Here is a 230,686-nt window from a genome sequence, read left to right as displayed (position 1 = left end):
TCTTAATTATTTCTGCCATGGAAAAATACCCTTGTTTTTTAATTCCTCATGTATAATTCCATCTATTTCTACATTGCTTGGAGCTAAAATAAATATATCTATTGCAACTTTTTGAATATTACCCTCTAATGTATAGATTGCTCCACTTGTAAAATCAAATGCTTTTCTTTTCTCATCATCATCCATTTGTTGCAAATTAAGTACTACAGGTTTTCTACTTTTTACATCATCTATAGCCTTAGCAATATCTTCATATATTTCAGGCTCATGAATTACAAGTTTCATATTATTGTTAGTATGAATATTAAATACTTTTTTTTGTTTATTGGATCTTCTAGAATTTTTTTCTTCTTCTACATACTCTTCTTCTTCTTCAAAATCATCATACTCTTCATCTAAGTCTTCTAGCCCTACAAAATATTTTACTTTATTAAAAATGCTTCCCTTTTCTGCCATTTTTATTCCTCCTTATTTTCTTTTACCAAAAATACCTGTACCAACTCTTACTAAATTTGATCCTTCTTCAATTGCAATTTCAAAATCATTAGTCATCCCCATTGAAAGATATTTCATATCTATATAAGGAATTTCTTTTTTCTTTATATCTTCAAATAAAGATTTTGCTTCTTTAAATACATACCTTATATTTTCAGGTTCCTCATCAAATGGAGCCATTACCATAAGACCTTTTACAGCTATAAAAGGATATTTTTTAAGAGATTCTATAAAATCCCATATCTCCTGTTTTTTTATCCCAAACTTACTTTCTTCTTCTGCAACATTTACTTGTATTAATACATCAACTACTCTATCAATTTTTCTAGCTCTTTTATTAAGCTCTTTAGCAAGAGATAGCCTGTCAAGAGAATGAAATAAATTCATTTTATCTATTATGTATTTAACCTTATTAGATTGTAAATGTCCTATCATGTGCCAATTTAACTCTTCTTTATTTAGACTATCATATTTATCCATTATTTCTTGAACTTTATTTTCTCCTATATGATATAATCCAGAATCAATTATTTCTTCTATGGATTCTATAGATTGAGTTTTTGTAACAGCAATTAATTTTACATCAGATCTATTTCTATTTGCTCTATTACATGCATCTTCTATTTTTCCTTCTATCAATTTAATATTTTCTTTAATTGAAATTTTAATTACCTCCTATTTATCCATATAATTCTCAATTATATTTTTTTCAATTATTACCTCATCATAAGCTTCTATTGAACTTTGATTTGTTTCATCAGGTAAAGCAATGACAAAATCATCTTCTGAATAAATTACGTTTATAGATTTAAATTTAATGATAGAATCTACATTTTTTGTGTAAACTCCTTTAACATCATCTTTTTCAACAACAGCCTTTGAAGGTATTCTTAACCCATGATACTCTTTTAAAATTATATCAATATCTAAAATTCTATCTTTATAATATTTATATAAATAAGAGTCCAATTCAATTAAAACTAATGCATTTTTTTTACTAGTATTTATTTTTAAAATTTTACCATTTATCTTTTTATTATCTTTCTTTATTCTAATATTTATGCTTTGTTCTTCATCTAACTCTTTTGCATCTTCAATAGAAATATTTGTAGCTATAAACCATTTAAAATCTTTTATAACTTTCACAATAGGATCCCCTACTGAAGAATCAGATATTTTTTTAATATTTTTAACCTGAGGTTTTTTTATATCTATATCACTTGGATTTAAATTAGTCATATTATGAACAGTATATTTAGTTTCATAACCATCAAATAAATAAGACACAAGTCCTGACTCATTACTAACAATTGAATTATTATTTTTAGAAATCTTTTCTAATAATTCTTCTTTTTGATTTATTAATTGTCTAGTTGTATAACCCATAAATCCATTTTGTTGAGAAATAGTTTTTAATTTGTCCTGTTTTTCTTTAAGTTGATTTTCTAACTCTTTTATTTCTTTAGAGTTTTCTTTTTCATTAGCTTCTGAAATGTTTTTTTCAATTTCATTTATTTCTTTTTCTAATTTTTTGAAGTCCTTATTAAACAAAGTATTGGATTTATTCGCTTTATTAAGCTTGTCTATTTCTTTTTCAATATTATCTATTTCTTTTTCATAGTCTTCAATATTAGATAAGTTTGCTTGAGTCATTAAAACTTGATTTTTAGAGATTTTTTCTCCTTCATTATGATAAAATTTTAATTTTCCTTTACTTTTTGCTTCATATATAGTTTCATCTTTTATTGTTATTGCTTTACTCTCTATTTTTTTTTCAATTTCTTCACTTTTAACAAGAATAGTCTGAGCTTTAGAACTATATAAATTCGGCAAAAACATAAATAATATATATAATGTAACTATAATCAAAAAGAAAAGTTTAACAGTTCTCTTTCTTTTTCTTTTAAGTTCTCTTTGTTGTTTACTCATTTCTACACCTCAAACTGTGATATCCTATTAAATATACTTCTATCTTTATTATAAATTTCCTTCTTAATTAAAAATATTTATTAAAAAAATCTTCCATATTTACTTATTAGTTTTACTCTTTTAATTTTAGTTACACTTAGATCTAAAACCTTATCTTTATGTGTAACTAACAATACTGAATTTTCCTTTTCCTTAGCCCCTATTACTATACCACTAAATTTCTTATTAGATTTAAGTAAAATAGAAATTTCATCTCCAGTTCTTACTTTAAGATTACCAAGCAAAAATTCACTTATATCTGCCTCATTTATATGTTCAGAAGTAACAGATTTATTATCTATTACAATAGTATTTTCTTTTAAATAGATTTTTTCTTTAATAACAACTAAAATATATCCTAAAATACTAACTATAAGTAAAATAAATGCTATATTTTTTAAAAAATAAAATAACAAAACATCACTACTTTCTAAAATTGATATTTATATATTATTGTTTTCATTAAGTATACCATAATTTCACTAATTTATAAATATGATAAAAATAATAAAAGGCCAAAATATATAAATATTTTGACCTTTTAAACTAATTCCATTTTATATGATAATGCAAATTAACCCACCACTACCTTTATTTATTATTCTTTGTAGTGTTCTTTGTATTTTACTTCTAGCATCAATTGGCATCATATTAATTTTAGTTTGTAATTGTTCATTTACTAAATCATGTAGAGATTTTCCAAACATATTTGTTTCCCAAATTTTTGCTGGATCATTTTCAAATTCTTCTAATAAATAATTTACCAATTCTTCACTTTGTTTTTCTGTACCAATTATAGGTGATACCTCTGTAGCAATATCTGCTCTTATAAGATGTAGTGAAGGAGCATTTGCTTTTAATTTAACACCAAATCTATGACCTTCTTTAAATGTTTCTGGTTCTAAAAGCTCTAATTCTTCTATACTAGGAGATACTAATCCATAACCACTTTGCTTTACATCTTCTAAAGCCTGTGCTATTTTATCATGTTCTTTTTTAATTTGCGAAAGTTTTGTTATTAGATTTAATATTTGATGTTCTCCTTTTATATCATATCCTGTAGATTCACTTATTACATTATAGAATATACTATCATCTACAGCTAAATCTATATTAACTACTCCTTTTCCTAAATTTATTTCATTAATATTAGTTTTTTCAATTGTTTCACATTCAAATATATTTTCTACTGCTTTATTTATTTCACTTAATTTATGTATTCCTGAAGTGTTTTCTATAACAGTATCAATAATTTGCTTCTTCAAAGAATGCTTAGTACTTAGTCCATCTACCCAACCAGGTAAATCAATATTTATTTCTTGAATTGGAAATTCTAACAATACTTTGTTTAGAGTAGATGTAATGTCTTCTATTTCTAAATTCATACAATCAACAGCTATAACAGGAACATTATATTTTTCTTCTAAATTTTCTTTAAGTGCCACTGTACTATCAAGTGTTGGATGCTTAGAATTTAAAAGTATAACGAATGGTTTATCTAATTCTTGAAGTTCTTTAACTACTCTTTCCTCTGATGCAATATAACTTGACCTATCTATTTCTGTAAATGATCCATCTGTTGTAACAACTACGCCTATTGTAGAATGATCAGTTATTACCTTTCTTGTTCCTATCTCAGCAGCTTCTGCAAAAGGTATTTCTTTTTGATACCATGGTGTTGTAACCATTCTTGGCATATTATTCTCTTCATGACCTAATACACCATCTACTAAATAACCTACACAGTCAACCATTCTTACCTTAAATTTAATATTATCATCTAAAACTAAATCTACAGCTTCACTTGGTACAAATTTAGGTTCTGTAGTAGTTATTGTTTTCCCTGCGCCAGATTGAGGAAGTTCATCTTTTGCCCTTTCTTTTCTATGTTGACTTTCTATGTTTGGAATTACTAGCTTATCCATGAATTTTTTGATGAATGTTGATTTGCCTGTTCTTACTGGTCCTACAACTCCAATATAAATATCTCCATCTGTTCTTTCAGAGATTTCTTTATATATATTGAACTTATCCACTAACGTCGCCTCCTTTATAAATTAAACAAAATCATATATCTTCTTAAAGTATATATATTGAAGTTGTACCGATAATATTACAAGCTTTAAAAAAAATATAAAAAAATGTTTAAAGTATTCAATTGAATACTTTAAACATTTTTAAAATCTATTTATCTACATCTCTACTTCATGAGTTTTATCTCTAAGCATTAAATTTATTACAGAATTTTTTACATCTTTTCCTTTATATAAAACTTCATATATTGCATTTATTATAGGCATTTCAACATCTAGTTTCTTTGCTAAACTATATGCTGATTTAGAAGTTTTAATACCTTCAACTACCATTCCAACTATACGACTTGCTTCTTCCATTGAATGACCTTCTCCAATTTTTATACCAGCCCTTCTATTCCTACTATGCATACTTGTGCAAGTTACTATTAAATCGCCAATTCCAGAAAGTCCAGCAAAAGTCATAGAATTTGCTCCCATTTTTTCACCAAGTCTTGCTATTTCGATTATTCCTCTATTCATAAGAGCAGCTTTAGTATTGTCTCCATATCCAAGCCCATCTGATATACCTGCTCCAAGTGCTATTACATTTTTAAGAGCTCCGCCAAGTTCTACACCTATAACATCTTCATTTGTATACACCCTAAATTTAGGAGTCATAAAAAATTCTTGTACATATAATCCTACATCTTCATATTTAGAAGCTACTACTATAGCAGTAGGAATGTCTTTTGCAACTTCTTCTGCATGAGATGGTCCTGATAATACAGCATATTTAGAATTAGGTACTAATTCTTCAACAATTTCTGAAATTCTATAAAGTGTACCTACCTCTATACCTTTTGCCACATTAACTATTATTTGACCAGGTTTTATATCATGTTTTATTTTTTCAATAGTATTTCTAACTGCTTGAGTTGGTACTGCTAATAATAAAATATCTTTATCTTTTATTGTTTTATCAATACTAGAAGTTATATTTATATTATTAGGAAGAATTACTCCAGGTAAATACTGAATATTTTCTCTAGACTCATTCATTTGTAAAGCTTTTTCTTCATTTCTAACCCATAAATCAACTTCTACACCTTTTTTAGCTAACAATATACTAAGAGCAGTACCCCAACTTCCGCCTCCTAATACACCTATACTTTGACTCATATAAATCCTCCTATTTTGCTTTTTGTCCTATTTTGGATTCACATCCATTTAGTAGTCTTTTTATATTAGATTTATGTCTAATTATCGCTAATAATGCTAATGCTGTCAAGAATAAAATATATTCTAAATTAAAGGGCCGTATTATAATTAATCCTATAAAAGGTACTAATGATATAGCAGAAACAGAACCAAGAGATACATATCTAGTTTTTATTATTATTATTATTCCTATTATTATTGCAATTAAAGCAGGTATAGGATGTATAAAAGTTGCAGCACCAATTGTTGTTGCAATTCCTTTACCACCTTTGAATTTAAGTACAATAGGAAAATCATGTCCTATTACTGCAAATAATCCTGCTATTAGTCCTCCAGTATCTCCAAGTAGCATTTCACCTATTATAACTGCTATAACTCCTTTTAGAGCATCAAAAATAAAAGTTATAATGGCAAACTTTTTACCAAAAACCCTTAAAGCATTTGTAGCCCCAGCATTTCCACTACCTTTTGTTCTAATATCAGTTCTTTTAATTAATTTACCTAAAATATAAGATGTGGAAAAATTACCAATTGCATATGCTATTAGGGCTACTAAAAGGATATCTATCAAATTATTTCCCCCTTTCTCTAAATTCAAATAGAATAGGTGTACCCTCTAATCCAAAAGAAGCTCTCAATTGATTTTCTAAATATCTAGCATATGAAAAGTGCATTAATTCTTTATCATTTACAAAAATTATGAATTTAGGTGGCTTTGATGCAGCCTGTGTTGCATAAAATATCTTAAGTCTCCTTCCTTTATCAGAAGGCGGTTGATTCATAAGTATAGCTTCACCAACTATATCATTTAATACTCCAGTTTTTATTCTCATAGAGTGGTTATTTGATACAACTTTAATTAAATCAAGAATTCTATTTATTCTCTTTCCTGTTAAAGCAGATACAAGTAATATTGGTGCATAAGTCATAAATGGTAGCCCTTCTCTAACTTCTTTTTCAAATTTCAAATAAGTTTTATCTTCTTTTTCTATTAAGTCCCATTTATTGACTAAAATTATAGATGCTCTACCATTGTCATGTGCATAACCAGCTATTTTTTTATCCTGCTCTGTAACTCCTTCTTCAGCGTCAATCACAATTAAACAAACATCTGATCTTTCAATTGCTGTAAGAGCCCTTACAACGCTATACCTTTCAATATTCTCAGTTATCTTTCTTTTTTTTCTCATTCCAGCAGTATCAATGAAAACATATTTTTCATCTCCCACATTAAAAGGGGTATCAATAGCATCTCTTGTAGTGCCTGGAATGTCACTTACAATTACTCTATCTTCTCCTAAAATTTTATTTATAAGAGAGCTCTTCCCTGCATTTGGTTTTCCTATAACTGCTACTTTAGTTATATCTTCTTCATATCCAGTATCTTTATCATCTGGAAAATTAGATATAACTTCATCTAGTAAATCTCCTATACCATATCCATGACTTGCAGATATCATTATTGGTTCTGATAACCCTAATTCATAAAATTCATATATAGTATTAGGAGGTGTATGAGAATCAACTTTATTAGCTACTAATATAACCTTTCTATTAGATTTTCTAAGCATATTTGCAACTTCTCTATCTGTAGAAGTTAAACCTTCTTTCCCATCTACCATAAAAAGTATTACATCTGCTGTTTCTATTGCAATTTCAGCTTGCGTACGCATTTGAGATAAAATAATATCTTCACTATTTGGTTCTATACCTCCAGTATCTATCATATTAAAATAATTATTTAGCCATTCACCTTCAGCATATATTCTATCTCTTGTAACTCCTGGCTCATCTTCTACTATTGATATTCTCTTTCCTGCAATTCTGTTAAACAAAGTCGATTTACCTACATTTGGTCTTCCAACTATAGCAAGTATCGGTCTTCCCATATCATCACCTCTAATTTATTAATGTATTTATAAAATCTTTTCCATTTACTTTAGATATACGTATATCTTTTTGTATTTTGCTTTTTATATCACTAACAGTTAAATCATCTAAAAATACTTGTTCTCCACTTCTTAGCATTGATTCAGGTATAACAAGTTCATCAAATTCTTCATTTATAACATTCTTAAGTAAATCTTTTCCGGTAACTAAACCTGAAACAGTAATAGTATGACCAAAAAAGTCATTTTTAACTTCAATAACCTTAATTTTTAATCCAGAAATATTCTCACTTATTATTTTAGCAATTCTCTTCATAAAATCATATGCAAGAGTTCCAGTTGCAAGTAGTACTGTTTTATTTACATTTATATTAGTCATATTTTTTAATTCATTTTCTATACTAGATTCAAAATCTCGAAGCAATCCTACTCCATTTTCTATTTGAGGAAACCCTTCATAATCTTCATAGCTAGGTAAATCCAAATCAGCTAAAACATAAAATTCATCTGATGCAAATATAAACCTACTTCCAAATTTATCTAAATATTTTCTTTGATAGCTACTTATTTCCTTTAAAAGTTTTATAGATTTTTCTTTATCATAACTATCTATTTCTTTCAATCCTGCTCTATGCTTTGTAATACCTACAGGTACAACTGCCACACTTTCAATATTTGGATAAAGTTTTGATAAATCATCAAGAGTTTTTTCAAGCTCTATTCCATCATTTATTCCATGTATTAAAACAATTTGTGCATTCATCTTTATATTTGCTTCATTAAATCTCTTTAATATATTATATAATTTGCCTGCATTTTTATTATTTAACATCTGCTTTCTTAATTCTTTATTTGTAGTATGAACAGATATATTTATAGGACTAATTCTATATCTTATTATTCTATTTATTTCTTCATCACTCATATTAGTAAGAGTAATAAAATTGCCTTGTAAAAATGATAACCTAGAATCATCATCTTTAAAATATAATGTCTCTCTCATATTTTCAGGCAATTGATCAATAAAACAAAACATACAATTATTTCTACATCTTTTTGCTTTGTCAATCAATGAATTAGAAAATTCTATGCCTAAATCTTCATCATATTCTTTTTCTATTTCTAAATCCCATATTTCACCATTTGACTTTTTTATTGTTACAACTATATAATCATCTGCTATATGGAATTTATAATCAATAATATCTTTTATTTCATTATTATTGATAGAAATAAGTATATCACCAACTTCTACATCAAGTTCCTCTGCTATACTATTTTCTTTTACATGTTCTATTATATTTATATTATCATCAATATTACGTAATTCCATTATTTTGTCCTTCCTAATTAGTACCTGGTATTAATATTATACCACAATACCTTATATTTTCCTATCATACTTAGGTATACTATCATTATATTTCACAAAAATCAAGAAAAAAAGAGTGCTATATAAGCACTCTTGATGGTAAATCAAATTTAGCTGTAAGTTCATGTACTTCCTTTTTAAGTTTTTCTGGATCATCCTTTTTAGTTATAGCTCTATAAATAATATCTGCTATTATATCCATCTCTTCTTCTTTCATATTTCTTGTTGTAACAGCAGGAGTACCAATTCTTACTCCACTAGTTACAAAAGGTGATTCTTTATCAAATGGTATAGTATTTTTGTTTACTGTAATATCAACATCAGTAAGTAGCTTTTCTGCTTCTTTTCCTGTTAACCCATTAGCTTTTGCATCTATTAAAATTAAGTGATTATCTGTTCCACCTGAAACAAGTGTTAGTCCTCTATCAACTAATCCTTTTGCTAAAGCTTTAGCATTACTTATAACTTGTTTTTGATAATCTTTAAAATCATCACTTAGAGCTTCTTTAAATGCCACTGCCTTTGCAGCTATAATATGCATAAGTGGTCCACCTTGTATACCAGGGAATATGGCTTTATCAACTTTTTTTGCATATTCTGATTTGCAAAGTATAGCTCCACCACGAGGTCCTCTTAATGTTTTATGAGTTGTAGTAGTTACAAAATCAGCATATTCTACTGGATTCATATGAAGACCTGCTGCTACAAGTCCTGCTATATGTGCCATATCAACCATTAAATATGCCCCAACTTCATCAGCAATATCTCTAAACTTTGAAAAATCTATCTCTCTTGGGTAAGCACTTGCTCCTGCAACTATTAATTTTGGTTTATTTTCTTTTGCTATATTTAAAACTTCATCATAATCTATTTTATGAGTATCTTTATTTACTCCATAGGAAATGAAATTATAATATGTTCCAGAAATATTTACAGGACTACCATGAGTTAAGTGTCCACCATGAGATAAATTCATACCTAAAACTGTATCTCCAGGTTCAAGTATACTGAAATAAACCCCTAAGTTTGCATTTGAACCAGAATGTGGTTGAACATTTACATGATCTGCTCCAAAGAGTTCTTTAAGTCTTTCACGAGCTAAATCCTCAGCTTGGTCTACAAATTCACATCCAGCATAATATCGTTTTCCAGGGTATCCTTCTGCATATTTATTTGTAAGTATACTTCCTGCAGCTTCTAAAACTGAATCTGTTACATAATTTTCTGATGCTATTAACTCAAGTCCTTCTTTTTGTCTTTTGTACTCTTTGTTTATAATATTAAATAGTTCCTCATCATGCTTTTCAAGATTTTTCAATTCATCATCACCTTTCTTCTAGTTTACTTTAATAATAAACAAAAAAAAAGTATTAGTCAAATATTTTATTGTTTATTATTTGATAGATGTTATAATAATATAATAAATGTGGTATTTAAAAAATCCATTGTATAAAGGTGATTAGATGGAAAAAAGTGAAATAAAAAATTTATTAATATTATCAATTCTCGCAGGGAAAATAATGCTCCGTAATGGTGCTGAAACATATAGAGTTGAAGATACAATAACAAGAATATGTAAGTCTAGAAATATAGATTTTGTAGAAACATTTGTAACTCCTACTGGTATATTCTTATCTGTTGAACATAATGATGAATTATTTTCTTATATTAAAAGGATTAATTCTATATCAATTGATCTTCATAAAATTGAAAAGGTCAATGATTTCTCAAGAAAGTTTGTATCTACAAATATGTCAATTTCTGAAGGAATCAAAACATTGACTTTGATAGATAAGTTAGACCCTTATAAAAATAATTTAAGATATTTATTTGGAGGTCTTGCTGGAAGTTTCTTTACCCTAATGTTTGGAGGTAATTTATTTGATTTTATAGCTTCATTTATTACTAGTACATCATTAGTTATATTATTAGATTTTATAAAAAAACTCCCTATAACTTTTTTTCTATCAAATGTTATAGGCGGTATATTTGTTACTTTATTTTCAGTTATTTTATATAGCTTTAATATTGGAAACAATATAAATAATGTTATAATAGGATCACTTATGTTATTAGTACCTGGAGTAGCAATTACAAATGCAATTAGAGACTCAATCTCTGGTGATTTTGTATCAGGTATATCTCGAGCAGTAGAAGCTACTATAATAGCCCTTGCCATAGCTTTGGGAGTTGGAGTAACACTTAGGATGGTAATTAATACATTCGGAGATATAGACAGTATAAGGAGTGCAATTAATGCTTTATTTTAAACATTTTATATTTGCTTTCATTTCTACAGTAGGATTTTCAATTATTTTTAATATATCAAGAGATTCTATTGTAAAATCTGGCATAAATGGTGCTGTTGGTTGGATAATTTACATCATATTTGTTGAACATCTAAATTCACCTGTAATGGGCTCTTTCTTTGGAGCTTTAAGTGTAGGTATATTAGGTGAGTTTTTTGCTAGGAGATTCAAAAAACCTGCTACAGTGTTTATAATTCCAGGAATCGTTCCACTTGTTCCAGGGTCAGGTATGTATTATACTATGCTTGCAGTTACAGAAAAAAGGTTTATTGATGCAGCAGAAATAGGAAGTGAGACTATATTTATTGCTGCAGCTATTGCTTCTGCAATAATAATTTCTATTTCAACTGCTAAAATAATTAGAGAATCTAGAACTAAAAAATTATATAAATAAAAATTGCTATCCTAGATTAGGATAGCAATTTTTTAATGATTATATTTTATAATTATATTTATTAGATTTTGTATAGCTTCTTCACTATCTTTACCTTCTATTATATCTTTTTTAATACAGTTTTTAGTATAATTTTCTAAAATTATACCACCTACTTTGTTAAGTGCAGATTTTGCAGCTACAATTTGAGTAAGTATATCAGCACAATACTTATCTTCTTCTACCATTTTTTGAATTCCTTTTATCTGACCTTCTATTTTTCTAAGTCTTGTTATGGAACTCTTTTTAGTATCTATATCTTTCATATTAAATTCCTCCATAAGCTAAATCACCCTTACGAGTTTTAACTCTGTAGATTTACTTTTCTTTATATTATTATCAATAACTCTAAGTAAAAAATAAGATATAACTAGAGCAACTAAACCTGTTAATACACCAAAGATTTCATAATTTTGAAACCCTAAATTACTAAAGAAATAAACGCCTAGTGAAATTCCTGCAATAAGCATTATTAGAGGAATTATATAGGCTATGAATGCAGATTTCATCAAACTCTTTGTTTCCATCTCTACCTCCACAAAATTCCCTACTCTTGCATTTATTGTATTTTTAATATTAACTCTCATTGCTGGAATATTACAACCTCCACCACAAGATGAACATTTATCTCCACATGCACTAGTTCTTCTTACATCTACAACAGCATAATTATCTTTTACTTCTACAACATAACCAACTTGATCCATATTATTCCTCCTTACCGTTATACTTACTTTAATGATACCATAAGGAATAATCTATTTCAATTCACTCATATCTACTTGTATAGAAAGTTCTTTTAGCTGCTCTTTTGATATTTCTGTAGGAGCCTCTGTAAGAAGGGATGTAGCATTTTGTGTTTTAGGAAATGCTATAACATCTCTTATGTTTTTCATTCCTGTAAGAAGCATTATAAGTCTATCAAATCCATATGCTATTCCTCCATGTGGTGGTACTCCATATTTGAAAGCTTCAAGTAAAAATCCAAACTTTTTCCATGCTTCTTCTTCTGTAAATCCAAGAGCTCTAAACATTTTTTGCTGTAATTCTGTATTATTTATCCTTATACTACCACCTGCTATTTCATCACCATTTATAACAATATCATAGGCCTTTGCTTTCACCTTTTCAGGTTCAGTCTCAAGTAATGGTATATCTTCATCAACAGGATGAGTAAATGGATGATGTTTAGCTACATATCTATCTTGCTCTTCATCATATTCAAATAGTGGGAAATCAGTTATCCAAACCATTTCAAATATATCTTCATCTATAAGGTCTAATGTTTTTGCAACTTCAATTCTCAAATGACCAAGTGAATCAAAAACTATTTTATCTTTATCTGCAACTATAAAAACTATATCTCCTTTTTCTATATCTAATTCTTGTTTCAATTTCTCTATTTCTTTTTCACTTAAAAACTTAGATATAGGAGAACTAATACCTTCTTCATTCATTTTAATCCATGCAAGTCCTTTTGCACCATAAGTTTTAATATATTTTTCAAGTTTAGAAATCTTTTTTCTACTAAATTCATTTTCATATCCTTTTATATTTATAGCTCTTACACTTCCACCACTAGCTATTGCTCCACTAAACACTTTGAATTCAGAGTTTTCAACAACATTTGATATGTTTTTTATTTTGAATCCAAAACGTAAATCAGGTTTATCTGAACCATAACTTTCCATAGCTTCATCATACTTCATTCTCTTTATAGGTAAATCTATTTCTATACCTTTTATTTCTTTAAATATTTTATATATAAGTTTTTCATTTAGAGATATAACATCATCAATATCTACAAATGACATTTCTGCATCAATTTGAGTAAATTCAGGTTGTCTATTTGCTCTCAAATCTTCATCTCTAAAACATTTTACTATTTGATAATATCTATCCATACCAGAAACCATTAAAAGCTGTTTCATAAGTTGTGGAGACTGGGGTAATGCATAGAATTTTCCTGGATTAACTCTACTTGGTACCAGATAATCTCTTGCTCCTTCTGGAGTAGGTTTGTTAAGTACAGGTGTTTCTATTTCTAAAAAATTATTTTCATCAAAGAAATTCCTAACAATCTTTGCTGTTTTATGTCTTATTTTAATATTATTTTGCATATATGATTTTCTAAGATCTAAGAATCTATATTGAAGTCTCATCTTTTCAGATACTTCATCATTATCTTTTATATAAATAGGTGGTGTTTCTGATTTATCTAATATTTTAAGTTCACTTACAAAAACTTCTATATCACCTGTAGCAAGTTCTTTGTTTTTAGATTGTCTTTCTACAACTTTTCCTTTTATTGCAATAACATATTCACTTCTAATTGCATCTGCCTTCTTAAAACTTTCAGCAGAAATCTCATTATCAAATACTATTTGTGAAATACCTGTAATATCCCTTAAATCAACAAAGATTAACCCACCTAAATTTCTTCTCTTTTGTACCCATCCCATAAGTACAACTTGCTCATCTATATTATCCTTTGTTAATTCACCACACATATGAGTTCTTCTTAAATTTCCTAATTTTTCAATCATATAATTACCTCCTAAGTCTTTCTTCTATAGACTCTACAACATTTTCTAAGCTAAGATCTTCTTGATCTCCTGTTTTCATATTTTTTATTTTAATACTTTTATTTTCTATCTCATTGTCTCCTATAACTATTGTATAAGTAGAATTTAACTTGTTGGAATATTTGAATTGAGCTTTTACACTTCTATCTAAGTGATCTAAATCTGAAGATATTCCAAGAGTCCTTAGATCTTTTACTATTTTCATAGCAAGTGATTTCGCTTTATCACCCATTGTAACTATAAATATATCTAAATCATCTTCTTTTGGTATTTCTATATTATTATTTTCTAAAGTAAGAATTAATCTCTCTATACCCATTCCAAATCCTATAGCAGGTGTACTTGGTCCTCCTATTTGTTCAACTAGACCATCATATCTACCTCCACCACATACTGTGCTTTTAGCACCAATCTCAGAAGATATAAATTCAAATGCTGTTTTTGTATAATAATCTAATCCTCTAACAATTCTTGGGTTCACAATATATTCAACTTCTAAATTATCTAAATAATTTTTTACTCCATCAAAATGTTCACTACATTCATCACATAAATAATCTAACATAGTTGGAGCTTCTTTTAATTCCATTTGACAATTATCATTTTTGCAATCCAATATTCTCATAGGATTTGTATCAAATCTTGAATTACATGTTTCACATAATTTATCTAATCTTTCACTTAAATATTCCTTTAAAGCTTTATCATAATTAGGTCTACACTTGGAACAACCTATACTATTAATTTGTAATTCTATACCTTGAATTTCAAGTCTTTTATATAAATTATCTAAAATACTAATTACTTCAGCATCTATTGAAGGATTCTCACTACCATATACTTCTACACCAAATTGATGATGTTCCCTAAGTCTTCCTTTTTGTGGTCTTTCATACCTAAATATAGGTGTTATATAAAAAGTTTTTATAGGCTGTGCATCAGCATAAAGTTTATTTTCTACATATAATCTTGCAGCTGGAGCAGTTCCTTCAGCTTTTAATGTTATACTCCTATCACCTTTATCTAGAAAAGTATACATTTCCTTTTGTACTACATCTGTAGTTTCTCCTACGCCTCTTTCAAATAATTCAGTATGTTCAAAAGTAGGAGTTCTTATTTCTTTATAACCAAAACTATTACAAATCTCCCTAAATATTTTTTCTAGATATTGCCATTTATAAGACTCATTAGGTAATACATCTTTAGTTCCTCTTGGTGCTCTTGTTAACATATTTAACCCTCCTATTTAATTTGAATAATAAAAAAAACCCTATCCCTATAGACAAGGGACGAGAGTTTGAAGTTCCCGTGGTGCCACCCAAATTGGTATATAACCCACTTATAATCTTTAACGCAGATATACGAATAATTCTACTAAAATTCAAATTATTTACTCTGAGGTGTCTTCATAAGTTATCAATACTAATTTTCACCAACCATTAGCTCTCTATAAATGATAAAACTAACTACTCTGCCTCTTCACCGTATGTTTATATTGTAACTATTATAAATGATTATTCTTCTTCTGTCAACATTTTATTTACAGCTGATACTTTTCTTTCTATCATATCATCTATTCTATTTATATAATCATTTAAATTTACTACATTAGGTACTCGAATTATTTTATTTGAACTTGGATAAAATACCTTAGATACAGCTCCAGCACCTAATCCAATAATAGTTTGTTTTTCTTCCATCATAGAAATATTGTATATACACTCTTTATATTTTTTTGCATATCCCACATTTTCAAAATTACCTAATATTTGTTTTTGTCTATACATATAATAAGGCTTCATATTCATTTCCTTTGAATATGCAACTGTTTCATTTAACATATCATATAGACTTCCTTCTTTTATAATATCATATTCGTCTAAATCTTTATTTAACTTTGAAGACTTTTTTATAGTTAAAGTATGAACAGTTAAATTATCTGGATCTAACTCTTTTATTATTTCCATAGTATTTTTGATATCATTTAAATTTTCTCCAGGTAATCCTATGATTACATCCATGTTTATAGAATTAAACTTCATACTTTTTGCTAATTTAAATATTTCTTCAATATCAGCTTTAGTATGATGTCTATTCATTAGTTTTAAAGTTTTATTATTCATTGTCTGTGGATTTATACTAATTCTATCTATTCTATTTTCCTTTAACATTTCTAAAACTTTCTTATTGATAGTATCTACCCTACCAGCTTCCACTGTAAATTCTATTGTATTTTGAGTGTCAAAATACTCATATACAGCTTTAATTATTTTTTCTAAATTTTCTACAGGTATAGAAGTAGGTGTTCCTCCTCCAATATAAATAGTTTTTAATGTCTTATCTTTCATAAATATAGCCATTTGTTTTATTTCTTCAATTAATGAATTAGTATAATCATCAACTAGTAACTTCCATTTTTTTATTGAATAAGAAGGAAAAGAACAATATATACATCTACTAGGACAAAATGGTATACTTATATATAAACTGTAATGTTCTTTGTTTAAAGGATATACATATTTTTCTTGTATATCTCTAATTTTTAAAAGAAGATTTGCTTTTTTTATATCTATTAAATATTCTTCTGTTAAAATATTAAATATTTCATTTTCATCTACATTTTTTTCCTTTAAATCATGTACAATTTTGGAAGGTCTTATTCCAGTTAATATCCCCCATGATGTATTTATATCTTTAATATTCATAACAGCTTTATAAACACACTTTTTTATTGCTATATTAATCTTTTTATCAAATGGTTTTTTAATATTTATTTTATCTATACTTTTTATTTTATTTTTGCTAATTAACTTTTTATCTAAATAAATACCAACATTTACTGAATTACTTTTAACTATAATAATTATCAAATAGTCTTTAATATATAAATTCATGTTATCTATAAAATTTATATTATTTGTTTCCATAAGTACCTTTACTAATTCGTAGATATCGTGTTTTTTATTATAATTCTTTAAATAAATATTTACCATTTTATTTTCACTAACCTTTATTTAAAAATGGATTTACTTTTCTTTCATAACCTATGGTACTACTACCACCGTGACCTGGATATATTGTTACTTCATCATCATATATCATAAGTTTATTTTCTATTGATTTTATTATATCATCATAAGAACCACCATATAAATCTGTTCTACCTATAGAACCCTTAAATAAAGTGTCTCCTGTAAAAATATTATTACCTATTTTTATTGATATACATCCTTTAGTATGACCTGGAGTATGAATTATTTCAGCCTTAAGTTCTCCAAAATCTATTATTTGTCCATCTTCTAGCACTCCGTCTGGCTCTATCTCTGTAGTCACCATTGGCATTTGGGAAGATAAATTTAATTCTTTATTCATTAACATTTCTCTGTCTTCTTTATGGATTAATATTTTTGCATTAGTCTTTTCTTTTAAATCCTCTATACCACCAATATGATCTCCATGGCCATGAGTTAATACTATATATTTAATTTTTATATTATGTTGTTCTATAAAATCAATTATTTCGTTTGTATTATCTGCTGGGTCAATAACAATACCTTCACTATTATCATCTGATGAAATTATATAACAGTTTCCACCATAAACCCCATTTGATAAATTTTCTACTATCATGATATTCTTCCTTTCTAAAAGTTCTTTTTACTGTCCAATAATATTGTAACTGGACCATCATTAGTTAATTTCACCTGCATATCTTCTCCAAATTTACCTGAACCAACTTTAATATTATATTCTAAACAAATATCTATAAACTTTTCATATAAATCTTCTGCAATAGAAGGTTTAGCTGCCTTCATAAAATTCGGACGTCTTCCTTTTCTACAATCACCATATAATGTAAATTGAGATACTATAAGTAATTCTCCTTTAATATCTAAAAGTGATAAATTCATTTTTTCATAATCATCTTCAAAGATTCTTAAATTTACAAGTTTTTCAACTAAATATTTTATATCCTTTTCATCATCTTCTTCACTGATTCCTAAAAGTACTAATAATCCTTTTTTAATTTCAGATTCTTTTTTTCCACCTATTTCAACTAAAGCAGAATTTACTCTTTGAACAACAGCACGCATTCTTCTCACCTCTAACTAGTTACTCTATATACATCTAATACTCCACGAATTCTTTTTAATCTTTTCATCAAATTATTTAATTGATTAATATCTTTTATTTCAAGGGTCAAATTAATAATAGCTAATTTTTCTTTGTTTGTTCTAGCATTTAAAGAAGATACAAATAAATTAGCTTCTGATAATAAAATCGTTATTTCTGACAACAACCCTGGTCTATCTGTTCCTTTTACTTGTATTTCAGCTTGATAAGATGTCTTATCTTCCTGAGCCCACTCTACATGTATAAACCTTTGATCTTTTCCTAAATCTAAAATATTAGGACAATCACTTCTATGAACAGATACTCCTCTTCCTCTAGTTATATAACCCTTTATATCATCACCTGGAACAGGGTTACAGCATTTTGCAAACCTTACTTTTACATTATCTATACCACTTATATTTATCCCTTGATTTTGTTTTCTTTTTCTTTTAGATTTAACCTGATTATGAACTTTTACAGGTTCCTCATCTTGTTTATAATGTTCTTTATGATATTCCTTTAATTTAGTTGTAATTTGTGCAAGTGTTATACTTCCAAATCCTAATGCTGCATATAAATCATCAATTTTATTAAAACTTAATTTTTCAGCTACTTTTTCTAACCATTCATCTTTTAATATTTCTGTAAGTTTATAACCTTCTCTTTTTACTTCCTTTTCAAGCTTATCTCTACCTTTTATTATATTGTCAGATTTTTCTTCTTTCTTAAACCATTGTTTTATTTTGCTCTTAGCTTGGGAACTTTTAACAATTTTTAACCAGTCTCTACTTGGCCCATTACTATTTGGGGAAGTAAGTACTGTAATAATATTTCCATTTTTAAGTTTATAATCAAGGGGAACTATTCTTCCATCAACTTTTGCTCCTACACATTTATTACCAACTGCAGTATGAACTCTATATGCAAAATCTATAGGTGTACTTCCTGCAGGTAAATTTATAACATCACCTTTAGGGGTGAATACAAATACTTCATTTGTAAAAAGATCTATTTTTAAAGATTCCATAAACTCTTTTGGATCTTTAGTTTCTTTTTGCCACTCCATCATTTGTCTTAACCAAGAAAGCTTTTTATCGAAATTATTTTCATCTTTGTTTCCTTCTTTATACTTCCAATGTGCTGCTATACCATATTCAGCTGTTCTATGCATATCCCATGTTCTTATTTGAATTTCAAATATTTCTCCACTTGGACCTATAAGTGTAGTATGAAGTGATTGATACATGTTTGGTTTTGGCATAGCTATATAATCTTTAAATCTCCCTGGTATAGGTTTCCACATTGTATGAACAATACCAAGTACACCATAACAATCTTTGATAGAATTAACAATCACTCTTATTGCTGTTAAATCAAATATTTGCTCAAAGGTTTTATTTTGATAAACCATCTTTCTATAAATACTATAAAAATGTTTTGGTCTACCACTTATTTCAGATTCTATATCTACTTCCTCTAATTTATTATCTAATTTATTTATAACTTTATTAATATATTCTTCTCTTTCTTTACGCTTCTTGGAAACCTTATCAACTAAGTCATAATATCCTTCAGGATCTATATATCTAAGTGAAAGATCCTCAAGTTCCCATTTAATTCTAAAAATACCTAGTCTATTAGCTATAGGAGCATAAATCTCTAATGTTTCAAGAGCTTTTTCTTTCTTCTTTTCATCAGACATATACTCTAAAGTTCGCATATTATGAAGTCTATCAGTTAGTTTAATAATAATAACTCTAATATCCTTTGCCATTGCTACAACCATTTTTCTTAGGTTTTCTGCTTTTCTCTCTTCTTTGGTTTTATATTGAATTTTTTTTAATTTAGTTACTCCATCTACTAAATTTGCTACTTCTTCTCCAAATTCTTCTTCAACCAAATCATAGCTATTTTCAGTATCTTCAATGACATCATGTAATAGACCAGCTATTATAGTGCTAACGTCCATATTTATATCTGCTAATATCATTGCAACATTAACAGGGTGAATTATAAAATCTTCACCTGAATTTCTCAGCTGACCCTCATGAGCTGATTTAGCAAAATTATAAGCCTTCCTTACTTTTTCTATATCTGCTTGAGGGTTATATTGTTTTATTTTTTCAATTAATCTTTCTATTGACAATTAACCCACCCACTTTATATTGTTTTTATAATATTAATAGTATAACACAGCAAATCATATCTAAAAAGTGATTGTTATATGTATTAAAGAAAAAATGCACATATGTGCATTAATACTCAATTATTGACTTCACATTATATCCTTCTAAATGTTTCCTGCCATTTAAGAATGTTAATTCCATTAAAAAGTATATTCCTACAACTTCTCCACCTAACTTTTCTACCATTTTAATGGTTGATAGTACTGTACCACCTGTAGCTAAAAGGTCATCAACTATTATTACCTTATCACCTTTATTTATAGCATCTTTATGTATTTCTAATTTATCAGTCCCATATTCTAAATCATATTCATAACTTATTGTTTCAGCAGGTAATTTACCAGGTTTTCTAACAGGTACAAAAGCTTTATTTGTTGCATATGCAAGTGGTGCTCCTACTAAAAATCCTCTTGCTTCTGGACCTAGTATAGTATCAAATTCTACTTCAGAAGACATTTTTTTTAATTCATCTATAGAATATTTAAATGCATCTTTATCTTTTAATACTGTTGTTATATCTTTAAAACCAATTCCTTCCTTAGGAAATCCTTCAATATTTCTAATTTTATCTTTTAAATTCACTTTGTGCTCCTCCTTTAAATTTATAGAACATATTCATTTAAATTTTTTAATAATGTTGAACTATTAATATCAATTTTATTATTTGTTTTATTTAATTTGATATAATAATTTTCACTATCTATTTTTTTATATTGTAATAAACCAGTTTGATTAAATATTATTAATGCTAATTCAATTTTTATTTTGCTCAAATTATACTTTGATAATGAAGCAATATATTTATAAATTTGAAATTTAAATATTTCATCTTTAGAAATAAATGTTTTATAAATGAATCTTAATTCTTCTATATTTGGTGTCCATTTCTTTATTTTACTTTTATTTTTTTCTAAGTCTTTTATACTACACAATATTTCTATATCAGGATGAATATCTTTTATCTTATCATAAATACTTTTATCTATAGGTAAATCATATAAAATAGCAGGTTTTTCATCATATATTATATCATTATCAGTTGGATTAATAACCAAATCTATTTTTTTAAATATATCTCTTCCTGACTTATCTATTTTTGTCATTATAAAATTTAGATGTTCTATATCATTTACATATACCTTAAGTTTTTCACTTTTAATTATTTTCTTATATAAATAATTAAATTTATCAATATCATTTTTACTTATAATTCCTGAAGGATATTTTTCTAATCCCTTAGATATGTTTAAATGCATTTTTTTAAAGTATGTTTTTTTTATTTGTTCTATATTCTTAGATTTAAAAATAATATCTCTAATCATAATCTGAACTTTTTTCTTATTCATATATTCATTGATATCTAATGTTCCAATTATATTTAAAATATCTGTGTTTTCAATATCACTTATTAAATAACCAAAGTTAAAACCAATAGAATCTATATCTATGTCTTTATATAATAGAGATAGTTTTAGATGAGTTTTGTCTTTTCCTACAGCTCTAATATCTCTAGCTATGGCATCTTCAAATAAAAATACAGGACTAGAATTTCCCATGCCAAATGGAGCTAGAGTTTCTAACTCTTTTACTGTATTAATACTAATATCTTCAGCTTCAATAATAGCATCTACAGTAATTTCTTTTACAAAATCTTCATCATCTAACATATTTCCTACAATTTCATTTATATTATTTCTAAAGGTATTAATATTTTCAGATTGTATTGATAATCCTGCAGCCTGACTATGTCCTCCAAAACCTAAAAATAAATCATCACATTGTTTAAGTGCATTATATATATTTAGTGGTTCAATACTTCTTGCAGAAGCTTTTCCTATACCTTCATCATCTATTGATATAAGTACAGAAGGTCTATGATATTTTTCAGTTATTCTAGAACTGACTATTCCAATAACTCCAGCATGCCACCCTTTAGATGAAAGCACTATTACATTGTCATTTTCCATATTATTGTCTACAATTATTTTTTCAGCTTGCTCTAAAATATCTCTTTCTACTAATTGTCTTTTTTTATTTTCCTCATCTAATCTTTTCGCTATATCTAAAGCTAAGTCGGGATCATTTGTAGTAAAAAGTTCTACTCCTATATTTGCAGAATCCATTCTTCCTGCTGCATTAATTCTAGGACCAATTATAAATCCAATATGTCCACTTGTAATATCTTTATCCCTTAATCCTGTTACTTCAATCAATGATTGAATACCTATATTGGAGCTTTCTTTAATAAGTTCTAATCCTTTTTTTACTATAAGTCTATTTTCATCCATTAAATCTACAATATCTGCCACAGTACCTATAGCTACAATAGGAAGCAATGATATATCAACTTCAATTCTAAATTCCATACTTATCGCCTGAACTAACTTAAATGCAACCCCTACTCCTGCTAATTTTTTAAAAGGATAATTACTATCACGTCTATTTGGATTAATTACTGCTATAGCTTCTGGTAAATTTTCACTAGGTGTATGATGATCAGTTATAATCATATCAATACCTATACTATCTGCAAAATTTGCTTCTTCTATAGAAGTTATACCGCAGTCTACAGTTATTATTAAATCGCCTTTTTGTTCCTTTATATATTCTATAGCAGATTTATTCAAACCATATCCTTCTGTATGTCTATTAGGAATATAATATCTTACATCAATTCCAACAGAAGAGAAAAAATTAACAAGCAAAGAAGTGCTTGTTACTCCATCTACATCATAGTCTCCAAATATCCATATACTCTCATCTTTTTCAATAGCGCTTAATATCCTTTCAGTAGCTTTTTTCATATCATTTAATAAAAAAGGATCATAAAAATCATTATATTTTGGATTCAAAAATTTAATAATTTCATCTTTATTTTTAAGACCTCTATTAAATAATATTTTTGAAGTTAAAAAAGATATATCCATTTCTTGGGATGCTTTTTCTATATCCTCTTTATTTTCACTTAAAACTTTTATAAATTTTTTATCATATTGTATCATTATTTCACCTACTATATTTTAAACACATATAATATTATAGCTAATAGGTAACTTTAATTCAACTTTGTTTATTAATTTTCATCATTATTTAAGGACTTTTCTTGTTTTTTTCTATGGAGTCTTGTACAATCTTTCTTCAATTTTTCTATTTCTAATTTTTGTTTATTAATAGTTTTATTCATCTTTCTATGCTTAACTAACCCAAGTAAAGCTACAATAATTGCACCTAGTGCAGCTGATATAAATATAACTAATGCTTGTGATACTTCAACCTTTGTAAACAAAAAATTAATTGCTACTGAAGCTGAATTCTGAACTGCAAATGTTGCTATTAAGACAGCAAATAGCAATGATAATATAAATACCAATTGCATAAAATCACTCCTTTATTTTTTATTATCCCAAGAATGAAATATAATAGAAACAATAAGTATAATACCCATTATTCCTGCAAGTAAAAATCCTACAAGTCCTATAGCGCTCATACCCACTACTTGTGGTCCTGTTTTAGTTTGAGCTATAGTAGATGAACCTATTATTATTGCCGAGATTATAAGACTTAATGAAAGTTTATTAGTAACGGAATTTAATTCTTTTCTAAATTTTGATAATCCTTCATGATTCATATTTATTTTAATTTTATCATTGCTTATTTTATAAAAAATTGTATTTAACATCTTAGGTAATTCCCTAAAATCTTCTAACATATTATAAGCTGAACTATATGTTTTATTAAATAGCCTTTTTGCATTGAATTTATCTTTTTTTATACTTTCTAATAAATCTTTTGATACATCTGTTAAATTAAATTTAGGGTTTAAATTTTTAGCTGTACCTTCTATTGATATAATGGTTTTAATTAAAAGAGTCAATTGACTGGGTACACGTACTTTATGTTTATATGTTATTCTTAAAATATCAGTTAGTGCATCACTAAAATCAATCTTATCAAAAGATAAATTATAATAATAATTTAATACATAGTTTATGTCTCTTTTAAATAGCATTTTATTTGTAGTTTCAGGGATGGAGTCCATTTTATATAAAGTTTCTACTATTTTTTCAGAATTTTTATCTACAGAAGATTTTAACAACAGCATAAGTAATTTAGTGCTTTCATCATCTAAATATCCTACCATTCCAAAATCTACAAAACCTATTTTCTCTCCATTAATAACAAATAAATTTCCAGGATGAGGATCTGCATGAAAAAAACCATGTAAAAAAACTTGTTCCATATAAGTTTTTGCTAAATTATATGCTATTTTTTCATTATCATAATTATTTTCAATTAATGATTCAGTATCATTTATTTTTATTCCTTTTAACTTTGATATTACGAGTATTTTCTTAGTTATAAAATCCCAATAGACTTTCGGCACTACAGCATATTTATTATCTGTTAATGATTGACGAAAATTTTCATAATTTTGTGCTTCCATTGTATAATCTAATTCACGCCTTAATGTAGTTGCAAATTCATCTACAATTTCACTAAAACTAACTACACTTTTTCTTACTATATAGTCATCTACAATTCCACCAATGGTTTTTAAAATTTCTAAATCTTTTTCAATCAAGTTCTTTATGTTTGGTCTCCTAATTTTAACTACAACATCTTCTCCTGAAAAGAGTTTAGCATTATATACTTGACCAATTGAAGCTGCAGCAAGAGGTTTTTCATCAAAATCCATAAAAGCATCAGATATATCTATTCCTATTTCTTCTTTAAATAACCTTTTAGCATCACCTAATGGATATTCACTTACTTCATCTTGTAATTTAGATAATTCTTCTATGATATCTGTTGGCAATAAATCATATCTAGTACTCATAACCTGCCCAAGCTTTATATAAGTAGGTCCTAATTCTTCTATAGCCATTCTGAGTCTTTTACCTCTTGAATATTTACTACTCAATTTACTAGATTTTCTAAAAAAAATCTTCCTAAAAAATATTCGGTTTGGCAACCTTTCTGCTATCATACTAAAACCATATTTTGTTAAAATGTTATAAATTTCTCTATATCTATGTATTTTACTAACTCTATTTTTTATCATATATCTCTTCCTCTTTAATATTTGATTATTATTACTTTACCCAAATTTTAACTATATTAATAACAAACAATTAAAACAAGTAAAAATAAAGTCTCAGATCTTCTGAGACTTTATTAATAAAGCTATTTTGAATTAGTTTTAAACAGATACCACACAGGACTTGCAATAAATATAGAAGAGTATGTTCCAATTAATATACCAAGTATTAATGGAAGTGCAAATTCTTTTATTGCATCTACCCCAAATATATAAAGACAAGCAATTGCTATAAATGTAGTAAATGAAGTATTAATTGATCTAACTATAGTCTGTGAAATACTAGTATCTACTAATTTAGCATAATCTGTTTTCTTAAATAATTTTAAATTTTCTCTTATTCTATCAAATACAACAATTGTATCATTTATAGAATAACCTACAATAGTAAGTAATGCTGCTACAAATGAAACATTTACAGGTAGTTTAAATATGGCAAATATAGCAAGGGTTATAAGTATATCATGAATCAATGCTATAATTGCAGATAATCCGAATTTAAATTCAAATCTAAATGTTATATATATAAGCATTCCTACCATTGCTATTCCTATTGCAATAAGTGCATCATTTCTGATTTCTTTACCTATTGCAGGTCCAATTTTTTGCGATTGGAGAGGTTTATCTGATTCTAATTTGTATTTTTCTTTGAATTTATTAAATATTTCATTTCTCTTTTCATTTGAATAATCTTCTGTTGTCTTTATTATTATTTCATGATTTTCATCACCAGCATGAACTATATCAGCATTTTCATCATATTCATCTGTTATTTCTCTTATTTCACTTACTGGAATTTCTTTACCTAAATCTATTTGAATAAGAGTTCCTCCAGTAAAATCAATTCCAAAATTAAGACCATTTATAAATAACATTGCTATTCCAATTACTATTACAATAGCTGAAATTATAAAAAAGATATTTTTTTTCTGTATGATTTGTAAATTCAACTTTCTCCCCCCTATGCTCCAAACATTTTTGTATTTTTAGTTATTTTCATTTCAATAAATAGTTTTAATAATAATCTGGTAATTACTAATGCAGTAATAATAGATGTAATTATACCTATTATAAGAGTAACTGCAAATCCTTTTATAGGTCCTGTACCAAAATTAAATAAAACTATACCAGCAATAAGGGTAGTTATATTAGCATCTATAACAGTAGATAGTGCACTTTTAAATCCTGAATCAACAGATGATCTTATAGATTTTCCCAGTCTAATTTCTTCTTTTATTCTTTCAAATATAACAACATTAGCATCAACTGCCATACCTATTGATAGTATAAGTCCTGCAATACCTGGCAGTGTTAAAGTTGCATTTAAGCTTACCAAAGTAAACATTACTATAAGTATATATATAGTAAGGGTAATATTAGCTACAAGTCCTGGTATTCTATAGAATATTAACATAAATAAAAATATTAAAATTATTCCTATAGTAGCTGCATATACTGACTTATCCAATGATTCAAGACCAAGTGTAGGTCCTATTTCAGATGCTTGTACTTCTTCCATCTCTACAGGAAGTGCACCTGCTTGTATAAGAGTTGCAAGTTCTCTTGCCTCTTCTATTGTAAAAGCACCTTCAATTGTAGCAGAACCATCTGTTATAACAGTACCTACAGCCGGTGCTGATATAGTTTCTCCATCAAGTACTATATTTATAATCCTTTCAGGACCTTCTGGTTTTTCCATAGCTTCTTCTGTTGCCTCTTTAAATAATTCAGCACCTTCAGAATCAAACTCTAGTGATACTACAGGTACACTTTTCCCAGTAGTAGAGTCTTCTATATATATAGGCTCAGATTCTTTAACATTCTTACCTGTAACTACTACTTCACCTTCAGAATTTATAAATTGAAGTTCTGCAGTTTTTCCTATCATATCAAATGCTTCCTGTGTATCTTTAAGTCCTGGAAGTTCAATTCTTATTCTATCTTCACCTTCTATAGTAATACTAGGTTCAGTAACTCCAAGTCCATTTACACGTTGATCTATTATAGCTTTAGCTTCCTGCATCTTTTCTTTTAATTCATCACCTGTTGCATCAGTTTTTGCTTCTAGTACTACATATATTCCTCCTTCTAAATCAAGACCTAAATTAATAGATTCATTAATTGGAGAAATCTCATATTTCCCTATACTAACACCTTCAATAGCAACATAAACTCCTGCTCCAGCCAAGGCAAGTATTAAAAGGAAAATAATAATACTTTTAACCTTCATAATATTTCCTCCTCAAAGTTATATAATAATTGTAACTATTATATATTATTTATGTTTTTTCGATAAACTCACATAATTATCTGCTGATTTTTGTAAATCATTTATTTCTTCATCAGTTAATTTTCTTATTACTCGTGCAGGAGAACCTAATGCAAGATGTCCTGAAGGGATTGTTTTACCTGGGGTAACTACACTTCCCGCCCCTATTAAAACATTTTCTTCTATTATGGCACCATTTAAAATTATCGCCCCCATACCTACAAGAACATTATCACTTAATGTACACGCATGAACAATAGCTTTATGACCAATTGTAACATTATTTCCAATAATAGTTGGTATAGATTTTTCAACATGAATAATAGTTCCATCTTGAATATTAGTTTTTTCTCCAACAACTATCTTATTCACATCACCTCTTAAAACAGTATTGTACCAAACATTTGAATCTTTACCTATAATTACATTTCCTATTATGTCCGAACTTTCAGCAACAAAACATGTTTCATCTATCTTTGGTGTAAATTCTTCAAAACTTTTTATCAATTTTCAAACCTCCGTTAATCTTCTAAATTTGCTAATATTGAAATAGAACTTTCTATTCTTTTTTTCTCCATTTCACATCCTATAGTATAAGGCTTGTTTATATTTTTATTGAAATTATATGCATTTGCATGACATCCACCACTACAATAAAATTTTGCCCAACATTCAGAGCAATCCTCTTTATTATATACATTTGCATTATTAAATCTATCTACAATTTCCATATTTTTAATGCCACTATCAAGAGTACCTAATTTAAACTTTTCATCACCTACAAATTGATGGCAAGGGTATAAGTCTCCTTCAGGAGTTACAGCTAAATATTCTACTCCAGCTCCACATCCTGAGGCTCTTTTTATAGCACAAGGGCCTTGATTTAAATCAATCATAAAATGAAAAAAATTGAAATCTTTATCTTTTTTCTTTATTTTTATATATTCTTTTGATAATTTATCATATTCATCTAATATCTCGCCAAGATGTTTTTCTAATATTGCATATTCCATATGAGGCTCTGTAACAACTGGTTCAACTGATACAGATTTAAATCCTAAATTATATAATTCTAATACATCTTTTGAAAAATCTAAATTTTTAGAAGTAAAAGTTCCTCTTAAATAATAATCTTTACCTTTTCTAGATTTAGCCATTTCTAAAAACTTAGGTACAATTATATCAAAACTACCTTCACCATTTATTGTCTTTCTCATTTCATCATTTACTTTTTTTCTTCCATCTAAACTTAAAACTACATTTGACATATGTTCATTAATAAAATCCATTTTTTCTTTATCAAGTAATAATCCATTAGTAGTTATTGTAAACCTAAAATTCTTATTATATTTTTTCTCTATTTCTCTTCCATAATGTACAAGTTCCTTAACTACATCAAAATTCATAAGAGGCTCCCCACCAAAAAAATCTACTTCAAGATTTCTTCTATTAGCAGAGTTTTCAGCTAAAAATTCTAATGCTTTTTTTCCTGTCTCTAAACTCATAAATGATTTGTCGCCATTAAAATCTCCTTGAGATGCAAAACAATATTCACATTTCAAGTTACAATCATGAGCTATATGAAGACAAAGTGCTTTTACAATCTTTTGATTATTAGATTTAACATCCTTAAAGTATATATCTTCAGAATAAATTATGCCATTTTCTTCTAATTCTTTTATTTCTCTATAACCCTCTTCTATGGTTTTAGAATCATATTTCCATTCCAATTCTTTGTTTATATCTGTTAAATCTTTTTCTTTATATAAATCAACTAAATCCCAAATCAATTCATCTACAAGATGTACTGAACCACTATTAATATCAAGTACGATGAATTTATTATTTTGTTTGAATTTATGTATCCTTTTCATTGTTTCCTCCTAAGTTATTCTTCACAACGATAAAAAAGTAGTGGTCTACACTACTTTTACCTGTTGGTGTTTTCACAAGTTTGATTACCTACTGTGCAAGATGTCTTGCAAGCAGATTGACAAGATGTTTGACATTCTCCACATCCACCATATTCTATTGTGCTCTTTAAATTTTTACTACTTAAAGTTTTAATATGTTTCACGATTATTTACCCCCTAATACATAATTTACGTTTAAATTATATCACAAAGTAGGCTGGGTATAAAGCTTTATTTTAAGTTTACTCCTATCATTCCTGCTATTATTCCAACTAAAATTCCAATACCTAATTTTGTTAGACTATAGATATCTACCCCAGTATTCTTAAATACTATAAAACCAAATAATATAAGTAATAACATATAACTTAATCCTAATACTCCACCGTTTATAAACCCTCTTTTTGATGAATTTATAGCCATTTTTATAGCTCCTAAACTTATGGATATGATTAGTATTACTGTATTAATTAGTGGAATCCATTTTTCACCTAAACTTGTATAAGTTAAAATCAAAGTAAATATTACAAATAAAATTAAAGTAACAATAAAACTTAACAACAAAGACTTCCCTAATAAAAGCACATAATTCATATTTTTTTTACTTGTATTCAACACCTACACCTCCACTCTTAACTAATAGATATGCAGGTATATTTTTATTTATTACAATAATTAAAGACTAGCTTAAGCTAGTCTTTAATTATTGTCACTCTGATTTACTTTGTTACCTATTGCCCATTTTTTAACATCAAATTTTGTTTTGTCAGCACCAACTTCAATTGTAATGTCATCTTCTTTTATCTTTGTAACCTTACCAACTATACCACCTATAGTTGTAATATGATCACCTACTACAAGATTACTTCTCATTTCACGTATCTTCTTATCCTTTTTTTGCTGTGGTCTAATAAGAAGAAAATAAAATATAACAAGTAATGCTATTGGAAATGCAAATGCTCTTAATATATCCATTATTATATACACTCCTTTCAATTCATAATATATTCATTATATATTTTTTATATGTTTTTTTCAATAGACTTGAACCTTTTTTTATATATTTTATTTTAAATATCCGTATTTCTTATAAAATTCTTCTCTATACTCTAATAATCTATCTTGTTTTATAGCTTCTCTTATATTTTCCATAAGTTTTATTAAGAAATATAAATTATGAGTAGTTGTAAGTCTAGCCCCTAGTATTTCATCTGCTTTAAATAAATGTCTTATATAGGCTCTTGTATAATTTTTACATGCATAACAATCACATTCACTATCTAATGGAGAAAAATCTTCTTTATATTTTGCATTTTTCACAACTAATCTTCCGCTACTCGTAAACACAGTACCATTTCTTGCAATTCTTGTAGGAAGTACACAATCAGCCATATCAATACCACGAATTACTGCTTCAAATAAATAATCTGGACTACCTACTCCCATAAGATATCTAGGTTTATCTTTTGGCAGAAGTGGAACAGTATAATCTAATACTTCATACATTAACTCAGCAGGTTCACCTACACTAAGCCCTCCTACTGCATATCCCGGAAAATCTAAATCTATTATCTCTTTTGCACTTTGTTCCCTTAGATCTCTATACATCCCCCCTTGTACTATTCCAAATATCCCTTGAGTATCAGGCTTTTTATGATAATCCTTACACCTTTTAGCCCATCTTGTAGTTCTTTCTAATGATTTTTTCACATAATCTCTATCTGCAGGATATGGTGGACATTCATCAAATGCCATTGCAATATCTGAACCCAAAGAATTCTGAATTTCAATAGACTTTTCTGGACTTATGAAATGCTTAGAACCATCTATATGGGATCTGAAATGAACTCCTTTTTCTTCTATCTCTCTTAAATCACCTAAACTAAACACTTGAAATCCTCCACTATCAGTAAGTATTGGTCTATCCCAATTCATAAATTTATGAAGTCCCCCAGCTTTTTCTATAAGCTTATGCCCTGGTCTTAAATATAAATGATAAGTATTACTTAATATTATTTGAGCATTCATATCCTTTAATTCTTCAGGAGTCATAGCTTTAACTGTAGCTTTAGTTCCTACAGGCATAAATATAGGGGTTTCTATTTCACCATGAGGTGTAGTAATTTTTCCAAGTCTTGCATTTGTATTTTTTTCTTTTTTTATAAATTCATACTTTATTGTCAATATATTCACTCCTAAACTAAATTATAATCATAGCATCTCCAAAACTAAAAAATCTATATTTTTCTTTTATAGCTTCTTCATATGCATTTAGTATATTTTCTTTACCTGCTAAAGCACTTACTAACATTACTAATGTTGATTCTGGCAAATGAAAGTTAGTAATTAGTCCATCAATAGCTTTAAACTTATATCCTGGATATATGAAAATATCAGTCCAACCTTTTGACTCTTTTATTTTTCCATCATCATCACTTACTGATTCAAGTGTTCTAGTAGATGTTGTACCTACAGATATAACCTTTTTTCCACTTTGTTTAACACTATTAATTAATTCTGCAGTTTCTTTGGATACCTCATAAAATTCAGAATGCATATTATGTCCTTCTACATCATCAACTTTTACAGGTCTAAAAGTACCAAGTCCTACGTGAAGTGTTATATAAGCAATTTTAACACCTTTATTTTTAATTTTTTCTAATAAGTCTTCTGTAAAATGTAACCCTGCTGTAGGCGCTGCAGCAGATCCTTCTACTTTTGAATATACAGTTTGATATCTTTCTCTATCATTTAATTTTTCAGTTATATATGGAGGTAGTGGCATTTCTCCCAATTTATCTAATATTTCATTAAATATACCTTTATAAATAAACTTTACCATTCTAGTTCCACCTTTTTTTATATCTATTATTTCAGCCTTTAAAATACCTTCGCCAAATTCAATAATATCTCCAATCTTCGCTTTTTTCCCAGGTTTAACTAAGGTTTCCCAATTATCTCCTTCTATGTTGTTTAATAATAAAAACTCAACCTTACCACCTGTATTTTCTCTTTTACCAAGAAGTCTTGCAGGTATTACTCTAGTATTATTCAATACTAATAAATCACCTTCATTTAAATAATCTATTACATCATAAAAATTTTTATGTTTTATATCATCATTATTTTTATCTAAAACTAATAGTCTAGATTTCTCTCTATCTTTAAGTGGTGTTTGTGCTATTAATTCTTCAGGTAAATCAAAATAAAAATCACTAGTTTTCATCAAATCATTCCTTTACTTAATTACTTAAATATATAATAAATCAAAATAATTTTCTAATAATATTTATAATTACAGTCAAAATAATACTTAATAATAACCCTAATTAATACAATAATTAATCCTATTATAATAATATTTTTTCCTATATCCATTTTACTAATCACCTTTAATATTAAAATGTTCTAAACATCTTTTAGTTATTACCCTTCCTCTTGGAGTTCTATTTATAAATCCAATTTGTAATAAATAAGGTTCATACACATCTTCAATAGTATTTCTCTCTTCACCAATAGTAGCAGCTAAAGTATCTAAGCCTACTGGACCATGAGAAAATTTATGAATTATAGAAAGTAATAAGCGCTTATCTATATTGTCTAGACCTAATTCATCTATTTCTAATAAATCTAGAGCTTTATCAGCTACTTCTTTTGTTATTACACCATTTTCTACTACTTCAGCATAATCTCTAACTCTTTTCAATATCCTATTTGCTATTCTTGGTGTTCCTCTAGATCTTTTTGCTATCTCTAATGCTCCTACAGAATCTATTTCTATACCAAGTATACCAGCAGACCTTATAATTATACTTTTCAAATCTTCTATACTATAATAATCTAATTTACACATAACACCAAATCTATCTCTTAAAGGAGAGGTTAAAAGCCCTGCACGAGTAGTTGCTCCTATAAGTGTAAACTTAGATAAATCAAGTCTTATAGATCTTGCACTAGGACCTTTTCCTATTATTATATCTAGTGCAAAATCTTCCATAGCAGGATAAAGTATTTCTTCTACACTCCTATTTAATCTATGAATTTCATCAATAAAGAGTACATCTCCTTCACCTAAATTGGTAAGTATAGCAGCTAAATCTCCAGCTTTTTCTATGGCAGGACCAGATGTTATTCTTATATTTACACTCATTTCATTTGAAATAATACTAGCCAGTGTAGTTTTACCAAGACCTGGTGGACCATATAAAAGCACATGATCAAGTGATTCATTTCTAATTTTTGCTGCTTCAATAAATATTTTCAATTTTTCTTTTACTTTATCTTGTCCAATATAATTTTCTAATAATTTAGGTCTTAATGTAGATTCTATATCAAAATCTTCAGTTTTAGCACTACTTGTGACAATTCTATTTTCCTTTTCATCCATAATTATCCCCTCTTATCTTTTTGATAATTCACTTAAAGATAACTTTATTATATCTTCAGTACTTAAATTTTTAGTATCTATACGTGATATTACATTAGATGCTTCATATTTAGTATACCCAAGAGCAACTAAAGCATCTATTGATTCATCATAATTAGAGTTAACATTTAAATTAGACATTTCAACATTTTCTATGTTATAATCTTTTATTTTATCTTTAAGCTCTAATATCATTCTATTAGCTGTTTTTTTACCTACTCCTGGTGCTTCTGATAATTTGTTTGCATCCTCATTTATAATAGCATATTTTATTTGATCTACAGATAATGCAGATAAAATTCCAAGACCTACTTTTGGTCCTATTTTTGAAACAGATATTAATTTTAAAAATAATTCAAGTTCTGTTTTCATACCAAAGCCATATAAGCTCATATCGTCTTCTCTGACATTTAAATAAGTATAAATTTTAACTTCTTCTCCTATTTTAATATCTTTTATTGTATTTACAGAAGTATGTATCTTATATCCAATTCCACTATTATCTATAACTATAAAATCTTCAGATATTTCTTCAATTATACCTTTTATATATCTATACATTTTATTCACTCCATTATTTCATTTCAAATAATTTATCAAATTGTCCAGAATGAGCATGACTAATAGCAACAGCTAAAGCATCCGCCGCATCATCTGGCTTTGGAATTTCTTTTAAATTGAGTAACATCTTTACCATTTCTTGAACTTGCTTTTTCTTAGCTCTACCATAACCGACAACACCTTGTTTTACTTGCAATGGAGTATATTCAAATAAATCTATATTTTGATTCATAACAGCAAGTATTTCAACCCCTCTTGCTTGTCCAACTTGTATTGCTGTTTTTACATTCTTATTAAAAAATAATTCCTCAATTGCTACAGCATCAGGCTTATATTCTATTAATATATTTGTAAGCTCATCATATACTTTTTTTAATCTCTGCTGTGGGCTCATACTAGCAGGGGTTGTTATTACACCATAATCAACAACTTTAAAATTATTTCCTTTATAGTCAATAACACCATATCCTACTATGGCTATGCCAGGATCTATACCAAATATTCTCATTTGTTCAACTCCTAATAAATATTTATAATATATAATTCTATCACATTTAAAGCAATAATAGAAAACTTCATAAGTTTTAACTTATGAAGTTTTCTATTATCTCACCAATATCGTCTATACTGTCAACGATAATACCTTTTTTTAATTTGTTTTTATCAAAATCACTTAGAAACTCTATAGATTGATCTAACTTTTTAAATAATACTCTTTCTCCCTTGTCATTTATCTTATATATGGAAACATATCCTTCATATTCGCCTACAACATAATGATTTGGGCATAAAAAATTTTTATCTATTCGCACTATTACTCTCTCAGAGTCAAATCTTATGATTTTAGTAGAAAACTCTATTTTAAAATTATTTCTAAATTCATCTCTACCCATATCTATATATTTTTTCTTATCTAACTCAAAGCTTCTTACTACATGCTCACATTCAGTATAATAATTTTCATATTCTATAATTGTATTTTTATTTATTTTCTCTTGAGGTTTAACATTAATTTCTTGTGATAATTCTTTGTTTATGCTTTGATTTTTAGCTATATTCTCATCTTTATTTTTATTTTCTAATCTATTATCTAGAAAACTAAATATTAATAAAACCACAGCTAAAGTAAGTCCTAAAAACAAATAGAACATTTTATAAGAATTTTTCATAATATCTTCATCCTTTCTTGGAAGATATTATTTCCAAAAAAACATTTTATATACAATTTTCAACCCCTATTGAACTTATAAACTCTATAGTTCTTAATAGGGGTATCTCTTTAATACTCTATCGTTAAGTGCATACCAACATGATCCTTTAAATATATTCATGAGGTTTTTAATTAATTCTCTAACTAAAACATCATATATTTTTTCTAATTCATCTTGCGTAAGACAAATGCTCTCTTCTTTTATATTAAGCTTATCTGGATTAAACACAAGTTTTAATTGTTTGTCTACATAATTATCAATATATTTCAATTTTGAATGGATTACTTTTTCTGCAAATATTTTTATAAGATGCTTATATTCATTTCTTACACTTTCGTTTATATCTATCTCTTCTTTTATTTCATTTCTAACTTTATTTATTTCAGTGTTTGCATAATTAAAATGAAATAAATATCTTTTGTCATAAAGTATATCTAAATCAAAATACTTCAATGCAAGTTCTTCTAATACATTAATCCATTTATTATTATAAAATCCATATTTATATCCTTCAATATAAAAGCAAAGTTCAATTCTATCAATATCTTCTCTAATAACATTAGTAATTGATCTTGCAATAGCACGTGGATTTTCTCTATCTCTTAATAATTTTTTTATTTTATTTTCAATATTTTTAGTGCAAATATATTGAGGATAAATATTACTAATATTTTTTTCTAAATCATATAATGACAATAAAATATGTATTGAGTTTATATCATTATTAAATAAAAATTTATTTTTCAATCCTTCATATAGTTCCCAAGGTTCCACTGCAGAAGTTTGCAAATCCATCCCTCCTTCTTTAGAAATTATTGCCAGTATAAAATAATCTAAACCTGTTTATTGATTTATTTTTTATTTTTTCATAATATGATAATATATAGTTAAATTTATTAAAATTCAAGGAGTGTTTGTCATTAAATTTTTAGATTCTAAATTTAAAGATAATATTAAAAGATATATATTACAATGCGTATTAGCAACTATATCAATAATGTTCATATTGTTATTTCTAAACTACTTTGTTTATACTACAGTAATAGCAAGTTTAGGTGCTACTACTTTTATTGTCTTTACTATGCCAAAAACCCATTCTGCAAAAGGTAAAAATATTCTTGGTGGATATACTCTTGGTATAATTTTTGGTATAATATTTCATTTGTTATCAATGTTTTTAATAGATATAATCGAAACAATAAATTTAAATACCCTTTATATGATTACAGGAGCCTTATCAGTAGGTGCTACAATGTTTGTAATGACCATAACTAATACAGAGCACCCTCCAGCAGTGGGTATGGCTCTATCATTAATTCTGACTCCATGGGATTTTAAAACTTTATTTTTCGTATATCTCTGTATAATCCTTATGATTATCGTTAAAAAATTACTTGAAAATTATTTAATAGACCTTCAATAAAATTTTTTCGACAAAAAAAGACTCGAATATTTATTATACTATTATATCATATTTTTTTCAACATTTAAGAGTAAAATAATATATATAAATAAAACACTTTCTAGAAAGTGTTTTATTTATATATATTATTTTCTTTTTAATTCTACTCTTTTTTTCCAAGCATGTAACCCCAAAGAAACTCCTATTACTCCATAAGCTACAAATGCTCTGAAAAACTCTCCAATTTGCGCATCACCAAATAAATTCTTTCCTGCTAGAGGAGATACTATAAATAGTGTATGGAATAATGTTGTACCAAGTATTGCCTGACCTATAGTTGCTTTAGAAACTGAAGCTCCACCTATAAGTAATGCTGCTATTGAAAACATTCCTATTTGTTCATGGCTACCATAGGTATTTAAAGTTCCTAGATTTTGAAGGAATATAATTTGTCCCCAAGCTGCTAGAACTATAGATATTACAATAGCTAAAACTCTTATTTTATCTACATTTATACCAGAAACTTTAGCAATCTGTTTGTCTTGACCTACTGTTCTAAATTCTTGACCTATTTTCGTTTTGACAATCAATACATTAAAAAGACACAAAACAAATATTACAAATATGGTTATAACAGGTACCTTAGTCATATTTAATAGTGAATTACTAGTTTTTATATATAAAGATAATATTATAAGTAACACCATCATTATCATAGTAAATATATATTTAAATTTATTATAATTTACTTTGTATTTACTTCTTTTATTTCTTATATAAATAAAAGAATAAATTATAATGGTTATTATAGAACAAATTAATACTATATTAAATAAGGGTAGCTTTAAAATATTATCTAAAGCGTATTTTATACCTGTAGGTTTAACTCCCTTTGATAAATCAATAGTATTTCTTATACCTACTCCTCCACTTAACATTAAAACTGGATTTTTCATAGGTATTAATGTACCTACTAAAAATAAGAATATTAATTGATAGACACCATTAGCAAAAAACCCTGTAATCATACTAGCAATCATTTCTTGTCCCTTTGTTTTATTTAATAATTTCCCAGTTAGAAATCCGAATAATAAAGCAATAGGAAATGATATAGCTATAGCTAATATGAATCCTTTAAATCCAGTAATACCTAGATGTGTCACAGATATTATAGCTATTTGTCCTGCCATTGCTCCTACAACGATACTAAAGTTTAATCCCATACCTGCAAGCACTGGAATTATTAAAGATAATACTAAAAATGAGTTTCTTGTAATTCTTGTTATCAATTCATTTACTATAAATGATATGGGTAAATTAGATAGTTGAACTCCTATAAGACATAAAATAACAAATATAATTGTAACTATATTATTAAATATCATTTTCTTTCCTGTGTTTTCTAAGGTGTTTTGATTTGACATATTAACTATCACCTCCTACTTTAGTTAAAGCATACAAGATGATACCATTTTGAATAATCATCCTAGCTACCTCAGATAAATTTCCTTCACTTACTATTTTATTAGCTACTGGTAATGATATTGTAAGTAATCCTTGAAATAATAAAACTCCTAGAATAACATGACTTATTTTTGCCTTTCCAGCTGAAGCTCCCCCTATTAAAATTGCAGCTACTGCAGAAAATGCCATCATTAATGGAGCTTGATATAACTGAAAAAAACCATAACTTTGAGCATAAACTAATATACCTATAGCACCAAGAATAGTAGATAATATTGTACCAGTTATTCTTGCATTATTTACATTAATGCCAGACGCTACTGCAAATTTAGGATTTTCTCCAGCTGCTTTCATAGCTATACCTGCTTTACTTCGTAAAAATACCCAAACTAAAAAACATAATGCTAAAAAGAATGCTAAAAGCCCAGTCGGTATAGTTATATTTCCAATAGAAACAGACATAAATTTATTTAAAATTTGTGCATATCTTCCATCTAAAGAAATAGTAACCCTAAGCCCTTTTCCTATAGGCCAAATCATTTCAGGACTTTTAAATGGCATTAATATCCATAAAATACTCATTAATGATACTACCGAAAATCCAGTATATGTTGCAACCATCATTTCTGATCCTTTTACTGCATTTAATATTTTGGCATAGAAATAACCAACAATTATTGCAATAGGAATAGAAATAGCTATAGCTGCTAAAAACCCCTCTACCCCAGTTAAATTAAGTTCAATACTTATTAATCCCCCCAACAAACCACATATTACACCTAATGGCAATCCAAAATTAGGCCCTATACCAGACAATATTGATGGAACCATAGCAAGTACTAATACTCCATTCATTCCAATTCTTACTAATGTATCTTCTAATAATAAATTGACTGGTAACTTTAAAAAATGCGCTGAAATTATAAGTAAAATAAAAAAAGTAATTATAATCATCCTTGGAAGCCCTAAAGCATTTTTAGTCTTATTAAATACACTTACCATTTAAAAAGCCTCCCTTTTACTTTTTTTGTATTCTCCTGCCATCATTAAGCCAAATTTTGAATCTTCATCATCAGGACTTAATATACCTTCTACCTGACCTTCAGTGATTATTGCAATTCTATTACATACAGATCTAAGTTCAGCTAATTCACTAGATGTCATAACTATTGTCATGCCTAGCTCTTCATTTAATTTATATAATAAATCTAAAACTAATTTTTTAGCACCAATATCTATACCTCTTGTAGGTTCTGATATTAATAAAATGTCAGGTTGTAATGTTAATGCACGAGCTATACATACTTTTTGTTGATTACCACCACTAAGGCGTCTAGTAATTTGTTCTGGTCCTCTACATCTTATATCTAAATCAGTAATCATTGTAAGACAGTGCTCTCTAATATCAGATTTAGAAATTTGACTAAAAGGGCCAAATTTAGAAATATATTTTTTCTGCATTTGAATAGCAGTAAGTGCAATATTCATTTCAATAGAAGTATCTAATAATAATCCAATTCCTCTTCTATCTTCTGAAACAAAACCTAAACCATGTTTTAAAGATTCTACTGTATTATTTAATTTCAATTTTTTATTGTTAATGATTATTTCTCCTTTAGTTTCATAAAGTCCCATTATCCCATTTGATATTCCTATTTTGCCTTGACCAGCAAGTCCCCCAATACCCAATATTTCTCCTCGTTTAACATCAATATTTATACCTTTTGTACTTTCCCCTGGCATATTTACATATAAATTTCTTAATGATAATATTATATCTTGATCTTCACTTTCTGAACTAGTTTCACTTTCTTTTTTGGACAGTCTTTTAATTTTTCTACCTACCATTAGTTCAGCTAATTCTAAAATATGAGTATCTTTCTTTTCTTTACAAACTACTAATTCCCCATCTCTAAGAACTGTTACCTTATCTGAAACCTTCATAACTTCATCTAATCTATGTGTAATAAAAATAATCGCTATACCTAAATTTGCTAATTTTTTCATTGCTTTTAATAAATTTTCTGATTCACTTTCTGTAAGAACTGCTGTTGGTTCATCAAAAACTAATATTTTAATATTTTCTTTGTCTATTTCTCTAGCAATTTCAATAAATTGTTTATGTCCTACAGGTAATCCTTCGATTAATATCCATTCATCTAAGCCTATCTCCAATTTATCTAATGCTATCCTTGTATCTTTGTTCATAGCTTTATTATCTAATGTTTCTAATTTTTCTCCAAATATTTTACTTATAATATTCTTTTTTGTCTTTTCTCTATTTAATTTAATATTTTCAGTGATAGTAAAACCAGGGATCAACATAAATTCTTGATGAACCATTCCTATTCCCTTTTTCATAGCTTCATTTGGTGAATCTATATTTACTATTTCTCCATCAATCATTATCTCTCCAGAAAATCCTCCTGTGGATTGTATAACTGGCATACCAAATAATATGTTCATTAACGTGGACTTTCCTGCACCATTTTCACCTAATATAGCATGTATCTCTCCTGATTTAATTGATAAATTTATATTTTTCAAAACTTTATTTTTAAAATATTCTTTTTCTATATTTTTCATTTCCAATATATAATCACTCAAATTAATACCCCCTTATTTTATCAAAGAGTAATTAAATAAGGTTACCAAAGTACAGGCAACCTTATTTTTATTAACTATTAGAAATCTATAAAATCAGACAATACCATCAAATAGTTATCGTAAGTTTTCCCTGTATTTTCGTCAGTATAAGGTACAATAGTCATACTTGGCTCTACTCCGGCTCTTTCTTCTACATACTCATAAAATACTTCTGTTATTTTATCTGTGTCTAACCTATTTTCAATATCACCTTCTAGATATGCTTTTGCATATTCTGCTCCTGCCTCAACAAACATCATGTTCATAGGTACAGGCCATGTAGAAAATCTTCCTTCTCCTCCACCTTCTTCGATTTTTTTAGATATTTCAGAAGATACATAATTTATATCACCTTTTTTATCCTCAGGAATTTCTATTCCTAATGCTCCTGGATATCCATGGAATGGAGATGGACAACATTGCTGTGGTAAAATTGCCCCTTCATTTAATGCTGATTTAATAAGAGGTTCTTGCATTGCACAATTAGTTGCAAATAAAGCTGTATCTTCTCCATATTCTTCTATTTTTCTCGGAACATCTTCTAATATAAATTGTTGTGCTCCTGATACACCTGCATCACCTGTAGGATCTGGTGCAGTAGCATCTACAAATTCCATATCTAATTTTTCTGCAGTTTGTTTAAATAAATCTCTTCTTTGAGCTAGTAGTGCATATGACATATGTCTAGGGAATGAATAATGAACAAAAGTCTCAGCACCTTGTTTTTTTGCTTGTTCAACAACAGCTGTACCCATGCCTAATTCATCCATTTGAAATACTACATCAGCTTTAGAAGCTATCATATTTGGGTCTTCTCCAGCAGTACCAACTATAAATAATATGTCTTCTCTCATTTCTCTAACCTTATCTATAGCTGCTGATGTTCCTGGAACACCTTGTACTATTACAATGGCTTTTATGTCCTGATCCGAAGCCATACTTACAATATTTGCAATGGTTGTTTCTTGCTCTTTCATAAATTGGTCAGGATATGTTTGTATAACTACTTTGTCTTCACCATATTTTTCTAATACATTTTCAGCTGCTCTATATTCTTCTTCATTCTGAGATACGGTACCTGTCATAATACCAATCTTCCATGAAGATTCTGGTCCAGATTTTGAATTTTCTGAATTATCTCCACATGCTGACAAGCTTATAATCATAATTAAAACTAATAAAATACTTATAAATTTTTTCAATGAAATTCCCCCTTTTATTAAAATTCTTTATCTAAAATAAATTAAAAACCTCCCCCTTTATTCTAAATTTTTATTTTTGTTATTTTTAAAAGTATATTCTATGACTAAAGATATATTACAAAAATTTAGAGGAAATAAAAAAACACCTTCAATTTTATTGTTTTAAAACAATAAAATTGAAGGTGTTTTAAATATTTATTCCATTTCTTCTGGCATTTCCCAGTTATGATATACTTCTTGAACATCATCGTTATCTTCTAATGCATCTATAAGTTTTTCCATATTATTCATATCTTTAGATTCTTCTAGTTTAGTTTGAGTTTGAGGAATAAAAGATACCTCTGCTGTAGAAAACTTATATCCTTCACTCTTTAATGATTCTCTAATATCTTTAAAATCTTCTGGAGAAGTTGTAATTTCAAAATATTCATCTTCTGCTACAAAGTCTTCAGCACCAGCTTCAATTGAATTAAGCATTATTTCTTCTTCGTCTATATCTTCATTTCTATCTATTATAAGTATTCCTTTTCTATCAAACATAAAGGATACACAACCAGTTGCACCTAGATTACCATTATACTTAGAAAAATAATGCCTTATATCTGCTGCAGTTCTATTTTTATTATCTGTTAAACATTGAACCATTACAGCAACTCCATTAGGTCCATAGCCTTCATAAGTAATTTCTTCATATGATGCACCATCTAAATCTCCAGAACCTTTTTTAATTGCTCTATCTATATTATCATTTGGCATATTTTCAGCCTTTGCCTTTTCTATAGCATTAGAAAGCTCTGCATTATATTCTGGATCGTCTCCACCTTCTTTTACTGCTACAGTAATAGCTCTAGCTAATTTAGTGAAAACTTTAGCCTTTTTTGCATCTTGTCTTCCTTTTCTATGCTTTATGTTGGCCCATTTTGAATGTCCAGCCATTTAAATCACTCCTTTATCCCTTTATAAAACAATTAATATTCTAACACAATATAATGATTTTATAAAGAAAAAAGATATCATTAGCTAAAAATATCAGTACTTAGATATCTTTCTCCACTATCAGGGGCCATTACTAAAACTTTTTTACCTTTTCCTAATTGTTTTGCAATTTTTATAGCACCATTTATAGCAGCACCAGAAGAAATACCTACTAACAATCCTTCTTTTCTAGCTACTTCCTTAGTTGTCTTAACCGCTTGTTCTCCATCTATTCTTAAGATTTTATCTATTATATCCATATTTAATACATCTGGTATAAATCCTGCCCCTATACCTTGTATTCTATGTGGACCAGGACTTTCTCCGCTCATAACTGCTGACTCACTAGGTTCTATAGCAATTATTTTTATATCTTTATTTTTTTCTTTTAATACTTCAGAAACACCAGTAATAGTTCCTCCAGTTCCTACACCTGCTACAAATGCATCTATATCTCCATTTGTTTGTCTAAGTATTTCTACAGCTGTAGTTTTTCTATGAATCTCAGGATTATTTTTGTTCATAAATTGTTGAGGCATAAAATAACCATTTTTCTCTTTTAATTCTTTTGCTTTTTGTATAGCTCCATTCATGCCTTTTTCACCTGGTGTAAGTACAAGTTCAGCACCGTATGCTTTAAGTAAATTTCTTCTTTCTGTACTCATAGTATCTGGCATAACTAATATCACATTATATCCCTTAGCTGCACCTATCATAGCAAGCCCTATACCAGTATTTCCACTAGTTGGTTCAATAATAGTTGAATTCTTTTTTAACTCACCTTGTTTTTCTGCCATTTCTATCATATTAAATGCAATTCTATCTTTTACACTACTCCCTGGATTAAAAGATTCTAACTTAACAAATATTTCTGCGCTATCACCATCTACTATATTGTTTAATTTAACCATTGGTGTTTCACCAATCAATTCAAGAATATTATTTACAGTTTTCATTTTTATCCTCCTCATTTAAATACTTTAATTCCTACCAATTTATATGTGTTTATTTTATTGTATAAATTAGCCTTTGTCAAGGAATATGTTTTTAAACTTTAGTTAATATTATATTTATATAACATTATAAAGGTGATTTAAATGAAAAATAAAATAATATTAATTTTTATTGGTTTAATTACAGGTTTTATAAATGGAATATTTGGATCAGGTGGGGGACTAATAATAGTACCTTCATTAATTTATATATTAAATATAAAGAGACATAAAGCTCATGCAACTGCAATATCAATTATTTTACCATTATCTTTTATAAGTACATATATTTATATTAGAAATGATTTAATAGATTTTAATATAGTAATTTTAATTTCTATAGGTGCAATTTTAGGTGGATTTATAGGGGCTAAATTATTAAATAAAATTCCAATTAATATTTTAAGAAAATCTTTTAGTCTTCTAATAATTTATATTTCAATTAGGATGATAATATTATGAAGTTAATATTTATTGGTCTATTATCCGGAATATTAGGTGGGATGGGAATCGGTGGAGGTACAATACTTATACCATCTTTAATTCTTTTTATAGGACTAAGTCAAACACAAGCTCAAGGTACAAATTTAATTGTCTTTATTCCTACTTCTATAATTGCATTAATAATTCATTATAAAAATAAAAATATAGTTACAAATATTATATTATATATCATTATACCAGGAATAATCGGGTCTATTATCGGAAGTTTTATTGCCATAAAAATTGATCAATCACTCCTTAGAAAAATTTTTGGTGTATTTATGCTATTTATAGGTATCTATCAATTCTTTCATAAAAAAGACAATGAGTAAAAACTCATTGTCTTTTTTATGAAAGAGCTACAAGTACACAATCTTCTACTATATTAAGATTATTTTCTTTTGCTTTTTCAATCACATTTTTGTCAGATGTTCCAGGCTGGAACCAAACATTTTTTATTCCTTTTTTATTTACTTCATCTAATGCACTTAAACTTACTTGAGGAGGAACTACAAAATCTAATACATCTGGTGTTTCTGGTAATTCTTCTATAGATTCATAGCACTTTTCTCCATTTATTTCATCGTATTTTGGATTTATAGGATAAACTTTATAGTCATGATCCTTTAATTTTTTATAAATTTTATATCCAAATTTACTCTCATTAGGAGTGACACCTAATACTGCCCAAACTTTTTTTTCTAACATATCTTTTTTATTCATAAAATCTACCTCCTGAATAATTTTTACCCTTTTTATTTTTTTAAAAACATCATCATTTTATTAATTTTTTATTTTCAAATGATAAATATTGTTCACCTAATTCTTTAATTATTACTTCTCCACTGGTTATATCTAATAATAGACCTTTTAAATCTTCTAGTTTTTCTTTTCTAGATAAAAGAATCATATTAACAGAATCATCATAACTTATATCTTCTATGAAATATGAAGAATTATTTATAACATTTTCTATTTTACCATTAAAAGTATAATCAAACCTTACTTTTATTTTTTTATAAATAATTTTTTCTATTATTGATGCACTTTCAAGAGCAATTTTAGCACCATGAGTATATGCACGAACTAATCCTCCAGCACCTAATTTTATACCACCAAAATATCTTGTTACAACTACTACTATATTTCTAAGATCTTCCTTTTTTATAACTTCTAAAATTGGTATACCTGCAATTCCACTTGGCTCACCATCATCACTATATCTTTGTATATTATTATTTTCACCTATAGCATATGCATATACATTATGTGTTGCATCTTTATGTTTAGTTCTTATTTGTTCTATAAATTCTAAAGCTTCTTCTTCAGATTCTACTGGTTTTGCATAACCAATAAATTTTGATTTTTTCTCTAAAAAATAATCTTCTCCAAATTTATGTATTGTTTTAAATATATCTTTCATTTAATCTCCCTTCTTTTTTATAAAACATTATAACATAAAAAAGGGCCTAAGCCCTTTTATACTATAGCTAAATTTTCATTTTTAAGTTTTAAATATTTTTTATGAGAAAGTCTTACTAATGATTTATCTTGGCTATAAGTGATTTTTTCTATTGCTTCTTGTATTTCATAAAAAACACCATTTTTAAACTCTTTATTATTTATATCATATTCCAATGACTTAGCTTCCATTATAAACCATATAATTTCATTACAAACAGGTTTTTTTCTAGATAAAGAATAAAATTCATAATTTGTTTCACCTGCTGGTGATACTATTTGAATAGTTTCTAACCCAGTTTCTTCTTTTACTTTAATTTTAGCAGTTTCAATAGCTAAATTCCCACTTTGAATTTTGCCTTTAGGAAGAATCCATTCATCCTTTTCATTTTTTAGAATAAAAACCTTGTCTTCATAAAACACCACACCACCAGCACAATTTCTCAAGAGCATATTTAAAACCTCCTCTTTATTATTAATACCATCATATAATAATTTATCAGAAAATTCAATTGATTTTTATATTTTTACCAAATAATTGATAACATCTTTTGCTGCACGTCTTACATAATCTTTTTCATTTTTATCATTTAATATTTTTTCCAATAATTTTATAGTATGCATATCTCCTATATTTCGAGTAGATTTAATTGCATATTGTCTAACTTGAGGATTGTCATCAAAGAAAAATTCTTCAAATATATTTTTATATTCACTTTTAGCCATCTTACCTAGTGCTGATACTGATAACCTTCTATAATTTACATTCTTACTTTTTAATTCCATAAGTAAAAAAGGAACTAATTTTTCATCTTTTAACTCTCCTATTAACCATATTAATATCATTCTATCTTCAGTATTTTTAAATTTTATATATCTTTTATAAATCTGTTCAACTAAATCTCTTTCATCTTCATTTGTAAGTGTTTTTAAATACTCAATTCTTTTTGACTTGCTCATAGAAATAATCTTTATTAACTTATCTTGTTTTTTCTTTTTTTGATATTTAATCTTTGCTTCTATAATATGCTTTTCAACTTCTTTATATGGCAAATTTCTAATTTTAGATATTATATCAATACTTTTCCCTTCAAGATATAAAAGATAACTTATTTGAAAACTCTCCATATTATCTATTTCATTCCACTTACCAAGCATAATATCACCTTACTCAACTACATATTCTTTATATTTAAAATAATCTTTCTTATTAAGCACTACATCTATAAAAGTACCTTCTTCTGTATGTGATACTTTCTTTGGATTATAATTATCTAAAATATAAGAAGTTATATCAGATTTATTATAAGGTAAAAGTATTTTTGTACTATAGAATTTATCTTCCAAAGCTCTTTCAATTGAATCGAACAATTTATCAATATTGATATTTTCTTTAGCAGAAATATATAACTTTTCTCCTGTTATATTATATCCTATATCTTCAATACTCTTTTGATCAATTTTATTAAATACTGTAATAATAGGTTTGTTTTCTGTATCTAAACCTTTCAGTATATTTAATGTAGTTTTTATTTGTATATCAAAATCACTATTTGTAGCGTCTACTACATGAACTATTACATCAGCATAATTAACCTCTTCTAAAGTACCTTTAAATGCAGCTATTAAATGTGTAGGTAATTTACTAACAAATCCAACTGTGTCTATTACAAGAACTTTTTGACCATTAGGCAAATTAGTCTTTCTTAGAGTAGTATCTAATGTTGCAAAAAGCATATCTTCAGTATAGACATCTTTTTCATTATTATAATCAGTTCCAGCTTTTAAAAGTTCATTAAAAAGAGTGGACTTACCTGCATTTGTATAGCCTACAAGAGCTATTATAGGTATTTCAGAATCTATTCTATTTTGTCTTTTTATCTCTCTTACACTTTCAACCTCTTTTAATCTTCTTCTTATTTCATCAATTCTATTTTCTATATGTCTTCTATCAGTTTCTAATTTTTTCTCACCTGGGCCTCTTGTACCTATCCCTCCACCTAATCTAGAAAGTTCTTTCCCAAATCCTGTAAGTCTAGGTAATCTATACTTTAATTGAGCTAATTCTACTTGTAGCTTACCTTCCTTTGTGCTAGCACGCCTTGAAAATATATCTAATATAAGTGTGGTTCTATCTATTACTTTTCTTTCCAAAACATTTTCAATATTTCTAATTTGAGCTCCTGTTAATTCATCATTAAATACAACAGTATCTATATCTAACTCCTCACAATAATTTAAAATTTCTTGTACCTTACCTTTTCCAATATAAAAAGCACTATCGATTCTATCTTTATTTTGAACAACAGTAGATATAGGTTCAGCATTTGCTGCTATAACTAATTCTTTCAATTCTTCCATAGAACTTTCAATATCAAATTCATTTCTTTTATTTAAATTTACTCCAACTAAAAGTACTTTTTCTTCTATTTGTCTTTCCACTAAAACACCTCATTCTTCTTTTAATTATAGTATAACAAAAAAACTATAAATTTTAATCAACAACATTCAAAAAATCTTTTTCTGGTACAGAAATATAGCTGTCAGGTACATCTCCTACTATAACTGTTTCTGCAATAGGTATAGTTGTAAGGACTTCTTCTGTTTTTGTAGCTAAAGGCACTATTATTCTAACATTTGTCTTTATTATTAAAATTACCCTATGAACTGTTTGATTTATCCCAGATTCTTCAAACTCTGTTGTGAAATCTACAGTAACAGAGCCTTGTGGTGTCATTTTCATACTAACTTTAGGACCATATTGAGATAATAATTGACTGTTCATTGCATTACCTAAAGGTATTTTTACTTTTTTTATTCCAATTTGTCTTATCTCATCTTGAACTGCCAATGCTATATTTGAAGAAATTTTTGTCATCATCATAGTATTATTTTGTATAGTTCTTAATTTACCCTCATTATCATATCTTAAATGTATTAAATCTTCATATTTTATTTCTTCTCCTATATTTTCTTTCACAGCATCATTTATAGCTTGTGTTGCTACCATTCTTGCTTTAACTTGACTTATAGCAAGTATTGTAGGTCTTATATTTTTATCAACTATTAAAAAGCTGTAAATAATAATTACTATAAAAAAAACTAAAACAAAATATCTTTTTTTAAAAGGACTTTTCCTCATTATAATCACTCCTATAATCATTATATGAAGATGCCATTCTTAATTTACCAAATAATAATTTTGTTATATAATATATTCTAATGGCAATATTTATAGTATAATTAATAAAATATATTATTTAATAATTATTTGTTTTTATATTTATATGATATAATTGTTGTAATTTAATAATATTTATTTTTATTAATGTTAGAGGAGGTTCATAAATGTCTAATGAAAAAAATACCAAAAGAGATAAGACAAAAAAAGATAAATCAAAAAAAGATAATAAAAGAAGAAATATAATACTTAAAACTATATTAGTAGTATTTCTCTTATTTGTCTTTATCTCTGTAGGTACTGTAGGTGGAATCTTGTTTGGTGTAATAAAAGATTCACCAGAAATAAATCCATCACGTGATATAAATGCTTTAAGTGAAAACTCAAAGATATATGATCAAAATGGAACTTTAATTGAAGAAGTTCTAACAGAAGAAAAAAGAACAATAGTAAATTTAGAAGATATGTCACCTTTTGTTAAAGATGCATTTGTGTCAGTTGAAGATGAAAGATTTAGAGAACATTTTGGTATAGATTTAAAGGGTATAGCAAGGGCTATAGTTGTAGATATAAAAACTCGTTCTCTTGAAGAAGGAGCAAGTACTATAACCCAACAATTAGTTAGAAACTTGTATCTTACAAAAGAAAAAGTTTTTACAAGAAAAATTACTGAAATGTACCTAGCAGTTAAGATGGAGCGTGAAATATCTAAAGATGATATTTTAGAAGCTTATCTAAATACAATTTACCTTGGTCAAGGTGCTTATGGAGTTGAAGCTGCATCAAAAACATACTTTAATAAAGATGCCAAAGACCTTACACTTGCTGAATCTGCATTACTTGCAGGTATAACTAAATCTCCAAATGACTATCAATTATTTAAGAGGATAGATCCAGAGAATTTAGAAGAAGATAATATGAATGTAGTAGGTACTGTAGAAGTTATAGGTAAACAATATGTAGCAGTATTTAATGAAAATATAATAAACAGACAAAAAACAATTCTTTCTCTTATGAAAGAACAAGGTAAAATCACAGAGGAAGAATATAATGAAGCATTAGATGAGGATGTTGTTTCACTTATTAATCCTGGTCAAATGAAAAATGAAAACATAGAAACTTCTTATTATACTGATTTTGTTAAAAATCAAGTGAAAAAAGACCTAATTTCAAAAGCTGGATATACAGAAGAAGAAGCAGAAGAAGCATTGTTTAAAGATGGTCTTAAAATTTATACTACAGTAGATATAGAAATGCAAGAAAAAATCGAAGATATTTACAAATCATTTACAGAAAATGTAGGAAGTAAATCATGGCTAAGATTAAATTACAAAACTAGAGGTGGGAATATAATTGATAGTTATGGAAAAATAGCTTACTATCAAAAAGAAAACCTACTAGATAATGAAGGTAACTTATATTTATCTAAAGACTCGTATAATATTGATGAACAAGGTAATTTAACAATAAAGTCTCCTAAAATAAATTATAGAAATTTAGATGTAACTGATTATTTTACTAAAAAAGATGGTACAATTTATACTCATCCAACATGGTCACTTAGTGTTGATAAACAAAATTATACTGTAAATGAAGAAGATGAAAGTTTTACTATAAAAGCAGAATATTTAAAGGAACATAGTGATTTTTATAAAATAGTTGATAATACACTATATATATCTAAAGATAGATTCTATAATAATGAAAAAGGTGTAATTCAACCACAATCTGCTATTACAATAATGGATCCTAAAACTGGACAAGTAAAAGCAATAGTTGGTGGTAGAGATTCTGAGGGTCAAAGAGTATTTAATAGGGCAACAAATGGTCCAAGACAACCTGGATCATCCATAAAGCCACTTTCAATATATACTCCAGCTTTAGATAATGGGTTTACAGCAGCATCAGTAATTGATGATGTTCCTAGGTATTCAAATGGTAAAATTTGGCCTAAAAACTATTCTACAGGAAGATTTTATGGTTTAACACCAATGAGAAAAGCAATTCAATATTCTTATAACGTATCTGCAGTTAAATTTTTAGAAAAAGTAGGAATAAATTCTTCAATAGATTATCTAACTAAGTTTGGACTAATAAATAAAGATAATCCATCAAATGATACTTTTATCTCTGCAGATGAAGCTATAAATGGTAGTTCAGACGAAAACTTAGCTGCTCTTGCTCTAGGTGGTATGACAAAAGGTGTAACTCCACTTAAAATGACTGCAGCATATGGTGCTTTAGCTAATAATGGTGTCTATACAGAACCTATTGTTTATACAAAAATTGAAAATAATAAAGGTGAAGTTATAATAGACAATAAACCAAAGCAAAATACAGTAGTTAGTCCACAAATTGCATATATTATGACTGACATGCTACAAACTGTAGTTAATTCTGGTTCAGGAACTAATGCTAATTTTGCTAATATGAGTGTAGCAGGTAAAACTGGTACAACTAATAATCAAGTTGATGTTTGGTTTGCAGGATATACTCCATATTACTCTGCAGCAGTGTGGATAGGAAATGATAGTCCTGCAATTGAACTTACACAATCAAGTAAACTTGCATCTAGTTTTTGGGGAAATATAATGAAAACAGTTCATGAAGGATTAGATAATCAAAGCTTTAAACGACCAGAAGGAATTGTATCTAGACAAGTATGTATAGATTCTGGAAAACTTCCTACAGAATTATGTTCTAAGGATCCAAGAGGTAGTCGTGTTAGAACAGAATTATTTGTAGCAGGTACTGAACCTCGTGAAAGATGTGATGTTCATGTATCAGTAGAAGTAGATACTTCAACTGGAAAACTTGCTAACGAGTATTGTCCAGATGATGTAGTTGAAAATCGTGTATTTATACAAAGACCAGTCCCATATAAAGGTAGTATAAAACCTATAGACTCTAAGTACGAAGTTCCTACTGAAGTTTGTGATGTTCATACAAAAGATTCTAATCCTATAAAAGATATTATTGATGATATCTTAGATAAAGATAAGGACGAAGACAAAGATAAAGAAGATGATAAAAAGCCAGATAAAGATAAAGAAGATAATGGTAACAGTGATGATAATGGTGGTAATGAAGACGATGGAGGCGATGAAGGTACTGGTGATGACCTAGAAGATCCTAATAACCCACCAACGAAACCAGAAGATCCTACTACTCCACCACCAAAAGAATAATAAAACAACAAAAAAATAAGGAAGGCATATGCCTTCCTTATTTTTTTGTTGTTTTATCTTTAGTCCTTAATATTTCTGGTCTTAACTTTACTTCTGGGATTGGTTTTCTCATAATTATAGTAGAAAATGCTCTTCCATTAAATGGAATGAGAGGCCACAAATAGTTGATTCCTCCGAAAGATTTAGTTTTATAAAGAGTTATTAAGAAAATTAGAAAGGTTATAAGGAATCCATAGATTCCAAAAAAACCTCCACCTATAAGTAATAATATTCTAAATAACCTCATAGCAAGAGAAAATTCTATACTAGGAGTTGCAAACATCCCAATACCTGATATTGCTGTATATAATACAGTTTCTGGTATAATCCATCCAACCTTAACAGCAAAATCACTTAATAACAAGGCTCCAATTATACCAAGAGAAGTAGTTAATGCATTTGGTGTATGAATAGATGCAATTCTAAGCATATCTAGTCCAACTTCTAAAATCAAAAATTGAATTATAAGTGGTATCTCTCCTATTTCTTTAGGACCAATAAAGCTTAAAGCTTGAGGTAAAAAATTAGTATTATTTGCAAGAACAAGCCATAATGGACTTGCTATAAGTGAAAAGAATATTGCTAAAAACCTTACCCATCTCATATATGTTCCAATTGTAGGATTTTGATAATAATCCTCTGCATGTTGTGTGAAATGAAAAATTGTAACTGGTAAAATCATTACACTAGGTGTAGTATCCACTATTAAAATAATATGTCCTTCCAATAAATGAGCTGCTGTTACATCTGGTCTTTCTGTAAATCTAGCTTGTGGAAATGGATTAAAAGTTTTCCCTAAAATATATTCTTCTAAACTCTTCTCTGCCATTATAAGAGAATCTGTATCTATTTGATTTAATTTCTCTTTTATACTTTTCACTAAATCATCATTAGTAATATCTTCAATATATCCTACTACAATATCTGTTTTAGTTCTTCTACCTACATTAAAAATCTCGAATCGCAAATTAGGATCTCTAATTCTTCTTCTCACAAGGGCTGTATTGAATATAATAGTTTCAACAAATCCATCTCTTGATCCTCTAGTCACTTTTTCTAAATCTGGCTCTTCTGGACCTCTAGCAGGATAAGTTCTTGTATCTAGAACTATCGCCTTATAAACACCTTCTACAAAAAGTACAGATGCACCAGAAAGTATCATATATTCTATTTCTTTATAATCATCTGATTCAGTACATTCAATATAAGGTATTTTCTTTGAAATTAATTTTTGTAATACATTTGGTACTATTTCATCATGCTTAGTTCCTTGCAATTCTTCCATTATAAAAAGCATAATATCATCTTTAGCAAACCCATCAATAAAAAATATAGATGCATTTTTGCCACCAATTGTAATATCTCTTTTTACAACGTCAAAACTCTTTCCTACTCCTAATTTATCAGTCAAATAATCAATATTTTCCTGATATTTTTGAAAAAGTTTCATTTATAACTCCTTTCTATTTAATATATCAGTAAAAGCCTTTGTTATAATAGGTGCCCCTATTTTGCAATCATCAGAACCATTCATCTTACCAATATCACCTATACCTATTATCAAAGGAAATTCATATACTTCTAATATATCTACAGTATCACCATACAACCTCTTTTCCCCAGTAGCATTTCCTTCTTTATCAACTCCACCTTCAACTTTTTCTCCTCTACAATCAATAGAATAATCCACTTCAATACCATTTACTCCCTCAGTATTTGAAGCTACTGCAACAACTCCAGCAATAGTTACTCTATCATCACCTACTATTTCACTTAATGCTTGTTCCCCTACTCCATATCCAGGATCTCCTTTATCATCTACCATAACAGCAACTGGATCATATTCTGCAGTAACTATTAAATCAACAATATCTTTACCAGATAATTTAGTTGGATTACCCCAAGATTTTGAAATACATCTTCCATCAACATTTTTTATTGCTACTTCTATTGCTTTTTTAGCTTTTTCATCGCCATCAGTTACTAAAATAATTTTTCTTTTATTCATAAAATCATCCTTATTTTTTAGTCTTAGGATTAAATATTACTGCCATGATATATCCAAAAAATATAGCTGCAGCTACTCCTCCTGCAGTTGCTGTTATTCCTCCTGAAAATATGCCAATAATTCCAGACTTATCAACACCTTCCGCAGCTCCTTTAGCTAAAGAATAACCAAAACCAAGTAAAGGAACACTTGCACCTGCACCTGCAAATTTTATTATTGGTTCATAAATGCCAATAGCAGTAAGTATTACCCCTGATGTTACAAATGAAACTAATATATGTGCAGGAGTAAATTTTGTCCCATCCATAAGTAATTGAGCTATCAAACATATTACTCCTCCCACTAAAAATGCCTTTATATAATCCATATTACTCCTCCTTATCTAAACTATTTGAAATAGTTACAGCATGGGCTATACAAGGAATTGATTCTCCTTGATTAGCACTTGTAGGAGAATGCATTGCTCCAGTTGCAACTAATAAAATTCTATTTATTTTTTTCTGTTTTAAAAGATCATACATATAACCATTAAAAACTACACCAGAACAAGCACAACCACTACCACCTGAATGTGTATCTTGTTTTTCATTGTCAAATATTAAAATACCACAATCGGTATGATTACCAGAAATATTTAAACCTTCTTTTTTACACATATCTATTAATATCTCTGACCCAATAGTTGCTAAATCTCCTGTTATAATATAATCATAATCACTAGGACTAAATCCTGATTCTTTAAAATGAGCAGTTATTGTATCTGTCGCTGCTGGTGCCATGGCTGCCCCCATATTATTTGCATCAATTATTCCTTTATCCACTATTCTACCTGTAGTTACATGAGTTATATAAGGTCCATTTCCATTTGATGATAATACACTTACTCCAGCACCTGTAACTGTCCATTGAGAAGTTAGTGGTCTTTGATTTCCAAGTTCTAGAGGAAACCTAAATTGTCTTTCAGCAGTTGAAAAATGACTGGAAGCTATGCATATTACTTTATCAGCAAAACCACCATCAATTGCCATTGCTCCTAAAGAAAGTGATTCACTCATTACTGAACATGCTCCATACAACCCAAAGAAAGGAATATTAGTATTCCTAGCAGCAAATCCTGTAGCAATAATTTGATTTAATAGATCTCCACCAAATATATATTCAATATCATCTTCCTTCAGATTTATTTTATTTAAAGCTTCTTTTATAGTATCAGTTTGTAATTTTGATTCACTTTGTTCCCATGTACTCATTCCATTTAAATCATCTTGAATTATTTTGTCAAAATAATCTTTTAGTGGACCTTCTCCTTCTTTAGGACCTACTATTGAAGCTGTAGATATTATTGAAGGAGGATCCAAAAATTTAATTGTCTGTTTTCCTAATTTTTTTATAGCCATATTATACTCTCCTATCTATTTGCAAGATAATATATAATCCCATAAATTATTGAAGAACCATATCCATATACTAATACTGGTCCAGCAATTACAAACATTTTAGCCGCTACTCCAAAAACATAACCTTCTCTTTTATATTCCATAGCTGGAGATACAATAGAATTTGCAAATCCAGTAATAGGAACAATAGATCCAGCACCAGCATACCTTCCTAATCTATCATAGAGTCCAATACCAGTGAAAAGAGCACTTAAAAAAACTAATGTCATTGGAACTGCTGACGCTACCTCTTTTTTATCTAATCCTAGAGATGTGTAATAATTTAAAAACACCTGTCCTAATGTACATATAAGTCCTCCAACCCAAAATGCTCTTATACAGTTTTTAAAATAACTTGGTTTAGGAACTTTATTTTCTACATATTTGTTATATTCTTCACTGTTCATATTTTTCATATAAACACCCTTTCATTTATCTAATATTATTGAGTATTAACCAGTCAATAAGAGAACCTATAACTTTTCCAAGAGATATACATAATACTGGTATTTGCAATAATTCTTTTAATTTTAATTTATTTTCAAGTACTGGTATTACATTTAGTACTTCTGCTAGTGCTGAAGCAATTAATCCTATAAAAGCACCTGTGAATATTCCTATAGGAATTAAAAATAGCATATTTCCATATAAAGATATCTGAAAAAATTCTATTAAAGTTGTTAAAATAACTGAGATTACAATTACTCTCTGATAAATATATAATTGTCCATTGGAATCTGATATTTGCGCAAGCCTTGGTATTAAATCTAAAAGTGTTAAAAATGATGCAATAGCAGTACCTACACCAACACCACCTGCAAATCCTAATATTACAAGAAAAATTGATTTGAACATCTAATCACCCACTAATCTGAATTATGTTTTGTAACATCTAAAATATAATCATCAATATTTTTCTCATAACTATGCATTTCTAGTTGCAATGGACTTGGTTCATTTTTCTTTTTCTTTTTAAAAACTCTCTGAAAAAATGCCACCATTCCAACACCAAGTCCTAATGAATAAGGTATTGTTAATATTAAAGGATTTTGTTTTTCTACTCCAGTAACAATGTAATTTATAGTTGATAAACTTTCTTCCATATTTACATCATCATGAAAGTTTATTATTGCAATTGAAGCTCCAAAAAATAATAATATAGACACAGTAAAAACTTTTAAAAATTTATATAAATTATTTTCTTTTTTATAATCTTTTATGTGTATCAATATTTCAGGTGAGCCATGAATTACTATATTAATATTATTATTGATATTTTTTATGTTTTTTATTATTGATAATACTGAAATCACCTTATTATTATCAAAATCATTGGTTTCAGCAATTATTAATTCTTTAATTTCTTGTTCTAATTTACTATCCTTACAAAAAACTGAAGCAATATGTTTAATTTTTATTTGTGTATTTGGTTTAATCGTAACTTTTGGTTCAACTTGTAAAAATAACTCTAAGTTCATATATTATCACCTTTAATATTTAATACTAATGTTGACCCACTAGGTTTTTCATTTATAGAATCATCATTTGAATATAACACTGCTATTCCAAGAATTATTAAAACTACTATTAATATTAAAAATCGAATATATATCTTTTTCATATGTTCAACTCCATTTTTTAATATTATTTGCAATTGATCTTTTTTAATACAAAAAATGAAGGCATAATTATGCCTTCATTAAATCATCTTTTAAACTACTTAATATTTTCTTTTCAATTCTTGAAACTTGCACTTGAGAAATTCCTAGTTTTTTTGCAATTTCTATTTGAGTTTCATCTTTAAAATATCTCATTATAATTATCTGCCGTTCTCGTGGTTTCAAATTTACGATTAATTCTTTTAATGTTATTTTATCAACCATATCATAATCTCCTGTATCTTCATCTTCAATTTTATCAATAAGATGAATTGGAGAACCATCATTTTGATGAACTACATCATATAAATAATCTGGAGAATAACTTGATTCTAAAGCCATGATAATGTCTTCTTTATCAACCTTTATTTCATCAGAAATTTCTTGAATAGTAGGTTCTCTACCTAATTTTTTTGTCAAAGCTTCTTTTGCTTGTTTTGCTTTATTGGCAGTTTGTTTTAAAGATCTACTCACCTTTATAATTCCATCATCTCGTAGAAATCTTCTTATTTCCCCTATTATCATAGGTACAGCATATGTAGAAAATTTCACATTGTAACTATCGTCAAATTTTTGTATTGCTTTTATAAGGCCAATAGAACCTAATTGAAATATATCTTCAGAATCATAACCTCTATTAATGAATTTTTTAACTACACTTCTTATAAGTCCTAAATTATGGTTTACTAATATATCTTGAGATTCTTGATCTCCTGCTTGTGCTTTATTTATTAATTCAATGGTTCTTTCATGACTTAATAGATCATGACTTTTATTTTGTGCATTACAAAATTCCATATCAATTACTCCTCTGAAGATATTTTTTTGAACTCTTTAACCATTCTGATTTTTGTTCCTTTATTTTCTTCAGAATAAACTTCTAATCCATTCATGAAAGTTTCCATAACAGTAAATCCCATACCTGATCTTTCAAGTTCTGGTCTAGATGTATAAAAAGGTACTCTAGCTTCTTCTACATTTGGTATTCCTACACCAAAATCTTGAATTATTATTTCAAGTAATTGTCCCTCTATACTACATTCTATTAAAATTTTACCTATTTTATCTTCATATCCATGAATTATTGAATTAGTTACAGCTTCAGATACAGCAGTTTTTATATCTGCAAGTTCTTCAATTGTAGGATCCAATTGTGCAGCAAAAGAAGCTACAACTACTCTTGCAAATGCTTCATTTTGTGATTTACTAGGTATTTCTAATTTCATGGTATTATCTTTCATTTTTCACACTCCCTTATAAATGTTCTAAAACTTTTTCTTCAGTCTCGTATACTTCAACTAACTTATATATTCCTGACATTTCAAGTATTTTATTTACCCTAGGATTAACATTAGTAAGAAATAATTTTCCACCAAGTTCGTTTACTAATTTATATCTTCCCATAATTAGTCCTATACCTGAACTATCCATAAAATTTAGACCTTTCAAATTGATTGATATATTCTTATATCCAACTTGACTAAATAAAGCATCTATCTTTTCTCTTACTTTTTTTGCATTGTGATGATCAAGTTCACCATTTACATCTACAAATAATGTGTTTTTCTTGTTACTAAAATTTATATTCACACTCTTCCCTCCTATTTTGTTTCTATTCTTTCTAATTCTATATATCCTTTTAAAATTCCTTCAATGAAATTTGACTAGTTTTATATAGTTTTAGCTCTTTTTGTAATAATTTGTTTTATATAAAAATAATTATACATTTAAAGGTTAGAATATCATATAAAGTGGTATAAATACATTTGGAGGTGTTAAGTTTGAAAGTACTTTTTACATATAATCAACCACAAGAAAACATTGAAAAAATCAAAGAATTAGGATATGAAGTCATAGTTAAAAATGAAAAAGATTTAGAACTTACAAATGATATATTAGATATTGATGCTATGATATGCTATAAACCTTTTGATAAAATAGACATTTCTAAATTAAAAAATCTTAAATGGATACAATTATCTAGTGTAGGAATTGATCAAGTTCCAATGGATAAACTTAGAGAACAAAATATAATTCTTACAAATAACAGAGGTGGATATAGTATTCCTATGGGTGAATGGATAGTAATGAAAATACTTGAAATGTTAAAAAACTCTAAAGAATTTTATGAAAAACAACAAAATAAAAATTGGAAATTAGATACTTCACTTTTAGAGCTTTATGGTAAAAAGGTAGGATTTATAGGCACAGGAACAATATCAGTTGAAGCTGCAAAAAGATTACAAGGGTTTGAAATAGAAACATTAGGTTTGAATACAGATGGTAGACAAGTAGAATATTTTGATAAAACATATTCTAAGGATAATATTGATGAACTTTTAAAAATTTCTGATATAGTTGTTGTAGCAATACCATATACAGATAAAACTCATCATATGATAAATAAAGATAGATTTAATGCTATGAAAGATGGAGCTTATTTCATAAATGTAGCTCGTGGTAGTATTGTAAATGAAAAAGATTTAATAGATGCTCTACAAACAAATAAAATAAGAAAAGCTGCATTAGATGTAGTAGAAACTGAACCATTAGATAAAGACAGCAAACTTTGGGATTTAAATAATGTTATAATAACCCCACATAACTCTTGGATATCAGAAAACAAAGGTACAAGAAGATTTGAAACTATATATGAAAATTTAAAAAGATTTAAAAATAATGAAGGACTTAAAAACAAAGTAAATATTAATAAAGGATATTAAAAAATGCAAATACCAAATTGGTATTTGCATTTTTATATTAATACTAAAACAAATAAAGTAGCTAAAAGAATACTTGTTATATTAATAAAATCATTATTTATAAATTTAAATCCTCTTGCTAATTTTCTAATATTTTTATCAATAAACTTCTTTTCTGTTTCATTACCATATTCATCTAAATATATAGCTTGTATAGAAGCCCCTAATAAAGAATCTATAATAGTACCTAAAAATCCTGAAATAGTAAGTATAAAGAGCAATAATATATTATGTTTTATATCTGAAAACAAATAAATATAACTATATCCATAAATCGCTATTAAAAAAGCTCCCAAAAGACCAGAAACGGTTCCTAAAACAGATACAGCCCCTGAAGTACCCTTAGATACCTTTTTAAAATTCCTAAGTGATATAGGCTTATTTTTATCTAATATACCTAGTTCAGTAGACCATGTATCTGCATTAGCTGCAGCAAATGCTACTATAAACATATATATAAATATAATTTCCTTAGTAAAAAAATATAAAATACTATAAATTAATCCTACCCCACCATTTGCAAAGACTTGAAATATATCTCTATCTCCAGTTTTATCAAATTGAGTAGCAACTAAAGTTTTATCTTTTTTCTTGAAATGACTTAGAAAACTAGATGATATAAAAAATAAAATCATAATAGATGCACCAAAAAACCCTGTAGTTACAAATATAGTAGTACCTAATATTATTGCACCAATTACACCGGATATAGTTAATGACCTTTTTTTATATGCTAAAAATCCAATTGAACCACTAAATATAAATCCAATTAATATTCTATTTATATAAAAATAAAAATCATTGTTCATACTAATTAAAAAATATGCTAATATGGAACTAAATATTGGCACAGTAATATTATCAAGTCCAAAAGGAGTTATAAGTTCTAAAATAGTAGCAACAATTGCTATAATAAATGAAATAAAAATAGTACTTGTCCCAAAAGATTGAACAATAGATAAAAATATAATAGATACAATAAATGAAGCCATGAACATTGTGAAAGTTCCTATAAACGACTTTTTATTACTACCTATATGAAAAGTGTTAAGACCAAATTTGATTCCAAATAGAGCAGCTAGTCCATCTCCATATCCCATTATTAAAATACCTATAGCACCAATATAAATATTTAAATTCCAAAAAATAAAAACTAAAATAAATAATGATATTGGAAAATATACTATGCCAAGACTTTCTTTTTCATCTCTTTTCATACTTTTAAAAATACTTTTTTTATAAGAAATATAATTAAGTATCATAAAAATAAAAGGTGGAATTAAGGCATAAAACTTATTATCAATAATCATCATAGAAATAATCCACCAGTTTGATACTCCAATATGCACAAATTTCCTATTAAATTCTTCACTTATATTTGTATATCTATTTAAGATCTCTGCTACAATAAGTATCATAAATACAAATACAAAAGATATAATCATACCAAAAAAATCATTCAAAGAAAATGCCCCCTTAAATCATATTAATATAATTATATAATATAATAACAAAATCCACTACATTTTTTGTAGTGGATTTTGTTATTACTTTTCAAAAGCTATCAAGTAATATTTTTCTTGAAGATTTTTTTCTAAATCTTTTAATTTAGTTAATTCATCTTCTTTAAGATCTGCCAAAGGTACTTGATTTAATTTATTTTTGGATTCCATATGTTTAAATCGTCCTCCTTATATAGTTTAAAATTTATTGTACCTTTTATTATTTTGGCCTAATCTATTATTTTTATTCTTTAGTTTAATTTTTTGCTAAATAATAAAGTGGTCTTACTGCTATACCTGTTCCACCTTTAGATATAACACCAGATTGTTTTTTAGCAAATGCAGTACCTGCTATGTCTATATGAACCCATGGTAAATCGCCATTAAATTCACCTACAAATAATCCTGCAGTTATAGTACCAGGATTTCCTGCTGTATTAGTTAAATCAGCTTCTTCATGTTTTATAAGTTCCTTGTATTCATCAAATATTGGCATTCTCCATATTTGTTCACCACTTAATTTAAAACTATTATCTATATCTTTAAAGAATTCATCATTATTACTAATAGCAACTGAAGCTGCATCTCCAGTACAATAGATTGCTGCACCTGTAAGAGTTGCTATATCTAATACTTTATTTACATTTTCTTTTGTAACAATATAATGCATAGCATCTATTAAGGTTAATCTTCCTTCTGCATCAGTATTACCAATGAATATAGTTTTTCCACCCATAGAATTTATAATGTCGCCTGGTCTATAACTATTTCCAGAAATCATATTTTCACATGCAGCAACAACAGCAACTACATTTCTTTTAATTTTAGCTTCTGAAATTGCACACATAGATCCAATAACTGCAGAAGCTCCTCCCATATCACTTTTCATAGTTACCATACCTGAAGTAGATTTAATTGAAAGACCACCTGAATCATAAGTTAATCCTTTACCAACATATCCTAAAGTTTCTTCACTTTCACTATCACCTTTATAACGCATAATAATAAACTTTGGCTCTATAGAAGAAGCTTTAGCTACAGATAAATAAGCTTCCATACCTAATTCTTTGATTTCATTTAATCCTAAAATTTCAACTTCAAATCCTTTTTCCTTTCCTAACTCTTTTACCTCTTCAGAAAGTTTTATAGGATTCATTACATTAGCAGGTTGATTCACTAAATTTCTTGCTATTATATTTGAACTTGCAAGAATCATAGCTTCGTTTTTAATTGCTTCATAGTTATCTGGATTATTTACTAATATATCTAATGAAATTTCATTTTTATCCTTTTTATCAGTCTTATAATCATCAAACTTATAATTTGCCATCATAATAGACTCTACTGCTGCTTTTACATTAATTTCATTCTTTTCTGAATTTTCATCCTTAAAAATTAAAGCCATATTTTTAATATTTTCTTTATCTAGTTTTCGAAAACCATTGGCTAATGTATTTAATAATTTTCTGTATTTAATATCATCCTTTTTTCCTAAACCTACAAGAACAACTTCTATTAATTTGTCTTCTTGTGAAATTGTCATCTTATAATTTTTACCATCTTTTCCTTCAAAACGTTTTGATTCTTTTAACATATCTAGTGGTATATTGATTCCATCTAATACTAATTCATCCTCATACATTGGAATCATCAAACCATCATATTTAGAAATTTCTACTTCTTTAATTAAAGATACTTTCATTTTATATAATTCCCCCTTAAAAATATATAATTCTATATATATAATATGCATATTATATATATAGAATTATATCATAAATATTAATAAATTATATTAATCTAATATTTTAATTCTCTTCTCTAAAGGTAAAAATTCTTTTCCTCCTGCCTCTTCTTCTTTTTTACCAAAAGGCATTTGAGCTAATAGCTTCCATGATTTATCTATATTCCACTCTGATTTAACATCTTCTTCTATAAGTTCAGTATAATGTTGTAAAGAAGCACCTAATCCATTAATAGCAAGTCCAGTCCAAATATTATATTGGAGCATTCCTGATGATTCTAGTGAATATATTGGAAAACTTTCTTTATATAATGGAAATTGTTCTTTAAGAGATTCAACTGTATCTTGATCTTCAAAAAATAAAATAGTTCCATAACCCTTTCTAAAAGATTCTATTTTTTGTTCAGTAGGTTCAAATTGTCCTTCTGGTACAACTTTTCTTAGAGCATCCTCTGTTATATCCCAAAGTCTCTTGTGCTTATCATTTAAAAGTAATATTACTCTACCACTTTGTGAATTAAAAGCAGTTGGTGTATACTTTACACTTTCTTCAATTATTTCTTTTATTTTTTCATCTGAAACAGGAGAAGAATCACTTATATTATATATACTTCTTCTCTCTTTCATAGCATCATAAAAATTCATTAATATACCTCCTATTATTTGATAATTCTTTTCATTAATATAGAATTACCCTAAGGAGGTATATATTATTCATATGTTATTGTTAATTTATTTTAACTTTAATGATAACAAGTCACTAATAATTCCCTTTAAGTTTATTTATATCTTTTACTAACTGATTAAATTCTTTATCTAGAACTTCTTTTTCTTCTTTTGAAAGCCTTAAAGACAATTTCCCCATTACTTCTGACATCCTATTTTCTAATATTAAAAGTTTCTTTTCATCTTGTTCTTTTCCAAAATTAATATTACTTTCTTTTCTTTCTATAAATTCTTTATAGCTTCCTTTAAATACTTTTAAACTCTTATCCTCTATAGTTATTATTTTATTTGCTATCTTTTCTATAAAAGTCTTATCATGAGTTACCAAAAGAAGGCTGCCTTCATAATCTAATAAGACATCTTCAAGTGCTTCTATAGATGGTATATCTAGGTAGTTAGTAGGCTCATCTAATATAATAAAGTTTACATCTGATAAGAAAATCTTTGCAAAGGCTACCTTTACTCTTTCTCCTCCGCTTAATACTTCAACATTTTTCTTTATATCTTCTCTCTTAAATAATAATCTAGATAAAAGTGATCTTACAATAGTCTCGTTCTGAATACTATCCTCCATTACATTTTCTAGAATAGTTTTATTCTCCCTTAATATATCTAATTTCTGAGAAAAGTATCCTATCTTAAGGTTTTTACATGTATTTATGCTGTCATCCTTCTCTAATATCATCTCTATTAGAGTAGTTTTTCCTGTACCATTATCTCCTAATAATACAGCTTTATCTCCATTAAATATCTTTAATTCAGAATTTCTAAAAAGAATCTTATCTCCAAAGGATTTAGATATTTTATCTCCATCTATTAATAACTTGTTTCTCAGATTGGTCACTGAAGGCATATCTATTTTTACCTGCTGTATTTCCTTAGGCTTTTCCTTTTTATCTAATTTTTCTATCCTGGTTTCCAAAGCATTTATAGTATTATGAATCTTCCCTTGAATTTGACGAGTACTTGACTTATGAAGTCTTGCTTCAGAGTTACCCATCCTTGTAGGAGCCTTCTTCATACCTTTGGCATGACCTTGTCTTTCATAAATTGTTTGAGTTAATCTTCCCTTTTCTTTAATATATTCTTCATATTCAAACTCTTGTCTTTCTCTTATAGATTCTTTTTGCTCCTTATATGATGAATAATTTCCACTATACTCCTTAATTTCTCCATCTTCTACTTCAATTATCTTATCTACTACATTATCAAGTAGAGTTCTATCATGGGATATTATTAAGATTGCTCCATAAAAGTTTTTGAGTTTCTGTGTTAGTAGATCTATCCCATCTATATCTAAATTGGATGTAGGTTCATCTAATAGTAATAGATCTGGATTCACACTTAATCCCTCAGCCAATTTAAGCCTTGTTTTCTCTCCTCCACTTAAGGTATCTCTATTATCATAGTCTACTTTAAACTCACCCTTTAACTTATAGTCCATGTCTTTATCTTCTGGAGTTCCTAATTGAGTTATATAACTTATCTTACCCCTAATATCTACTTCTCCACTATCTGGAAAATCTTTGGTAGATAGTATATTCATTAAAGTAGTCTTACCAGAGCCATTTACTCCTACTATACCTATCATATCCCCTTCATATATTCTAATGTTTTTTATATCTAGTATTTTTCTTTCTCCATAATATTTCTTTATATTTTTTCCTTCTAATATAAGCATAAAAAAACCTCCCTTTGATTTCTAGAGAGGATATATCCGCAGTAAAATAAAGCCTTTTCATCTAATTTTAGACAACAAAAAAAGATGATAGCTATATGCACATACTAATCCCACCTAGAAATACAGTTAATTTTCTATACACTACAAAGTGTATTAAATTACTCTGTCTCATAAATAGGATTAAATAAACATCGCTTCACCTTACCTTTCATTAGTATAACTGTATTATATCATAAATTAAAATAATATCAAATCAGCCCCTCATATCTAAGTCTTGCATATATTTCTATTTTCTTTTCATTTATTGAATTGTAAATACATGTCCTTAAATAGCTAATAGTGTTTTTTTATCTTTATATTTTTACTTATTGTTTTAAATTTATTAATGGCATATTCTAATGTGGAATAATCTAATTTTTTTAAATTTTTTTAATATTGATTATGTTTCATCTAAAGCATCTATATAGCAATTAGATATTATCTTTTTAAAATTATTAGAATTATTATTTCTATCAATTTGTCTTTCTTCTTTTTATCTATTACTACAGTATTAGATTGACTGATAGACTTACTTATATTTTTGGTAAAATTCTTTGTAGAAATCTCTGGTATTGGTGAGGTAATTTTGTTCTTTTGCATGAGGTAATAATTTTTTAAGCTCTTCATAGTTAATTGTATACCAAAGGGTTCTGTCCATTTTCATAGTATTATAGTTTCCTATTAAAAGTAATTTCATTTCTCTTAGTTTTTTGAATATCCTTTTTACTGTTTCTTTACTCCAAAATGGAAATTCTTCTTTCCATTCTTCTATAGTATTGTATGTCCAATATTTTCCGTCTCTAAAATTATGATTTTTCCTTGTGTTAACTTCTAACCAATAATTGATTTGCTGAAGAACTATAGTTTCATTTAGTCCTAAAACTTTTGCTATATCTCTATTAACTACTATTTTTAATGATAAAATCAAGCCTAATAACTCCTATAATACAGAAAATTTGGTGCTCCTTCTTTTAAAGAAAATGCAAAGGTCTGTAGATGTAATGCTTAAACATTGGAATAAATAACTATCTTCTCATTTGAAATAAGATCTTATTTCAAATGAGAAGATGATTTGTAAGGACAGTATTTTCATACTTTTGGTACTTTTATTTAAAAAAATTAATTTTCTGCCAAGGAATGAAAAGTCCTTCCCTTGGTAATCCTATCTAAATCAAAGCTTGTATTTCAAATTAAACTCCTGTTTTTTAAGAGAATATTTCTTGAATTTTTTTATCAATAAGTGCGTAATATTCATCTAAGAAAGCAATTAGTTTATAGATTTCTTTATACCATGCCTCATACTCATCTACAGCCTTTTGCTTAACTATGATTTCATTATTTGTAGTTAAAAACCCATGAGGGAATGTCATCAACAATTTAACAATTTCTAACTTTGTACTATATTCCATCTCAGTAGCTACTGCAATTTTTACTTGATAAATACTTGCATCTTCCATTACATACATTCCAGTTTTTGATGATAATAAATTTATTTTCCCATTCCTTGCCTCTAATTTATAATCCAATATTGTCTCCCTTTCTATTTTCTATACTTTTATTATATTATAAGGTATGTTCTATTTTTAGTACATTATTGGATTTCTAATTATTCAAGTTTTCATAAGGAAAGAAGGGGATAACTTTTCATGATAACGAACAGGATTTCTGGCTATAGAACTGGCACTTAAATAGTGGGGAGATTTGTTAAAAACCAACCCCTAAAAACAAGGAGTTAGTCTTTTAATCTATATACCTATATTATTACTTATCTTCTTTATTTTTATTAACGAGTGCTTCATCATGAACGACTGTATTGATAGCTTCATTGATAACATGACCTTCTCTTACTTCTTTAACTCTTTTATAAACTATTTGTTCTACTTCATATTCCTGTTTTAATCCTTCATTTAAAGAATAAATCATCAATAAGAGGATGATTGCAAAGGGCAATCCTGTAATTATTGATGCTGTTTGTAAGGCTGTTAATCCACCACCAATAAGTAGTGTAGCAGCGACCACTCCTTCCATTACTGCCCAAAATACTCTTTGAGGTACAGGTGAATCTAGTTTTCCTCCTGATGTCAAATGGTCTACAACAAGTGAACCTGAATCAGAGGATGTAACAAAGAAAACTGTCACAAGAATAATACCTACTACTGATAAAATACTGCTAAGTGGTAGTGAATCTACCATAGCAAAAAGTGCAAGTGAAGTATCTGTACCCATTATTGATGCAATATTTGAAAGTCCATTTATTTCTTGGAATATGGCTGTTCCCCCAAAAACTGACATCCAAAAGAAAGATAGGAGTGATGGAAACAACATAACTCCTAAAATAAATTCTTTTACAGTTCTTCCCTTTGATATTCTAGCTATAAACATACCTACAAATGGAGACCATGAAATCCACCAAGCCCAATAAAATATTGTCCATGCTCCTTGCCAATTACTATCCCCAAAGGTTTCTGTCCATAAACTCATTTCTACAAAGTTAGATATGAAATAACCCATATTTTGTGTAAATCCGCTCAATATATATACTGTTGGTCCAACAAATAAAATAAAGATTAAAAACACTCCAGCAAGGATCATATTAATTTCACTAAGTCTTTTAACTCCCCCATCAAGTCCTAAAACAACTGATATTGTAGCTAAAGCTGTAATCCCAATTATTAATCCAACTTGAATAGGTATACTAATTGAAGTGCCAAATAAGTGGTTTAAACCTGCATTAACTTGTGATACACCTAAACCGAGTGATGTTGCTAATCCTGTTAATGTTGCTAATACGGATAATATATCAATTAAATTACCCCAAAATCCATAAATTTTATTTCCAATTATCGGATAAAAAACCGAGCGTATTGTAAGTGGTAAACCCCTATTATATGCAAAAAATGCCAGTGCTAGACCTACTAAAGAATAAATAGCCCAGGGATGTATTCCCCAGTGAAAAAATGTAGTAGCCATTGCCGATTGTACAGCTTGCGGACTATTGGTTGGTAGGTCTCCAAAAAGTGGTGATGGATTATTTAAATGTGATATTGGCTCTGCAACACTCCAAAATAATAATCCAATTCCCATACCTGCACTTAGAAGCATTGCATACCAACCAAATTTAGTAAATTCAGGTTGGGCTTCTGCTCCACCAATTTTTAAATTTCCATATTTTCCAAATGCAAAAATTATTGCTGCAATTACAAAAACATTTGCCGCTAAAGTCAAAAACCATCCTGCATTTCTAGTAATTCCATTTAATGCAGTATTAAAGATATTTTCAGCCCTACCTGGGAATATAAGGGTTAATGAAATAAAAATAGCTAAAATTATTACAGAAAAAATAGTTACTTGGGGATGAATATCAAACCCATAACCTTCCCAATTGTCTTCTCCTGGCTCCTGTTTTTTTGATTCATCAAACAAGGATACTGTTGGGCGAATTTGTAAGCCTTTAAAGGGTTTACGGTTTTTTATAGCTTTTCGCCTTGCTTCTTTTTCTGCTTTTTTTAACTTCTTTGCTAATTTTTTTCGTGCTTCTATTTCTCTCTTCTTTTCATTTTTCATTGAATTCCTCCATTTATTAAGTTAATTTTAAAAAACTCATTTCATTAATCTTTAGTAGATTTTAGTTTTGCATATAATTATATCATACCAAGTTATATTTAAGCCTATTATAGTAAATAGAAAAAGGATAAATAAGATTATAAAGGTCATTATAGGAGTTTCGTCTCCTGTTTATGGAGTTGATTCATTTGAATCCTTTGGATCTTCTGGATTAGAATCTTGTGATGAATCTACTTGTGACATATAGGTATTTGTAATTGTTAGTCCATCGTCTGATATAGATTTTTTACATCCAGGTGGTACCTTTACTTCATCAATAGTATAGTTATACTGTAGACCATTTTCATCGTACTTATTTAAGCCTTCAAATTCATACTTCCAATTATCCTCGGCACTAACTTCCTTACTATCAATTTCCTTGCCATTTTGAAGTAACTTAACTGTAATTGAACTTGGACGAGCAGACTCATCTTGATCTTTCCAAATCTTTGTACCTGATACTTCTGTCTCAGCTACACGTAGATTTACAATGTTAAATCCAGAAATAGTTGTTTCATAGGCTTATAGGTCAGTAAGTTCATAAACCCAATCATCTTCAGCTTTAACTTCTACAGTTTCAAATAATTGGATTTTCAACCCTTTTTAAGACACTTTTTTGTCGGACATTAATATTCTGTATTCCTTCTTTCACTTTTAGTCAAAAATATATTTTCATCTATTGATTTTTTTCTTATTTCTTCATCATTTAAACCTTCTAATTTAAGTAATGCAGCTTTTTTCATTTCTAAATATAAAAAAGGTTTAGAAACCATACTTGATGAGTATTTTAACATTTATCATACTCCCCTTTAAAAAACAGTTTATTAAACATTATATCATTTATATAAAGGGAATCTCAACATCGGGTATGAGCTGGAGAGATGAATAATAAATTTATGCTTTTCTAATCATTCAATTCTTCTAATAATTCATTCCAAGTATTTTAAATATATTTTTCTTTTCAATTATCTTTAAGATTTTTTATTGAATTTACATATAATAATTTTAATCATCATTGTTTATATTTAATTCATCTATTAATTTTCTAATAGATTTTATAATATAAAGTGCTAAAAATTTAAGATCTTTATTGAATTCTTTTGTTCCATTCATACATCCTCTAATATCATAATAACAAACTTGTAAGTATTTAATTAATGGTTGTTTGTTATCCTTCATTCTATTATAAATATCTCCTATATGCATTAAGCTGTTGCGATATAATCCCATATTATAGTTTTTATAATTTCTTTCTGATTTATCCCTTATTATTTCTATTAGACCTTCTTCAATAGTTAATCCTTTTGATTTTATAATATTGTCTAATTCTTTTATATTAATATCTTCATAAGATATCATCTTATTTACCCAACTTCTAAATATCCTTTCGTCTCTTATATCAACCATTTCATTATATTCATCTTTTGTCATTATCAATTTTTGTCCTGTGAAAATACTATTTCATTTTTGTTATTCTTTCTATTTAATTTAGTAGATATTATATCTTTTGTTTTTTTAGTTTTTTTCTTTAAGAAATTAAATATACCTATTATATCTTCCTCCTAATTTTAAAATAGAGATAGTAATTAGCATTTAATTTGCTATTTACTATCTCTATTGATCTTATATTATATAATTCACACAATTTCCTAAATCCCTTCATTAATTTTTATTTTTTATATCATTCCAAAATATATCCTATTCAACATCTACTTCTTTTTTACTTTTCCCATAAATATCCTTATTCCTAAAATAATGAAATATCAACAATCCACCGAATATAAGACTAAGTACTAACCATATTGCAAGATCTGAGTATGAACCTATATTTGTTATTCCAAGTAAACCTCCTATTATATAAAATACTATTGCTGTTATTAATACTCCTTTTTTATCTTTTGAAATTAATACTAGTATTTCTCCTATTAACATAAAGATTGCTAAGAAAAATCCTGCACTACCACTTATCTCTCCCTGACCTTCCATTGCATTACTTACTCCTGCAACACATGATTGGAGCATAATAAATAAAAACAATACTAATGATATAACACCTATAACTTTTTTCATTATAATTCCTCCTTGAAATAATGTTTGTTTAATTATATTATTTCAAAAGAAGTGTACCATTGTACGGACAAATTATATTCATCTTTTATATATCATAATTGTTGCGTCAAATCCAGCTTTGTTTAGGTTTTTAATTTGATTTTCTGCATTTTTTCTTTTTGAAAAAGAACCTGCCATGACTCTATAATATACTTTAGCTGGCTCTTCTGTAGCTTGTCTATATTCTACATCATCTACATCAAAGTATTTAAGTATTCCTTTAGCAAGGGCTATAGCTATTTTGTTTATATTGTTTATTATCCAATAAGAATCCTCTTTGTTATCATGAAATGCAATTTCTATTAATACTGCTGGAGATTTAGTATATTTTAATTCATAAAATTTAGAGTTAAATTTTACTCCTCTATCTTTTGTTGGAGTTATAGGTTTTATTTCTTGATAAATAATTCTTGCTGCTTTTTCACCTTTTCCTCCAGAAGAAAAAGCATATATTTCAGTTCCTCTTCCTCCTCCTGCATTTGAATGAATGGCAAAATGTAAGTCAGGTCTTTTAAAATTACTATCTTCAACCAACTTTTTGAGAGTCATTTCTGGTTTGTTTCTATAGACTTTAATATTATGATTTTCTAAAATTTTTTCTAATACATCTGCAATTTGATTCATTCTTTTTTCTTCTGTACCATATTTTCCATACCCTATATTATTCTCTTGAGTTGATGGACTTAAATAAATTGATTTAGTCACTTTATTTCCTCCTTTAATTGTTTTAAACAAAACTATTCCTCAACTCAAATATAGATTTAAATATATTAATTACTATATACTTTTTAAATAAATTTATATTGATTTATTTTTCTCTTGGTTTCTTTGTTCTTATACATTTTTCTATCAGCTGTTTTAAATAAATTGTTTATATTTTTATTATTAAAGGAAAATGATATTCCATAACTGAATTCTATTTTTACATAGCTATCATCTATTAATATTGGTTCTCTAAATATGTTTTTTAACCTATTTATTTTTTCATCTAATTTATTTTTATCTTTTATATTGATTATCCCTACAAATTCATCTCCACCATAACGAGCTAATATTTGTTCTTCTCCAAATGTTTTTTTGAATTTTTTTGCAAATATTTTTAGTACTTCATCTCCCATCATATGTCCATAAGTATCATTTATAAATTTAAATTTATCTAAGTCTATTATTATGAAGCTAAAATGAGACTTTTTTTCTTGTAATCTCTTTATGAAATAATCTCTGTTATATAATCCTGTTAAGCTGTCATATCTTACTAAGTATAGTTTTTCTTCCATTAACTTAAAACTATGAATAGCTTGACTGATTTCTTCACAAAAATATTTTATGAGAAATTTATCATCTTCATTAAAGACATTTTCCTCGTGACTATCCACATTCAATATTCCATATATATTATCTTTATAAAATATTGGACAGCTTAAAGTAGTTTTTATGTGTAATCCATGTGATTTTTCTAATATATTATAGTTATTTTCATCCATATTTGCTTTATTATATTCTAATATGTTTTTTATTATATAAGGTTTATTCATATGTTTTTTATTTTTAAAGTATGTTTCTTCTGGTTTTAGTTTTATTTCTTTTATTTTTGATTCTTTAAAACCTATGGATTTATGTACTACAAATACATCTTCTTTTTCTTTATATAAAAGTATGCTTCCTTTATGGGCATTAGTTATGAAGTCTATTGCTTTTTCTAATATATAGTCATATACTTCATTCATATTATCCTTTTTTATTATTTCTCTATTTATTTTTAATACGCAATCTTTTATAGTCGATACTTGTTCTAGTAATACTTTATCCTTGGGATTATGTATATTAAAAAATTTACTATTTAATATATTAAATAGTATAAATATAATAATTATTTGTATTAGTGCATCCATTTCATTAAATAAAATATGTGGTAAATATATAGATATAATCAAAATTATAGCTAACTTAAATTGAAATAATATTTTATTTGCTCTTTTACTCATAGGCTTCTTTAATCCAATCAACTATATGATTATATACTTCTTTTCTATTTATTTCATTTAACATTTCATGTCTACCACCAGGATATAATTCTATATTTACATCTTTCATTCCCATATCTTTATATGTTTCATAAAGTTTTTTTACTAGTTTCCCATATCCACCTACAGGATCTTTATCCCCTGAAAATATTAATATTGGTAGATTTTTTGGTATTTTTTCTAATCTTTCTTTTATATAAAGTTTAGAGAGACCATCAAAAAAATAATAATAAAATGTAATTGGAAAGATAGTTCCACATAGAGGATCTTCATCATATTTTGCCACTTGTTTTTCATCTCTAGTAAGCCATGAAAATTTTGAAATTGGATGCTTTATTTTTTTATTAAAATTACCAAAACTTACTTTGTCTATTAAATTAGCTTTATTTTTATCATCATATATTCTTTTCTGCATGGTTGAAATTATTTGACCTAGTTTTATTGACATTCCTTCCATTTTAGCAGAACCTGAAAGTATAAGCCCATCTATACTTTTACCATGTTTAATTATGTATTCTTGTGCTATAAATGAACCAAAGCTATGTCCTAATAATATTATAGGTAAATTTGAATATGATTTTTTTATCATCCTATTTATTATATAACCATCGTATACTGTATTATTAAAACCATCTTCTCCAATATTACCTAGGTTATCTATTCCTTTTGCTGTTTTACCATGCCCTCTATGATCAGATGCATATACTATATATCCTTCTTTGTTTAAATATTTTGCAAATTCATTGTATCTTGCTGCATGTTCTGACATGCCATGAAATATTTGTACTACTCCTTTTGGATTATTTACTTTATTCCAAATATATAAATATACTGGAAAGTCATCTTTCCCTTTTATAAACGTTCCATTATTTTTCATACAATCAACCTTCCTCAGATATATATTCATTATCTAATTTTTCTTTTAGTCTACATATTATAGATTCAATCATCATTAAAAATAAAGAAAAACTTGGCACTATCACAATAAAGAAATAATTATCAAATTCATAATTATAAATGTACCTATCTGTCCAATATTTAATCAAGATAACTAATATAAATAGTAAATAATGTAATCTTGAAAGTATTGTAATTAAAATATCCCAACCATATAATTTTTTATTTGATTTCTTTATAAGTTTTATATTTTTTATTATACTTTTAATTACTAAAGGAGTTCCTATTACTAATACTATGAGTCCTACAATTATAATTATATTATCTTTTGAAAGTTCCACATTTTCCTCCTTAAATACTTATAAATTTATAATCATATCCTAACTCTTTTAAAAACTTATACATATCTTCTGTTTTTATAATAATTGTTTTAGTATTATTATTTGGATGGAATGTTACTTCTTCTTTTTTTGCTATTTTAGTATCTATATATACTTGTATATCTCTTTCTTCATTATTTAATAGTCCAAATAATGATACTGCTCCTGGTTTAGTATTCATTTTTTCTTTTAAATGTTTTTCTTTTGCAAATTTAATTCTCTTTTCTCCTATATATTCTCCAAAACTCTTTATATCCATTTTAGTATCTTCATTTATAAGTACAAGAAAAAATTTATTTTTCTTTTTATTAGTTAAAAATAAATTTTTTATTCCTTCTTCATTAGTATATTGACGAGCTTCTTCTATTGTAAAAACTTCAGGGTGTTCTATTAATTTATAGTCTATATTCATTTCTTCTAATACTTTATATACTTTTTCTTCGGTTTTCACATTTATCAATCCTTTCTATAATTTTGCCATTAATTTCATAAGTAATGGTCTATGAATATCTATTGCATTTACTGGACATAGTTCCTGACAACAAAAACATCTTATACATTCATCTAAATTTGCAGATGGTTTATTATTAATCATTTTTATTACTTGAGGTGGACAACTTTCCAAACATTTCTTACAACTTATACATGTTTCTTTATTAAATACTGGTTTTGGTTGCATAAGTTCATTTATTATATCTCTCATAAATTTTGGTAATTTGCCATCTAAAAGATCTAAACTTCTTATTTCTGGTACTATAAAATCATTTATTTTAAGTTGATTTAATTCATTTCCTAAAAGTTCTATATCTGATAAGTCACCTTTACATAATTTTCTTTCTGTACACCTTTGTATAGTAGGTACTTTTTTAGGGGTTATTCCTATTAAATTTGTAGCTACTACATCTAAATGATATGGTGTTGTAGATGCTAATACTACTCCTGCTTGTCTTGGTGTTCCTCCACTTGGTCCATTTCCTTCCATACCTACAATTCCATCCATAAATGATAATATTGGATTTGAAAGCATACATATATCTACTAAAGCATTTGAAAAGTCTTTGATATTTGGCATTCGTACATGATATTCTGCCTTTTCAAGTCCAGCTACTATTCCAAACATATTTTTAACTGCACCTGTAAACATCATCATACCATGTGTTTTTAATTTTGATACTGATATTACTTTATCTACTTGATTTAATACTTCTATAGCATTTATATTTTTTAATATTAATCCTTTTTCATTTTTCATATTAACTGCATTTGTATTATAGTTTAATTCAGCTCCTACTTCATTTGATATTTCTTCTATTCCACAAGCCTTATATACTCCATTTAATATTGTTTTATTGAAAGGTCCTCCTGGACTATCTCCTATTATTACTTCTGCCCCATAGTCTATCAATACCTTTGCTAATGCTTTTGTAAAAATAGGATGAGTTGTTGTAGCTTCTTCTGGTCTTTTTTTCATCAGTAAATTTATTTTAAGAAGCACCTTTTCTTTAGGTTTTATATAGTTTTCTATTCCACCTAAATTTTCAAATGATTTTAATATTGATTCTTCAACTTTTTTATAATTATAGTCAGGACATTTAAGTAATGATACTTTTGTTCTATCCAATTTTCCACAGCCTTTCATTAAATATTATATTAACATAATATCATAAAAAATAAAAAACTGAGTATATAAGTTTATATACTCAGTTTCATATATTATTCTTGTAATGATGTTTCTCCTGTAACTTCGCCTTCTTCTTGAACAAATGATTCTTTATATTCCTCATTTGCAAAGTATACATTTCCTTCTACTTTAGCATCTGATAATGTGAAGCCATTAGCTTCAACATAAATATCACCTACAAAAGTACCACCTTGAAGTTTAGCATTTGGACTTTTAACTGTTAATTTTGGAGCAGTTATAGTATATCTCTCAGTGATGTTACGATCTTCATCTTGAGTATATGGTGCTAATTTACGGTATAATTCTTGTTCAGAATCACCTTTATTATGAAATTCACCTTCTAATACTAAATCTTCTTCAAAAGTTAAATCATTTAATGTTGCAATGATCCAAGTACCATCAGCACTAATTGCTTCTTTGAATGCTTCCTCATCACTTACTATTGAAGCTGTAGTTGTAGCATCAGCATCTTCTTCACCTTTTGATTCATCTTGTTCTTCTTGATCTTGGTTTTCTTCAGTTTGAGAATCTGCATCTTCAGCTGGTTCATCAGCTCCACATCCTGCTAATAGTGCTACTGCTAATACTAAAGATATTAAAAGCGCTTTGATTTTCATTTAAATACCCCCTTTTCCTATGTATTTACTTCATTAAAAATATAACATATAGGTATACTAAATTACAAGTATTGTTACTAATATGTTATATTTTAAATATGTAATATTAATTTAACATAAAAATACCATTACCTCATGCGGTAATGGTATTTAAGTTATATACGACTAAATCTATAAGCCGAGTTCTGTATCTGACGATCATCTTTCTAGATCTACTGTTGCCAGTAGATTCAAGCGACCTACCTACGGGATACTACGAGCAGTAGCTTTTTCATCCCTGCTTGGTCTTGCTCCGAGTGGGGTTTACAGAGCAGACTAGTCACCTAGTCTCTGGTGAGCTCTTACCTCACCTTTCCATCCTTACCTGTCATGCAGGCGGTTTATTTCTGTTGCACTATCCTTAGAGTTACCTCCACTGGGTATTACCCAGCACTCTTGCCCTATGGAGCTCGGACTTTCCTCATGTAATTCATGCGATCATCTGATTTACTCGTATTTAATTTTTATTTTTAATCTATACATAATATATCATATACTTATAATCTAATCAAGAACCCTTTTCTTCCTATATTTCCTTAGATTACTAATTATTATCTTCTTCATAATAGAGGATTCTACCACAGTTATCACAATATACAACTTCTTTACCTTTTTTAACTTTTGAAACTACAATTGAAGCTATTGACATATGACATCCTGTGCATTTATCATCATCTAGTTTTGATATTGGTTTTGATTTTTTTGTTTTTAAAGTTTCATATTTAGACAATATTTCATCTTCTAATGATGATTTTAATTCTTCTATTTTATTTTCTAACTCTTTAATTTGTTCTTTGATATCATTTAATTTATTTATGTTATCTTTTTCAGAATTTTTGTATTTTGTTTCTAACTGTTCATAAGTTTTCTCGGAATTATATAAATCTTTTGTGTTTGTTTCTACATTTTCCATTAGTTCTAGTATTTCATTTTCTAATTTTTCTTTTTCTTGTTTTAAATCTGCTTCTTCTTTTTGGAGTTTTGTTAACTTCTTTACATTTGAGATATCTCCACTATACAATCTAGAGTTTGTATCTTTGATTTGAAAATTTATTTCTTTTAATTTATGATTTAGCCTTTTAATTTTCATATTATCAACTTCTAATTGAGTTTTAAAATTAGTTATATCATATTTCTTTTCATTTAAACCTTCTGATAATTCTTCTAAATTTTTATTTGCCTCTAAAAATTCTTTTCTGTTTTTTAATTTTTCTATTTCTTTTTCATATTCATAAATTTTCCATAGTATTTGTGTTGTATCCATAAAAGCACCCCCAGCTAGATTATATTGTTTTATATTGAGCTATATTATCATTTTCTGCTACTATAATTTCTATATTTGATTTGATCTTTGAATTTAAATATTTTTTTATATTATTCATTACAATTTTTTCAGTATGAAAATGACCTGCATCAATTAAATCTAGGCCTATTTCTTTTGCCATTTGTGCATCATGATGTTTTATATCTCCTGTAATATATACACCTACTCCCTTTTTATATGCATCTAATATGAAATCTGCTCCACTACCTCCAGCTACAGCTATTTTTTCTATGCTTTTTTCTAGATTTCCATATACACGTACATTTTGTATATTTAATCTTTGTTTTGTTTTTTCTGCTAATTCTTTTAAAGTAATCTTTTCTATATTACCAAATCTACCTATTCCATATTCTTTTATTTTATTTTCTAATTTTATTATATCATATGCTACTTCTTCATACGGATGAGCATTAATCATTTGTTTTAATACATTATTTAAATTTGATTCTTCAACTACTACTTCTATTTTTATTTCTTTTACAACTTCTATTTCTTCTTTAGTTCCTAAGTAGGGGTTTGAACCTTGTTCTGGTTTAAATCTACCTATTCCTTCATATGAAAACGAACAATTACTATAGTTGCCAATATTTCCTGCTCCACTTTCTCCAAATGCTCTTCTCACTTCTTTTTCGTGAGTTTCTGGAACTGTTACTACTACTTTATATAATTTGTCACTATGAGTTTTAGATAATATTTTAGGGTTCTCTATATCTAGTAACCTTGCCAATTCATCATTTACTCCATTATTAGATGCATCTAAATTTGTATGTGCAGTATATACTAATATATCATTTTTAATTAATTTTTCTACTATTTTACCTTTATAAGTATTCAAATCAATTTGCTTTAAAGAAGGAAAAATTAAAGGGTGATGAGATATTATCATATCTACTTGTTCTTTTACTGCTTTATCAACTACTTCTAAGTTTATATCTAAAGCGAGTAATATTTTTTCTATTTTTCCTTTTGTATCCCCTATTTGAAGCCCAACATTATCCCAATTTTCTGCTAAATTCTTAGGTGCAATTTCTTCCATATATTTAATTATCTTTTCTGAATCTATCATTATATATCACCTCTAATTTAGATAGTCTATTTTTAATCTGATTATATTTTAGATTCTCTTTGCTACTATTTTTCTCAATATTTTTTAATATGATTTTATTTTTATTTATTTTCTTTTCTAAAAAAGATTTTAGCAATGTATCGTTGTTTTCTATTAGTTTTTTTCCTATTTCATAATATATTTCATCTTTTACTTTTTCTTGTCCCTTTTTAGCTACAATTATTTCATAGTATCTATTGTCTTCTCTTGCTAATTTTTCATCTGTTATTTTATAATTATTGTCATATAAATATTTTCTAAGCTCACTACTTGCTACCATTGGTTGCAATATGAATTTATCTATTTCTTTAGCTATATCTTTATTTTCTTCTAATATATTTTGTATTAATATACCACCCATACCTGCTATTATTACAGTATCTACTTCTCCTTTATTTAATGGAGAAAGTCCATTTCCAAGTCTTGTATCTATTTTATTTTGTAATTTTTTATTATTTATATAATCTATTGCACTTTGAAGGGGTGCTTTATTTATATCACATGCTATTACTTTTTTCGAAATTTTATTTTCTATTAAATATACTGGAATATATCCATGATCTGTACCAATATCTGCTACAACGCTATCTCTATCTACCATTTTTGCTATTTCTAATAATCTTGGAGTTAGTTTCATTTTTACCTCCTCTTATTTTAAAACATAAAAATGCTCTATATAGAGCATTTTTATTCTAAAAAGTCTTTTAATTTTTTGCTACGACTAGGATGTCTTAACTTCCTAAGAGCTTTTGCTTCAATTTGTCTTATTCTTTCACGAGTAACATCAAATTCTTTTCCAACTTCTTCAAGAGTTCTTGCTCTACCATCATCTAATCCAAATCTCAAACGTAATACTTTTTGCTCTCTATCAGTAAGAGTGTGTAATACATCTACTAATTGTTCTTTTAACATTGTAAATGTAGCCGCTTCAGATGGTGCTTGAACATCTTCATCAGGTATAAAATCACCTAAGTGACTATCTTCTTCTTCACCTATAGGTGTTTCAAGAGATACTGGTTCTTGAGCTATTTTTAATATTTCTCTTACCTTTTCTTCATCTAAATTCATTTCTTTTGCTATTTCTTCAGGACTTGGATCTCTTCCTAAATCTTGTAATAATTGACGTGAAACTCTAATAAGTTTATTTATTGTTTCTACCATATGAACAGGTATTCTTATTGTTCTTGCTTGGTCTGCAATAGCTCTTGTTATTGCTTGTCTTATCCACCATGTAGCATATGTTGAAAATTTATAGCCCTTTGTATAATCAAACTTTTCTACAGCTTTTATTAAGCCCATATTACCTTCTTGTATTAAATCTAAAAAGAGCATACCGCGACCAACATATCTTTTAGCTATACTAACTACTAACCTTAAATTTGCTTCTGATAACCTTCTTTTTGCCTCTTCATCTCCTGCTTCCATTCTCTTAGCCAAGTCTACTTCTTCTTGAGCTGTTAAAAGAGGAACTTTACCTATTTCTTTTAGGTACATTCTTACAGGATCATCTACACTTACACCTTTTGGAACACTTATTATAGGTGTTTTATTTTCCTTTTCATCATCATTGTCTTCTTCATTGTCAAGTAATATATCATCCTCTTTATCACCTACTACATCTATTCCTTTATCTTCTATGTCTTGATATATTTCATCAATTTCTTCAGGGGATAAATCCACCTCTTCTAATGGATCTATTATTTCTTTGTATGTTAACATGCCCTTCTTTTTACCTTTAGCAATGATTTTCTTTATGACTGCATCCTTTTTATTCGTTTTATTGGATTTTTTACTTTTAGTGTTATTCTTTTTATCACTCATTGCCTTTCCTCCTTTCAATAACAATTAGTGATTCATCTTTAATTGCTTGTTTATTTCTGTGAATTCCATAAATAACTCTTTTAATTTTTGAACCTCTCCTTCAGCATTATCTTTTTTGCCAAGATCTTTAATTTCTTTTTTTATTTTTTCTCTTCTGATTTTTAATTTATAGTAATTTATATTATAAATATAATCTTGGATTGCTTTATCAGTATCATCAACAAATGAATCTAAATTCAAAATTTCATCTAATCTATTAGATAAATTTTCTTCTAACCCTGTTTTTAGATTATCTATATCTAATTTTTTAGAATCACTATATTCTTTATATATGATTTTAGCTAGTTCTCTATTTTCTTTATTTAAAAAATCTAAATAAGTGAAATCATCTTTTAGTTTTTCATATATATTATGGTCATTTATAATTAAATTTAAAATACTTTTTTCTGATGCAATATGACCTGATTCCAATTTATATTCTACAGGCATTATATAATCTTTTCTATTATGTCTATAATGAATGTTAGAAGAATTTCTATTAGAGTAATTAGATTTATTTTTATTATAGATTTGGTTTCTTATAGCATCTAATGATATACCTGTACTATTAGAGATTTCATTTAGATATACATCTAGTTCTATTTCATTTTTTATCTTTTTTAAAAAAGTAGATATTTCTTCTGTAAATTTAATTTTACCTTCAACTGTTGATATGTCAAATTTCTTCTTTAGACTATATATTTTATAATCTATTAAATTTAATGACTTATCTATTGCTTTTTCAAATGCTTTTATTCCTCTTTCTTTTATAAAGTCATCTGGATCTTTTCCTTTAGGTAATATTATAACTCTTGGCTTTATACCTATTGAGTGAAATACTTCTAAAGCCTTGTCTGTAGCTCGTTTCCCGGCTGCATCTGAGTCATAACATATATAAAATTCTTTAGCATATTTATTTAGTAACTCAGCTTGCTTCTCAGTAAATGCTGTTCCAAGTGATGCTACAGAATAACTTATGCCATGACTATTGAGAGATATTACATCCATATAACCTTCTACTAATATAGCTCTATTATAAGATATATTCTTTTTTAAAATATTAATACCATATAAATTATAACCTTTATTAAATATAGGAGTATCAGGAGTATTTAAATACTTAGGCATGGTGTTATCCATTACTCTTCCACCAAATCCTATTATCTTACCTCGTATATTAATTATAGGAAATATTATTCTATTCCTAAATCTATTATAGTATCCTGATTTATCTTTTCTTTTAACTATTAATCCAACTTTATATATAAGCTCAGTAGAAAACCCTTTATTTTTTAAATATTTAAATAGATCATCCCAACTATCATTGGCAAAACCTATACCAAATCTATTTATAATATTGTAATTAATTTGTCTTCTTTTTAAATATTCTAATGCCTTTTTATTCTGTTTTAGATTTCTATAGTAATATAAAGCTGCTTCTCTATTTAGTTCAAATAGTTTTTCTCTTTCCTCATATTTCTTTTTATCTTCTTCGTTATTATTTTCTGGTAATTCAATATTTGCCCTATGAGCTAGAGTCTCTAATGCTTCAATGAAATTTAAATTTCTATGTTTCATTAAAAATGTTATTACATCTCCACCTTCTCCACACCCAAAGCAATGAAATATTTCTTTAGATGGAGACACCATGAAAGAAGGTGTCTTTTCATTATGAAAAGGACATAAACCTTTATAGTTAGTACCTGCTTTTTTAAGATCTACATAACTTGAAATAACTTCTACAATATCATTTGCATCTCTTATTTCATTTATTACCTCATCATTAAAATTATAAGGCATTAAAATCACCTTCATATTTATTTATTCGCCAGAAAAATTCTTATTCCTTCTTATTGAACAAATTAATTTTATAAATTTTTCTTCAAACTTTTTATTGTCTTTTTTTTCTCTCTTTTTATTTGTAGATTTTACTCTTTTATTTAATTTTCTTTGCTCTTTACTTAAATATCTTCTAGTTAAAAGACTATTTATATTATCATTATTATATATATATCCTTTAGAAGATATACAATAACATTTTTTAGATAATACTAAAGAAGCAAGTCCATAATCATCAGATATGACAATATCATCTTCACCTAGTCTATTCATTATTTCTATGTCAGCAGCTTCTGAAAAATTATCTACATATATATAATGAGAACTATCTATTTCAGAGTTTATAGAATAATGAGATATGCTTGTTATGAATAAAATATCAATATTATATTTGCTTGAAATTTTATAAGCTAAATCTTTTACAGGACATGAGTCAGAATCAACTAATATTTTCATTTAATCCTCCTCATTTATTACTACTAAATAAAATTCGACATTTTTCTTTTAATTCCTTCATTTTTTCCGAAAAAAATATTAATTATTATTAATTATTTATGCCAAGGGGATGGTACAAATATATTATTAAATGTTTTAATGGCGTATCTATCAGTCATACCAGCTATATAATCTGAAACTATATCTTCTTTGTCTCCTACATTTTTTCTGAATTCTAAAGGAATTTTTTTTGAGTTTTTAATATAATATTTATATAATTGTTCAATTATATATTCTGCTTTACCTTCTTCTTTTTTAGCCTTTTTATTTAAATATACCCTTTCAAACATAAATTCACGTAATTTATTTGTATAAAATTCTATTTGTTTACTCATTTTTATAAAATCATTACTCATACTATTTTGGATTATATCTACAATCATAGTATTTATTCTTTCACCATGTGTTTTACCTAGTATATCAATACAATCTTTAGGTAAATCTTCTTTTCCTAATATTCCTGCTCTCATAGCATCATCAATATCATGATTTATATATGCTATTCTATCGCAGTATTTCAACAATTGTCCTTCTAATGTGTTAGCTTTTAATTCACCTGTATGATTTAATATTCCATCTTTAACTTCATAAGTCAAATTTAATCCTTTTTCATCTCTTTTTCTTGTTTCCAAAAATGAAACAACTCTAAGACTCTGTTCATTATGGTTAAAGCCCTTTGGATTCAATCTATTTAATACTCTTTCACCTGTATGTCCAAATGGAGTATGACCTAAATCATGACCTAAAGCTATTGCTTCTGATAGATCTTCATTTAAACTTAAAGCCCTTGAAATTGTTCTAATTATTTGTGAAACTTCAAGGGTATGTGTAAGTCTTGTTCTATAATGATCTCCTTCAGGTGATAAAAAAACTTGAGTTTTATGTTTTAATCGTCTAAAAGCTTTTGAGTGAGTTATTCTATCACGATCTCTTTGAAATGCTGTTCTAATGTCACATTCTTTTTCTTCTCGTTCTCTACCTTTTGAGTCCATGCTTAAAGTAGCTTTAGGAGATAAAATTTCTTGTTCTAACATTTGACTTTTTTCTCTTAAATTCATGTTCTCACTCTTTTCTATATGTTTTTCTCTTCACTATATATATTAGACAAGTAAATATAAAATTCCTCTATTTATATGAAATTATTCTATGCTTGCTATAAATATAACCATATTTATATATACTTAATCATAAATATAGTTATTATTCTATAAACATAATTAAAGAGGGTTAACCCTCTTTAATTATTAATTATTATTATTTTCTCTTAATAGCTCTAATATAACTCCTGCTGTTTCTTCTACTGCTTTATTCGATACATCTATAATCTGACACCCTAAATCTTTCATTAATTCTTCAGCATATTCAATTTCTCTTAATATTCTTTCCATACTAGCATAATTAGCTGTATTATTTAACCCTAAAGACTTTAATCTTTCTTGTCTAATTTCATTTAACTTAATTGGATTTGCTGTCAAACCTATTATTTTCTTTGGATTTATTTCATATAATTCTTTTGGAGCTTTTACTTCAGGTAATAGAGGAATATTTGCAACTTTCATATTCTTATGTGCTAAATACATACTTAAAGGAGTTTTAGAAGTTCTAGAAACACCTATTAAAACTATATCAGCCTTTTTTATGCCTCTTGCATCTTTTCCATCATCATATTTAACTGCAAATTCTACTGCTGCTACTTTTTGAAAATAATTTTCGTCTAGTTTCCTTATTAACCCTGGTTCTCTTTTTGGTTTTATGTTTACTACAGATTCTATTGCATTTAGTATAGGTTCCATTATATCAACTGCTTTTATATTATATTCATGAGATTTTTCTATTAAAAACCTTCTTAGCTCTTCTACTACTATAGTAAATAATATTATACTATTCTCTTCTTTTGCTTCTTCTAAAATCTCTATTATTTGTTCTTTTTCAGTTATATATGGAAATCTTCTCATTTCAAAATTACCAGAGTTAAATTGACTTATTGCTGCTTCTGCAACTTCTTCTGCTGTTTCACCAATAGAGTCAGATAATACGTATGTTACCATTGATTTCTCCATATAATCCCACCTTTAATTTTCTATCCCTAAATCTACAAATAATTTAGTTATATTTGTTTTGGATATTTTTCCTACAACTTTAAATTTTTTATCATCTGTACTATCTGTATTTATTTCCACAATTGGAAGACTATCAACTTCATGCTCAATAATTTTCACTGCTGCTTCAAGGACAGATTCTTTTTCTTCCAAATATACTATATTAGGCATCCTGCTCATTATTACAGCAACTGGTACCTTTTCTATATCAACGCCACCAATAGCACTTTTGAGTAAATCTTTTCTAGATATTATGCCAGTTAAATATCCTTCTGAGGTAACAAATATACTACCTACGTCATCTATAAAAAGAGTTACTATGGCATCATATACAGATGTTTCTTCATCAACTACAGTTGGTAAAGATTTAATTTCTCCTACTTTTATAGATTCTATTTTATCTCGAAATATATTTATATCTGACTTACCTGAATAAAAATATCCAACTTTAGGTCTTGCATCAAGTATTCCACTCATAGTAAGAATAGATAAATCTGGTCTTAATGTAGCTCTAGTTAGTTTCAACCTTTTAGCAATAGCCTCACTAGTTATAGGTTCATTCTCTTTTACAATTTCAATTATCTTTTCTTGCCTATCTGAAAGTTTTATACCTCTCACCTCTTTACTTCTCTTATTAATCTCTTGAGATCTTAGATAAGTCACAAACTTCAAGCATCATATTATATATGCTCTTAATTAAAGCAAGTCTATTATTTTTTATCAATTCATCATCTACCATAACCATTACATTATCAAAAAACTCATCGATTGGATTTCTTAATTCTGCTACTTTTTCTATAGCTTCATAATACTCTTTTTCTTGTATGTTTTCATGTACTTCTGTTTTTATTTCAATATATTTTTCATATAATGATTTTTCTTTTTCTTCCTTTAATAAGTCTACAGATATTTCATTAGTTTCTGCTTTCTCAGCTATTTTTGAAACTCTATTAAATGCAGCCAATATCTCTTCTACATCTTCATTTTTACTCCATTTATCTAGTTGCTCTATTCTTACTTCCATATCTGTAATATTATCATTACCAGTACTTATTACAGCATCTATTATATCATATCTTATTCCTTTATCTATGAACATATTTTTGATTCTCACATTAAAGAACTCCATTATTTGACACTTCACTTTGTCAACATCAAAATATAATTCATTTTCAATATATATTCTAAGAGAATCATCTATGGCGCTATTTAGTGATAAATCTAAATTTTTATCTAATATTATATTGATTATCCCTAAAGCAAGTCTTCTAAATCCATATGGATCTTGACTTCCTGATGGTTTCATTCCTATAGCAAAACCACCACAGATACTATCTAATTTATCTGATATACTAATAATTGCCCCTGCTGTTGTAGTTGGAAGACTGTCTCCTGCAAATCTAGGTAAATAATGTTCATATATAGCTAGACTTATTATTTCATTTTCTCCTGCTATTTTTGCATATTCTCTTCCCATTATACCTTGAAGTTCTGTAAACTCATTTACCATTTTAGTTACTAAATCTGCTTTAGATAGTAAACTTGCTCTGTCTATATTCTCTTCTGTTTCTTCCCCTAGATCTAACTCTTTTGCTATATCTATAGATAATTCGTTTATTCTTTGTGTTTTATCAAATATTGTACCAAGTTTTTCTTGATATACAATTGTTTTTAAACTATCTACATATTCTTCAAGTGGTCTTCTTACATCTTCATTGTAGAAGAATTTTGCATCTTCAAGTCTTGCATCCAATACTTTTTCATTACCTTTTGTAACTATATCAATATGCTCTGAGTTACCATTTCTAACTGCTATAAAATATGGTAATAAATTACCTTTATCATCTATTACTGGATAATATCTTTGATGTTCTTTCATAGGAGTAATTATTACTTCTTTAGGTAATTTCAAATACTCTTCTTTTATTCTACCTCTTAGTGGAGTTGGGTACTCTACTATATAAGTTAATTCCTCTAATAATTCATCATCTTGTAATAGATTTCCGCCTTTTTCTTTAGCCAGTTTCACACAACCAGTTTTAATAATCTCTTTTCTTTTTTCTTGATCTACTATTACATAATTTTCTTTTAACTTTGTGAAATACTCATCTGTATTTTCAATTTTTATATTGTTAGATCCTAAAAACCTATGACCTCTAGTAATATTAGATCCTTTTATACCTTCTAAATCAAACTCTACTATTTCACTATTAAATATTGAAACTAGCCATCTTATAGGTCTTGCAAACTTTATATTTTTTCCTCCCCATTTCATAGGTTTAGGAAAATGAATCTTCTTTATATAATCACTCATATTTTTCTTTAAAATATCTTTTGTATTTGTTCCTGCTACATGCTTGTTTGCAAATACATACTCTTCTCCATTGAATTCATCTATGATTATACGGTCTATATCTACTCCTTGTCCTCTAGCAAATCCTAAAAGTGCTTTTGTCGGGTTATTATTGTCATCAAATGCAATTTTTTTAGATGGTCCTTTTACAGTTTCTTCTAAATCAGATTGCATATCACTTATTCCTTCTATAAATACAACTAATCTTCTAGGTGTCCCAAAAGTAGATATTTTTTCATAATTAACTCTATTTTCATTTAATAGCTCTTGCATATTATCTTTCATCTGTTCTAATGTATTTTCCATAAATCTGTATGGTATTTCTTCTGTTCCTATTTCTAAAAGATATTTACTCATTTATTTTTCCTCCTTTAACAATGGAAATCCTAATGCTTCTCTTTTTTCTATATATTTAGAGGCAATGAGTCTTGCTAAATTTCTTACTCTTGATATATATCCAGTTCTTTCAGTTACTGAAATTGCACCTCTTGCATCTAATATATTAAATGCATGTGAGCACTTTAATACATAATCATAAGCTGGATATACTAACCCTTCGTCTATTAATGCTTTAGCTTCATTTTCATATACTGAAAATAAATTAAATAATACATCTTTTTTTGCTTTTTCAAAACTATATACTGAATGCTCAAATTCTGCTTGTTTAAATATTTCTCCATACTTAATATCTTTTGTCCAATTTATGTCAAATATATTATCTACATCTTGAAGATACATTGCTATTCTTTCTAATCCATAAGTTAATTCAGCTGATTCAAGCTCACAATTTATACCTCCAACTTGTTGAAAATATGTAAACTGAGTTATTTCCATACCATCAAGCCAAACTTCCCAACCAAGGCCCCATGCTCCAAGTGTAGGTGCTTCCCAATTATCTTCTACAAATCTAATATCATGTTTTAATGGGTCTATTCCTATAACTTTTAAACTTTCTAAGTATAATTCTTGTATGTCCTCTGGAGAAGGTTTAATAATTACTTGTAACTGATGATGTTGATATACTCTATTTGGATTTTCACCATATCTTGCATCTGCAGGTCTTCTTGAAGGCTCTACATACACCACTTGCCATGGTTCAGGTCCTAACGCCCTTAAAAATGTATTGGGATTCATTGTGCCAGCACCCTTTTCCACATCATAAGCTTGCATTATAATGCATCCTTTTTCTCCCCAGTATTTTTGTAATTTTAACATAAGGTCTTGTAAATACAATTTAACTCCTCCTTCTTCTTTTCAGACAATAAAAATACCCCTCATCCCTATATAGGGACGAAAGGTTAGTTCCGCGGTTCCACCCTATTTGGTACAAATGTACCCACTTAAATAGTTGCTCAGAGGTGCCTTCAATTAATGTATTATTTCAGGCTAACACCATCCCTGAATCGCTTTTATAATACAGTTAATTTACTAATCCTCTTCATAGCAAAAAGTGTTATATTATAATAATCTACCAGAAACTCAGCATATTGTCAATATGATCTTCTTTTTTATATTATTCTCCAGTAGTTTCAGTTTTATTTTTTTTGCCTTTTCCCATGAATTTATTCATAGTATCACCAGCTAATTTATTTAAGCTAACAATTTCTCCATCTTCTTTTACTATTTTAATAGTTGTTTTAGATATCATAGCTGCTGCTATACCAAGTGCTGAAAGTTGGGGAGCAAGAACAGCTCCTATTGCACCTGCTGTCACAGGGATATTCATCATAGTTTCTCCATCCCTTTCTAATATTATCTTAGTTACATTTCCTTTTTTAACTGTTTCTTTTAGAGTTGCTATTATTTCTTCACTTTTTTGATTAAAATTAAATCCATCATCTTTTTCACTATTTTCAATTTCAACCAATGCATCTACAACATTTCCACCATTTCTTTCAAGTGATTCCTTTGCCTCTTTATAACTTACACCTGTACGCTCTCTTATTGTGTCAATTTTTTCTAAACTTATTTCCACTTAAAACACCTCCATGTTATTTATATGTTTAATGAATTTATGAAATTTAAAGATTTAAAATTTGTTTTATCTAGATTTTTAGATATAAATAATAACATTATTTCTCCTATATTTTTTAATGTATTTTTATCTATATCTATATTTAAAATTTCTTCATAAGAAGTAAACAACAAAAACTTCATTATATTTAAAGTTTGTATATCTAATTTTTTTGAATATCTATCTGTAGATTTACATTCATTACATAATGCTCCACTATTTATTACACTAAATCTTATATTATTATCTAAATCTTTATGACAATTTACACAATTTATTAAGTGGGGTCTATATCCTAAATAAGATATAAACTTCAATTCAAATGCTCTAGTAATTTGATCATATTTTTCTTCTTCTACTATTATATCTAAAGTTTTAAGTAAAAGTTCAAATATCTTTGTATTTGTTTCTTCCTCAATTAAACCAGCATTAGTTAATTCTAATATATATGAAGCATAGGATAACTTTTCTAAATTATCTCTCAAAGGATAGTAAGATTTAATAGTTTCACTTTGATTTAAATTATATAATTTTTTTCCTTTATATAATATGAATTCACTTAATGAAAATACTTGTGTTGATGATATATTTTTACTTTTAGGTCGTCTTACACCTTTTGCAATAGCTTGTATTTTACCATGTTGTTTTGTATATATAGTAAGTATTTTGTCCCAATCATTAAAATTGATTGCTTTTAATACTATCCCTTGAACCTTAAATAACATTTAGTCACCTCTAACTTGCATTAACTGTGTAAATCACTTTCTAACTTGCTTTTAAAAGTTTTATTTTCTATTTTTTCTTTGTTATCACTATCAATTTTACAATATAAGTACGCATCTATTTTTCCAGTAGCTTCAAATATTTTCCACATATCATTTCTTAACATTATAATCCTCCCCATATTTTAGTATATTTATATTTTATGGTGATAGAATAAGATTATACAATGTAAATAGTGTAAATAATATTTGTTTATTTTTACCTTTTATATCCCATACGTTTAACTAAGTTTTCTTTTTCACGCCAGTTTTTATTAACTTTTACCCAAAGTTGAAGATTAACTTTTAGATTTAAAAATCTTTCTATATCTTCTCTTGCACTTTTTCCTATGCCTTTAAGTTTTCTGCCACCCTTACCTATTATTATACCCTTATGTGAGTCTTTTTCACAATAAATTGTAGAGTGAATATCAATTATATTTTTATCTTTTCTTTCTTTCATCATTGTTGTTTCTACAGCTATCCCATGAGGAACTTCCTCATTTAAATATCTTAGTGTTTTTTCTCTTACAATTTCCGATATTATAATTCTTTCTTGCTGATCTGTTATCATATCTCCTGGATAATATTTAGGTCCTTCAGGAAGCAATCTTTCTATATTTTTAATTAAAGTATCAACATTCTTTCCCTTTTTTGCAGAAATAGGAATTATATATTCGAAATTATGTTTACTATTATATTTTTCTATTAATTTATCAACTTCTTCATTGGTTAATTTATCAATTTTATTTATTACTAATATTTTAGGCATATGGATATCTTCAAGTGACTTTAATATTCTACTATCTCCTGGTCCTATTTCCATACTATCATCTACTATCCAAACTAATACATCCATATCTTCTAATGCTAGAGAAACTTCTTTATTCATAAATTCTCCTAATTTGTTTTTAGGTTTATGAATACCTGGAGTATCTACAAAAATCATTTGACTTGTTTTTGTAGTATGTATAAATTGTATTTTATTTCTTGTAGTTTGAGGTTTATCTGATATTATAGAAATTTTTTCTCCTATTATATTATTTAATAATGTAGATTTACCTACATTTGGTCTACCAATTATTGTTATAAAACCTGATTTAAATTTCATCCTTATCATCCTTTATTATGTCTTCTATTAAATCTTCTGGCCCAAAACTATATGGGAGTAATTCTTCTAATGTAAATTCTTTATATTCATTTTGATTTTTCACTATATAAATTGTCAAATCCTTTGAAAATTCTCTCATGACTTGTCTACAAACTCCACAAGGAAATGTATATTCAGAGTCGCCTGTTATAGCTATTGCTTTAAAATTTTTATCTCCTTCTGATACTGCTTTAAATATAGCTGTTCTTTCAGCACAATTAGTAGGTGTATAACTTGCTGACTCTATATTACATCCTGTATAGATTTTATTATCATCTGTTAAAACAGCTGCTCCTACTCTAAATTTAGAATAAGGAACATATGCCATTTCTTTTGCTTTTAATGCTGTATTTATCAACTCTTGTTTTTTCATATTTCACACCACCTATTCTGTTATTTTTATTTCTGGATTTACTCGGGTTACTTGAATCCAAGTTATACCTGGATTTAATTTTATCCTATTTCCCGCTTCATCAAAATATTTTGTTTTAGAATATTGATCTTCTTTTTCCCAGTTTATATTTATATATTTACCTTTAGTAAAATATTTACCTTTCCCTTCTCCAATTGTTGATATATGGAGTCTTCCTTGATTGTCTATAACCTTTGTGTTTGCTTCTTGAATTATTATATTTGTAGCTGTCAAATTGCTACTATCATTTTCATCTATATGAATTTCTCCATCTTTATATCTAATATACTTGCCTATTTCTTCATCATATTTATAACTTGTTGTATTATGTTTAGAATAATTTATTTTCAATGTATTTGCAACTTCTCCTTCTATATCTTGGGAATTTTCATTGAATAAGAAGGGCTCATAATTAGGCTCTGTATTAAAACCTTTTTCTTTTTCGTATTTTCTTATATCTTCCATATTGGTATATAAATTATGCGGTGATTTCTTGCCTAATTCATTATTTCTATAAAAAACATACCCTGGAGCACTCATACAATCAGCTTCATCAATTCCAAAACTTATTATTTGTTCTTTTGCTTCTGGACTCCCACCACAATGAACATATATAGCATCATATTCAAGTAAAGCTTGCAAATAATAAGGTCTTGCACTTCTAACTGGACCTATTACATCAGGACTATTCATAAGAAATATACCCATATATCTTGTGATATTGCCTTCGACTAAGAATTCATACACTATCTCTGCTTCACTAAGCCCTGCTTGCCATCTTGCATCTTTTTGATTGTCAAACATTATAGCTATTGGTCTTTCATTTTTTAAGTCACTTTTCATTTTTATTCCACTTAATGGTGAAAAAACATTATCTTTAGACCCATTATTATTAGATCCACCTTCACTTTCTTCTGTATTTTCTAAACTATTACCTTCTTCAATTTCTTTATCGTTACATCCTACACCCAATATTAATAAAATAATTACTAAAAATAAAATTAATTTTTTCAACTAAATCACCCCTGATTTTTTTTAGTTATTTCTACTAATATTACCCTCCTGTTTGTAACTTTTTTAACTATTATATTTATTTTATCACTATCTAATTTATCTCCTTTTACCGGAACTCTTCCTAATGTGTTAAATATATACCCACCTAAAGAATCGAATTCTTCTTCTGGAAAATCAGTTTTAAATAATTCATTTATATCTTCTAAAGATACTTCTGCCTTTACATTATAAGTATTTTCATTGATTTTTTCTATTAAATCTATATCAGTATCATATTCATCTAATATATCCCCTACTATTTCTTCTAATATGTCTTCTATTGTAACCAATCCTTCTGTTCCACCATATTCATCTAAAACTATTGCCATATGAACTTTATAATATTGAAGCTCTCTTAAAAGCTTATTTACTTTTTTGGTTTCAGGTACATAATATGCATTTCTCATTATATCTACTATTTTAGTTTCATTTACCTTTACATCTTTAAATCCAATAAAAGGAAGTACATCTTTAGCATAAAGTATTCCTACTATATCATCTATACTTTCTTTATATACTGGTATTCTAGAATGACCATATTTAGTAATTTTTTCTAATGCAACTTCCATAGTGTCATCCTCCGAAACTGCTATAATATCTATTCTTGGTACCATTACATCTCCTACATCAATATGATCTATTTCAAATATATTTTCTATCATCTCTTTTTCCTGTAGTTTTACTACTCCTTCTTCTTCTCCTACATCAACAAGAGAGCGTATTTCTTCTTCTGTTACAAATGGTCCAGTATTATTTATATCTCCACCCATAAGTTTTATGAAAAATCCAGTAATAAAATTTAAAACTATTAGTATAGGTTTAAATATTAATGAAAGTAATATTAATGGTCTTGCTATTAAAACAGATATTTTCTCTGGATTTTGTGCTGCATATGTTTTAGGAGTTATTTCCCCAAATATCAATATTAGTATAGTCATAATTCCTGTAGAAACAAGTGTAGAACTACTTCCTTGAAAAAGTTCAACTGTAACTTCTGTAAGTATTGCAGTAGCTAATATATTAACTAAATTATTCCCTATTAAAATTGTAGATAACATCATATTTATCTGTTTTTTTATTCTCTCAAGTAATAATGCCTTTTTTTGATCGCTTTCTCTTAATTTTCTTATTCTTGCAATTTTCAATGTGGTTATTGCTGTCTCCGAACTAGAAAATACTGCTGATAACATTAAAAGAAAAAATAAAATAACTAACCGTACGTATAAAAAATTGTCTGACAACTAAATCCCTCCTGATTAGAGCTATAATAATTGAAATATTAATACAGTTATTAATATACCCAATAATGCTCCATTAACTACTTGAAAAAAAGTATGTATTTCTCCTTCTATTCTACTTTGTCCTACTAAAATTGCTAGCATAAAACTAAGTGTTGCAATTAATGTGTTTTCTGTTAAAAAAGTCACTACCGTTGATATAGTAAAAGCCAAAGCAGCGTGACCACTTATAATTCCACCTTTAAAAGGTGTCCCTGTTTGTGTAACAGTTTTTATTACGATAGTAATTATAGTTATGAGTAATATGCATATAAAAGTAAGATGTACAGGAGAAGATCTTATTTTAAATATTATTGACTTTGTAAAAGGATTTACTCTATCAAAAAACAAAAGATATCCTACCATTATGGAATTAAGTGCTGCAACTAATACTGCTCCAGCTGCAACATTTTTTGCGATTTTTGCCAAAGGATGAAATTCACTTGTAAACATATCTATAGTTTTTTCTACAGCTGTATTTACCATTTCTGCTATTATAACCAATGATATAGCAAAAAATAATGATAATAGTTCAAGTTTTGAAAAATTAAAAAACAAACTTAATATTAATATAAGTGTCATAACAAAAAAATGTATTCTCATATTTCTTTGTGTTTTTAATGTATAGATAATTCCTTGTACTGCATAGTTGAAACTATCTATTAGTCTTTTCATTGGCTTTCCTTCTTTCTAATTATTTCTAAAAATTTTCAAGTTTTTCATAACATCTTTTTCTTTGCTTCTCATAATACTCTTTTCACTATCAGTTAAATGATCATATCCCATAAGGTGAAACATACTATGAGCTGTAAGATAAGCTATTTCTCTCTCTAAGCTATGTCCATATTCTTTTGCTTGCTCATTTGCCTTTTCTGTGGATATTACAATATCACCTAAGGTTGGTAAATAATCTTGTCCTTCTAACTCATCTTCCATTGGAAATGACAATACATCAGTTTCTTTATCTTTTCCACGAAATCTTCTATTTAATTCTTTAATCTCTATATTATTAACAAATGAAACGCTTATTTCATAATTAAATCCATATTTTTCATAATATAAACATTCTTTTATTACACTATTTATAATCTCTTCAATTTTTTCATCTAATAATATTTCTGTTTGTCTATTATCAATATAAACTTCCATTGATTCTCTCCTTATTTTTTCTTTTTCTCATGATTTTCATAAGCTTCTATAATTCTTTGAACTAATTTATGTCTTACAACATCTTGTTTACTAAGATATATAAAATCAATTCCTTTTACATCTTTTAAAACATGAGTAACTTGCTTTAAACCTGATGTCTTTCCATATGGTAAATCTACTTGGGTTATATCACCAGTTATAATTGCTTTTGAACCAAAACCTAATCTTGTCAAAAACATTTTCATTTGCTCAGATGTAGTATTTTGTGCTTCATCTAGTATTACAAATGCTGAATCTAGTGTTCTACCTCTCATATATGCAAGTGGTGCTATTTCTATTAAACCTCTTTCTCTATTTTTCAAAAAGGCTTCTCCACCAAATATGTCAAATAATGCATCATAAACAGGTCTTAAATAAGGATCTACTTTGTCTTGCAAATCACCTGGTAAAAATCCTAATTTTTCTCCAGCTTCTACTGCTGGTCTTGTTAAAATTATTCTTTCTACCTCTTTGTTTTTAAATGCTTGAACTGCTTTTGCAACAGCTAAGTAAGTCTTACCTGTTCCTGCAGGGCCTATTCCAAATACTAAATCATTTTTAGCCATGGAATCTATGTATCTTTTTTGTCCTAGTGTTTTAGGTTTTATAGTTTTTCCTGAGTAAGTAACACATACTGTATCATCTAGTAATTCTTTCATTTTATTTTCTTTTCCTTCATATACAAGTGTTATTGCATATCTAATTTGTTGGTTCGTAAGTTTTCCTTCTACTTTCACTATATCTATTAATTTTTTTATTAAAGTATCAACAAGTTCTACATTTTCTTTTTTCCCTAAAATTTTTATCTCACCTTGACGAGATACTATATCAATATCAAATTCTTCTTCTATTAGTTTAATATTTCTATCAAAATCTCCATATAATTCTCTGCTAAAATCTTCATCATTTATCTTTATGCTTTTTTCATATCTACTTTCTGTCAATACTATTCCTCCTTATTTTCTTCCGAATCGTCATTTTCAATTTCTATATTCTCATTAATATATTTCTTTTGTGCTATATTTTCAATTAACTCTACTTTTATACTAACTATTAAAGAATTATCTTTTCTTTCAAAAGTTATATCTTTGGATAAGACTTTGCTGTCTTCTTTTACATCTTTCATAGCCTCTTTTGTTATTATAACACTTAAGGACTCCTTTAATGAATCTATATTTTGTTTTACTGTTTCTTTTTTTATCTCTCTATATTCATGTTTAATTATATCAAATGGAATTATTGAATAAAAACTCTTATCTTTATCACCTATATACTCTCTATAATGTTCAAATGGTATGTCATCTTTTTTAATATGTATACTTTTTTCTCCAATTTTTATTTCCCTAGAAAAATATTTTTCTCCAGTTTCTTTTTCCACTTCTTTAACTATAGGTTCTTTTATAGTTTTATAATAATAAGTTCTTGCAAGAACTTCACCTTCTGAATGAACTAAAAGTATATTTTTATCTTCTTCATTTTTTATAACACCTGATATTAATGTCTGACCTGATTTAACAATATCTCCTTTTTCTACTAAAGCTTTGCCGTTTTTAGCAATTACTTTCTCTATTACACCTTTTTTAGAAGCAACTATATTGGTTGGTTTGGATTTATCCCACTTATGATCATCAGTATAATATTCTCTTTCTTTTAAATCGATAATTAATTTAGTTCCTTTAAATTTTAAGTTTATATATGATATATCATCAAATTTTTTTAAAATATCAATTTTTAATTCTTCATTATCTATTGTTGATTTTCTTATTCCAATTTTTACCCCTTCTCTATTTAAATATTCTATTAACTGTTTTTCATCGAATCCTTTAGGTGAATATATGTCTATAGTCCAAACAAATGAAGTTAAAAAAAAGATTACACCTATCATTAAGATGAAACCTAAAGCCAACATCTTCCTTTTTCTTAGCTTTGTAAATAAAAAAGGGAACCCTTCTCTAGATATTACTCTATATCTTGATCCGACTTTCAATATTATTGGTTTTAGCTGCTTAAAGCCTTTTAAGCTAACTTTTGCTTCAAGGGTGGTATAGTCTAATCTTTCTATATCCCAAAGGTAGATATTATTTATAGTAGCTAAATTGATAAATCTTTCAAGTGTCAATCCCTCAATTCTTATAATAACATACCCTCTAATATAATTCCATAATCTTATGATTAACATGACCATCCCTCCTTTATATAAGTTCTACATTTATTATTTTTCCTGATACCACAACTTCTTCTGATACAATATTTTTTATTACTAAATCATTTCCTATTATTCTTATTATTCCTGATTTACTATTAATTCTAATTCTTTCTTTGCTATATTCAACTATTCCCTTATGATTTTCTATATATAATTGAATATTGCCTATTAAAGTTATTTTAGGTAAATCAAGGACTATTTCTTTTGGTAATTCCAAGACCTCAGCTATGTTTGTTTTAATATTATCTATTTTTTTGCTCATTAAAATATCCTCCTCTATAATTAAATTTATGCTTTTATTTTTATTACTATTACAAAAAGAAGGTAACGCTTATAAGCGTTACCTTCTTTTTTCAAGAGCTTTAGGTTTTGATAATATTTCTGACAAAATTATACCTTCTACTAATTGTTTTTTATTAAATTTTAAGTTAATATCTTCAGAACCTATTTCTTCATTTTTAATGTCATCTGTTTTTACAGATGCTTTTTGATCTCTATCAGAAATTATCTTCTCTTCATCTCTTTTGTTTCTTATATTCTTCATTTTAGTTAGATATTTTTCTCTATCAGCATAATTTTCTCGTCTTGATTTTAGCTCTTTTATCTTCTCTTCTTCCCTAATATTTCTTTCTTCATTAATATTTTTCTCTTCATCGATATAACTTTCTTCTTTTTTATTTAAATTCCTTTTAGTTATTCTTCTTTCTTCTATACTCTTTTGTCTTCTATTACTTTGTTCTTTATATTTAGGTGCTTTATGTACCACTTGTTTTTCAGATACATTTTTATTATCATTATACATTTTTTCAGGTTTCTTTTTCTCAATTTTTTTCTTATCATTTGCACTTTTAAATAATGCTGGACCTAATATAATCAATAATGGAAATATTAAGTCTAAAAAATCCATATAATCACCTAATTTCTTTTATTGCTATTATTGTCATTATCTTTGTTTATATCTGAAATTGATTCTCTCATGTTTGTATCAGACATTATATTTTTCATATTATAATAATCCATAGCTCCCATATTTCCACTTCTTAATGCTTCTGCCAATGCCTTTGGAACTTCTGCTTCTGCCTCTACAACTTTTGCTCTTTGGAATTGTACTTCTGCTTTCATTTCTTGCTCTTTTGCAACTGCCATTGCTCTTCTTTCTTCTGCTTTGGCTTGTGCTATTCTCTTATCAGCTTCTGCTTGATCAGTTTGAAGAGTAGCTCCTATATTTCTTCCTACATCAACATCTGCAATATCAATAGATAATATTTCAAAAGCTGTTCCTGAGTCAAGTCCTTTATCTAATACATTTTCTGATATGCCATCTGGATTTTCAAGTACTGCTTTATGTGTCTCCGCACTACCTACTGTTGTTACAATTCCTTCACCAACTCTAGCGATTATTGTTTCTTCTCCAGCTCCACCTACAAGTCTTTCTATATTTGCTCTAACAGTTACTCTAGCCTTTGCCATTACCTCTATACCATCTTTAGCTACAGCTGCAACATTTGGAGTTTCAATAACCTTAGGATTTACACTAACTTGAACTGCTTCTAATACATTTCTTCCTGCAAGATCTATCGCTGTTGCTCTTTCAAATGGTAGTTCTATATTTGCCCTTTGAGCTGCAATTAAAGCATCTACTACAGTGTTTACATTTCCTCCTGCAAGATAATGTGCTTCCAATTTATCTACATCAATTTGAATACCTGCTTTTGTTGCTTTTATCATTGGTCTAACAATTCTTGATGGTATAACCTTTCTAAGTCTCATTCCAACAAGAGTAAATAATCCAATTTTAACCCCTGAAAAATATGCAGTTATCCATAAACCTACTGGTATAAAACTTAATAATAATGTTAAGAAAATTAATACTGCTACTCCAATTATAATTATTGGTATTAAACCTTCCATTAAAATTCCTCCTATAAATTATATTTTTCTTACAACTATTTTTGAGCCTTCAATTTTTACTATTTTAATCTTTTCCCCCTTTTTTATATATTGTCCTTCTGTTACTGCATCTAATCTTTTATCTTCTACCATAACAGTTCCTGAAGGTCTAAGTGTAGTAATAGCTACTCCTTCTTTATCTAAATATCTAATATTGTTTACTGTACTAGAATATCCAGAATCCCCTTCATGTTTGGTATTTAATACTATTTTATCAAAATATGGACTCTTCTGTCCATATTTCAAAAATAAATATGCTACTAATATACTTAATATAAATGCTATGACTATTGAATATATAGCTATTTGAACATCTGGTGATGCTAAAACTATAGATACTACAATACTTAAAATACCACCAATACCAGGAATTCCAAAGCCTGGAACTATAGCCTCAATTACAAGTAATACTATACCTACAATAAATAGTAACATAGCAGTCCAACCAGTATTCCCTACTATGAAATTACTTCCAAAGTATAGTGCAAAAGAAATAATTGCTACTGTAGCTCCACCACCAAATCCCATAGTAAATATTTCAACAACTATTGCTATAAATCCAATTATAAGTAGTAAACTAAGAACATAAGGGTTTACAATGAATTTTGCAATCTTTGTTACAAAGTCTATTTCAGATACTATTATTTCATCATACTCTATATCCAATTCTTCTAATATTTCACCATAACTATTTGCAAGTAAATCTGCAAGTGCCAGTTCTTTAGCCCTTCTAAAATTTAAATTAAGTAGTCTTCCTTCATCAATTACACCATCAATTTTGATACTTTTATCTGCCATAGAAGCTACAAGTTCTGGATCTCTATCTTTTGCTACAGCAGTAGCTCTAAGTTCTTCAACCCAATATGAAAGTGTTTTTTCAGTATTAGGTATAGGTTCTGCAGATCCTATTGTTGATCCACTTGACATAACTATTGTATCGCTGGATATTGTCAATAACACTCCTGCCGATTCTGCTTTTGTATTTACATAAGAAATAGTAGGTACATCTAACTTCACTATAAGATTTTTAATTTTCTCTGCTTGATCTATGTATCCTCCATATGTATCTATTTCAAATATAATAGCTTGTGGATCTGATTTTAAAGCATTATTTAATTCCCTTTGAACAAATTGATATGTAGAATTATCTATGTCTCCTTTAATGGGTATTACATATACATCTTTTCCAGTATCAGCAAACACTAAAGTTGTACTAGAAATTATAACTAACACTATAAAAAATATGAGTAATATTTTTTTGTTCATTTTTTCACCACCTTAATACTATTATATAATATTATATAGATATATTGTATAGAATATTGTAAAATTTTATTTTAAAAAAAGATGTCTCGTTAAAAGACATCTTTTTTATTATAGTTTAGAAGCAGCCTCTTCATCAATTATAAATGTAACATCTGGATGAAGTTGTAATATAGAAGCTGGAACTTCAGGTATAATATCTCCCTTTATTGTGTTCTTTATAGCTTCAGCTTTATCAATACCACTTGCAAGTAGTATTATCTTCTTTGCTCTCATTATATTTTTCATACCCATACTTATTGCTTTTTTAGGTACTTCATCTAAGCTATTAAAGAATCTTGAATTAGCTTTTATTGTTTCTTCATTTAAATCAACTAAATGTGTCCCAGAAGCAAATTTTTTATCAGGTTCATTAAAACCTATATGTGCGTTACTTCCTATTCCAAGTACTTGTAAGTCAATATTACCTTTTTGTTCTACTAATTTATCATAATTATTAGACTCTAATTCAGGACTATCAGTTTTACCATTTGGAATAAAAGTATTTTGTTTGTCTATATTTATATGATCAAATAAATTTTGGTTCATATAATATCTATAACTTTGATTATCTTCACCTGAAAGACCATAATATTCATCAAGATTAAATGTAGTTATATTACTAAAATCAATTAATCTTTCCTTATATATTTTAATTACTTCTTTATACATCCCTAATGGCGTAGATCCAGTTGCAAGTCCTAATACTGAGTCATCTTTAATATTTACTTGACTTGCTAAAATAAATGCTGCTTTTTTACTCATTGATTCATAATCTTTTACTTTAATAATTTTCATATTTACTTTCCCCTTCAACTATAGCATTAATTATATTTATTTTGTCATCAAATATAATTATATCTGCATATTTATTTTTTTCAAGGCTTCCTCTTTCATTATTTATATTTATTACCTTTGAAGGGTTTAAACTTGCAAGCTTAACACATTCATAAAGTGGTAATTCAGTACTATCATATATATTTTTTACAGCTTGATTTAATTTTAAAACACTTCCTGCAAGTGTTCCATCTTTAAGTCTTGCTGCATTATCCTTTACAATAACCTCTTGACCACCTAAATCATAGCTTCCAGACTTTAAACAAGCTGCTCTCATTGCATCTGTTATAAGAACTAGCTTATCAGGCCCTTTTAGTCTATAAGCTATATTATAAATTGCATTATGAAGATGGATATTGTCTGCTATAATTTCAGTGCTAATATCACTATCCATAATGGCCCCTACTACACCAGGATTTCTATGATGAAGTCCTGTCATTGCATTGAACATATGAGTACTATGTGAAGCACCCTTTTTTATAGCTTCCATTGCCTGTTCATAACTAGCTTCAGTATGACCAATTGAAAGTGTAGTATTTTCATTTTCAATTACATTTTCTAAAAAATTAAAATTTTCATCTCTCTCTGGGGCATATGTTATCAGCTTTATAACATCCATATATTTTTCTATTGAATCATATTCAGGCTTTATAATATATTTTTCTTTTTGAGCCCCTTTATACTTAGGATTTATAAATGGACCTTCCATATGAGCTCCTAATACTTTTGCTCCATTTAATTCTTTAGTCATAGATTCTCTTACAGTATCTAATGCATTGTATATGGAGTCTAAATCCATAGTCATTGTAGTTGGTAAAAATGAAGTTACACCATTTTTTAATATTGTTTCGCTAATAGTGTTTATAGAATTAATATCGCCATCCATAGTATCACATCCACTGGAACCATGTATGTGTATGTCTATAAAGCCTGGAGATACAAAATTACCTTTTGCATCAATGACCTTTTTATCCTTTTGATCAAATTCTTCATTAGGTAATATATCTAATATCTTTTCTTCATAAATTAAAACATAATCTTCTAGTATTTTATCTTCTAATATTATCTTTCCATTAATTATTGCATTCATATTTTCACCTCAATTCTTATTTCTTATTTATTTTTAATTCTTCAACAATATTTCTTGTATTTTTAATATAATTTGATGTTAATTCAAAATTATTTTTTGAAATTGCTACAAATATAACATCAATAGCAATTAGTTGGGCTATTCTTGAAGTGATTGCACCAACTCTAACTTTTTGTTCTCTACCTGCTATAAAGATATTTATATCTGATATATCACTTAAAGGATTTTTCCCAAAATTAGTAATAGATATAGTGCAGGCGCCTTTGGATTTAGCTTGTTCTAATGCTTTAAATGTTTCAAGAGTTCTACCACTATATGAAATACCAATAGCTACATCATCTTTCTCCATATTAGCTGATAGAGATAGTTGAGTATGACTATCAAACTCAAACATTGCCATTTTCTTTATTCTCATCAACTTATATTGTAAATCTTTAGCAACTAGCCCTGAAGCTCCTACACCAAAAATATATATTTTTTTAGAATTTATGATACAATTCACTGCTTTTTGAATTTCATCTTTATCTAATAATTTTACAGTATTTTTTATTACATCAATATTTTCATATTCTAATTTTTCTATAACTTGATCTATACTATCATTAATTGTTATATCTTCATATATATTATCAACATCTAAAGTTTTTCTAGTTGTTATATCTTTTATCAAATCTACTTTCATTTCATTAAAGCCACTATACCCTAATTTTTTAGAAAATCTTATAACACTAGCTGGACTAGTATTAGAATTCTTAGCTAAATTCTGAGCTGATAAATTTATAACTTCCTCTTTGTTACTTAAGATGTAATCACTGATTTTTATTTCAGATTGTGTTAACGAATCTCTGCTTCCTCTTATTTTTAATAATATACTCATTTTAATTCTCCATAATTAAAAATTTGAATCTTTGTCCTGGTTTAATATTATCTATTAACAGTTTAGATTCCCTTGCATCTGCAACAACATTAACCCTTTTATCTTGTGGTAAATCTTGCTTAGAGATAATTAAATCACCTTCATACCTTAAATAATCTTCATTATCAATTGTAACATAATATTTTTGTCTGTGTATAGTATTTTTCCTTTTTATAGTTTCCTGTTTATAAATTCTAGACTCTTGAGATCTAATATTACACTCTCCTGGATCAGTACGATTAGTATGATTTTGTTTGAGTAAATAAATCTCTTCTCTAGAAATATTGTTCATTAATTGTATTGGTATTGTAACTATATTATATTCTATCATATTCAACTTATAAAGTTCATCTACAGAGGCTTCTGTATCTCCAACTATAACAGTATCTGCTCCAAGCAAAAATAAATGTTGTGCAGATATTAAAGGATCAATATATCTATGTTTTTCAAGAGTTGGTAATCCCTCATAAATTGGTCCTCTTTTTTTATATTGTGAAGGAATAAATGCCATTATTTTAATATTATATTCCTTAAAAAGTTCAGTCCTTTCTTTAAACAACTCTTCTGATATAGCAGTATGTTCCTTTGGATAATAATTATGACATGCTGTAATTCTTGATATATCTCCTCCATATGTGATTATTTCATCAATATCTTTTTTAGTCAATGTACTGGCATTTAGTGTAATATTATATGATTTATTTATTGTTAATTCAGCTATTTCTTTATTGCTAAATCCAAAATCTAATCTTAATGAATAAATATTATATTTATTAAGATCTATTTCATCATAATATTTTTTTGATATATCTGCTATTATTTGCATATCTAAATTATTTATTTCTTCTAATATTTTCAAAGTTTCTATTTCACATTCTTTACTAGCTTCAGGAATATGAAGTGATGTAAATACTTTTCTTATTCCTAGTTTAGATGCTTCTCTCAAATATCTTAAGTTTTCTTCTAAACTATTTTCCATTCCTGAAAAAATTGATATTCCTAAAATTATAATCACATCCTAAATTCATTTTTATTTTATTTAAAACTCAATCTTTAATAAGTCATCTTCATTACTTACTTTATCTAATGATAGTTTGTTTACCCCTTTAAAATCTCCTATATTTGTAATTACAATTGGACTTATAAGGGACTTGGCTTTAGAATCAATAATATCTAAATCAATTTCTAATAATTTATCTCCTATCCTAACCCTATCATTTTGCTTTATAAAAGATTTAAATCCTTCACCATTTAATTTAACAGTATCTAAACCTATATGGATTAGTATTTCAATACCATCATCTGTAACTATTCCTATAGCATGTTTCGTAGGAAAAATTTGTTGTATTACTCCATTTACAGGAGATGTAACTATATTTGACGTAGGTTTTATAGCTACTCCATCTCCTAAAAATTTTTGTGCAAAAGTTTCATCAGGAACATCTTCTATTTTTACTACATTACCTGTCATTGGAGATTTTATTACTCCTTTTTCATTCTTTTCATTTTCATTTTTATCATTTAACTTTCTTTTAATTCTTGAGAATAATTTGTTTTTCAAAAAATCACATCCTTCTTTAAAATAAAGACAGTTAAAATCATTTTAAAAATGAACTTTAACTGTCTAATAGTATTATCTTAAACTAACTACATCTTGCTCTTTTATAAATAAATAAGTTATTATAAACCCACCAATGTATGAAATTAAAAGTCCTAAAATATAATTAAGCATTGAGCCAGATTGCATTAAAGGTATTGCTGCTAACCCTGATGGTCCCCATGCTCCAGCTAAAACTTTACTTAGCATTACATATGCCCCACCAAAACCAGCACCTAATCCTGCTGTTATAAAAGGCTTACCTAATGGAAGAGTTACACCGTAGATTAAAGGCTCACCTATTCCAAGTACACCTGCAGGTAAAGCACCTGAAATGATTTGTTGCAATTTATTATTACCTGCTCTTTTTGCCTTAAAGTAAATTGCAATTGCAGCACCTACTTGACCAGCTCCTGCCATTGCTAATACCGGGAATAAAGATACTCCTCCAAATGTTTCTAATTGAACTGCATAGATTGGTATTAATCCATGATGAAGTCCTAATAATACCATAGGCAAGAATATTGCAGATAATATATATCCTGATATAATACTTACAGCTGGTATTTCCGAAGATACTAATAATTCTAATACATAAATCAAACCATCAGACACAAATCCTGAAATAGGCATTATTATGAATAACATTAATAATGTTACAAGTAATAAAGTTACTACTGGAGTAACAATTAAATCTAGTACATCTGGTACTACTTTTCTAACTCTCTTTTCAATTTGCGCTAATATAAATACACCTATTATAACACCAATTATACCACCTTTACCTGCTCTTAGAGTAGAGTTAAGGGGAGAATCTACATTGAATAACCCTAACAATTGTGATATTTCATCAATTTGCGTCATTACAGTCATAGCACCTACCATACCACCAAGTCCTTCTGTAGCTCCAAATTGCTTTGCAGCATTTATACCCGTAAATATTGTAAAATAACCTAAAAATGCTCCACCAATTAATGATAATATTAATCTTGTAATATTCCAAAATTCATTAGCAGGTAAACTTCCAGTACTTTGTAAGTTAGTAATTACACCTGCAAACCCATTTAATATACCAGCTGCTATTATTGCTGGGATTAATGGAATAAATATTTCTCCTATAGTTCTTAAGCCTTTCTTTAATTTGCTTTGTTTTTGATTTTGTTTAATCTTTTGCTTATTTGATTCCCAGTCTTCTGAAGCACCCATTTCTTTAGTCAATGTAACGTTTTCTTTAAGAATAAGTGCTAATTTTTGCGCTTTACCAGGTCCAACAACAATTTGTAATGTTTCATCTTCTACTACACCCATTACTCCATCTAAAGACTTCAACTCATCCATTTTCACCTTATTATAATCTTTAATTTTAAGTCTAAGGCGAGTCATACAATTAGTAGCATGTTGAATATTACTTTCTCCACCAACTAATTCAATAATTTTTAATACTAGTTCTTTATTATTCACAAAATCACCCCTTTTTATTATTTATGAATTTACTGACTTTATAGCTTCTGATAAATGCCCATCATAATTCTTAAGTACTTTTTTTGCTTCATTAATTTCTAAGTCTGATTTAATAAGGAAAATTGCAAGTTTTACATCGTAATCAGTTTTCTGTAAATAGTCTGTGGCAGTTTTTCTGTCTACATTTGTAGCTTTATTTACAATTTTTACACATCTTTCTTTTAACTTTAAATTCTTAGCTTGAAGGTCAACCATTAAATTCTTATATACCTTACCCAATTTTATCATTGAAGCAGTTGATAACATATTTAATACCATTTTTTGAGCTGTTCCTGCTTTCATTCTTGTAGACCCTGATATAGCCTCAGGTCCTACCACAGGTGCAATAGATATATCTGAAATTTTTGAAATATCAGAGTCTGGATTACATGTCACACCTATAGTATTTATTCCATTTTGCTTTGCATATTCAAGTGCCCCTACAACATAAGGAGTTCTTCCACTAGCTGCAATCCCTACTAAAACATCTGATTTATTTAAATCAATTCCCTTTAATTGCTTTATAGCTTCTTGTTTACTATCTTCTGCCCCTTCAACTGCATTTCTTATAGCTATATCTCCACCTGCTATAAGACCAACTACCATACCTGGATTTACTCCAAAAGTAGGAGGGCATTCTGATGCATCTAATATACCTAATCTTCCACTGGTTCCTGCACCAATATAGATAAGTCTCCCACCTTCTTTTAACTGCGAGTAAATCACATCCACTGCATTAGATATATTAGGAATTTCTTTTTCTACTGCAATAGCTACTTTTTTATCTTCTTCGTTTATCGTTTTTATTATGTCTAAAGTATTCATTTGATCAATATCTTTAGTATTTGGATTAATAGATTCTGTTACTAATTTATTTAATTCACTTTCCATTTTTTCACCTCTTTTCTTTATATATATCATAACACTTTTGAAATTAAATTTCAATACTTAAATTTAATTTTGAATTTTAATTTCATTCTTTACATTTATAAACAAAAAAATTCTACGATATTTCTATCGTAGAATTTTTTATTATTTCTTCAAATATTTAATTGCTATTTTATTTACAAGGCTACCGTCTGCTCTTCCTTTTATTTGAGGCATTACTTTGCCCATTATTTTTCCCATATCTTTCATAGAATTCGCTTCAGTTTCTTCAATAGCTTGTTTTACTATTAATTCCAATTCTTCTTCAGATAATTGCGGTGGTAAATATCCCATTAGAATATTTATTTCTTGCTCTGTTTGAGAAACTAAATCATCACGGTTACCTTTTTTAAATTCATTAATAGAATCTTTTTTCTGTTTAACTTGTTTAGATATTATATCTAATATAGCTTCATCATTAAGTTCTATTCTTTCGTCTACTTCTTTTTGTTTAATAGCAGATCTAATAAGTGTAATGGTATTTTTTCTAAGTTTCTCCTTATTTCTCATAGAAGTCTTTAGATCATCCATTAATTTAACCTTAAGTGACATTAATTCACCTTCTTAAAAAATTATCTTCTTTTTCTTTTATTTTTTCTTCTAGCTGCTTCTGCTTTTTTCTTGCGAGCTACACTTGGTTTTTCATAATGTTCTCTTTTTCTAGCTTCTGATAAAACTCCACTTCTAGAACATTGTCTCTTAAACCTTCTTAAAGCATTTTCTAATGACTCGCTATCTCCAACTTTGATTTCTGCCATTTTTCTCCCTCCCCTCATTTCTGCAATATTACATAAATCCCTTGCAGTAAGTGGATTTTGGCACGTTATAATTATAACTTAAATATAATATTTCTGCAACCATTTTTCACTTATTAATTGTGATAATATTTTAACCAGGAGGCCATTGTAAACTTCTACCTCCTAAGATATGAAAATGTATATGTCCTACTGTTTGTCCTCCATCATTTCCACAATTATTCACAACTCTATATCCAGATTCTTTAATCCCTTTTTCTTCTGCCAATTTAGGTATTATACCAAAAATATGAGCTATTACTTCTAAATCTTCCTTTTTCAAAGTATTAAGTGAAGAAATATGTTTTTTAGGTATTATTAGAATATGAGTAGGGGCTTGAGGTTCCAAATCATTAAATGCAATTACCTTTTCATCTTCATAAACAACATCAGATGGAATTTCTTTTTCTACTATTTTACAAAAAATACAATCACTCATTTTTTCACCTCCAAATATATTATATTTAAATAATTTCACCTAAAACTTTGTCATCATCTATTTCAATAAGTTTAGTATTAATTATTTCATTTTCTAATTCTTCACTACCTTTTATAGCTACTCTTATATAATTGTCAGTATAGCCTTCCATATAGCCTGATTTTTTAGAACTTGTTTCTATTAATATTTCCCTTTCAGCACCTAAAAATTTCTTCAAGAAATCTAAATGCCCTCTATTTGTTAATTCTATTAATTTTTTACTTCTATTATTTTTTATAGTTCCATGAACTTGATTTTTATGATTTGCTGCTGGTGTTCCTTCTCTTTTTGAATATTTAAAGACATGTACACTTGCAAATTCTATTTCTTTTACAAAGTTATATGTTTCTTGAAATTCTTCTTCAGTTTCTCCTGGAAAGCCCACTATTATATCTGTTGTAATTGCAGCATCAGGCATAAAGTTTCTTATAATGTCTACTCTTTCTTTATATTCCTTTGTATTATATTTTCTATTCATTCTATAAAGTACAGTGTCAGATCCACTTTGGAGTGATAAATGAAAATGAGGACATACCTTTTCTAATTTTTTAAGTCTATTCATAAACTTTTCTGTAATAAGCATTGGTTCTATTGAACTTAACCTTATTCTTTCTAGTCCTTCTATTTTATGAACCGCCTCTATTACATCTATAAGTGAAATTTCTCCTAAATCTTTACCATATGAAGCTACATGAATTCCTGTAAGAACTAATTCTTTGAATCCTTTATCTACTAATGTTTTAGCTTCTTTTATTATATTATCAAACTCTCTACTTCTAATAGGCCCTCTAGCATATGGTATTATACAATATGAGCAAAATTGATTACATCCTTCTTGGATTTTAATATATGCTCTTGTGTTTTCTTGAATAGAGTTTGATTCTAATTCTTCAAATTTTGTTATATTCATCACATTTTCCACTGTATTTATTTTAGTATTTTCTTTTTTTACTTTTTCACATAATTCTACTATTTTACTTTTTTCTTTTGTTCCAATTATTAAGTCTACTCCTTCAATATTTGAAACTTCTTCTGGAGAAATTTGAGCATAACATCCTACTACACAAATTATAGATTCTGGATTTTCTTTTTTAGCTCTTCTAATAAATTGTCTTGATTTTCTTTCTCCAAGGTTTGTTACTGAACAAGTATTAATTACATATATATCTGATATTTCATTATGATTTTTTATTTCATATCCATTATTTCTAAATGATTCAGCCATTGCATCAGTTTCATATTGATTAACTTTACAACCTAATGTATAAAATGATACACTTTCCATTTAAATCACTCCTACATCTCCTAATTCATACATAATCATAGATATTAGTGCAATACCTGCTGTTTCTGTTCTAAGGATTCTAGGCCCTAGAGAAACTATATTTGCACCTATATTCTGTAACTTATTTATTTCTTCCTTAGAAAAACCACCTTCTGGCCCTATAATTATGCTGATATCTTTTTCTTTTTTTTTGCTTAAAACATCTTTTATTCCAATTTCATTTTCACTTTCATAAGGAACTATTAAGAAATCATTAGTTATTTTCATGTTTTCAATAACTTGATTTAAATTAATAACTTCTGATACTTCAGGTATAATTCCTCTTTTAGATTGTTTTGATGCTTCAACTACTATTTTTTTAAATCTTTCCAGTTTTTTTTCTTCTTTTTTCTTGTTATTTATTTTAACCACAGTTCTATCAGTTATAATAGGCACTATTTTTTTCACACCTAGTTCTGTTACTTTCTGAATTATTATATCCATTTTAGAAGATTTAGGAAATCCTTGATATAACGTAATATTAATATCACTTTCTCTTTTTATATTATTTTTTTCTACAATAGTAGTTTTAATATATTCATTTGTAATATTATCAATTTTAACTATATATTCACTATCATTACCATCGGAAATTTCTATTTTATCATTTTCTTTAAGTCTTAAAACATTTTTTATATGCTTTATATCATCTTTATCTTGTATTATTATAGAGTTACCATCTATCATATCCTTAGAAACAAAAAATCTATTCATTTATTTCACCTATTTTAGAAACAAGGCAAGCCCACTCACCCATTTGGATTTCATCTACTACCCTAAGTCCATTTTCTTCTAATGACTTTTTCACATCTGGTATTTTATCAAGTATTATACCTGAAGATATGAAAACTCCATCATTTTCCAAGAATTTCTTTATGTCTTTTGCTAACATACTTATTATATCTGCTATTATATTTGCAACTATAACATTGGCTTTTCCATCTATTATCTCTAATAAATCTCCATGTTTTACTTGTACAGTATTTGCTACACCATTTTTCACTACATTTTGTTTTGCTACTCGAACTGCATCTTCATCTAAATCAATTGCAATAGTATTAACAGCACCAAGCTTTGCACTTGCTATAGCAAGTACTCCTGTTCCTGTTCCTATATCAAATACAGTATCAAATTTATGTATATATTTTTCTAATTGTCTAATACACATCATAGTAGTTTCATGTGTTCCTGTACCAAATGCCATACCTGGATCTAATTCTATTATTATATCTTCTTCTTGTTTTTCATATTCTTCCCAAGTAGGTTTTATAACTACTTTTTCTCCTATTTTCTTAGGCTTATAATATTTCCTCCAAGTTTCTGACCAATCTTGATCTTCAATTTCGGATGTGGTTACTTCTCCAAGTCCTTTATCCAATTGATAATTTGGAATCATTTCTATATTATCTTTTATTAATTCAATTTTATCTATTAAGTCTTCACTTTCTTCAAAATATCCTTTTACTATAGCACCTTCAAAATCACTTTCTAATAGCTTCGGGTCAATATAATCCCACTTTTCACTATCTGTTTCAAAATGAGTTATATCATTTGGATCCTCAATAACTAATCCACAAGCTCCTGCTTCATATAGAATATTAGTTACAGTTTCTACAGCTTCAGTAGTTGTTTTAACTTGGACTTCGATCCATTTCATATATTCACACATCCTTAAGTTTATTTAGCTTTGATAATTTATCTCACAAATAGTATATCAAAAATTGTATATTTAGTCATCTAACTTTATTATACCAATGTATAAAGGTAAATAATCATCTATATAGATGATTATTTACCTTTACTTTACCCAAAAATATCTTTAACTTTATCAAAGAATCCTTTTTTTTGTTCATGAACAGTTTCTCCTGTTTGTTCAGCAAATTTCCTTAATATATCTTTTTGGCTTTCATTTAAATTTTTAGGAACTTCTATAACTACTTTTACATACTGGTCGCCTCTACCATAACCTCTAACACTAGGTATACCTTTGTTTTTAAGTCTAAACACAGTCCCTGTTTGTGTGCCTTCATTTATCTTATATTTCACTTTCCCATCTAATGTAGGCACTTCTACTTCATCACCTAGTGCCGCTTGAACAAATGTTATTGGAAATTCAAGTACTACATCATTACCATCTCTATGGAATATTTCATGAGGTAATACATTTATATAAATATATAAATCTCCTCTAGGTCCACCCTTTTCTCCAGGTTCACCTTCACCACGAAGAGGTATCACTGAGCCAGTATCAACACCTGCTGGAACATTTATTGTAATTCTCTTTGTTTTCTTCTCTGTTCCTGTTCCATTACACTTTGTACAAGGGTCTGCTATAATTTCACCTGTTCCATTACACGTTGGACAAGTTCTTACGTTTACAAATTGACCGAATGGAGTATTTTGTGCTTGTTTAACTTCACCTGATCCATTACATTGAGAACAAGTTTTTTTATCACTTGAAGACTTTGCTCCTGTTCCATTACATTTTGTGCAATTTTCTGTTCTTTTTATATCAATTTTCTTTTCCGTACCAAAAGCAGCTTCTTTAAATGTTATATCTAATGCAACCTTTATATCTGCACCTTTTCTAGGTCCATTTCTTCTTCTTCCATTAGAAAAACCTCCACCGCCAAATATATCTCCAAACACATCTCCAAATATATCTCCAAAATCAAAACCTTGGCCGCTAAATCCGCCACCAAAGCCACCTGCTCCTTGACCATTTACACCTTGGTGACCAAACTGATCATATCTTTGTCTTTTTTCTGAATTACTTAATACTTCATATGCTTCACTAGCTTCCTTAAATTTAACTTCTGACTCTTTATCATCTGGATTTAAATCAGGGTGATATTTTTTAGCTAGCTTTCTATATGCTCTTTTTATTTCTTTGTCATCTGCATTTTTATCTACACCTAATATTTCATAATAATCTCTTTTACTCAATTTTTCACCGCCTAAGCTACCAATTTCTTTAAAATACTAAAGCTAAATCAAACGATTTAGCTCTAGTATATAATTTAATTATTTATCTTCTTCATCATCTACTACTTCATAATCAGCATCAACTACATTATCGTCTTCTTGAGATTGTTGATTTGCTTGGCCTTCTTGATTTTGTTGTGCTTGACCAGCTGCTTGCTCATACATTTTTTGTGATATAGCATGGAATTCATTATTTAATTCTTCTGTTTTTGTCTTTATTTCTTCTGTATTATCACTTTCTAATGCTTTTTTAAGTTCATCTAATTTTGCTTCTACTTTAGATTTTTCATCAGCACTTACCTTATCTCCTAAATCTTTAAGAGTTTTTTCTGTTTGATAAACAGTAGATTCAGCAGTATTTCTTGCTTCTATTTCTTCTTTTTTCTTTTTGTCTTCTTCTTCATGCATTTCTGCGTCTTTAATTTTTTGTTCTATCTCTTCATCAGATAAATTAGTTGAAGCAGTTATAGTGATTTTTTGCTCTTTTCCTGTACCTAAATCTTTTGCAGATACATTAACTATACCATTTGCATCTATATCAAATGTTACTTCTATTTGAGGTACTCCTCTTGGTGCTTGTGGTATTCCTGTAAGTTGGAATCTACCTAAAGTCACATTGTGAGTAGCCATTTCTCTTTCACCTTGTAATACGTGAATGTCTACAGCTGTTTGATTATCTGCTGCTGTTGAGAATGTTTGGCTTTTCTTTGTAGGTATTGTAGTATTTCTTTCTATAAGTTTTGTAAATACTCCACCTAATGTTTCAATACCAAGTGATAAAGGTGTAACATCTAATAATAATACATCTTTAACATCTCCACTTAATACTCCACCTTGTATTGCTGCTCCAAGTGCAACAACTTCATCAGGATTAACCCCTTTATGTGCATCTTTTCCAGTTAATTTTTTAACTTCTTCTTGAACTGCTGGTATTCTTGTAGAACCACCAACTAAAATAACTTTATCTAACTCTCCTGCACTAATTCCTGCATCTTTAAGCGCTTCTCTGATAGGTCCTAAAGTTTTTTCAACTAAATGAGAGGATAACTCTTCAAATTTTGATCTTGTAATATCTATATTTAAATGTTTTGGTCCTTCTTGTGTAGCTGTAATAAATGGTAAATTTATATTCGTTTTCATTGTTGATGATAATTCTTTTTTAGCTTTTTCTGCTCCTTCTTTTAGTCTTTGTAGAGCCATTTTATCGCTTCTTAAATCTATACCATTTTCTTTTTTGAATTCTTCTGCTAAATAATCAATTAATACTTTATCAAAATCATCTCCACCTAAATGGTTATCACCTTTAGTAGATATAACTTCAAATACTCCATCTCCAAGTTCGAGTATGGATACATCAAATGTTCCTCCTCCTAAGTCATATACCATTATAGTTTGATGTTCATCTTCTTTATCTAAACCATAAGCAAGTGATGCTGCTGTTGGTTCATTTATGATTCTCTTTACAGTAAGTCCTGCAATTTTCCCTGCATCTTTTGTTGCTTGTCTTTGGCTATCTGTAAAGTATGCTGGCACAGTTATTACTGCTTCACTTACAGTTTCACCTAAATAACTCTCTGCATCTGATTTTAATTTTTGAAGAATCATAGCAGATATGTCTTGTGGTGTGAGGTTTTTATCATCAATATTTTCTGTATGATTTGAACCCATATGTGTTTTTATTGACATAATAGTTCTTTCTGGATTAGTAACCGCTTGTCTTTTTGCAGTTTCACCTACTAACCTTTCACCTTCTTTTGTAAAAGCTACTACTGATGGAGTAGTTCTATTACCTTCAGAGTTTGGTATAACAGTAGATTCTCCACCTTCCATTACTGCAACACATGAGTTTGTTGTTCCTAAGTCAATTCCTATAATTTTACTCAAAATCATTACCTCCTAAATTATTCTTAAAATATTTTATTTTGCTACTTTAACCATACTAGGTCTGATTACTTTGTTTTTTAATTTGTAACCCTTTTGAAATACATCTATAATAGTTTCTTCCTCTACATCTTCACTTTCTTCTTGCATTACTGCATGATGTAAATTAGGATCAAATTTTTCGTCTTTGGCTTCAATTTCTTCTAAGCCATTCTTTTCTAGTATATCTAGAAGTTGTTTATATACCATTACAACTCCTTCATAAAAGCCTTCTTTTTCTTCATCTTTATTTGCAGATGCAAATGCCCTCTCAAAGTTATCTATTACATCTAACAGTTCTAATACTAATTTTTCATTAGCAAATTGATAAATAGATTGTTTGTCTTTTTCTACTCTTCTTTTATAGTTTGAAAAGTCAGCTTGAAGTCTTAAAAAACTATCATTCAATTTGTTAAAATCTTCATTTTTAACTTCTATTTCTTCATTAGATTCTTCTTCACTAATTTGTTCTGAATCTTCATTTTGTGTTTCTTGTTCTTTTTCTTCTAAATCTTCTTCTAAATCTTCTTTTTCTAAATCTTTTTCTTCATTATTCAACTACTTCACCTCTTTATATAATAACTACTCAAAATACCGCTTTAATATATTAGATAAATCTAAAGACAATCTTTGAACAACTGGAATAACTTTTGAATATTCCATTCTTGTAGGACCTATTACTCCAATCTTACCAATTATTCTACCATTTACTCGATAAGTTGCAGTAATTAAACTACAATTTTTGATTTCATCATACATATTTTCTTCTCCGATATAAATCCCTAAATTATTCATATCTTCTATATCTTTATTTAAAAGCATATCTATAACATTTTCTTTGTTTTGAATAAATGATATAAATGATTTTGCCTTTTCTATATCATTATATTCAGGAAAATTGAATATTTTAGTGATTCCATTAGAGTAAGATTCTATTTCATCAATATTACTAAAAGAATTATTTATTGTAGATACAAGAGATTCTAATATATCCTTATATTCATACATATTGTTTGTAATATCTTTTTCTAGAATTTTACCTATTCCACCAATCATCTTCCCTTTTAATTTTTCTGTAAGTAAATTTGATATTATATTTAGCTGATCATTAGACACAATATTATCTAGTCTTAATATAGTGTTTTTAACTATGCCTGAATCAGTTACAATTACTAGTAATACTCTTAAATCATCTACTGGAACTAATTGTATATGTTTTATATTACTAAGTTTTAATTGTGGCGCAATAGCTAATGAGGTATAGTTTGTTAGTTTTGATAATATAGAAGCACTATTTTCTATCAGTTCTTCAACTCTACCTATTTCTTTCAGCATTTTTTTATCTAAATTATTTAATTTTTCTTTTGTTAAATTTTGTTCTTCTGTTAGCTTATTTACATATAATCGATAAGCTTTATTTGATGGTATTCTTCCGGCTGAGGTGTGTGGTTGCAATAAAAACCCTAGCTCTTCTAGATCTGACATTTCATTTCTAATTGTAGCTGGACTAACACCCAGATTATATCTTTTAGATATTGTTCTAGATCCAATTGGCTCAGCATTTGTTATATAATTATGGATGATAGCCTGTAATATCTTTAGTTTTCTTCCATCAATGGTCATAGTATCACCCTTTTCATCTAGATATTAGCACTCTGTTAAACAGAGTGCTAATATCTATATAAAAATTATCATTTTATAAGAAGTTTGTCAACCCCTTTTTATATAAAAAGACTAAAAACTCTATTGGATAAGTCTCGTCCTTTTTTTGTTAAATTAATTCTATCTTTTTTATTTTCTATAAGACCATATTCAATGCTTTCTTCTATAGCTTCTTTGAATTTTTTATCAAATTCTATATTGTATTTTTCTTTAAATTCTATCTTTGATATTCCTTCATTTAACCTTAGCCCTAAAATTATATATTCACCGATCTCTGTTTCTAAATCAATGTTTTCAGAATAATCTACAGGAAACTTGTTTTTATAAATATTATTTTTATAATCAATATAATTTTTAGTATTTCCCCATCTCTTAGAAAATATATTTGAATGGGAAGAAACTCCAAGTCCTAAATATGGTTTCAATTTCCAATAATACATATTATGCTTACATTCATATCCCATTTTTGAAAAATTAGATATCTCATATTGATAAATATTATTTTTTTCTAATAACTTTATTCCTTTATGATACATTTTTCTTTCTATATCTTCATCCCCAATATTTAAATTACCTTCATTGTATCTCTTATAAAAGGGAGTTCCTTCTTCTATACTTAAACTATAAAAAGATATATGGGGAATATCTAAGTTTATCATTTGGTTTAAGGATTCCATCACATCTTCTATACTTTGATCTGGTAAATTAAACATTATATCAGCATTTATATTAGTAAAACCAGTTTCTTTTAAAAGATTGTAAGTACTTAAAAAATCATTTTTATTATGAATCCTTCCTATATCTTTTAATATACTATCTTGAACTGATTGTACCCCAACACTAATCCTATTTATGCCCAATTTTTTATAATATAATAATTTATTTTTATTTAGCGTTTTAGGGTTTGCTTCTATCGTTATTTCTTCTAAATCTAATCTGAATTTTCCATTTAACTTTTGTAAAATATCTCCAATGAATTTTTCATTTATTAGGGAAGGTGTGCCTCCACCAAAAAACAATGTTTTAAATTTATATTCTGCAACTAGATCACTATACATATCTATTTCTTTTAATAATAAAGATATATACTCTTCTACTTTTTTTTGGTTATAACAAAAAGAAGTAAAGTCACAATAATCACATTTCTTTATGCAAAAAGGTATATGAATATATAATGCAGCATCTTTCAAAAGATCACCTCTTAATAATATATTAATATATTTTATAAAATTAATAATGCACACAAATTGTGTGCATTTTATTTATCATCAAATTTAAGTACAGCAAGAAAAGCGTCTTGTGGAACTTCTACATTACCAACTTGTCTCATTCTTTTCTTTCCTTCTTTTTGCTTTTCTAATAACTTTTTCTTTCTACTTATATCTCCACCATAACATTTAGATAAAACATCTTTTCTAAGAGCTCTTATTGTTTCTCTTGCTATAACTTTATTTCCAATACTTGCTTGTATAGGAACTGCAAACATATGACGTGGAATAACATCTTTTAGTTTTTCAGCAATCATTCTTCCTCTTTCATATGCTTTATCTTTATGTGCAATTATTGAAAATGCATCTACTAATTCTTTGTTTATAAGTATATCAAGTTTAACTAACTCTGATTGTTCATACCCTTTTAGTTCATAATCTAATGAAGCATATCCTTTAGTTTTTGATTTTAATGCATCAAAAAAGTCATAAATTACTTCGTTAAGTGGTATGTCGTAATGCATTACTACTCTTGTCTCTTCTAAATATTCCATATTTTTAAAAACTGCACGTCTACTTTGACACAATTCCATTACTGGACCTACAAAGTCAGTTGGTGACATAATCGAAGCTTCAACTATTGGTTCTTCCATATAATCAATCTCTTGAGTAGGTGGCATATTAGTTGGATTTTGTATTTCAATTAATTCGCCATCTGTTTTTTTGATTTTATAAATAACACTTGGTGCAGTAGTTACTATATTTAAATCAAACTCTCTTTCTAATCTTTCTTGTATTATTTCCAGATGAAGTAAACCTAAAAATCCACATCTAAATCCAAACCCTAATGCTACAGAAGTTTCTGCTTCAAAGGTAAGTGATGCATCATTTACTTGTAATTTTTCTAAAGCTTCACGAACATTGTTATAGTCTTCACCTTCAGCTGGATAAATACCACAATATACCATTGGAGTAACCTTTTTATACCCTGGTAAGGGCTCCTCTGCAGGGTTTTGAACACTTGTTATAGTATCCCCTACTCTTGCATCTTTTACATTTTTGATACTTGCAGAAACATAACCTACATCTCCTGCATTAAGTGAGTCTATTTCAACCATATTAGGAGAAAAAATCCCCACTTCTGTTACTTCAAATTTTTTATCAGTTGCCATCATTTTTATTTCCATGCCTTTTTTTATGGAACCTTCCATAACTCTTACATCAGCAATAACACCCTTATATGAATCATAATATGAATCAAATATTAGTGCTTTTAATGGATTATCATTATCCCCACTAGGAGCAGGAATATATTTAACGATAGCTTCCAAAACATCTTCTATATTTAATCCTTCTTTTGCAGAAATCATAGGTGCTTCAGAGCAATCAAGCCCTACAACATCTTCAACTTCTTTTTTTACTTCTTCTGGTCTTGCACTTGGTAAATCTATTTTATTTATTACAGGTAATATTTCAAGATCTTGTTCTATAGCTAAATATACATTGGCTAAAGTTTGAGCTTCTACTCCTTGTGCAGCATCTACTACAAGAATTGCACCTTCACATGCAGCAAGACTTCTTGATACTTCATAATTGAAGTCTACATGTCCTGGAGTATCTATCAAGTTTAATATGTACTCATTACCATCTTTAGCTTTATATACTAATCTAGTAGTTTGAAGTTTTATTGTTATACCTCTTTCTCTTTCCAAGTCCATATTATCTAAAAGTTGCTCTTGCATTTCCCTTTTTGTTACAAGCCCTGTACTTTGAATAAGTCTATCTGCAAGTGTTGACTTACCATGATCAATGTGGGCAATTATAGAAAAATTTCTAACTCTTGTTCTTCTTTCTCTTATATCCATGTTTTCCTCCTCTATAGGAAATGTTACTTATTTCATTATTATCTAACTTGTAGAATATCATATAATTAGATATAAGTAAATAAAAAGCGACAAAGTCGCTTTTTAAAATATATTTACTATATATTCTTTTATATTTTTTACTGCTTTATTTAAATTGATGTCAAATTCATTTCCAAAAATTTCAATGACGTGTGTTGATTTTTCATATTCATAATTAAAAACAGATGTATCTGTTAAATCAAAATAGTTGTATAAACTATCATTTACTATACTAATGGCAACAACTAATAATATCACCATCAAAGATATAATTAAAATTTTTATTCTCTTTCTTTTTTTATTTTTCTTTTCTTTTAAATATCTTTCAAGTCTACTTTCCATATTCTCATCACCATTAATGAGTATGGACAAATTTTATAATTTTATACTTTTATTTTAAAGTTCCAAATCTATCGTTAAATGGATAATATCTAAAAAAGGCTTTGCCTGTTATTTCGTCAATATTTACTGTTCCAAAATATCTACTGTCCTTACTAGCATTTTTAAGTCTATTATCTCCTAATACAAACACTTCGTCTTTCCCTACTTCTATTTTAAGTTCTTCATTTGTATAACTGTTAGGTGCAATATATTTTTCGTTTAATTTCTCTCCATTTAAATATACATATCCATTTTTTATTTGGACAATATCTCCTTCTACACCTATTACTCTTTTTATATAATCTTTATTCATTTCATCTGGTGCATGTAATACAACAATATCCCCTCTCTTAGGTTCATCTACTATATATATAATTTTATTTGTAAATAATCTATCCTTTTCATGTAGAGTAGGATACATAGAATTACCTAATACATATGTTGTATTAAAAATAAATGTTTTTATTATAATTGCAATAACTACAGCAAATAAAATACTTTTTATCCATTCAAAAGCTTCATTTTTAAATTTATCACTTTTATCTTCTGACATATATACACCCCCAATTAAGATATTATTATTGTACCATTTTTTTCCCTAAAAAAGAAGGGTATTAATTTACCATACCCTTTAATGCTACATCTAATATTTCAGAAATATAATCTGCAGTTCTTTCTGTCTCTTCTAAAGTATTAACATTACTCCCTACTTCCATAAGTAAACTATAATCACTTAAATATTGATTAAATTTTCCATAAGGCTTTATAATAGGCTTTAAACATAATCCTGGATACATCATATCTGATACAGATTTTATATAATTTGCAAATTGTAAAACTTTATCTTTATTAGGAGTGTCATTTCCAACTACAAATTTAAAAGTACCTACTTTCTTACCATCAATTTGTACAACACTTTCTTTTTTTATACGATCATAATATGAAGCTCCTGGAGAAACTCCATCTCTATGAATATCTATTAACACTCTTAAGTTTTTTTCACCTTTTAATTCTTTTTCTATAGTAGAACGTGCTCTTGAATATGACGCATTATAACTTGGATAATCATGAGTAGTCTCAATATGTTTTACCCTGTGACCTTTTTCTATTAATTTTTCTGTTATTATATCACCTATTTTTATCATATTATAATTTTTATCCCTTGATCTAAAACCACCATCATGATTTGGTAAATATGCTTCTGTAGCATGAGTATGATAAATCATAATATAAGGTTTATCTTTTGCAATACTTATACTTTTAGGTTTATCTATATTTTTAATTTTTTCTAAAGCCTTTTCTTTCGATATTCCAAGATTTCCCACTTCTATTACTTCTTCTTCATCTATAAATGATATATCTCCTAATGCTTTATAATCTGTATCTCCTTCTATCTGATGAAATGTTTCTTCATTTTTATCTAAGTCTTTTTTTGAACCTCTACTTGAAAGTTGAGGTTCTTCTGCCATATTAATTATAGCAGGTAATTGCGTTTTTATTAGATTTTTATCAATCTTTAACTTTCCTGTAATTTTTGATTTTATATTTATAAAAAAAGATTCTTTATCATATTTCTTTTTATATACACTTCCAAAAAAAGTATTTGAATTAGTTATTAAATCAGTAAAAACACTTAACTCCACAACTTCTACTGTTTTCTCTACCTTTTCTTGCTTTTGAAATTTATCTATAATTCTTATACCTGTGAATATGACTGACAAACATACTATAGCTGCAATAATATAAATTATGCTTCTATCCTTTACATAGTATACTTTCATTATTTTCCTCCTCTTATAGTTTATATAGAACCCACTATATAAACTATATTCAGAAGAACTATTAAATATGATTTAATTTAAATATCTATTTACATCTTTTAAATCTATTCCTGGATGAACAGATATGTTTATACCGTTAGATATAATTTGACTTAAATCATTAATTAAATCATCAACTTCTTTTGGAGTGACCATTACATTATCCATATAAGGAGATAGTACTTCTTTTATTAAATTATATTTATCATTTTCCTCCAAATCTTCTAATAATGAATAAAATTGCTGACCTTTTTCAGCTTGTTGTTTCATTTCACCAATTATAAGTCCTATAGTATCATTTATAAGTGTTGCTGCATCTACAACTGTAGGAATTCCTATAGCTATTACTGGTACTCCTAAATACTCTTCACTTATTGGTTTTCTTCTATTTCCTACACCAGATCCTGGACTAATTCCAGTATCTGATATTTGTATTGTAGAACTAATATGCCTCATATTTCTTGAAGCTAATGCATCTACAGCTATTATTAATTCTGGTTCTGTTTTTTCTACAATTCCTTTTATTATTTCACTTGTTTCTATTCCTGTAAGTCCCATAACACCAGGAGATATAGATGAAACATTTGCCATTGTTTCATCACTCTCTTTTTTATATGCCTTAAAAAAATGTCTTGTTACTAATATTTTTTCAACTACTTTTGGTCCTAATGCATCAGGAGTAACATTCCTATTTCCCAATCCTACAACTAAAGTTTTTCCATGTTTTTTATTGCTAATTATTGCTTTTAATTCTTTAGCTAATACTTTACTTATATTATCTTTTAAATCTTGATCTGCACTTTTTAAAGCAGAACATTCTATTGTAGTATAATTTCCTATTTTTTTATTTAAATTTTTTTCTCCCGTTTTATCTAATATTTTAATTCTTACTATTTTATAGTCATTAGTTTCTTCCTTTTCAATTTCCACTCCTGAGATTTCTTGTTCTTTACCTTCATTATATATTTCTCTTGCTTCTACAGCTAAATCCGTACGTATTTGAAACATATTTATCACTCCATTTTTATGATTTTACTATTTGTATATATATTTCCTAACTAAACAAAAAATATTCTTTTATTTAAATTTTATCTATTCCCTTTTTTTGCTTGTAATAAAAGCTTATTTATGGTAAAATAGCTTTTGTTAATGTATTTTGAAGGGGGTGAAAACCTAATGGCAAATATTAAATCTGCTAAGAAAAGAATTAAAGTTATTGAAAGCAAAACATTAGTTAATAAAAAAAGAAAATCTCAAATAAAGACATACATCAAAAAATTTGAAAATGCTTTAGACAATAATAATATAGATGAAGCAAAAGAATTATTTAAGGTAATTGAAAAGAAACTTGATAGAGCTGCTATAAAAAATACTATGCATAAAAATAAAGCTAGTAGAAAAGTAAGTCAATTAGCTAGCAAGTTAAATGCTGCTAAGTAATAAAAAACTTCGGGGATAACAAAATCTACCCGAAGTTTTTATTGTTTGTTCATATTCATTATGAGTATTTCTATGCCAAGTTTTGCATCAATTTTTCCTTTTTTTATGCTTTTATCAGTATTTATGCAAGTTTCTAAGTTTCCTTTTAACGTGTCCATAGAGAAATTTTTACTTTGAGTTAAAATTTTTTTAGCTACAAAATTAGGCACTTTCATCTTTTTAGATAATTCTATTACACTATATCCCTTTAACTGTAAAACTTTCGACATTAAAAGCAATCTAAATTGTCTTGTAATCATATGAATAATAAGTTGAGGAGGCTCGTTATTCAATATCATAATATTAAAAATTGATATAGCTTTATTAAACCTTTTTTCTGCAATAGCATCTACAAGTTCAAAAATATTACTTTGTAGAGATTTTATTAGTACTTTTTCTATATCCTCTTCTTTTATTCTCTGTTCTTCTCCTATATAATTAACAGTCTTTTCAATTTCATTCTTCATATCATATAGAGTAATTTCACTATTAGAGCTTAAATATCCTGTAATATCAATAAATCTATCTATACTCTTTTTATCTATAGTTTTGTTTTTCTTTTTAAATTCTTTTTCTACCCATTTCTCTAACTCACTACCTCTAATTTTATCAAACTCTATTATTCCACCTTGCTTTTTTATTGTTTTTACTATTTTTTTTCTTTTATCTATAGATGACCTCTTTATATTAAATATTAATATTGTAGAAGTAGATGGCTTATCTAAATAAGATAAAAGATCCTTAGTTTCTTCAATTTTGGCTTGTTTTGAAAACCAAGATGGATCATTTATTACAACCAATTTTTTTTCAGACATAAATGGAAGAGTTTCTGCTGCATTAATTGCTTCAACTGCATTTATATCTTTTCCATCAATAGTTATATAATTTAATGTTTCAAAGTTAGGATCAATATACTTTTCTTTAATTTTTTCTATACAAAAATCAATTAAAAATACTTCTTGTCCCAAAAATATATATATATTTTTCAAATCATTTTTTTTAATACCATCTATTAATCCTTTATATCCCATCAATTTTCTCCTTTGTAGATTCTAATCTTATATATACAATATTCATATACATGATACAAACAAATATTATACTATAATACACATCTCTTAATTCCAATTGTAATTTTTTATTAAACCAACTTACATTATAACTTCTAAAATTATTTTCAACTAAAATATTTCCTTGGTAATCAGTTCTTTTTATTTCTAAATTATTATTTTTTAACCTGTTAATCACTTCTTCATTTGGATGACCATAAGTATTTTTCCCCACACTTATTATAGCTAAATTAGCATTAATATCTTTCAAAATATCTTCTGTAGTAGAAGTCTTGCTTCCGTGATGACCTATTTTTATAATATCATATTTATCACTATTATATTTTACAAATTTATCTTCTAAAGCTTTTTCCGCATCTCCCATATACAAAACCTTTGTAGTATTATCTAAAGTTAAACTTATTATATTAGTATTGTTATTTTCTTCAGAGTCTACTATGCCACTATTATAAAACTTAAATTCTGCTACATCATATACTTTCAATACATTTTTTCTAGTAACATTAATCATTTTAATATTTCTTGATTTTGAAAGGTATTTTATTTCATTATATAAATTATTTTTTATATTATACTTATTATAATATATATTTTTCACTTTAATAAAGTCTGTTTTTAATATACTTATTAACCCTTCAACATGATCTTCATGAAAATGACTTATAAATACTCCATCTATTTCTGTAATATTGTTCTTTAAAAGATAAGGTATTAAGATTTTTTCTCCAATATCATAATCACTAAAAATATTACCACCAGAATCAATTAAAAAGGTCTTATCTTTTATTTTTATTAATGAGCTATCCCCTTGACCTACATCAATAAAATTAACACTCCATCTAAACTGAGAGAATGATATTACATTTAATAGTAATAAAAATATATATGTATAAAAAAACATCTTAATATACCTATATCTGAGTTTCTTTAAAACTTTAACTTTTATAATTAAATATATTATAATATAATAACAAACTATACTTGTAAGAGACCATGAAGATGATTTTATAATAATATTTAAGAATTCCTGGTGAAAATCTACTAAATAAGAAAAATAATATAATATTTTATCAATTATTTTCATAAACAAAATCGATATATTTGTGAATAAAGTTGATAATATAATTAACAATAAAACACTTATCAATACAAAAGACAATATAGGAATAAGTATAATATTAGATATTAAAGATGTTATCGATATATAATTAAAATGATATATTAATATAGGAATTGTACCTATTTGAACTGAAATTAAAGCTGATATTGTATTGCCAAATCTTACAGAAGCAAACATTTTTTTATTTATTATAGGAGTCAAAATCACTATAGAAAGTGTAGCTATAAATGATAATTGAAAACCTACATCAAATATCCACAAAGGATTATATATAAGTAATATAAACGCTACAAAGCTAATAATATTTATATAGTCTGGCTTTTTATATAATATTCTAGATATAATTATAAAAAATAATATAATACTTGATCTAAGTATAGAAGCAGGAAAACCTACAATATATCCATATGTAAAAATAAACAATAATGTTATAAAACTAGAAAGTTTATAATTTATCCCTAAATTACTAAGTAAAAACAATATCACACCTGCTATTATCCCTATATGAAGCCCTGATATAGCGAGTATATGTGCAATCCCAAGTTCTCTATACTGTTCCTTATAGTTTTCATCTAATGAAGATTCATCTCCTAAAATAATAGCTTTTATTATGTCACTATTTTTTTCACTTAAACTATTATCTAAGAAACTATTTACATATTCTTTTGATTTTAATTTTATTGTAGATAAAATATTGAATTTTATTTGTCCTTTAATTATGTAATTGTCAATTTCTACAATAGAATATATTTTCTGTGTATTTAAATATCTTTTATAATTAAATATTCCACTATTAGTATTTACATCAGGACTTTTTAAATCGGCTTGTCCTCTTATAACTGTTCCATAATTTAATTTTTTATTATTTTTTATTCTTATAATTGTATTTTCTTCAATATCATAAGCTTTGCTATTATAATATATTCTTTTAATTTCACCATTATATGTACTTGAATATTCATTATTTTTTATATTTTCTTTTATAACTATTTCAATGTCAATATTTTCATCTGTAAAATCTTTAGTTTTATATCCATGCATATTATAATATAATGAAACAAATCCTAATGATATAACAAATAATAAAACCATAATAATCTTTATATTTTTCTTTTTTAAAAATATAATTATGAGAAATCCTAAAAAAAATATCAAAGATAATAAAAATTCTATTTGAATATAATAAAAATATAATATTGAAATTATATATATTACTACAATACTCAAAAATGGTCTTTTCATATTTTTCTCCAGTTTTTATAATATTATATCATTTTTCACTAAAAAAAGTAAAAAAAGAAAAGGATCAATATTGATCCTTTTCTAATTATTTATTAGTCACCTAATGTTGCAACCATTACAGCTTTTATTGTATGCATTCTATTTTCTGCTTCAGCAAATACTACTGATTGCTTAGATTCAAATACTTCATCTGTTACTTCCATTGCTTCTAATCCAAATTTTTCATATATATCTTTTCCAACTTTTGTTTTAGTATCATGGAATGATGGTAAACAATGCATGAATATAGCTTCACTATCAGCTTTATTCATCATTTCTCTATTTACTTGGTATGGTTTTAATAAATTAATTCTTTCTTCCCATACTTCTTCTGGTTCACCCATTGATACCCAAACATCAGTATATATTACATCTACTCCAGCTACTCCATCATCTACTGAATCAGTAACAGTTATTTTTGCATCATTTTCTTTTGCAATTTCTTTAGCATTGTCTACTAATTCTTGATCTGGGAATAAGCTTTTAGGTGATACGATTCTAAAGTCCATACCCATTTTAGCAGCACCTATCATTAGAGAGTTTGCCATATTGTTTCTTCCATCTCCAACATATGCAAATTTAATTCCTTTAAGATAACCTTTATGTTCTTTTATAGTTAACCAGTCTGCTAATATTTGTGTTGGATGGAACTCGTCAGTTAATCCATTCCATACTGGTACTCCTGAGAATTCAGCTAAAGTTTCTACTGCTTCTTGAGAGAAACCTCTGTATTCAATACCATCATACATTCCACCAAGAACCCTTGCAGTATCTTTTACTGTTTCTTTTGTACCCATTTGACTTCCTGTAGGTCCTAAATATGTTACACCTGCACCTTGATCCATCGCTCCAACTTCAAATGCACATCTAGTTCTAGTTGAAGATTTTTCAAATATTAATGCAACATTTTTCCCCTTCATTGTTTGTCTTTCTGTTCCTGTATATTTAGCTCTTTTTAGATCTCTTGATAAATCAAGTAAATAATTAATCTCCTTTGGTGAATAATCTAATAATTTTAAAAAACTTCTTCCTCTTAAATTAACTGGCATAATAATCCTCCTTAAGTTTTTTGTTTTTATTTATTTATAATTAACACTTTAAAGTTATTTAATACTAAGCTTTTTCTCTAATTAAAGGCATACTCATACATCTTGGACCTCCACGGCCTCTTACAAGCTCTGTTCCTTCAACTTTGTGTAATTTAATTCCTTTTTCTTCTAATATTCTATTAGTTACATGGTTTCTAGCATATACAACAACTTCTCCCGGAGCAATTGTAAGTGTGTTTGATCCATCATTCCATTGTTCTCTTGCTGCATCTATTGGATCTCCACCAGCACATCTTATTAGTTCTACATTATCTAATTCAAGATGCTTTGCAAGTAGGTGCTCTAGAGTATCTCTTTCTCTTTCTATTTCTAAATTTCCATCTTTACCTTTAGTTATTGAAAATACGGTTAAAGGACCTTCAATTCCTGGATGGATTGTAAACTTGTCATAATCAATCATTGTAAATACTGTATCTAAATGCATAAATGCTCTTGATTTAGGTATGTCAAATGCAAGTATTGTTTCAAATGACTCGTTATTTTCAAATAATCTTTTAGCCAATTTTTCAACAGAAGCTGCATCTGTTCTTTGAGAAATACCAACTGCTAATACTTTCTCACTTAGTACAAGCTCATCTCCACCTTCAATAGATGTTTTTTCATCTCTATTTAACCAAATTGGTACTCCAGCATCTTTAAATCTTGGATGATATTTAAAAATATATTCTGCAAATATTGTTTCTCTATTTCTAGTTTCAGTTCTCATTTGATTTATAGTAATTCCTGTACCAATTGTTGCAAATGGATCTCTTGTGAAATAAAGATTTGTTAATGGATCTAATACTAATGGATAATCACTACTTGCCATATCTGCTAAAGATTCAGCTTTATAGTCTTTTAGTTCAGTCTTTCTAACTCCAGCCATTAAAGTATCTATTAATTCTTTATTATCTAAGTCACTAAAATGATCTTTTAATGCTTTTATAGTACCTTCACCATTTACATGTGCTTCTTCTAAAAATTGTTCAATAAATTTTTGTCTTACTTCTTTATCTTCAATAGATTCAGCAGCTAATTCTTCTAAATATACTACTTCTACTCCATTGTCTTTTAAAACTTGAGCAAAAGCATCATGCTCTTTTCTTGCAGCTTCTAAATCAGGGATGTCATCAAATAAAAGCCTTTCCATAAAATCAGGAGTTATGTTTTCAAGTTCACGTCCTGGTCTATGAAGTAATACTGTTTTTAGTTTACCTATTTCTGATGTAACGTTAATAGCTTTTTCATTACTCATAATATAGCCTCCTATTTTTATTTTAATTTATCTTTATGTTTATCTTTATTTATTTTGTTCCACTATATTAATTTAATACCCTCTAATATAGTTTTAAACAAAAATAAGATAATTATTAATATTTTTATTAATAATTATTCATTGAATGAATATATTTAAATTATAATATCAAGATTTTTTAATGTCAAATTATAAAAAGTGATTATATATGTGATATTTGTATAAATATACATAGCTATTTCAATATTGTCATATGTATAAATAAAGTAGCTAATAATAAGACTGCAATCGGTATCATTATTATTGTATCCAATTTTCATTATAAAAATAAATATACATTTAAATTTATAAAAATTTTTTTAAAAAAATAAAAAACAGGCTAAATTCAACCTATTTTTTATCCATAACATCTTTATATTCATATATTTTTTTCATATCTTCTTCATCAATATCCTTATTCCCATATCTAACTTTTTCATATTCTTCTATAAATTTTTTTGCTTTCCCCTCATCTTCTTTATTCTGTAATATAAACTCTCTAGGAGTAAATTCTTTTCTATAGTTATATCCTTGTTTAAGCATTATTTGTGATATCTGTATGAAAATCAATCTTACTTTATGAAGGTTTTCATTTTTAATTTGACCTGCTTTACTTCTTATAAATTTATTTTTGAAGTTGTTAACTATATTATGTCTATCAAATATAAATTCTTTTTCTTCTAATATAATATTTTCATTATCTTTTTTATTATTTTCTATATTTTTTGACATTCTATACAAGATATAAGCCAAAACAATTATTATACCAATTACCAAAGCCCATCCTAAATAATTAAATGCTAATTCCATAGTTTCATTTTGATTTTGTACTTCTAACAAATTTTCATTATTATTAGTAAGCTCTAATGTTGAATCATTAGTTTTTAATTCCGGATTAATTTTTGATATTATTTTTGATAAAAAATTATATATTATTGAAACTATAAAAATGAGTGGTGCTAATAATACATCTATTATTTTGTCTGAATTTGAATTTATTAATTTTATATTATAGCCTTCAAAAGAAAAATATATTATACTACCTATAATCATTATTATAAATATATTTGAAATAACATTAAATATTTTTAAATTCTTGCTTTTATTTATATGGTTATCACTTGCATAAGCATTATATAAATTTACTCTAATACTAAATATAAATGAAATAATTATGAAAATTAATATATATGGAATTATATCATTTACATACCATCTAGTATTTCCTATTAATATATCTAAGGAAAATAGTAATCCTATAATTAGAGTTAGTATGAATTTTTGAAAGATATCTTTATTGTAATATATTTGATTTTTTAATTTAATACCTTTTATCCAAATTAACAAATAAATAATAGTAAATAATATAAATAACATATTTGTTCGAGAACTATAGTATGAAAGTACCATAGAAGTAATAATCCCAATTAAAACTATTGCTTTTGATAAAAAAATTTTTAAATCCTTTTTTGTACTAATTAACTTAGATATTAAATAACTTGTTATAAATAATGAAAATATAAATAGTACGATTCTATTAAAATAAATATTATCTGTTACCATGCCTACTATTGTAATTATTAAAATCAAATATCTTAATCCTTCAAAAATAATTTTATAAATCATATTGCATCTCCTTTAGATTAAATATTTCCACATTTGAATCTAATAAATTTCTATTTGAAATATTTCTAAGGAATATGAGTTTTATATTGTATCCTAAATATATATACTCATTAATAAATTGTATAGTATTTTTATCTAAAAAAGGAGTTATCAATATAAATGTAGTATTTTTCCCATAGGTGTTTAATATTTCAAAAACTAAATTTTCTAATTTTATCTTTGACATCATAGACATTTTTGCTAGTGTATCTAATATCTCTTCCCCAATACCGAAATTTGCTTCTGGTGGTATTGAAACTATATTTTCTCCTAATAAATTATCAGTTTGTAATATGGAATTTGTAGAAAAGCCTACTGGAATATTTGACTCTATGCAGTTATTCATTATTGCTGCAGATATATCTATGCCTTTCTCTATTGAATCTTCATCAATATCTATCCAAGGTTTTTCATTACATTGTATATTAAGTATTATTTTTATGGAACTTTCTGATGTAAAGTCAAAATCTTTAACATATAAATCATTTGATTTTGCGGTAGCTTTCCAATCAATTATATTAAAACTGTCATTTAAATTATATTCTCGAACTCCTTTTATAGCCAAAGGGTCTGATATTATAAATCTTCTAACAGAAATTTCTCCTTGTGGCTCATTTTCTTCTACAATTAAATCATTAATATCTTTTATTTTAGGATAAACTATAATTTTTAAAGGTGAATTTATATTTATTATTCCTTTAGAAATTCCGATAAAATCCCCAATAGTAACCTTTAGATTATTAATATTATAATATCCCCTTTTACTTATATAAAATTTATTTCTTCTAGTAACTTTTTGATAAGGAAGTAAAGATGTTATTACTCTATAGATATTTGTATTTATACTCTTTTTATAGCTATAATTTTGATCAATATACTTTACTGGTTCTGGTAATTCAGAATAAATTTCTATCCAAGGTAAAGGTATTAATTTATAATTGCTTATTATGGTAGTAATCATTATCTCTTCTTCTGGGAATACTATATTTTTATTTGTAAACCTAGTATATTTTACATTTTTTATAGATATATTTTCCCATACTCTACTGAATATAATTAAAATAATTATAAAAATTAAAATAGATATAAAAATATTCATGTTTAACACCTAAGAACCTATTTTTTCTGAAGGTACTTTAGTATTTTTCACTATTTCTTCAATTATATTATCTGTATTAATATTAGAAAATCTAGATTTTCCTTGCACAATAATTCTATGTCTAAATACTTCCTTTATAATTTTTTTAATATCATCTGGAATTACAAAATCCCTTCCCTGTATTGCAGCTCTTGCCTGTGAACCTTTAAAAAGTGCTTGAGCTCCCCTTGGACTTATTCCAAGCTTTATATCATCATGATTTCTCGTATTTCTAACTAGTTCTAATATATAATTAATTAAATCATCATCTACTTCTACTTTTTCAAATAACTTTCTGGCTTTTAATATATCTTGTGAATCAACAACTGCTTTTATATCAGTAAAAGGACTTTTACTTTTAAATCTTTTAAGTATTTTAAACTCTTCCTCAAAATTAGGATAACCCATGGATAATTTCATGAAAAATCTATCTAATTGTGCTTCAGGTAATGGATAAGTACCTGAATTTTCTACTGGATTTTGTGTTGCTATAACAAAAAAGGGTTGTCCTAACAAATGTGTTTCTCCATCAATTGTTAATTGATTTTCTTCCATAGCTTCAAGTAAACTAGATTGAGTTCTAGGTGTTGCCCTATTAATTTCATCAGCAAGAACTAAATTGTTCATAAGCGGACCTTTTTTAAACATAAATTCACTTACCTTTTGATTAAAATAATTTATGCCAGTAATATCAGATGGCAATAAATCAGGAGTAAATTGTATTCTTGAAAAATTACTATCAATTGACTTTGCAATAGTTCTTGCAAGTAATGTTTTACCAAGCCCTGGTACATCTTCTAACAATATATGTCCTCCACATAATATAGATATAATAATATTTTCTATTATTTCATCTTTTCCTACTATTACTTTTTGAACATTTTTTTTAATGTTATCTGTCATCTCTTTTATTATCTGAATTTCCAATTTCCATTCCTCCAGTAAATTACCTTTTTAGTTTCTAGCTCTTTTAAAAACTGCTGCTATATTTCTTCCACTTGCTGAAGAAGTAAAACCTACCATCTCCCAACCTTCTTCTCCTAATTCATTTAACTTCTTTTCATGTTCCTTAGTAAGAACCATAGAAGTCATACCATGTAATCTAATATTTTCTACTTTATATTCAAACTTCAATATATTTCACCTCTTTTTTATATTATATAGAATATTAATTATTATTTTATCATAGTTTAAAACATATATATTATTTTTAAAATAATTAATATATAATTTTATATATTATGGTTATAAATATTAATATAATATTCAATTATTTATCTATGATATATACTATAATTATAATTGTTAGGAGATGAAAATATGGAGAAAAATAGAGTTCAAATTGATTGGCTAAATAAATTATATGATGATATTTATTATAGTGAGCTAGAAGATAGTGAACATTCTCTAGATATTATAAGTAATTTAATTTCAGACAAAGAAATTAAGTCAACAAATAAAGAAGATAAAAACCTTGTAGGTATTATTATAGAGGTAACTGAAGAACTAGTTGAGATTTTAGAAGGTGAAGATCTAAATCAAAGTGCTGAATTTATAAGTCAAAAAATCGAAGAAATACAAAATGGCGAATTCGATGAAGCATTTAGAGAAGAATATTTTCCTGATTTTTATGACTTAGAAGAAGATGAAGAAATTCCTTATGAAGATTTAGCAGTTCCCATAGCTATAGAAGAAGATGAAGAAATTCCTGAAGATGTTGATTTAGATGAATTAGACGAGTATTAAAAAAAATCCTATTAAATTAGGATTTCTTTTTTTTCGATTAATTCATTTATAAAATCAACTGCAGGTGAAGGTTTATAAAAGTATTTTAATTCTCCATGTTCATTATATAATATTTGAATTATTCTATAAACATCTTGAACCGTTATTTTATCAAAATCATACTTCAATAATTTATTTATGATATAACTTGCTAGTTCATTATCAATAACGTATACATCATAATCACTTTTTTTGAATGCCTTTCTAAGCTCTGATATTGTAAGAATATCTTTTAAGGCCATCTTATATATATTGTTATATTGATTTTCTATATCTACAACCATTTTAGACCAATGCTTAAATCCTTCTGTATTTAACTTAGGTAGCACTTTGTTTTTGTCTTCAAATATTTTTATTAAAAGAATTTTAAGGCAATGATTTATAGCAGATTTTGATATAAATAACTCATACCATCTTTCTTCACTTATATCCTTGTTTAGCCCACTTTTAGCCCTGATTTTTCTTATTATACCTATATTTTCATACTTGTATTTCATTATAAAAAAATCAATAAACTCTCTTAAATCTGATAGTAATGCTTCGTTATTGTTCAAAACACTAACCTCCTTTTATAAAGGATTATTGACAAATTATATATTATTATACTTCTAATAAACTTTCTTTATATCTAAAGTAGGATGATTTTCATACTTCAAAACTTTACCTTCCCAAGTTCTAATCATTATATAATCTTTTCCCCTTGAAATTAAATATTCTGGTAATATTGGTGTCTTACCTTGACCTTTAGGAGCATTAATTATATAAGTAGGTATTGCCATTCCAGATGTATAACCTCTTAGGTATTCCATTATTTCTATTCCATCGTCTACAGAAGTATTGAAATGAGTAGTTCCCTTTACATGTTTAGCATGAAATATATAATATGGTTTAACCCTTATCTTAAGTAATTCATGATTTAATGATCTCATTATATATTTATCGTTATTTATTCCATTTAGTAATACTGCTTGATTTCCTAATGGTATCCCTGCATTTGCTAATTTTTCACAAGCTTCCTTGGATTCTCTTGTTATTTCTTTAGGATGATTAAAATGAGAGTTTATATATATTGGGTGATATTTTTTTAACATATCAACTAGGTTATCAGTAATTCGTTGCGGCATAGTAACAAGTGTTCTTGATCCTATTCTTATATATTCAACATGAGGTATTTCTTTAAGACTTTTGAGTATCCATTCTAACCTATCGTCTGATAAAGTAAGGGGATCTCCTCCAGTTATTAGAACATCTCTTATTTCAGGATTATTTTTAATATAATTAATAGATTCATTTATTGACTCAGTATTAGTATGATTGTCAACTTGACCTATATTTCTTCTCCTTTGACAATGTCTACAGTACATAGCACATTCATTTGTAACATTTATTATTAATCTATCAGGATATCTTCTTGTAATACTTCCAGCAGGGTTTGTATATTCTTCTCCCATAGGATCATTATCTCCTACCTCATCTACTATTTCAATTATAGATGGTATCGATAACATTCTAATTGGGTCATATTTATCATTTTTATGCATTAAGCTTATATAATATGGAGAAATTGCCCATCTATATTTTTTACCTACTTTTTCTATTGAGCTCTTTTCCACATCAGATAATTCTATTAATTTATTTAATGTTTCTATATCAGAAACTCTATTTTTCAATTGCCATTTATAGTCGTTCCAATCTTCTTCATTAGCATTTAGAACTTCTAAAATATGCTTTTTATTTTCATTATATTCCTCTTCTAACTCAAGTCCTTTTGGTATAGAATCTCTGATTTTTAAGTAATCATCGATTGATTTACGTAAAACTTCAGCCCTTTCTAAAGATGCTTTCCTTTTTAATTTCTGTTCTTTCATAACATTCCTCCTATTGTGAATTTATATGATAATCTACAACTCTAGCAATTTATTCAATTAATATATAATTTTATTACCAGTTGTAAGAATAATTTAGATTTCTTTACTCATAAAAAAGTTTTAATTTTAATACTATTAGTAGTAAGAGAAATTAGATAAGTCATAAAAATGTGAATTTTGCAAAAGTTATTCTAAATTTAATTATAACCTTAAGTTTAGGTGTTGTCAATTTTATTAAAGGAGATAATATAAATGAAAACTTCTAATTCTATGTTTTTTATTATATCATTTTTTATAATAATAGTTTTAATTTTATTTTTAAGTTACAAGGTTATGCCTAGTACAAATTCTAAATCTGATAATTTTATTTTAACGGAAGGTATTATAGATGACTATTTTTCTGATGATATAAATAAAAAAGCAAACTCTATAGATAAAATAAAAGAAATAGTTCTTTATGATTTAGGATTTGAAAATTGGATGGAATATAAAGAATATATGGATATATTAATATTCCCAACGGATCTTGAAAATAATCCAGATATAGATATTATAATTGGTTTAAATTTATCTAAAGATACTGGATTAATAGCAATTTACACAAAGGAAAATAGTAATTATGTTTTAAATAATTTTATTAAAGATTTATCTTATATTGATTATATAAGTACCTATGAAGTTAATGATGAATTTTTCTTAGCTGTAGAAGAAACAATTGATGAAAAACTTGGCGGGTATTTTTATGATGAAAAACTTGTGATATATTATAAAGAAGAAAGTTTTAATAAAGTTTTTGAAGATAGCAAGATATATGAATCATATTTTTATGAAGGATGGAAAAAAGAAGATATAAAAAATCCAAAATGGTTCAAATTAACGGAAAATAATATTATAGATATTATAGAAGATAAAGATAATATAAAAATTAAAGATAATAAAGAATTAAAACTCTATGTTAGTGAAGAATCCTCCACTTCTATACCAAGTAATTTCGATGAATATAAATCAAAAAAATTTAATTTAAATTATTTTTGGGATAAAGATTTAAATTATTTTATTCAAAATAGAGGAATATTAGTTGACTCTGGAGAATTAATAGGTATTGTTTCTATTTCAAATCAAAATATAGATTATTACTTAGATAATCAAGAAGTAACTTATAAAATAATTGATCAAAAAGGAAATATACGACATGAAAGTTTAGATAAAATCAGGGTATTAAACTAATATAAAAACTGTGAAACTTTAAAGAGGTGTTAATGATGACGGAAAAAGTTTATTTAGAAAATCCTTATTTGATGAAATTGAATGCTAAAATAGTGGAAAATAAATTTAAAAATAATAAATTTTATGTAATATTAAATAGAACAATATTTTATCCCAATATGTCTGGAGGACAATTAGGTGATAAAGGTAGTATTGATGGAATTGAAGTTTTAGATGTTTACGAAAAGAATGATGATATAATACATGTTTTAAGTGATTTACCTAAAAACGAAATTGTTGAATTATGTATTAACTGGGATATAAGATTTCAAAATATGCAACAACATACAGGCCAGCATATAGTCTCCAATGCCTTCTCAAAGCTACTTGATTTTGAAACAATAAGTTTTCATATGACTAAAGATTTTAATTATATAGATATGAAAGCTAATTTTCTAAATCAAAATATTATAGATAAAATAGAATCTTATTCTAATAGAATTGTATTTTCTAATTTTGAAATTTATTGTTATATTAGTAATCATAAAAACCTCTCAAAAATACCTTTGAGAGGAACTCCCAAAAAAGAAAAAGATATTAGAATAGTAGAAATTAATAACTTAGATTTTTGTGCTTGTGGTGGAACACATCATAGAAGAACAGGCGAAGTAGGTCTTATAAAACTAATAAATTGGTATAAAATTAAAGAAAATTATAGAGTTGAATTTGTATGTGGTGTAAAAGCATTAGAAGATTATAATTTTAAAAATAATATAATTACTAAACTTAAAAATGATCTTAGTATAAATATTAATGAAACTTTAGAGTCAATAAATAAAATTAAATCAGAGTTAGAAGACTATAAAAAATCTAATACAATTTTAAAGTCTAAATTAATTGATTATAAGACTATTTGGTTAAAAAATAATTCAATCAAATATAAAAATATAAAAATAATATCTGATGCTATAGATGAATTTGATTTAAATGAAACAAGAAAAATTATTAATAATATCTCTTGTTACAATAATTATGTAATGATAATAGGTATAAATCAAAATAATAAATCTCAGTTTATTATAGCAAAATCTTCCAACTTAAATATAGATATTAAAAATATTTTTGATAAGTTACTTTATTCAATTAATGGTAATGGTGGTGGAAATGAAAATATATACCAAGGTGGATGTAACGAACCTAATAAAGCACAATCAATAGTTACTACTGGTTTAAATTTAATAAAAGAAGAAATAAATAGATAGGTATTCATACCTATCTATTTATCATAAACTCTTCTATCTCATCTACAGTTTTTATTATATCTTTAGATAAATTTATACATCCATCCTCTGTAACTAAAACATCATCTTCTATTCTTATACCTATATTTTCATCTTCAATATATAATCCTGGTTCAACTGTTATAACCATTCCTTTTTCTAATTTTCTTTCTCTATCCCCTACATCATGAGTATCTAATCCCATATGATGTGATACTCCATGAAAATAATACTTTGTTATCTCGTCATCATTTTTCAATATGTTTAATTTTTTAGCTTTTTCTATTAATATACTTTTAGTATAATCATTAAGTTCTTTTAAAGTAATTCCTGGTTTAACTTTTTCTATTGTTTTTATCTCCGCCTCTAATACTGCTTCGTAAACTTCTCTCTGTCTTTTAGAAAATTTTCCATTTATAGGGAATGTTCTTGAAATATCTGAACTATAATAATTCCATTTTGATCCTAAATCAAATAATATTAAGTCACTTTCCTTAAGAATTTGATCATTTTCTTCATAATGTAATATTGTTGCATTTTTACCTGAAGCTGCTATAGTTTTAAATGCATAATCTTTAGCCCCATTATACTTTATACTAAAATCAAAAAAAGCTTCCAATTGATATTCATATAATCCAGGTTTAGAGTTTTTCATTAAACTTTCTATTCCTTCTTTAGTTATAGATATAGCTTTTTTAATATTTTTTATTTCTTCTTCACTTTTTATTATTCTCATATCACTTATTTTATTATAAATGTTTTTAATATTTATTTGCGGATATTTTTCATTTAAATCTCTTGCAAACAAATGAGACTTTTTAAAATCATCATCCCAATTAGATTTTTCTAAATCAAGATATACATTTTCAATATTTTTAGTGTTTAAAATTGAATTTAAATTAGATTTAAATTCTTCTAAATAAATTACTTTTTCTATCCCACTTATGCTTTTAACTTCATCTTTTCTAAGTTTTTTACCAACCCATTTTTCTAGCTGTGGATTAGGTTTTTCTATATAAATTCTTTCAACTATTTTATCATTTGTTTTTAAAACTACTAATATAAATTTCTCTCTTTTAAGTCCTGTATTATAATAAAAATTCATATTAGGTAAAAACTCATAATCTTCATCTGCGCTTTTATGAGGTGGATTACCTGAAAATAATATTACTAAAGAATTATTCTCTAAATTTTCTACTAATTTCTTTCTATTTTGTATAAAAAAACTTTTTTCCATAAAACCCCTCCTAGTTTTTATTATTTATATTTTTATTAATATCTTTATAGCTTAAAATAAAATAAGAATATTCTATTGATAATATAGATGCATTAAATAATACTAAAAATAATGAATATATATAATTTTTAATACTATTATTTATGGAAAACATATAACTGAAAATTCCATTAACGAGTAATATTAAACTCATAATGAAAATTAATATTATAATCACCTTAAATCTAACTTTTGAATTTAATTTAAAGCAGTTTCTTATAACTCTAAGCATTATATAAGTAATCCAAATTGTATATATAATTATGTAAATAAAATAAACACTTTCAAACAATTTCTTATTATCAAATTTATATATACTATATACAAAAAATATAAAACTAATTAAACGAATAAGTATTCCAAGTGGTGATACTTTTTTTATTTTATTTTTTTTTCTCATATGTACCTTACCTTTCTTTTTATATTATAACATAATAATTTTTCTAGTAAATTGTTATGTTATAATACATATCATCTATTTTTTATGTTATAATTATTCTTGCAATACAATTTAAAGGAGAGTGTGTATGAGTTTATATAAAGAATGGACAAATTTAGTGGAATCACATGCTACGCCAGAACAATATGAAGAATTTTGGAAATTGTATCTTCCACAAGAACAAAAAATTTATGAAGCGATATTATCTAATAAAGAAAATATTGTAAAAGGAAATATAAAAGATTTAGCATCAAAATTCGATGTAGAACCTGTTATACTTACAGGATTTATTGATGGTATAAATTCTAGTTTAAACAATGAGATAGATTTAGATTCACTAGAAGAAAATAATAATATAGAAATCAATATTAACTTTGAAAAATTATTTTATAATATGCATGATGCTAAAGCAAAATGGCTTTATAAATTACCTCAATGGGAAGATGTTTTATCTAAAGAAAAAAGAAAAGAGATTAAAAAAGAATATGATAAAACAGTTATAGTAGTAAAAGAAGAAAAAATTGGTAGAAACGACCCTTGCCCTTGTGGAAGTGGTAAAAAGTATAAAAAGTGTTGTTTAAATAAATAAATGGATAAACCATATGGTTTATCCATTTATTTACTATAATAAACTTAATCCTTGTTTATTAAGTTCCTTTTCTCTACTTTTAAGACCTTCTATTACAATATTTAAATGTTCATTAAAATCCATTTCTATATCTTCTGCACTCTCTTTTATCTGATCTCTATCTACCGCAGCAGCAAAGGATTTTGTTTTTAATTTCTTTTTTACAGACTTAGGTTTTAAACCTTCAAATTTAGTAGGTCTTACAAGTGCTGATGCTACCACGAAGCTAGATAATTCATCTATAGCATATAATGTTTTTGCCATAAGAGAATTTCTTTCTTCTTCTTTTGATCCATGTCCCTTTATAGCATGTATTATATCTTCATCTATTCCCTTTTTCCTTAAAATGTCTATACCTTTATAAGGATGCTCATCTGGATACATTTCAAAATCAATATCATGCAGTAATCCTGATATAGACCATCTCTCTACATCTTCATCAAAATGTTTAGCATAAGCTATCATACTTGATTCAACTGCAAGTGAATGTTTTATAAGACTATCTTCTTTAACATATTCTTTTAATAATTCAAAAGCTTTTTCCCTATTCAAAATATCACTCCTAAATAAATAATTATATTCCATCATATCATATAATTATTTGAATTTACAGATATTTTTGCGATTAATTTTTAACATTAGTTTTTGAAATTTCTTTTTCAACAGGCGTTTTTAAAAATATTAATAATCCTATTACAAATAATACTATTATACTAAATACGCCATAATTTGTTTGTCCAGTAATATGTGTTACTCCCCCTACAAGAAGTGGCCCCATTATTGCTGCAAATTTTCCAAATATATTATAGAAACCAAAAAACTCACTTGAATTTTCTTTTGGTACTAATTTTCCAAAATAAGATCTGCTTAATCCCTGAACTCCTCCTTGAGATGTTCCTACAAGTATAGCAAGTAACCAAAAATCAAAAGCACTATCCAAAAAATATGCATAAATACAAATAAATATATATACTATTATGCCAAATATAATCATTTTTCTAGCAGTAAATCGTTCTGCTAATTTCCCATAAATAATTGCAAAAGGAAATGCTACAAATTGAGTGACCAATAGAACTATTAAGAGAGTAGTCATACCTATACCTAAATCTGCTCCATAACTTGTAGCCATTTTAATTATAGTTGATACACCATCAATATAGAAAAAATAAGCAACTAAAAATATAAATACTTGTTTATGTTTTGTTATGTTTTTAAAAGTATTATATAATCTTATAAAACTTTTTTTCATTACTTTATCTTCTCTTTTAATACCATAAACTTGTTTTACATTTTTTATCATAGGTAAAGAAAATACTCCCCACCATAATGCAGTTATTATAAAAGATATTTTAAATGCAAGAGACATACTCATAGAAATAATCTCCATCTGAGAAAGTATAACTATTGCAAGGGATATAATAAATGGTATTGTGCTTCCTATGTAGCCAAGTGCAAATCCATATGTAGAAACCTTATCCATTTTATCTTTAGTAGTAACATCCGTAAGAAAAGCATCATAAAAAACATTTGCTCCTGCAAATCCTACAGAACTTATAAGATAAAATATTAATAATATAGGCCATAATCCAGTAGTAACAAAAGAAAGTCCTAAGGTTGCAAATATACCAAGAGATACAAAGCTTACAAAAAATATCTTTTTATATCCTCTATAATCTGCCATTGTTCCCAGTATAGGTGCAATTATTGCAATTATAAACGTAGCTAAGGAATTAATATATCCCCAGTATGCTGTTGACATTGATTGAGTTTTTCCTGCATCTGTTAAAATCATTTTAAAAAATAAAGGCAAGATTGTAGAAACTACAGTAAGTGTATAAGCAGAATTAGCCCAGTCATAAAGTATCCAACTTTTTTCTAGTTTATTCATTTTATTCATCTTAATCCCCCTATCAATTAATTATTTCATCTAACGTCCTTCCGTCTATATTTTCCATCCTAAACCCTAATAATTTGGAAAAAGTGTTTGCATAATCTATCAAATTCATATTTTCTAATATGATATTTTTCTTAATCCCTTTTCCTTTTGCCATAAATACAGTTGTATAATTTTCTTTAAAAGGTGAATATCCATGTGTTGATAAAGTTACATGTGGAACTTGTCCTACATCATTCTTATCTATGTGTTCTATTACATTTCTGTCATGATTGTCTAGAAAATAATATCCTTCTTTTGCTTCAAGCATAAAACTACAATTTTCATCTGCACCTAATTCTTTTGCCTGACTTGATGAAAATATATCCTCAATACAATTATATTTATCATTAAACTTATTTAATACATTTAATACTTTTTCCTTTACCTGACTATCATCATTATTTATATAAATATAAGCAGAACCATCACAATTTTTAAGTATTGCTTTCCAACTTTTTATATTTCCAATATTATCAACTTCAATAAGTCCATTATCTTTAAAAAGTTTATTAATACAAATAATTTTATCTTCATTTAAACTACTATGATCTCCTAATAGAATAATGGTACTTTCATCATACATATTTGATTTCTTAAGGGTATTTATTATTTTTCCTAATCTATTATCATGTCTTTTCAATGCATCTTTGGCTTCTTTAGAATAAAATCCAAAATTATGTCTTATAGTATCTAAATCAGTAAAATGAACCATTGTAACATCTGGTTTCTTATTTTCTAATGTATAATTTAAACAACTACTTGTAAAATTATCTAATTCAGGTTGAGATTTGCCTTTTCTTATATTTCCATATTTAAAATTCATTGATAATTGATAAATTGGACTCCCATTTAGTAAAGAAACTATTATTTGATTTTCCCATTTTCTATTTGCAAATATCTCAGGCATATTATACTGTATTTTTGATTTAGCAGTTACAGGCCATAAAAGTGCAGCTACTTTCATTCCTTTTTGTATTGCTATATCATAAAATGTTTCTGACTTAATAGATTTTCTATGCCAATACCAATCAGGAGAAGCTGTATTTAATTGTAAAAAAGTATTGTTTATTACTCCATGATTATTAGGATATTTCCCTGTAACTATACTAGTATGTGCAGGATAAGTAAGACTTGGATAAACACTATATACATTTTTACAATATGATGAGTCCTGGATAAACTCTTTAAAATTTGGTAATTTATTTATATAATCAAAATCTAAAGTTGATAAGCCATCAAATGAAACAATTATTAAATGTTTAGTTTTTCTACCCATTCTTATTCTTCCTCTCATGATCTATTAGCCATTGCTTTCTCCATAAACCTGAACCATATCCAACTAATTTTCCATTACTACCTATAACTCTATGACAAGGTATTATTATTGAAATATTATTTTTGTTATTAGCATTTCCTACTGCTCTATATGCTTTTTCATTGTTAATATCTTTTGCTATATCTCCATAAGAACACACTTCACCATAATTAATATTTTGTAATGCATTCCAAACTTTTTCTTGAAATTTAGTTCCTTGTATTTTAATAGGAATAGAAAATTCTTTTCTATTTCCTTTAAGATACTCTTCTAATTGTCTTTTACATTTTAAATTTAATTCATTATATTTTTCCTTAAATCTTATTTGTTTAACAAAATTCACAGATAAAATATATTTATCATCAGCTTGTATTTCTATAATTCCTATAGGTGAATCTAAATACAATATATAATTTAAATTTTCTTTGATTATAATCAACTCCTTAAATAAATCTTCGTTAACTAATATGATAAATTTGGTTGACAATGATTAAACTTTATTATATTATAACATTGTTAACATTAGCAGGTTTTGATAGTTAACAATACATGTTTGGAGGTAATATATGAAAACAAGAGATATAACATTAATTTCCTTATTTGTAGCATTAACAGCTGTTTGTGCACAAATATCAATACCATTACCATCAGGGGTTCCAATTACATTACAAATTTTAGCTGTATTTTTGTCAGGAGCAATTTTAGGAAGTAAATATGGGTTCTTATCACAAATAGTATATCTTTTATTAGGAACTGTAGGTATTCCATTATTTTCTTTAGGTACAGGTGGATTACAAATATTATTAGGCCTTACTGGAGGATATATTTGGAGTTTTCCTATTGCTAGTTTTATTATAGGATTAATTACAGAAAAAACTAGTCACAATTCTAATAAACAAAAAATATTTCAATATGGTATCTCTTTTTTTATTGGTCTAGTTATAATATATCTTTTTGGATCTGTCCAGTTTTACATATTATCAAATATGACTTATATAGACACTATAAAAGTCACAATATTACCATTTATAATACCAGATCTGATAAAAATAGCAATTTCTGTTCCACTGGCAATTAAAATAAAAAATTCTCTATTAAAATCAAATTTGTTATATATATAATATCATATATACAAAATAAAAACCCATATGGGTTTTTATTTTGTATATTGTAAAATTCTATTTATTAATATATTTTTAAATTCATCTACTTTTTCAAAATCAATATTTTCAACATAATATTTCTCTAATTCATCATGTAAAGACTTTGCATTTCTAATATTATCTATCCCTTTGTCAATTAACATATTAGCCATTTTTTGATCCTCATCCATTATTTCTTTATACATACTATAAAGATTTTGATTTCTATAATCGTTAAGATTTAATGTTTTTTGCTTATCTTTAAATTTTCCATTTATAGTTATACCTACTTTTATATCTTTTATATATATAGTTTCTATTTTTTGTGGAATTAAAGGAGTGTGTAAAATTTCCACATCTAATCCTCTTTCAATAGCAGACTTATAAATTCTTTTAAATAACGTAGTCTTTCCTGTACCTGGATCTCCACTTATACTATAAATATTTATAGCATTTGATAATACTGATTCTGTGTAATTAACAAATCCCTCTGGTGTATAAGAGCTTCCAAATAAATGTCTTTCATTCCCTCTTTTATCAGAATAAGTTTGACCCATAAACAATTCAGAAATAAATTGATTAGTTTCTAAATTTATTTTTCCAAAGTCCATAAAACTAGAATTAAGATCAATAACATTTTGTAATATATTTTTAGCTGCTCTTAAATATTTATATCCTCTTTTAAAACTATTACTCACTTTTTCGTTTACAGATATTATTTCCTTTTTATTATCTTCCATTTTTTTTGTATCCCAAAAATCTCCCATATTTATTATTTCATCTACTGCGCCAGGATTTTTTGCTGCAATTGTATGTGGTGAAGTTGCATCAATCATTGCTACTTTTATTTTAGGTATAACTACAGCATCTATACTATTGTTATCTGAAGAGCAATGATGATATTCTAAATCATAACCTCTATTATAAAATTCTCTTCCTATATTCTTCATTAATGAAGATTTACCAGTTCCTGGCCCTCCTTTTACTAAAAATATTCTATTAGCATCTTTTCCTATAATATAATCATAATATGAAAAGAAACCGTCCCCTGTATTTCCACCTGGAAAATAATCTTTTATTACTGGCATATTATTACCCCTCTCTTATTTGATTTTTAACTTTAAAATCTTTTATTAGTTTTTCCTTTTTATCTTTCTTAAACTGCTTTATTTCATATTCCCTTTTTGTTGCCTTTTTTTTGGTACTATACTTTTCATAATACTCTAATGTCACCGGCAACCTTCCTCGTGTGTATTTTGCCCCTTTTCCACTATTATGTACTTTTAATCTATTTTTTATATCTACTGTCCATCCAGTATATAAAGTATTATCACTACATCTTAATATATAAACATAATTCATAATAATTCATCCTATTCATTTTCTCTGTTCTTTAATAATAATAATACAAGTTCATAATTTATTTTTATTGTATTATTTTCTTTAATATTATCTATTACTTTATAATAAATTTCTTGCTTCTTCTTTTCTTCTAGTAAATAATAATAATTCTGCATGTTTAAAAACTTAATATATTCCTCTTCTGTATATATCTTATGCCAATTATAAATTTTTGTTTCCACATCATAGAATTTATAATTATTTACTATATCATTTTTTACATCAAATATTTTATCCCTAGAATAATTAAAGCTAGGACATGATGTCCATATTAAAGCTAATGTTCCTTGTCTCTTCAAAATACTTTGTATTTTAGTCATACTTATGTCTCTATTCAAATATTGAAAAGAATTTGCACATATTATAATATCATATTTTTCATTTGGCCCTTGCCATTCTTCAAATGAAGATATATATATATTTATATTACCTCTAAATTTTTTATCCATATAAGATGCTAATTCATATTCCCTCTCTATACAATTTATATTATTAAATTTTAAATCTAATAATCTCTTAGTAGCCTTACCAGTGCCAGAACCTATTTCTAATATATTACTATTCAATTTTAAATTTGCACAACTCATCATGTCCCAAAAAATTTTAATTGGATAATCTGATATTAGCTTATCATATTCTTGAAATGCTCTATCTAGACTCTGACTTTTAACATTATACATTTTTAACCCTCTTTTAAATTTGATCTTATATATTATATTATATTTTACTCATTTATATTATATTTATTTTATACCCATATTTATGTTATAATTAATTCTAAAATACTGGAGGGTTTTTATGATAAAAGCAGAAAAAATATTTAGAGAAAATATAGAAGAAATACTCGAAAATGGTTATAGTACTGAGAATGAAAAAGTAAGACCTCACTATGAGGATGGTACGCCAAGCCATACATTATTTATACCTCAAACATACGAAAAATATGATATTTCCAAGGGAGAATTTCCTATAATATCACTTCGACCTATAGCATGGAAGAGTGGTATAAAAGAAATATTATGGATATATCAAGATCAAAGTAATGAACTTTCTACACTAAAAGAAAAATACAATATTCATTGGTGGGATGATTGGAATGTTGGTGATGGAACAATTGGGATGAGATATGGTGCTACTGTTAAAAAATATGATCTTATGAATAAATTGCTTGATGGTTTGAAAAATGAACCTTATGGTAGACGTCATATTATGGACTTGTATCAATATAGTGATTTTGAAGAAAGTAAAGGATTGCACCCTTGTGCTTTCATGACTCTTTGGACAGTTAGAGGTGAATTTTTAGATATGACATTAGTACAGCGTTCAAACGACTACCTTGTAGCTGGACATATAAATAAAATTCAATATGTAGCACTATTAATGATGGTTGCAAAATCTACAGGCTATAAACCTGGTATATTTACTCATTTAGTTCAAAATCTTCATATTTATGATAGACATATTGAACAAGCAAAGAAACTTTTAAATAGAACTCCTAGTGATAATCAACCTAAATTAATACTTGATACAGATAAAACAAATTTTTATGAATTTACAATAAATGATTTTAAAATGCAAAATTATGATCCAATTAAGCCTCAACTAAATTTTGAACTTGCAATATAAGGAGATAATTATGAATATAAATATGATTGTAGCAATAGATAAAAATTTTGGAATAGGTTATAAAAATAAACTATTAACGCATATACCTGAGGACCTTAAATATTTTAAAAGTGTAACTAAAGGACATGTTTTAATTATGGGATATAATACCTATATGTCATTACCTAAAAGGCCTCTTCCAGATAGAACAACTATAGTATTAACTAGAAAAGATAAAAGCTCTCATAACGAGTTAAAAGATGTAATAGTATGTAACAGCATAGACAATATATTTGAAACGCTTAAAAGGCAAGATTTAAAGAATAAGAAAGTATTTGTCTGTGGGGGAGAATCTATTTATAGTCAATTTACGAAATATGCAAATACTTTATATATAACTCATTTATTTAAAGAATTTAAAGCAGATACTTTCTTTCCTGAAATCAAAAAAGAAAATTGGGAAATATCAGAAGTTAAAGCAGACTTTGAAAATATTCATAACAAAATTCCTCATATATTTACTATATATAATAAAAAATAGGCCAAAGGCCTATTTTTTATTATTTATCTTCTATATCATATTCTACATCTTCTACTACATTTTTATTTTTAAAATTAACCACGTTTTTCTTTTTAGGTATATATTTTTCTAGATAATCTGATAATTTGCTATATGTATATAAAAATATAACAATATCATCTATCCAACCTAAAAATAAAATAGGATCAGGTATAATGTCAAGCGGAAATATTAAATACATTGCTGCAAGAACAATTAATGCTTTTTTAGGTAAAGATACATCTCTATCTTTAAAAAATTTGGGTATCATACTTAATTTATAAATAAATTTACTCATTTTCCTCATCCCTTTATTAAATTTATAATATATATACCCTTTCTAAAAAAACTGAATAAAAATTATTTAAATAACTGAAAAATCACATTTAGGTAATTTATTCTTCAAGTTTATTTCTATGCTATTTTCCTGTTCTTTTCCAGATGGAGATTCTCCCATTACAATATCTGTTATTTTTTTATCCTTTGCAAAGTCAACTATTGCTTTAATTACATCCTTTGATCTAATTACAGTTAAATCTGCTCCCACAGCTTTTGAAACTCTAAAAAGATATTCTAATGCTCTACTATCATTGTTCTCATAAAGAAAAGTATCATTTTCATTTACTACATGAATAACATATAACTCATCATTTTCTTTATCAACCTTATTACTTCCACCCTCTATAAGTCTTTCACAAGTCTTTTGTTGAGTAACACATACCATAACTTTTTTAGTTTTCATTTATTACTCCTTTCACTAAATATATAATCAATTTAGCTTTATGATATAACTATTATATCAACATTTTTTTAAAAAACCAAATAAAAAAACGCCATAGGCGTTTAAATTGGCGGGAATATGTGAGAATCGAACTCACCCAGGACGCTCCTAACGCCCCGAACTGGTTTTGAAGACCAGAAGGCACACCAGCACCCATCTACTCCCTTATTATCTTTTGTACTTTTATAGTATAACACAAGTTATTTACTTGTCAAGAAGTAGTATAAATATTAAGTTACATTAATATATTTCATTTATTTTAAATGTCTTTTCTAATTGAGCATCTGAATATTCCATACTAAATAATTTATTATACTTTACCTTTTTATCATCATTTGTAATAGCCTCAACTACAACATCTACTAATAAAGTCTTTTTGTAATTATTTAATTTATATGATTTAATATTATACTTTTTTACATTCTTATCTATATATTGTATTTCATAATATACTCTACTCTTTTTATCTGTATTTTTAAATAATGAAGCTAATTTAGAGCTTTCTCTATTGTTTAACATATTATAATAATCTTTTATTGTATCAAATGGATTTATAAATTTGTCTTCTACTAATAATTCACTATATTGTAATGGCTTTTCTATATTCATTACATTTGATAAAAATTCCTTCTTTTCACCATCTATTAATAATTGTACACTTTTTATAGAGTCTAATTCTGTAATAGTATTTACAATAGAATAAGTTAATAATACTTCTTCGCTAGGTGATAAGTCCTCTTTTATTATATCATTTGATAAATTTATATATGCAATTTGATTTTCGATGTCAATAGAACGTATTTTAGTCTCTTTAGGAATTAAATTATCTATATTTTCTCCATCTAAGCCACTTATTAATTCTTCTAATATTTCTAGCTCTATATTCTTTGTTATATCTTCTATTTTTTTGTTTTTCATTACTAATTTTTCATTATACTTATCAGAGTAATAGAGTATCGCATCAAAATTATTTTCTAAAGGATGAGGAGATATTATCGGAGACTTACTATCTGAAGTTAACATATCATCGTAAGTTTGACATCCACTAATTATAGTAGCTATAAATATAATAATTATCATTATATTTATATTTTTAAAATAAATTTTCACAATATCACCTTCCTTAATCTAAAGATACATTATCATCTAATGGTAATTTTATATAAAATTTTGTTCCTTTATTTATTTCACTTTTTACTTCTATATTACCTTGATGCAATGTTATTATTTGATTTGCTATAGAAAGTCCTAATCCAGTACCACCAGTATTTCTAGTTCTAGCCTTATCTACTCTATAAAATCTCTCAAAAATATGTTCTAAATCTTTTTCTGGTATACCTATTCCATTGTCTTTTATTTCAATAATAGCATTTTTATTATCAGAATATAATATAACATCTACATTTCCATTTTCATGAGTATATTTAATTGCATTATGAATAATATTAATTATAGCTTGCTGTATCTTATTTTTATCAACATTTAATTGAATTTTAGCCTTTTCAATATAATTTAATTCGATATTTTTTTCTTCTGAAATAGGCTTCAATCTTGTAATGATTTTTTCTAATAAATGATTTATATAAGTTACTTTATAGTTTAAATTTAATTTTTCCTTATCTAAATCAACTAAAGATAATAAATCATCAATTATATTATTCAATCTATCTATTTCAGAATCAATATCTGATAAAAACTCTTTATATACATTTTCATCAACTGTATCTTGATGCAAAAGTGATTCTGATAATAATTTAATAGAGCTAAGAGGTGTTCTAAGTTCATGTGAAACGTTGGCCACAAAATCTTTCCTCTGAATATCAACTTGATCTAACTTTGTACTCATTATATTAAATGCATTAGCTAGTTGATTAAATTCATCATTTGTATGAATTTCAACTTTTTGGTTTAAATTTCCTCGTGCCATATTTAATATTACATTAGTAAATTTTTGTATTGGTTTTGAAAAAATATTAGCCAATATAAAACTAATTATAGCTACAAATATAACACTTAAAAATGATATCCAATATAGTGCATTTTTAATACTATTAACTCTCACAAATATATTATCTATTGAAGTAGATGTAAGTACTGCTCCCTCTATTTTACCATTTATAATAAGTGGAACTGATGTATATAATAAATGTCCGTATTCTTTAAAATTATAATCATTAGAAATATTCTTACCTTTTAATGCTGAGTTAATTTCTTTATGTTCAAATTCTTGTCCTCTAAATTCTTCTTTTGAGTCAATAGTTACATTTCCATCTTCATCTACAATAATAATCCTTGAATTAATTTCTTTACCATAATTTATAACTTCATTTTTAGTTATTTCATATATTATAGAATTAGAATTAGAACTAGTATAATAATCAATATCATTTGCTATTATATTAGTTTTGGCAAGCATATCAATTTTCTTTTCTTCTAAATATATATTAGTAATCGTTTTAGTTATAAAAATATTTATTACTAATAGCAATACTATTACTAATAACAAATAGGTGGAAACAAGTTTCCACCTTATGCTAATAAATCTTGTTTTTTTATTTTTTCTTACTCCTAAAATAATAACCAACTCCCCATTTTGTAAGGATATACTCAGCTTGTGAAGAATTCTTTTCTATTTTCTCTCTTAGTCTTCTAATATGAACATCAACTGTTCTTAAATCACCAAAGTATTCATATCCCCAAATAATCTCAAGTAGTTCTTCTCTTGTAAAAATTTTACCGGGATTTGTAGCTAATAAGAGTAATAAGTCAAACTCTTTAGCAGTAAGATTTACTTCCTTGTCTCCTATAGAAACTTTTCTTCCTAGAGTATTTATTGTAAACTCTTCCACTTGTATCACTTGATCATGAGAATTAGATTGTTTATTTGTAGATCTTCTTAATATAGCCTTTATTCTAGCCTTTAATTCTAAAATGTTAAAGGGTTTAGTTAAATAATCATCTGCACCATATTCTAATCCAAGTATTTTATTCATATCTTCACCTTTAGCAGTAAGCATTATTATAGGTACAGATGAAGTCTCTCTAATTTTTTGACAAACTTCTAATCCATCCATCTCCGGTAACATAAGATCTAATATGATTAAATCAAATTCATTGTTTAATGCCTTATTTAAAGCTTCTTTCCCATCAAATGCAGTATCAATATCATAATCATCTTGCTCAAGACTATATTTTAAACCTTTAACTAATAAGGTTTCATCATCAACAATTAGTATTTTATTAGCCATTTTTTCACCTCTACTTAAATTTTGAATGAAATATTAAATTTAATATTATTCTTTTAATTTATTTTAATATATTATTCTCTTATCTTCAATTCTTTTAGTAAATTTATTTCTATCAAAATCTTCTAATAGAGCCATAGCAAATTTTCTACTAGTATTTAAAAGATCTCTAAATTCACCTAAAGAAATAGAACTATTCTTCTTTAAATAATCCTTTATAATATCTATAGACTCATCATATGCTTGTTTAGATATTATAATATCCTCATCTAATAATATTATTTTTTCTTGTTGAATACAAGCATCTACTACTTTTAATAATTCTTCTTCTTTATATTTTAAACTATTGATTAATTCATTTATTTTAGGAGGATTGAATTTATCTTTTAATATTAAATCATTAATATTATCTTTAATAGATTTTTCCTTTTCACTAAATTTTATTTGAAAATTATTTAGAGATATATATAAATTATCTTGTTTAATAATATTATCATATATAAGTCTATCAATAAATAATTCTGATAACTTAGGTTTAATATTAGAAAAGTACTTACTTTTTATTTCCTCTTTTAAAATGCCTTTTTTAAGAGAATTTTTTTCATGATATTTTTGTAAAAACTCAACAATTTCTCTTTTCATATATTCAAAGTAGTCTATATGAATAAAATTCTCACCATCAGACATTGTAAACTTAATTATTTTTTGATCTTCAGTTAACTTATTTGTAATATTTTTTATTTCTGATTCAGTTGTTACAAGTTCAATTGCTAAATCCTTTGTTGAAGGAAATATTCTACTTTTTTCTTTTATACTCTCTTCTAATATTTTTTCTTTATTTCCAGTTTCCCTTGCTTTTAACTCTTTTATTATATCATTTTTAAATCTTTTTTTCTTAGTGGGGTTATTATCCAGTACAATTCCACCACCAACAGTTGTCATAGGCGAGTAAAATCTAACAATAAATCTATCACCTATTTTTGAAGAAGTAATGTTTTCAAGCCTTAATTGAACATATCCACTTTCACCAGGAGTTAAATTTTCTTTATCTAACAAAATTGCTCTACATAATATTTCTTCAGTTCCTAAATATAATCTAAGTCTTGTTCTGTTTTCTATTATCCAGGGAGAATTTTCTAATAAATTTAATTTCACATCTATCATTCTTGTATTTATCATAGAATCTGGATAAGAAATAATATTCCCTTTTTCAATTTCAGATTTTTTAACTCCTACTAAATTAATTGCTACTCTTTGTCCAGCCAAAGCTATATCAGTATCTTCACCATGAACTTGTACCGACCTTATTCTAGCTTTTAATCCTTTAGGATAAATTTCTACCTCATCACTTACTTTTAAACTTCCTTGAAGTAGAGTCCCTGTTATTATAGTTCCAAAACCAGTAAGTGTAAATACTCTATCAATAGGTAATCTTGGTATATTTTCAGTGTCTCTATTTTCTATTTCTCTCGTCAAATTATCTATTTCCATTGATAATTCATCTATACCCTTTAATTTTGTAGAAGACACTTCTATTATCTTAGCATCTTTTAAAAATGTATTTTGTACACTTTCAGATATATCCTCTTTTACAAGCTCTATCCATTCATTGTCTACAACATCTCTTTTAGTTAATGCTATTATTCCCTTTTTTATATTTAATAAATTAAGTATATTTAAATGTTCTATAGTCTGTGGCATCATTCCTTCGTCTGATGCTACTACTAAAATAACAACATCCATCCCACTAACACCAGCTAACATATTTTTTATGAATTTTTCATGACCTGGTACATCTATTATTCCTGCTCGCCTACCACTAGGTAAATCAAAGTATGTAAATCCTAACTCAATTGATATACCCCTATCTTTTTCCTGCTTTAAATTATCAGTTTCTCTGCCTGTAAGTGCTTTAATAAGAGTAGTTTTACCATGATCTATATGTCCTGCTGTTCCTATAATAACGTTCTTCATAACTAAACACCTCTTAATCATTTATAGAAGATATTACCCCTTCAAATATTAACTCAAGCTCATCTTCTTTTATTGTTCTTAAATCTATATATAACTTATCATTTTTTATTCTTCCTATTATAGGTGGATTAAATGATCTAAGACTTTTTTCTAATTCGCTAATCTTTATTGAGTTAGAGTATAAACTTATTACCTTAGTCTTTATTTTTTCTAAAGGTAATGCTCCTCCTCCTACTTGAGAATAATCATCCTCTATTTTACATTCTATTTTTTCTATATCTCTTAATAAATTGTATAACTTATTTGCTTTTTCTTCTATTTCTCTTATATCCATAGTAAGCATATTTAAAGTTTCTATATTTTTTATAGCCTTTTGTTCATCTAAGTATTCACGAAGAGTAAGTTCAAGTGCTGCTAAAGTCATCTTATCAACTCGTAAAGCTCTTGTAAGTTGATTCTTTTTCATCCTATTTATTAAATCTTTTTTTCCTACAATTATTCCTGCCTGTGGACCACCTAGTAATTTATCTCCACTAAAGCTTACAATATCTACTCCACTCTTTATAGACTCTTGAACTGTAGGTTCATAACTTAATCCATATTTGCTTAAATCAATAAGAACACCACTACCTATATCTTCTACTACTGGAATATTATTTGAATGACCTATTTTTACTAGACTTTCTAAATCTACTTCTTCAGTAAATCCCACAATTTTATAATTACTTGTATGAACTTTAAGTAAAATAGCAGTTTCTTCATTTATATTATTTTCATAATCTAATTTATGAGTTTTATTAGTGGTTCCTACATCAACTAAAATAGCACCACTTTGTTCCATAACACTTGGAACTCTAAAAGAACCTCCTATTTCAACTAACTCTCCTCTAGAAACAATCACTTCTTTACCTTTGCCAAGTGTATTTAGTATTAACATCACAGCAGAAGCATTATTATTTACTACCAAAGCAGATTCAGCACCTGTTATTCTACATATAATATCTTCTATATGACTATATCTAGAACCTCTTTCTCCTTTTTCTAAATCATACTCTAAATTTGAATAATTGGATGCTGTATCTACTACTTTTTCCATTATTGATTTAGAAATTAAAGACCTTCCAAGGTTAGTATGAATAACTGTCCCTGTTCCATTTATAACTCTTTTTAGTTTAGGATTTATTTTATATTTAGCTTTTTTTATTATTGTTTCAGGTATGTCATTAATTCTACTGTCTAATTCCTCTTTTAAAATTTTAGAATTTAAAATATCATTTCTTATTTGATCTAATACTTCTCTTATGGATTCCAAAATTATATTTCTAGGAATGTATTCTAATGCAATTTGAATTTTTTCTTTTTCTAATATATCATCAACCTTAGGCAACATTCTAAATAAATTCTTTGTACTCTCCATCTATTTCACCCTTTATTCTACAATTATATAATGCTTTTGTTTGTTAAAAACTCTTCCTATTATATCATACTCTGTATCGAGTGTCTTTAATTGCTCCATTAACATATCTATTTTTTCTTCAGAAACTGATATTAGTAATCCACCTGATGTTTGAGGATCAAACATCATATCTTTTAATGGTTCAGAAACATTTTCACTTATCTTTACATCATTTCCTATAAATGATTTATTTGTATAAGCACCTTCTGGTATTATCCCCATATTTGCTAATTCATAAGCCTCTTTTATATAAGGTATTTTTTCTGAAGAAAACTTTATAGTTTTATTACTACCTTTAGCCATTTCTAATGCATGACCTAAAAGACCAAATCCAGTTATATCTGTGCAACTATTTATCCCTACTTCAATCATAGCATCTTTTGCCTTTTTGTTAAGTGTAGTCATTGTTTTTACAGCTTTTTTATAACCTTCAGGACTTACCATATCAGCTTTTATAGCTGTATTTAATATTCCAAGTCCTAATGGTTTAGTAATAACTAAATAATCATTTTCTTTTAAATTACTATTTGTTACAACATCTTCTGGATGTATAAATCCTGTTACAGTAAGTCCATATTTTGGTTCATTATCTTCTACTGTATGTCCTCCAACTATCAAAGCTCCTGCTTCTAAAACCTTATCGTTTCCCCCTTTTAAAATTTCCGTCATAACTTCTGTAGATAAACAGTTAGGAAATGCAATAATATTCATTGCTAATTTAGGATCTCCTCCCATAGCATAAACATCACTTAAAGAATTAGCTGCAGCTATTTGTCCAAATGTATAAGGATCATCTACAACTGGTGTGAAAAAATCAACTGTTTGAATTATTGCAGTATCTTCATTAATTTTATATACAGCTCCATCATCTGATGTATCTATTCCAACTATTAGATTAGGGTCAATATTTTTAGGTATATGACACAAAACTTGTGCCAAGGTCTCAGGACCTATTTTAGCTGCTCAACCAGATGCAGCAGTCATTTGAGTAAGTCTTAATTCATCTTTCATATATATACTTCCTTTCTATATAGTTAATTTGTTTTTTATATTCTGAAATGTCTTTTCTCCAATACCATCAACATTCATTATATCTTCTATATTTTTGAAATTACTATTTTTTCTATATTCAATAATATTATTTGCTTTAATTTTTCCTATTCCAGGTAATGATTCTAAAAGCGTAATATCTGCTGTATTTATATTTACCTTTTCAAGATTTTCTTCAGTTGAATCTAAATCATTTATATTAGTACTAGTATTTGTATCTTGAGTTAATTGTTCTTCTCCTATTTTATAAATATGAATTTTTTCTTCATCATTTATTTTTTTAGCTAGATTTATTCTATCAATATCAGCTTCATCAGTAAGTCCTCCAGCAGCTAGAACTGCATCATTTACTCTACTATTAGATTTCAAAGTAAATATGCCTGATTTATTTACTGCTCCACTAATATGTATTACTATTTCTTCTTCATATTTCTTATCATCTTCATTTTCAACTTCTGTATCTTCGACAATATGTTCATCTTCTATTTCTTCGTAAATAATTTCATTTTTATTTTTAAATATCAAATTAAATCCTATTATACCTATTACAAGTACAACTAATATAAGTATAACTATTTGCTCCTTTCTTGTAAAGCTTATCATAATTATCACCCTCCCCAGATAGAATATAATAATTATTATTCTACATAAAAATACATTTCCCTTTAAAATGTTCTGTTAATTTTAAAATATATATAATTTATTTAAATTTTTGATGATTTTCTGATATACTATAGTATATCTAAATATAAGAAGGTGATATTTTTGAAAAAAATTATAATGATTGTAATTATGCTATCAGTACTTAATTATAATTCAATTGTTTATGGGGAAAGTAGTAATCTTGCTCAAGAAGATATAAATGGAGAAGCTGCTATTTTAATTGATGGTAAAACTGGAGATATATTATTTGAAAAAAATATGAATAAAAAAATGTATCCTGCTAGTACTACAAAAATGTTAACTGGAATTCTTGCTATTGAACAGGGAAATATGGATAAACTGGTAACAGTAGATGATGATACTCCTTATGAAATTTATGGTACACATATAGCTTTAGAACCTGGAGAACAATTAAGATTTAAAGAATTATTAAACGCTACATTAATAGAATCAGCTAATGACGCTGCTGTAGTAATTGCAAAAGATATGGCTGGTGATGTTGAGAGTTTTGCAAAAATGATGAATAAAAAGGCTAAAGAAATAGGTGCTCTTAATTCTAACTTTGTAAACCCAAGTGGTCTACATGATGATAATCATTTTTCAACTGCTTATGATTTAGCTATGATTGCAAAATATGGAATTCAAAATGATCAATTTAGAAATATAGTAAAAAATTATAAATATACTATAGAACCAACTAATATTAAAACAGAAAAAAGAGTTATGTACTCTGCAAATAAACTATTATATAGTACTAAAAAAATAAATGTAGATGGGCAAAATACTGAAATAAAATATGATGGTGCTATAGGAGTAAAAACTGGATATACTGAACAAGCTGGCAATTCTGTTGTATCTGCAGTCGAAAAAGATGGAAGACTTTTGATATCTGTAGTTCTAAAGTCAGCTGGAAACAATTTATGGATTGACACTCATAAGCTTTTAAATTATGGTCTTAATAATTTTGATAAAAAATTACTTGGATTTAAAAATGAATTTGTAGAAAATATTAAAATTGAAAATGGAAATAAAAAATATGTTACTGGAGTCATTGGAGAAAATGTTACTACTCCTATAAAGAATAGTATTGAAGGTAAAATTTCTAAAAAAATAAATATAAATAATAATATAAAAGCACCTATTGAAAAGGGACAAGTATTAGGAAATGTTGAATATATTATAAATGACAAGACAATTAAAACAGCAAATATTGTATCTGCTGAGAGTATTAATTTAGTAGGTTCTTATACTAATGTAGCTGACATTTCATTATTTAAAAGTATAAATATATGGTGGATAATAGGTACTGTTTTATTGTTATTATTTTGGAGAATAAATGTATTAAGAAGACGCGCCAAGAAAAGAAGACGCTATAGAAGTAAAAGTTATAATATGTAAACAAAAATAAAGTACGGGAATTCCCGTACTTTATTTTTGTTTTCTTATTTCATCTAAATAATTATAAATTGTATATATAGAAACACATAACTTATCAGCTAAATATTCTACTGATCCCTTTATTAAAAAAATTCCTTTCTGCTCTAATTCATTTACTATTTCTATCTTTTCATCTCTTGATAAATAAGATACAGGCTTTGATTTGTTTTCTAATACTTCTTTAACTAGACTATATAAAATATCATTTACATTTTTAAAATAATTTTCTGAAACTTCTTGGATATTTCCTTCTTTTTCATCTATTGTTTGTGTTAATTCAGATATAACTTTTTTTGCTACAATAAATTCAGATATGTCTACATTTATACATAAACACCCTACTACATTATTTGATTCATCCTTAATAAATAAAGTAGAAGATTTTAATGTTCTTCCATCATTAGTGATAGTTTTATATTTTATCAAGTTTTTTTCAAATTCTTGATTCTTTATTGCTTTAAGTCCTTTTTCTGTCATTGGACTACCAATTTCTCTACCAGTTACATGACCATTTGATATTGCTATTACTGAATGAGTAGGATTGTTTAAGTCATGTAGAACTACTTCACAATTACTTCCAAGAGTTTTAGATATCCCTTCTACTAATGGAACCATATTAGATAATAGAGGATGTATATTTGTATTAGTCATTTCTTCACCTCATTAATTTGCAACAATATTTACTAATTTTTTAGGTATAACTATAACCTTTCTTAATTCTTTTCCTGATATCATATTTTTAACTTTATCACTCTCTAATGATTTCTTTTCTAATTCTTCTTTTGAAATGTCAGCTCCTACCATTATCTTATCTCTTACTTTTCCATTTACTTGTATTACTATTTCAACCTCATCTTTAACTAAAGCTTTCTCATCATATTTTGGCCAACTAACACTATGAATACTGTTATCATTACCTATCATACTCCATAATTCTTCTGTAATATAAGGAGAGAATGGAGCAAGTAAAACAATAATACTTTCAATTGCTTTAGATAACAATTTATTTTTATTTTCACTATCTTTGCTTTCTCTAAATTTATTAGTATCATTAACAAGTTCCATTATAGCACTAATAGCTGTATTAAAGTTAAATCTTTGATCTATATCTTCTGTTACTTTTTTAATTGCATTATTTAATGAATAATTAAACGCTTTCTCTATTTTATTTAATTTATTAAAATCAAAAGATTTATTATTCATACATATATCTTTTGTATCACTTACTAATCTATACACTCTATTTAAAAATCTAAAGCATCCTTCTACTCCTTGATCATTCCACTCCAAGTCTCTTTCTGGTGGAGCTGCAAAAAGTACAAATAATCTTGCTGTATCTGCACCATAATTACTTACAATTTCTTCAGGACTTACTACATTTCCTTTGGATTTAGACATTTTAGCTCCGTCTTTTAATACCATTCCTTGAGTAAGTAAGTTTTTAAATGGCTCATCTACAGGAGAAATATTCATATCATATAAAACTTTTGTAAAGAATCTTGCATACAATAGATGTAAAATTGCATGCTCTACTCCCCCTATATACTGATCAACTTTCATCCAATATTTTGCATTAGCTTTATCAAATGCTTTTTCACCATTATTAGAATCAGTATATCTTAAGAAATACCAAGAAGAATCTACAAATGTATCCATTGTATCAGTTTCTCTTTTTGCTTTCTTACCACATTTAGGACAAGATGTATGAACAAATTCTTTACTTGTAAGTAATGGAGATTCTCCTTTTCCACTAAACTCAACATCTGTAGGTAATACCACAGGTAAACTTTCTTTAGGTACAGGTACTATACCACAATCTTCACAATAAATCATTGGAATAGGTGTACCCCAATATCTTTGTCTGGATATTAACCAATCTCTAAGTCTATAATTTATTGTTTTTATACCTATCTTTTCTTTTTCTATATAATTAGTTATTTCTCTACTAGCTTTTTCATTGTCTAAGCCATTAAATTTATCAGAATTTACCATTATGCCATTATCAGTATACACTACTTCTAGTTCTTCTGTTTCTTTACCCTTCTCTGCTATTACCCTTGTTATATCTAAATTATATTTTTTTGCAAAATCAAAGTCTCTTTCATCATGAGCTGGTACTGCCATTATTGCTCCTGTCCCATAATCTATTAATACATAATTAGCTATATATATAGGGATTTCTTTTTTTGTTAAAGGATTTATAGCATATCTTCCTGTAAATACTCCTTCTTTTTCTGTGTCAAGTGATGTTCTATCTATATCAGACATATGCTCTAATTTCTTTTTAAATTCATTTACTTTTTCTTCATATTTTGTACCTGTTACTATTTTACTCACTAATGGATGCTCTGGGGCTAAAACCATATAAGTAACACCATATATTGTATCAGGTCTAGTTGTAAATACATTTAACTCATCTTCAAAATCTTTTATTTTGAAATTAATTTCTGCACCTTCACTTTTACCAATCCAATTTTTTTGCATAGACTTTACTTTTTCAGGCCATCCATCTAACTTTTCTATATCTTCTAATAATCTCTCTGCATAATCTGTAATTTTAAAATACCATTGGTCAAGTTCTTTTTTTCCAACTTCACTATCACATCTCTCACACTGGCCATTTACAACTTGTTCATTTGCTAACACTGTTTCACAAGATGGACACCAATTAACAGCATAATTTTTCTTATATGCTAAACCTTTATTATACATTTCTATAAAAAACTCTTGAGTCCACTTATAATAGTCAGGAGAACATGTAGCTATTTCTCTATTCCAATCATAGCTAAGACCTATTTCTTTTAATTGATCTCGCATATCGTCAATATTTTCTAATGTCCATTTATTTGGATGTATTCCATGTTTAATTGCAGCATTTTCTGCAGGAAGTCCAAATGAATCCCATCCCATAGGATGCAATACATTATATCCTTGCATTCTTCTAAATCTTGCTACTACATCACCTATTGAATAATTCCTCACATGTCCCATGTGAATACGACCTGAAGGATAAGGAAACATTTCTAATTGATAATATTTTTGTTTATCATTTCTAAATGATTCAAAAGAATTTTCATCTTCCCATTTGTTTTTCCATTTTTTTTCAATCTTACTAAAATTATAAGACATTTTCTTCACTCCTTATACGTTTTTATTTGAAATATAAAAACTTCTCATCCTTATCTATATAGATAGGGACGAGAAGTTACTCGCGGTACCACCCTAATTGGCTATAAAGCCCACTTAGAAGTCTTCTAATGGAGACCAATCTAAAAAACTAAAGCAAGTTCAGTAAATCAAAAATATCAACTTTCACCAAATGTTGACTCTCTATAATTTTTTTATTACTTACTACTCTTTATAATTCTATATTAAATTATATATTATAAATATTATATATTAACTAACATAATTGTCAATATTAATTTTCTTTCCGTCTGCCCACAATCTTTCAAGATTATAAAATTCTCTATCTTCTTTATGGAATATATGAATTATTATATCTCCATAATCTAATAATATCCATCTTCCTGATCTATATCCTTCTTTTGATCGTAGATCATATTTATTTTCACTTAATTTATCTTCTATTGAATCTGCTATTGCAACTACTTGTCTTTCATTTTTACCACTTAAAATCACAAAATAATCTGCTACACTTGTGAGATCAGTCACTTCTAATACATCAATATCATGAGCTAATTTATCATCTGCAGCATTTATAACTAATGATAACTTATCATTATTTTTTTTCAAATCCTAACCTCCTATATAATTTTATTTCTTTTTAAAATTAAGCTATTTCTAGTTTCAATGGTATTAGGATGTATAAGCCATCCTTTATTAATTATATATTTAAGTGTATTATCCATAGCAAGAATAATGCCTAAATCAATATCTTCAAACGAAATCTCTCTTATTTTTTCAAGTCCTGGAAAGTTCCTACCTGGCTCAATATAGTCTGCTATAAAAATTATTTTTTCTAACATACTCATATTTTTTCTACCTGTTGTATGATATTTAATTGCATTTAATATATCCTCATCTAATATATTATATTTAACTTTGGCTAATTCTGCTCCTAAAAAAGGATGAATTAAGTGAGGATTATTTTTCATTACAGCATCTAAAATTATACCAAATTCCTGGCTTTTTTTCAATAAAGTATCTTTATCTTTATATTTAGCTGAGTCATGTAAAAGAGCTGCAATATGAGCCTTTTCTGTATCTACTTTGTAATTTTTTGCAAGTTTTATAGCAGTTTCTGTTACTCTAATAGTATGTTTATATCTTTCCTTATCTATATCCTTTTTTAATATACTTTTCATTTTTTCTATTTTCATAATTTCCTCCATTATTTATAAAGATTTTTATTATATATGTAATTTATAACAGGATCTGGTGTCATGTACTTAATAGTTTCACCTTCAAATATTCTTTTTCTTATTTGTGTAGATGAAATATCTACAGGAGCAATTGTTAGATAACTAATTTTTTTATTATATTTTTCTTCAAGTTTTCTTATTTGAGCCATTACATTTTCTACATTATAACCTGGTCTCGTAGCTGCAATAAAAGTGCATATATTAAGAAGTTTATTAGTATTTTTCCAATTTTCTATATCAAGTATTGAGTCAGCGCCTGTTATAAAAAAAAGTTCTGAATCCTTGTATTTTTGAGATAGTAATTCTAAAGTATCCACAGTATAGCTTGTTTTATATCTATTAGTTTCTATATCTGAAACCATAAAATTATTATTATCAGATGTAGCAAGTATTGTCATTATGTATCTATCTAAAGCATTTGCTAATTGTTTTTCATCTTTATGAGGTGGACTTCCAGTAGGAATAAATATCACTTTGTCTAAATTGAATTTTTTTCTACTTTGTTCTGCAATCATTAAGTGACCAATGTGTATAGGGTTGAATGTTCCTCCCATTATTCCTAACTTTTTTATCTTCATAGTAATATCACTCCAATCTATATACATTATATATTAGATTTAAAAAGAATAAAAATTAATCCTCCAATTGGAGGATTAATTTTTATCTACAAAGCTCTTTAAAACATTTATTTCACTTGTATTAGTAGAATTTATATCTTCTATTTGTTCTTTTTCAAAGTTTTTAAAATACATTTTAAATTGACCATCTTCATCATCTTCATATCTTATGCATTTATACCCTTTTTCATATAGCCTTTTTAATTTTTCAATATTATCCAATTTGGCCACAACTCCTTTTAAAGAGATATTTTTATTATTCTTAACTGGAGTCATTTTAAATATACATTATTTAGGTAGTTTAATTTTTTTATTTTCTTCTGATTCTCTATAAAGTACTATTTTATTTCCTATACTTTGAACAAATTCAGAATTAGTTTTTTCTGCTAATTCATTAGCTAACTCTTTTGGATCTGAAAAGTTATTATTTAAAACATTTATTTTAATTAATTCTCTTGCTTCAAGTGCTTCATCAACTTGAGTTATTAAATTATCAGATATTCCATTCTTACCTATTTGAAGTATAGAATCTATATTGTGAGCTTTTTTCTTTAAAAAACTTCTTTGTTTTCCTGTTATCATTTTTTCACCTCTTTATTTTAATCTATTTTATTCAAAGAATTCAAATTCATATCCACATATATTTACAGAATCCTCTTCGTTTATTCCAAGTTCTCTTAATCTATCAATTATTCCTAAATCTCTTAATCTTTTTTGGAAATATCTAGTAGAGTCTACATCATCTAAGTTTGTTGAATCCATAAGTTTTTCAACAACTGATCCTTCTACAAAATACTCATCATTTTCTTTTCTGACTATTATATCTTTTTTATCATTATCTAAACCATATAATTTAATATCTTCTTCAACTTCTATTATAGGTTCCAGATCACCAATTTCCTTAAGTAATTTACTAATTGTATATATAAGTTGTTTAACACCATCTTTTGTTGCAGCAGATATTTTATACACATCATATCCTAACTGTTCTATCTCTTCTTTAAACTTAGCATAGTTATCTTTTGTAGAACTTAAATCACTTTTATTTGCTACCACTATTTGTGGTCTATTTGATAATTTTTCATTATATAATTTTAATTCTTTATTTATTTTATGAAAATCTTCAATAGGATCTCTACCTTCTTGCCCAGAAATATCTACCATATGAACTAAAAGTTTAGTTCTTTCAATATGTCTTAAAAACTCATGTCCAAGGCCAGTACCTTCATGTGCACCTTCTATAAGCCCTGGAATGTCAGCTATTACAAAGTTATTAGCATCATTTAATTTTACTACTCCTAAATTTGGATTTATAGTAGTAAAATGATAATTAGCTATTTTAGGTTTTGCTGCTGATACAATAGAAAGAAATGTGGATTTTCCTACATTAGGGAATCCTATAAGTCCAACATCAGCAAGCAATTTTAACTCTAATAGTATCCACCTTTCTTCTCCCTTTGTCCCACCTTCAGCAAATCTTGGAGCTTGTCGTGTTGAATTAGCAAATTTAGCATTACCTTTGCCACCTCTACCACCTTTTGCTACTACAAATGTATGATTTTCTTCTGTCAAATCAGCAATAACTCTTCCTGTTTCTTCATCTTTTACAATTGTTCCAGGTGGTACATTTATTATTAAGTCTTCTCCTTTTTTACCATATTGTCTTTTAGACTTTCCATTTTCACCAGATTCAGCTTTAAAATGCTTTTTAAATTTTAAATCCATTAATGTTCTAAGTCCCTCATCTACTTTCAATATGATATTTCCACCATGTCCTCCATCTCCTCCAGCAGGACCACCAGATGGTTCATACTTTTCTCTTCTCCATGCAACGGCTCCATGACCACCATTTCCGCCTTTTACAAATATTTTAGCTTTGTCTATAAACATCATCATCATCCTCATTTATAATTACTTTTATACCCTTATGTAATTTTTACCTCAAATAACTATAAATTATTCACTATAAAAAAATAAAGATCTACCTAATAGGTAGATCTTATTTTGACAATAGCTTATTGTGGGTAAACACTAACTTGCTTTTTGTCTTTTCCTTTTCTTTCGAATTTAACTACTCCATTTACTATAGCAAACAAAGTATCATCTCCACCCTTTTTAACATTTAAACCTGGATGAATTTTAGTACCTCTTTGTCTAACTAATATATTTCCTGATTGTACATTTTGTCCATCAGCTCTCTTTACACCAAGTCTTTTAGACTCACTGTCACGACCATTTTTTGAACTACCTACCCCTTTTTTATGAGCAAATAATTGTAAATTCATAACTAACATCATTACACCTCCCTGTATTTTAGGGTTATATAACCTGAATAAGATTCCATTATACTTTTTATGCCGATTAATACTGTTTTTAAAACTATTTGTGCATTTTTAAAGTCATCGTCATTAATTTTTTTAGGTAACTGTACTTGAATATAACCATCTTTTATAACACAAGTTAGATTATCTAAATTTAAATTTTTTTGTAAAGATATTACCCCGGTTTGTGCAAGTACTGAAACAGCTGCACAAACTATATCTTTACCATATTCATCATAACCTGTATGTCCTTCCATAACATATCCAAGTATATTACTTTTTTTATCTTGTAAAAATTCAATTTTTGTCATAAATACCACTAAGCATTTATTTTTTCGATTTTAACTTTTGTATAAGGTTGACGATGCCCTTGCTTTCTTCTATAATCTTTCTTTGCTTTAAATTTATATACTATTATTTTCTTTGACTTTCCATGCTCTACTATTGAAGCATCAACAGTCATATCTTCTATAAATGGCTTGCCTACTTTCACATCACCATCATTAGATACAAGTAATACTTTATCAAATTTGATGTTATCTCCTTCATTTCCAGCGATTTTCTCAACAAATAAAGTATCACCTTCTTGAACTCTATATTGTTTTCCTCCAGTTTCTACTACTGCATACATTAAACATACACCTCCTCAAACCAGTCTCGCCAAATGTAGGTACTTTCGTTTAAAACCTAATTTGTGCGGCTACTTACAGAATAGTATTTTATCAAATTTCTAAATATTTGTCAATAAAATCTTCTAGTTTTCCTATCTTTTTATTTTTTACTTCATCAATTTTCAAATCATTATTTTCTTGAAAGAATATTTTTATACTACTTTCTTCTTGAAGAGATTTTATTTTTTGGATATAATTTTTAGTTATTTCTTTATATTTATAAGTACTTAATTCAAATAATATAGCATTTGCTGAAGTATTATTTTTTATTCTATTTATTTCTTTTTCAATCTTTGCAATTAGAAATCCATTGGATTTTATTTTTCCTGTTCCATTACAACAAGGACAAGATTCTAAAATTTGAGTTGAGAGTTTATTTCTACTTTTTTTTCTAGTCATCTCTACTAATCCTAATCCGGTCATACCAATTACTGTAGTCTTTGTTCTATCTTTTTTCAACTCACTTTTAAATAAATCTAATAACTCTTGCTCATGTGTAGAATTAAACATATCAATAAAATCAATTATTATTATTCCACCTATATTTCTAAGTTTTAATTGTTTCGCAATTTCCTTTGCTGCTTCAATATTAGTTTTAAATACAGTATCTTTTAAATCTATGCTCCCTACAAATTTCCCAGTATTTACATCTATAGAAGTAAGAGCTTCAGTTTCATCAATTACTAAATATCCTCCACTTTCAAGCCATACTTTTCTTTCAAGAGCAGATTCTATTTGTGAGTTAATCTCTAATTCATTAAATAAATCCTCTTTACTATCTATATAATAAATTCTATTTTTTAATTTAGGACTCATAAGTTCAATCATTTTTATAGCTTCTTCATACTTATCTCTATCATTTATAAATACTTGGTCAATTTTCTTAGTAAATATATCTCTAATAGTACGCTTAGGTAAATCTAAATCTTTATATATTATTCTTGGACATGTTCCAGTATTTTTTTCCTTCATTATCATATGAAATATATCTAATAAGTAATCTATATCAGATTTTAAGTCTTCATAAGACTTATCTTTTGAAGCAGTTCTAAGTATTAAACCCATATCTTCTGGTTGTACTTTAGATGCTAATTCTTTTAACCTTTCTCTTTCATTCTCACTATTTATTTTTCTTGAAACACCAATATAAGTATTATAGGGCATCAATACTAAATATCTTCCAGGTAAAGTTATATGAGTAGTTACTCGTGCACCTTTTGAACCATAAGGCTCTTTTATAACTTGAACTATTAATTCTTGTCCTTGTTTTAACACTTCTTTTATTGATAAATTTTTATAATCTACACCATTTCTATACTGTATCTTTGATGTAGCATCCTTTATATAAAGAAAGGCATTTTTCTTAAGTCCTATATCTACAAAAGCTGCCTGCATACCAGGCAAAACATTTACTACTCTTCCTTTATACACATTTCCTTGTATTTTATTTTTATCTTTTTTTTCATGAAATATCTCCGTAAGTTCACCTTCTTCTAAAACTGCTACCCTGTCTTCATATGTTCCAACATCAATTATTATTTTGTTCATTAAATCACTCCCATTTTGGGTCCTCAGTAAATAAATCTAATCTGTGAATATTGTAATCTACATTATCCACCTGTAAACCTTCTTTAATTAAAGCCTTTATTAAAAGTTCAGGTTTTAAATTCCCTGTACTACCGGTTTTTAGTAATGTTTTTAAAATTATTCTATCACTCTCATATAAAATAATATCTAATTCATATATGTTTTTTCTAATATCTACTTCCTTTTTTACTGTTCTACCTTTCTTTTTTTTGCTCTTAGTAATATATATTTCTTTTTTTCTTTTAAAGTTATCTATTGCTTCATATATACTTTTTTTAGATGAATTTTCTAATGGAATTAATTCAATTATATAACTAGAAGATTTGATTATAGACATCAAAGATTTTTTATCATCAGTATAATGAGCTTCTAAAATCTCAACACCTTCTGGAAGAACATCATTCATATCTTTTATAAATTTCTCTGGAGCTATTTCTTCTTGTAATTCTATATCCATATATTCACCATCACTTGTAAGCCCTAATGCAAGGGCTGTAGCAAAAGAAAATTTAGGTTGAGGGTTAAACCCTTTCGAATATTCTACAGGTATATTTGCTCTCCTAAAGGCTCTCTGAAATAACCTCATAAGATCTAAATGTGATATATATCTTATAAGAGAATATTTTTTAAATTTAACTCGTAATTTTAACATTAACATAACCCCCCTTTGAAATCTTTTTGTATGCCACAGCCACTACAGCTAACTTTACAATTAGGGGTTATTTCTCCAGCTTTTGAGCGCTCATTTTCTCTTATTAAAAATGATTTTGTAACACCAATATCTATAAAATCCCAAGGTAATACTTCTTCATAGTCTTTTTCTCTATTAGCATAAAATTCTGGGTCTATACCTGTTTCAGCAAAAGCATTTATCCATTCATCATATTTAAATTGATCTCTCCATCCATCAAACTTAGCACCATTTTTAAACGCATGAATAAGCACCTTTGAAACTCTTCTATCTCCTCTTGTAAAAACTGCTTCAAGAAAACTTGTTTCAGCATCATGAGTATTAAATTTAATTTTTTTATCTTTTATAATCTTTTTAAGATAATCTTGCTTTTCTTTAAATTCATCTAAACTATTTTGAGGATGCCATTGAAATGGAGTGAATGCCTTAGGTACAAAACAAGATGCAGATGTTGTAATTTTGAGATTACCTTTCATACTATCTTTAGGTTGATTAAAAAATTCTTCTCTAACTTTATAAGCTAAATCCTTTATCCCATCTAAATCTTTCTTTGTTTCAGTAGGCAACCCTATCATAAAATACAATTTAACAGTTGACCAACCCATTTTGAATGCATCTTTACATGAGTTTATTAAATCTTCTTCAATTATTCCCTTATTTATGACATCTCTTAATCTTTGACTACCTGCTTCTGGAGCAAATGTAAGACCAGTTTTTCTAACCTTTTGAATTTCTTCTATTAATTCTAACGAAAATGAATCTAATCTAAGAGAAGGAAGGGAAAGTCCTATTCTATCTTCCTTAAATTCATCCATTAATCTAATAATTAAATTCTCCAAATCAGAATAATCACTAGTACTAAGAGAAGATAATGAAATTTCTTCATGTCCTGTCGATTTAATTAATTTTTTTGCAAGTTCTAATAAGTTCTCTACACTTCTCTCTCTTACAGGTCTATAAATCATACCTGCTTGACAAAATCTACATCCTCTAGTACATCCTCTAAAAATCTCTAAAATAACCCTATCATGTACAGTTTCAATAAAGGGAACTATCATTTTATCTAAATAATATGTTTCATCTAGATTTTTTTGTATTACTTTTTTTATTTTACTCGGATAATGTTTCTTTTTAGGTATCATTTTTTCTATAGTATTATCTTCTTTATATTTAATCTCATAAAAAGATGGAACATATATCCCTTCTATATTGACTATTGATTCTAAAAATTCTTTTCTAGTCATTCTCTTTTGTTTCATTTGTTTATGTTTTTTCATAATTTTTAATATAGTTTCCTCTGCTTCACCTATTACAAAAAAATCAACAATATCAGCTAAAGGCTCAGGGTTATAAGCACAAGGTCCTCCTGCTATTATAAAAGGATCTTTTTCATCTCTATTAGAAGATTCTAAAGCTATATTTGACAAATCTAACATATTTAATATATTTGTATAACTCATTTCATATTGTAAAGTAAATCCAATAAAATCAAACTCTTTTAAAGGAGTTTTAGTTTCCAATGAAAAAAGTGGAATATTTATTTTCCTCATCTGTTCTTCCATATCTATCCATGGAGCAAATACTCTCTCACAATAAATTCCTTTTTCATTATTTAAAAGATTATATAAAATATGTAATCCTAAGTGACTCATACCAACATCATAAATATCTGGAAATGCAAATGCAAATCTAGTCTCTATATCTTCTTCTTTTTTAATATAAATATTTTGTTCATTACCTATATACCGAGCAGGTTTTTCTACTTTAAGTAATATTTTATCTAATGTTTTTTGCTCAATCATTTTAATCATCCTTAAGTTAAATTTTTTCCTCATAATATGAATAAGTATTCTTTTATTTTACTATATTTTATCATTTTTTAATAGATATTAGTAGTGTTTCTATTTTTTCATTTATTCCACTTCTAATTATACCCTCAAAAAAACACTCTTCACTTATATTACCTAAAAAATTTCCTTTCTCATCTATTATAAATATAATATTATATTTATGAGGTAATATTATATCTAAAATAGATTTTAATTTTGTTCCTTCTAACACAATTAAAAAATGTGTTTTCATCATTGCCTTATTTTTTAGTTGTATTTTTTTTCTTATTAAACCTCTAGTTAAAATAAAGGCTGCCATTTCATTTTCAGCTGTGGCAGCCTTTGCTAAATAAATAATAACAAAAGATAGCATAATTATTTCAAATATATCCCTAACATATAATAATCCTATAATAAATAATATCATTAAACTTATTTTCCCAATTACTCCAACTGTTTTGTGAGCAAATTTAAATCCTCCATACATATATAATATTGCTCTTAATACTCTTCCTCCATCTAAAGGTAATATAGGTAATATATTTACAATAAACAACATAAAATTTATTTCTACAAAAAGATCTAACAAATTTATATGGGTAAAATTAATAAATAATATATAAGAAATTATAAATAATATCATATTAACAACTGGTCCAGCTAAACTAATAATTATTTCTTTTATAGGATCGATTCCTAAAGGATATTCAAATTTTATTATAGCACCTAATGGAAATATATTTAACTCCTTAACCTTTACGTGGTTTATCAATGAAAAAATCAAATGTGCAATTTCATGTATTGTTAATACTAGAAACAATATACTAAACTCAATAATATATTCATTTAAATACATTAATAAAGTTATAGGTATTAAAGTCAGATTGACCTTTATGTCTATATTTTTAACTGAAAATAATTTCATATCTGACCTTCCAATCAAATAAGTAGTATATCTTCATTTGTAAACTCTAAGTTTTCTAACGGATCTATAGGTTCATCATTTTCGTATATTTCAATTCTAAAATCTAACTTTTCATTATTGCTTTTTATAGTTCCTAGTTCTTCACCTTTTTCTACACTATCATTAACTTTCTTATTTATCTTATCAAGCCCATAATATTTTGCTTTATATTCTTCATGTTCTATTACGATAAATTTACCATATACATTATCTTTTCCTACTTCTATTATTACACCATCTGATATAGATTTTACTTTTTCATTGTTAGCTACAATATCTATCCCTTTATTAAATACTTGAATATTATCTGACTTTTCGTAAATTCCATAATCTCTATATATGCTTCCTGATACTGGAAAAATATATTTAGAATTCTCTTTTCCTAATAAATCATTAAAAACTTCTTTAGTATTTATTTTATTTATCACTAATATTGTATCCGATTTTATATTTCTATCATTTTCTAAATAATATTTAACAACTTTTATAGCACTATCACCTGAATTTACATTAAATAATTTTATAATAATTATTGCAACTACAATTAATATACAAAAAAAAGTTTGAATAAATAATTTTCTATAGTTATCTTTATGCTTCTTAGTTTTTATATTATATTTTCTTTTTTTATTATATATTTTATTATTCATATTTAACCCCTACCTTATAAAGTTTTATCACTACTATAATTATTTAACTAGTAGTTGATTTATTACAAAAAGAGAAAAAACAAAAAACAATCTGATCAATTGATCAGATTGTTTTTTTGTTTTTTCTCCAAGAAAGGTCTCCTCGTTGCATTCCTTTTATTAATAACTCAGCGCTTCCCATATTAGTAGCTAACGGTATTCTATGAACATCACATAACCTAAGAAGTGCCAATACATCTGGCTCGTGAGGTTGAGCAGTTAATGGATCTCTAAAAAATATCACTATATCCATATTATTTACGGCTATCATAGCTCCAATTTGTTGATCTCCACCTAAAGGACCTGAATTAAATCTTTTAATATCCAATTTAGTATTTTCCATTATCTTAAGCCCAGTAGTCCCAGTCGCAAATAAATTATGTTTTTTTAAGACATTTTCATATGCTATAGCAAAACTAACTATATCATCTTTCTTTTTATCATGTGCAATAAGTGCAATATTCATAAATTCTACCTCTTATCTTGTGATTTGATATTATTTTATATCTTTATCTTTCATTTTTAAAACTGGTATATTAGCAACTAGAGCAGGTATTGGACTATTGTCAGATTCTCTTCTAGTTCTAGTAAACTGTATATCAAGACCTTCTTCATCAATTACCATATAATCTGATATAACATTTATTATGTCTCCTTTCACCATTTCTAAAAATTTTGGTGATACATTTGTCCTATCATGAATAAGTACTAATTTTAGTCTCTCTTTAGCAACACTTTTACTTTTATTATTTGTTTTACCGAAAAGTTTAAATAAATCCAATTTTATCCCCCTTTCTATTTTTTACCAAAAAATATTTTCTTTAATTTAGTAAACATACTTTCATCTACATCTAAATTAAGTAATGGAACTTCTTCCCCTTGAATTCTCTTTGATATGTTTCTATAAGCTTGTCCTGCAAGGGAATTGTCATCAGTTACTGCAGGTTCTCCTTTATTAGTAGATATAACTATAGATTCATCATCAGGAACCACACCTAAAAGATCAATTGCCAATATATCTATCATATCATCTATATTCATCATATCTCCTCTTTTAACCATATCATTTCTAATTCTATTTATTATTAGTTTTGGCTCATAAAGACCCTTAGCCTCTAATAAACCAATTATTCTATCTGCATCTCTCACTGCTGATATCTCAGGTGTAGTAACTACAATAGCTCTATCAGCTCCTGATATAGCATTTTGAAATCCTTGTTCAATACCTGCAGGACAATCTATTATTATATAATCAAATATTTTTTTTAGTTCTTCCGTTAGATCTTGCATTTGTGCAGGTGATATAGCTGTTTTATCTTTTGTTTGCGCTGCAGGTAAAAGAAATAAACCATCATATCTTTTATCCTTTATAAGTCCTTGCTTTAACCTACAAACACCTTCCACTATATCTACTATATCATAAACAATCCTATTTTCTAAGCCCATAACTACATCTAAATTTCTTAAACCTATATCTGCATCAACTACTACTACTTTTTTTCCTTGCATAGCAAGTCCTGTACCTATATTAGCAGAAGTAGTAGTTTTACCTACTCCGCCTTTTCCTGATGTCACAACAATAACTTCACTCATCTATTTGCCTCCATTCAATTATTTTTTTGTAAGTACGGTTCAATAACAACTTTATCCTCTTGTATTTTTGCAATTTCTGGCCATTTAGGATTTAACAAATCTTTATCAGGACTTCTTGAAATTGTATCTGCTATCCTTAATTGTGTTGGTTTCATTTTAAAAGCTGCTACAATTGAGTCTCTATTTCCATCGCTTCCCGCATGAGCTATGCCTCGTAATGAACCCATCACAACAATATTGCCTTTTGCAACTACTACTGAACCTGGATTTGTATCTCCTAAAATAACAATATTTCCATCAAATTCTTCTCTCTGACCTGATCTTAAAGTATGTCTTATAAATTTAGTTTTTCCAGTATCAATTCCCTTAAATGGTTGTTCAATACTTTTTTCATCTTCAGCTGGAATCATATCTACTTTGATATCAAATTCTTCAATTATATTGGTTAAAACAGCAATTTCTATATCTGTAAGATTTCCACCTTTTATATCTATAACTTTGACACCTTTAAAAAAGTCTTTGGTATCTTCAAGTCTTTTAATCAGCTCTTGTTTTATAACTCTAAATTCTAATTCATTTATCTGTATATAGATACCATTTTTATTGCCTTTAAAACTAATTATATCTTGGCTCATGTCTTTACCTCCAAAAATTCGGCACTACTTATTAACTATTCTACCTTTAATCAAAAAATCCTGCAAAAATATTAAAAAAAAATAAAATAGTAATATATTACTATTTTATTTTTCTTCTTTTTTATCTTTATTTACCTCCAAATAATGTCCTATTATATCTCTTGTCATTGGAGCAGAGTTACCACCACTACCCCCTTGAAAAATTACTGTTGCTACAGCAATTTCTGGATCATCATAAGGAGCAAATCCAACAAACCATGCATAGTTATCATAAAATTCTTTTGTTACAGGATTTATACCTGCCTGAGCTGTACCTGTTTTACCTGCTACTTTTACAGGAAATTTATTAAATATACTTCTAACTGAACCATTCTCTACAACTTGAAGCATACCTTGTTTAACTTCTTCAAGATAATTATAATCTTTTAATTCTATTCTTTCTCTTTTTTGTTTTTTCTCATAACCTATGTCTTTCCCATCATAACTTGTTATATCATCTATTATCGTAAGCTCATTTTTATACCCACCATTCGCTATAGTTGCAACCATATTAGCAATACCAATTGGTGTATAGTTATTTTGACCTTGTCCAATAGAAGTATCATATGCATCACTCAATACAAAGCCACTATATTTAAAATAAGTATAAACTAAATAATCTTTAAGAGGTATTATTTCATCTTCTACTATACCTAATTTTTCCAACCCATCTATAACTTCATTAGGAGACATATTTTCTCTATTAGCCCATTCAGTAAATATATCTATTAATTCATCTATATCTTTATCCTTAAGTTTTTTTCCTTCTACTAAATTTTCTTTCTTAGTAGAAAGTTGAGATTTAAGTTTTATTTTATATCCTGCTAATTTTCTCTCTTCATTTGGAACACTACCTGCTTTTTCTTCAGGAATTTCTATACCTGTTTTTTCATCTAGACCGAATCTCCTTGATATATCTTGCATATCTTCTATTGTAACTTGTACTCCTAAAGGCTCCTTAGTTCTTGGATTTCTACCTTCAGCCAATGTATAGAAATAATAGTTACAAGATTCTTCTATTGCTTCATACATATTTGTAGGTCCATGTTTTCCTCCATAATCATTCCAAATCCAACAAGCCGGTGCATCATTGTCAGTTGGATCTGTAGTTCCAAGTGAGTTCACCTTTTTATATGGATTAAGTCCCTTTTCAAGTCCAGCAATTGCTGGTAACATTTTAAAACTAGAGCCGGGTGGTATAGTACTTCTAAGGGCCAAATTAAATAAAGGTCTTGGAGCTAATAGATCTTTTTCATTTTCGGGTTTAAGATTTTCATAATCACTTAATGTTATCCCTGTAGAAAAAAGATTAGGATCATATGAAGGATAATTTGCTATTGCAAGAACTTCCCCTGTTTTTACATTTAATGCAACAGTAGCTCCAGATTTTGCATTTCTACGTGGCTTATTAAATTTATAATTACCATATTCACTTTCATATGTGCCACCAGTTTGAAGTTTTTCTATAGTTTCTTTTAATGACTCCTCAGCTTTTTTTTGCAATTCATAGTCAATTGTAAGTTTAATATTGTTTCCTGGAATTGGAGCTTCTTCTTCCTCATCTATACTTCTATGAGTATTTCCAAAGGCATCTACCTCTATTAATTTATATCCATCTTTTCCATTTAAATAATCCTCAAATTCCTGTTCAATTCCTGTTTTACCTATAATATCATTTCTAGAATAATCCCCATCGTTTATATATTTTTCTATTTCATATTGTTGAGATATCTTTCCAAGATAACCTAATGTATGAGCAGCAGTTTCTCCCATAGGATAATATCTCAAAGGTTCCAGAGAAGTTTTAATTCCTGGAAAATACATATTTCTTTCTTTAATCATTGCTACAGTCTCATCTTTTATATTATAAGCTATAGTTATAGGTTCATAAGCTCTATATCCTTGTTTAGTCAATAAGTCATTTAATAAAAGTATAAATCTCTTTTCATAAATATTTAATTCATCTGTTATATTTTCATCTTTATCTATATCTGATTTTTCTACTAATTTTTCAAATACATCTTCTGCATCTTTATATTTTTTTATATTCTTACCTTCAATCCACTTTTCTTTATCAATTAATGAAGTATACTCCCATTTAGATATAGATATCTTTGGATTAATATATTGTAAAAGAAACCTTTGAGCATGAACTTTAATATCATCTAAAATTACAAATTCATCAAATAATTTTTCTTTTTTTACGAATATCTCTACAGCTACATCTGCAGATATATCCTTTTGTAAATTATTTTTATTAATAAATTTATTTTTCTCTTTGTCATTTGTAAATTCAAATATATTACCACCATCTGGTTCATATATAAATGGAGTTTCTATATTTTTATTTTTTAAATAACTCAGTAATTCTAGTCCTAAAGTTGTGTTTTCACCTTCTTTTTCATAACTAAAACTCATCATTTCTTTAAAGTTTCTATACTTTAAAAGCGTTATAAAATCTTGTTTAGCTGAAGTTTCAAAACTTATTGAAGGATACATATTAGGATATGCGTTTTTCAAATCCTTAATAGCCCTATCGTTCTGTGATGGTGTAGATTTAGGTTTTAATTCCCCAAACAATTCTAATTCAGCTTCTTCAGTCAATCCATCATCTATTAGAGATACTATTTCTGTTTCTATATGGGACATTAGATTTTTTTTAATATCTCGATAATCATTATCAAAAGAAAATTTATACTCAACCAATTTATAGTTGTTTACTTTCCCTTTTTTATCTAAGAGTTCATAAGAAAATTTTCTAACTATGGGATGACCAATAAGAGATTTAATCCTTTCATTATCACGTAACAAAAGTTGAGTTATATCTGATTTAGGATTTTTGGTTTTGCTAAGATTTAACTCTTCTTTCCAAGATTCTATATCTTCTCCTTCTCTATATTTATAATCTACTTTTCCATCTTTATAATCTATTTTTATTGGTAGTTTCAAAACTTCTTTAGCTTCAATTAATACAGACAACGCACGATTAGCTACAGAAAATCTATATTCATTAAAATCAGTTATATGTTCGTAAGTCATATCTAATAAATCATCAACTAATCCATTTTTTATTAATAGCTCTGCTATATCATCTGTAATATTTGTATCTGCTTCAAAGAAATCTTTTTCATTTTTATAATCTATAGAATTCAAAGTTATAGGGAAATCATCTATGTAATTTTCCCCTTGCTTTTCTAATAACGACATTATTTTTATACTAGATACATTTTTATCATTTTCTGTAAATTCATCTTTCATTATTTGAACAGTAAATCCTGTTCTATTTTCAGCAAGTACTTTTCCATTTACATCTAAAATGTTACCTCTTGGTGCAGGCGTTGGAATTTTTTTTACCTTAGTATTATCTGCTTTTTCTCTGTATTCATCACCATGTATAATTGTTATTTCTGCTAATTTAAATGCCATAATGGAAAAAATTACAGTCATTATTATTATAAGTAAAGAGTATCTATTTTTAAGTTTATCAATTAATTTTTCCATTTATATCAATCCCTTCTACCAAAATGTAAGCTAGGAGATACAAATAATTTCTTTATGAAATTATATATAAATATTGAAAGTATAGAATTATATATAGATTCTAAAAGAGCAATGTTTCTTATCATTCCTATAAATGTAATATCTACATCTGAGAAATAATACATAAAGAAAAACATAATATTTGATATCATAGTAAATATAAAAGTATATATAAAAGGTATAATGAAATTTTCTTTTGAAACATTAGAATTAGTTGCTCCAATTAAATATCCAATTAAAAAATATATAAGACCATGAATACCTATAGCATTTCCAAATAATAAATCTTGAGCTAAACCTACTAATAGTCCAGACACTCCTCCTACTTTCTTATTAGTAAATAATGCTACTAAAACAATAAGAATTAAATTAGTATTAGGTATTACTTCAAATATACTTATATATTGATATAATGTGGATTGTAATATAAAACTTAATATAAATAGAACAATTAAACTAAAAGTCCTCAATTTTTAAACCCCTTTTTTATTTACTATCTTGTTTGTTAATTACAAATAAATCATTTATTTTTTTGAAATTAACTGCTGGCTTAACTTGTATTTCTTTTTTTAATTCCTCTTCCTTTACTTTCACTTCTGTTATTTCACCTATAAAAATTCCTGGAACAAAAACTTCTCCCATACCTGAAGAAATAATCTTATCTCCTTTTCTTACATCAGCTTCTATATCGAATAAAAACCCTTGCATCATATTATTGACTGTACCATTTACTACACCAAAATCCTGTGTCCTTATAACTTTATAACTAACACTGCTTCCACTATCAGTTATAGGTAAAACTTTAGACCAAGTATCTCCCACTTCTATTACTATACCTACTAATCCTTCTTTCACCATACCATCTTGAGTTTTTATAGCTTGTATTACAGCAGCATCTTTTTTTATGCCATCATTTGAACCTTTATCTATTATAAATTTATTGAACCAGTTTTCAGGATCTCTTGATATAATCCTAGTCTCTATCATTGAATAATCCGATTGTTTTTTTAATTTAATCTCATTTTCTAAAAATTCTTTTCTTGCTATTACATCTTCCATATCACGATTTTTTTCTTCTAATACTTTTATTCTTTTCTTAAGCTGATCATTCTTTTCCTTTGCATCAATATAATCTCCTAGAGAGGAAAACCTATCTGTAACAGTCTCACCTATTTTGTAAAAAAAACCTTGAACTGGAGTTATAATCTTCCCTACTTTATTTTCTATTATGCTTATTTTTTCTCTATCTTTAGCAGTTATCCCAATAGTTATAAGCAGAATGATAGTAACAATAGCTACTATCATTCTGCCTCCATACTTTTTAAATACAGACATCTATATCACCACTTATCTTCTTTTTGAACTAGTAGAAACTCTTTTTAACATATCAATATCTTCTACTGCTTTTCCTGTTCCAAGTACTACACAATCTAATGGATCTTCTGCAATATTTACTGGCATGCCAGTTTCTCTTTTAACAAGTCTATCTAATCCATCTAATAATGCTCCTCCTCCAGTAAGCATTATTCCTTTGTCCATAATATCAGCTGCAAGTTCTGGTGGTGTTTTTTCTAATGTGAATTTTATAGCTTCAATTATGTTAGCTACAGGCTCTTTAAGAGCTTCTTCAATTTCCTTAGCTGTTATTTCTACTACTTTTGGGAGTCCTGAAACTAAATCTCTACCTCTTATTTTCATTTTAGACTCACTTGATAAAGTGCCTTTTCCACCATCTCTAAGTGATGCAGAACCCACCTCTATTTTAATATTTTCAGCTGTTCTTTCACCAATCATTAAATTATATTGTTTTTTAATAAATTGAACAATAGAGTCGTCTAATTCGTCTCCACCAACTCTAATAGATTTACTTGTTACGATTCCACCTAAAGAAATAATTGCAACTTCAGTAGTTCCTCCACCAACATCAACAACCATACTTCCCGTTGGTTCTTGTACTGGGAGATTAGCACCTATTGCAGCTGCCATCGGTTCTTCTATAAGAAATGCTTCTCTTGCTCCAGCTTGTTCAGCTGCTTCTTCTACTGCTTTTCTTTCAACTTCAGTAACTCCAGAAGGTACACATACAACTACCCTTGGTTGTGAAAGAGAACTTTTCTTGCCATTTGCTTTTTTTAGAAAATACTCTATCATACTCTTTGTAACATTAAAATCTGCAATTACACCATCCTTCATAGGTCTAATTGCTACTATATTTCCAGGTGTTCTACCTATCATTCTTTTAGCCTCTGCACCTACAGCTAATACCTCATTTGATTTCGTTTGTATTGCAACAACAGATGGTTCTCTTACAACAATACCTTTACCTTTTATAAAAACAAGAGTATTGGCAGTCCCTAAGTCAATACCCATATCCTTTGAAAACATTCCTAAAAATCCCATCTTCTTCTTTTGCTCCTCTCTTACCTTCTATATTATATCTTCTTCTTTTAAACTCACGTATTTTTTATTACCTACTATAATATGGTCAAGTACACGTATTCCTAAAATTTCTCCAGCTTCAATTAACCTCATTGTAATATTAATATCCTCTTTACTTGGTGTTGGATCACCACTTGGATGATTGTGTACAAGAATTACGGAAGCACTACTCCTTTTAATTGCTCTATTAAATACTTCTCTTGGATGAACTATAGAAGCATTTAAACTTCCTATTGATATATCTTCATAACATATTATATTATTTTTAGTATCTAACATTATTGTTCTAAAAAACTCTTTTTTATAGTCTTTCATATTTTCCATCATAAATTCACATACATCACTTGGACATGTGATTTTTGTAGGTTTTATTACCTCTTTTGAACATATTCTTTTGCCTAGTTCTACTGCTGCTAATATCTGTGCTGATTTACATTTCCCAATTCCCTCAAGTTGAGTCAATTCTTGAATTGTAGAATTTTTTAAAAAATCAAGCCCATCTTCATCTAAATCTAAAACATTTCTAGCTAGATCTATTGCTGATTGTTTTCTATTTCCAGTTCTAATGATTATAGCTAATAATTCAGTATTTGATAATTCACTTGGCCCTTTTTCAAATAATTTTTCTCTTGGTCTTTCATCTAATGGTAACTGTTTAATAGTATAATTTATTCTATTTCCCATATATCCCCCAATTAAATTAGACTAATTTCGAAATACTCCTTTAAAAGTTTGTCAAGTTTTACTATAGGTAGCCCTACTACATTTGTATAGGACCCCTCAATACTCTCTACAAAGATTTCACTTTTTCCTTGTATTGCATAACTACCCGCTTTATCTTCATATTCCTGTTCCAATAGATAATTATCTATCATATCTTCACTTAAATTTCTAATTTTAACTTTAGTTTTAGAGTAGTCAACCTTTTTTTCATTAGTACCAGATTTTACTATGGCAATCCCTGTATAAACATAATGCTCTTTACCACTTAAATTTAATAACATCTTTTTTGCATCTTGTTTATCTTTAGGTTTACCAAGTATTTTATTATCAAAATAAATAATTGTATCTGCTGCAATTATTATACTATCTTTCTCAATATTTTCAGCAACATTTATTGCTTTTTGAAAAGCTAAGCTAATTGCTGTAGTCTCAGGAGATACATTATCATAAATATTTTCTTGTATATTACTTTCTTGTATTTTAAATTTTATATTATATTTCTCTAAGAACTCTTTTCTTCTAGAAGAAGATGAAGCTAGTACAACATATTTCAAAATTAACACCTACATTCTATTTAATATATAAATATGAACTTAAGAGATGCTCATTATTTTATTAAAGGATCTAGAATTCCTTCCATCTCGTTTTTATTGTATATAAATATTTTTTATAATCTTTAATTTAAATACTTATAAACAATAAAAAAACATATTTACACATATAAAGTTTACCATTTAGAGACTATATTTACAAGTAGCAATTTATGTATTTTACTTAATTATTAAAAAAATAAAATGCAGCCTAGGCTGCATTTTATTTTCACTTCATTATTATAGCGTCTTTTGGACACTTTTGTTCACATAATCCACAACCAACACATTTTTCTGGATCAATCTCATGTACCTTTTTAAGTTCTCCATTTATAGCATCAACTGGACAATTTTTAGCACATATAGTACAACCTATACATTTATCATCTACTACTTCAGCAGTTTTTCTCTTAGAAAAATCTGCCCATATTGCTTTTGTAGGACATTTTTCTGCACATATCATACAATTTGTACATTTATCATAATTTATTTTAGCTAATTTATTTTCAAACTCCATAGCATCAAAAGGGCACGCTTTTACACATATTTGACAACCTATGCACCCTGTAGAGCATTTTACTTTAACATCTTTACCAAATTCATTACTATTACAATCTACTACTACATTTTGATTGTAAGGTGCCCATTCAATTACATTTTTAGGACAAGCATCTACACAGTTACCACAGGCAGTACATTTATCTGGATCTATATGAGCAATACCATCTTTCATAGTAATAGCATCAAAAGGACATACATCATAGCAAGTTCCATATCCTAAACAACCATAGGAACAAGATTTATTTCCTCCTTGTACAAGTGCAGCCGCTTTACAATCTTTTATTCCAGTATATTCAAATTTTTCTTTAGCATTACATTCAGTTCCATTACAAATAACATGTGCAACTTTTCTTTCAGATGCTTCTGCAGATGCTCCCATTATTTCTCCTAACCTTTCTGCAGCTTCAGATCCTCCTACAGGACACCCATTTACAGGAGCCCCTTCTATTGAAACTGCATTTGCAAATGCATCACAACCTGGATAACCACATGCACCACAATTTGCACCTGGTAAAGCTGCTCTTATTTTTTCTACTTTAGGATCTATTTCCACAGCAAATATTCTTGATGCTACAGCTAGACCACTTCCAAAAATCAAACCTAAGCCACCTAAACTAGCTACTGGTAAAATTATACTTTCTATCATATGTCACTCACCTCCTATACTAATCCAGCAAAGCCTAAAAATGCAATAGACATTAAACCTGCTGTTATAAGTGCAATTGGAAAACCTTCTAATGATTCAGGAACATCAGCTAAAGCTAATCTTTCTCTTATACCTGCAAATAAAATTATTGCAAGTCCAAATCCTATAGCTGCAAACACTCCATGAACAATAGTTTCTAACAAATTAAATCCTTCTTGTATGTTTAATAGAGTTAATCCAAGTACTGCACAGTTTGTTGTAATAAGTGGAAGGTATACCCCTAAGGCTTCATATAATGTAGGACTTGCCTTTTTTATGAACATCTCAACAAATTGAACTAATGATGCAATTATCAATATAAATGCTATAGTCTGCAAATATTGAAGATTAAAAGGATCTAGTATTGTTACTTGTATAAAATAAGTCATAATTGATGCTAATGTCATAACAAATGCTACAGCCATAGTCATCCCTGTAGCTGTTTCAACCTTTTTAGAAACTCCTAAAAATGGACATATACCAAGAAATCTAGATAATATAAAGTTGTTTACTAACATAGCACTGACTGCTATTGTAACTAATTCCATTTATATCGCCTCCTTAAGATCTTTATTTTCATTGTTCTTAATCTTATTTCGCTTTTGAACATAATTTAACAAACCTATTAATAATCCTAATGCTAAAAATGCTCCAGGAGGTAATATCATTATTATAGCAGGCTTAAATGCTTCTCCAAATAAAGAAATACCGAAAACACTTCCTGCTCCAAGTATTTCTCTTATTATACCAAGTATTGTTAAAGCTATAGTAAATCCAAGTCCCATTCCAAGTCCATCTACAATTGAACTTGCAGGTTTATTTTTAGATGCAAAAGATTCTGCTCTACCAAGTATTAAACAGTTAACAACTATAAGTGGTATAAATAATCCAAGTGACTTATATAAACTCATAGCATAACCATGCATAAACATACCAATAAGGGTAACAAATGTTGCAATTATTACAATATATGCAGGTATTCTTATTTTATCTGGTATAACTTTTCTAAACATTGAAATTACAAGATTTGCAGCAAACAACACCGCCATAGTAGCAAGTCCCATAGCCATACCATCTATTGCTGATGTAGTAACAGCAAGAGTTGGACACATTCCCAACAATTGTACAAAAACTGGATTCTCATCTACAATTCCATTTTTAAAAATTTTAAATAATTTCATTACTTCACCTCCAAAATTCTACTTCAAATTATTATTATAAAGATTTCTAGCACTATTTACCCCTTTAACTACAGCATCTGAAGTTATTGTAGCTCCCGTAAGTGCCTGTACTTCTTCTTCGTTTTGTGGCTCAGATTTTACTACAGTTATATCTTTTTTAGTAGGCATTTCTTTAAACTGACTTTGAAATTCTTCTCCAGTGGCATTTGCTCCAAGGCCTGGTGTTTCTTGATGACTTACTACATTCATCCCAGTTATAGTTCCATCATTAGAAATACCTGTTATAACTTCTACATTTCCACCGTATCCTGAAGAAGCTGTCTTTATAGCATATCCTAAGAATTCATCTTGATTGTTCATACCTTTATACACTTCTAAAATATCCGAATTATCTTTTGAAATTTTATTAATTTCAGTAGATTCTTCTTTCACAAATTTTTCTGCTCCAGGTAAAACTGCTTTTCTCGCCTCTTCACTAACTAAGTTTTCAGCCTCTTCTATCTTTTCTTCTGTTACACTATTAGTCAAACCTAAAACAACTGCCGATATTGATGTTATTAATAATAAAATAAGACCTAATTTAATTATCTCACGCAACTTTCTTCACCTCCCCAAATACTTTTGGTGATGTATACTTATCAATTAAAGGTGCTGCTACATTCATAAGAAGTATTGAATATGAAACCCCTTCAGGATATCCACCATATATTCTAATTATTGCTGTTAAAATACCACAACCTACTCCAAATATTATTTGACCTTTTGAAGTAACTGGTGATGATGAATAATCTGTAGCCATATAGAATGCTCCTAGCATTAATCCACCAGATAGAGTATGATAAATCATATTTGTAAATCCTCCATCAAGTAAAAGTGTCATTAGCATTACTGTACCTATATAACTAACAGGTATTTTCCAAGTTATAACCCCTCTATATAATAAATATAATCCACCAATTATCAATAGAAGCGCTGATGTTTCACCAAGGGATCCTCCAATATTACCCATCAAAACATTTGTTATTGATGGAAGTGTTCCTTCTGCTTCTCCTTTTAATATTGCAAGAGGTGTAGCTGTACTTACAGCATCAGCGCCTGGAGTAACCCAATTAGTCATTAATACTGGCCATGATGCAAGAAGCATTGCACGTGCAGCAAGAGCAGGATTTATGAAGTTGTTTCCAAGTCCACCAAATGCTTGCTTTACAATTGCTATTGCAAAGGCTGAACCTATAACCGGTATCCACCATGGTGCTGAAGCAGGAATATTAAATGCCAATAGTAATCCTGTTACAACAGCACTAAAATCATTTATTGTAATCGGTTTATTCATAAATTTTTGTAATGCCCATTCTGTTAAAACTGCTGTTAAAATTGAAATTCCTATAAGTTTTATAGCATTAAACCTAAAATAGTATATACTTGCAAGTGTTGCAGGTAATAATGCTATCAATACATCGATCATTATTTTTGAAATGGTCTCTTTACTTCTTATATGAGGCGAAGAAGAGCCATACAACATATTTTCCATAGTAACCCTCCTATTAAATTAACTTTTCTTCCTATTTGATAAGATTTCTCTTTTAGCTACTCTTATTGATTGAAGTAATGGTCTCTTTGAAGGACATACAAATGAACATGAACCACATTCAATACAACTTAGAGCATTATAACTACCCGCTTCTTCATACATTCTTTTAAGAGATAATTTACTTATAAATAATGGTTGTAAATTTACAGGACATATATCCACACATTTAGCACATCTTATACAAGGATCTGGGTCTGGAATTTTTGCTTCTTCTTTATCTAAAACTAATATACCTGATGTCCCTTTTATTGTAGGTACCTCAATTGAATGTTGAGCAATCCCCATCATAGGGCCTCCCATAATAATTTTACCAGGCTTGTCCTTGAATCCTCCACACTGATCTATTATATCTTTAAATGGAGTACCAATCTTTATAATTAAATTTTTTGGATTGTTTATACCACTACCTGTAATAGTTGCAACCCTTTCTACTAAAGGCATACCTGTTTCAAAAGCATTACCAATAGCATGAGCTGTACCAACATTATTTACAACTACCCCAACATCCATTGGAAGTCCACCGTTTGGTACTTCTCTTTTAGTGATAGAATTAATTAATCTTTTTTCATCTCCTTGAGGATATTTAGTTTTAACAGGAACAACTTGAATATTTTTTTCATCTTTTGATGCTTCCATCATTACTTTTATAGCATCAGGTTTATTATCTTCTATTCCTATAAATCCTTTTGTAACCTCTACTGCTTTCATTATAGCCTTTAATCCTTTAATAATCATTTCAGGTTGCTCTAACATTAATCTATGGTCAGCAGTCAAATAAGGTTCACATTCTGCTCCATTTAAAATTACTGTATCAACCTTTTTTTCAGGGGGTGGTGATAATTTTACATGAGTAGGAAAACCAGCCCCACCAAGGCCTGTAATACCTGCTTCTTTTATTACTTTCACTATTTCTTCTTTTGTTAGATCATCAATTTTTCCTTTAGATACAACGCTTTCATGTATCTCATTTTTACCATCTGATTCTATTATAATTGTTGTAGCATTCCCTGTAGGTGTATCTAGTTTTTGAATTTTTTTTACTTTTCCAGATACACTAGAGTGAATTGGTGCTGACACAAAAGCTTTAGCTTCACCAATTTTTTGCCCTATTTTAACAGAATCTCCTACTTTAACTATTGGTTCACAAGGTGCCCCTATATGTTGTTGCATAGGTATATAAACCATATCAGGAGTCTTTGCTCTTTCTATAGTTAAATTTTCAGTAGCCTTTTTAAAGTGTGGAGGATGAATACCACCTTTAAAAGTTTGAGATTGTAAATTCATTAATTTCACCTCTTTTAATATTTTATTAGAATAATTCTTGTATACAATATGCTTTAAACTACAAAAAAATAATGCCTTATTGTTAGCTAAAGCTAATATATTATTAAAAATAAATGTATACAATATAAATAGATAAATATATTATAACATCATTTATACTAATTTCACAATAAGACATCTATTAATTATAATTTATATTTTATCAATTTCTTTACTTTATTCTAATTATATTTACATAATCAACTAATATTTTGGTATAAGCTGAATATTTTTCCAAAATGTTTTTATCATTAATTTCAGAAGCAATTTTTTTTCTAGCTTCTAATATTTTCTTGAAGTTCTTCATAATCTCAGTTTCTACCTTTATAGATTCATGAATTTCATTTAAATCATCATTATTCTTTTGAATTATATTCTTAATATCTTTTGACTTTTTTGATATTAATGTTTCTTCCCAAATTGAAGTTTCAGATATATATATGTCATTATATTTATTAATTAATTGTAATATCTTTTTACTGTCTTCTTTTTTTAGATCCTCACCAAAATCAGTTTTTATATTTATAGTATTTTCATGTAAAAAGCTTTCTTCAATATTTTGGTCTAAATGTTTTTTATATTCTTCTGCATGTTCTTTGCTTAAAAATGTTCCTGAGAAAACTTTATAATTATCTAATTTTACTACATAGGCAGCAAACCCTTTATTATTTACTGATTCTTTAAGAGCTTTTGCATTATTTAGCTCATTAAATCCTCCAATTTGTATATTAAAAATATTTAAGGTATTTGCATTATTTTCAACCTCTTTAGTTTTATCTTCAGTAATTACTTGTTGATTATTCTGATTAATAATAAATCCTGGATATATTATATATTTAACTAAAAAAAATCCTAACGTAATAGCTATAATAGGTGAAACAATACCAAAAAGAAATATATATATAAGCTTGTCCTTAACAGTTCTTTTATTTCTATACCTTCTCTTATACCTTCCCATAATTTCCTCCTAATTAGAAATAATCATCTAAATCAAATCTTATTTGTACTGGATCATTTGGATATATAAAATTAGATACTCCTACCCCTAATAACCTTATTTTTTTATTTATATTAAATTTATTTTTAAATATAAAATGAGATGTGGCTTTAAGTACTTTCAAACTATCTGTTGCATTTTCTAGTGTTAATGACCTAGTTTCTATAGAAAAATCATTATATTTTAATTTTATTGTTATAGTTCTATATTTATAACCTCTTTTTATAATTCTATTATAAATATCATTAGAATATTCATTTATTTTTTCATGGATATATTCTATATTATCAATATCGTATGAGAAAGTGTTTTCTTCACTTATAGATTGTGGCAATGAATTACCTTCTATTTTTCTATTATCTATGCCTTTTGAAAACATCATTAGTTCGCTACCTTTTTTACCTAGTCTTTCCACCAATACATTTTCATCATAATTTTGTATATCATAAATTGTATATATGCCCAAACTATTAAGTATTTTTTCTGTTTTCTTACCTACTCCCCATAATTTTCGTATAGGCATAGGGCTTAATATCTTTATAGCTTCTTCTTTTCTTATAATTGTTATTCCATTAGGTTTATTCATATCTGATGCTAACTTGGCTAAAAATTTATTATAAGATATCCCTACTGAACATGTTAAGTTCAGCTGAATTTTTATGTCCTTTTTAATATTTTTAGCAATCTTTAAGACTTCAGATAAATTTTTGTCTTTTATTTCTATATAAGCTTCATCTAATGATAAAGGCTCAATATTATTTGAATATTTTTTAAATATGTTTCTTATATGATTTGACTCTCTTTTATATTTATTTTTATTTGTCTCTACAAAAATTAAATCTTTACAAAGGTACTGAGCATGCTTTGAACTCATTGCAGATTTCACACCATACTTACGTGCTTCATAGCTAGCTGCACACACTACACCTCTTCCATTAGGACTACCTCCAACTGCTACAGGTTTTCCTCTTAATTTTTTGTTATCACGTTGTTCTATGGAAGCATAAAATGCATCCATATCAATATGTAGTATATTAATCATATAATTTCCCCCGTATAATTATATATTATAAAAGGACAGAGATTAATCTCTGTCCTTTTATAAATTTGGTGCCGAGGGCGGGACTTGAACCCGCACGGTCATTTGACCACTACCCCCTCAAGATAGCGTGTCTGCCAATTCCACCACCACGGCTAGTATTTAGACTGCTTTTATATTTTAACTCTAAATACTATAGTTGTCAAGTCTATTACTCTTGCTTTTCTCCCTCTGTATTTTCTTCTGTTTTATTTTCTTGTAATTCTTTCGGTATAAACCATTTTTCAATATTATTATATACACCATATTCTAATGGATCTATATCACCTTTAATTCTTTCATCCATTATTAAAGCATTATTAGTAAAAAACAACCCTACATATGGTAAATCTTCTAATAATATTTTTTGTATTTCAAAATATTTTTCCTTTTTTATTTCTCTATCTTTAGCACTAAAGGCTTCAACTAAAAGATCATCCATATCTTTATTTTTATATGAAATGAAATTAGTACCATCTTCTATCTTCTGAGAATGAAAAGCAAATGCCAAATTCGGACTTTCAGATAACTCTAACCCTAATAGCGAAATATCAAAATTTCCTTTTTCTATTTCACTCATCATTTTCTCTATATCTTCTTGATATATTTTTTCTATCTCTATTCCTATCTCTTCTAAATATTCTACTATCATATCTGAAGTTTCTTTTCTATATTTATCATTAGAATTCGTAATTAATTTAAATTTAAGTTTTTCATCACCTGATTTTTTAAATCCAGCATCTTTTAATATTTTCTTTGCTTTTTTAACATCATATTCATAATTATCATTTTCTTCATTTATTAAATAAGAGTTATTTAATATAGGAAGTCCTGCTTTAGTAGCATTATTATCATAAACCTTTTCTATTATCTCTTCTCTATCAATAGCATATGCTATTGCTTTTCTTATTGCTTTACCTTCTTCGCCTTTGAAAATATCCTTTTTAAAATTGAACCCTAGAAAATCAAAGTCATTACTTGGATATTCATGAATTTTAACATTCTTGTCACTTTTAAAATCATCAAAGCTCTTAAAAGTAGTTTTTAGTACATCAATATTTTCATCTTCAAAGGCTTTTTTAAATTCATCTTCTTTTAATATTATACCTTTTATATTTTTAATATATGGCTTTTCTTCATTCCACCAATTTTCATTAGATTCCAGAGCTATACTTTCTCCCTTATTATATTCAGAAAGTTTATAAGGGCCAGTACCTATAGCCATAAAATCTTCTGCACTTTCTAAAAATTTATCATAAGAAAAATTTCCTTCTTCATCAGAAAATTGATGTGATGGAAATATAGGAAAGCTCAATGTTTCAATTGAATTACTAAAACTTCTATCAAAATCAATTTCTATATTTTTTTCATCAATAATACTAACATTATATATATGTTCTATGTCTTCAGGTTTAATTAATTTATCATATTTAGATAATATATCTCTATATTCCTTATTTTTAAATGTATGTCTTAATGTATCTAAAGTAAACTTAACATCTTTACTAGTAAAGCTTTCTCCATCATGCCATTTTACGTCACTTCTCAACTCTATATTTATAGTACGACCTTCATTTTTTATAGAATAATCTTTTGCTAATAAATTTTCTATATCATGCTCATTATTAAATCTAAATAGACCTTCATAAATTAAATCATAAAAGCTATATAGACTTTCATTTTCACTTAATAATGGATTCATATTTTCTACATTTGAAATTGGAATTCTAATTTCTCCACCACTTGCTTTTTCATATTGTTTTTCATCTTCACCATCATTTCCTCCAGTATTTGTACATGCAGTTAAGATAAAACTTATCAACATTATAATTGACAATATTTTAATCTTTTGTTTTTTCAATTATATTCCTCCTCAAATTTACAGATATAAATATTTATACTATCTATAGTTAAACTTTAAACTACTTAAAAATCATATAAAAATTTATATATTTTACTTTGAATTTTTACTTTTTCTACATATTCTTCTGTTTCCTTAAATGGTATAGAATCTAGTTTTTTTCCATCTTCACTATACCTTTTATCCTTAAGCCACTTATTAACATTTCCACTACCTCCGTTGTATGCAGCTAAAGCTAAATCTAGACTTTCAAATTGGTCTATTAAATTTCTAATATACCAAGTTCCCAGTTTTATATTTGTTCCAGGCTCATAAAGCATATGTGCTTCAAACTCATTTATATTATTTGTATCAGCAATCCATTTAGCTGTTTCTGGTAATATTTGCATAAGTCCAATTGCATTTTTATTAGAAACTGCATCCTTATCAAAATTACTTTCAACATTTATTATTGCTGCTACTAAATTAGGTTTTAATTCATTTGTTTGCGAATATATCCCTATATAATCTTTATATTTTAAGGGATATATAGCACGACCTATGTTTTTAACATTAAATAATGTTAATACAATCAATATCAAAAAAATATATAAGATTATTTTTTTCTTTTTCAGCTATATCACCACCTACATGAAGTCATTTTTATTTAAAGCTACCTTAAGTTGTTTTTTGGTGTGTTCAATATCTCTAGAATTATCTATTACTATATCACAATATTTAATTTTTTCATCAATATCTATTTGAGAATTTATTCTACTCATAGCTTCTTTAAATGTATATCCATCTCTATTCATTAAACGCTTTATTTGTTCATCTTTGTTTAAGTATATAAGCCAAATTTCATCAAATATTATATTTTCTTTTTCTAACCTTTTTCTTACTTCTATTAAAAGTGGTATATCTATAAATATCACTTTTTCATTTTCTTTAATATATTTATAAATATTTTTTCTAATAGCTTCATAGACTCTTGGATGTACTATTTCATTAAGTTTATTTCTTAAATCTTTTTTATTAAAAATAATACCCCCTAATTTTTCACGGTTTATTTCATCATTTGAGTTTAACACATTTATCCCAAAGAAAGCTACTATGTCTTTATATGCTGGTTTATCTTTTTTAACTATTTCTCTTGATATTTCATCTGCATCTATTACTTTATATCCATATTTTATTAGTATGTTTTTAACAGTAGTCTTGCCTGTAGCGATACCACCTGTCAAACCTATTATTTTAATTTTATTTTGTCCCATACCAACTATTCCCTACATTCATATCTACAGTTAATGGTACATTTAATTTTATTGCATTTTCCATTAACTCTTTAAGTAAAGATTTAACTTCTTCTATCTCATCTATATGTGTTTCTATTATTAACTCATCATGAATTTGAAGAATCAATTTTGATTTTAAACCTCTATTTTTTAATTCTCTATATACATTTATCATAGCTATTTTAATAATGTCTGCAGCTGTACCTTGTATAGGGGTATTCATGGCTGTTCTTTCGCCAAATGATCTTACATTATAATTTCTGGATTTTATTTCTGGAATAAATCTCCTTCTATTTAACAATGTTTTTACATATCCATTTTTTTTGGCAACACTCACTATATCTTCCATATAATTTTTAACTAAACTATAATTTTTTAGATAATTATCAATATATTTTTTTGCTTCTTTTCTACTTATATTTAAATCACGAGAAAGTCCATAGTCACTTATTCCATAAACTATACCAAAATTCACCGCTTTAGCTCTACTTCTCATTAGTGATGTTACATCTTTTCTTTCCACTTCAAAAACTTCAGAAGCAGTTTTTGCATGAATATCATCTTTATTTTCAAATGCCTCTATTAATTTAGGATCCCCAGATATATGAGCTAAAACACGAAGTTCTATTTGTGAATAATCTGCATCTACTAATTTATGCTCTTTATCTCTTGAAACAAAAACTTTTCTTATTTTTCTTCCTTCTTCAGTTTTTATAGGGATATTTTGAAGGTTAGGATTTGTACTACTTATCCTACCTGTTGTAGTGATTGTTTGATTGAAACTAGAATGAACCTTATTAGTGTCTTTATTAATTAAAGGTATAAGTCCATCTATATAAGTTGATTTAATCTTCACAATTTGTCTATATTGTAATATTTTTTCTATTACCTCATGTTTTCCTAATAATTTATCTAAAACTTCAGCATTAGTTGAATAACCAGTTTTAGTCTTTTTTATAACAGGAAGTTCAAGCTTTTCAAATAAAATAACTCCTAACTGCTTTGGAGAATTTATATTAAACTTTTCCCCACTCAATTCATATATTTCTTCAGTTAAATTATTTATTTGATTCTCAAATTCTAATCCTAATTCTTTTAATTTCTCTATATCAATCTTAAATCCTTGATACTGCATGTCTGCCAAAACTTTTATAAGTGGCATTTCTATGTTTTCAAGAAGAGCTTTCATATCATATTCTTCTATTTTTTCTAACAATACTTTTTTCAATTTATTAATTACGTTTAATTTAGTAGCTATAAAATTAGCTATGGTATCAGTTGATATTTGATCAAATGTTTTTTTATTTCTACCCTTACCTAATAAATCTTCTTTATTTTGCATAGATATATTAAAATATTCATCTGCTAATGTTTTCAGAGAATATTCTTTTTGTGAAGCTTGTAATAAATATCCTGCTACTAATGAATCAAAAAATATATTATATATATCTATACCATATCTAAATAAAATTAAAATATCTTCTTTTATATCATGACCTATTTTAGCAACCTTATCATTTTGAAATACAGAAGCTAAAATATCTAATTTTTCTTTAGTATCTTTTTCATCATCAAATGAAGCATAATATGATTTATCATCATTATATTTAAATCCAACACCTAAAATTTTATCTTTTAAATTACTTTCACCATTTACTATGAATTTGAATATAAAGTTACCTTTATCTATACTATTAACTATTTTATATAAATCATTTTTAGAGTTTAGTATTTCTACTTCTGTATCTATCTTTTCTTTAGAATTTTGTATGATTTCTTTATCAAATTTATCAATAAAACTTTTAAATTCAAACTGAGTATATAATTCTAATAACTCAGATTGATTAGGTTCTTCTTTTTTTATGGCTTCCAAATCTATATCTAATGGAACATTCGTTACAATTTTTGCTAACATTTTACTCATGAAAGCTTGATTTCTATTTTCAATTAATCTTTCCTTTAATTTTTTTCCAGATATTTCATCTATATTTTCATATATATTTTCTATAGAATTATACTTTTTAAGTAATTTTATACCAGTCTTTTCACCTATTCCTGGAACGCCGGGTATATTATCTGATTTATCTCCCATAAGCCCTTTTAAATCTACAAACTCATCTGGTGTTAAGCTATATCTATCAAACATAGCTTGCTCATCATATTCTTCTAAATTAGTCATTCCTTTTTTAGTTATTAATACTTTTATATTCTTATCTACTAATTGTAAATAGTCTTTATCTCCTGTAACTACAATTACATCCATATTTTTATTACTACAATGTTTTGAAAATGTTCCAACTATATCATCAGCCTCATAACCTGCAAGTTCTATCCAATGAATATTCATCTTATCCAGTATATCTTTTAGCATAGGAAATTGCATTTTTAAATCATCTGGTGTTTTCTTTCTTCCAGCTTTATACTCTTTATACTCTTCATGTCTAAAAGTTGGGCCTTTTTTATCAAATGCTACTGAAATATATTCTGGTTTATAGTCTTCTAAAATTTTATACAACATTGTCATAAAACCATACACACCATTAGTAAATAATCCTTCTTTATTTTTAAGTGGGGGAAGGGCATGGTAAGCTCTATGTAACAAACTATTTCCATCTATTAAAACTACTTTTTTATTTTTCACTTTTACAACTCCTTAAAAAATATTATAACTAAAGTATATATTAAAAATGGATTATAGTAAACAAATTATACATTATTCTGGTTTACTTATTACCCTGTAATATATGTACTATTCTATACTTTAAAGATTAATTTTAAACTTGACTTTTAATTCATATTTATGTTATTATATATTTTGTATTAAATAAGCCGAAGTGGTGGAACTGGCAGACGCGCCGGATTCAAAATCCGGTGGTAGCAATACCGTGTGGGTTCGAGTCCCACCTTCGGCACCATAGAAAAAGCTATTCCCTAGAATTACATGTTCTAGAGAGTAGCTTTTTTGTTTTGTGTGCAGTAGGTGTGCAGTAGTGATTACAACAGTATTCTTTATTTGTTACTATCATCTACTTCCGTTTTTCTTTCTGCATTAGAAAGTATCTTTTTTATCCTTTCTAATATTTCTTCAGTTTTGCTTTCATCTATATATTCATCATCAAACTGAATTGTGGTGTTACCTAATTTAAATTCTTCTATTACCATAACTTATTTCTCCTTTCTTTTGATATATCCTTAAACTCTTCTAAATTATCTTTTTCACTCAAATAAATCACTCCTTAATGATACTTTCTATTTTATTTATATAAAATCCTTTTTTAAATATTAATAATACATAATTAATTTAAAATCAAAATTCCAATTATAAGTTTATGGCATATTAATCTAAAAGTAAGACCATAATTTCTTATAATAATTTTAAAATTAGTCTACTAGAAATAAGGAGTTTTTATACTATGAGAGTATCAGTGAAAGAAGCTGCAAAAGTATTAGAAGTATCTGAACAATTTATTCGAATTGGATTACAAAGAGAATTGCTTCCTATAGGTACTGCAATAAAAATGAGTAGCAAATGGACTTATCATATTAGTCCAAAATTATTGAGAGAGTATATTGGAGAACATAATTAAAGGGCCTTATTTGGCCCTTTAATTTGATATTCATTATGAAATATACTACTAGTTTTATGATGTATTAAATATTAAAAAAACTAGTTAATTTAAAAATAAGATCATCAAAATGTATTTTTATAAATGAGCTGTTTTTATTACTTTATCAATATAATAATGTAACTGTTCTTTATCTGTATAATCAATTAAATTATCAGATCCTGCCTCTAAACAGTCTACAACTCGACTAAAATCTTTAGCTTTATCTTTATAATTAATTGGAGGACAATAAATTACATTTATATTACTATCCTCTTTATTTCTTTTTTGTTTAGATTTTAACTCTTCGTAATTTTTAAGCCATAGTTTTGCTTCATTCATATAATCAATAGATTTAAGATCAAAAGATAAGTTTTGGATTAAATTAGGTTTTCCATTTAAATATTTGAAATCAATATCTATATCCTCACCAAATCTTCCTATTTCTTTATGATTTTCTTTAATAATTTTCTTTTTAATAAGATCAGTTTTATCAAATTCTTTTTTCAAGTCCCTCTTCATTGTTCTCTTTTCGACTCTAGATATTTTATTTGATTCATTATATATATATATATTATCTTCAAATAATTTTTTGAATTCTAATTCTAAATCAGTAGTTATTAACCCTCTAGGAGTAGTAAATCTTAATTGATTAGAATGAGCAGCAGAAAGTTTATTTAAAAGTTTATTATCTTTAAAGTTTCCAAATAAATGATCTCTAATAAGAATATTTTCATTATTAAAATTCATCTCTATATCTTCTGTAAGTTTTTTTACAACTCTTAAATTTACATCTTCATTATACCTACTTAATAATTTAAGTTTCTTTTTAGAAAATTTTGTTCTAATATATTTTGATTCCGGACTATGCAATATAAGTCCTATATTGATAGGTTCATTTTTTATAATGTCAGGAATAAACCTAATAACTGTATATTGTGCTTGTTTAAAATCCATACTACTCACCTCCTCCAATTATAAAATTCGTTTTTTGACTTTAAATATTCCAATATATCTTCTAACTTTTCTTTTCTATTAAATAAAAAATCGCATATATTCTTTTTATTATCTTCATTTAAGTTCCAAGAATCTGGAATATCTGCTACACATGAAGTGATTTCATCATAAGTAATGCTTTTAATCTTTTTACATATTTCTTGAAATGGATTACTGCCATTTACATATTTCTTTAATACATTATATACTTTCCCATCAAAAGGTGGTACTAATATATCATTACATTTCAAATCATCCTCTATCCAATCTGGACCATGAAAAGAATTGCCATAGTCAATAATAAGTAAATTATCATTATTAATAGAAGTTCTTAAAAGTAAGTTACCTTCATTATCTGCTCTGTCATCATTACCTACCCACAAATCAAAAGCTATTATATCTGGTATCTTATCTATATTTGAAATACCTTTTAGAGAATTCTCTCCAATAAAAGTATATGTATTTTTATAATGTAAACTAGCAAAATGTTTGCCATCTTTAATTTTTCTATTAGATAAGTAAGGCTCTATATTAATCAAACTTTCACCTATGAAAATGGTTCTAGCTTCTGCAACAGGAAGATCAAATAGCTTAGCTAATCTACAACAAATGAGGTCATTAATTAAAACCTTATTTGTAACTAAATCATCTCTAAATTTAACAACATAATTATTCCCATCACTAGCTCCTAATATTACAGGCTTAGACAAACCAGTGTTTATTTCACTAATAAAACGCGTCGCTACTATATCCTCCATAGTTTAAATTCGTCCCCCATTAACCACTAATTACTTTACTTAATTTTATATTAAAATTAAGTATCTGTAAACCACTACATATTGTGGTTAGGACTCGTAATTATGCACTATAAAATCAATTTTATTAGTTTATATCTAACGTATCCTTTATTCTTTACTTATAGGTAAATATTAATATTCTTATAACCAAAGATATAAGTCTTAATAATATATTATATTTCTACCCTAAAAATTATATTACTATCTAAATTAATTATTTCTAATAAAGTTAATTATTATACTTAACATTTTTAAGCACAAAAAATAAGGCTAGAGATTTCTCCCTAGCCTTAAAATAATTGCTCATTATATCATTTATGTATTATGTATTTTGTCTTTTTCAATAAACCTTAAAAAACCTTTCTTTCTCTTTGTAATTTCTATATAAGTTTCTTTATCTATCTTGTTTTCTTCTAATAATTTATCTGCCAGTTTAATAAACATTTTTGTTATTTCTTCAAGGTCATTTTTATTATATCTCACATTCAATTCCCCCTTTTTTATATATATTCTACATAAAATCGTTAATTCCTCTACATAAAAATAAAAATCTCGGAATATTAATTCATTTTGTCAAATATGATAATTTTATACATTATATTTCTTATTGTTAACTAAGTAATTTTATAATATAATAGGAAAAGTAAGGCAAATATAAAAAAAATTATGAGAGTGTGGTTTTATGGGGAAAGTAGAAGATGTTGAAGAGAAAATGACATCATTAAAAAAACAAATGCATAAACTGCTACATAAGAATGATTTTATAATTACAACAGAAATAATAGATATAAGTCAAGAACTAGATGAGGTTATATATCTATATCATAAAATAAAAAATAAAATCAATTGACATAAAAAAAGACCAGGACAAATAGTCCTGGTCAATATTATTTATTATATTTTTTTATTAATTATTTTATTTATATATCTTATTAATTATATTTTGCACTTCTTTATAGTGTGTACCTAAAGACTTTCTTCTTTCAGCACCATTACCATGTTTACCCTCTAGAGTTTCTTTGACTAAAGTATCTATAGATTTGCCACTATATTTTTTATTAATTATATTTTGGACCTCATTATAATACTTACCTAACGATTTTTTCCTTTGAGCACCATTCCCATGTTTTCCTGCTAATGTTTCTTTTACAAGTTTATTTATATCTACTCTTTCAAATTTCCCATTAATAATTTGTTGTACTTTTTGATAATTAGATCCTAATGATTTTTTCCTTTCTGCTCCATTACCATGGAATCCTAACAATGTTTCTTCAACTAACTTATCTATAGTCTTAGTCGGCTTTGGTATAGGCTTAGAGTTATACATTTTATCAATTTCTCTTTGCACTTCATTATAGTTACTACCTAGCAACCTCCTTCTCTCTGCTCCATTCCCATATTTTCCTGCCAATGTTTCTGCAATTAATTTTTCTATAGTTTTTGTAGGTTCAACTATATCTTTATTTAACTTCTTAGCTACTAGCTTTTTAAAGTCGGACCATGAAATGCCATTCTTACCTCTACGTATTTGAGAAGGACAATTCTTTCCACTCCAGTAATTATGTTGGACCACATTAGATAATTGAATATTTTCTTTTTTCATAATATAGGCTACTAATTCTGCTCCATTTTCAACTGCTTTATTATAGTTCCCATCTCTATTTAAACAAAGTTCTACTCCTATTGAATTCAGATTTCCATTTCCTCTACCATCTGAACAGTGCCATAACTGAAAATAATGTAAAAATGATTGTATGGCTTGTATATCATCAACTTGCCAATGCCAAGATGCCTTACGAGGATTCACTCTACTCTGTAGGTTAGCATGCACTTGAGCATTTGCTCCCCTATCCCAATTATCAGTTTGATGTACAGTAATATATTTCTTTTTGTTGCTTTTCCCGTACTTATGTTTTGTATCTCTTATTAGCTGTTGTTTAATTTTCATTATTTCACAACCTTTCTTTTTTCTTCTTTCAATACCTTGTCTGCTTTTTGTCCTGATTTTGTTATAGAGTTGTTTTTCCACCCTGCAACTATTGCAATTACAACTGTAAGTATTGTAGATACACCTTCGTTTATCTCTTCATCTCCAAAAGGTAATAACTCAAATTTAAATATACTTATTGATATTTGATTCATTAGAACTAAAAATAAACCTATGATCCTTACCCATGTAGCTTTATTTACACCTTTAAAATTAAAATCCATTTACATTCCTCCTATAAATTTAATTGTGATAATATAAAAGCTAAGATTAATGGTCCTAACATTCCAGTTAAAAACCACCACTTAGCTTTATCAATGCTTTTCTTTTTTCTCTAAATCATTAATTCTATGGTTTGCAACTTTCATTTGTTCCTCTAATATATATGTTCTTTCTATAACTGTGTTATGTTTATCAACTTTGCTTTCAAGTTGTGATATCCTATAATTTGTTAATTTACTTGATGCTAATATTCCTCCTCCGGTACCTATAGTAGTTCCTAAAAAAGCAATAATTGCCACAACAATTTCATTTGGCATAATCGACCTCCTTAAAATTTGCATAATAAAAAGGACTATCTCTAGTCCTTTAAATAATTTATTTTCTTCTTGTCTGTACTGGTATCCCCTCTTCAACATCCTTCATTGATTTTTTTATATATCTTTTAATATTATTATAATAAGATGTTACCATCATTTTCTTTAGCCTTTCTTCTTTATTCATTTCTTCTAAAAAATCATCTAAAACAATTAACTTTTCTTTATAAGAAATTGAATTATCTTTTTCTAGTTCTAATACATACTTATATGTTTTGGCAGCTGGTTCTTTATCTCCATTTCCAGCACTATACCCTATTGTATAACTCAGAGTACTAGGAGCTTTACTCCATCTTTTTATAAACTTAAAAGCTTTTTTATACTCTTTTTCTTTATCATCCAATAAACTCCCCCCTTTTCCTATAATATATCATATTATTTAAAAAAAGGGACATTAAAAAACACCCTTCTAGGTGTCTATATGTTTATGATATTAATAACTCTTGTACTATTCCTCTTAAGTTACCCACATCTGGTACTTCTTCAATTGTATATCTGCCTGCTAAAATCAATATTACATATGATTTTGCTATTCTACTATCCGTTGTAAATGTCATTCTTAACACCTCCTTCAATAGTTGATATATGATTTTAAGCCTTGAGGACATTTTGAACCACTTCTTTCAAATTTTTATAGTCTGGTACATCATCAATTGTTTTTCTATTATTTTTAATCAATAGAGCATAACTTTTAACTATTTCACTATCCTCACTAAACAAACTACATTCCCCCTAACATCATTAGCATAGTTTCAAATAGTTCTGCATTACTTTCTGCATTTTCCATCTTCAAGTTAGATATCTGTTCTTTTAATTTTTCTGTTTCACTTTTAGGTTCATTTAGTTCTGGTACATCATCAAAATCTTTAGGTTTAGATATTAAATCATCAATAGTATGGCTTTCTTTCGTAACATCAAATATAAATTTATCATTATTATTAATAAGATATTGATAAAATTCATCACTAATTTCTATACAATCTTCAAGCTCTTTTTCTGAATACATATTTTCTGGATAAAAACTATATTTACCTTTTTCATCTATTTTAATATACATCTAATCACCCCACACTTGATAACATATTCTAAAGTCTGATGTTGGTTTGCTGCCTGAACTTCTAACATAAAAGATTATTTCAGATTTAGAAATTGGTTGTGCTGTTATTGTTACATCTAAAGGTGCACCACTTTGATATTTTGGAGTTGCTACTACATTATAAATATTGTTTGGTAATGTCATAGGTAAAGTTACCCTTATATATCCTGTATTTCCACTGGCAGAATATACAACCTCTCCCCAAACCATAATAAAATCATTTGGAAGTTTTGTATAGCCATTACCATTTTTATTATATGATCCATTATAAATAGGACCATCTTCAAAACTATGTTTTTCTGCCCTAACTCTAAATTGTTTCATAGTTCTACTTGATGAACGTGGTCCTATAACTACTTCCCCCATATCTGGAGTATCTAACCAAGCACGAGATATAGCTCCTGCAAGTGAAGTGTTATCTCTATAAATTACATAGCCACCACTCATGTTTATTAGTGGGAATTCAACATTCTGTCCATAAGGGGATGCTAATTGTAATACTCCTTCTCCCTCTCTATATGTTGTGCCTATGCTCATTCCTGTTTTGGCAAGTTCTCCAGTTATAATAGCAGTAGGTAGTATTCTATCTACTCTTACAATATTAAATTTATCTTCTACTTCTATTCGTATGTCATATGCTGCATCTATTAAATATCCAGGGTAATAACCCCATGTACTCATTATAGATAAACTCCATGTATTATTGTAAATTGCAGACCATGTAGGATATCCTTTAGGTTTTTTGTATATTCTTATGGTACAAGTATTTTTTTCTGTAGTTCCTAATTTTAAGCTACTTACTTGACCTAATATATCTACTCCTAAATATGTTCCCATTCCATCTTCTGTACCACTAGAATTTTCATATCTTTTAGGTACAACTTTTTGTATGTCTGGAGGTGCATAATTTGCAACTGTAATATCTAAAGTTCTTGTAAAAGTTCTATTTCTACTATCTGTTACAGTAGCTGTTATGGTTAGTGTCCCACTTTTATTTATTAAATCTGTAGTAATAGCACTACCTAAATAATTTTTACCATTTATGTGTATTGCATAGCTTTTTATAGTAGCATACTTATTTGCAACTGCCTCTCTAAACCATATACGTATTTTTGATAAAGTTTTTATATATAAATCTATTTCAGAATTAATTACAACTGGTGAATCTTCTCTATGCCCTATACTACTAAAGTAAGGCTTTATGGCAGAAGGTACTTTTGCTACTATTGTAGTTTCTGTTCTATCTCCAATTTGTTTTGTACCTTTATATGTTGTTAATTTAAGGGTAACTGTAGCTTTAGTTGCTTCTGGTATTTCTTCATATATTCTATTCTGCCTTGTAGTGTCTAAGCTAACAGATATTGAAGGTCCACCAGTCCACTCTCCTATATATTTTGTACCCAAATACATTGTAACTTTATGAGTAAAGGATGCATCAGCACGTTGTACCCCTACTCCAAAGGCTGTATCAATATCAAAACTTTCTGGTACTCCACTCATTGTTGAGGCTCTTGGTATATCATTTAATCTAAAATTACCTTCTACATGTCTTGTACCTATATAAGTTCCAGATAACGTAACTTTTAAATCATATGATGCATAAATTTTAAAAGTTTTTTCTCCTACATTGTTATGATAAACTTTTTTTGTTGCACTTCCTAATAATTTTTTCTGTCCAGCACTTATTGAAGAATTAGCAGTAAAATTATATCTTGAACCATCTATTGTAATATAGCCATTATTCCTACTACCAGAATATATTGCATAATCACCAGTTAGATAAAAATTAACTGTTACTAAACTATAATTTTCTTCTATATTTTGTGTAGCAGACCATTCAGCTATTAATCTCCATGTATCTTTAAAAGTATTATTTATAGATCCACTAAGCATTATTCATCACCTGCCCATTGTATCAATGTTTTTGTTCCATTTTTCTTAAACATATGATTTCCAAGTTGTGCATCATTTTCTACAATTAGATTTTTAATGTAAGCATTTTGATTATCAAACCATTGAGAAGCTACTCCATTATCAACTATTGCAAACTTATTATTTTGTAACTGCAACTTTACTTTACTATCACTTAAAGCAATTTCAAATAAATTAAATCCAAAATTAAAATATGAAGTTACTTCATTCATCTGCCCATTTAATCCTGCATAGTCATTTGTTAATTGACTAAAGGACAACTTCCAAGCTTCAGCAGTTTCTTTTATTTTCTTTTCATAAGCTTCTATTACTTTACCATCAGCATCTTGATATTCAGCTCTCATAGTATTAGTTACACTTTCAGCTGTTGCCTGTATACTAGAATTAAAATCTACTGCAAGTTGTTGAGTTTGTTCATTTATTACTTCTTGTTGTTTTTCATCAGAGCTTGTAGCAAATTCTTCTGCTTTTCTTTTTATCTCTGACTGTATAAATTCTTGAGCATTATTTAATTTTTCTTGATATGCTGCTATTCTATCTTTATAAATAATAAATCTAGCATCTACTTCTTGTTTTTCTGTAGTTGTTGTTTTTCCATCTGATATTACATTATTTATATAATCTATTAAATTATTAAATGCTGTAATATAGTTATTGTATGCTGTATTTTCTTCTACTTTATATGTTCCTGTTAGATGTTCATTATTATATATAGATTGATGCATCTTATATATTTGTTGTTGTTGTGATTGTAGTGTATTAATATATTTCTCTACTGCTTTAGCTTCAGATTCTTCTATTATTCCATCTTTGAAAGTTGTGCTAACATCATTTTGGAAGTTATCTAAATTATTTGATACATTATCAATTTTATTATCTACATAATAATTAGATATAGTCCATGTATAATCATCTGGATTATTGCTTTCAATTTGAGAATTTTTATTATAAGCTTTACCTATATATTTTTTATTTAAAGGATCATCACTTATGTTAGTTCCATTTATATCATCTGCATATTTAGTCCACTCATATATAGGAGCTTTTTCTATTTCTTCTTCTACTTTGGTTATTACAGTTTCCTCTATAGTTTTTCCATCTGATAATCTAATCCTTAAACTACTTCCATCAAAAAGTAGTGAATAATCCTCTATAGAATTTCCTATAAGTAAAGTACCATTTGTAAGGTCAAATTTAACTTTACCACCTTTTAATAGTCCAGTTATTATCTCATCTGCTACGAACCCTTTACCAGTGCCAAATGTTCTAAAATCCCAATTACCATTTACATCTTTACTATCAGCAATCATAAATCCTTTGCCAGTTAATTTCATAGCACTATTTTCTGTTTTATTTTCAAAGATTAATGCACCTTTATCATCTGTATACCAATCAGAAGTAGTAGAGTTTAATTTATTTTTTAATACATCTATTGCTCCATCTAAATATTGTGTATTTATAGTACCATCTTGATTTATAATGTCTGCTCTATCCCATACTCCAGATTTATCCCTAAAATTATTTATATACTCTTCTTGCTTATTCATAGTGTCAGAAATATCTGGGATAAAGTTTCCTAGTACAGGTTTAGAATTTTCTTCTTCAAGTAAATCATTTTCTATTTCATATACTCTTGCAGTTAATCTTAATTCAGGCTTATATGTTTCATCAATTAATATTACTGTATCGCCGAGTCTTGCACTTGCACCTATTATTTCACCTTCATAAGTTATATTAGGCTTAGAAAGACGTTCTAATTCTTCTTCTGTGGCTTGTTTTAACTCTTGCTTATCTTCTATATCATCAAAATCTTTTTTGTAGAATATATGTGATTTAGTGCCATCTTCATTAGGTCTGCCCCATTTTAACCTTGCTTCATTATCCTCTACATATGCTTTACCATTATTTATATCTGCAAAATCTAACCTACGACCATAACCATCTCCTACTTCTTCACCTTTCCCATAACCATATAAAGCTGTACATACTGGATCTGAATGTACTGTTCTTTTTATTTTTTCTATATTTTCACCTGTTACAAATCTTTCACCTAGAAAATCACCAAGTTGTACAAATAAATCTACATATCTATGTGTAATTTTCTTGCCTGTTATTTCTATTCGAGTTTGTATTTCACCTTTCCAAGCTTTAGCTATTTTTTGTACTGCTTCTTTACTGGAGATATGATAAAAGTTTTCTGTAGATATACCTAAATCATCTACTATGCCAACTTCCCACCTGGTAGGTTCTAAAACTTTTGCTAATGCTATATTTGCAGTAGTATCAGTTGCTCTTTTATCTTCTACATAATCACCTAACAACTCATAAAAAGAGGACTCTGCATAAATTTCAAGAGTCCCTTCTGTCCTATCTTCTTCTATTTCTTCTACTATAAATTCTTTCCATATATCATACTTCTTTATATATGTTACTATTCTATATTTTTTCTCTACTTCTACATCAGCATTTAAACTAATTTGTAGGGTATCTTCACCATTTAATACTTCTTTATTTATAGCCTTTAGAGGAGTTATTTCATGCAAATATTTTTCTTCTCTATCAAATAATATAAACAATTATAACCACCTCTCTATATATTCCATTGTTACATCTACTCCTAAAGGCTCTATATTAATATTATTTTCTCCGACATCTAAATAAAAGAAATCACTTATAATCCATATATCCTCTGCTATTACTACTCCATTTTTTCTAACTTTCCATTTGTCATTGAAATCAACTTCAACTATATCTCCAGGAATAAAATTGTGTTCTATATATACAAATTTACCTTTATCAATATGAGTTAATTTTATATGATCTATGTTAGAATTAATATTAAAAATAAACTTAGGTTTAGTTTTGTATGTTCCAGATAAAAATAATTTTACAGAGTCGGTAATAGTATGACTTTTTGTATCACCATAGGATATAGGATCAGGACAAATAAAAGTAAGAGTGCCTTCTCCTATACTACAAATTTCTTCTAATTCAGTATCCTCACTCAAAATTGCCATATAATACTTATCTACTTCATCATCAAAAATTAATTTTTCTAATGTTTCTGTATATAACATAGATGCTAATTGTCTTATATTCTTTCTTAAGTTAACTCTATTATTAGCTATTAAAGTTATATCTACTTCTATTACTCCTACACCTAATTCTTTTCTTATAAAAGTTTGTCCTATAGATTTAGGTACTTTTCGTAAGATAGTATTTTGAGGAGGTAATATACTTCTTCTTATATCATTTACAATTAAATAATCACAAAAGTTTATATTATTAAAATACAACCTTACCTCCCCTTTCTTTTTCTATATTTTTCTAATTGTTGTGCTGTGATATGAATTGTCTTTTTAATTATAGTTTCACCATCTAAAGGTACATCTACAGTTAGGTATATATCTCCCATAGCTTCAAGTGAAGGTTGCATATAATCTATAGGTAATACATCTCTTATCATTCCTGCAAGTTTAGAAATAGGTAATACTGCTTCCATTCCATTACCTGTACCTCTATAAGCATCTCCTACTCCTACACCACCAAATACAGTTGGTTTTCTAAATATAGCTCCTTCTGACTTCCATGACACTCCTATTTTAGGTATTGTTTTTTTCTTCCAGCTAAATTCACCAGTAATCTTAAACCTAGGCATTTTAGGCATAGAAAATTTAGGAATTTTTAATTTCAATCCACTAAAGAAACCTTTTATTTTATCTATAGCTGTAGATATTTTATCTTTAGCTGTATTAATAGGATCTACTATTGCACTTTTAGCAGCATCAAATTTAGACTTTGCACTACTTCTAAGACTCTCAAATTTACTTACTGCATCATTTTTCATAGTCGATATTCTATTTTTTACATCAGTAGCAGTATTTTTAACTGGATTCACTACATTAGATTTAAACTGATTAAATTTTGTTCTTGCATCATCTTTCATAGAATTAATTTTATTAGATGCATTAGTTTTCATTTCTGATATTTTATTTTTTACATTAGTTGCAGTTTCTTTTACTGGATTTATAACATTTGTTTTAAATTCATTAAATTTATTTTTAGCACCTTCTTTTAATTCAGTAAATTTAGTCACTACTCCATCTTTCATAACAGTAAATTTTTCTACTAACCAGTTTTTAAGTTGTAATGCTTTTTCTTTTATCAAGTCCCAATTTTTATATATTAATACTCCTGCTGCAATAGCTGCAGCTATTGCTATACCCCATGGACCAAATAATGTAGCAAATATAGGTTTTAAAAATCCAGCAAGTGCAACTGCTGCTGTTTTGATTCCGGCCCATGCTCCAAGTAGAGGTCCTATGGCTATTACAATATTTCCTATAGCACCTACTATTACTCCAAAGACCACAAGTAATGGTCCTAGTGCTACTAATAAACCTATAGCTATTCCTATAAATTTTTGTGTTTTAGGGGATAAATCTATAAACCATTGTATTAATTCTTTTATCTTTTCTCCCCACTCTTGCATTTTAGGAATTAAAGTATCTCTAATTAAAGGAACCAAATTATCTCTTAAAATAGGTGCTAAATCTGCACCTATTTTTAAGGCTGCATTTTTTATAGACTCTTTCATTTTATCCATTTCAATTCTAAAATTATTTGCGTCATTTAATGCATCTTCTGATAATACATTTCCAAGACTATGAGCTTCATCTCTTGTTTTCTGTATTTCTTCTGCCCCCATACCTAAAACTGGTGCTAACTCTTTCCATGCCCCACCAAAAAGAGATGAACCTATAGCATTTCTTTCTAGTGGATCTTCCATATCGGCAAGCTTATTAATCATTAAATCAAATTGCTCATCAGGACTTTTGTTTTTTAAATCATCATAACTTAAACCTAATTTCTTAAGTTGTTCTGTAGATTTCCCAGTTCCTGCTTCAAGTTGAGGGAGCTTTCTTACAAACCCTTCTATAGCACTTGTCATAGAATCTTGACTTACTCCTGCCACTGTCGCAACATGTCTCCATTCTTGTAAGCTATCTGTAGTAAGTCCTGTAATCTCTTTCAAATCTAATAATCTATCAGCAGCTTGACCAGATTTTGTTGCAAGTCCAACTAAACCAACTCCTGCTGCAATTATAGGAGCTGTAACTTTAGCTGTCATACCTTTGCCTATATCTTTCATCTTTGTTCCTGTGTTTTTTAGTTTATTGCCTACTTCATTTAACTTCTTTTTATAGTTATTTATCGGATTACTTGCCTTGTTTAATTCATCAGATGTAGTTTTTACTTTATTAGCAAACTGTTGCTCTTGTATTTTTGCATTTTTTAGTTCGCCTTCAAGTTTTCTAACTTCTTCTGAATTTTCTCCAAAAGTAGACTTAGCTTTATTTAATTGTTCTTGAGTCAATCTTACTCTTTCTTTTGCTTGTTCATGCCTTTTATTTAAATATTCTAATTTAGATTTTAATTTATCAGTTTCACTACCTGATAATCTCATTTGCTCTTTTTGTAATTTGAATTCTCTATTTAATTCAGTAGTGCTTTTTTTCATCTCACTCATAGAGTTTTTAAAATCTTCATTGAATACTTTAAAACTAATTTTTATTTCATCTTTCGCCATTAACTCACCCCTTTACTTAGGGTTTTGACTCCAATTATCAAGAGTCATTTTATTCCTTGCTACTCTATTTACAACTTGAAAAGGCTGATTCCAAAAAAAATCTTCACTTAAACCTAAAAAAAGTACATAGTAAGAATAAATATCTTCTATGCACTCATATTTAAGTTTAAGTGGTCTTACTTTTTTTCACCTTTATTAGGAGTTTTATTAGTTGACCTTTCTATTTTATCAGCAAATTTATTTTCTTTCTCTGCTGTAATCAGTTTTTGATATAACAATACTTTTTCCATTGAACTATCATTATATCTTTCTACAAATTCATCAAAAGTATATATTGCATCTTCTTCATATACATTTACACCTTTTAATATTTGTCCACCAATATAACCAACATAAATAGAAGTAAGTATCTTTATATCTTCTACATCTCCTACTTTATCCTCATCTACACTTCCTCCAAGTTGCATCAAATCCGTAACTAAGGAACTTCTAGTTGTTCCTAATTCATTTGCAACCTTAAGAGCTTTATTAGTTATTACACAAGGAACTGTTTCTTCTTCCGTAACTTTTAGAATTAATTCATTATCTTGCTCTGCCATCTCTTGCTTAAATAGTGTTATCTTTTCAATTTTCATTATACTTGCACCTCTTCAATCAATGTTCTATTGAATTCAGTATGCCAATTTTCAGCAACAGTTTGATCTGTTAATTCATCAACAAAAGCATCATAGTAAAATTCTCCTGATTCATCAGGACTAGCTCTAAACTCTAGTTCTATATAAGCTGCTTCATCAGCATCATTATCAATAGATACACTTAAACCAGTTAAAGTTGAACAATTAGGATAAGCTATTAATTTCTTAACATCTCCAAACTCATCTATTTCATCTGCTGTAAATATAAATTTTTTTCCTTTAGAATTTATTCCATATTTTCTTACCCCTGCTTTTAAACCTTCATTACTTAGCCCAAATATATTTTTCAATACATTTACCTTTATGTGAGCTCCTATTGTTACAGTTTGATATAAAGGTATTGTTATAACTTCTATAGTTCCTTCACAGTTTTTTGTTTTCTGTCTTGTTTCTGTTTCACTTTCTAAAGTTCCCATGCAACCAAATTTCTCACCAGGTTGTTGAGTATTTCCATCCATGAATTGAATTGAAGCATTCTTTATTTGAGTGCTTGTAAAATCTAAAACTTCTGGCATGTTATATTACCTCCTGTATTTTATTTGTTATTCTTTCTAATAATTCTTTCATAATAATTGGTTTTGCTACACTTGTACCTTTATTAGTAAACTCTCTAGCTATTTTATTTCTAGGTCCTCTACCTTCATTAGGAAACACTAAGTATCCATATGAATTCTTTTTGTTAGCAGATCCACCTTTAGTTTTAAAATCAAAACCTAAGTTATACTTATCAGCCTTAAAAGGCTCACTATATTTTGCATGTCTTTTATTTCTACTCGATACAGGTAATTTATCTGTTACCTTATCCTCTAATGTTCTAAATCCAAAATCATGAATAATGCTATTAGTTTCAGATTCTGCATTATCACCTAATTTAGATATTTTTTCTTCTAACATTTCTAAATCTTTTTTATCAATTTCAAATCTTTTCAATTACATACACCTTCTTCTTTTTAAAGGTTTTGTAACGTTAAATATTACTATATCTACATGCTGATTAGTTGATTCTAATTTAACTCTTTCATAGTAAGCCCTTTGAAATTTAAACCTTTTTGATTCCAAAGCTTCAATTATATCTTCTTCCATGAAATTTTCTTGCATTGTAGATACATAAGCTATTTCATAAGTTTGAGTAAAAAATCCATTAGTATTTTTACTTAACCCCACTTCTCTGTAGTAAAAATAATTCATGTTAGATAATTCATCTTCTGGAACTTCTGCATAATATATTGGGAGGTTAAACTGTTCTAAGGCTTTAGTAATTAAATCACCATTACCATTCATTTATACACCTACTCTCTGTAAGTACAGATATACATTTTGTGTATCAAAATCTAATTTTTCTATATCATATATTTTTTTATTAATTTTAACTTTATCTTTACTTGAAATATTTTTTATTAAAGGTGATTTAACTTTCATATCTATTACATAACCTAAGTTATTAGCTTGTATTAAATCTCCATCTCTAACAGACATAAGAGTAAAAAACAACTTTCCTTTAGATATGAAATCCTCACCTATTTTCTTTCTATTTGAACTAAATATAGATTTTATTTCACCATACTCTAATATTCCATCACAATAGCTATCATGCTTGAGTTGTTTCATTTTGTTCACCTTGCTTTTTAATTGCTTCTTCTAATTGTAATTGCAATATATCGTCATGAAAATTTTCTTTAAAATATTCAACTGAGTTATTTCTAGAATATCTACAATAGTTTAATAGAAGAATTTTAGGAGTGTCCTCGACTTCATAGTCAAGGCTCACTCCTATCAATCTATCTATATACTTTTTAGCTCTTTCAATTAGTTTTGTTATTTCCACATCTTCATCATCCCAAGTTACTCTTAGATGATTTTTAACATCTTCTAATAACATTTAACCACCTACTTTTTAGTAGATTCTTTTTCTTTTTGTGTTTCTTCTTTTGATTCTTTTATTTCTTCTAGAAATGGTCCTAATGAATGTGAATTTATTTCTTTAAATCTTTCTTTATTCACTGTAATTTCTTCGTCAATTTCATTAGTCTTTTTTGTTTCTTTATCTATAAATCTTTTTATTACTTTTGCTTTCAATTAAATTACCTCCTTAAGCTTGTGGTGGATTCATACCAGATATGTCAAATACTATAAAGCTTTCGTTATCAACTGGTTTACCATTTGCATATTGTTTTGCAATATATGTTCTTTCATCGTCTAACCATTTATAATGATCTGAGAAATCTATTTTTTGAGTAGAACCTACTCCCATAAAATAGTCTTTTGCAAGTCCTGCTACCATTTTACCTCTTTCTACTGCTACTGATTGAATTACCTTAGCAGGAATTGGTAACACTCCATATACATAAGTCTTATCAGCTGTTAAATAAGTAGTTTGAGCGAATATTTTTTCCCAGTAATCTAAAGGATTTACTAATAATAATACGTTATTTACTGCTCGTTTACCATCTTTAGTAAGTGGACTCATTATTTTAGTTCCTAATGTAGCCGGTTGTAAATCATTTAAAGCTACAGTTGCCTTAGGTTTGTAATCTCCTTCTTTAGCTGTTCCACCTGTTACTTCTGAATCAGAAGCCCCATAAGTTCCACCTGCTAAATCTCTCATCATACCTATAGGCTGTCCGTTTCCTGTTCCGTCTACTATAGCAAGTTCTAAAGCTATTGCCATTGATTCTGCTAATAACTCTCTTACAAATTTATCTAACCATTGTGGTCCTAAGTCTAACATTGCTTTACAAACTGGAACATATGCACTTAACTTATAAAGTTCTGTCTTTTCTTTCTTAAAAGCAACCTCTAACTTTTTCTTTATTGCTTCACATAATTGCCCCCACCAAGCAGCTTCAGCATCACCATTTCTAGTAACCCATTCTGTAACTCCTGTAGTATTTACAAAATCAATTTCATTCAATAGTGGATGGTTAGTTCTTAAATATTCAAATACCCTTTCAAATACAGTTGCTGGCATTAACTTTTCTACCCCACCAAAACCAGCAGATCCTATTACTTCGTTGTAATATTCTTTTTCATCTTTCGTTAAAGGGTTTAATCCTCTTTTTATCATTACTTCATTGTCAAAAGTGTCTTCTTTATTTGCTATAGTTTGCTCTGCTTCTTGTAATATTCTAGCTTCAATAGCTTTCGCCATTTCAACTTGAGCCTTTACAAAACCTTCACTATCAGCATTTTCTATTGCATTTTTCATGTTCTCTTGTAATTCTTTTTCATTTTTGATTTCTAAATCCTTGTTTTTCATTGCTCCAAATAACTGTAAATTTATTTTGTTCTTATTCATTATTCACTACCTCCTGTTTTTTAAAAGCATTAAAAAGAGTAGCCTTGTCAGCTACTTTAGTTTGTTTTTGATTATTAATTTTTTTATTATATTTATTAAACAAATTTTGTTTAACATTATTTTTTGGTTCCTCTTTAGGTTCTACATCTTCAAGTATTTCAGTACAAAAACCAAAAGCTTTACACTCTTCTGCAGTTAACCAAGATTCATCATCAAGTAAATCTTTAAGTTCTTCTTCTGTGCCTACAAACTTATTCATGTAACTAGCATGAACTGAAGTATCAATTTTTTCTAAATCATCAGCTACTTTTCTAAGTTCTTTAGAATTCCCCATTGCAAAAGTCCAGGCACAATGTATCATCTGCATAGAATTATCATACATATATACATTATCTCCAGATGTAGCAATTACAGATGCTCCACTTCCCGCAAGTGCATCTATATATATATCTACTGTATTATCATGTCTTTTTAGAATATTTCTAATAGCTATTGACTCAAATACATCTCCACCACCAGAATTAATATATACTTTAAGCTTTTTACCATCTGCTTCAGATAAAAACTTTTTAACTCTTGAAGAAGAAATTATATCTTCTCTTTCAGTTTCCCAAGGATAAGCTTCCCTTATGGTGCCATATAAATAAATCTCAGCATATTCACTTTCTACTTCATTTTTTATCTCAACTCTTGGTTTTATTTGAGACATTAATTTTTCTATATCCACTTAACTCTCACCTCCTTTCCTTGTTAAATACAATATGCAATACCTCTTTTGCATTTATATAAATTAATTCTGTAGTTTGAGGATTATAGATAATTGTTCTCCCATCTAAATATAAAACCTCTACACTTCCTTTAGTTTTTATTTTCTTTTTGCCTATAATAACATCCATCTATCCACCACCTTTAAATCTATCTTCAACTCTTTCATAGTTTTTAGTCATCCATCTAGCTTTACTCCATTTAGTATTTAATGGCTCCATACCAAGAACTCTTAAAGAATCATCAATACTAAATGCTCCTATTCTTTCTAATATATCAAGAGCACTTGCAATATCCTTAATGTCAACTGATTTAATTATAGAGGTATCTATTTTAAGATATGTCCTTTCTAAAAAAGCCTGTTTTCCATAATATTTTCTGTTTATTTCATCTTGAAGTAATTCTACTAAAGGATTGATACACAATGTTAATAGATTATTTATAACTTTTTCTGTATCTTGTACATTACCTCTAAGTAGCTGAGGAGGTATTTGAAAAGCTATAGCTGTAAAATCAAAAATATCATCTATAAAAGCTCTTATATCTCTACCTTCGATTCCACCTTTTATACCTATATTGCTTGATAACTCTTCATATTCCATTCCATTAGTTAATGGCAATACTGCTCCACCTTCAGCTTCAAAGAATCTTTTAAACTTTTTTGAAAGCAATTCCTGTAAAGCTTTTTGAGCTTTATCAGTTTCTGGATAACTGGAAGGAATTTTTAATGCACCTCTTCTAGCATTATTTTTCTTGTAGTGACCCTGTGATGCTGCTATTAATTTACTATAAGACTTATATAGTCCATCTACAACGTTTTTTATTTTTTCATTATGTAGCTCAAAATGAAAAACTTCTGATTCAAAATAAGGTTTATCAAGTTTTAATCCATCAACTTCCACATCTTTGTAAACATAATCTTTAAACGCATACTTTGTTACTTCATAACTATCAGCTACATAGAAATATCCATTATTTTGTATTATAAGACATTCATTGTCATAAATTAATTTATGGATCACATCTCTCCAGAACTTACTAGATGATTTATTTTTATTAGGTTCTACATTAAAAAGATAGTAATTTTCTCCTCTAGTTGATTTCCCTTTTTCATAAGTTTGAAATTCAGATCTAGCTACTGCATTAGAAATAAGATTAATACTAGCTTGTATAGCCAACTCTTTATAGAATAGCTCTGCTGCTATTTCACCAGTATACATATCTAAACTTACAGTAGTATTATTTTTAAATAGTCCAATAAACCAATCTGTTACTCCCATACACTCACCTCCTTTAATAGGTATATACATCATAGGACTTAAACTCTTGCATCTCTTCTAGTTCATTATCTTTTGTCAAAGCATGAATTAAACCAAAGAAACCATCTGTTTTTCTGGTCTTTGGCTCTATCTTTAGATATGTTGTATTACCTTTTTTGTCCGTTTCTGATGCTGTATTATTTATATACCATCTCATTGTTGGATTATCTCCGAATATAATATTATTAAATGCAAATAAACTTTCTATAAGTGGATTAATTTTAGCATGTGTTATTGGTCCTGAACGTGTTCTTGATAATGGTAATCCTAATTCATTAAATTTAGACTCAAGTAAACTAGCTCTATAATCATCAGCAACTATATCAATTATATTGTAACTTTCTGCTTGTTTTAAAAACCAACTTGCTATATCATTTTCACTTATTGCATTTTTTCTTATTATTGTTATTAGACCTCTATCTACCATTTCATTAACTGGGAATTTAATAGGTCTACTTTCTATTTCTAAAGCTTTATAGCATACAAAAGTATGTTCAATATAATATCTCTTACCATCTAGTTTAAAAAGCAATCCTACACTAGCAAAATCTGTTGTTTTTGCATAGTCTAATCCTCCTATACAATTAGCACCTTTTAATCTGTCATAAGGTATAGGTTTGTTTGTTGCTAATATATTTTCCCAACTTGTAACTGGAGTAAAATTATCTTCAGATGGAAAATTCATTCTTTTAGTTAAGAAGTCTATTGCTTTGTGTTGTTGATATTTCATTTTTATAGCATCTTTATTCATCTCTTTTTGAAGTTCTGGAAAATAAGGAAGAGAGGGACAAGCTTTTACCCACTTATCAGGATCCATAGCTTCTTCTTTTTTATCTATTTTATATATAAGTGGCAATAATCCTAAGTCAGTTATTTCTCCACTTAACACTCTTTTAGATAAATCTAATTGTTCATCTAATACTCCACCTCTTACATATCCATTAGTAGTTATATAAAAAACTCTTGAGTGTTTTCTTTTACCAAAACCAGAAGTAAAAACTTTAATAGTATCCCAAGTTTCATATTCATGTATTTCATCAAATACTAAACAAGCTGACCTTTTACCATCTTTAGTCTTTGCATTTGAAGTATTGTATTTTATATAAGAGTTGGTTTTAATATTAACTATTTTTTCTTTAGTCTTATAAAAGAATTTTTTTAATTTTTTCCAATGATCCTCTAATACATTAAATATATCAAAGAAAGAAGTTTGAGCTTGTTCTTCATTGTTAGCAATTATATCTACATTGTAACCTTTTACTCCATGATAATGAGTTGTAAGATACCATACTACTGGAGATATGAATCCATTTTTACCATTACCCCTGCCCATAACTATTATAAATTCATCAAATACTACTGAGTTATTAGATTTATAATAGCAATGTATTAAAGCAATAATAAAAAGCTCCCAATCTAAGAGCTTAAAGTCAAAATATTTTTCAATTAATTCTACTGCTTTATCTATTTTTTTATCATCTATGGATACATCAGAATTATTTAGTTTAGTTTCTATATAATCCATAGCTTGTTTTAATTCTTTAGAAGACTCTATTTCTTTATTTCTTATTTTATCCATATAAGAATTTATATAAAAATGGTAATTACATTTCCTCGTCATCTTCATCATCTGCCATTTCAACTTCACTAGCCTTTAGACCGAGTTCATTTAATATTTTTAACATCTGAGCATTTGTTTTATTTAGTTCTGATATAGAGTCGTTTTTCTTGTAGCCCCATTGTGCTTTGCCATTTTGATATCTCACAGATACTCCTCTTTCACTTATATCTTCTATAAGTTGATTTTTAATTTCCCACATAGAAATATAATCATTAATGAGGTCAATGTAATGACTTCCATATATCCCTTTTCTCTCTAGCTGATCTATAAGATCTTCTCTAATTTGTGTTTTTTTATGTTTGGCCATATCACTACACCCCCCTCATGTGAAAATATAGAAAAATATCTTTTGTCAGTACCCCTCCCCGTTTCATGTTCCCCAAATGTAAATTCATTTTTTTGACCCGGGGGTATTATATTTCATTATCAAAATGTTTAAATTCCATTTCAGATTTAACTCCTTCATCAATAGGAAAAAACATTCTACTATCACATTGCTCACATCTTTTACCATCTGATGTTCTTTTAATATAAATGTTTTTATATTTGCAATCTAAACATTCAAGTACTACATGAGTTACCATGCTACCATCTCTCCTCATTGATAAACTTCTTAGGTTTACTTTTAAAAAACTTTTCTGGATGTTCTTTATTATGACATACATTACATAGTGTTATGAGATTAGAAGGATCTAGTCCTCTCATTGGATTATCTTTTAAATGTTCCTTGTGATGTACACACTCACCTTTACTATACTTACCTTTATCTTTGCAATGTTGGCATTCATAGTTATCTCTCTTTAATATTTCTTCTCTCATTCTTCTCCAATAAATAGACTGATAGAATTTTATTTCATTTCCTTCTTGTATGTACTTTAATAACTTCTTGTTCATAAACTATCTCTCCAAATAAAAAAGACACCTCTGTTTGAAGTGTCTAAAATATAGCTATAAATATTGCTGCTATCATAACTATTGCTATAGGTATAAGTATCATCAGGCATCCTACACCTTGTATTCCTTTACCTACCTTCTTTATATTATCTGACTTGAGTTCTGTTTTAATTTTTTTATCTATCTTACTCTTTTCCTCTTCTGTCATTGCTTCATATTCTTCTTTACTTATTCCGTACTCAGTTAACTTCTTTCTAAAATCCAAATCATCCATATTACATATACCTCCTCTTTTAGTATTATATTCTACATAAAAGAGAATAATCCTCTATAAATTATTTCTAGCTGGATGAAATATTCTTCTTTGAATAATAAAGTGTTTAATTTTAGGTTTATATTTTTTATATTGTTTCTTTTGCTTTTCTCTTTGTTGTATTTTTGAAATTATTTCTTTCACTACTTCATCACGAAATTCTTTTACTTTTTCTACAATTTTTTTTATAAACTCTGTTATATTTGAAAGCGTATCATTTAAGTATTCTTCTATAGTCATTTTATATTCTCCTTTAATTATTTTCTATATATACCCATGATGCTGCAATAATTGTTATGACCATTCCAGATACAAAACCTATAATAAAATCAATCATGTTATTGTTATTCATCCTTTTTATCTTTAATCTCTTTAATACAGCGACTAAACATACAATAATAAGTATTTGAATCTATTTTAGTTCTCCATATACATTTTTTACATTTACTATTATTAAATTTTTTATTAGTAAATTTCATTTTTATCACCTTTTCGGCATAATAAAAAGAACACTCCTAGCTGTGAGTGTTCTTTTGAACTTTATTAAATTTAGAAGAAATTTTATAAGTTTCCTTAATACAATTATATCACATTATATTTTTACTTTTGTTACTTTGTTGTTACCTGTTTTGATGGTATCTCAATAGCAATTCTTCTAATATAATTATAATTATAATTTAATTCTTCTGCTATTGCTTTAAGAGTTTTACCTTCAATATCTCTTTTATATGCTACCTTATATTTTAATCCTTTTAATTCTTTTAATTGTTCTTCCATACTCTCTTTTTTATCTAACATTTCATTTATAGTATTACTATGCAAAACCATATGACTTTCTAACTTTTTTAATTTATCTAGTATTTCATCAAAACTTAATTGACCACTACCTTTTACATAAGGTTGAGAATAATCTATTGCTGATATATCTTTAGGTCCATCTAAATTAGCTAACTTTTTTAGTGCTTTAAATTGTATCTGATAGCTTTCATATCTATTAGTCCATATCTCTATATCCTCACAAAGCTCCCAATATGGTTTGAATCTATCATCATTCATATTCTGCCCCCTCTTAACTTAATAGCCCTCATTTTATATTCCTGATGGCTTTGTATATTACTTCATTGTCAACTGTCATTTCTACTAAAGGACTATTAATTATGCTATAGTAAAATTCACCTTGTTTTCTATCTAAAGCTTCTTTTATCTTTTCTATGTTATTTTGATATTCACTATATTTAAATTCTTTTATATCACCATTTTGATATTTACAAATTATAGTATTAATTTTCTATTCCCCCTTTAACTTATATCTTCATATGTGATTCCATAGACTTTATATTTCTTATTAAAGGTATCTTGTCCTATTTTGTGTGACTCTGTATGATGTTCTCTGCATAGTGCCATTTTCCTATATTTGCTATCATCTAAAGTATTTCTATTGTTACCTATACCTATTACATCTACATGATGTAATTCTGCTCTTCTTCCACATATACAACATCTTTTGTGTTTAATGCATCCATATAAATATCTATCTATATCGTCTACACGATTTAAGACTTTATCTGATAATGGTATATCGTGTTCCAGGATAAAATCTATTAGGTAGGTTATAAATTCTCTTGCTATACTAATGCTGCAATCACTAAGAGAAAAATATTCTATATTGTTCTTAAAGCAAAAGTTAAACTTTAAAAACTCTTTATAATAACTTGGCCATTCTCCAAGATAATCTGATATATCTTTTATAGTTGCATATATTTTCTTTCTTTGGTCGGATGTTATTATCCTATTATCATCTATCTTAATTTCACTGTTAATCACATTTCCATTTTTCACTTTTATTATTTTATGTTTTACTTTTTCACCAGGTATTCTTACTATTAAATCTGTTCCTTTATCTGTTTCTTTTATCCCTATTACTTGTGAGTAGTAGTTCATATTTACATCCCCACTCTATAACCATCTATGTCTATGTTTTTCTTTTCTGTATAAATATATTTTCCTGTTACTTCTACATACTTTGATTTATCTAATTGTTGTTTTACTATTTTAATTTTCTCTTTGAAATTTTTATAAGGTATAACTTCTATTGTTATCATAGTATCACCTCAATTTGTATTGTTTAGGGGCAGGTAATCTGCCCCAATATATTAAGATATGATCTCTACTCTTTGATTACATTCTTCTAAATTTTCTTCTAAGTACTCTTTGATACTCTTCATTGCTTGATTTCTCCACATTCCACCATCTGCTTCAAATATTGCTGCTCGTGGACCTTCTTGCATTCTAAATATAAACTTACTTTCTGGTTGCTCTATTTCTGGAAATGTTCTATATGGAGCTAATATAACTGGATTAGGTACTTCTGCTTCTCCTACACTTGCTACGCCTGTTTTAATTGTTACCTTTTGTGATACTCCATTGTCTCCAGTTTGCTTTACTGCTTCATCTCTTATTAACCCAGTAAATTTAAGTATTAAAGGTTTGTCCCCTTTATCATCAAAACTACTCTGCATCATAATATTAAATCTTTCAGTGTCTAAAAATTGGTCATATCTAATGTTGTCTGGTAATATTGCTTTTGCTATCATAAATTCATCTCTTTCTCCATCTCTATTTAATGGACTTAATACATTTACCTGTTCTGGACTTCTAACTTGAATTAATAGCTTTACTCCTATTTCATCTATATTTTTCTTGATATAATCAACTACACTAGTTAAGTTTGATACTCTTAATGCTTGGACCTCTGGTTCTGTTACTCTTTTTAAATTCTGTGTTGTGAATAACCCTTTTTCTGTTTCTACTAATACTTCCTTATCTAACCCTAGTCCTACTAAATATTCTAATCCTTCTCTATTTATCATTTTTACTACCTCCATTTTTATTATTTTAATATTTTTATTCCTCTAGTATCTACTGCTTCATCATCATTTAATATCTCGCCAGTTTCTTCATTTACCCTCATGTACCTTTGACCCTTTACCTGGTTATTATATTCACTTGCCACTATACCCCCTTGTCCATCTTTATCAATGATTATTTTTGTTGCTACTGGCATATTAGGAGCCAGTTTAGTTTTAACTACTATATCAACCATAGATAGTTCTCTTTCTTCATCTGATTTAAACTCTAATTCTACTGTCATTTTTCTTTTCTTTCTTGCATCTGTGTTTGGATCTGCTATATTTTCTAATACCTCTTTTAATCCCACGTTAAATTTTTCTGCTAATGCTCCACCTGCAAACTTTTCTAAATTTATATCATTTTTCATTACTTTTCCTCCTTCTTTTAAGTCCAAAATATTCTAATTCATCATCACTTGAGTTTTTAATTGCATATCTTAATCTACTCCTAGCAATTATTCTAGCTTTTCTATATGATATATCTCTCATTTCACCATTTTTAATTTCATAAAACACATCTTCTATATGGATTGATTTTATAACCATTCTTTGGAATTTGTTCAAATCAAACCTCCTTCTCAATTTTCAAATATAGCTCTGGATATTTATTTCTAAACATTTTCTTCACTCTTTTAAACTGTTGAGTCTCCATTCCTTTTGTATCAATAATTTCATAGGTATTGTCATTGTAGAATACTATAAAATCTGCCTTATAGGTTATCGCTCTATTGTCCTTATCAGTTCCTTCTGTCAATATGAATAAAGGCTGCATACAAAACCCTTTTATTGCTTTTCCCTGGTTTAACATTTTTAATTGATTATACTTCTTACCTTCTAATTTACTTCTAAAAAACATCCCATCAATCCAACTAGGTTTATTATTTAATTTTTGTTTTTTAGTTGGATTTTTAGTATTATTCTTGGATATAGTTGTGTTTTTGTTAGATTTCTTTGGATGATATGGACTTTTTTCATTTATTTTTACATTTCCACTTTTAAGTGCTTTTTCTAAATCCTCTAACTCCCAATTCATTGAATCACTATTTCCTTTTCCTTCTCTATCCTTTTAATCTGTCTTTTTACCTTTGATTCTTTTAATTCCTCTACTCGTCTAGCTATATAAACATCACTTAGTTCTAACTGTTCAATAAGGTTTTTAACATCTGCTATTTCTTCAATTAAGCTACCTAAAATTCGTGGATTGTTTAAATCTCTGCATCTTCTTTTATACTTGCATGCTGCTTGTATAACTTCTGAACATTCTTCTACTAACTGATCCAGCTGCAAATCTAATCCATAATGATTAAATATTTGCTTCTGTTGTTTTTTCACATCTCCTTTACCTTTTTTAAGTTGTTCATTTTCTAGCTTTAAACGTTTATTTTCTTCTTTCAGTTCCCTTATTTCAGTCTGACATACACGTTCAATCATCATTTCAGCTCCTTTTGATTAATCCATCATGTAAAAACCCATAACATCATACCCATCACTTAATAATACTTCTCTCATTGCTTCCATTGCTCTATTTCTGCTATTCCCTATCCCACAACCTACAGGATCAATTAAATAACCATAACCAATCCATTTTGTTTTTCCTGAACAATATAGCCCTGCTTTTTTAATCGTTTCTAAAACTTTATTTTCTCTAGCATAAGGTAAAGTTAGGAATATAGAATCCATATTGACAGTTCCACCATCTTCCGAATTACCAGCTTTTATACTTGCTTCTTTAGCTCTAATTAAACTTTCTTCTAATTTTTTATAATCTATTGTTATCTCCCCCTGCTATATTTTCTATTATTTTATTAGTTGCTTTTCCGGCACGTTCTTCACCTATTCTAAATTCTCTTAAAGTATTGTAGGTATCTTCAGCCATTCCTTCTAAAAGATTTTGTAAGGTTCTTTTAGTTGCCATTTCTAAATATAATTTAAGTTCTTCTGGATATTTTTCTTGTAGTGCTTTTAACCTTCTTTTTGTAGCTCTATCCACTACTAAACCTCCTTAATGAATATTTCACCTTTTGCATATGTTTTTTTAAGTTCTTCAAAATGTTTATATGCCTTTTTCTTCTTTTTGCTTGGATACCATGCTATTCTACTTTTGCCAAACATATCTCTTTTCCAAATCTCTATCATCTTCTTCTCCTATCTTCTACTTGTTTTTTCATAGGTCCATCTAATCCTAATAAATATTGATGATATTCTTTATCTCTTTTATAGCTCGTACTAGCTTTTTTCTTTGCTTTCCATTCCTTATATTCTTCACAAGTACTATGGCATCCAATTTCTCTTTTAGTACAGTTATAGCAGCAATTTTTCATCTTTTTACACCTCTAGTAGCTCTGGATTTTCGTATATATTTCCTATTACTTCCATAGTGTTTTTTATATAAGATAGTTTCTTGTTCCCAAAATTAAAAGCCGCCCAATCATCCTCATACCAAACTTCTATAATTTCTCTCTTACCACCAAAACTTTCATATATTAAGAAGTCTCCTTCATATATTTCAATTCCTTTTATATCTTTTAATCCTGTATATTGACCTAATGTATCTAGGTTTATAGGTTCATGTAAAGTTTGTCGTCCTGGTCCATTATTAGGATAAGCTATTATATGTCTTAAATTGTCTTTTCTGCAATCAGGTACGTTATAATAAAATCCATAGACCCATTCATCAGTAATTAAACTTTTCCCTCTAAACTTAATCTCTCTCATTTTTATTCCTCCTAATCCTGTTTTAATGTCTATTTAAAATGGAATATCCTCATCATCTACTGGTTGAAATCCATCCATATTTCCATATCCATTATTACTAGAATTAGAGTTATTTTTATTCTTGTTTCCAAACTCTAAGAATTGTACTCTTTCAGCTACAACCTCGGTAATGTAAACCCTATTCCCTTCTGAATTTTCATAACTTCTAGTTTCTATCCTACCTTCTACTGCTACAAGCCTACCTTTAGCAAGATAGTTTGCACAATTCTCTGCTTGTTTTCCCCAGACAACTATTCGTATAAAATCTGCTGTAGGTTTTCCTGCCTGTTCAAATTCTTGCTTTTTATCTTTAGATAGATTTTTATCTACTGCTAAATTAAATTGTGATACTGCAGTTCCATTACCAGGTAAAAATCTTAGTTCTGGATCCTTTGTTAATCTCCCAATAATCACTACCTTATTCATTGTTCACACTCCTCTTTATATGAATCTAATACATTGCATACTAAGTTAATAACCTTATCAAAAACATCATTTGTATATGTTTCTAAGTCTATAATAGTGCCCTCGATACCCATTTCATCTAGTCCCCACTCTAAGTAATCTAGTTTTCCTTCTATTTCATCAGCTATTATTTGCTCTTTGTCATAGCTACAATGGTCATTTCTTAGGTACTCTTTTATTTCTTTAACTTTATTGTTAAACTCTACCTTATTCATTGTTCACACTCTCCTTTTTTGTTTTTCTAGTAAACCATCTAACTTTTAATTCAACTCTGTTTCTATGTGATATTTCTATAGTGTTATTTGAGTCATTTAAATCATTGATCATTTGATTCATATCCTCAACATCCGTAAAATCATAACTATTAAATACAATGTTGTGAGGACCTCTTATGTTTTCTTTTAAATCTATAATGGTATAAACTGTATCATCAGTTGTAGGTCCTAAATCATTGTTAGTGCATACTGCAAATTTTTCATCTTTTGCTATAACTTCAAATACTAAATCCTCATCATCAAATGCTACCAAAGAACCTACCTGTACAAGTTCACTTAAATCACTATCCATTATTTATACACCATCTTCCAATTTGATTTTCTTATAGCTCTTATTAAACAACTAAGGCTGAGTTCTTCTAGGACATCTACATTAAATCCACAGTGTAGATTTTTGTTTATATAAATATTTTTATTGTTATTTAATTCAAATCCATTATCTTTTAATAATTGATGTTTTAAATTACTTAAGCTCATATTTACACTCCTAACTTAAAAGACTTTGTATTATTTTTTCTTTTTCTTTAGCAGTTTTAATTCTTCTGCTATATCCTTTTATCTCTAATGGATAGCACATTTCTATTAATCTGTCATAAGTTCTTGTTACTCCATCATCTGTTGTTAGCTTATTTTTTAGTTGCTCTAGAGTTAAATTTGTAGAAACTATCATAGGTTTTTTATTTCTATATCTACTATCAATAATTTCGTATAGCTTTTCTTTAGTCCAAGTAGTAGAATTTTCTGCTCCTAAATCATCTAAAATTAATAAACTAGCATTTTTAAGACTATTGATAACTTGTACCTCACCTGCATCTCCCCATTTCCCGTATGTGGCTTTTATTTTGCTTAGTAGTCCTAATGTACTCATAGCAATTAAAGGAACTCCTTTGCCTAGTAATTCATTTGCTATACAGAAAGTTAAGAAAGTTTTACCTCTACCAGGTTTGCCATGGAATAATATCCCGACATTTTCCTTTTTCATTTGTGGCCACTTATTGCAGTATCTTTTTGCTAAGTCGTACATTTTTTTATTTTTGTCATCTACTATAAAGTTTTGAAATGTACATTTCTTAAATTCATCATCCATTAAAGAGTTATTTCTTAACTTTTCTAATCTCATTTGTCTATCTCTGTTTTTTTCTTCTTCTATTCTTTTATCTCTTTCTATTTTCTGACAATCACATAACTTTCTTACTTTTGTATCTGTACCAAGCATATTTATTACCATGGCTTGGCTATCTCCACATTTTTCACAATAATCATCCGATACTAAGTCCAAGTCCTGCGTATTCGTCATGTTGTTCATTATTTCCCTTAGAGTTTTCATTATTAGCTCCTTCCCTTCTTAGAGTCATTCCACCTTCAGTTTTCCAGTTATTTAATATTGCATCTACGTACTTTTTAGTTCTCTTACTTCTACTTTCTGCTTCTAGTAGTGCATTTTTAAACCACTCATAACCATATTTTTTTAAATTTTCTTCTATCCATTCTGGAGTCATTCCATTTACATCAAATCCACATTTTTGGTAAAGTTGTGCTAATTCTTTAAATTCTTTATCAAAACTACTACTAGAATCTTCGTTTTTATATTTATCTCTAGTCTTTGTCTCTAACTCTATCTCTCTCTCTAACTCTATCTCTCTCTCTGGTGGATTTTTGTCCGGACATTTGTCTTTTTTATCTTCGGACATTTGTCCAGACAATTGTCTTTGTTCTTTTTCTATTCTTCTTCTATAATTTCTTTTTCTATCTGCCTCTGATGAACTTTGTCCTATGAAATTCTGTATATCAAGCATGTAAATGGCTCCATTGTCTAAAATTTCAATCAAACCTAACTCTTGAAATGTGCTTATAGCTTTTTCAACTACTCCTACAGAGTGTCTTGTAATCTGTGCTAAAATAGTAGGATTATAAGGTATTCTACCTTTGAACATTAACCTACCTTCATCTTTTAAACTTCTGAGATATAATTTAAGAAGTATATTAGAGTACAAGTAACCATCTGGCATACTTTCAAGAATTATCATTTCTTCACTTTCAAAAAAATTATCCTTTAATTTTAGATAGTAATATTTTTTATTATCAGCCATAAAATCACTCCTCTTCTGTTAAAATAATCAGCTTTTGCCCTATTTGTAAATTGCTACTTTCTAAATTATTAATCTTTTTTATCTCATGTATATAAATCCTTTTATCCTCACTAGGAGGAATATGCTCCCCTGCTATGCTCCAAAGAGTATCTCCATATGTAACTGTATACGATACCTCTTTATACTCCTTATAGCTTGTACTATCTATTTTCACCGTATTGATAAACAAGACTAAAAATAGTATAATAATAGCAAGGGAAAATATATTTTTTATAAAAGACCTATATCGTTTTTGCATTATATTTTCCCTCCCAATAGTCCTCTCGCAAAGGGCTATTTTTTATTTAATAAGCATTTTTGCTGCTTGTTGCATATAATCATCTCTTGCATTTTCATGTAGCCATTCTATATAACTTGGATTTTCTTGTGCTATTTCGCCTAGTGTTTTTCCACTATGTTTTCCAAATGTTACTTTTATATTTTTAGCATCTTTTTCTGTAAGATTGTCCATTCTTTCAGATTGCTCAAATTGTGCCATATCCTCTGTATCTTGTGTAAATATATCTGATAAACTTGCTACTGTAAGTGTTGCATCAACTTGTGCTCTTTTCTTAGCCATTTTAAGACAAGTATTATCTAGCATATATACATCCTGCTTAGCTGATTGATATTTTCTTTCTTTACTATTGCAGCTACCTAAACCTTGAGTTATGATCTGGTCATTCTTTTTTAAAATACATCTAACTGTAAATGCAAAGAATCCATCTTCATAATCTTGAGTCTTTTCTATGATTTCATATTCACTTGATAGTCCCATTAACATAAGTATCTTTTCTGCTCCAGGCTTTAATAAGCTATCCTTAGCTCCATAATAAGATGCTCCATAGTCATGTTTAGGTACTAATGCTTTCTTGATTATCCCTTGAAATCCTTGTATCTTAGTCATAGACTGTTCAGCCTTCTGAATATTAATGTTTTCTACTAAACTTAATGCTGTTGTTTCTTCTACATATCCATTATTATTTTCCATTATTTATTCCTCCTATCTTATTCTTAATGACTCTGTTTGTTTAAGGTTTACTCCTTCAACTTCTAATCCACTTTTAATTACATTTAAAATATCTCTAGTAAGTATCTTTTTCTCGTACTCAATAAATTCATCTGGAATCTTATATTCATCTACTATCTCTAATGAAGGGGCATTATTCTGATACCAAACGCTAAAAAGTGGAGTTTTAACCTTCTTATTTCCTGTAGCTTTTAACTGGTCATATAAATAATCTTTAAGACTTTTAACTTTGTTCTGTAGAGTGTTCTTCTTACTTCTAAGTCTTTTTTCTTCTTCTTTGATACTATTGATGTCTGACTCAATATTTTTAACTAATTTAGCTATATTTTCAGCTTTAACATTTATATCTTCCTCTAATTGTTCAAGTGCCTTTTCTAGTCCTTCTACTTCTGCATCATCATCTTCTAGTAAGTTTAAAATGTTATTGTATGTTTCTGTTAATTCATATAATTTCATCTACACTGCCTCCTCTGATTTTTCTTTTATTAATCTGTCTATAATATAAGCTTGTCCTTTTCCAGTAACACGTGTAGTTCTATAAGTGAAAGTTCCTTTTCTAGTTTCTTTTACACCTTCATTAACTTCAAAATATCCTCTGTCCATACCAGTTTGCTTTGGTTCTGTTGAATCTTTTAATATTAATCCCCAATTTCTTAATTTATTCCAAAGTCTTTTTTCTCCTATAACTATTCCTTTCTTACTTGCTACTTTTGCCACTTCTCTAACTAAAAGTGAATTTTGACTTGCTGCTATTTGTTTGTTAAATCTTTCAGCTTGTAACCTTTTTTCCTTTTCTTCCTTTAGTTGAGTAGCAATTTTAATAATTGTATCTGGATCTGTTAAA

Annotated in this window: 267 protein-coding genes, 3 tRNA genes, 1 other RNA gene and 3 other annotated features (1 of these 274 running past the window's edge); of the genes, 20 read left to right on the top strand and 251 right to left on the bottom strand. The window is 27.3% G+C overall.

From position 1 onward, the window contains the following. Positions 1-6: 6 nt before the first annotated feature. The 10 genes from E0D94_RS07860 to E0D94_RS07815 all read right to left on the bottom strand — a co-directional run bounded on the left by E0D94_RS07860 (position 7) and on the right by E0D94_RS07815 (position 10,275). Positions 7-456 carry a cell division protein SepF gene (locus E0D94_RS07860; protein ID WP_130806806.1) on the bottom strand — a complete coding sequence of 150 codons (450 nt, stop codon included), beginning with the start codon at positions 454-456 and terminating at the stop codon, positions 7-9. 12 nt (positions 457-468) lie between these two features. Then, positions 469-1,152, bottom strand: a complete 684-nt coding sequence (locus tag E0D94_RS07855; RefSeq protein ID WP_341274572.1) for a YggS family pyridoxal phosphate-dependent enzyme — start codon at positions 1,150-1,152, stop codon at positions 469-471. Positions 1,153-1,170: 18 nt separating this feature from the next. Then, on the bottom strand, positions 1,171-2,424 hold the full coding sequence (locus E0D94_RS07850; protein WP_130806804.1) for a biotin/lipoyl attachment domain-containing protein: 1,254 nt from the start codon (positions 2,422-2,424) through the stop codon (positions 1,171-1,173). Positions 2,425-2,504: 80 nt separating this feature from the next. Beyond that, positions 2,505-2,879, bottom strand: a complete 375-nt coding sequence (locus E0D94_RS07845) for a hypothetical protein (RefSeq protein WP_130806803.1) — start codon at positions 2,877-2,879, stop codon at positions 2,505-2,507. A 141-nt stretch (positions 2,880-3,020) separates the two neighbouring features. Beyond that, complete coding sequence (spoIVA, locus tag E0D94_RS07840; RefSeq protein WP_130806802.1) at positions 3,021-4,499, bottom strand: stage IV sporulation protein A; 1,479 nt, start codon at positions 4,497-4,499, stop codon at positions 3,021-3,023. Between the two features lie 156 nt (positions 4,500-4,655). Next, on the bottom strand, positions 4,656-5,657 hold the full coding sequence (locus E0D94_RS07835; RefSeq protein WP_130806801.1) for an NAD(P)H-dependent glycerol-3-phosphate dehydrogenase: 1,002 nt from the start codon (positions 5,655-5,657) through the stop codon (positions 4,656-4,658). A gap of 10 nt (positions 5,658-5,667) precedes the next feature. After that, complete coding sequence (gene plsY, locus E0D94_RS07830) at positions 5,668-6,267, bottom strand: glycerol-3-phosphate 1-O-acyltransferase PlsY (protein WP_207289672.1); 600 nt, start codon at positions 6,265-6,267, stop codon at positions 5,668-5,670. A gap of 1 nt (position 6,268) precedes the next feature. Continuing rightward, positions 6,269-7,585, bottom strand: coding sequence for a ribosome biogenesis GTPase Der (der, locus tag E0D94_RS07825; RefSeq protein WP_130806800.1), 1,317 nt, complete (start codon positions 7,583-7,585; stop codon positions 6,269-6,271). A 10-nt stretch (positions 7,586-7,595) separates the two neighbouring features. Continuing rightward, positions 7,596-8,918 (bottom strand): DUF512 domain-containing protein, encoded by a 1,323-nt coding sequence (locus E0D94_RS07820; RefSeq protein ID WP_130806798.1) that lies wholly within the window; start codon positions 8,916-8,918, stop codon positions 7,596-7,598. A gap of 118 nt (positions 8,919-9,036) precedes the next feature. Further along, positions 9,037-10,275: a serine hydroxymethyltransferase gene (locus E0D94_RS07815; protein WP_130806796.1), complete on the bottom strand. Its 1,239-nt coding sequence runs from the start codon at positions 10,273-10,275 to the stop codon at positions 9,037-9,039. Positions 10,276-10,420: 145 nt separating this feature from the next. Between E0D94_RS07815 and E0D94_RS07810 the strand changes: the two genes are divergently transcribed. Together E0D94_RS07810 and E0D94_RS07805 are read left to right on the top strand one after the other, a co-directional pair. Next, the gene (locus E0D94_RS07810) at positions 10,421-11,227 is read left to right on the top strand and encodes a threonine/serine exporter family protein (protein WP_130806794.1); all 807 of its coding nucleotides are present in this window, start codon (positions 10,421-10,423) and stop codon (positions 11,225-11,227) included. Continuing rightward, a complete protein-coding gene (locus E0D94_RS07805) occupies positions 11,214-11,660 on the top strand; it encodes a threonine/serine exporter family protein (RefSeq protein ID WP_130806792.1) in 447 nt (148 codons plus the stop codon). Before E0D94_RS07810 ends, E0D94_RS07805 begins: the two co-directional genes overlap by 14 nt. Before the next feature lie 32 nt (positions 11,661-11,692). Here E0D94_RS07805 and E0D94_RS07800 read toward each other — a convergent pair whose 3' ends face one another. From E0D94_RS07800 to E0D94_RS07680, 26 genes are all read right to left on the bottom strand, one after another. Further along, positions 11,693-11,965 (bottom strand): metal-sensitive transcriptional regulator, encoded by a 273-nt coding sequence (locus E0D94_RS07800; protein ID WP_130806790.1) that lies wholly within the window; start codon positions 11,963-11,965, stop codon positions 11,693-11,695. Positions 11,966-11,983: 18 nt separating this feature from the next. Further along, positions 11,984-12,406, bottom strand: a complete 423-nt coding sequence (locus E0D94_RS07795; RefSeq protein ID WP_130806788.1) for a SoxR reducing system RseC family protein — start codon at positions 12,404-12,406, stop codon at positions 11,984-11,986. Between the two features lie 51 nt (positions 12,407-12,457). Further along, the gene (aspS, locus tag E0D94_RS07790; protein ID WP_130806786.1) at positions 12,458-14,245 is read right to left on the bottom strand and encodes an aspartate--tRNA ligase; all 1,788 of its coding nucleotides are present in this window, start codon (positions 14,243-14,245) and stop codon (positions 12,458-12,460) included. Between the two features lie 4 nt (positions 14,246-14,249). Next, on the bottom strand, positions 14,250-15,515 hold the full coding sequence (hisS, locus tag E0D94_RS07785) for a histidine--tRNA ligase (protein ID WP_130806784.1): 1,266 nt from the start codon (positions 15,513-15,515) through the stop codon (positions 14,250-14,252). A gap of 51 nt (positions 15,516-15,566) precedes the next feature. Continuing rightward, positions 15,567-15,776 (bottom strand) — a binding site (T-box leader). A gap of 22 nt (positions 15,777-15,798) precedes the next feature. Then, positions 15,799-17,277 carry a coproporphyrinogen dehydrogenase HemZ gene (gene hemZ, locus E0D94_RS07780; protein ID WP_130806782.1) on the bottom strand — a complete coding sequence of 493 codons (1,479 nt, stop codon included), beginning with the start codon at positions 17,275-17,277 and terminating at the stop codon, positions 15,799-15,801. A gap of 10 nt (positions 17,278-17,287) precedes the next feature. Further along, the gene (locus tag E0D94_RS07775) at positions 17,288-17,914 is read right to left on the bottom strand and encodes an MBL fold metallo-hydrolase (RefSeq protein ID WP_130806780.1); all 627 of its coding nucleotides are present in this window, start codon (positions 17,912-17,914) and stop codon (positions 17,288-17,290) included. Between the two features lie 14 nt (positions 17,915-17,928). Beyond that, positions 17,929-18,378, bottom strand: a complete 450-nt coding sequence (gene dtd / locus E0D94_RS07770; RefSeq protein WP_130807381.1) for a D-aminoacyl-tRNA deacylase — start codon at positions 18,376-18,378, stop codon at positions 17,929-17,931. A gap of 11 nt (positions 18,379-18,389) precedes the next feature. Beyond that, positions 18,390-20,546 (bottom strand): RelA/SpoT family protein, encoded by a 2,157-nt coding sequence (locus E0D94_RS07765; protein ID WP_130806778.1) that lies wholly within the window; start codon positions 20,544-20,546, stop codon positions 18,390-18,392. A 109-nt stretch (positions 20,547-20,655) separates the two neighbouring features. Next, entirely contained in the window at positions 20,656-21,168 is a 513-nt protein-coding gene (locus E0D94_RS07760; RefSeq protein ID WP_130806776.1) for an adenine phosphoribosyltransferase, read from the bottom strand. Between the two features lie 20 nt (positions 21,169-21,188). Continuing rightward, complete coding sequence (recJ, locus tag E0D94_RS07755) at positions 21,189-23,588, bottom strand: single-stranded-DNA-specific exonuclease RecJ (RefSeq protein WP_130806774.1); 2,400 nt, start codon at positions 23,586-23,588, stop codon at positions 21,189-21,191. 71 nt (positions 23,589-23,659) lie between these two features. Continuing rightward, the gene (locus E0D94_RS07750) at positions 23,660-23,962 is read right to left on the bottom strand and encodes a LapA family protein (RefSeq protein WP_130806772.1); all 303 of its coding nucleotides are present in this window, start codon (positions 23,960-23,962) and stop codon (positions 23,660-23,662) included. Positions 23,963-23,974: 12 nt separating this feature from the next. Beyond that, positions 23,975-25,648, bottom strand: coding sequence for an ABC1 kinase family protein (locus E0D94_RS07745; protein ID WP_130806769.1), 1,674 nt, complete (start codon positions 25,646-25,648; stop codon positions 23,975-23,977). Between the two features lie 122 nt (positions 25,649-25,770). Continuing rightward, the gene (gene secF, locus E0D94_RS14970; RefSeq protein ID WP_207289670.1) at positions 25,771-26,634 is read right to left on the bottom strand and encodes a protein translocase subunit SecF; all 864 of its coding nucleotides are present in this window, start codon (positions 26,632-26,634) and stop codon (positions 25,771-25,773) included. 11 nt (positions 26,635-26,645) lie between these two features. Further along, entirely contained in the window at positions 26,646-27,914 is a 1,269-nt protein-coding gene (gene secD / locus E0D94_RS14965; RefSeq protein WP_207289668.1) for a protein translocase subunit SecD, read from the bottom strand. Between the two features lie 45 nt (positions 27,915-27,959). Next, positions 27,960-28,460, bottom strand: a complete 501-nt coding sequence (locus E0D94_RS07735; protein WP_130806767.1) for a gamma carbonic anhydrase family protein — start codon at positions 28,458-28,460, stop codon at positions 27,960-27,962. 14 nt (positions 28,461-28,474) lie between these two features. Further along, complete coding sequence (gene scfB / locus E0D94_RS07730; RefSeq protein ID WP_130806765.1) at positions 28,475-29,827, bottom strand: thioether cross-link-forming SCIFF peptide maturase; 1,353 nt, start codon at positions 29,825-29,827, stop codon at positions 28,475-28,477. Positions 29,828-29,883: 56 nt separating this feature from the next. Beyond that, a complete protein-coding gene (gene scfA, locus E0D94_RS07725) occupies positions 29,884-30,030 on the bottom strand; it encodes a six-cysteine ranthipeptide SCIFF (RefSeq protein WP_130806763.1) in 147 nt (48 codons plus the stop codon). Positions 30,031-30,097: 67 nt separating this feature from the next. Continuing rightward, positions 30,098-30,481, bottom strand: a complete 384-nt coding sequence (locus tag E0D94_RS07720; protein ID WP_130806761.1) for a TIGR04086 family membrane protein — start codon at positions 30,479-30,481, stop codon at positions 30,098-30,100. A gap of 84 nt (positions 30,482-30,565) precedes the next feature. Continuing rightward, positions 30,566-30,841, bottom strand: coding sequence for a preprotein translocase subunit YajC (yajC, locus tag E0D94_RS07715; RefSeq protein ID WP_130806759.1), 276 nt, complete (start codon positions 30,839-30,841; stop codon positions 30,566-30,568). 90 nt (positions 30,842-30,931) lie between these two features. After that, on the bottom strand, positions 30,932-32,050 hold the full coding sequence (gene tgt, locus E0D94_RS07710; protein ID WP_201750476.1) for a tRNA guanosine(34) transglycosylase Tgt: 1,119 nt from the start codon (positions 32,048-32,050) through the stop codon (positions 30,932-30,934). A 16-nt stretch (positions 32,051-32,066) separates the two neighbouring features. Next, positions 32,067-33,092, bottom strand: coding sequence for a tRNA preQ1(34) S-adenosylmethionine ribosyltransferase-isomerase QueA (gene queA / locus E0D94_RS07705; RefSeq protein ID WP_130806757.1), 1,026 nt, complete (start codon positions 33,090-33,092; stop codon positions 32,067-32,069). Between the two features lie 156 nt (positions 33,093-33,248). Next, positions 33,249-34,253, bottom strand: coding sequence for a Holliday junction branch migration DNA helicase RuvB (ruvB, locus tag E0D94_RS07700; protein WP_130806755.1), 1,005 nt, complete (start codon positions 34,251-34,253; stop codon positions 33,249-33,251). A 12-nt stretch (positions 34,254-34,265) separates the two neighbouring features. Next, positions 34,266-34,853: a Holliday junction branch migration protein RuvA gene (gene ruvA / locus E0D94_RS07695; protein WP_130806753.1), complete on the bottom strand. Its 588-nt coding sequence runs from the start codon at positions 34,851-34,853 to the stop codon at positions 34,266-34,268. Between the two features lie 13 nt (positions 34,854-34,866). Next, entirely contained in the window at positions 34,867-35,361 is a 495-nt protein-coding gene (gene ruvC / locus E0D94_RS07690; protein ID WP_130806751.1) for a crossover junction endodeoxyribonuclease RuvC, read from the bottom strand. Between the two features lie 76 nt (positions 35,362-35,437). Beyond that, positions 35,438-36,022, bottom strand: a complete 585-nt coding sequence (locus E0D94_RS07685; protein WP_130806749.1) for a BofC C-terminal domain-containing protein — start codon at positions 36,020-36,022, stop codon at positions 35,438-35,440. 93 nt (positions 36,023-36,115) lie between these two features. Continuing rightward, complete coding sequence (locus E0D94_RS07680) at positions 36,116-36,859, bottom strand: hypothetical protein (RefSeq protein ID WP_242620499.1); 744 nt, start codon at positions 36,857-36,859, stop codon at positions 36,116-36,118. A gap of 115 nt (positions 36,860-36,974) precedes the next feature. On the opposite strand from E0D94_RS07680, the gene E0D94_RS07675 reads away from it, so the two are divergent. Next, positions 36,975-37,487 (top strand): HPP family protein, encoded by a 513-nt coding sequence (locus tag E0D94_RS07675; protein WP_130806746.1) that lies wholly within the window; start codon positions 36,975-36,977, stop codon positions 37,485-37,487. 125 nt (positions 37,488-37,612) lie between these two features. Here the strand turns inward: E0D94_RS07675 and E0D94_RS07670 are convergent, their stop codons facing one another. The 6 genes from E0D94_RS07670 to cysK all read right to left on the bottom strand — a co-directional run bounded on the left by E0D94_RS07670 (position 37,613) and on the right by cysK (position 44,709). Continuing rightward, entirely contained in the window at positions 37,613-38,890 is a 1,278-nt protein-coding gene (locus E0D94_RS07670; protein ID WP_130806744.1) for an ABC transporter permease subunit, read from the bottom strand. Between the two features lies 1 nt (position 38,891). Next, the gene (locus E0D94_RS07665) at positions 38,892-39,932 is read right to left on the bottom strand and encodes an ABC transporter permease subunit (protein WP_130806742.1); all 1,041 of its coding nucleotides are present in this window, start codon (positions 39,930-39,932) and stop codon (positions 38,892-38,894) included. Further along, on the bottom strand, positions 39,933-41,537 hold the full coding sequence (locus tag E0D94_RS07660; RefSeq protein WP_341274565.1) for a sugar ABC transporter ATP-binding protein: 1,605 nt from the start codon (positions 41,535-41,537) through the stop codon (positions 39,933-39,935). A 77-nt stretch (positions 41,538-41,614) separates the two neighbouring features. Then, complete coding sequence (locus E0D94_RS07655) at positions 41,615-42,778, bottom strand: DUF3798 domain-containing protein (RefSeq protein WP_242620498.1); 1,164 nt, start codon at positions 42,776-42,778, stop codon at positions 41,615-41,617. Between the two features lie 195 nt (positions 42,779-42,973). Then, complete coding sequence (locus tag E0D94_RS07650) at positions 42,974-43,714, bottom strand: YebC/PmpR family DNA-binding transcriptional regulator (protein WP_130806740.1); 741 nt, start codon at positions 43,712-43,714, stop codon at positions 42,974-42,976. An 80-nt stretch (positions 43,715-43,794) separates the two neighbouring features. Beyond that, a complete protein-coding gene (gene cysK, locus E0D94_RS07645) occupies positions 43,795-44,709 on the bottom strand; it encodes a cysteine synthase A (protein WP_130806738.1) in 915 nt (304 codons plus the stop codon). Positions 44,710-44,850: 141 nt separating this feature from the next. Between cysK and E0D94_RS07640 the strand changes: the two genes are divergently transcribed. Beyond that, positions 44,851-45,207 (top strand): sulfite exporter TauE/SafE family protein, encoded by a 357-nt coding sequence (locus tag E0D94_RS07640; RefSeq protein WP_130806735.1) that lies wholly within the window; start codon positions 44,851-44,853, stop codon positions 45,205-45,207. Then, complete coding sequence (locus tag E0D94_RS07635) at positions 45,204-45,560, top strand: sulfite exporter TauE/SafE family protein (RefSeq protein ID WP_130806732.1); 357 nt, start codon at positions 45,204-45,206, stop codon at positions 45,558-45,560. The genes E0D94_RS07640 and E0D94_RS07635 overlap by 4 nt, the downstream gene beginning before the upstream one ends. 16 nt (positions 45,561-45,576) lie before the next feature. Here E0D94_RS07635 and E0D94_RS07630 read toward each other — a convergent pair whose 3' ends face one another. From E0D94_RS07630 to yunB, 6 genes are all read right to left on the bottom strand, one after another. Beyond that, positions 45,577-45,951 carry a CoA-binding protein gene (locus E0D94_RS07630; RefSeq protein ID WP_130806730.1) on the bottom strand — a complete coding sequence of 125 codons (375 nt, stop codon included), beginning with the start codon at positions 45,949-45,951 and terminating at the stop codon, positions 45,577-45,579. Positions 45,952-46,003: 52 nt separating this feature from the next. Continuing rightward, positions 46,004-46,651 (bottom strand): YigZ family protein, encoded by a 648-nt coding sequence (locus E0D94_RS07625; RefSeq protein ID WP_130806728.1) that lies wholly within the window; start codon positions 46,649-46,651, stop codon positions 46,004-46,006. Between the two features lie 56 nt (positions 46,652-46,707). After that, a complete protein-coding gene (locus E0D94_RS07620; RefSeq protein WP_130806726.1) occupies positions 46,708-47,142 on the bottom strand; it encodes an NUDIX domain-containing protein in 435 nt (144 codons plus the stop codon). 66 nt (positions 47,143-47,208) lie between these two features. After that, positions 47,209-47,847, bottom strand: a complete 639-nt coding sequence (locus E0D94_RS07615) for a HEAT repeat domain-containing protein (RefSeq protein ID WP_130806724.1) — start codon at positions 47,845-47,847, stop codon at positions 47,209-47,211. A gap of 9 nt (positions 47,848-47,856) precedes the next feature. Beyond that, positions 47,857-49,131, bottom strand: coding sequence for a GTPase HflX (hflX, locus tag E0D94_RS07610; RefSeq protein ID WP_130806722.1), 1,275 nt, complete (start codon positions 49,129-49,131; stop codon positions 47,857-47,859). Positions 49,132-49,183: 52 nt separating this feature from the next. Continuing rightward, positions 49,184-49,831: a sporulation protein YunB gene (gene yunB / locus E0D94_RS07605; protein ID WP_130806720.1), complete on the bottom strand. Its 648-nt coding sequence runs from the start codon at positions 49,829-49,831 to the stop codon at positions 49,184-49,186. 206 nt (positions 49,832-50,037) lie between these two features. Between yunB and E0D94_RS07600 the strand changes: the two genes are divergently transcribed. Next, on the top strand, positions 50,038-53,058 hold the full coding sequence (locus E0D94_RS07600; protein ID WP_130806718.1) for a penicillin-binding protein 1A: 3,021 nt from the start codon (positions 50,038-50,040) through the stop codon (positions 53,056-53,058). A gap of 37 nt (positions 53,059-53,095) precedes the next feature. On the opposite strand, the gene E0D94_RS07595 is transcribed toward E0D94_RS07600, so the two are convergent. The 11 genes from E0D94_RS07595 to spoIIAA all read right to left on the bottom strand — a co-directional run bounded on the left by E0D94_RS07595 (position 53,096) and on the right by spoIIAA (position 59,789). After that, the gene (locus E0D94_RS07595; protein WP_130806716.1) at positions 53,096-54,547 is read right to left on the bottom strand and encodes a spore germination protein; all 1,452 of its coding nucleotides are present in this window, start codon (positions 54,545-54,547) and stop codon (positions 53,096-53,098) included. Continuing rightward, complete coding sequence (locus tag E0D94_RS07590) at positions 54,548-55,105, bottom strand: stage V sporulation protein AE (RefSeq protein ID WP_130806714.1); 558 nt, start codon at positions 55,103-55,105, stop codon at positions 54,548-54,550. It abuts the gene before it with no gap. A 10-nt stretch (positions 55,106-55,115) separates the two neighbouring features. After that, positions 55,116-55,472, bottom strand: a complete 357-nt coding sequence (spoVAE, locus tag E0D94_RS07585; protein ID WP_130806712.1) for a stage V sporulation protein AE — start codon at positions 55,470-55,472, stop codon at positions 55,116-55,118. A gap of 1 nt (position 55,473) precedes the next feature. Beyond that, positions 55,474-56,502 (bottom strand): stage V sporulation protein AD, encoded by a 1,029-nt coding sequence (gene spoVAD / locus E0D94_RS07580; RefSeq protein WP_130806710.1) that lies wholly within the window; start codon positions 56,500-56,502, stop codon positions 55,474-55,476. 11 nt (positions 56,503-56,513) lie between these two features. Then, positions 56,514-56,957, bottom strand: coding sequence for a stage V sporulation protein AC (gene spoVAC, locus E0D94_RS07575; RefSeq protein ID WP_130806708.1), 444 nt, complete (start codon positions 56,955-56,957; stop codon positions 56,514-56,516). A 16-nt stretch (positions 56,958-56,973) separates the two neighbouring features. Continuing rightward, a complete protein-coding gene (locus tag E0D94_RS07570) occupies positions 56,974-57,396 on the bottom strand; it encodes a stage V sporulation protein AB (RefSeq protein WP_130806706.1) in 423 nt (140 codons plus the stop codon). A gap of 11 nt (positions 57,397-57,407) precedes the next feature. Continuing rightward, on the bottom strand, positions 57,408-58,019 hold the full coding sequence (locus tag E0D94_RS07565) for a stage V sporulation protein AA (protein ID WP_130806704.1): 612 nt from the start codon (positions 58,017-58,019) through the stop codon (positions 57,408-57,410). Beyond that, positions 58,016-58,162, bottom strand: a complete 147-nt coding sequence (locus tag E0D94_RS14810; protein ID WP_165442904.1) for a hypothetical protein — start codon at positions 58,160-58,162, stop codon at positions 58,016-58,018. The genes E0D94_RS07565 and E0D94_RS14810 overlap by 4 nt, the downstream gene beginning before the upstream one ends. Positions 58,163-58,229: 67 nt before the next feature. Continuing rightward, positions 58,230-58,997, bottom strand: a complete 768-nt coding sequence (gene sigF, locus E0D94_RS07560; RefSeq protein WP_130806702.1) for an RNA polymerase sporulation sigma factor SigF — start codon at positions 58,995-58,997, stop codon at positions 58,230-58,232. 5 nt (positions 58,998-59,002) lie between these two features. Continuing rightward, a complete protein-coding gene (gene spoIIAB, locus E0D94_RS07555; protein WP_130806700.1) occupies positions 59,003-59,440 on the bottom strand; it encodes an anti-sigma F factor in 438 nt (145 codons plus the stop codon). Positions 59,441-59,453: 13 nt separating this feature from the next. After that, a complete protein-coding gene (gene spoIIAA / locus E0D94_RS07550; RefSeq protein WP_130806698.1) occupies positions 59,454-59,789 on the bottom strand; it encodes an anti-sigma F factor antagonist in 336 nt (111 codons plus the stop codon). A gap of 182 nt (positions 59,790-59,971) precedes the next feature. On the opposite strand from spoIIAA, the gene E0D94_RS07545 reads away from it, so the two are divergent. Continuing rightward, positions 59,972-60,922 carry a phosphoglycerate dehydrogenase gene (locus E0D94_RS07545; RefSeq protein ID WP_341274564.1) on the top strand — a complete coding sequence of 317 codons (951 nt, stop codon included), beginning with the start codon at positions 59,972-59,974 and terminating at the stop codon, positions 60,920-60,922. Positions 60,923-60,954: 32 nt separating this feature from the next. On the opposite strand, the gene E0D94_RS07540 is transcribed toward E0D94_RS07545, so the two are convergent. The 8 genes from E0D94_RS07540 to E0D94_RS07510 form a co-directional block, all read right to left on the bottom strand. Continuing rightward, positions 60,955-62,424 carry a DUF92 domain-containing protein gene (locus tag E0D94_RS07540; RefSeq protein ID WP_130806694.1) on the bottom strand — a complete coding sequence of 490 codons (1,470 nt, stop codon included), beginning with the start codon at positions 62,422-62,424 and terminating at the stop codon, positions 60,955-60,957. Positions 62,425-62,508: 84 nt separating this feature from the next. Continuing rightward, positions 62,509-62,634 (bottom strand): hypothetical protein, encoded by a 126-nt coding sequence (locus E0D94_RS15095; protein ID WP_278044682.1) that lies wholly within the window; start codon positions 62,632-62,634, stop codon positions 62,509-62,511. An 85-nt stretch (positions 62,635-62,719) separates the two neighbouring features. Then, complete coding sequence (locus E0D94_RS07535) at positions 62,720-64,165, bottom strand: leucyl aminopeptidase (RefSeq protein ID WP_165442903.1); 1,446 nt, start codon at positions 64,163-64,165, stop codon at positions 62,720-62,722. Between the two features lie 93 nt (positions 64,166-64,258). Then, positions 64,259-64,852: a nitroreductase family protein gene (locus E0D94_RS07530; RefSeq protein ID WP_423213396.1), complete on the bottom strand. Its 594-nt coding sequence runs from the start codon at positions 64,850-64,852 to the stop codon at positions 64,259-64,261. Between the two features lie 115 nt (positions 64,853-64,967). Then, a complete protein-coding gene (abc-f, locus tag E0D94_RS07525) occupies positions 64,968-66,614 on the bottom strand; it encodes a ribosomal protection-like ABC-F family protein (RefSeq protein ID WP_130806688.1) in 1,647 nt (548 codons plus the stop codon). A 568-nt stretch (positions 66,615-67,182) separates the two neighbouring features. Continuing rightward, on the bottom strand, positions 67,183-67,581 hold the full coding sequence (locus tag E0D94_RS07520; RefSeq protein ID WP_130806686.1) for a hypothetical protein: 399 nt from the start codon (positions 67,579-67,581) through the stop codon (positions 67,183-67,185). Between the two features lie 277 nt (positions 67,582-67,858). Then, entirely contained in the window at positions 67,859-68,179 is a 321-nt protein-coding gene (locus E0D94_RS07515) for a hypothetical protein (RefSeq protein ID WP_130806684.1), read from the bottom strand. Between the two features lie 235 nt (positions 68,180-68,414). Continuing rightward, the gene (locus tag E0D94_RS07510) at positions 68,415-70,217 is read right to left on the bottom strand and encodes a BCCT family transporter (protein WP_130806682.1); all 1,803 of its coding nucleotides are present in this window, start codon (positions 70,215-70,217) and stop codon (positions 68,415-68,417) included. Positions 70,218-70,284: 67 nt separating this feature from the next. Between E0D94_RS07510 and E0D94_RS07505 the strand changes: the two genes are divergently transcribed. After that, positions 70,285-70,464 carry a hypothetical protein gene (locus tag E0D94_RS07505; RefSeq protein ID WP_130806680.1) on the top strand — a complete coding sequence of 60 codons (180 nt, stop codon included), beginning with the start codon at positions 70,285-70,287 and terminating at the stop codon, positions 70,462-70,464. Here the strand turns inward: E0D94_RS07505 and E0D94_RS15175 are convergent. From E0D94_RS15175 to gpr, 61 genes are all read right to left on the bottom strand, one after another. Next, positions 70,389-70,748 carry a Cna B-type domain-containing protein gene (locus tag E0D94_RS15175; protein WP_423213401.1) on the bottom strand — a complete coding sequence of 120 codons (360 nt, stop codon included), beginning with the start codon at positions 70,746-70,748 and terminating at the stop codon, positions 70,389-70,391. The genes E0D94_RS07505 and E0D94_RS15175 overlap by 76 nt on opposite strands. A gap of 134 nt (positions 70,749-70,882) precedes the next feature. Then, positions 70,883-71,050, bottom strand: a complete 168-nt coding sequence (locus tag E0D94_RS07495) for a BrxA family protein (protein ID WP_130806678.1) — start codon at positions 71,048-71,050, stop codon at positions 70,883-70,885. 211 nt (positions 71,051-71,261) lie between these two features. Further along, positions 71,262-71,687: a hypothetical protein gene (locus tag E0D94_RS07490; protein ID WP_130806676.1), complete on the bottom strand. Its 426-nt coding sequence runs from the start codon at positions 71,685-71,687 to the stop codon at positions 71,262-71,264. Between the two features lie 267 nt (positions 71,688-71,954). Further along, positions 71,955-72,326: a hypothetical protein gene (locus E0D94_RS07485; protein WP_130806674.1), complete on the bottom strand. Its 372-nt coding sequence runs from the start codon at positions 72,324-72,326 to the stop codon at positions 71,955-71,957. Between the two features lie 78 nt (positions 72,327-72,404). Continuing rightward, positions 72,405-73,070, bottom strand: a complete 666-nt coding sequence (locus E0D94_RS07480; RefSeq protein ID WP_130806672.1) for an N-acetylmuramoyl-L-alanine amidase — start codon at positions 73,068-73,070, stop codon at positions 72,405-72,407. 83 nt (positions 73,071-73,153) lie between these two features. Then, complete coding sequence (locus E0D94_RS07475) at positions 73,154-74,350, bottom strand: sensor domain-containing diguanylate cyclase (RefSeq protein ID WP_165442902.1); 1,197 nt, start codon at positions 74,348-74,350, stop codon at positions 73,154-73,156. Further along, a complete protein-coding gene (locus tag E0D94_RS07470) occupies positions 74,343-75,266 on the bottom strand; it encodes an alpha/beta hydrolase (protein ID WP_130806669.1) in 924 nt (307 codons plus the stop codon). The genes E0D94_RS07475 and E0D94_RS07470 overlap by 8 nt, the downstream gene beginning before the upstream one ends. 4 nt (positions 75,267-75,270) lie before the next feature. Further along, on the bottom strand, positions 75,271-75,627 hold the full coding sequence (locus tag E0D94_RS07465) for a hypothetical protein (protein ID WP_130806667.1): 357 nt from the start codon (positions 75,625-75,627) through the stop codon (positions 75,271-75,273). A 10-nt stretch (positions 75,628-75,637) separates the two neighbouring features. Then, positions 75,638-76,117: a prolyl-tRNA synthetase associated domain-containing protein gene (locus E0D94_RS07460; RefSeq protein WP_130806665.1), complete on the bottom strand. Its 480-nt coding sequence runs from the start codon at positions 76,115-76,117 to the stop codon at positions 75,638-75,640. 15 nt (positions 76,118-76,132) lie between these two features. Continuing rightward, positions 76,133-77,305, bottom strand: coding sequence for a DUF362 domain-containing protein (locus tag E0D94_RS07455; RefSeq protein ID WP_130806663.1), 1,173 nt, complete (start codon positions 77,303-77,305; stop codon positions 76,133-76,135). Between the two features lie 74 nt (positions 77,306-77,379). Continuing rightward, positions 77,380-77,964, bottom strand: a complete 585-nt coding sequence (locus E0D94_RS07450; protein ID WP_130806662.1) for a hypothetical protein — start codon at positions 77,962-77,964, stop codon at positions 77,380-77,382. A 158-nt stretch (positions 77,965-78,122) separates the two neighbouring features. Then, an RNA gene (gene rnpB / locus E0D94_RS07445) (RNase P RNA component class A) lies at positions 78,123-78,457 on the bottom strand. A 90-nt stretch (positions 78,458-78,547) separates the two neighbouring features. After that, on the bottom strand, positions 78,548-79,267 hold the full coding sequence (locus E0D94_RS07440; RefSeq protein ID WP_130806660.1) for a zinc ribbon domain-containing protein: 720 nt from the start codon (positions 79,265-79,267) through the stop codon (positions 78,548-78,550). A gap of 19 nt (positions 79,268-79,286) precedes the next feature. Further along, positions 79,287-80,393 carry a Nif3-like dinuclear metal center hexameric protein gene (locus E0D94_RS07435; RefSeq protein WP_130806658.1) on the bottom strand — a complete coding sequence of 369 codons (1,107 nt, stop codon included), beginning with the start codon at positions 80,391-80,393 and terminating at the stop codon, positions 79,287-79,289. Further along, positions 80,368-81,069 (bottom strand): tRNA (adenine(22)-N(1))-methyltransferase, encoded by a 702-nt coding sequence (locus E0D94_RS07430; RefSeq protein ID WP_130806656.1) that lies wholly within the window; start codon positions 81,067-81,069, stop codon positions 80,368-80,370. The genes E0D94_RS07435 and E0D94_RS07430 overlap by 26 nt, the downstream gene beginning before the upstream one ends. Before the next feature lie 50 nt (positions 81,070-81,119). Continuing rightward, positions 81,120-82,253, bottom strand: a complete 1,134-nt coding sequence (rpoD, locus tag E0D94_RS07425) for an RNA polymerase sigma factor RpoD (RefSeq protein WP_130806654.1) — start codon at positions 82,251-82,253, stop codon at positions 81,120-81,122. A 24-nt stretch (positions 82,254-82,277) separates the two neighbouring features. Further along, entirely contained in the window at positions 82,278-84,092 is a 1,815-nt protein-coding gene (gene dnaG, locus E0D94_RS07420; RefSeq protein WP_130806652.1) for a DNA primase, read from the bottom strand. A 21-nt stretch (positions 84,093-84,113) separates the two neighbouring features. Next, the gene (locus E0D94_RS07415) at positions 84,114-84,587 is read right to left on the bottom strand and encodes a YaiI/YqxD family protein (RefSeq protein WP_130806650.1); all 474 of its coding nucleotides are present in this window, start codon (positions 84,585-84,587) and stop codon (positions 84,114-84,116) included. A gap of 92 nt (positions 84,588-84,679) precedes the next feature. Next, a complete protein-coding gene (locus E0D94_RS07410) occupies positions 84,680-85,684 on the bottom strand; it encodes a deoxyguanosinetriphosphate triphosphohydrolase (RefSeq protein ID WP_130806648.1) in 1,005 nt (334 codons plus the stop codon). Positions 85,685-85,870: 186 nt separating this feature from the next. Next, complete coding sequence (locus E0D94_RS07405) at positions 85,871-86,686, bottom strand: pyruvate, water dikinase regulatory protein (RefSeq protein WP_130806646.1); 816 nt, start codon at positions 86,684-86,686, stop codon at positions 85,871-85,873. A 12-nt stretch (positions 86,687-86,698) separates the two neighbouring features. Then, positions 86,699-87,334, bottom strand: a complete 636-nt coding sequence (gene ccpN, locus E0D94_RS07400) for a transcriptional regulator CcpN (protein WP_278044696.1) — start codon at positions 87,332-87,334, stop codon at positions 86,699-86,701. Between the two features lie 25 nt (positions 87,335-87,359). Then, the gene (glyS, locus tag E0D94_RS07395) at positions 87,360-89,435 is read right to left on the bottom strand and encodes a glycine--tRNA ligase subunit beta (protein WP_130806644.1); all 2,076 of its coding nucleotides are present in this window, start codon (positions 89,433-89,435) and stop codon (positions 87,360-87,362) included. Next, positions 89,436-90,311, bottom strand: coding sequence for a glycine--tRNA ligase subunit alpha (gene glyQ, locus E0D94_RS07390; protein WP_130806642.1), 876 nt, complete (start codon positions 90,309-90,311; stop codon positions 89,436-89,438). It lies immediately after the preceding gene. A gap of 50 nt (positions 90,312-90,361) precedes the next feature. Further along, positions 90,362-90,529, bottom strand: a binding site (T-box leader). Positions 90,530-90,591: 62 nt separating this feature from the next. Continuing rightward, positions 90,592-91,053, bottom strand: coding sequence for a DUF4342 domain-containing protein (locus E0D94_RS07385; RefSeq protein WP_130806640.1), 462 nt, complete (start codon positions 91,051-91,053; stop codon positions 90,592-90,594). A gap of 20 nt (positions 91,054-91,073) precedes the next feature. Further along, positions 91,074-91,817 carry a DNA repair protein RecO gene (gene recO, locus E0D94_RS07380; protein WP_130806638.1) on the bottom strand — a complete coding sequence of 248 codons (744 nt, stop codon included), beginning with the start codon at positions 91,815-91,817 and terminating at the stop codon, positions 91,074-91,076. A gap of 20 nt (positions 91,818-91,837) precedes the next feature. Continuing rightward, a complete protein-coding gene (locus tag E0D94_RS07375) occupies positions 91,838-91,981 on the bottom strand; it encodes a YqzL family protein (protein WP_130806636.1) in 144 nt (47 codons plus the stop codon). A gap of 92 nt (positions 91,982-92,073) precedes the next feature. Beyond that, positions 92,074-92,964: a GTPase Era gene (era, locus tag E0D94_RS07370; protein ID WP_130806635.1), complete on the bottom strand. Its 891-nt coding sequence runs from the start codon at positions 92,962-92,964 to the stop codon at positions 92,074-92,076. Then, complete coding sequence (locus E0D94_RS07365; protein ID WP_130806634.1) at positions 92,954-93,376, bottom strand: cytidine deaminase; 423 nt, start codon at positions 93,374-93,376, stop codon at positions 92,954-92,956. The genes era and E0D94_RS07365 overlap by 11 nt, the downstream gene beginning before the upstream one ends. Positions 93,377-93,388: 12 nt before the next feature. Continuing rightward, positions 93,389-94,429: a DUF3048 domain-containing protein gene (locus E0D94_RS07360; RefSeq protein ID WP_242620497.1), complete on the bottom strand. Its 1,041-nt coding sequence runs from the start codon at positions 94,427-94,429 to the stop codon at positions 93,389-93,391. A 5-nt stretch (positions 94,430-94,434) separates the two neighbouring features. Then, positions 94,435-95,709, bottom strand: a complete 1,275-nt coding sequence (locus tag E0D94_RS07355; protein ID WP_130806633.1) for a hemolysin family protein — start codon at positions 95,707-95,709, stop codon at positions 94,435-94,437. Positions 95,710-95,730: 21 nt separating this feature from the next. Next, complete coding sequence (locus E0D94_RS07350; RefSeq protein ID WP_130806632.1) at positions 95,731-96,420, bottom strand: diacylglycerol kinase; 690 nt, start codon at positions 96,418-96,420, stop codon at positions 95,731-95,733. Positions 96,421-96,435: 15 nt separating this feature from the next. Next, positions 96,436-96,894: an rRNA maturation RNase YbeY gene (gene ybeY / locus E0D94_RS07345; RefSeq protein WP_130806631.1), complete on the bottom strand. Its 459-nt coding sequence runs from the start codon at positions 96,892-96,894 to the stop codon at positions 96,436-96,438. Between the two features lie 11 nt (positions 96,895-96,905). Further along, complete coding sequence (locus E0D94_RS07340; RefSeq protein ID WP_130806630.1) at positions 96,906-97,877, bottom strand: PhoH family protein; 972 nt, start codon at positions 97,875-97,877, stop codon at positions 96,906-96,908. Positions 97,878-97,879: 2 nt separating this feature from the next. After that, positions 97,880-99,112 carry a sporulation protein YqfD gene (yqfD, locus tag E0D94_RS07335; protein ID WP_165442901.1) on the bottom strand — a complete coding sequence of 411 codons (1,233 nt, stop codon included), beginning with the start codon at positions 99,110-99,112 and terminating at the stop codon, positions 97,880-97,882. A 13-nt stretch (positions 99,113-99,125) separates the two neighbouring features. Further along, positions 99,126-99,401 (bottom strand): sporulation protein YqfC, encoded by a 276-nt coding sequence (gene yqfC, locus E0D94_RS07330; RefSeq protein WP_130806628.1) that lies wholly within the window; start codon positions 99,399-99,401, stop codon positions 99,126-99,128. Between the two features lie 78 nt (positions 99,402-99,479). Then, positions 99,480-100,046 (bottom strand): hypothetical protein, encoded by a 567-nt coding sequence (locus tag E0D94_RS07325; RefSeq protein WP_165442900.1) that lies wholly within the window; start codon positions 100,044-100,046, stop codon positions 99,480-99,482. Positions 100,047-100,054: 8 nt separating this feature from the next. Beyond that, entirely contained in the window at positions 100,055-101,050 is a 996-nt protein-coding gene (gene floA, locus E0D94_RS07320) for a flotillin-like protein FloA (RefSeq protein WP_130806626.1), read from the bottom strand. Positions 101,051-101,068: 18 nt separating this feature from the next. Further along, positions 101,069-102,355, bottom strand: a complete 1,287-nt coding sequence (locus E0D94_RS07315; RefSeq protein ID WP_130806625.1) for an NfeD family protein — start codon at positions 102,353-102,355, stop codon at positions 101,069-101,071. Positions 102,356-102,463: 108 nt separating this feature from the next. After that, on the bottom strand, positions 102,464-103,189 hold the full coding sequence (gene nagB, locus E0D94_RS07310; RefSeq protein WP_130806624.1) for a glucosamine-6-phosphate deaminase: 726 nt from the start codon (positions 103,187-103,189) through the stop codon (positions 102,464-102,466). Beyond that, complete coding sequence (gene nagA / locus E0D94_RS07305; protein ID WP_130806623.1) at positions 103,176-104,318, bottom strand: N-acetylglucosamine-6-phosphate deacetylase; 1,143 nt, start codon at positions 104,316-104,318, stop codon at positions 103,176-103,178. Before nagA ends, nagB begins: the two co-directional genes overlap by 14 nt. A gap of 16 nt (positions 104,319-104,334) precedes the next feature. Beyond that, positions 104,335-105,195 carry a MurR/RpiR family transcriptional regulator gene (locus E0D94_RS07300; RefSeq protein ID WP_130806622.1) on the bottom strand — a complete coding sequence of 287 codons (861 nt, stop codon included), beginning with the start codon at positions 105,193-105,195 and terminating at the stop codon, positions 104,335-104,337. 1 nt (position 105,196) lies between these two features. Next, positions 105,197-106,249 carry a MupG family TIM beta-alpha barrel fold protein gene (locus E0D94_RS07295; RefSeq protein WP_278044681.1) on the bottom strand — a complete coding sequence of 351 codons (1,053 nt, stop codon included), beginning with the start codon at positions 106,247-106,249 and terminating at the stop codon, positions 105,197-105,199. Between the two features lie 24 nt (positions 106,250-106,273). Beyond that, on the bottom strand, positions 106,274-106,795 hold the full coding sequence (locus E0D94_RS07290) for a PTS sugar transporter subunit IIA (RefSeq protein WP_242620496.1): 522 nt from the start codon (positions 106,793-106,795) through the stop codon (positions 106,274-106,276). A 72-nt stretch (positions 106,796-106,867) separates the two neighbouring features. Next, complete coding sequence (locus tag E0D94_RS07285) at positions 106,868-108,292, bottom strand: PTS transporter subunit EIIC (protein ID WP_130806621.1); 1,425 nt, start codon at positions 108,290-108,292, stop codon at positions 106,868-106,870. A 21-nt stretch (positions 108,293-108,313) separates the two neighbouring features. Beyond that, the gene (gene murQ / locus E0D94_RS07280) at positions 108,314-109,222 is read right to left on the bottom strand and encodes an N-acetylmuramic acid 6-phosphate etherase (protein WP_130806620.1); all 909 of its coding nucleotides are present in this window, start codon (positions 109,220-109,222) and stop codon (positions 108,314-108,316) included. 141 nt (positions 109,223-109,363) lie between these two features. Continuing rightward, on the bottom strand, positions 109,364-109,810 hold the full coding sequence (locus tag E0D94_RS07275; RefSeq protein WP_130806619.1) for a GatB/YqeY domain-containing protein: 447 nt from the start codon (positions 109,808-109,810) through the stop codon (positions 109,364-109,366). A 20-nt stretch (positions 109,811-109,830) separates the two neighbouring features. Next, entirely contained in the window at positions 109,831-110,016 is a 186-nt protein-coding gene (rpsU, locus tag E0D94_RS07270) for a 30S ribosomal protein S21 (RefSeq protein ID WP_130806618.1), read from the bottom strand. A 130-nt stretch (positions 110,017-110,146) separates the two neighbouring features. Continuing rightward, positions 110,147-110,491, bottom strand: coding sequence for a histidine triad nucleotide-binding protein (locus tag E0D94_RS07265; RefSeq protein WP_130806617.1), 345 nt, complete (start codon positions 110,489-110,491; stop codon positions 110,147-110,149). Between the two features lie 25 nt (positions 110,492-110,516). Beyond that, positions 110,517-111,815 (bottom strand): tRNA (N(6)-L-threonylcarbamoyladenosine(37)-C(2))-methylthiotransferase MtaB, encoded by a 1,299-nt coding sequence (mtaB, locus tag E0D94_RS07260; RefSeq protein ID WP_130806616.1) that lies wholly within the window; start codon positions 111,813-111,815, stop codon positions 110,517-110,519. After that, complete coding sequence (locus E0D94_RS07255; protein ID WP_130806615.1) at positions 111,816-112,568, bottom strand: 16S rRNA (uracil(1498)-N(3))-methyltransferase; 753 nt, start codon at positions 112,566-112,568, stop codon at positions 111,816-111,818. Beyond that, on the bottom strand, positions 112,561-113,511 hold the full coding sequence (gene prmA / locus E0D94_RS07250) for a 50S ribosomal protein L11 methyltransferase (protein ID WP_130806614.1): 951 nt from the start codon (positions 113,509-113,511) through the stop codon (positions 112,561-112,563). Before prmA ends, E0D94_RS07255 begins: the two co-directional genes overlap by 8 nt. 146 nt (positions 113,512-113,657) lie before the next feature. Further along, positions 113,658-114,800: a molecular chaperone DnaJ gene (gene dnaJ, locus E0D94_RS07245; RefSeq protein ID WP_130806613.1), complete on the bottom strand. Its 1,143-nt coding sequence runs from the start codon at positions 114,798-114,800 to the stop codon at positions 113,658-113,660. A gap of 78 nt (positions 114,801-114,878) precedes the next feature. Further along, positions 114,879-116,723 carry a molecular chaperone DnaK gene (gene dnaK / locus E0D94_RS07240; protein WP_130806612.1) on the bottom strand — a complete coding sequence of 615 codons (1,845 nt, stop codon included), beginning with the start codon at positions 116,721-116,723 and terminating at the stop codon, positions 114,879-114,881. A gap of 33 nt (positions 116,724-116,756) precedes the next feature. Further along, a complete protein-coding gene (gene grpE, locus E0D94_RS07235; protein ID WP_130806611.1) occupies positions 116,757-117,317 on the bottom strand; it encodes a nucleotide exchange factor GrpE in 561 nt (186 codons plus the stop codon). A gap of 24 nt (positions 117,318-117,341) precedes the next feature. Beyond that, positions 117,342-118,382, bottom strand: a complete 1,041-nt coding sequence (gene hrcA, locus E0D94_RS07230; RefSeq protein WP_130806610.1) for a heat-inducible transcriptional repressor HrcA — start codon at positions 118,380-118,382, stop codon at positions 117,342-117,344. A 98-nt stretch (positions 118,383-118,480) separates the two neighbouring features. Continuing rightward, entirely contained in the window at positions 118,481-119,611 is a 1,131-nt protein-coding gene (hemW, locus tag E0D94_RS07225; protein ID WP_130806609.1) for a radical SAM family heme chaperone HemW, read from the bottom strand. A 68-nt stretch (positions 119,612-119,679) separates the two neighbouring features. Continuing rightward, positions 119,680-121,494: a translation elongation factor 4 gene (gene lepA / locus E0D94_RS07220; protein ID WP_130806608.1), complete on the bottom strand. Its 1,815-nt coding sequence runs from the start codon at positions 121,492-121,494 to the stop codon at positions 119,680-119,682. 102 nt (positions 121,495-121,596) lie between these two features. After that, positions 121,597-121,875: a hypothetical protein gene (locus E0D94_RS07215; RefSeq protein ID WP_130806607.1), complete on the bottom strand. Its 279-nt coding sequence runs from the start codon at positions 121,873-121,875 to the stop codon at positions 121,597-121,599. Between the two features lie 49 nt (positions 121,876-121,924). Further along, entirely contained in the window at positions 121,925-122,467 is a 543-nt protein-coding gene (lepB, locus tag E0D94_RS07210) for a signal peptidase I (protein WP_130806606.1), read from the bottom strand. Between the two features lie 61 nt (positions 122,468-122,528). Next, on the bottom strand, positions 122,529-123,695 hold the full coding sequence (spoIIP, locus tag E0D94_RS07205) for a stage II sporulation protein P (RefSeq protein ID WP_130806605.1): 1,167 nt from the start codon (positions 123,693-123,695) through the stop codon (positions 122,529-122,531). A gap of 72 nt (positions 123,696-123,767) precedes the next feature. Continuing rightward, positions 123,768-124,742 (bottom strand): GPR endopeptidase, encoded by a 975-nt coding sequence (gpr, locus tag E0D94_RS07200; protein ID WP_130806604.1) that lies wholly within the window; start codon positions 124,740-124,742, stop codon positions 123,768-123,770. A 168-nt stretch (positions 124,743-124,910) separates the two neighbouring features. On the opposite strand from gpr, the gene rpsT reads away from it, so the two are divergent. Next, positions 124,911-125,174, top strand: coding sequence for a 30S ribosomal protein S20 (rpsT, locus tag E0D94_RS07195; protein ID WP_130806603.1), 264 nt, complete (start codon positions 124,911-124,913; stop codon positions 125,172-125,174). A gap of 38 nt (positions 125,175-125,212) precedes the next feature. On the opposite strand, the gene holA is transcribed toward rpsT, so the two are convergent. From holA to E0D94_RS07155, 8 genes are all read right to left on the bottom strand, one after another. After that, positions 125,213-126,244: a DNA polymerase III subunit delta gene (holA, locus tag E0D94_RS07190; protein ID WP_130806602.1), complete on the bottom strand. Its 1,032-nt coding sequence runs from the start codon at positions 126,242-126,244 to the stop codon at positions 125,213-125,215. Then, a complete protein-coding gene (locus E0D94_RS07185; protein WP_130806601.1) occupies positions 126,234-128,645 on the bottom strand; it encodes a DNA internalization-related competence protein ComEC/Rec2 in 2,412 nt (803 codons plus the stop codon). The genes holA and E0D94_RS07185 overlap by 11 nt, the downstream gene beginning before the upstream one ends. A 92-nt stretch (positions 128,646-128,737) precedes the next feature. Next, complete coding sequence (gene argF, locus E0D94_RS07180) at positions 128,738-129,733, bottom strand: ornithine carbamoyltransferase (protein ID WP_130806600.1); 996 nt, start codon at positions 129,731-129,733, stop codon at positions 128,738-128,740. A 64-nt stretch (positions 129,734-129,797) separates the two neighbouring features. Next, entirely contained in the window at positions 129,798-131,027 is a 1,230-nt protein-coding gene (gene arcA / locus E0D94_RS07175; RefSeq protein ID WP_130806599.1) for an arginine deiminase, read from the bottom strand. A 390-nt stretch (positions 131,028-131,417) separates the two neighbouring features. Next, the gene (locus E0D94_RS07170) at positions 131,418-132,692 is read right to left on the bottom strand and encodes a hypothetical protein (RefSeq protein ID WP_130806598.1); all 1,275 of its coding nucleotides are present in this window, start codon (positions 132,690-132,692) and stop codon (positions 131,418-131,420) included. Beyond that, positions 132,682-133,830 carry a DUF58 domain-containing protein gene (locus E0D94_RS07165; RefSeq protein WP_130806597.1) on the bottom strand — a complete coding sequence of 383 codons (1,149 nt, stop codon included), beginning with the start codon at positions 133,828-133,830 and terminating at the stop codon, positions 132,682-132,684. The genes E0D94_RS07170 and E0D94_RS07165 overlap by 11 nt, the downstream gene beginning before the upstream one ends. 9 nt (positions 133,831-133,839) lie before the next feature. Further along, a complete protein-coding gene (locus tag E0D94_RS07160) occupies positions 133,840-134,796 on the bottom strand; it encodes an AAA family ATPase (RefSeq protein WP_242620495.1) in 957 nt (318 codons plus the stop codon). Positions 134,797-134,823: 27 nt separating this feature from the next. Then, on the bottom strand, positions 134,824-135,003 hold the full coding sequence (locus E0D94_RS07155; protein ID WP_130806596.1) for a DUF4177 domain-containing protein: 180 nt from the start codon (positions 135,001-135,003) through the stop codon (positions 134,824-134,826). 186 nt (positions 135,004-135,189) lie between these two features. Here E0D94_RS07155 and E0D94_RS07150 point away from each other — a divergent pair, with 186 nt between their 5' ends. Then, positions 135,190-135,615 carry a hypothetical protein gene (locus tag E0D94_RS07150; protein ID WP_130806595.1) on the top strand — a complete coding sequence of 142 codons (426 nt, stop codon included), beginning with the start codon at positions 135,190-135,192 and terminating at the stop codon, positions 135,613-135,615. Between the two features lie 11 nt (positions 135,616-135,626). Here the strand turns inward: E0D94_RS07150 and E0D94_RS07145 are convergent, their stop codons facing one another. Next, the gene (locus tag E0D94_RS07145; protein ID WP_130806594.1) at positions 135,627-136,208 is read right to left on the bottom strand and encodes a hypothetical protein; all 582 of its coding nucleotides are present in this window, start codon (positions 136,206-136,208) and stop codon (positions 135,627-135,629) included. Between the two features lie 54 nt (positions 136,209-136,262). After that, on the bottom strand, positions 136,263-137,522 hold the full coding sequence (gene eam, locus E0D94_RS07140; RefSeq protein ID WP_130806593.1) for a glutamate 2,3-aminomutase: 1,260 nt from the start codon (positions 137,520-137,522) through the stop codon (positions 136,263-136,265). Between the two features lie 252 nt (positions 137,523-137,774). Between eam and E0D94_RS07135 the strand changes: the two genes are divergently transcribed. Then, positions 137,775-138,749 carry a hypothetical protein gene (locus E0D94_RS07135; RefSeq protein WP_130806592.1) on the top strand — a complete coding sequence of 325 codons (975 nt, stop codon included), beginning with the start codon at positions 137,775-137,777 and terminating at the stop codon, positions 138,747-138,749. Positions 138,750-138,784: 35 nt separating this feature from the next. Beyond that, positions 138,785-139,990, top strand: coding sequence for an alanyl-tRNA editing protein (locus E0D94_RS07130; protein WP_165442899.1), 1,206 nt, complete (start codon positions 138,785-138,787; stop codon positions 139,988-139,990). Positions 139,991-140,000: 10 nt separating this feature from the next. On the opposite strand, the gene E0D94_RS07125 is transcribed toward E0D94_RS07130, so the two are convergent. Together E0D94_RS07125 and E0D94_RS07120 are read right to left on the bottom strand one after the other, a co-directional pair. Beyond that, positions 140,001-141,245: an aminopeptidase P family protein gene (locus tag E0D94_RS07125; protein WP_130806590.1), complete on the bottom strand. Its 1,245-nt coding sequence runs from the start codon at positions 141,243-141,245 to the stop codon at positions 140,001-140,003. Positions 141,246-141,255: 10 nt separating this feature from the next. Further along, positions 141,256-141,684 (bottom strand): hypothetical protein, encoded by a 429-nt coding sequence (locus E0D94_RS07120; RefSeq protein ID WP_130806589.1) that lies wholly within the window; start codon positions 141,682-141,684, stop codon positions 141,256-141,258. Positions 141,685-141,811: 127 nt separating this feature from the next. On the opposite strand from E0D94_RS07120, the gene E0D94_RS07115 reads away from it, so the two are divergent. Further along, complete coding sequence (locus E0D94_RS07115; protein ID WP_130806588.1) at positions 141,812-142,312, top strand: SEC-C metal-binding domain-containing protein; 501 nt, start codon at positions 141,812-141,814, stop codon at positions 142,310-142,312. A gap of 33 nt (positions 142,313-142,345) precedes the next feature. On the opposite strand, the gene E0D94_RS07110 is transcribed toward E0D94_RS07115, so the two are convergent. The 4 genes from E0D94_RS07110 to E0D94_RS07095 all read right to left on the bottom strand — a co-directional run bounded on the left by E0D94_RS07110 (position 142,346) and on the right by E0D94_RS07095 (position 146,032). Continuing rightward, positions 142,346-142,903 carry an HD domain-containing protein gene (locus E0D94_RS07110; protein WP_207289663.1) on the bottom strand — a complete coding sequence of 186 codons (558 nt, stop codon included), beginning with the start codon at positions 142,901-142,903 and terminating at the stop codon, positions 142,346-142,348. 73 nt (positions 142,904-142,976) lie between these two features. After that, positions 142,977-144,248, bottom strand: coding sequence for an MFS transporter (locus E0D94_RS07105; protein WP_130806586.1), 1,272 nt, complete (start codon positions 144,246-144,248; stop codon positions 142,977-142,979). A gap of 13 nt (positions 144,249-144,261) precedes the next feature. Further along, positions 144,262-145,563, bottom strand: coding sequence for an alkaline phosphatase family protein (locus E0D94_RS07100; protein WP_130806585.1), 1,302 nt, complete (start codon positions 145,561-145,563; stop codon positions 144,262-144,264). Continuing rightward, positions 145,556-146,032 carry a methylated-DNA--[protein]-cysteine S-methyltransferase gene (locus E0D94_RS07095; protein WP_207289727.1) on the bottom strand — a complete coding sequence of 159 codons (477 nt, stop codon included), beginning with the start codon at positions 146,030-146,032 and terminating at the stop codon, positions 145,556-145,558. Before E0D94_RS07095 ends, E0D94_RS07100 begins: the two co-directional genes overlap by 8 nt. 136 nt (positions 146,033-146,168) lie before the next feature. Here E0D94_RS07095 and E0D94_RS07090 point away from each other — a divergent pair, with 136 nt between their 5' ends. Continuing rightward, entirely contained in the window at positions 146,169-146,723 is a 555-nt protein-coding gene (locus E0D94_RS07090; protein WP_130806584.1) for a biotin transporter BioY, read from the top strand. Between the two features lie 35 nt (positions 146,724-146,758). Here the strand turns inward: E0D94_RS07090 and E0D94_RS07085 are convergent, their stop codons facing one another. The 3 genes from E0D94_RS07085 to E0D94_RS07075 are packed head-to-tail and all read right to left on the bottom strand — an operon-like array spanning position 146,759 to position 148,825. Next, positions 146,759-147,832: a PRK06851 family protein gene (locus E0D94_RS07085; protein WP_130806583.1), complete on the bottom strand. Its 1,074-nt coding sequence runs from the start codon at positions 147,830-147,832 to the stop codon at positions 146,759-146,761. 4 nt (positions 147,833-147,836) lie between these two features. Then, positions 147,837-148,106 carry a GIY-YIG nuclease family protein gene (locus E0D94_RS07080; RefSeq protein WP_130806582.1) on the bottom strand — a complete coding sequence of 90 codons (270 nt, stop codon included), beginning with the start codon at positions 148,104-148,106 and terminating at the stop codon, positions 147,837-147,839. A gap of 11 nt (positions 148,107-148,117) precedes the next feature. After that, positions 148,118-148,825 carry a class I SAM-dependent methyltransferase gene (locus E0D94_RS07075; protein ID WP_130806581.1) on the bottom strand — a complete coding sequence of 236 codons (708 nt, stop codon included), beginning with the start codon at positions 148,823-148,825 and terminating at the stop codon, positions 148,118-148,120. A 118-nt stretch (positions 148,826-148,943) separates the two neighbouring features. Between E0D94_RS07075 and E0D94_RS07070 the strand changes: the two genes are divergently transcribed. Beyond that, entirely contained in the window at positions 148,944-149,771 is an 828-nt protein-coding gene (locus E0D94_RS07070; RefSeq protein ID WP_130806580.1) for a thymidylate synthase, read from the top strand. A gap of 10 nt (positions 149,772-149,781) precedes the next feature. After that, positions 149,782-150,291, top strand: coding sequence for a dihydrofolate reductase (locus E0D94_RS07065; RefSeq protein WP_130806579.1), 510 nt, complete (start codon positions 149,782-149,784; stop codon positions 150,289-150,291). A gap of 19 nt (positions 150,292-150,310) precedes the next feature. Here the strand turns inward: E0D94_RS07065 and E0D94_RS07060 are convergent, their stop codons facing one another. The 10 genes from E0D94_RS07060 to E0D94_RS07020 form a co-directional block, all read right to left on the bottom strand. Beyond that, positions 150,311-150,607 carry a YkvA family protein gene (locus tag E0D94_RS07060; protein WP_207289661.1) on the bottom strand — a complete coding sequence of 99 codons (297 nt, stop codon included), beginning with the start codon at positions 150,605-150,607 and terminating at the stop codon, positions 150,311-150,313. A 66-nt stretch (positions 150,608-150,673) separates the two neighbouring features. Next, a complete protein-coding gene (locus E0D94_RS07055) occupies positions 150,674-151,051 on the bottom strand; it encodes a universal stress protein (RefSeq protein WP_130806577.1) in 378 nt (125 codons plus the stop codon). Positions 151,052-151,158: 107 nt separating this feature from the next. Next, positions 151,159-151,255 (bottom strand) — tRNA-Sec (locus tag E0D94_RS14805). 75 nt (positions 151,256-151,330) lie between these two features. Next, entirely contained in the window at positions 151,331-152,170 is an 840-nt protein-coding gene (locus tag E0D94_RS07050) for a GerMN domain-containing protein (protein ID WP_165442898.1), read from the bottom strand. A gap of 43 nt (positions 152,171-152,213) precedes the next feature. Then, on the bottom strand, positions 152,214-153,674 hold the full coding sequence (locus E0D94_RS07045; RefSeq protein WP_242620494.1) for a sensor histidine kinase: 1,461 nt from the start codon (positions 153,672-153,674) through the stop codon (positions 152,214-152,216). Continuing rightward, the gene (locus E0D94_RS07040; RefSeq protein WP_130806575.1) at positions 153,643-154,338 is read right to left on the bottom strand and encodes a response regulator transcription factor; all 696 of its coding nucleotides are present in this window, start codon (positions 154,336-154,338) and stop codon (positions 153,643-153,645) included. Before E0D94_RS07040 ends, E0D94_RS07045 begins: the two co-directional genes overlap by 32 nt. 63 nt (positions 154,339-154,401) lie before the next feature. After that, a complete protein-coding gene (gene selB, locus E0D94_RS07035; RefSeq protein WP_130806574.1) occupies positions 154,402-156,309 on the bottom strand; it encodes a selenocysteine-specific translation elongation factor in 1,908 nt (635 codons plus the stop codon). Between the two features lie 13 nt (positions 156,310-156,322). Further along, on the bottom strand, positions 156,323-157,726 hold the full coding sequence (gene selA / locus E0D94_RS07030; RefSeq protein ID WP_130806573.1) for an L-seryl-tRNA(Sec) selenium transferase: 1,404 nt from the start codon (positions 157,724-157,726) through the stop codon (positions 156,323-156,325). A gap of 12 nt (positions 157,727-157,738) precedes the next feature. Then, complete coding sequence (gene selD, locus E0D94_RS07025; RefSeq protein WP_130806572.1) at positions 157,739-158,776, bottom strand: selenide, water dikinase SelD; 1,038 nt, start codon at positions 158,774-158,776, stop codon at positions 157,739-157,741. A 15-nt stretch (positions 158,777-158,791) separates the two neighbouring features. Continuing rightward, on the bottom strand, positions 158,792-159,418 hold the full coding sequence (locus E0D94_RS07020) for a helix-hairpin-helix domain-containing protein (RefSeq protein ID WP_130806571.1): 627 nt from the start codon (positions 159,416-159,418) through the stop codon (positions 158,792-158,794). A gap of 162 nt (positions 159,419-159,580) precedes the next feature. Between E0D94_RS07020 and E0D94_RS07015 the strand changes: the two genes are divergently transcribed. Next, a complete protein-coding gene (locus tag E0D94_RS07015) occupies positions 159,581-160,876 on the top strand; it encodes a D-alanyl-D-alanine carboxypeptidase family protein (RefSeq protein WP_130806570.1) in 1,296 nt (431 codons plus the stop codon). 30 nt (positions 160,877-160,906) lie between these two features. Here E0D94_RS07015 and E0D94_RS07010 read toward each other — a convergent pair whose 3' ends face one another. The 39 genes from E0D94_RS07010 to polA form a co-directional block, all read right to left on the bottom strand. Continuing rightward, positions 160,907-161,566: a helix-turn-helix transcriptional regulator gene (locus tag E0D94_RS07010; protein WP_130806569.1), complete on the bottom strand. Its 660-nt coding sequence runs from the start codon at positions 161,564-161,566 to the stop codon at positions 160,907-160,909. A 12-nt stretch (positions 161,567-161,578) separates the two neighbouring features. Next, entirely contained in the window at positions 161,579-164,044 is a 2,466-nt protein-coding gene (gene leuS / locus E0D94_RS07005) for a leucine--tRNA ligase (RefSeq protein ID WP_130806568.1), read from the bottom strand. Between the two features lie 61 nt (positions 164,045-164,105). Next, positions 164,106-164,289, bottom strand: a binding site (T-box leader). 25 nt (positions 164,290-164,314) lie between these two features. Then, positions 164,315-164,671 carry a ribosome silencing factor gene (gene rsfS, locus E0D94_RS07000; protein ID WP_130806567.1) on the bottom strand — a complete coding sequence of 119 codons (357 nt, stop codon included), beginning with the start codon at positions 164,669-164,671 and terminating at the stop codon, positions 164,315-164,317. A gap of 11 nt (positions 164,672-164,682) precedes the next feature. Next, a complete protein-coding gene (yqeK, locus tag E0D94_RS06995; protein ID WP_130806566.1) occupies positions 164,683-165,258 on the bottom strand; it encodes a bis(5'-nucleosyl)-tetraphosphatase (symmetrical) YqeK in 576 nt (191 codons plus the stop codon). 11 nt (positions 165,259-165,269) lie between these two features. Then, complete coding sequence (nadD, locus tag E0D94_RS06990; protein WP_130806565.1) at positions 165,270-165,878, bottom strand: nicotinate-nucleotide adenylyltransferase; 609 nt, start codon at positions 165,876-165,878, stop codon at positions 165,270-165,272. A gap of 75 nt (positions 165,879-165,953) precedes the next feature. Continuing rightward, a complete protein-coding gene (locus E0D94_RS06985) occupies positions 165,954-166,139 on the bottom strand; it encodes a hypothetical protein (RefSeq protein WP_130806564.1) in 186 nt (61 codons plus the stop codon). Between the two features lie 66 nt (positions 166,140-166,205). Further along, the gene (yhbY, locus tag E0D94_RS06980; RefSeq protein ID WP_130806563.1) at positions 166,206-166,499 is read right to left on the bottom strand and encodes a ribosome assembly RNA-binding protein YhbY; all 294 of its coding nucleotides are present in this window, start codon (positions 166,497-166,499) and stop codon (positions 166,206-166,208) included. A 27-nt stretch (positions 166,500-166,526) separates the two neighbouring features. Further along, complete coding sequence (obgE, locus tag E0D94_RS06975; RefSeq protein WP_130806562.1) at positions 166,527-167,807, bottom strand: GTPase ObgE; 1,281 nt, start codon at positions 167,805-167,807, stop codon at positions 166,527-166,529. Between the two features lie 125 nt (positions 167,808-167,932). Next, positions 167,933-168,211, bottom strand: coding sequence for a 50S ribosomal protein L27 (gene rpmA / locus E0D94_RS06970; RefSeq protein ID WP_130806561.1), 279 nt, complete (start codon positions 168,209-168,211; stop codon positions 167,933-167,935). Between the two features lie 2 nt (positions 168,212-168,213). Beyond that, the gene (locus E0D94_RS06965) at positions 168,214-168,549 is read right to left on the bottom strand and encodes a ribosomal-processing cysteine protease Prp (RefSeq protein WP_130806560.1); all 336 of its coding nucleotides are present in this window, start codon (positions 168,547-168,549) and stop codon (positions 168,214-168,216) included. A gap of 8 nt (positions 168,550-168,557) precedes the next feature. Next, positions 168,558-168,869, bottom strand: a complete 312-nt coding sequence (gene rplU, locus E0D94_RS06960; protein ID WP_130806559.1) for a 50S ribosomal protein L21 — start codon at positions 168,867-168,869, stop codon at positions 168,558-168,560. 91 nt (positions 168,870-168,960) lie between these two features. Beyond that, a complete protein-coding gene (locus E0D94_RS06955) occupies positions 168,961-170,457 on the bottom strand; it encodes an Rne/Rng family ribonuclease (protein ID WP_130806558.1) in 1,497 nt (498 codons plus the stop codon). A gap of 4 nt (positions 170,458-170,461) precedes the next feature. Continuing rightward, positions 170,462-171,148: a TIGR03936 family radical SAM-associated protein gene (locus tag E0D94_RS06950; RefSeq protein ID WP_165442897.1), complete on the bottom strand. Its 687-nt coding sequence runs from the start codon at positions 171,146-171,148 to the stop codon at positions 170,462-170,464. Beyond that, positions 171,148-172,989, bottom strand: coding sequence for a TIGR03960 family B12-binding radical SAM protein (locus tag E0D94_RS06945; protein ID WP_130806556.1), 1,842 nt, complete (start codon positions 172,987-172,989; stop codon positions 171,148-171,150). Before E0D94_RS06945 ends, E0D94_RS06950 begins: the two co-directional genes overlap by 1 nt. 70 nt (positions 172,990-173,059) lie before the next feature. Next, positions 173,060-173,941, bottom strand: a complete 882-nt coding sequence (locus E0D94_RS06940) for a site-2 protease family protein (RefSeq protein WP_130806555.1) — start codon at positions 173,939-173,941, stop codon at positions 173,060-173,062. 14 nt (positions 173,942-173,955) lie between these two features. Beyond that, positions 173,956-174,630 (bottom strand): murein hydrolase activator EnvC family protein, encoded by a 675-nt coding sequence (locus tag E0D94_RS06935; protein WP_130806554.1) that lies wholly within the window; start codon positions 174,628-174,630, stop codon positions 173,956-173,958. Positions 174,631-174,733: 103 nt separating this feature from the next. Beyond that, entirely contained in the window at positions 174,734-175,135 is a 402-nt protein-coding gene (mgsA, locus tag E0D94_RS06930; protein WP_130806553.1) for a methylglyoxal synthase, read from the bottom strand. A 30-nt stretch (positions 175,136-175,165) separates the two neighbouring features. Beyond that, positions 175,166-175,456, bottom strand: a complete 291-nt coding sequence (minE, locus tag E0D94_RS06925; protein WP_130806552.1) for a cell division topological specificity factor MinE — start codon at positions 175,454-175,456, stop codon at positions 175,166-175,168. Between the two features lie 8 nt (positions 175,457-175,464). Next, complete coding sequence (gene minD, locus E0D94_RS06920; RefSeq protein WP_130806551.1) at positions 175,465-176,262, bottom strand: septum site-determining protein MinD; 798 nt, start codon at positions 176,260-176,262, stop codon at positions 175,465-175,467. A 14-nt stretch (positions 176,263-176,276) separates the two neighbouring features. Continuing rightward, the gene (locus E0D94_RS06915; RefSeq protein WP_130806550.1) at positions 176,277-176,897 is read right to left on the bottom strand and encodes a septum site-determining protein MinC; all 621 of its coding nucleotides are present in this window, start codon (positions 176,895-176,897) and stop codon (positions 176,277-176,279) included. 105 nt (positions 176,898-177,002) lie between these two features. Then, positions 177,003-180,437 carry a penicillin-binding transpeptidase domain-containing protein gene (locus E0D94_RS06910; RefSeq protein WP_130806549.1) on the bottom strand — a complete coding sequence of 1,145 codons (3,435 nt, stop codon included), beginning with the start codon at positions 180,435-180,437 and terminating at the stop codon, positions 177,003-177,005. A gap of 5 nt (positions 180,438-180,442) precedes the next feature. Then, entirely contained in the window at positions 180,443-180,946 is a 504-nt protein-coding gene (gene mreD, locus E0D94_RS06905; protein WP_130806548.1) for a rod shape-determining protein MreD, read from the bottom strand. Positions 180,947-180,962: 16 nt separating this feature from the next. Continuing rightward, the gene (gene mreC / locus E0D94_RS06900; protein WP_130806547.1) at positions 180,963-181,811 is read right to left on the bottom strand and encodes a rod shape-determining protein MreC; all 849 of its coding nucleotides are present in this window, start codon (positions 181,809-181,811) and stop codon (positions 180,963-180,965) included. A gap of 12 nt (positions 181,812-181,823) precedes the next feature. Next, positions 181,824-182,876: a rod shape-determining protein gene (locus E0D94_RS06895; RefSeq protein ID WP_130806546.1), complete on the bottom strand. Its 1,053-nt coding sequence runs from the start codon at positions 182,874-182,876 to the stop codon at positions 181,824-181,826. Between the two features lie 27 nt (positions 182,877-182,903). Continuing rightward, positions 182,904-183,599 (bottom strand): RadC family protein, encoded by a 696-nt coding sequence (gene radC, locus E0D94_RS06890; RefSeq protein WP_130806545.1) that lies wholly within the window; start codon positions 183,597-183,599, stop codon positions 182,904-182,906. A gap of 11 nt (positions 183,600-183,610) precedes the next feature. Then, the gene (locus tag E0D94_RS06885; protein ID WP_130806544.1) at positions 183,611-184,192 is read right to left on the bottom strand and encodes a nucleoside triphosphate pyrophosphatase; all 582 of its coding nucleotides are present in this window, start codon (positions 184,190-184,192) and stop codon (positions 183,611-183,613) included. Between the two features lie 265 nt (positions 184,193-184,457). After that, positions 184,458-185,435, bottom strand: coding sequence for an RnfABCDGE type electron transport complex subunit B (locus E0D94_RS06880; RefSeq protein ID WP_165442895.1), 978 nt, complete (start codon positions 185,433-185,435; stop codon positions 184,458-184,460). Positions 185,436-185,449: 14 nt separating this feature from the next. Then, positions 185,450-186,022, bottom strand: a complete 573-nt coding sequence (gene rsxA / locus E0D94_RS06875) for an electron transport complex subunit RsxA (protein WP_130806543.1) — start codon at positions 186,020-186,022, stop codon at positions 185,450-185,452. Further along, positions 186,023-186,655, bottom strand: coding sequence for an electron transport complex subunit RsxE (rsxE, locus tag E0D94_RS06870; protein ID WP_130806542.1), 633 nt, complete (start codon positions 186,653-186,655; stop codon positions 186,023-186,025). Positions 186,656-186,673: 18 nt separating this feature from the next. Beyond that, positions 186,674-187,252, bottom strand: a complete 579-nt coding sequence (locus tag E0D94_RS06865; protein ID WP_130806541.1) for an RnfABCDGE type electron transport complex subunit G — start codon at positions 187,250-187,252, stop codon at positions 186,674-186,676. Then, the gene (locus E0D94_RS06860) at positions 187,245-188,186 is read right to left on the bottom strand and encodes an RnfABCDGE type electron transport complex subunit D (protein WP_130806540.1); all 942 of its coding nucleotides are present in this window, start codon (positions 188,184-188,186) and stop codon (positions 187,245-187,247) included. The genes E0D94_RS06865 and E0D94_RS06860 overlap by 8 nt, the downstream gene beginning before the upstream one ends. A gap of 18 nt (positions 188,187-188,204) precedes the next feature. Next, positions 188,205-189,530: an electron transport complex subunit RsxC gene (gene rsxC / locus E0D94_RS06855; RefSeq protein WP_130806539.1), complete on the bottom strand. Its 1,326-nt coding sequence runs from the start codon at positions 189,528-189,530 to the stop codon at positions 188,205-188,207. Between the two features lie 211 nt (positions 189,531-189,741). Next, positions 189,742-190,527 carry an SPOR domain-containing protein gene (locus E0D94_RS06850; protein WP_130806538.1) on the bottom strand — a complete coding sequence of 262 codons (786 nt, stop codon included), beginning with the start codon at positions 190,525-190,527 and terminating at the stop codon, positions 189,742-189,744. A 13-nt stretch (positions 190,528-190,540) separates the two neighbouring features. Next, positions 190,541-191,608: a DNA polymerase IV gene (gene dinB, locus E0D94_RS06845; RefSeq protein ID WP_130806537.1), complete on the bottom strand. Its 1,068-nt coding sequence runs from the start codon at positions 191,606-191,608 to the stop codon at positions 190,541-190,543. 66 nt (positions 191,609-191,674) lie between these two features. Further along, positions 191,675-191,761: transfer RNA gene (locus E0D94_RS06840), tRNA-Leu, on the bottom strand. 55 nt (positions 191,762-191,816) lie between these two features. After that, positions 191,817-193,505 carry an ABC transporter substrate-binding protein gene (locus E0D94_RS06835; protein ID WP_130806536.1) on the bottom strand — a complete coding sequence of 563 codons (1,689 nt, stop codon included), beginning with the start codon at positions 193,503-193,505 and terminating at the stop codon, positions 191,817-191,819. A gap of 65 nt (positions 193,506-193,570) precedes the next feature. Next, positions 193,571-194,080 carry a lytic transglycosylase domain-containing protein gene (locus E0D94_RS06830; RefSeq protein ID WP_423213395.1) on the bottom strand — a complete coding sequence of 170 codons (510 nt, stop codon included), beginning with the start codon at positions 194,078-194,080 and terminating at the stop codon, positions 193,571-193,573. A gap of 51 nt (positions 194,081-194,131) precedes the next feature. Then, positions 194,132-194,758 (bottom strand): dephospho-CoA kinase, encoded by a 627-nt coding sequence (coaE, locus tag E0D94_RS06825; protein ID WP_130806534.1) that lies wholly within the window; start codon positions 194,756-194,758, stop codon positions 194,132-194,134. After that, entirely contained in the window at positions 194,745-197,420 is a 2,676-nt protein-coding gene (gene polA, locus E0D94_RS06820; protein ID WP_130806533.1) for a DNA polymerase I, read from the bottom strand. Before polA ends, coaE begins: the two co-directional genes overlap by 14 nt. A gap of 187 nt (positions 197,421-197,607) precedes the next feature. On the opposite strand from polA, the gene E0D94_RS06815 reads away from it, so the two are divergent. Then, positions 197,608-197,694, top strand: a tRNA-Leu gene (locus E0D94_RS06815). 94 nt (positions 197,695-197,788) lie between these two features. On the opposite strand, the gene E0D94_RS14800 is transcribed toward E0D94_RS06815, so the two are convergent. Continuing rightward, positions 197,789-197,941 carry a hypothetical protein gene (locus tag E0D94_RS14800; RefSeq protein ID WP_165442894.1) on the bottom strand — a complete coding sequence of 51 codons (153 nt, stop codon included), beginning with the start codon at positions 197,939-197,941 and terminating at the stop codon, positions 197,789-197,791. Positions 197,942-198,192: 251 nt separating this feature from the next. On the opposite strand from E0D94_RS14800, the gene E0D94_RS14795 reads away from it, so the two are divergent. Next, positions 198,193-198,366, top strand: a complete 174-nt coding sequence (locus E0D94_RS14795) for a hypothetical protein (RefSeq protein WP_165442893.1) — start codon at positions 198,193-198,195, stop codon at positions 198,364-198,366. Between the two features lie 117 nt (positions 198,367-198,483). Here the strand turns inward: E0D94_RS14795 and E0D94_RS06810 are convergent, their stop codons facing one another. The 3 genes from E0D94_RS06810 to E0D94_RS14790 form a co-directional block, all read right to left on the bottom strand. After that, the gene (locus E0D94_RS06810; protein WP_130806532.1) at positions 198,484-199,341 is read right to left on the bottom strand and encodes a DUF3037 domain-containing protein; all 858 of its coding nucleotides are present in this window, start codon (positions 199,339-199,341) and stop codon (positions 198,484-198,486) included. 5 nt (positions 199,342-199,346) lie between these two features. Next, complete coding sequence (locus E0D94_RS06805; RefSeq protein ID WP_130806531.1) at positions 199,347-200,138, bottom strand: HipA family kinase; 792 nt, start codon at positions 200,136-200,138, stop codon at positions 199,347-199,349. Between the two features lie 354 nt (positions 200,139-200,492). Beyond that, positions 200,493-200,660 carry a hypothetical protein gene (locus tag E0D94_RS14790; protein ID WP_160196243.1) on the bottom strand — a complete coding sequence of 56 codons (168 nt, stop codon included), beginning with the start codon at positions 200,658-200,660 and terminating at the stop codon, positions 200,493-200,495. A gap of 199 nt (positions 200,661-200,859) precedes the next feature. Between E0D94_RS14790 and E0D94_RS06800 the strand changes: the two genes are divergently transcribed. Then, positions 200,860-201,027 (top strand): Spo0E family sporulation regulatory protein-aspartic acid phosphatase, encoded by a 168-nt coding sequence (locus E0D94_RS06800; RefSeq protein ID WP_130806530.1) that lies wholly within the window; start codon positions 200,860-200,862, stop codon positions 201,025-201,027. 66 nt (positions 201,028-201,093) lie between these two features. Here the strand turns inward: E0D94_RS06800 and E0D94_RS06795 are convergent, their stop codons facing one another. The 51 genes from E0D94_RS06795 to E0D94_RS06570 all read right to left on the bottom strand — a co-directional run. Beyond that, positions 201,094-202,125, bottom strand: coding sequence for an N-acetylmuramoyl-L-alanine amidase (locus tag E0D94_RS06795; RefSeq protein ID WP_130806529.1), 1,032 nt, complete (start codon positions 202,123-202,125; stop codon positions 201,094-201,096). Beyond that, positions 202,125-202,388 carry a phage holin gene (locus E0D94_RS06790; protein WP_130806528.1) on the bottom strand — a complete coding sequence of 88 codons (264 nt, stop codon included), beginning with the start codon at positions 202,386-202,388 and terminating at the stop codon, positions 202,125-202,127. Before E0D94_RS06790 ends, E0D94_RS06795 begins: the two co-directional genes overlap by 1 nt. A gap of 90 nt (positions 202,389-202,478) precedes the next feature. Then, entirely contained in the window at positions 202,479-202,703 is a 225-nt protein-coding gene (locus tag E0D94_RS06785) for a hypothetical protein (protein ID WP_130806527.1), read from the bottom strand. 58 nt (positions 202,704-202,761) lie between these two features. Next, positions 202,762-203,103 (bottom strand): hypothetical protein, encoded by a 342-nt coding sequence (locus tag E0D94_RS06780; RefSeq protein WP_130806526.1) that lies wholly within the window; start codon positions 203,101-203,103, stop codon positions 202,762-202,764. Between the two features lie 82 nt (positions 203,104-203,185). Continuing rightward, positions 203,186-203,317: a CD1375 family protein gene (locus E0D94_RS15090; RefSeq protein ID WP_278044680.1), complete on the bottom strand. Its 132-nt coding sequence runs from the start codon at positions 203,315-203,317 to the stop codon at positions 203,186-203,188. Between the two features lie 34 nt (positions 203,318-203,351). Then, positions 203,352-203,480 (bottom strand): CD1375 family protein, encoded by a 129-nt coding sequence (locus tag E0D94_RS15085; RefSeq protein WP_278044679.1) that lies wholly within the window; start codon positions 203,478-203,480, stop codon positions 203,352-203,354. 1 nt (position 203,481) lies between these two features. Then, positions 203,482-203,817, bottom strand: a complete 336-nt coding sequence (locus tag E0D94_RS06775) for a hypothetical protein (RefSeq protein WP_130806525.1) — start codon at positions 203,815-203,817, stop codon at positions 203,482-203,484. Continuing rightward, entirely contained in the window at positions 203,818-205,749 is a 1,932-nt protein-coding gene (locus E0D94_RS06770) for a DUF859 family phage minor structural protein (protein WP_130806524.1), read from the bottom strand. Next, a complete protein-coding gene (locus tag E0D94_RS06765; RefSeq protein ID WP_130806523.1) occupies positions 205,749-208,364 on the bottom strand; it encodes a phage tail spike protein in 2,616 nt (871 codons plus the stop codon). Before E0D94_RS06765 ends, E0D94_RS06770 begins: the two co-directional genes overlap by 1 nt. After that, positions 208,365-209,084, bottom strand: a complete 720-nt coding sequence (locus E0D94_RS06760; RefSeq protein WP_130806522.1) for a distal tail protein Dit — start codon at positions 209,082-209,084, stop codon at positions 208,365-208,367. It lies immediately after the preceding gene. Positions 209,085-209,086: 2 nt separating this feature from the next. Further along, positions 209,087-211,378 carry a phage tail tape measure protein gene (locus E0D94_RS06755; RefSeq protein ID WP_130806521.1) on the bottom strand — a complete coding sequence of 764 codons (2,292 nt, stop codon included), beginning with the start codon at positions 211,376-211,378 and terminating at the stop codon, positions 209,087-209,089. Positions 211,379-211,554: 176 nt separating this feature from the next. Then, on the bottom strand, positions 211,555-212,013 hold the full coding sequence (locus tag E0D94_RS06750) for a hypothetical protein (RefSeq protein ID WP_130806520.1): 459 nt from the start codon (positions 212,011-212,013) through the stop codon (positions 211,555-211,557). Further along, the gene (locus tag E0D94_RS06745; RefSeq protein ID WP_130806519.1) at positions 212,013-212,588 is read right to left on the bottom strand and encodes a phage tail protein; all 576 of its coding nucleotides are present in this window, start codon (positions 212,586-212,588) and stop codon (positions 212,013-212,015) included. The genes E0D94_RS06750 and E0D94_RS06745 overlap by 1 nt, the downstream gene beginning before the upstream one ends. A gap of 1 nt (position 212,589) precedes the next feature. Then, positions 212,590-213,003, bottom strand: coding sequence for a hypothetical protein (locus E0D94_RS06740; RefSeq protein ID WP_130806518.1), 414 nt, complete (start codon positions 213,001-213,003; stop codon positions 212,590-212,592). Further along, positions 213,004-213,354, bottom strand: coding sequence for a hypothetical protein (locus tag E0D94_RS06735; RefSeq protein WP_130806517.1), 351 nt, complete (start codon positions 213,352-213,354; stop codon positions 213,004-213,006). It abuts the gene before it with no gap. Then, on the bottom strand, positions 213,355-213,681 hold the full coding sequence (locus E0D94_RS06730) for a phage head closure protein (RefSeq protein WP_130806516.1): 327 nt from the start codon (positions 213,679-213,681) through the stop codon (positions 213,355-213,357). Then, positions 213,662-213,952: a head-tail connector protein gene (locus tag E0D94_RS06725; RefSeq protein WP_130806515.1), complete on the bottom strand. Its 291-nt coding sequence runs from the start codon at positions 213,950-213,952 to the stop codon at positions 213,662-213,664. Before E0D94_RS06725 ends, E0D94_RS06730 begins: the two co-directional genes overlap by 20 nt. 8 nt (positions 213,953-213,960) lie before the next feature. Then, positions 213,961-214,149, bottom strand: coding sequence for a hypothetical protein (locus E0D94_RS06720; RefSeq protein ID WP_130806514.1), 189 nt, complete (start codon positions 214,147-214,149; stop codon positions 213,961-213,963). A 13-nt stretch (positions 214,150-214,162) separates the two neighbouring features. Continuing rightward, positions 214,163-215,368 carry a phage major capsid protein gene (locus tag E0D94_RS06715; protein WP_242620492.1) on the bottom strand — a complete coding sequence of 402 codons (1,206 nt, stop codon included), beginning with the start codon at positions 215,366-215,368 and terminating at the stop codon, positions 214,163-214,165. Beyond that, positions 215,361-216,095: a head maturation protease, ClpP-related gene (locus tag E0D94_RS06710; RefSeq protein ID WP_130806513.1), complete on the bottom strand. Its 735-nt coding sequence runs from the start codon at positions 216,093-216,095 to the stop codon at positions 215,361-215,363. The genes E0D94_RS06715 and E0D94_RS06710 overlap by 8 nt, the downstream gene beginning before the upstream one ends. A 7-nt stretch (positions 216,096-216,102) precedes the next feature. Then, on the bottom strand, positions 216,103-216,264 hold the full coding sequence (locus tag E0D94_RS14785) for a hypothetical protein (RefSeq protein ID WP_165442892.1): 162 nt from the start codon (positions 216,262-216,264) through the stop codon (positions 216,103-216,105). Then, positions 216,265-217,413 carry a phage portal protein gene (locus E0D94_RS06705; RefSeq protein ID WP_130806512.1) on the bottom strand — a complete coding sequence of 383 codons (1,149 nt, stop codon included), beginning with the start codon at positions 217,411-217,413 and terminating at the stop codon, positions 216,265-216,267. A gap of 13 nt (positions 217,414-217,426) precedes the next feature. Next, on the bottom strand, positions 217,427-219,031 hold the full coding sequence (locus tag E0D94_RS06700) for a terminase TerL endonuclease subunit (RefSeq protein WP_130806511.1): 1,605 nt from the start codon (positions 219,029-219,031) through the stop codon (positions 217,427-217,429). A 25-nt stretch (positions 219,032-219,056) separates the two neighbouring features. Continuing rightward, positions 219,057-219,380, bottom strand: coding sequence for a P27 family phage terminase small subunit (locus E0D94_RS06695; RefSeq protein WP_130806510.1), 324 nt, complete (start codon positions 219,378-219,380; stop codon positions 219,057-219,059). A gap of 106 nt (positions 219,381-219,486) precedes the next feature. Next, positions 219,487-219,657: a hypothetical protein gene (locus tag E0D94_RS06690; protein WP_165442891.1), complete on the bottom strand. Its 171-nt coding sequence runs from the start codon at positions 219,655-219,657 to the stop codon at positions 219,487-219,489. Between the two features lies 1 nt (position 219,658). Beyond that, the gene (locus E0D94_RS06685; RefSeq protein ID WP_130806508.1) at positions 219,659-219,967 is read right to left on the bottom strand and encodes an HNH endonuclease; all 309 of its coding nucleotides are present in this window, start codon (positions 219,965-219,967) and stop codon (positions 219,659-219,661) included. Positions 219,968-220,010: 43 nt separating this feature from the next. Beyond that, a complete protein-coding gene (locus E0D94_RS06680) occupies positions 220,011-220,241 on the bottom strand; it encodes a hypothetical protein (RefSeq protein ID WP_130806507.1) in 231 nt (76 codons plus the stop codon). A 54-nt stretch (positions 220,242-220,295) separates the two neighbouring features. Further along, positions 220,296-220,520: a hypothetical protein gene (locus E0D94_RS06675; protein WP_130806506.1), complete on the bottom strand. Its 225-nt coding sequence runs from the start codon at positions 220,518-220,520 to the stop codon at positions 220,296-220,298. A 369-nt stretch (positions 220,521-220,889) separates the two neighbouring features. Next, entirely contained in the window at positions 220,890-221,336 is a 447-nt protein-coding gene (locus E0D94_RS06670) for a hypothetical protein (protein ID WP_130806505.1), read from the bottom strand. A gap of 243 nt (positions 221,337-221,579) precedes the next feature. Then, positions 221,580-222,221, bottom strand: a complete 642-nt coding sequence (locus E0D94_RS06665) for a putative HNHc nuclease (RefSeq protein WP_130806504.1) — start codon at positions 222,219-222,221, stop codon at positions 221,580-221,582. Between the two features lie 2 nt (positions 222,222-222,223). After that, positions 222,224-222,382: a hypothetical protein gene (locus E0D94_RS14780; protein WP_165442890.1), complete on the bottom strand. Its 159-nt coding sequence runs from the start codon at positions 222,380-222,382 to the stop codon at positions 222,224-222,226. A 51-nt stretch (positions 222,383-222,433) separates the two neighbouring features. Next, positions 222,434-223,150 carry a hypothetical protein gene (locus E0D94_RS06660; RefSeq protein WP_130806503.1) on the bottom strand — a complete coding sequence of 239 codons (717 nt, stop codon included), beginning with the start codon at positions 223,148-223,150 and terminating at the stop codon, positions 222,434-222,436. Positions 223,151-223,170: 20 nt separating this feature from the next. Then, a complete protein-coding gene (locus tag E0D94_RS06655; protein WP_130806502.1) occupies positions 223,171-223,557 on the bottom strand; it encodes a replication terminator protein in 387 nt (128 codons plus the stop codon). After that, the gene (locus E0D94_RS06650; protein ID WP_130806501.1) at positions 223,547-223,753 is read right to left on the bottom strand and encodes a hypothetical protein; all 207 of its coding nucleotides are present in this window, start codon (positions 223,751-223,753) and stop codon (positions 223,547-223,549) included. The genes E0D94_RS06655 and E0D94_RS06650 overlap by 11 nt, the downstream gene beginning before the upstream one ends. Position 223,754: 1 nt before the next feature. After that, positions 223,755-224,222, bottom strand: a complete 468-nt coding sequence (locus E0D94_RS06645) for a DUF1064 domain-containing protein (RefSeq protein ID WP_130806500.1) — start codon at positions 224,220-224,222, stop codon at positions 223,755-223,757. Further along, entirely contained in the window at positions 224,219-224,620 is a 402-nt protein-coding gene (locus E0D94_RS06640; protein ID WP_130806499.1) for a nucleoside triphosphate pyrophosphohydrolase family protein, read from the bottom strand. Before E0D94_RS06640 ends, E0D94_RS06645 begins: the two co-directional genes overlap by 4 nt. Positions 224,621-224,638: 18 nt before the next feature. Continuing rightward, positions 224,639-224,869 carry a hypothetical protein gene (locus tag E0D94_RS06635; RefSeq protein WP_242620491.1) on the bottom strand — a complete coding sequence of 77 codons (231 nt, stop codon included), beginning with the start codon at positions 224,867-224,869 and terminating at the stop codon, positions 224,639-224,641. 79 nt (positions 224,870-224,948) lie between these two features. Continuing rightward, the gene (locus E0D94_RS06630) at positions 224,949-225,179 is read right to left on the bottom strand and encodes a hypothetical protein (protein ID WP_130806497.1); all 231 of its coding nucleotides are present in this window, start codon (positions 225,177-225,179) and stop codon (positions 224,949-224,951) included. 2 nt (positions 225,180-225,181) lie between these two features. Further along, positions 225,182-225,325 (bottom strand): hypothetical protein, encoded by a 144-nt coding sequence (locus E0D94_RS14775; protein ID WP_165442889.1) that lies wholly within the window; start codon positions 225,323-225,325, stop codon positions 225,182-225,184. Beyond that, positions 225,322-225,510, bottom strand: a complete 189-nt coding sequence (locus E0D94_RS06625; RefSeq protein ID WP_130806496.1) for a hypothetical protein — start codon at positions 225,508-225,510, stop codon at positions 225,322-225,324. The genes E0D94_RS14775 and E0D94_RS06625 overlap by 4 nt, the downstream gene beginning before the upstream one ends. Positions 225,511-225,514: 4 nt before the next feature. Beyond that, the gene (locus tag E0D94_RS06620) at positions 225,515-225,904 is read right to left on the bottom strand and encodes a YopX family protein (protein WP_130806495.1); all 390 of its coding nucleotides are present in this window, start codon (positions 225,902-225,904) and stop codon (positions 225,515-225,517) included. Between the two features lie 33 nt (positions 225,905-225,937). Continuing rightward, complete coding sequence (locus E0D94_RS06615) at positions 225,938-226,369, bottom strand: single-stranded DNA-binding protein (protein ID WP_130806494.1); 432 nt, start codon at positions 226,367-226,369, stop codon at positions 225,938-225,940. Beyond that, positions 226,366-226,623, bottom strand: coding sequence for a hypothetical protein (locus E0D94_RS06610; RefSeq protein WP_130806493.1), 258 nt, complete (start codon positions 226,621-226,623; stop codon positions 226,366-226,368). The genes E0D94_RS06615 and E0D94_RS06610 overlap by 4 nt, the downstream gene beginning before the upstream one ends. After that, positions 226,616-226,975 carry a hypothetical protein gene (locus tag E0D94_RS06605; protein WP_130806492.1) on the bottom strand — a complete coding sequence of 120 codons (360 nt, stop codon included), beginning with the start codon at positions 226,973-226,975 and terminating at the stop codon, positions 226,616-226,618. The genes E0D94_RS06610 and E0D94_RS06605 overlap by 8 nt, the downstream gene beginning before the upstream one ends. Continuing rightward, positions 226,975-227,160: a hypothetical protein gene (locus E0D94_RS06600; protein ID WP_130806491.1), complete on the bottom strand. Its 186-nt coding sequence runs from the start codon at positions 227,158-227,160 to the stop codon at positions 226,975-226,977. The genes E0D94_RS06605 and E0D94_RS06600 overlap by 1 nt, the downstream gene beginning before the upstream one ends. Before the next feature lie 10 nt (positions 227,161-227,170). Next, positions 227,171-227,962, bottom strand: a complete 792-nt coding sequence (locus tag E0D94_RS06595) for an ATP-binding protein (protein WP_242620490.1) — start codon at positions 227,960-227,962, stop codon at positions 227,171-227,173. After that, the gene (locus tag E0D94_RS06590; protein WP_130806490.1) at positions 227,943-228,773 is read right to left on the bottom strand and encodes a phage replisome organizer N-terminal domain-containing protein; all 831 of its coding nucleotides are present in this window, start codon (positions 228,771-228,773) and stop codon (positions 227,943-227,945) included. The genes E0D94_RS06595 and E0D94_RS06590 overlap by 20 nt, the downstream gene beginning before the upstream one ends. A gap of 4 nt (positions 228,774-228,777) precedes the next feature. Beyond that, a complete protein-coding gene (locus E0D94_RS06585; protein ID WP_130806489.1) occupies positions 228,778-229,071 on the bottom strand; it encodes a LysM peptidoglycan-binding domain-containing protein in 294 nt (97 codons plus the stop codon). A 42-nt stretch (positions 229,072-229,113) separates the two neighbouring features. Next, positions 229,114-229,803, bottom strand: coding sequence for an exodeoxyribonuclease X C-terminal domain-containing protein (locus E0D94_RS06580; protein WP_130806488.1), 690 nt, complete (start codon positions 229,801-229,803; stop codon positions 229,114-229,116). Between the two features lie 12 nt (positions 229,804-229,815). Continuing rightward, positions 229,816-230,298 carry a siphovirus Gp157 family protein gene (locus E0D94_RS06575; protein WP_130806487.1) on the bottom strand — a complete coding sequence of 161 codons (483 nt, stop codon included), beginning with the start codon at positions 230,296-230,298 and terminating at the stop codon, positions 229,816-229,818. After that, positions 230,299-230,686: the 3' portion of a phage antirepressor gene (locus tag E0D94_RS06570; protein WP_242620524.1), read on the bottom strand. It continues 341 nt past the right edge of the window; only the last 388 of its 729 coding nucleotides appear in the window; its start codon lies beyond the right edge, outside the window — the gene reads right to left on this strand; the stop codon is at positions 230,299-230,301.

Origin of the sequence: Senegalia massiliensis (assembly GCF_900626135.1) — a bacterium.
Lineage (GTDB): Bacteria > Bacillota > Clostridia > Tissierellales > SIT17 > Anaeromonas > Anaeromonas massiliensis.
The sequence above is the reverse complement of the archived record's forward strand: the minus strand, read 5'-3'. Positions and strand labels throughout refer to the sequence as shown.

Coding starts and splice junctions, on each gene's coding strand:
- spoIIP (WP_130806605.1), bottom strand. CDS start 123,695: ATGAAAGTATACTATGTAAAGGATAGAAGCATAATTTATATTATTGCA.
- cysK (WP_130806738.1), bottom strand. CDS start 44,709: ATGAAAACTGTAAATAATATTCTTGAATTGATTGGTGAAACACCAATG.
- E0D94_RS07135 (WP_130806592.1), top strand. CDS start 137,775: ATGAAAACTTCTAATTCTATGTTTTTTATTATATCATTTTTTATAATA.
- E0D94_RS07665 (WP_130806742.1), bottom strand. CDS start 39,932: ATGGTAAGTGTATTTAATAAGACTAAAAATGCTTTAGGGCTTCCAAGG.
- E0D94_RS07125 (WP_130806590.1), bottom strand. CDS start 141,245: ATGGAAAAAAGTTTTTTTATACAAAATAGAAAGAAATTAGTAGAAAAT.
- minD (WP_130806551.1), bottom strand. CDS start 176,262: ATGAGTGAAGTTATTGTTGTGACATCAGGAAAAGGCGGAGTAGGTAAA.
- E0D94_RS07475 (WP_165442902.1), bottom strand. CDS start 74,350: ATGAGTAAAAGAGCAAATAAAATATTATTTCAATTTAAGTTAGCTATA.
- E0D94_RS06625 (WP_130806496.1), bottom strand. CDS start 225,510: ATGAAAAATTGCTGCTATAACTGTACTAAAAGAGAAATTGGATGCCAT.
- E0D94_RS07085 (WP_130806583.1), bottom strand. CDS start 147,832: ATGCCAGTAATAAAAGATTATTTTCCAGGTGGAAATACAGGGGACGGT.
- yunB (WP_130806720.1), bottom strand. CDS start 49,831: ATGAGGAAAAGTCCTTTTAAAAAAAGATATTTTGTTTTAGTTTTTTTT.
- E0D94_RS06805 (WP_130806531.1), bottom strand. CDS start 200,138: ATGGAGGATATAGTAGCGACGCGTTTTATTAGTGAAATAAACACTGGT.
- selA (WP_130806573.1), bottom strand. CDS start 157,726: ATGGAGAGTACAAAGAATTTATTTAGAATGTTGCCTAAGGTTGATGAT.
- E0D94_RS06580 (WP_130806488.1), bottom strand. CDS start 229,803: ATGGAAAATAATAATGGATATGTAGAAGAAACAACAGCATTAAGTTTA.
- hrcA (WP_130806610.1), bottom strand. CDS start 118,382: ATGACCATTGATGGAAGAAAACTAAAGATATTACAGGCTATCATCCAT.
- E0D94_RS07455 (WP_130806663.1), bottom strand. CDS start 77,305: ATGAAAGGCTGTGGAAAATTGGATAGAACAAAAGTATCATTACTTAAA.
- E0D94_RS06735 (WP_130806517.1), bottom strand. CDS start 213,354: ATGAATGGTAATGGTGATTTAATTACTAAAGCCTTAGAACAGTTTAAC.
- E0D94_RS06620 (WP_130806495.1), bottom strand. CDS start 225,904: ATGAGAGAGATTAAGTTTAGAGGGAAAAGTTTAATTACTGATGAATGG.
- leuS (WP_130806568.1), bottom strand. CDS start 164,044: ATGTCTTATAATTTTAGTAAGATTGAAAAAAAATGGAAAAACAAATGG.
- E0D94_RS06665 (WP_130806504.1), bottom strand. CDS start 222,221: ATGAACTACTACTCACAAGTAATAGGGATAAAAGAAACAGATAAAGGA.
- E0D94_RS07640 (WP_130806735.1), top strand. CDS start 44,851: ATGAAAAATAAAATAATATTAATTTTTATTGGTTTAATTACAGGTTTT.
- E0D94_RS07450 (WP_130806662.1), bottom strand. CDS start 77,964: ATGAAAATCAAAGCGCTTTTAATATCTTTAGTATTAGCAGTAGCACTA.
- E0D94_RS07615 (WP_130806724.1), bottom strand. CDS start 47,847: ATGCTTGGTAAGTGGAATGAAATAGATAATATGGAGAGTTTTCAAATA.
- E0D94_RS07485 (WP_130806674.1), bottom strand. CDS start 72,326: ATGAAAAAAGTTATAGGTGTTATATCATTAGTATTGTTTTTATTTATT.
- E0D94_RS06790 (WP_130806528.1), bottom strand. CDS start 202,388: ATGGATTTTAATTTTAAAGGTGTAAATAAAGCTACATGGGTAAGGATC.
- spoIIAB (WP_130806700.1), bottom strand. CDS start 59,440: ATGAAAGATAATACCATGAAATTAGAAATACCTAGTAAATCACAAAAT.
- E0D94_RS07040 (WP_130806575.1), bottom strand. CDS start 154,338: ATGGCTAATAAAATACTAATTGTTGATGATGAAACCTTATTAGTTAAA.
- E0D94_RS15095 (WP_278044682.1), bottom strand. CDS start 62,634: ATGGAATCCAAAAATAAATTAAATCAAGTACCTTTGGCAGATCTTAAA.
- sigF (WP_130806702.1), bottom strand. CDS start 58,997: ATGGAATTTTGTAATGCACAAAATAAAAGTCATGATCTATTAAGTCAT.
- E0D94_RS07860 (WP_130806806.1), bottom strand. CDS start 456: ATGGCAGAAAAGGGAAGCATTTTTAATAAAGTAAAATATTTTGTAGGG.
- E0D94_RS07375 (WP_130806636.1), bottom strand. CDS start 91,981: ATGTTAAGAAATGATATGTGGAAAATATTTGAAGCTACTGGAAAAATA.
- E0D94_RS07820 (WP_130806798.1), bottom strand. CDS start 8,918: ATGGAATTACGTAATATTGATGATAATATAAATATAATAGAACATGTA.
- E0D94_RS06935 (WP_130806554.1), bottom strand. CDS start 174,630: ATGAATAATAAAATATATAATAAAAAAAGAAAATATAATATAAAAACT.
- era (WP_130806635.1), bottom strand. CDS start 92,964: ATGAAATTTAAATCAGGTTTTATAACAATAATTGGTAGACCAAATGTA.
- der (WP_130806800.1), bottom strand. CDS start 7,585: ATGGGAAGACCGATACTTGCTATAGTTGGAAGACCAAATGTAGGTAAA.
- eam (WP_130806593.1), bottom strand. CDS start 137,522: ATGAAAGAACAGAAATTAAAAAGGAAAGCATCTTTAGAAAGGGCTGAA.
- E0D94_RS14810 (WP_165442904.1), bottom strand. CDS start 58,162: ATGAAAAAGATATATATTCGATTTTTAATATTAATAGTAGTTTTAATA.
- dinB (WP_130806537.1), bottom strand. CDS start 191,608: ATGATTAATATACTACATATTGATATGGATGCATTTTATGCTTCCATA.
- rpoD (WP_130806654.1), bottom strand. CDS start 82,253: ATGAGTGATAAAAAGAATAACACTAAAAGTAAAAAATCCAATAAAACG.
- mgsA (WP_130806553.1), bottom strand. CDS start 175,135: ATGAATATTGCACTTATTGCACATGATAAAAAGAAAGATGATATAGTT.
- E0D94_RS07620 (WP_130806726.1), bottom strand. CDS start 47,142: ATGCTCTTGAGAAATTGTGCTGGTGGTGTGGTGTTTTATGAAGACAAG.
- ruvC (WP_130806751.1), bottom strand. CDS start 35,361: ATGAGAATATTTGGTATAGATCCTGGCATAGCCATAGTAGGATATGGT.
- spoVAE (WP_130806712.1), bottom strand. CDS start 55,472: ATGGATTATATAAAGGCATTTTTAGTGGGAGGAGTAATATGTTTGATA.
- E0D94_RS06730 (WP_130806516.1), bottom strand. CDS start 213,681: ATGAAACAACTCAAGCATGATAGCTATTGTGATGGAATATTAGAGTAT.
- mreC (WP_130806547.1), bottom strand. CDS start 181,811: ATGTCTGTATTTAAAAAGTATGGAGGCAGAATGATAGTAGCTATTGTT.
- yqfD (WP_165442901.1), bottom strand. CDS start 99,112: ATGTTAATCATAAGATTATGGAATTATATTAGAGGGTATGTTATTATA.
- dnaG (WP_130806652.1), bottom strand. CDS start 84,092: ATGCCTTATAATTTTAATGATGAGGTAATAAATGAAATAAGAGATGCA.
- E0D94_RS06675 (WP_130806506.1), bottom strand. CDS start 220,520: ATGACTATAGAAGAATACTTAAATGATACGCTTTCAAATATAACAGAG.
- E0D94_RS06655 (WP_130806502.1), bottom strand. CDS start 223,557: ATGAAAAATGATATAAATTTAGAAAAGTTTGCAGGTGGAGCATTAGCA.
- E0D94_RS07850 (WP_130806804.1), bottom strand. CDS start 2,424: ATGAGTAAACAACAAAGAGAACTTAAAAGAAAAAGAAAGAGAACTGTT.
- E0D94_RS06955 (WP_130806558.1), bottom strand. CDS start 170,457: ATGAACAAAATAATAATTGATGTTGGAACATATGAAGACAGGGTAGCA.
- E0D94_RS07365 (WP_130806634.1), bottom strand. CDS start 93,376: ATGAAAAAACAAGAGTTGATAAATACAGCATTAAAAGCAAAAGAAATG.
- E0D94_RS07430 (WP_130806656.1), bottom strand. CDS start 81,069: ATGAAACTAACTCCAAGATTATTAGAAATAGCAAAAATGGTAGATAGA.
- E0D94_RS07405 (WP_130806646.1), bottom strand. CDS start 86,686: ATGGAGAAATCAATGGTAACATACGTATTATCTGACTCTATTGGTGAA.
- E0D94_RS06785 (WP_130806527.1), bottom strand. CDS start 202,703: ATGCCAAATGAAATTGTTGTGGCAATTATTGCTTTTTTAGGAACTACT.
- E0D94_RS06755 (WP_130806521.1), bottom strand. CDS start 211,378: ATGGCGAAAGATGAAATAAAAATTAGTTTTAAAGTATTCAATGAAGAT.
- selB (WP_130806574.1), bottom strand. CDS start 156,309: ATGAAGAACGTTATTATAGGAACAGCAGGACATATAGATCATGGTAAA.
- E0D94_RS06690 (WP_165442891.1), bottom strand. CDS start 219,657: ATGGTAACTCATGTAGTACTTGAATGTTTAGATTGCAAATATAAAAAC.
- E0D94_RS07080 (WP_130806582.1), bottom strand. CDS start 148,106: ATGAATTATGTTTATATATTAAGATGTAGTGATAATACTTTATATACT.
- E0D94_RS06880 (WP_165442895.1), bottom strand. CDS start 185,435: ATGATAGAAAGTATAATTTTACCAGTAGCTAGTTTAGGTGGCTTAGGT.
- E0D94_RS07490 (WP_130806676.1), bottom strand. CDS start 71,687: ATGACAAAAGATGAATATAATGAAATGGTTGATATAAGAGACGAAAGG.
- E0D94_RS06610 (WP_130806493.1), bottom strand. CDS start 226,623: ATGAATAAGGTAGAGTTTAACAATAAAGTTAAAGAAATAAAAGAGTAC.
- E0D94_RS07795 (WP_130806788.1), bottom strand. CDS start 12,406: ATGGATCAAGTTGGTTATGTTGTAGAAGTAAAAGATAATTATGCTGTT.
- E0D94_RS07105 (WP_130806586.1), bottom strand. CDS start 144,248: ATGAATAAAATGAATAAACTAGAAAAAAGTTGGATACTTTATGACTGG.
- lepB (WP_130806606.1), bottom strand. CDS start 122,467: ATGTCAGAAGATAAAAGTGATAAATTTAAAAATGAAGCTTTTGAATGG.
- E0D94_RS07570 (WP_130806706.1), bottom strand. CDS start 57,396: ATGTTCAAATCAATTTTTCTTGTAATATTAGGATTTGCAGGTGGTGTT.
- E0D94_RS07685 (WP_130806749.1), bottom strand. CDS start 36,022: ATGAAAAATTCTTATAAAATGTTCTATTTGTTTTTAGGACTTACTTTA.
- glyS (WP_130806644.1), bottom strand. CDS start 89,435: ATGAGTAAATATCTTTTAGAAATAGGAACAGAAGAAATACCATACAGA.
- E0D94_RS06670 (WP_130806505.1), bottom strand. CDS start 221,336: ATGAATGATGATAGATTCAAACCATATTGGGAGCTTTGTGAGGATATA.
- E0D94_RS06895 (WP_130806546.1), bottom strand. CDS start 182,876: ATGGGATTTTTAGGAATGTTTTCAAAGGATATGGGTATTGACTTAGGG.
- E0D94_RS06750 (WP_130806520.1), bottom strand. CDS start 212,013: ATGAAAATTGAAAAGATAACACTATTTAAGCAAGAGATGGCAGAGCAA.
- nadD (WP_130806565.1), bottom strand. CDS start 165,878: ATGAAGATAAAAAAGTTAGGAATAATGGGAGGAACATTCAACCCTATA.
- E0D94_RS06645 (WP_130806500.1), bottom strand. CDS start 224,222: ATGAATTGGGAGTTAGAGGATTTAGAAAAAGCACTTAAAAGTGGAAAT.
- E0D94_RS06685 (WP_130806508.1), bottom strand. CDS start 219,967: ATGAACAAGAAGTTATTAAAGTACATACAAGAAGGAAATGAAATAAAA.
- E0D94_RS06965 (WP_130806560.1), bottom strand. CDS start 168,549: ATGACAAAAATTGAATTTTTACAAGATAAAAAAAGTAATATACTTGGA.
- E0D94_RS07120 (WP_130806589.1), bottom strand. CDS start 141,684: ATGAGAAAAAAAAATAAAATAAAAAAAGTATCACCACTTGGAATACTT.
- E0D94_RS07130 (WP_165442899.1), top strand. CDS start 138,785: ATGACGGAAAAAGTTTATTTAGAAAATCCTTATTTGATGAAATTGAAT.
- E0D94_RS07775 (WP_130806780.1), bottom strand. CDS start 17,914: ATGATAGTAGAAAATTTATCAAATGGGGTTTATGGTGGAAACTGTTAT.
- E0D94_RS06590 (WP_130806490.1), bottom strand. CDS start 228,773: ATGGCTGATAATAAAAAATATTACTATCTAAAATTAAAGGATAATTTT.
- nagB (WP_130806624.1), bottom strand. CDS start 103,189: ATGAAAATTATTAAAGTAAAAGATTATGAATCAATGAGTAAAAAAGCA.
- E0D94_RS07625 (WP_130806728.1), bottom strand. CDS start 46,651: ATGAAAGATATATTTAAAACAATACATAAATTTGGAGAAGATTATTTT.
- E0D94_RS06910 (WP_130806549.1), bottom strand. CDS start 180,437: ATGGAAAAATTAATTGATAAACTTAAAAATAGATACTCTTTACTTATA.
- rpmA (WP_130806561.1), bottom strand. CDS start 168,211: ATGTTAGTTATGAATTTACAATTATTTGCTCATAAAAAAGGGGTAGGT.
- E0D94_RS07410 (WP_130806648.1), bottom strand. CDS start 85,684: ATGAATTTAAGAGAAAAAAGTCAAATGTTAGAACAAGAAATTTTATCT.
- yqfC (WP_130806628.1), bottom strand. CDS start 99,401: ATGAGCAAAAAAATAGATAATATTAAAACAAACATAGCTGAGGTCTTG.
- E0D94_RS07440 (WP_130806660.1), bottom strand. CDS start 79,267: ATGGATACAACACAAATACTATGGAAAATTTATGAATATGAAAAAGAA.
- E0D94_RS07415 (WP_130806650.1), bottom strand. CDS start 84,587: ATGAAAATATTAGTTGATTCTGACTCATGTCCTGTAAAAGATTTAGCT.
- E0D94_RS14795 (WP_165442893.1), top strand. CDS start 198,193: ATGAGAGTATCAGTGAAAGAAGCTGCAAAAGTATTAGAAGTATCTGAA.
- ruvA (WP_130806753.1), bottom strand. CDS start 34,853: ATGTATAGATATATAAAAGGTATAATTGAAGAAATATCTGAAGATTTT.
- E0D94_RS07275 (WP_130806619.1), bottom strand. CDS start 109,810: ATGTCACTTAAGGTTAAATTAATGGATGATCTAAAGACTTCTATGAGA.
- E0D94_RS06860 (WP_130806540.1), bottom strand. CDS start 188,186: ATGGAAAATATGTTGTATGGCTCTTCTTCGCCTCATATAAGAAGTAAA.
- scfB (WP_130806765.1), bottom strand. CDS start 29,827: ATGAAAAGGATACATAAATTCAAACAAAATAATAAATTCATCGTACTT.
- E0D94_RS07600 (WP_130806718.1), top strand. CDS start 50,038: ATGTCTAATGAAAAAAATACCAAAAGAGATAAGACAAAAAAAGATAAA.
- rpsU (WP_130806618.1), bottom strand. CDS start 110,016: ATGGCAGAAATCAAAGTTGGAGATAGCGAGTCATTAGAAAATGCTTTA.
- E0D94_RS07065 (WP_130806579.1), top strand. CDS start 149,782: ATGAATATAAATATGATTGTAGCAATAGATAAAAATTTTGGAATAGGT.
- E0D94_RS07650 (WP_130806740.1), bottom strand. CDS start 43,714: ATGGCTGGACATTCAAAATGGGCCAACATAAAGCATAGAAAAGGAAGA.
- E0D94_RS07470 (WP_130806669.1), bottom strand. CDS start 75,266: ATGAAAAATAATGGAACGTTTATAAAAGGGAAAGATGACTTTCCAGTA.
- abc-f (WP_130806688.1), bottom strand. CDS start 66,614: ATGCTTATATTAGAAGGAAAAAATATAAAGAAATATTATGGAGAAAGA.
- rplU (WP_130806559.1), bottom strand. CDS start 168,869: ATGTATGCAGTAGTAGAAACTGGAGGAAAACAATATAGAGTTCAAGAA.
- E0D94_RS07255 (WP_130806615.1), bottom strand. CDS start 112,568: ATGAATAGATTTTTTGTTTCTAAGGATATGATAGATGGTAACTCTATA.
- yqeK (WP_130806566.1), bottom strand. CDS start 165,258: ATGAAAATAGAAAAAATGAAAAGTATATTAAAAAAGGATATAGATAAG.
- E0D94_RS06725 (WP_130806515.1), bottom strand. CDS start 213,952: ATGTTATTAGAAGATGTTAAAAATCATCTAAGAGTAACTTGGGATGAT.
- E0D94_RS06700 (WP_130806511.1), bottom strand. CDS start 219,031: ATGGATAAAATAAGAAATAAAGAAATAGAGTCTTCTAAAGAATTAAAA.
- E0D94_RS07060 (WP_207289661.1), bottom strand. CDS start 150,607: ATGAGTAAATTTATTTATAAATTAAGTATGATACCCAAATTTTTTAAA.
- E0D94_RS14775 (WP_165442889.1), bottom strand. CDS start 225,325: ATGATAGAGATTTGGAAAAGAGATATGTTTGGCAAAAGTAGAATAGCA.
- E0D94_RS07635 (WP_130806732.1), top strand. CDS start 45,204: ATGAAGTTAATATTTATTGGTCTATTATCCGGAATATTAGGTGGGATG.
- E0D94_RS06615 (WP_130806494.1), bottom strand. CDS start 226,369: ATGAATAAGGTAGTGATTATTGGGAGATTAACAAAGGATCCAGAACTA.
- E0D94_RS06715 (WP_242620492.1), bottom strand. CDS start 215,368: ATGAATAAGAACAAAATAAATTTACAGTTATTTGGAGCAATGAAAAAC.
- E0D94_RS07595 (WP_130806716.1), bottom strand. CDS start 54,547: ATGAAACTTTTTCAAAAATATCAGGAAAATATTGATTATTTGACTGAT.
- dtd (WP_130807381.1), bottom strand. CDS start 18,378: ATGCGTGCTGTTGTTCAAAGAGTAAATTCTGCTTTAGTTGAAATAGGT.
- E0D94_RS07530 (WP_423213396.1), bottom strand. CDS start 64,852: ATGAATTTTTATGATGCTATGAAAGAGAGAAGAAGTATATATAATATA.
- E0D94_RS07165 (WP_130806597.1), bottom strand. CDS start 133,830: ATGAATATTTTTATATCTATTTTAATTTTTATAATTATTTTAATTATA.
- E0D94_RS14780 (WP_165442890.1), bottom strand. CDS start 222,382: ATGATAACAATAGAAGTTATACCTTATAAAAATTTCAAAGAGAAAATT.
- E0D94_RS07150 (WP_130806595.1), top strand. CDS start 135,190: ATGGAGAAAAATAGAGTTCAAATTGATTGGCTAAATAAATTATATGAT.
- E0D94_RS07170 (WP_130806598.1), bottom strand. CDS start 132,692: ATGATTTATAAAATTATTTTTGAAGGATTAAGATATTTGATTTTAATA.
- E0D94_RS07185 (WP_130806601.1), bottom strand. CDS start 128,645: ATGAAAAGACCATTTTTGAGTATTGTAGTAATATATATAATTTCAATA.
- E0D94_RS07010 (WP_130806569.1), bottom strand. CDS start 161,566: ATGACTAATACAAATATACATCCTCTATTATCTAATATGGTTCCATTA.
- secD (WP_207289668.1), bottom strand. CDS start 27,914: ATGAAGGTTAAAAGTATTATTATTTTCCTTTTAATACTTGCCTTGGCT.
- E0D94_RS06680 (WP_130806507.1), bottom strand. CDS start 220,241: ATGGATGATTTGGATTTTAGAAAGAAGTTAACTGAGTACGGAATAAGT.
- yajC (WP_130806759.1), bottom strand. CDS start 30,841: ATGGATATATTAAGAGCATTTGCATTTCCAATAGCATTACTTGTTATA.
- murQ (WP_130806620.1), bottom strand. CDS start 109,222: ATGGAAAGTGAATTAAATAAATTAGTAACAGAATCTATTAATCCAAAT.
- floA (WP_130806626.1), bottom strand. CDS start 101,050: ATGGAAGGTTTAATACCAATAATTATAATTGGAGTAGCAGTATTAATT.
- E0D94_RS07115 (WP_130806588.1), top strand. CDS start 141,812: ATGAGTTTATATAAAGAATGGACAAATTTAGTGGAATCACATGCTACG.
- E0D94_RS06800 (WP_130806530.1), top strand. CDS start 200,860: ATGGGGAAAGTAGAAGATGTTGAAGAGAAAATGACATCATTAAAAAAA.
- E0D94_RS06770 (WP_130806524.1), bottom strand. CDS start 205,749: ATGCTTAGTGGATCTATAAATAATACTTTTAAAGATACATGGAGATTA.
- E0D94_RS07745 (WP_130806769.1), bottom strand. CDS start 25,648: ATGATAAAAAATAGAGTTAGTAAAATACATAGATATAGAGAAATTTAT.
- E0D94_RS07835 (WP_130806801.1), bottom strand. CDS start 5,657: ATGAGTCAAAGTATAGGTGTATTAGGAGGCGGAAGTTGGGGTACTGCT.
- E0D94_RS07215 (WP_130806607.1), bottom strand. CDS start 121,875: ATGGAAAGTAGACTTGAAAGATATTTAAAAGAAAAGAAAAATAAAAAA.
- rpsT (WP_130806603.1), top strand. CDS start 124,911: ATGGCAAATATTAAATCTGCTAAGAAAAGAATTAAAGTTATTGAAAGC.
- mtaB (WP_130806616.1), bottom strand. CDS start 111,815: ATGGAAAGTGTATCATTTTATACATTAGGTTGTAAAGTTAATCAATAT.
- E0D94_RS15090 (WP_278044680.1), bottom strand. CDS start 203,317: ATGACATTTACAACGGATAGTAGAATAGCAAAATCATATGTAATATTG.
- E0D94_RS07090 (WP_130806584.1), top strand. CDS start 146,169: ATGAAAACAAGAGATATAACATTAATTTCCTTATTTGTAGCATTAACA.
- E0D94_RS07300 (WP_130806622.1), bottom strand. CDS start 105,195: ATGAGTATATTATTAAAAATAAGAGGAAGCAGAGATTCGTTAACACAA.
- E0D94_RS06940 (WP_130806555.1), bottom strand. CDS start 173,941: ATGAAATTATTTTCAGTTAAAAATATAGACATAAAGGTCAATCTGACT.
- E0D94_RS06950 (WP_165442897.1), bottom strand. CDS start 171,148: ATGTTAAAATTACGAGTTAAATTTAAAAAATATTCTCTTATAAGATAT.
- E0D94_RS06745 (WP_130806519.1), bottom strand. CDS start 212,588: ATGCCAGAAGTTTTAGATTTTACAAGCACTCAAATAAAGAATGCTTCA.
- E0D94_RS07810 (WP_130806794.1), top strand. CDS start 10,421: ATGGAAAAAAGTGAAATAAAAAATTTATTAATATTATCAATTCTCGCA.
- E0D94_RS07055 (WP_130806577.1), bottom strand. CDS start 151,051: ATGAAAACTAAAAAAGTTATGGTATGTGTTACTCAACAAAAGACTTGT.
- E0D94_RS07050 (WP_165442898.1), bottom strand. CDS start 152,170: ATGATAATTATTATATTTATAGCTACTATAATTAGTGGATGTCAAACT.
- E0D94_RS07510 (WP_130806682.1), bottom strand. CDS start 70,217: ATGAAAAATGAAAAGAAGAGAGAAATAGAAGCACGAAAAAAATTAGCA.
- E0D94_RS07075 (WP_130806581.1), bottom strand. CDS start 148,825: ATGTATAATGTTAAAAGTCAGAGTCTAGATAGAGCATTTCAAGAATAT.
- E0D94_RS06635 (WP_242620491.1), bottom strand. CDS start 224,869: ATGGATTCTATATTCCTAACTTTACCTTATGCTAGAGAAAATAAAGTT.
- E0D94_RS07535 (WP_165442903.1), bottom strand. CDS start 64,165: ATGAAAGTATCTTTAATTAAAGAAGTAGAAATTTCTAAATATGATGGT.
- E0D94_RS07680 (WP_242620499.1), bottom strand. CDS start 36,859: ATGGATTTGCAAACTTCTGCAGTGGAACCTTGGGAACTATATGAAGGA.
- obgE (WP_130806562.1), bottom strand. CDS start 167,807: ATGTTTATAGACAAAGCTAAAATATTTGTAAAAGGCGGAAATGGTGGT.
- E0D94_RS07100 (WP_130806585.1), bottom strand. CDS start 145,563: ATGGGTAGAAAAACTAAACATTTAATAATTGTTTCATTTGATGGCTTA.
- ruvB (WP_130806755.1), bottom strand. CDS start 34,253: ATGGATGAAAAGGAAAATAGAATTGTCACAAGTAGTGCTAAAACTGAA.
- E0D94_RS06850 (WP_130806538.1), bottom strand. CDS start 190,527: ATGGGAAGGTATAAGAGAAGGTATAGAAATAAAAGAACTGTTAAGGAC.
- rsxC (WP_130806539.1), bottom strand. CDS start 189,530: ATGAATTTACAATCTCAAACTTTTAAAGGTGGTATTCATCCTCCACAC.
- recO (WP_130806638.1), bottom strand. CDS start 91,817: ATGTTATTTAAGGTTCAAGGGATAGTATTAAAAGCAATCAATTTTAAT.
- E0D94_RS07670 (WP_130806744.1), bottom strand. CDS start 38,890: ATGTCAAATCAAAACACCTTAGAAAACACAGGAAAGAAAATGATATTT.
- E0D94_RS06775 (WP_130806525.1), bottom strand. CDS start 203,817: ATGTATATTAAAATAGATGAAAAAGGTAAATATAGTTTTTATCCAGAA.
- gpr (WP_130806604.1), bottom strand. CDS start 124,742: ATGTTTCAAATACGTACGGATTTAGCTGTAGAAGCAAGAGAAATATAT.
- E0D94_RS06640 (WP_130806499.1), bottom strand. CDS start 224,620: ATGATTGAACGTGTATGTCAGACTGAAATAAGGGAACTGAAAGAAGAA.
- E0D94_RS06945 (WP_130806556.1), bottom strand. CDS start 172,989: ATGATTGAGCAAAAAACATTAGATAAAATATTACTTAAAGTAGAAAAA.
- hisS (WP_130806784.1), bottom strand. CDS start 15,515: ATGTTAACAAGAGCACCAAGAGGAACTAAAGATGTATTACCTAATGAG.
- E0D94_RS07315 (WP_130806625.1), bottom strand. CDS start 102,355: ATGAACAAAAAAATATTACTCATATTTTTTATAGTGTTAGTTATAATT.
- E0D94_RS06660 (WP_130806503.1), bottom strand. CDS start 223,150: ATGATAAATAGAGAAGGATTAGAATATTTAGTAGGACTAGGGTTAGAT.
- E0D94_RS06810 (WP_130806532.1), bottom strand. CDS start 199,341: ATGGATTTTAAACAAGCACAATATACAGTTATTAGGTTTATTCCTGAC.
- prmA (WP_130806614.1), bottom strand. CDS start 113,511: ATGAAATGGATCGAAGTCCAAGTTAAAACAACTACTGAAGCTGTAGAA.
- argF (WP_130806600.1), bottom strand. CDS start 129,733: ATGCCAGTTAATTTAAGAGGAAGAAGTTTTTTAAAATTATTAGATTAT.
- E0D94_RS06575 (WP_130806487.1), bottom strand. CDS start 230,298: ATGAAATTATATGAATTAACAGAAACATACAATAACATTTTAAACTTA.
- radC (WP_130806545.1), bottom strand. CDS start 183,599: ATGGGAAATAGAATAAATTATACTATTAAACAGTTACCATTAGATGAA.
- yhbY (WP_130806563.1), bottom strand. CDS start 166,499: ATGATAACAGGAAAACAAAGAAGTTTTTTAAAGAAAAAAGCTCACAAT.
- recJ (WP_130806774.1), bottom strand. CDS start 23,588: ATGATACAATATGATAAAAAATTTATAAAAGTTTTAAGTGAAAATAAA.
- holA (WP_130806602.1), bottom strand. CDS start 126,244: ATGGGATATAAAGGATTAATAGATGGTATTAAAAAAAATGATTTGAAA.
- E0D94_RS07435 (WP_130806658.1), bottom strand. CDS start 80,393: ATGATAGATTCAGAAAAGATAATTAAATATATGGAAGAAATTGCACCT.
- ybeY (WP_130806631.1), bottom strand. CDS start 96,894: ATGGAAGTTTATATTGATAATAGACAAACAGAAATATTATTAGATGAA.
- nagA (WP_130806623.1), bottom strand. CDS start 104,318: ATGAATGCAATAATTAATGGAAAGATAATATTAGAAGATAAAATACTA.
- E0D94_RS06915 (WP_130806550.1), bottom strand. CDS start 176,897: ATGAGCCAAGATATAATTAGTTTTAAAGGCAATAAAAATGGTATCTAT.
- rsxA (WP_130806543.1), bottom strand. CDS start 186,022: ATGGAATTAGTTACAATAGCAGTCAGTGCTATGTTAGTAAACAACTTT.
- E0D94_RS06695 (WP_130806510.1), bottom strand. CDS start 219,380: ATGGCCAAACATAAAAAAACACAAATTAGAGAAGATCTTATAGATCAG.
- E0D94_RS07590 (WP_130806714.1), bottom strand. CDS start 55,105: ATGAATAAAAGAAAAATTATTTTAGTAACTGATGGCGATGAAAAAGCT.
- E0D94_RS07630 (WP_130806730.1), bottom strand. CDS start 45,951: ATGAATAAAAAAGATATGTTAGAAAAAAAAGTTTGGGCAGTATTAGGT.
- E0D94_RS14800 (WP_165442894.1), bottom strand. CDS start 197,941: ATGGTAATAGAAGAATTTAAATTAGGTAACACCACAATTCAGTTTGAT.
- E0D94_RS06705 (WP_130806512.1), bottom strand. CDS start 217,413: ATGGGAGTAACAGATTGGTTTATTGGACTATTTAAAAATAATACTACT.
- E0D94_RS07070 (WP_130806580.1), top strand. CDS start 148,944: ATGATAAAAGCAGAAAAAATATTTAGAGAAAATATAGAAGAAATACTC.
- E0D94_RS07350 (WP_130806632.1), bottom strand. CDS start 96,420: ATGAAAAGACTAATAGATAGTTTCAACTATGCAGTACAAGGAATTATC.
- E0D94_RS07750 (WP_130806772.1), bottom strand. CDS start 23,962: ATGCAATTGGTATTTATATTATCATTGCTATTTGCTGTCTTAATAGCA.
- E0D94_RS07020 (WP_130806571.1), bottom strand. CDS start 159,418: ATGATAAGCTTTACAAGAAAGGAGCAAATAGTTATACTTATATTAGTT.
- queA (WP_130806757.1), bottom strand. CDS start 33,092: ATGAAAACTAGTGATTTTTATTTTGATTTACCTGAAGAATTAATAGCA.
- E0D94_RS07800 (WP_130806790.1), bottom strand. CDS start 11,965: ATGAAAGATATAGATACTAAAAAGAGTTCCATAACAAGACTTAGAAAA.
- spoVAC (WP_130806708.1), bottom strand. CDS start 56,957: ATGAAAAATATGAACAGTGAAGAATATAACAAATATGTAGAAAATAAA.
- E0D94_RS07325 (WP_165442900.1), bottom strand. CDS start 100,046: ATGGATTTTTTAGACTTAATATTTCCATTATTGATTATATTAGGTCCA.
- E0D94_RS06585 (WP_130806489.1), bottom strand. CDS start 229,071: ATGCAAAAACGATATAGGTCTTTTATAAAAAATATATTTTCCCTTGCT.
- E0D94_RS06600 (WP_130806491.1), bottom strand. CDS start 227,160: ATGAGCTTAAGTAATTTAAAACATCAATTATTAAAAGATAATGGATTT.
- E0D94_RS07265 (WP_130806617.1), bottom strand. CDS start 110,491: ATGAGTGATTGTATTTTTTGTAAAATAGTAGAAAAAGAAATTCCATCT.
- E0D94_RS07805 (WP_130806792.1), top strand. CDS start 11,214: ATGCTTTATTTTAAACATTTTATATTTGCTTTCATTTCTACAGTAGGA.
- aspS (WP_130806786.1), bottom strand. CDS start 14,245: ATGATTGAAAAATTAGGAAATTTAAGAAGAACTCATATGTGTGGTGAA.
- E0D94_RS06795 (WP_130806529.1), bottom strand. CDS start 202,125: ATGAAAATTAAACAACAGCTAATAAGAGATACAAAACATAAGTACGGG.
- E0D94_RS07495 (WP_130806678.1), bottom strand. CDS start 71,050: ATGTTAAAATACTCATCAAGTATGGTTTCTAAACCTTTTTTATATTTA.
- E0D94_RS06605 (WP_130806492.1), bottom strand. CDS start 226,975: ATGGATAGTGATTTAAGTGAACTTGTACAGGTAGGTTCTTTGGTAGCA.
- hemZ (WP_130806782.1), bottom strand. CDS start 17,277: ATGGTAAATATTTATTTAAAGAATTATAATAAAAAACACGATATCTAC.
- rsxE (WP_130806542.1), bottom strand. CDS start 186,655: ATGAAATTATTTAAAATTTTTAAAAATGGAATTGTAGATGAGAATCCA.
- E0D94_RS14785 (WP_165442892.1), bottom strand. CDS start 216,264: ATGGATGTTATTATAGGCAAAAAGAAAATAAAAACTAAAGGAAGTGTA.
- lepA (WP_130806608.1), bottom strand. CDS start 121,494: ATGGATATAAGAGAAAGAAGAACAAGAGTTAGAAATTTTTCTATAATT.
- E0D94_RS07565 (WP_130806704.1), bottom strand. CDS start 58,019: ATGAACTTAGAGTTATTTTTACAAGTTGAACCAAAAGTTACGATTAAA.
- coaE (WP_130806534.1), bottom strand. CDS start 194,758: ATGGGACAAAATAAAATTAAAATAATAGGTTTGACAGGTGGTATCGCT.
- spoVAD (WP_130806710.1), bottom strand. CDS start 56,502: ATGGCTATAAAAAAATTAGGAAAACAGACAATTAAATTTTTGGATCCT.
- arcA (WP_130806599.1), bottom strand. CDS start 131,027: ATGAGTAATGAAAAAGCTATTAACGTTACATCAGAAATAGGTAAACTA.